The 230,686-nt window shown below is 70.9% G+C and carries 195 protein-coding genes, 2 tRNA genes and 3 rRNA genes (2 of these 200 running past the window's edge); 92 read left to right on the top strand and 108 right to left on the bottom strand.

Features of this window, described 5'->3' with window-relative positions; translation table 11 throughout:
* From F4562_RS21985 to lanL, 6 genes are all read right to left on the bottom strand, one after another.
* Window positions 1-271: the 5' end (the start) of an ATP-binding cassette domain-containing protein gene (locus F4562_RS21985; RefSeq protein WP_311734200.1), read on the bottom strand. 1,685 nt of this gene lie to the left of the window's left edge; only the first 271 of its 1,956 coding nucleotides appear in the window; its start codon is at window positions 269-271; its stop codon lies off the left edge, out of view.
* Window positions 253-2,115, bottom strand: a complete 1,863-nt coding sequence (locus F4562_RS21980) for an ABC transporter ATP-binding protein (protein WP_184545886.1) — start codon at window positions 2,113-2,115, stop codon at window positions 253-255. The genes F4562_RS21985 and F4562_RS21980 overlap by 19 nt, the downstream gene beginning before the upstream one ends.
* A 296-nt stretch (window positions 2,116-2,411) precedes the next feature.
* A complete protein-coding gene (locus F4562_RS34280) occupies window positions 2,412-2,531 on the bottom strand; it encodes an ALQxL family class IV lanthipeptide (protein ID WP_221207636.1) in 120 nt (39 codons plus the stop codon).
* A 222-nt stretch (window positions 2,532-2,753) separates the two neighbouring features.
* On the bottom strand, window positions 2,754-2,873 hold the full coding sequence (locus F4562_RS34275; RefSeq protein WP_221207637.1) for an ALQxL family class IV lanthipeptide: 120 nt from the start codon (window positions 2,871-2,873) through the stop codon (window positions 2,754-2,756).
* A gap of 174 nt (window positions 2,874-3,047) precedes the next feature.
* Window positions 3,048-4,856 (bottom strand): S9 family peptidase, encoded by a 1,809-nt coding sequence (locus tag F4562_RS21975; RefSeq protein WP_184545888.1) that lies wholly within the window; start codon window positions 4,854-4,856, stop codon window positions 3,048-3,050.
* A complete protein-coding gene (gene lanL, locus F4562_RS21970; protein WP_184545890.1) occupies window positions 4,856-7,699 on the bottom strand; it encodes a class IV lanthionine synthetase LanL in 2,844 nt (947 codons plus the stop codon). The genes F4562_RS21975 and lanL overlap by 1 nt, the downstream gene beginning before the upstream one ends.
* A gap of 926 nt (window positions 7,700-8,625) precedes the next feature.
* On the opposite strand from lanL, the gene F4562_RS21965 reads away from it, so the two are divergent.
* A complete protein-coding gene (locus F4562_RS21965; protein WP_184545892.1) occupies window positions 8,626-10,836 on the top strand; it encodes an ATP-binding protein in 2,211 nt (736 codons plus the stop codon).
* Window positions 10,837-11,048: 212 nt separating this feature from the next.
* On the opposite strand, the gene F4562_RS21960 is transcribed toward F4562_RS21965, so the two are convergent.
* The 6 genes from F4562_RS21960 to F4562_RS21935 form a co-directional block, all read right to left on the bottom strand.
* On the bottom strand, window positions 11,049-11,519 hold the full coding sequence (locus F4562_RS21960; RefSeq protein ID WP_184545894.1) for a flavin reductase family protein: 471 nt from the start codon (window positions 11,517-11,519) through the stop codon (window positions 11,049-11,051).
* 192 nt (window positions 11,520-11,711) lie between these two features.
* Window positions 11,712-12,125 (bottom strand): hypothetical protein, encoded by a 414-nt coding sequence (locus F4562_RS21955; RefSeq protein WP_246473506.1) that lies wholly within the window; start codon window positions 12,123-12,125, stop codon window positions 11,712-11,714.
* Between the two features lie 256 nt (window positions 12,126-12,381).
* Window positions 12,382-13,302, bottom strand: coding sequence for an ABC transporter substrate-binding protein (locus F4562_RS21950; protein ID WP_184545896.1), 921 nt, complete (start codon window positions 13,300-13,302; stop codon window positions 12,382-12,384).
* Window positions 13,303-13,338: 36 nt separating this feature from the next.
* A complete protein-coding gene (locus tag F4562_RS21945; RefSeq protein WP_184545898.1) occupies window positions 13,339-14,010 on the bottom strand; it encodes an ABC transporter permease in 672 nt (223 codons plus the stop codon).
* Window positions 14,007-14,669, bottom strand: a complete 663-nt coding sequence (locus tag F4562_RS21940; RefSeq protein WP_184545900.1) for an ABC transporter permease — start codon at window positions 14,667-14,669, stop codon at window positions 14,007-14,009. Before F4562_RS21940 ends, F4562_RS21945 begins: the two co-directional genes overlap by 4 nt.
* On the bottom strand, window positions 14,662-15,765 hold the full coding sequence (locus F4562_RS21935) for an ABC transporter ATP-binding protein (protein ID WP_184545902.1): 1,104 nt from the start codon (window positions 15,763-15,765) through the stop codon (window positions 14,662-14,664). The genes F4562_RS21940 and F4562_RS21935 overlap by 8 nt, the downstream gene beginning before the upstream one ends.
* A 297-nt stretch (window positions 15,766-16,062) precedes the next feature.
* Here F4562_RS21935 and F4562_RS21930 point away from each other — a divergent pair, with 297 nt between their 5' ends.
* Window positions 16,063-18,201, top strand: coding sequence for an RNA polymerase sigma factor (locus tag F4562_RS21930; protein ID WP_184545904.1), 2,139 nt, complete (start codon window positions 16,063-16,065; stop codon window positions 18,199-18,201).
* A 52-nt stretch (window positions 18,202-18,253) separates the two neighbouring features.
* Here the strand turns inward: F4562_RS21930 and F4562_RS21925 are convergent, their stop codons facing one another.
* From F4562_RS21925 to F4562_RS21905, 5 genes are all read right to left on the bottom strand, one after another.
* A complete protein-coding gene (locus F4562_RS21925) occupies window positions 18,254-19,426 on the bottom strand; it encodes a lipid-transfer protein (protein ID WP_184545905.1) in 1,173 nt (390 codons plus the stop codon).
* Between the two features lie 71 nt (window positions 19,427-19,497).
* Window positions 19,498-19,908, bottom strand: coding sequence for a MaoC/PaaZ C-terminal domain-containing protein (locus tag F4562_RS21920; RefSeq protein WP_184545907.1), 411 nt, complete (start codon window positions 19,906-19,908; stop codon window positions 19,498-19,500).
* Window positions 19,908-20,975, bottom strand: a complete 1,068-nt coding sequence (locus F4562_RS21915) for a bifunctional MaoC family dehydratase N-terminal/OB-fold nucleic acid binding domain-containing protein (protein ID WP_184545909.1) — start codon at window positions 20,973-20,975, stop codon at window positions 19,908-19,910. Before F4562_RS21915 ends, F4562_RS21920 begins: the two co-directional genes overlap by 1 nt.
* On the bottom strand, window positions 20,972-22,126 hold the full coding sequence (locus tag F4562_RS21910) for an acyl-CoA dehydrogenase family protein (RefSeq protein WP_184545911.1): 1,155 nt from the start codon (window positions 22,124-22,126) through the stop codon (window positions 20,972-20,974). The genes F4562_RS21915 and F4562_RS21910 overlap by 4 nt, the downstream gene beginning before the upstream one ends.
* Window positions 22,126-23,211, bottom strand: coding sequence for an acyl-CoA dehydrogenase family protein (locus F4562_RS21905; RefSeq protein WP_184545913.1), 1,086 nt, complete (start codon window positions 23,209-23,211; stop codon window positions 22,126-22,128). Before F4562_RS21905 ends, F4562_RS21910 begins: the two co-directional genes overlap by 1 nt.
* A gap of 276 nt (window positions 23,212-23,487) precedes the next feature.
* Here F4562_RS21905 and F4562_RS21900 point away from each other — a divergent pair, with 276 nt between their 5' ends.
* From F4562_RS21900 to F4562_RS21885, 4 genes are all read left to right on the top strand, one after another.
* Entirely contained in the window at window positions 23,488-24,198 is a 711-nt protein-coding gene (locus tag F4562_RS21900) for a TetR family transcriptional regulator (RefSeq protein WP_184545915.1), read from the top strand.
* Between the two features lie 152 nt (window positions 24,199-24,350).
* A complete protein-coding gene (locus F4562_RS21895) occupies window positions 24,351-25,508 on the top strand; it encodes a steroid 3-ketoacyl-CoA thiolase (protein ID WP_184545917.1) in 1,158 nt (385 codons plus the stop codon).
* A gap of 25 nt (window positions 25,509-25,533) precedes the next feature.
* Entirely contained in the window at window positions 25,534-26,553 is a 1,020-nt protein-coding gene (locus F4562_RS21890) for an MBL fold metallo-hydrolase (RefSeq protein ID WP_184545919.1), read from the top strand.
* Between the two features lie 36 nt (window positions 26,554-26,589).
* Window positions 26,590-27,264, top strand: coding sequence for a FadR/GntR family transcriptional regulator (locus tag F4562_RS21885; protein WP_184545921.1), 675 nt, complete (start codon window positions 26,590-26,592; stop codon window positions 27,262-27,264).
* A gap of 80 nt (window positions 27,265-27,344) precedes the next feature.
* On the opposite strand, the gene F4562_RS21880 is transcribed toward F4562_RS21885, so the two are convergent.
* The 7 genes from F4562_RS21880 to F4562_RS21850 all read right to left on the bottom strand — a co-directional run bounded on the left by F4562_RS21880 (window position 27,345) and on the right by F4562_RS21850 (window position 35,027).
* Window positions 27,345-28,280: an aldo/keto reductase gene (locus tag F4562_RS21880; protein ID WP_184545923.1), complete on the bottom strand. Its 936-nt coding sequence runs from the start codon at window positions 28,278-28,280 to the stop codon at window positions 27,345-27,347.
* A gap of 192 nt (window positions 28,281-28,472) precedes the next feature.
* Window positions 28,473-29,483 carry an ABC transporter permease gene (locus tag F4562_RS21875; RefSeq protein ID WP_184545924.1) on the bottom strand — a complete coding sequence of 337 codons (1,011 nt, stop codon included), beginning with the start codon at window positions 29,481-29,483 and terminating at the stop codon, window positions 28,473-28,475.
* Window positions 29,480-30,976 (bottom strand): sugar ABC transporter ATP-binding protein, encoded by a 1,497-nt coding sequence (locus tag F4562_RS21870; RefSeq protein ID WP_184545926.1) that lies wholly within the window; start codon window positions 30,974-30,976, stop codon window positions 29,480-29,482. The genes F4562_RS21875 and F4562_RS21870 overlap by 4 nt, the downstream gene beginning before the upstream one ends.
* Window positions 30,976-32,034, bottom strand: a complete 1,059-nt coding sequence (locus F4562_RS21865; protein WP_184545929.1) for a sugar ABC transporter substrate-binding protein — start codon at window positions 32,032-32,034, stop codon at window positions 30,976-30,978. Before F4562_RS21865 ends, F4562_RS21870 begins: the two co-directional genes overlap by 1 nt.
* 116 nt (window positions 32,035-32,150) lie before the next feature.
* Window positions 32,151-32,897: an SDR family NAD(P)-dependent oxidoreductase gene (locus F4562_RS21860; RefSeq protein WP_184545931.1), complete on the bottom strand. Its 747-nt coding sequence runs from the start codon at window positions 32,895-32,897 to the stop codon at window positions 32,151-32,153.
* Complete coding sequence (locus tag F4562_RS21855; RefSeq protein WP_184545933.1) at window positions 32,890-34,185, bottom strand: L-fuconate dehydratase; 1,296 nt, start codon at window positions 34,183-34,185, stop codon at window positions 32,890-32,892. The genes F4562_RS21860 and F4562_RS21855 overlap by 8 nt, the downstream gene beginning before the upstream one ends.
* Window positions 34,182-35,027 (bottom strand): fumarylacetoacetate hydrolase family protein, encoded by an 846-nt coding sequence (locus tag F4562_RS21850; RefSeq protein WP_184545935.1) that lies wholly within the window; start codon window positions 35,025-35,027, stop codon window positions 34,182-34,184. The genes F4562_RS21855 and F4562_RS21850 overlap by 4 nt, the downstream gene beginning before the upstream one ends.
* A 915-nt stretch (window positions 35,028-35,942) precedes the next feature.
* Here F4562_RS21850 and F4562_RS21845 point away from each other — a divergent pair.
* Window positions 35,943-37,148 carry a cytochrome P450 gene (locus F4562_RS21845; protein WP_184545938.1) on the top strand — a complete coding sequence of 402 codons (1,206 nt, stop codon included), beginning with the start codon at window positions 35,943-35,945 and terminating at the stop codon, window positions 37,146-37,148.
* Between the two features lie 229 nt (window positions 37,149-37,377).
* On the opposite strand, the gene F4562_RS21840 is transcribed toward F4562_RS21845, so the two are convergent.
* On the bottom strand, window positions 37,378-38,586 hold the full coding sequence (locus F4562_RS21840) for a macrolide family glycosyltransferase (protein ID WP_375782491.1): 1,209 nt from the start codon (window positions 38,584-38,586) through the stop codon (window positions 37,378-37,380).
* A 385-nt stretch (window positions 38,587-38,971) separates the two neighbouring features.
* Here F4562_RS21840 and F4562_RS21835 point away from each other — a divergent pair, with 385 nt between their 5' ends.
* A complete protein-coding gene (locus tag F4562_RS21835; protein WP_311734201.1) occupies window positions 38,972-39,790 on the top strand; it encodes a L,D-transpeptidase in 819 nt (272 codons plus the stop codon).
* Between the two features lie 4 nt (window positions 39,791-39,794).
* On the opposite strand, the gene F4562_RS21830 is transcribed toward F4562_RS21835, so the two are convergent.
* A complete protein-coding gene (locus tag F4562_RS21830; RefSeq protein WP_184545942.1) occupies window positions 39,795-40,823 on the bottom strand; it encodes a GDP-mannose 4,6-dehydratase in 1,029 nt (342 codons plus the stop codon).
* 292 nt (window positions 40,824-41,115) lie between these two features.
* Here F4562_RS21830 and F4562_RS21825 point away from each other — a divergent pair, with 292 nt between their 5' ends.
* From F4562_RS21825 to F4562_RS21800, 6 genes are all read left to right on the top strand, one after another.
* A complete protein-coding gene (locus tag F4562_RS21825; protein ID WP_184545944.1) occupies window positions 41,116-42,360 on the top strand; it encodes a glycosyltransferase family 4 protein in 1,245 nt (414 codons plus the stop codon).
* 148 nt (window positions 42,361-42,508) lie between these two features.
* Window positions 42,509-43,222: a class I SAM-dependent methyltransferase gene (locus F4562_RS21820; protein ID WP_184545946.1), complete on the top strand. Its 714-nt coding sequence runs from the start codon at window positions 42,509-42,511 to the stop codon at window positions 43,220-43,222.
* 43 nt (window positions 43,223-43,265) lie between these two features.
* On the top strand, window positions 43,266-44,306 hold the full coding sequence (locus tag F4562_RS21815; protein ID WP_184546032.1) for a prenyltransferase: 1,041 nt from the start codon (window positions 43,266-43,268) through the stop codon (window positions 44,304-44,306).
* A gap of 621 nt (window positions 44,307-44,927) precedes the next feature.
* A complete protein-coding gene (locus F4562_RS21810; RefSeq protein ID WP_184545948.1) occupies window positions 44,928-45,839 on the top strand; it encodes a DUF1702 family protein in 912 nt (303 codons plus the stop codon).
* Window positions 45,836-47,890 (top strand): CRTAC1 family protein, encoded by a 2,055-nt coding sequence (locus F4562_RS21805; protein WP_184545950.1) that lies wholly within the window; start codon window positions 45,836-45,838, stop codon window positions 47,888-47,890. Before F4562_RS21810 ends, F4562_RS21805 begins: the two co-directional genes overlap by 4 nt.
* Window positions 47,887-49,068, top strand: coding sequence for an enediyne biosynthesis protein UnbU (locus tag F4562_RS21800; protein WP_184545952.1), 1,182 nt, complete (start codon window positions 47,887-47,889; stop codon window positions 49,066-49,068). Before F4562_RS21805 ends, F4562_RS21800 begins: the two co-directional genes overlap by 4 nt.
* On the opposite strand, the gene F4562_RS21795 is transcribed toward F4562_RS21800, so the two are convergent.
* On the bottom strand, window positions 48,975-49,658 hold the full coding sequence (locus tag F4562_RS21795) for a class I SAM-dependent methyltransferase (RefSeq protein ID WP_246473505.1): 684 nt from the start codon (window positions 49,656-49,658) through the stop codon (window positions 48,975-48,977). The genes F4562_RS21800 and F4562_RS21795 overlap by 94 nt on opposite strands.
* Window positions 49,659-49,734: 76 nt before the next feature.
* Here F4562_RS21795 and F4562_RS21790 point away from each other — a divergent pair, with 76 nt between their 5' ends.
* From F4562_RS21790 to F4562_RS21780, 3 genes are read left to right on the top strand one after another with little or no spacing between them, the layout of a single operon-like run.
* Complete coding sequence (locus F4562_RS21790; RefSeq protein ID WP_184545954.1) at window positions 49,735-50,199, top strand: pyridoxamine 5'-phosphate oxidase family protein; 465 nt, start codon at window positions 49,735-49,737, stop codon at window positions 50,197-50,199.
* A 9-nt stretch (window positions 50,200-50,208) separates the two neighbouring features.
* Window positions 50,209-50,403, top strand: a complete 195-nt coding sequence (locus F4562_RS21785) for a ferredoxin (protein WP_184545956.1) — start codon at window positions 50,209-50,211, stop codon at window positions 50,401-50,403.
* An 11-nt stretch (window positions 50,404-50,414) separates the two neighbouring features.
* On the top strand, window positions 50,415-51,500 hold the full coding sequence (locus tag F4562_RS21780; RefSeq protein WP_184545958.1) for an alcohol dehydrogenase catalytic domain-containing protein: 1,086 nt from the start codon (window positions 50,415-50,417) through the stop codon (window positions 51,498-51,500).
* A 195-nt stretch (window positions 51,501-51,695) separates the two neighbouring features.
* Here F4562_RS21780 and F4562_RS21775 read toward each other — a convergent pair whose 3' ends face one another.
* The 7 genes from F4562_RS21775 to F4562_RS21745 form a co-directional block, all read right to left on the bottom strand.
* Window positions 51,696-52,703: a sugar phosphate isomerase/epimerase family protein gene (locus F4562_RS21775; protein ID WP_184545960.1), complete on the bottom strand. Its 1,008-nt coding sequence runs from the start codon at window positions 52,701-52,703 to the stop codon at window positions 51,696-51,698.
* Window positions 52,700-53,890, bottom strand: a complete 1,191-nt coding sequence (locus F4562_RS21770) for a Gfo/Idh/MocA family protein (RefSeq protein ID WP_184545962.1) — start codon at window positions 53,888-53,890, stop codon at window positions 52,700-52,702. The genes F4562_RS21775 and F4562_RS21770 overlap by 4 nt, the downstream gene beginning before the upstream one ends.
* Entirely contained in the window at window positions 53,890-54,951 is a 1,062-nt protein-coding gene (locus F4562_RS21765) for an ABC transporter substrate-binding protein (protein ID WP_184545964.1), read from the bottom strand. Before F4562_RS21765 ends, F4562_RS21770 begins: the two co-directional genes overlap by 1 nt.
* A 73-nt stretch (window positions 54,952-55,024) precedes the next feature.
* A complete protein-coding gene (locus tag F4562_RS21760; protein WP_311734202.1) occupies window positions 55,025-56,059 on the bottom strand; it encodes an ABC transporter permease in 1,035 nt (344 codons plus the stop codon).
* A gap of 52 nt (window positions 56,060-56,111) precedes the next feature.
* Window positions 56,112-57,590 carry a sugar ABC transporter ATP-binding protein gene (locus F4562_RS21755; protein WP_221207639.1) on the bottom strand — a complete coding sequence of 493 codons (1,479 nt, stop codon included), beginning with the start codon at window positions 57,588-57,590 and terminating at the stop codon, window positions 56,112-56,114.
* Between the two features lie 128 nt (window positions 57,591-57,718).
* Window positions 57,719-58,900, bottom strand: coding sequence for an ROK family protein (locus F4562_RS21750; protein WP_184545968.1), 1,182 nt, complete (start codon window positions 58,898-58,900; stop codon window positions 57,719-57,721).
* A gap of 279 nt (window positions 58,901-59,179) precedes the next feature.
* On the bottom strand, window positions 59,180-60,076 hold the full coding sequence (locus F4562_RS21745) for an SDR family oxidoreductase (protein ID WP_184545970.1): 897 nt from the start codon (window positions 60,074-60,076) through the stop codon (window positions 59,180-59,182).
* A 249-nt stretch (window positions 60,077-60,325) separates the two neighbouring features.
* On the opposite strand from F4562_RS21745, the gene F4562_RS21740 reads away from it, so the two are divergent.
* Entirely contained in the window at window positions 60,326-61,384 is a 1,059-nt protein-coding gene (locus F4562_RS21740; RefSeq protein WP_184545972.1) for an NAD(P)H-dependent amine dehydrogenase family protein, read from the top strand.
* A 481-nt stretch (window positions 61,385-61,865) separates the two neighbouring features.
* The gene (locus tag F4562_RS21735; protein ID WP_184545974.1) at window positions 61,866-62,510 is read left to right on the top strand and encodes a hypothetical protein; all 645 of its coding nucleotides are present in this window, start codon (window positions 61,866-61,868) and stop codon (window positions 62,508-62,510) included.
* Between the two features lie 35 nt (window positions 62,511-62,545).
* Here F4562_RS21735 and F4562_RS21730 read toward each other — a convergent pair whose 3' ends face one another.
* Window positions 62,546-63,052 (bottom strand): flavin reductase family protein, encoded by a 507-nt coding sequence (locus tag F4562_RS21730; RefSeq protein WP_184545976.1) that lies wholly within the window; start codon window positions 63,050-63,052, stop codon window positions 62,546-62,548.
* 247 nt (window positions 63,053-63,299) lie between these two features.
* Between F4562_RS21730 and F4562_RS21725 the strand changes: the two genes are divergently transcribed.
* From F4562_RS21725 to F4562_RS21695, 7 genes are all read left to right on the top strand, one after another.
* A complete protein-coding gene (locus F4562_RS21725; protein ID WP_184545978.1) occupies window positions 63,300-64,193 on the top strand; it encodes a glutathione S-transferase family protein in 894 nt (297 codons plus the stop codon).
* 185 nt (window positions 64,194-64,378) lie between these two features.
* Window positions 64,379-67,072 carry a glycoside hydrolase family 9 protein gene (locus F4562_RS21720; protein WP_311734203.1) on the top strand — a complete coding sequence of 898 codons (2,694 nt, stop codon included), beginning with the start codon at window positions 64,379-64,381 and terminating at the stop codon, window positions 67,070-67,072.
* 195 nt (window positions 67,073-67,267) lie between these two features.
* Entirely contained in the window at window positions 67,268-67,933 is a 666-nt protein-coding gene (locus tag F4562_RS21715; protein ID WP_311734204.1) for a B3/B4 domain-containing protein, read from the top strand.
* Between the two features lie 191 nt (window positions 67,934-68,124).
* Complete coding sequence (locus F4562_RS21710; protein ID WP_184545982.1) at window positions 68,125-71,826, top strand: multifunctional oxoglutarate decarboxylase/oxoglutarate dehydrogenase thiamine pyrophosphate-binding subunit/dihydrolipoyllysine-residue succinyltransferase subunit; 3,702 nt, start codon at window positions 68,125-68,127, stop codon at window positions 71,824-71,826.
* Between the two features lie 123 nt (window positions 71,827-71,949).
* A complete protein-coding gene (locus tag F4562_RS21705; protein WP_184545984.1) occupies window positions 71,950-72,126 on the top strand; it encodes a DUF6104 family protein in 177 nt (58 codons plus the stop codon).
* An 81-nt stretch (window positions 72,127-72,207) separates the two neighbouring features.
* Entirely contained in the window at window positions 72,208-73,005 is a 798-nt protein-coding gene (locus tag F4562_RS21700) for a DUF4097 family beta strand repeat-containing protein (RefSeq protein WP_184545986.1), read from the top strand.
* Window positions 73,002-73,712, top strand: coding sequence for a PadR family transcriptional regulator (locus F4562_RS21695; RefSeq protein WP_184545988.1), 711 nt, complete (start codon window positions 73,002-73,004; stop codon window positions 73,710-73,712). Before F4562_RS21700 ends, F4562_RS21695 begins: the two co-directional genes overlap by 4 nt.
* A gap of 294 nt (window positions 73,713-74,006) precedes the next feature.
* Here the strand turns inward: F4562_RS21695 and F4562_RS21690 are convergent, their stop codons facing one another.
* Complete coding sequence (locus F4562_RS21690) at window positions 74,007-74,969, bottom strand: zinc-binding dehydrogenase (protein ID WP_184545990.1); 963 nt, start codon at window positions 74,967-74,969, stop codon at window positions 74,007-74,009.
* Between the two features lie 286 nt (window positions 74,970-75,255).
* On the bottom strand, window positions 75,256-76,026 hold the full coding sequence (locus tag F4562_RS21685) for an SSI family serine proteinase inhibitor (RefSeq protein WP_184545992.1): 771 nt from the start codon (window positions 76,024-76,026) through the stop codon (window positions 75,256-75,258).
* Between the two features lie 316 nt (window positions 76,027-76,342).
* Here F4562_RS21685 and F4562_RS21680 point away from each other — a divergent pair, with 316 nt between their 5' ends.
* The 6 genes from F4562_RS21680 to F4562_RS21655 all read left to right on the top strand — a co-directional run bounded on the left by F4562_RS21680 (window position 76,343) and on the right by F4562_RS21655 (window position 88,191).
* Window positions 76,343-77,935, top strand: coding sequence for a trypsin-like serine peptidase (locus tag F4562_RS21680; protein WP_246473504.1), 1,593 nt, complete (start codon window positions 76,343-76,345; stop codon window positions 77,933-77,935).
* Between the two features lie 228 nt (window positions 77,936-78,163).
* Window positions 78,164-79,408: a trypsin-like serine peptidase gene (locus tag F4562_RS21675; protein WP_184545993.1), complete on the top strand. Its 1,245-nt coding sequence runs from the start codon at window positions 78,164-78,166 to the stop codon at window positions 79,406-79,408.
* A 128-nt stretch (window positions 79,409-79,536) separates the two neighbouring features.
* Window positions 79,537-80,697 (top strand): trypsin-like serine peptidase, encoded by a 1,161-nt coding sequence (locus tag F4562_RS21670; RefSeq protein ID WP_184545995.1) that lies wholly within the window; start codon window positions 79,537-79,539, stop codon window positions 80,695-80,697.
* A gap of 499 nt (window positions 80,698-81,196) precedes the next feature.
* A complete protein-coding gene (locus tag F4562_RS21665; protein ID WP_184854789.1) occupies window positions 81,197-82,786 on the top strand; it encodes a trypsin-like serine peptidase in 1,590 nt (529 codons plus the stop codon).
* Window positions 82,787-83,898: 1,112 nt separating this feature from the next.
* Window positions 83,899-85,491 carry a trypsin-like serine peptidase gene (locus F4562_RS21660; RefSeq protein WP_184854788.1) on the top strand — a complete coding sequence of 531 codons (1,593 nt, stop codon included), beginning with the start codon at window positions 83,899-83,901 and terminating at the stop codon, window positions 85,489-85,491.
* Between the two features lie 1,095 nt (window positions 85,492-86,586).
* The gene (locus F4562_RS21655; protein ID WP_184854787.1) at window positions 86,587-88,191 is read left to right on the top strand and encodes a trypsin-like serine peptidase; all 1,605 of its coding nucleotides are present in this window, start codon (window positions 86,587-86,589) and stop codon (window positions 88,189-88,191) included.
* 285 nt (window positions 88,192-88,476) lie between these two features.
* On the opposite strand, the gene F4562_RS21650 is transcribed toward F4562_RS21655, so the two are convergent.
* Both F4562_RS21650 and F4562_RS21645 read right to left on the bottom strand, forming a co-directional pair.
* Window positions 88,477-89,835 (bottom strand): NsdA family TPR-like regulatory protein, encoded by a 1,359-nt coding sequence (locus F4562_RS21650; protein ID WP_184548852.1) that lies wholly within the window; start codon window positions 89,833-89,835, stop codon window positions 88,477-88,479.
* 229 nt (window positions 89,836-90,064) lie between these two features.
* Window positions 90,065-91,258, bottom strand: coding sequence for an NAD(P)-dependent malic enzyme (locus F4562_RS21645; protein WP_184548870.1), 1,194 nt, complete (start codon window positions 91,256-91,258; stop codon window positions 90,065-90,067).
* A gap of 272 nt (window positions 91,259-91,530) precedes the next feature.
* On the opposite strand from F4562_RS21645, the gene F4562_RS21640 reads away from it, so the two are divergent.
* Complete coding sequence (locus tag F4562_RS21640) at window positions 91,531-92,061, top strand: CGNR zinc finger domain-containing protein (RefSeq protein ID WP_184548850.1); 531 nt, start codon at window positions 91,531-91,533, stop codon at window positions 92,059-92,061.
* 79 nt (window positions 92,062-92,140) lie between these two features.
* Here F4562_RS21640 and sodX read toward each other — a convergent pair whose 3' ends face one another.
* Complete coding sequence (gene sodX / locus F4562_RS21635) at window positions 92,141-92,449, bottom strand: nickel-type superoxide dismutase maturation protease (RefSeq protein ID WP_184548848.1); 309 nt, start codon at window positions 92,447-92,449, stop codon at window positions 92,141-92,143.
* An 89-nt stretch (window positions 92,450-92,538) separates the two neighbouring features.
* Between sodX and sodN the strand changes: the two genes are divergently transcribed.
* The 3 genes from sodN (at window position 92,539) to F4562_RS21620 (ending at window position 94,375) form a co-directional block, all read left to right on the top strand.
* Window positions 92,539-92,943, top strand: coding sequence for a superoxide dismutase, Ni (sodN, locus tag F4562_RS21630; protein WP_184548846.1), 405 nt, complete (start codon window positions 92,539-92,541; stop codon window positions 92,941-92,943).
* Window positions 92,944-93,152: 209 nt separating this feature from the next.
* On the top strand, window positions 93,153-93,578 hold the full coding sequence (locus F4562_RS21625) for an anti-sigma factor (RefSeq protein ID WP_375782508.1): 426 nt from the start codon (window positions 93,153-93,155) through the stop codon (window positions 93,576-93,578).
* Between the two features lie 17 nt (window positions 93,579-93,595).
* Window positions 93,596-94,375 (top strand): RNA polymerase sigma factor SigF, encoded by a 780-nt coding sequence (locus tag F4562_RS21620; protein WP_184548843.1) that lies wholly within the window; start codon window positions 93,596-93,598, stop codon window positions 94,373-94,375.
* Window positions 94,376-94,386: 11 nt separating this feature from the next.
* On the opposite strand, the gene F4562_RS21615 is transcribed toward F4562_RS21620, so the two are convergent.
* Complete coding sequence (locus tag F4562_RS21615; protein ID WP_311734308.1) at window positions 94,387-94,776, bottom strand: hypothetical protein; 390 nt, start codon at window positions 94,774-94,776, stop codon at window positions 94,387-94,389.
* A gap of 77 nt (window positions 94,777-94,853) precedes the next feature.
* Between F4562_RS21615 and F4562_RS21610 the strand changes: the two genes are divergently transcribed.
* Together F4562_RS21610 and F4562_RS21605 are read left to right on the top strand one after the other, a co-directional pair.
* Complete coding sequence (locus F4562_RS21610; protein ID WP_184548841.1) at window positions 94,854-95,810, top strand: diacylglycerol/lipid kinase family protein; 957 nt, start codon at window positions 94,854-94,856, stop codon at window positions 95,808-95,810.
* Window positions 95,811-96,090: 280 nt separating this feature from the next.
* Window positions 96,091-96,345 (top strand): WhiB family transcriptional regulator, encoded by a 255-nt coding sequence (locus tag F4562_RS21605; protein WP_184548840.1) that lies wholly within the window; start codon window positions 96,091-96,093, stop codon window positions 96,343-96,345.
* 245 nt (window positions 96,346-96,590) lie between these two features.
* Here the strand turns inward: F4562_RS21605 and F4562_RS21600 are convergent, their stop codons facing one another.
* Window positions 96,591-98,054, bottom strand: coding sequence for a PAS domain-containing sensor histidine kinase (locus F4562_RS21600; RefSeq protein ID WP_184548839.1), 1,464 nt, complete (start codon window positions 98,052-98,054; stop codon window positions 96,591-96,593).
* Window positions 98,055-98,838: 784 nt separating this feature from the next.
* Between F4562_RS21600 and F4562_RS21595 the strand changes: the two genes are divergently transcribed.
* Together F4562_RS21595 and F4562_RS21590 are read left to right on the top strand one after the other, a co-directional pair.
* Window positions 98,839-99,558, top strand: a complete 720-nt coding sequence (locus F4562_RS21595; RefSeq protein ID WP_184548838.1) for a GntR family transcriptional regulator — start codon at window positions 98,839-98,841, stop codon at window positions 99,556-99,558.
* Between the two features lie 233 nt (window positions 99,559-99,791).
* Complete coding sequence (locus F4562_RS21590; protein WP_184548837.1) at window positions 99,792-101,444, top strand: acetolactate synthase; 1,653 nt, start codon at window positions 99,792-99,794, stop codon at window positions 101,442-101,444.
* A 36-nt stretch (window positions 101,445-101,480) separates the two neighbouring features.
* Here F4562_RS21590 and F4562_RS21585 read toward each other — a convergent pair whose 3' ends face one another.
* Window positions 101,481-103,172, bottom strand: coding sequence for a serine/threonine-protein kinase (locus F4562_RS21585; protein WP_184548836.1), 1,692 nt, complete (start codon window positions 103,170-103,172; stop codon window positions 101,481-101,483).
* 464 nt (window positions 103,173-103,636) lie between these two features.
* Between F4562_RS21585 and F4562_RS21580 the strand changes: the two genes are divergently transcribed.
* A complete protein-coding gene (locus F4562_RS21580) occupies window positions 103,637-104,071 on the top strand; it encodes a thioesterase family protein (protein WP_246473503.1) in 435 nt (144 codons plus the stop codon).
* 210 nt (window positions 104,072-104,281) lie between these two features.
* Here the strand turns inward: F4562_RS21580 and F4562_RS21575 are convergent, their stop codons facing one another.
* The 6 genes from F4562_RS21575 to F4562_RS21550 form a co-directional block, all read right to left on the bottom strand.
* The gene (locus F4562_RS21575; RefSeq protein ID WP_311734307.1) at window positions 104,282-104,494 is read right to left on the bottom strand and encodes a biotin/lipoyl-binding carrier protein; all 213 of its coding nucleotides are present in this window, start codon (window positions 104,492-104,494) and stop codon (window positions 104,282-104,284) included.
* A gap of 291 nt (window positions 104,495-104,785) precedes the next feature.
* Window positions 104,786-106,066: an HD-GYP domain-containing protein gene (locus tag F4562_RS21570; protein ID WP_184548832.1), complete on the bottom strand. Its 1,281-nt coding sequence runs from the start codon at window positions 106,064-106,066 to the stop codon at window positions 104,786-104,788.
* Entirely contained in the window at window positions 106,063-107,409 is a 1,347-nt protein-coding gene (locus F4562_RS21565) for an HD-GYP domain-containing protein (RefSeq protein ID WP_184548863.1), read from the bottom strand. The genes F4562_RS21570 and F4562_RS21565 overlap by 4 nt, the downstream gene beginning before the upstream one ends.
* A gap of 366 nt (window positions 107,410-107,775) precedes the next feature.
* Window positions 107,776-108,720, bottom strand: coding sequence for an NAD-dependent epimerase/dehydratase family protein (locus tag F4562_RS21560; RefSeq protein ID WP_184548830.1), 945 nt, complete (start codon window positions 108,718-108,720; stop codon window positions 107,776-107,778).
* A 53-nt stretch (window positions 108,721-108,773) separates the two neighbouring features.
* On the bottom strand, window positions 108,774-109,040 hold the full coding sequence (rsrA, locus tag F4562_RS21555; protein ID WP_184548829.1) for a mycothiol system anti-sigma-R factor: 267 nt from the start codon (window positions 109,038-109,040) through the stop codon (window positions 108,774-108,776).
* A 64-nt stretch (window positions 109,041-109,104) separates the two neighbouring features.
* Window positions 109,105-109,710 carry a sigma-70 family RNA polymerase sigma factor gene (locus F4562_RS21550; RefSeq protein ID WP_184548827.1) on the bottom strand — a complete coding sequence of 202 codons (606 nt, stop codon included), beginning with the start codon at window positions 109,708-109,710 and terminating at the stop codon, window positions 109,105-109,107.
* 287 nt (window positions 109,711-109,997) lie between these two features.
* Between F4562_RS21550 and F4562_RS21545 the strand changes: the two genes are divergently transcribed.
* Window positions 109,998-110,738 carry a class I SAM-dependent methyltransferase gene (locus F4562_RS21545; RefSeq protein WP_184548825.1) on the top strand — a complete coding sequence of 247 codons (741 nt, stop codon included), beginning with the start codon at window positions 109,998-110,000 and terminating at the stop codon, window positions 110,736-110,738.
* 114 nt (window positions 110,739-110,852) lie between these two features.
* Here the strand turns inward: F4562_RS21545 and F4562_RS21540 are convergent, their stop codons facing one another.
* Window positions 110,853-111,611, bottom strand: a complete 759-nt coding sequence (locus F4562_RS21540; protein WP_184548823.1) for an SOS response-associated peptidase — start codon at window positions 111,609-111,611, stop codon at window positions 110,853-110,855.
* Window positions 111,612-111,889: 278 nt separating this feature from the next.
* Here F4562_RS21540 and aroA point away from each other — a divergent pair, with 278 nt between their 5' ends.
* Together aroA and rsgA are read left to right on the top strand one after the other, a co-directional pair.
* The gene (gene aroA / locus F4562_RS21535; protein WP_184548821.1) at window positions 111,890-113,167 is read left to right on the top strand and encodes a 3-phosphoshikimate 1-carboxyvinyltransferase; all 1,278 of its coding nucleotides are present in this window, start codon (window positions 111,890-111,892) and stop codon (window positions 113,165-113,167) included.
* 100 nt (window positions 113,168-113,267) lie between these two features.
* Window positions 113,268-114,356: a ribosome small subunit-dependent GTPase A gene (gene rsgA, locus F4562_RS21530; protein ID WP_184548861.1), complete on the top strand. Its 1,089-nt coding sequence runs from the start codon at window positions 113,268-113,270 to the stop codon at window positions 114,354-114,356.
* Between the two features lie 120 nt (window positions 114,357-114,476).
* Here the strand turns inward: rsgA and F4562_RS21525 are convergent, their stop codons facing one another.
* Window positions 114,477-114,920 carry a DUF4442 domain-containing protein gene (locus tag F4562_RS21525; RefSeq protein WP_184548813.1) on the bottom strand — a complete coding sequence of 148 codons (444 nt, stop codon included), beginning with the start codon at window positions 114,918-114,920 and terminating at the stop codon, window positions 114,477-114,479.
* 139 nt (window positions 114,921-115,059) lie between these two features.
* Between F4562_RS21525 and hisN the strand changes: the two genes are divergently transcribed.
* From hisN to F4562_RS21495, 6 genes are all read left to right on the top strand, one after another.
* Window positions 115,060-115,863 (top strand): histidinol-phosphatase, encoded by an 804-nt coding sequence (gene hisN, locus F4562_RS21520; RefSeq protein ID WP_184548811.1) that lies wholly within the window; start codon window positions 115,060-115,062, stop codon window positions 115,861-115,863.
* A gap of 610 nt (window positions 115,864-116,473) precedes the next feature.
* Window positions 116,474-117,475, top strand: a complete 1,002-nt coding sequence (locus tag F4562_RS21515) for a PstS family phosphate ABC transporter substrate-binding protein (protein WP_221207972.1) — start codon at window positions 116,474-116,476, stop codon at window positions 117,473-117,475.
* The gene (gene pstC / locus F4562_RS21510; RefSeq protein ID WP_184548807.1) at window positions 117,475-118,416 is read left to right on the top strand and encodes a phosphate ABC transporter permease subunit PstC; all 942 of its coding nucleotides are present in this window, start codon (window positions 117,475-117,477) and stop codon (window positions 118,414-118,416) included. Before F4562_RS21515 ends, pstC begins: the two co-directional genes overlap by 1 nt.
* Window positions 118,416-119,306, top strand: a complete 891-nt coding sequence (gene pstA, locus F4562_RS21505; protein ID WP_184548805.1) for a phosphate ABC transporter permease PstA — start codon at window positions 118,416-118,418, stop codon at window positions 119,304-119,306. The genes pstC and pstA overlap by 1 nt, the downstream gene beginning before the upstream one ends.
* Before the next feature lie 8 nt (window positions 119,307-119,314).
* Entirely contained in the window at window positions 119,315-120,163 is an 849-nt protein-coding gene (gene pstB / locus F4562_RS21500; RefSeq protein ID WP_184548803.1) for a phosphate ABC transporter ATP-binding protein PstB, read from the top strand.
* A gap of 20 nt (window positions 120,164-120,183) precedes the next feature.
* On the top strand, window positions 120,184-120,903 hold the full coding sequence (locus tag F4562_RS21495) for a response regulator transcription factor (protein ID WP_184548801.1): 720 nt from the start codon (window positions 120,184-120,186) through the stop codon (window positions 120,901-120,903).
* Between the two features lie 284 nt (window positions 120,904-121,187).
* Here the strand turns inward: F4562_RS21495 and F4562_RS21490 are convergent, their stop codons facing one another.
* Both F4562_RS21490 and F4562_RS21485 read right to left on the bottom strand, forming a co-directional pair.
* On the bottom strand, window positions 121,188-122,033 hold the full coding sequence (locus tag F4562_RS21490; protein ID WP_311734305.1) for a serine hydrolase: 846 nt from the start codon (window positions 122,031-122,033) through the stop codon (window positions 121,188-121,190).
* 470 nt (window positions 122,034-122,503) lie between these two features.
* Window positions 122,504-123,391, bottom strand: coding sequence for a phenylalanine 4-monooxygenase (locus tag F4562_RS21485; protein WP_184548797.1), 888 nt, complete (start codon window positions 123,389-123,391; stop codon window positions 122,504-122,506).
* 120 nt (window positions 123,392-123,511) lie between these two features.
* Here F4562_RS21485 and F4562_RS21480 point away from each other — a divergent pair, with 120 nt between their 5' ends.
* Window positions 123,512-123,979, top strand: a complete 468-nt coding sequence (locus F4562_RS21480; protein WP_184548795.1) for an Lrp/AsnC family transcriptional regulator — start codon at window positions 123,512-123,514, stop codon at window positions 123,977-123,979.
* A gap of 678 nt (window positions 123,980-124,657) precedes the next feature.
* Here F4562_RS21480 and rrf read toward each other — a convergent pair.
* The 3 genes from rrf to F4562_RS21465 form a co-directional block, all read right to left on the bottom strand.
* Window positions 124,658-124,774: ribosomal RNA gene (rrf, locus tag F4562_RS21475) — 5S ribosomal RNA — on the bottom strand.
* 75 nt (window positions 124,775-124,849) lie between these two features.
* Window positions 124,850-127,975 (bottom strand): 23S ribosomal RNA (locus tag F4562_RS21470).
* 411 nt (window positions 127,976-128,386) lie between these two features.
* A 16S ribosomal RNA gene (locus F4562_RS21465) occupies window positions 128,387-129,910 on the bottom strand.
* The 16S, 23S and 5S rRNA genes sit together here, the layout of an rRNA operon.
* Before the next feature lie 678 nt (window positions 129,911-130,588).
* Here F4562_RS21465 and F4562_RS21460 point away from each other — a divergent pair.
* A complete protein-coding gene (locus F4562_RS21460; protein WP_184545119.1) occupies window positions 130,589-130,999 on the top strand; it encodes a hypothetical protein in 411 nt (136 codons plus the stop codon).
* Window positions 131,000-131,052: 53 nt separating this feature from the next.
* On the top strand, window positions 131,053-131,286 hold the full coding sequence (locus F4562_RS21455) for a hypothetical protein (protein WP_184545117.1): 234 nt from the start codon (window positions 131,053-131,055) through the stop codon (window positions 131,284-131,286).
* Window positions 131,287-131,324: 38 nt separating this feature from the next.
* Here F4562_RS21455 and F4562_RS21450 read toward each other — a convergent pair whose 3' ends face one another.
* The 7 genes from F4562_RS21450 to F4562_RS21420 all read right to left on the bottom strand — a co-directional run bounded on the left by F4562_RS21450 (window position 131,325) and on the right by F4562_RS21420 (window position 138,546).
* Complete coding sequence (locus tag F4562_RS21450; RefSeq protein WP_246474240.1) at window positions 131,325-131,744, bottom strand: PH domain-containing protein; 420 nt, start codon at window positions 131,742-131,744, stop codon at window positions 131,325-131,327.
* A 318-nt stretch (window positions 131,745-132,062) separates the two neighbouring features.
* Window positions 132,063-132,136 (bottom strand) — tRNA-Met (locus F4562_RS21445).
* A 211-nt stretch (window positions 132,137-132,347) separates the two neighbouring features.
* A tRNA-Met gene (locus tag F4562_RS21440) sits at window positions 132,348-132,421 on the bottom strand.
* A gap of 74 nt (window positions 132,422-132,495) precedes the next feature.
* A complete protein-coding gene (locus tag F4562_RS21435; protein ID WP_184545115.1) occupies window positions 132,496-135,450 on the bottom strand; it encodes a UPF0182 family membrane protein in 2,955 nt (984 codons plus the stop codon).
* A gap of 239 nt (window positions 135,451-135,689) precedes the next feature.
* Window positions 135,690-136,736 (bottom strand): YlbL family protein, encoded by a 1,047-nt coding sequence (locus F4562_RS21430; RefSeq protein WP_184545113.1) that lies wholly within the window; start codon window positions 136,734-136,736, stop codon window positions 135,690-135,692.
* A gap of 139 nt (window positions 136,737-136,875) precedes the next feature.
* On the bottom strand, window positions 136,876-137,301 hold the full coding sequence (locus tag F4562_RS21425; protein ID WP_184545111.1) for a molybdenum cofactor biosynthesis protein MoaE: 426 nt from the start codon (window positions 137,299-137,301) through the stop codon (window positions 136,876-136,878).
* A gap of 171 nt (window positions 137,302-137,472) precedes the next feature.
* Complete coding sequence (locus F4562_RS21420) at window positions 137,473-138,546, bottom strand: NAD-dependent epimerase/dehydratase family protein (RefSeq protein WP_184545176.1); 1,074 nt, start codon at window positions 138,544-138,546, stop codon at window positions 137,473-137,475.
* A gap of 79 nt (window positions 138,547-138,625) precedes the next feature.
* Here F4562_RS21420 and F4562_RS21415 point away from each other — a divergent pair, with 79 nt between their 5' ends.
* From F4562_RS21415 to F4562_RS21405, 3 genes are all read left to right on the top strand, one after another.
* Window positions 138,626-139,969, top strand: a complete 1,344-nt coding sequence (locus F4562_RS21415; protein WP_311734169.1) for a zinc-dependent metalloprotease — start codon at window positions 138,626-138,628, stop codon at window positions 139,967-139,969.
* Window positions 139,966-140,511, top strand: coding sequence for an NUDIX hydrolase (locus tag F4562_RS21410; protein WP_184545109.1), 546 nt, complete (start codon window positions 139,966-139,968; stop codon window positions 140,509-140,511). The genes F4562_RS21415 and F4562_RS21410 overlap by 4 nt, the downstream gene beginning before the upstream one ends.
* Window positions 140,512-140,649: 138 nt before the next feature.
* Window positions 140,650-141,606, top strand: a complete 957-nt coding sequence (locus F4562_RS21405) for an endonuclease/exonuclease/phosphatase family protein (protein ID WP_311734168.1) — start codon at window positions 140,650-140,652, stop codon at window positions 141,604-141,606.
* 146 nt (window positions 141,607-141,752) lie between these two features.
* Here F4562_RS21405 and F4562_RS21400 read toward each other — a convergent pair whose 3' ends face one another.
* The 3 genes from F4562_RS21400 to F4562_RS21390 all read right to left on the bottom strand — a co-directional run bounded on the left by F4562_RS21400 (window position 141,753) and on the right by F4562_RS21390 (window position 143,791).
* Entirely contained in the window at window positions 141,753-142,352 is a 600-nt protein-coding gene (locus tag F4562_RS21400) for a hypothetical protein (protein WP_184545105.1), read from the bottom strand.
* Window positions 142,349-142,780: a M48 metallopeptidase family protein gene (locus tag F4562_RS21395; protein WP_311734167.1), complete on the bottom strand. Its 432-nt coding sequence runs from the start codon at window positions 142,778-142,780 to the stop codon at window positions 142,349-142,351. The genes F4562_RS21400 and F4562_RS21395 overlap by 4 nt, the downstream gene beginning before the upstream one ends.
* Window positions 142,781-143,005: 225 nt before the next feature.
* Complete coding sequence (locus tag F4562_RS21390) at window positions 143,006-143,791, bottom strand: enoyl-CoA hydratase/isomerase family protein (protein ID WP_184545102.1); 786 nt, start codon at window positions 143,789-143,791, stop codon at window positions 143,006-143,008.
* A 386-nt stretch (window positions 143,792-144,177) separates the two neighbouring features.
* Here F4562_RS21390 and F4562_RS21385 point away from each other — a divergent pair, with 386 nt between their 5' ends.
* Window positions 144,178-145,278 (top strand): ThiF family adenylyltransferase, encoded by a 1,101-nt coding sequence (locus F4562_RS21385; protein ID WP_184545100.1) that lies wholly within the window; start codon window positions 144,178-144,180, stop codon window positions 145,276-145,278.
* 61 nt (window positions 145,279-145,339) lie between these two features.
* Window positions 145,340-146,677, top strand: coding sequence for an ABC1 kinase family protein (locus F4562_RS21380; RefSeq protein WP_184545098.1), 1,338 nt, complete (start codon window positions 145,340-145,342; stop codon window positions 146,675-146,677).
* Window positions 146,678-147,211: 534 nt separating this feature from the next.
* Here the strand turns inward: F4562_RS21380 and F4562_RS21375 are convergent.
* From F4562_RS21375 to F4562_RS21355, 5 genes are all read right to left on the bottom strand, one after another.
* A complete protein-coding gene (locus F4562_RS21375) occupies window positions 147,212-147,406 on the bottom strand; it encodes a hypothetical protein (RefSeq protein ID WP_184545096.1) in 195 nt (64 codons plus the stop codon).
* A 53-nt stretch (window positions 147,407-147,459) separates the two neighbouring features.
* Window positions 147,460-147,729, bottom strand: a complete 270-nt coding sequence (locus F4562_RS21370) for a WhiB family transcriptional regulator (RefSeq protein WP_184545094.1) — start codon at window positions 147,727-147,729, stop codon at window positions 147,460-147,462.
* Window positions 147,730-147,855: 126 nt separating this feature from the next.
* Entirely contained in the window at window positions 147,856-148,152 is a 297-nt protein-coding gene (locus tag F4562_RS21365; RefSeq protein ID WP_184545092.1) for a hypothetical protein, read from the bottom strand.
* 114 nt (window positions 148,153-148,266) lie between these two features.
* Entirely contained in the window at window positions 148,267-149,133 is an 867-nt protein-coding gene (gene tesB / locus F4562_RS21360) for an acyl-CoA thioesterase II (RefSeq protein ID WP_184545090.1), read from the bottom strand.
* A complete protein-coding gene (locus tag F4562_RS21355) occupies window positions 149,130-151,199 on the bottom strand; it encodes an ATP-dependent DNA helicase UvrD2 (RefSeq protein ID WP_184545089.1) in 2,070 nt (689 codons plus the stop codon). The genes tesB and F4562_RS21355 overlap by 4 nt, the downstream gene beginning before the upstream one ends.
* 175 nt (window positions 151,200-151,374) lie before the next feature.
* On the opposite strand from F4562_RS21355, the gene F4562_RS21350 reads away from it, so the two are divergent.
* Complete coding sequence (locus tag F4562_RS21350) at window positions 151,375-152,397, top strand: alpha/beta hydrolase (RefSeq protein WP_311734166.1); 1,023 nt, start codon at window positions 151,375-151,377, stop codon at window positions 152,395-152,397.
* Between the two features lie 58 nt (window positions 152,398-152,455).
* A complete protein-coding gene (locus F4562_RS21345; protein WP_184545087.1) occupies window positions 152,456-152,710 on the top strand; it encodes a mycoredoxin in 255 nt (84 codons plus the stop codon).
* Window positions 152,711-152,995: 285 nt separating this feature from the next.
* Here F4562_RS21345 and nudC read toward each other — a convergent pair whose 3' ends face one another.
* A complete protein-coding gene (gene nudC / locus F4562_RS21340) occupies window positions 152,996-153,973 on the bottom strand; it encodes an NAD(+) diphosphatase (RefSeq protein WP_311734165.1) in 978 nt (325 codons plus the stop codon).
* Between the two features lie 225 nt (window positions 153,974-154,198).
* Here nudC and F4562_RS21335 point away from each other — a divergent pair, with 225 nt between their 5' ends.
* From F4562_RS21335 to thrS, 6 genes are all read left to right on the top strand, one after another.
* On the top strand, window positions 154,199-155,395 hold the full coding sequence (locus F4562_RS21335) for an ATP-grasp domain-containing protein (RefSeq protein WP_184545083.1): 1,197 nt from the start codon (window positions 154,199-154,201) through the stop codon (window positions 155,393-155,395).
* 44 nt (window positions 155,396-155,439) lie between these two features.
* Entirely contained in the window at window positions 155,440-157,182 is a 1,743-nt protein-coding gene (locus tag F4562_RS21330) for an IucA/IucC family protein (protein ID WP_311734164.1), read from the top strand.
* Window positions 157,179-158,747, top strand: coding sequence for an IucA/IucC family protein (locus F4562_RS21325; RefSeq protein WP_184545081.1), 1,569 nt, complete (start codon window positions 157,179-157,181; stop codon window positions 158,745-158,747). Before F4562_RS21330 ends, F4562_RS21325 begins: the two co-directional genes overlap by 4 nt.
* 137 nt (window positions 158,748-158,884) lie before the next feature.
* Window positions 158,885-159,991, top strand: coding sequence for an alanine racemase (locus F4562_RS21320; RefSeq protein WP_184545080.1), 1,107 nt, complete (start codon window positions 158,885-158,887; stop codon window positions 159,989-159,991).
* A gap of 247 nt (window positions 159,992-160,238) precedes the next feature.
* Complete coding sequence (locus F4562_RS21315; protein WP_184545078.1) at window positions 160,239-160,628, top strand: hypothetical protein; 390 nt, start codon at window positions 160,239-160,241, stop codon at window positions 160,626-160,628.
* Between the two features lie 159 nt (window positions 160,629-160,787).
* Entirely contained in the window at window positions 160,788-162,110 is a 1,323-nt protein-coding gene (gene thrS, locus F4562_RS21310) for a threonine--tRNA ligase (RefSeq protein WP_260316072.1), read from the top strand.
* Window positions 162,111-162,284: 174 nt separating this feature from the next.
* On the opposite strand, the gene F4562_RS21305 is transcribed toward thrS, so the two are convergent.
* From F4562_RS21305 to F4562_RS21260, 10 genes are all read right to left on the bottom strand, one after another.
* A complete protein-coding gene (locus F4562_RS21305; RefSeq protein WP_184545074.1) occupies window positions 162,285-162,710 on the bottom strand; it encodes a hypothetical protein in 426 nt (141 codons plus the stop codon).
* 60 nt (window positions 162,711-162,770) lie between these two features.
* Entirely contained in the window at window positions 162,771-166,544 is a 3,774-nt protein-coding gene (locus F4562_RS21300) for an ATP-dependent helicase (RefSeq protein WP_184545073.1), read from the bottom strand.
* A gap of 49 nt (window positions 166,545-166,593) precedes the next feature.
* Entirely contained in the window at window positions 166,594-169,785 is a 3,192-nt protein-coding gene (locus F4562_RS21295) for an ATP-dependent helicase (RefSeq protein ID WP_311734171.1), read from the bottom strand.
* 243 nt (window positions 169,786-170,028) lie between these two features.
* Complete coding sequence (locus F4562_RS21290; protein WP_246473500.1) at window positions 170,029-172,929, bottom strand: CDP-glycerol glycerophosphotransferase family protein; 2,901 nt, start codon at window positions 172,927-172,929, stop codon at window positions 170,029-170,031.
* Between the two features lie 76 nt (window positions 172,930-173,005).
* The gene (locus tag F4562_RS21285; protein WP_184545069.1) at window positions 173,006-173,314 is read right to left on the bottom strand and encodes an MGMT family protein; all 309 of its coding nucleotides are present in this window, start codon (window positions 173,312-173,314) and stop codon (window positions 173,006-173,008) included.
* A complete protein-coding gene (locus F4562_RS21280) occupies window positions 173,302-173,670 on the bottom strand; it encodes a hypothetical protein (RefSeq protein ID WP_184545067.1) in 369 nt (122 codons plus the stop codon). The genes F4562_RS21285 and F4562_RS21280 overlap by 13 nt, the downstream gene beginning before the upstream one ends.
* Window positions 173,671-173,744: 74 nt before the next feature.
* On the bottom strand, window positions 173,745-175,067 hold the full coding sequence (locus tag F4562_RS21275; protein WP_311734163.1) for a S8 family peptidase: 1,323 nt from the start codon (window positions 175,065-175,067) through the stop codon (window positions 173,745-173,747).
* On the bottom strand, window positions 175,061-176,050 hold the full coding sequence (locus F4562_RS21270; RefSeq protein WP_281402947.1) for a hypothetical protein: 990 nt from the start codon (window positions 176,048-176,050) through the stop codon (window positions 175,061-175,063). The genes F4562_RS21275 and F4562_RS21270 overlap by 7 nt, the downstream gene beginning before the upstream one ends.
* 50 nt (window positions 176,051-176,100) lie before the next feature.
* The gene (locus tag F4562_RS21265; protein ID WP_311734162.1) at window positions 176,101-177,408 is read right to left on the bottom strand and encodes a S8 family serine peptidase; all 1,308 of its coding nucleotides are present in this window, start codon (window positions 177,406-177,408) and stop codon (window positions 176,101-176,103) included.
* The gene (locus F4562_RS21260; protein ID WP_311734161.1) at window positions 177,402-178,136 is read right to left on the bottom strand and encodes a hypothetical protein; all 735 of its coding nucleotides are present in this window, start codon (window positions 178,134-178,136) and stop codon (window positions 177,402-177,404) included. The genes F4562_RS21265 and F4562_RS21260 overlap by 7 nt, the downstream gene beginning before the upstream one ends.
* Window positions 178,137-178,266: 130 nt before the next feature.
* Here F4562_RS21260 and F4562_RS35115 point away from each other — a divergent pair, with 130 nt between their 5' ends.
* Window positions 178,267-178,737: a hypothetical protein gene (locus F4562_RS35115; protein ID WP_184545065.1), complete on the top strand. Its 471-nt coding sequence runs from the start codon at window positions 178,267-178,269 to the stop codon at window positions 178,735-178,737.
* Window positions 178,734-179,066 carry a transcriptional regulator gene (locus tag F4562_RS35110; protein ID WP_184545063.1) on the top strand — a complete coding sequence of 111 codons (333 nt, stop codon included), beginning with the start codon at window positions 178,734-178,736 and terminating at the stop codon, window positions 179,064-179,066. Before F4562_RS35115 ends, F4562_RS35110 begins: the two co-directional genes overlap by 4 nt.
* Window positions 179,067-179,206: 140 nt before the next feature.
* Here F4562_RS35110 and moeZ read toward each other — a convergent pair whose 3' ends face one another.
* Window positions 179,207-180,388, bottom strand: coding sequence for an adenylyltransferase/sulfurtransferase MoeZ (moeZ, locus tag F4562_RS21245; protein ID WP_184545061.1), 1,182 nt, complete (start codon window positions 180,386-180,388; stop codon window positions 179,207-179,209).
* A gap of 79 nt (window positions 180,389-180,467) precedes the next feature.
* A complete protein-coding gene (locus tag F4562_RS21240) occupies window positions 180,468-181,376 on the bottom strand; it encodes an alpha/beta hydrolase (protein ID WP_311734160.1) in 909 nt (302 codons plus the stop codon).
* A gap of 292 nt (window positions 181,377-181,668) precedes the next feature.
* Here F4562_RS21240 and F4562_RS21235 point away from each other — a divergent pair, with 292 nt between their 5' ends.
* Entirely contained in the window at window positions 181,669-182,085 is a 417-nt protein-coding gene (locus F4562_RS21235; protein WP_184545058.1) for a hypothetical protein, read from the top strand.
* A gap of 420 nt (window positions 182,086-182,505) precedes the next feature.
* On the opposite strand, the gene ku is transcribed toward F4562_RS21235, so the two are convergent.
* Window positions 182,506-183,381 carry a non-homologous end joining protein Ku gene (gene ku / locus F4562_RS21230; protein ID WP_184545056.1) on the bottom strand — a complete coding sequence of 292 codons (876 nt, stop codon included), beginning with the start codon at window positions 183,379-183,381 and terminating at the stop codon, window positions 182,506-182,508.
* 226 nt (window positions 183,382-183,607) lie between these two features.
* On the opposite strand from ku, the gene F4562_RS21225 reads away from it, so the two are divergent.
* The 3 genes from F4562_RS21225 to F4562_RS21215 all read left to right on the top strand — a co-directional run bounded on the left by F4562_RS21225 (window position 183,608) and on the right by F4562_RS21215 (window position 184,944).
* On the top strand, window positions 183,608-183,913 hold the full coding sequence (locus F4562_RS21225) for a hypothetical protein (protein WP_246473499.1): 306 nt from the start codon (window positions 183,608-183,610) through the stop codon (window positions 183,911-183,913).
* Between the two features lie 61 nt (window positions 183,914-183,974).
* Entirely contained in the window at window positions 183,975-184,604 is a 630-nt protein-coding gene (locus tag F4562_RS21220) for a TetR/AcrR family transcriptional regulator (protein WP_184545054.1), read from the top strand.
* A gap of 109 nt (window positions 184,605-184,713) precedes the next feature.
* Complete coding sequence (locus F4562_RS21215) at window positions 184,714-184,944, top strand: DUF3107 domain-containing protein (RefSeq protein ID WP_184545052.1); 231 nt, start codon at window positions 184,714-184,716, stop codon at window positions 184,942-184,944.
* 602 nt (window positions 184,945-185,546) lie between these two features.
* Here the strand turns inward: F4562_RS21215 and F4562_RS21210 are convergent.
* A complete protein-coding gene (locus tag F4562_RS21210) occupies window positions 185,547-186,197 on the bottom strand; it encodes a ferritin-like fold-containing protein (RefSeq protein WP_184545050.1) in 651 nt (216 codons plus the stop codon).
* Window positions 186,198-186,565: 368 nt separating this feature from the next.
* On the opposite strand from F4562_RS21210, the gene F4562_RS21205 reads away from it, so the two are divergent.
* Complete coding sequence (locus F4562_RS21205) at window positions 186,566-188,434, top strand: DEAD/DEAH box helicase (protein ID WP_184545048.1); 1,869 nt, start codon at window positions 186,566-186,568, stop codon at window positions 188,432-188,434.
* A gap of 102 nt (window positions 188,435-188,536) precedes the next feature.
* Entirely contained in the window at window positions 188,537-189,409 is an 873-nt protein-coding gene (locus F4562_RS21200; RefSeq protein ID WP_184545046.1) for an alpha/beta fold hydrolase, read from the top strand.
* A gap of 177 nt (window positions 189,410-189,586) precedes the next feature.
* Here the strand turns inward: F4562_RS21200 and F4562_RS21195 are convergent, their stop codons facing one another.
* The 3 genes from F4562_RS21195 to F4562_RS21185 form a co-directional block, all read right to left on the bottom strand.
* The gene (locus F4562_RS21195) at window positions 189,587-190,471 is read right to left on the bottom strand and encodes a RecB family exonuclease (protein ID WP_184545044.1); all 885 of its coding nucleotides are present in this window, start codon (window positions 190,469-190,471) and stop codon (window positions 189,587-189,589) included.
* A 6-nt stretch (window positions 190,472-190,477) separates the two neighbouring features.
* Entirely contained in the window at window positions 190,478-191,200 is a 723-nt protein-coding gene (locus F4562_RS21190) for an MBL fold metallo-hydrolase (RefSeq protein WP_184545042.1), read from the bottom strand.
* A 77-nt stretch (window positions 191,201-191,277) separates the two neighbouring features.
* Complete coding sequence (locus F4562_RS21185; protein ID WP_184545040.1) at window positions 191,278-191,922, bottom strand: DUF6758 family protein; 645 nt, start codon at window positions 191,920-191,922, stop codon at window positions 191,278-191,280.
* 74 nt (window positions 191,923-191,996) lie between these two features.
* Here F4562_RS21185 and F4562_RS21180 point away from each other — a divergent pair, with 74 nt between their 5' ends.
* Window positions 191,997-192,395, top strand: coding sequence for an NUDIX hydrolase (locus F4562_RS21180; protein WP_184545038.1), 399 nt, complete (start codon window positions 191,997-191,999; stop codon window positions 192,393-192,395).
* Here the strand turns inward: F4562_RS21180 and F4562_RS21175 are convergent.
* Entirely contained in the window at window positions 192,379-194,922 is a 2,544-nt protein-coding gene (locus tag F4562_RS21175) for a beta propeller repeat protein (protein ID WP_184545036.1), read from the bottom strand. The two genes, F4562_RS21180 and F4562_RS21175, sit on opposite strands and share 17 nt — an antisense overlap.
* Before the next feature lie 1,189 nt (window positions 194,923-196,111).
* Between F4562_RS21175 and F4562_RS21170 the strand changes: the two genes are divergently transcribed.
* Both F4562_RS21170 and F4562_RS21165 read left to right on the top strand, forming a co-directional pair.
* Window positions 196,112-196,810: a hypothetical protein gene (locus F4562_RS21170; protein ID WP_184545034.1), complete on the top strand. Its 699-nt coding sequence runs from the start codon at window positions 196,112-196,114 to the stop codon at window positions 196,808-196,810.
* The gene (locus F4562_RS21165) at window positions 196,810-197,367 is read left to right on the top strand and encodes a DUF6529 family protein (RefSeq protein WP_184545032.1); all 558 of its coding nucleotides are present in this window, start codon (window positions 196,810-196,812) and stop codon (window positions 197,365-197,367) included. The genes F4562_RS21170 and F4562_RS21165 overlap by 1 nt, the downstream gene beginning before the upstream one ends.
* On the opposite strand, the gene F4562_RS21160 is transcribed toward F4562_RS21165, so the two are convergent.
* Window positions 197,357-198,298, bottom strand: a complete 942-nt coding sequence (locus tag F4562_RS21160) for an HpcH/HpaI aldolase/citrate lyase family protein (RefSeq protein ID WP_184545030.1) — start codon at window positions 198,296-198,298, stop codon at window positions 197,357-197,359. The two genes, F4562_RS21165 and F4562_RS21160, sit on opposite strands and share 11 nt — an antisense overlap.
* Window positions 198,299-198,630: 332 nt before the next feature.
* Here F4562_RS21160 and F4562_RS21155 point away from each other — a divergent pair, with 332 nt between their 5' ends.
* A complete protein-coding gene (locus F4562_RS21155) occupies window positions 198,631-199,206 on the top strand; it encodes a biotin transporter BioY (protein WP_184545029.1) in 576 nt (191 codons plus the stop codon).
* A 125-nt stretch (window positions 199,207-199,331) separates the two neighbouring features.
* Window positions 199,332-199,697: a hypothetical protein gene (locus F4562_RS21150; protein ID WP_184545027.1), complete on the top strand. Its 366-nt coding sequence runs from the start codon at window positions 199,332-199,334 to the stop codon at window positions 199,695-199,697.
* On the opposite strand, the gene F4562_RS21145 is transcribed toward F4562_RS21150, so the two are convergent.
* The gene (locus F4562_RS21145) at window positions 199,672-200,616 is read right to left on the bottom strand and encodes an EamA family transporter (RefSeq protein ID WP_184545025.1); all 945 of its coding nucleotides are present in this window, start codon (window positions 200,614-200,616) and stop codon (window positions 199,672-199,674) included. The two genes, F4562_RS21150 and F4562_RS21145, sit on opposite strands and share 26 nt — an antisense overlap.
* A 139-nt stretch (window positions 200,617-200,755) precedes the next feature.
* Between F4562_RS21145 and F4562_RS21140 the strand changes: the two genes are divergently transcribed.
* Complete coding sequence (locus tag F4562_RS21140; protein WP_311734159.1) at window positions 200,756-201,997, top strand: magnesium transporter MgtE N-terminal domain-containing protein; 1,242 nt, start codon at window positions 200,756-200,758, stop codon at window positions 201,995-201,997.
* A complete protein-coding gene (locus tag F4562_RS21135; RefSeq protein ID WP_184545023.1) occupies window positions 201,990-202,484 on the top strand; it encodes a DUF1003 domain-containing protein in 495 nt (164 codons plus the stop codon). Before F4562_RS21140 ends, F4562_RS21135 begins: the two co-directional genes overlap by 8 nt.
* Window positions 202,485-202,571: 87 nt before the next feature.
* Here the strand turns inward: F4562_RS21135 and F4562_RS21130 are convergent, their stop codons facing one another.
* Window positions 202,572-203,051, bottom strand: coding sequence for a MarR family winged helix-turn-helix transcriptional regulator (locus F4562_RS21130; RefSeq protein ID WP_311734158.1), 480 nt, complete (start codon window positions 203,049-203,051; stop codon window positions 202,572-202,574).
* A 266-nt stretch (window positions 203,052-203,317) separates the two neighbouring features.
* On the opposite strand from F4562_RS21130, the gene F4562_RS21125 reads away from it, so the two are divergent.
* Entirely contained in the window at window positions 203,318-204,460 is a 1,143-nt protein-coding gene (locus F4562_RS21125; protein WP_184545021.1) for an Mrp/NBP35 family ATP-binding protein, read from the top strand.
* Window positions 204,461-204,591: 131 nt separating this feature from the next.
* On the opposite strand, the gene F4562_RS21120 is transcribed toward F4562_RS21125, so the two are convergent.
* From F4562_RS21120 to sigE, 4 genes are all read right to left on the bottom strand, one after another.
* A complete protein-coding gene (locus F4562_RS21120; protein WP_184545019.1) occupies window positions 204,592-204,951 on the bottom strand; it encodes a sec-independent translocase in 360 nt (119 codons plus the stop codon).
* A gap of 308 nt (window positions 204,952-205,259) precedes the next feature.
* Complete coding sequence (locus F4562_RS21115) at window positions 205,260-206,897, bottom strand: S1C family serine protease (RefSeq protein ID WP_184545017.1); 1,638 nt, start codon at window positions 206,895-206,897, stop codon at window positions 205,260-205,262.
* A gap of 559 nt (window positions 206,898-207,456) precedes the next feature.
* Entirely contained in the window at window positions 207,457-207,987 is a 531-nt protein-coding gene (locus tag F4562_RS21110) for an anti-sigma factor family protein (protein ID WP_184545015.1), read from the bottom strand.
* A gap of 52 nt (window positions 207,988-208,039) precedes the next feature.
* Window positions 208,040-208,672, bottom strand: coding sequence for an RNA polymerase sigma factor SigE (gene sigE, locus F4562_RS21105; protein ID WP_184545013.1), 633 nt, complete (start codon window positions 208,670-208,672; stop codon window positions 208,040-208,042).
* A gap of 171 nt (window positions 208,673-208,843) precedes the next feature.
* On the opposite strand from sigE, the gene F4562_RS21100 reads away from it, so the two are divergent.
* The gene (locus tag F4562_RS21100; protein ID WP_184545011.1) at window positions 208,844-209,494 is read left to right on the top strand and encodes an O-methyltransferase; all 651 of its coding nucleotides are present in this window, start codon (window positions 208,844-208,846) and stop codon (window positions 209,492-209,494) included.
* A 21-nt stretch (window positions 209,495-209,515) separates the two neighbouring features.
* Here F4562_RS21100 and F4562_RS21095 read toward each other — a convergent pair whose 3' ends face one another.
* The 4 genes from F4562_RS21095 to F4562_RS21080 form a co-directional block, all read right to left on the bottom strand.
* Window positions 209,516-211,015 (bottom strand): leucyl aminopeptidase, encoded by a 1,500-nt coding sequence (locus F4562_RS21095; protein WP_184545009.1) that lies wholly within the window; start codon window positions 211,013-211,015, stop codon window positions 209,516-209,518.
* 193 nt (window positions 211,016-211,208) lie between these two features.
* Complete coding sequence (locus F4562_RS21090) at window positions 211,209-211,376, bottom strand: DUF3117 domain-containing protein (RefSeq protein ID WP_184545007.1); 168 nt, start codon at window positions 211,374-211,376, stop codon at window positions 211,209-211,211.
* Window positions 211,377-211,521: 145 nt separating this feature from the next.
* Window positions 211,522-212,205 carry a DNA-3-methyladenine glycosylase I gene (locus tag F4562_RS21085; RefSeq protein ID WP_311734157.1) on the bottom strand — a complete coding sequence of 228 codons (684 nt, stop codon included), beginning with the start codon at window positions 212,203-212,205 and terminating at the stop codon, window positions 211,522-211,524.
* Window positions 212,202-212,915 carry a prolipoprotein diacylglyceryl transferase gene (locus tag F4562_RS21080; protein WP_184545005.1) on the bottom strand — a complete coding sequence of 238 codons (714 nt, stop codon included), beginning with the start codon at window positions 212,913-212,915 and terminating at the stop codon, window positions 212,202-212,204. Before F4562_RS21080 ends, F4562_RS21085 begins: the two co-directional genes overlap by 4 nt.
* A gap of 77 nt (window positions 212,916-212,992) precedes the next feature.
* On the opposite strand from F4562_RS21080, the gene F4562_RS21075 reads away from it, so the two are divergent.
* Window positions 212,993-213,406 (top strand): hypothetical protein, encoded by a 414-nt coding sequence (locus F4562_RS21075; RefSeq protein ID WP_184545003.1) that lies wholly within the window; start codon window positions 212,993-212,995, stop codon window positions 213,404-213,406.
* On the opposite strand, the gene F4562_RS21070 is transcribed toward F4562_RS21075, so the two are convergent.
* The 4 genes from F4562_RS21070 to F4562_RS21055 form a co-directional block, all read right to left on the bottom strand.
* On the bottom strand, window positions 213,383-213,970 hold the full coding sequence (locus F4562_RS21070) for an LOG family protein (RefSeq protein WP_184545001.1): 588 nt from the start codon (window positions 213,968-213,970) through the stop codon (window positions 213,383-213,385). The genes F4562_RS21075 and F4562_RS21070 overlap by 24 nt on opposite strands.
* A 9-nt stretch (window positions 213,971-213,979) precedes the next feature.
* A complete protein-coding gene (locus tag F4562_RS21065; protein ID WP_184544999.1) occupies window positions 213,980-214,774 on the bottom strand; it encodes an LOG family protein in 795 nt (264 codons plus the stop codon).
* 202 nt (window positions 214,775-214,976) lie between these two features.
* On the bottom strand, window positions 214,977-216,038 hold the full coding sequence (gene dapE / locus F4562_RS21060; RefSeq protein ID WP_184544997.1) for a succinyl-diaminopimelate desuccinylase: 1,062 nt from the start codon (window positions 216,036-216,038) through the stop codon (window positions 214,977-214,979).
* 10 nt (window positions 216,039-216,048) lie between these two features.
* Window positions 216,049-217,017 carry a DapH/DapD/GlmU-related protein gene (locus F4562_RS21055; RefSeq protein WP_184544995.1) on the bottom strand — a complete coding sequence of 323 codons (969 nt, stop codon included), beginning with the start codon at window positions 217,015-217,017 and terminating at the stop codon, window positions 216,049-216,051.
* 115 nt (window positions 217,018-217,132) lie between these two features.
* Here F4562_RS21055 and F4562_RS21050 point away from each other — a divergent pair, with 115 nt between their 5' ends.
* Window positions 217,133-217,912: a hypothetical protein gene (locus F4562_RS21050; protein WP_311734156.1), complete on the top strand. Its 780-nt coding sequence runs from the start codon at window positions 217,133-217,135 to the stop codon at window positions 217,910-217,912.
* Window positions 217,913-218,124: 212 nt separating this feature from the next.
* On the opposite strand, the gene F4562_RS21045 is transcribed toward F4562_RS21050, so the two are convergent.
* The 3 genes from F4562_RS21045 to fdxA form a co-directional block, all read right to left on the bottom strand.
* Window positions 218,125-218,811, bottom strand: a complete 687-nt coding sequence (locus tag F4562_RS21045; protein WP_184544991.1) for a DUF4178 domain-containing protein — start codon at window positions 218,809-218,811, stop codon at window positions 218,125-218,127.
* A gap of 11 nt (window positions 218,812-218,822) precedes the next feature.
* Window positions 218,823-219,902: a succinyldiaminopimelate transaminase gene (gene dapC / locus F4562_RS21040; RefSeq protein WP_184544989.1), complete on the bottom strand. Its 1,080-nt coding sequence runs from the start codon at window positions 219,900-219,902 to the stop codon at window positions 218,823-218,825.
* A gap of 163 nt (window positions 219,903-220,065) precedes the next feature.
* On the bottom strand, window positions 220,066-220,392 hold the full coding sequence (fdxA, locus tag F4562_RS21035; RefSeq protein WP_184544987.1) for a ferredoxin: 327 nt from the start codon (window positions 220,390-220,392) through the stop codon (window positions 220,066-220,068).
* Window positions 220,393-220,553: 161 nt separating this feature from the next.
* Between fdxA and F4562_RS21030 the strand changes: the two genes are divergently transcribed.
* From F4562_RS21030 to F4562_RS21000, 7 genes are all read left to right on the top strand, one after another.
* Entirely contained in the window at window positions 220,554-220,736 is a 183-nt protein-coding gene (locus tag F4562_RS21030; RefSeq protein WP_246473498.1) for a putative acetyltransferase, read from the top strand.
* A gap of 107 nt (window positions 220,737-220,843) precedes the next feature.
* The gene (locus F4562_RS21025) at window positions 220,844-221,905 is read left to right on the top strand and encodes an ABC transporter substrate-binding protein (RefSeq protein WP_184544983.1); all 1,062 of its coding nucleotides are present in this window, start codon (window positions 220,844-220,846) and stop codon (window positions 221,903-221,905) included.
* Between the two features lie 105 nt (window positions 221,906-222,010).
* Window positions 222,011-222,787 (top strand): class I SAM-dependent methyltransferase, encoded by a 777-nt coding sequence (locus tag F4562_RS21020; protein WP_246473497.1) that lies wholly within the window; start codon window positions 222,011-222,013, stop codon window positions 222,785-222,787.
* Between the two features lie 225 nt (window positions 222,788-223,012).
* Window positions 223,013-225,568, top strand: coding sequence for a hypothetical protein (locus F4562_RS21015; protein ID WP_184544981.1), 2,556 nt, complete (start codon window positions 223,013-223,015; stop codon window positions 225,566-225,568).
* A gap of 3 nt (window positions 225,569-225,571) precedes the next feature.
* Window positions 225,572-227,629 carry a UvrD-helicase domain-containing protein gene (locus tag F4562_RS21010; RefSeq protein ID WP_184544979.1) on the top strand — a complete coding sequence of 686 codons (2,058 nt, stop codon included), beginning with the start codon at window positions 225,572-225,574 and terminating at the stop codon, window positions 227,627-227,629.
* A 49-nt stretch (window positions 227,630-227,678) separates the two neighbouring features.
* On the top strand, window positions 227,679-229,526 hold the full coding sequence (locus F4562_RS21005; protein WP_184544977.1) for a sigma factor-like helix-turn-helix DNA-binding protein: 1,848 nt from the start codon (window positions 227,679-227,681) through the stop codon (window positions 229,524-229,526).
* An 18-nt stretch (window positions 229,527-229,544) separates the two neighbouring features.
* Window positions 229,545-230,686: the 5' portion of a cysteine--tRNA ligase gene (locus tag F4562_RS21000; protein WP_184544975.1), read on the top strand. It continues 154 nt past the right edge of the window; only the first 1,142 of its 1,296 coding nucleotides appear in the window; the start codon lies at window positions 229,545-229,547; the stop codon falls past the right edge of the window.

Here is a 230,686-nt window from a genome sequence, read left to right as displayed (position 1 = left end):
GCCAGGCCAGACCCACCCCCGGCCGTCCGGCCAGGAAACCCCGGTCGGCCGCCGCAGCGATGAGCAACCCCGACAGCAACCCCGGAATCCCCTCGACCACCGACCAGACCGCGACCAGGGTCAAGGCGCGTCGCCGCGGACGCAGCAACGCCCGCAGCAGACGGCCCGCCCCGGCGCCGGCATGACGGCCAGGCGGGCTCTCCGCCATCGCCGTCGCGGTGGAGGCGGGTTCGGCGGCGGGCACCGGGCGGGTCAGGGGCGGGCGGGGCACGTGTCCTCCGTCTCGGGTGTCTCGGATACGCCCGTGTCACCACCGGTTCGGGGCTCGGCCGCCCTTTCGGCGACCGGACCGATGCCGGTCGGGCCGTTACGGGCCGGGTCGGCACCGGCCGGAGCAGGACCGGCCGGACCGGAAGCGGGAACGGCACCGGAGACGGCGTCGTTGGAGGACGCCGCTTCGGGAACGGCGATGGCGCCGGAGGCGTCGGACGCGGCGAACAGCGCGCGGTAGGCCGGGTCCGCCCACAGCTCCCGGTGGGGACCGATGGCGCGGACACGCCCGTCCTCCAGCCAGATCACCAGATCGGCGCGGGCCGCGGTGGTGACCCGGTGCGCGATCACCAGCCGGGTCCGCCCGCGCATCCCCTCGGTCAGGGTGCGGGTCACCTGGGCCTCGGTGGCGGTGTCGAGGCTGGAGGTGGCGTCGTCCAGCACGGTCACCCGGGCCCGCCGCACCAGGGCACGCGCCAGGCCCAACCGCTGGAGCTCTCCCCCTGACAAGGGGGCGGCGTCAGGTGCGGTGGCATACCCGTGCGGAAGACGGCAGATCACATCGTCGATGTGCGCGGCGCGCGCCGCCCCCCGGACGGTGTCGGGGCCGGCAGCCGGTAGCCCGTAGGCGATGGCCGTGGCCAGGTCCTCGCCCAGCAGCACCGGGCGCTCGAAGGCGTAGGCGACCGCCTCCCGCAGCACGGCGGGATCGATCTCGGTCAGCGGCAGACCGTCGAGCAGCACCTGCCCCCGGTCGGGGTCGATCAACCGGCCGGCCAGCGACGCCAGCGTGCTCTTGCCCGCACCGGAACGCCCCACCACCGCGGCCAGCGCTCCCGCGGGGATCTCCACATCGACACCGTCCAGTACCGGGCCCTCTTCGCGGACCACGGTGACACCACGGAACCGGAGCACACCAGGGCCGTCGGGCAGCGGGCGGGTGCCGGGGATCGGAGCAGGCAGGGCCAGCACCTCCCAGACGCGCCGGGCCGCCGAACGGGCGTAGGTCACCTCCATCAGCACATCGGTCTGCGTGAGCAGGGCCAACCCCAGCGTGGTGTAACCGGCCGCGGCCAGCAGCTGCCCCGGCGCCAGACGGCCGTCGGCCACCCCGAGCCCGGTCACGGCGAGCACGACCACCTCGATCAACGACAACAGCAACGCGATCTGCCACACACTGCGGGCCTGTGCCCGCCACAGGGCGTGCCCGGTCTCTGACAGCTCCGGCAGCGGAGCCAGCACCCGGGTGATCTCGCGGCCGGCGGTGCCCGAGGCCCGCACGGTGCGGATCCCGGTCAGGACCTCGGTCAGCCGCGCCGCCAGGTGGCCCTGCGCGTCCTGGTAGCGGCCGTACAGATCCGCGGCACGGGTGACGAACACGCGCATGGCGACGAGCCCGACGGGCACCCCCGCCAGGAAGGCCAGGCCCACCCACAGATCGATCACGAACAGCGCGACGACGCCGCCGACGGAGGTGAGCAGCTCGATCGCCATACCGAGCAGCGTCACCGGTACGTATCCGGCGGTCACGGTGTTGCTCACCAGGCGGTTGGTCAGCTCCCCGGCCGGGAAGCGGCGGGCACCCGCGGCGTCGAGCCTGAGGACGTGGGAAACCAGCCGCAGGCGCAGGGCCGCCGTGGCCGACGCGGTGGCCGACGCCTCGGCGATCCCGTCCGCGATGCCGGCACAGACGGCGACGGCGAGAACCAGGGCCAGATCGGTCGCGGCGCGCTGCGCTCCCCGGCCGGTCAGAACCGCGTCCACGGCGGCGGCCAGCGCGGCCGGCAGAGCCAGCGCGGCCACGGCCGTCGCCAGAGCGCACACCGCCGACACCGTCAACGGCATCCACGCACCACGCGCCACCGAGCCCAGAAGACGGTCACTGTTCCGGTGCGTCACCTGCTCCCTCGGCACATGTGGCACACGGTCTGACATTGTTGTCCTCTCCCGGCACGAGTCCGCCCCGTGTGGGCGGCCCCGTCATGAACGGCCGGCCTCCGGCGTCCCACCCCGATGACCGAGGAGAGAGCCGGACGCCGACCGGGAACGGTGTCCCGCGGCCCGATGAGGACGGGCCGCGGGACACCTCACCGCATGCGGTGGGACCCGGGTGCTCTCACACCCCGGCTCCGCCGCGGCGCCTAGAACTGGGTGGTGCTGCGACGGCAGTTCCTCGTGAACTCGCCACAGGTGAACTCGCAGTACTTCAGCTGAGCCTCCTCAGCGGGAAGCATGTCCAGAGCGTTGAGGTCGAGCTCCATGGCGATTTCCTTTCCTTTGTGATGATCGACGGGGTGACCCGCCCCCTTGTGGGCGGCCCCGCCATGAACGGCCGGCCTCCGGCATCCCACCCCGATGACCGAGGAGAGAGCCGGACGCCGACCGGGAACGGTGTCCCGCGGCCCGATGAGGACGGGCCGCGCGACACCTCACCGCATGCGGTAGGCCCCGGGTGCTCTCACACCCCCGGCCCCGTGCGGCTCTTAGAACTGGGTGGTGCTGCGACGGCAGTTCTTCGTGGTCTCGCCACAGGTGAACTCGCAGTACTTCAGCTGAGCCTCCTCAGCGGGAAGCATGTCCAGAGCGTTGAGGTCGAGCTCCATGGCGATTTCCTTTCCTTTGTGATGATCGACGGGGTGACCCGCCCCCTTGTGGGCGGCCCCGCCATGAACGGCCGGCCTCCGGCGTCGCTCTCCGTGTCAGCGCGATGCCATGTGATGCCGGCCGGGCTTGTAGGCCCCGCGCCTTCGCTGAGCGCGGGTCGGAACCGGGCCGGGTCAGAGACCGGGTGGTGATCCGGTGTGCAGGAAGTCCGTGACACAGTCGAGGAGGAGATGCCCTCCAGTGTCGGCCAGAGGGTCGTGGCCGCCGCCGGGTACCTCCAGATAGGTCAGGCCGGTGCTGTCGCGGTGCCCGCTCTCGCGCAGCCGGTCGTGCAGGCGGCGGGAGTGGGTGACCGGGATGATCAGGTCCCGTTCGCCGTGGACGATCAGCAGCGGCAGCCGCATCCGGGGGGCCAGGGCCAGCAGGTCGCGGGGGCCGAGGTCGTCGCCGACCTCCTCCCGTCCGCCGAGCCGGTCGATCAGGTTGCGCACCGACTGCGGCCCGTCGGCGTACAACGCCGGCCCGGACAGGAACGGGGCGACCACCGCGGCGCGGGACCACAGATCGGGCTGGGCCGCGGCGGCCAGCAGCGCCAGGTGGGCCCCGTAGCTGATCCCGTACAGGGCTGGACACTCCCGGTCCGGCCCGCGCGTCGCGGCCAGGGTGCGGCCCAGATGCAGGACGTCGGCCAGGTCCGGGCCGCCCCAGGCGCCGCGGATCGCGTCGCGGTGGGCGGCGCCGTAGCCGGTGCTGCCGCGCTGGTTGGGCGCCACCACCGCGATGCCGGCCGCGGCCAGACGCTGGAACAGCGGGTCGAACCCGAACTGCCAGGCGGCCTCTGGACCACCGTGCAACGCCAGCACCACCTGTGGGCTGGTCACGGGGTCGCCGTACACGACGGCTTCGATACTCCCGCCCGGCCCCTCGTAGTCCCGGATGCGGGCCGACTCCCACCGCGCCCGGCTCCACTCGGGCACGGAGAAGACCGAGTTCGCCACCGTCACCAGTCCCGGCGGATGCTCCGGCGTCGTGTGGACCAGGTGCAGGCCGGTGGCGGTCCAGCGCGCTGCCGGATGCAGCATCCCGGTCGGGAAGTCGACCTCAGCGATGGTGTCGTCGGCCAGGTCGTGGACGAGCAGGTGGGAGCGAGCGCCGTGGGTGACGGCCAGCGCCAAGCGTTCTCCGGCCGGGTCCAGCGCCAGCGGGGTCACCGTGCCCTCGATCGTGTTCAACCGGTCGGGGAAGACGGTGGACGCCCCGGCATCGTCACGGTGGCGCACACCGAGCCGGTAGGCGCCGTCGCGGTGCGCGGCCAACAGCAGCGTCCCGGCGGACGCGGCCAGCAGGAAGTGCTCGTCACCGGCCGGCCCGGCCAGCGGGGTGACGGCACCGCTCGTCAGGTTCAAGACCAGGGTGCCGAGTTCCGCATTCCTGGGTGACAGGACGAGGCGCTCACCGGTGTCGTCGAGCCAGGCGCCGCCGGAGACGAACCCCGGCAGCTCGACGACCTGCTCGGGCGGTTCGACCCGCCCGGACAGGCGCCACACCGTCGTGTTCCCGTCGGCTCTCTCCACGAAGGCCAGGGCGGCCGTTCCTTCGGCCGGTCCGGGCGTCAGCCTGACGCCGACCTCGTCGAAGGCGGGCAGTTCGTATTCTTCGGATGTCTCGTCGCGGTTCGCGGCCGGGACGACCAGCACGAGCCGGTGCACGCCGTCGGCACCGGAGCGGCACAGCAGGAGGTGGCCGTCATCGGTGGGCACCGGCAGGGTCTGCAAGGTCTCCCCGGCGCGGGTGCGCAGCGTCCGGGGCCGCGGCCGGTCACCGGTGAGGTCCCACACCTCCGGGGTGAGGCGGTGGCCGTCGCCGGCCAGGCAGGCCGCGTACCGGCCGCGGCCGGAGAAGCGGACGTTGACCCGCCGGATGTACGGAAGGCGCTCCTCCCCGGCCGTGGCGTGGACCGGGCTCATCGTGCCGGCGGTCATCACACCGCCCCCGCGGGGCGAAGAGCGATGTCGTCGGCCGTCCAGGGGCGTGGCCCGCCGTGGCGCAGCCGGTGCAGGAAGTCCAGCACCCCGGCCAGGCCGGTGTTCCAGCCGACGCTCACCTCGGTACCGTTCTCGTCGGGCACCACCAGCAGCCCGTCGCGCAGCGCGGCCCGCGCCCACAGCAGCGCCGCCAGGTCGGCGGCCCACTCGTGGTAGACCGGTTCGCCCAGCAGGTCGGCCGCATCCAACAGGAACTGCCCGTCCCCGGCCAGGCCGTGGCAGGCCGCGGTGCCCGCGCTCAGCCTTCGGGTGTACACCGCCGCCGCGGCAGCCTCGGCCGCCTCCCGGAACCGGGAATCCCCGGTGGCCGCATACAGCCGGACCAGGAACGTGCCCACCCCGGACGAGCCGCTGCACCAGTGCGTCAGCCCGCCCTTGCTCGACGGCCCGTCCGACCAGAACGCGGCCTCGCCCCGGTACTCGGCGGCGGCCAGCAGGGTGTCGCCGGCGGCCAGCGCGGTCTCCAGGCAGTCGTCGCGGCCCAGCGCGGTGCCCGCGGCCAGCAGGAAGGCGCCGATCCCGGCGACACCGTGGGCGAAGCCGTAGTGCGTCACGCCGGCCAGCGCGGAGTCGAAGTCCTTCGGGATCGGCCACAGCACCCCGTCGGAGGTGTGCTGGGCGGCCTTGAGCAGGGCGTCGGCGCAGTCACCGGCCCGATCGCGGAAGCGGGCCTCGCCGGTGGCGTGCCAGAAGTGCAGCAGCGCCAGCCCGGTGCCGGCCAGGCCGTGGCACACGTCCGGGTTGGGCCAGGAGATGGGCAGGCCCAGCGCCAGATCGGTTCCCGCGGTGCGCAGCGCCGGGTCGTCGAGTGCGCGGCCTGCCTCGTGCAGGGCCCAGGCGATGCCGGCCCGGCCGAAGTACAGCCCCGGCGAGGGCCGGTGCTCACCGGCCATCCGCCGCACCGTCCAGTCCGCCGCGTCCCGCAACCCCGCCACCAGGTCAGCACGCAGATCCGGCATGCCGGACGTCTCATTCGACGCCTCCACCACTGAGGCGAGCAGGGTGAGCACCCCGGCCGCGCCGTACTGCACCGCGCACGGATCCGCAGTCGCGCCGAACCCCGAGGTCGGCCAGAGGGCGCCCTGCGGTGCGGGGTCGGCGACCTCGGCCGGTGACATCGTCCGCAACACGTGGGTCAGCCCGTCGTGCAGCAGGCGGTCCTGCTCGCCCACCCCCGGCAGCCAACCGTCCGCGACGACAGAAGGAAAACCGACGACCATCCGGTCCAGGAAAAGCTCTACCTGGCCCAGGTCCCAGCGCCGCGTGGGATCCTCCTGCATTAGGCCCAGAATGGCCGGGATCAGTGCGCTGGAGACAACGTCTCCAGCAGCCGCGACGTTCACAAGCGTTTCCAGCCGGGAATTCCGGGAGCGTGCTCCGACCGGCCGGTCGGCGGCCAGCGCCGGCTGACACCCCGTGGCCAGGAAGAACAACGTCCCTCCCAACGCGTACAGGTCAGCGGTCACCGCCGGCGCGGGCGCGTGCATGGCGGCATGAACCTGCTCCGGCGGGGCGTAACCCAGGGTGAAAGCCCGGCGGACCAGCGCACCGGGCACCGCGGCCATCTCCAGGTCGATCAACCGGCAGTCGCCGTCATCGGTGACCATGACGTTGTTCGGCGTCAGATCCCGCAGCACATACCCCTGCGCGTGCACCGAGGCAACCAGCGCGACCAACCGCCGCGCCACGCGCAGCACCAGGTCACGCCACTCCTCACCCGTGACCGAGAAGCGTCGCTCACCGACCCACCCGCTCAGCACCATCCCCGGAACGTGTTCCTGCGCCAGAAACAGGTTGTCGTCGGCCTCGAACAGCGCCACCTTGGCCGCGGTCACCCCCAGCGGCCCGAACAGCTCCAGCATCCGCGCCTCATGACGCAGCAGATCCTGCTCGTCCCGCCCGTCGAAGGAAGCACCCAGATGCGGCCGTGCCCGCTTGACGATCACCTCGGTGCCGGTCGTGCGGTCCTCGGCCAGGAACACCCCGCCCTTGGCGCCGTGCCGGATCGCCCGGCGCACCACGAACCGGTCGGCCAACAGCACCGCCTGCGGCGCGACCGTGCGCGCCGGGGCCTGCCCCGACTCGAACGGGCAGGGTGCCCAGGCCGGCGGGGAGTACCAGGCGTTGCGCTCGTCGACCACCCGGGTGCCGTCCGGCGCGGTCAGCCGCGAGGCGTAGGAGCCGTCGTTGTCCAGTTCGCTGGGGGCGGAGAACACCCCGAACCGGTAGTGCACCAGGCTGCCGGGCTTGTAGACGCGGTCGGACAGGATCGGCGGGCCGGACAGCCCGTAGGTGGCCTGATGCAGCTCCTCGGCCAGCGCCACCGCGGTCTCGTCGTCGGGCGGGTAGACGGTGATGAACTTGCCCACCGAGCCCCGGTCCTGCTCACGGGAGACCAGCTTGCTGAGTTCTTCCAGGGTGGCGGCGAACTTGAACGGACACCGGTGCCGGGCCAGCACCTCGGCCGCCCGTGCCAGCACCACCGGGGCCGACAGCGGCGTCGCCGAAAGGTGCAGTTTCCATCCCTGGTCACGGGCGGCCGCATCCACCGGCGTCACGTACGTCCACGGAACACTGGGACGAATCTGCCAGCTCGCACCGGCATCCACTTGGGAGGAAACCTCACCGGAACCGGAACCCACCGCACCGGAATCGCCCTCGCCGAAATCCGCCACACCGGCGGCCTGCTTCGCCTCGCGCTCCAGAATCGCCCTGACGACGTCCTCCAGCAGGTTGTCCGCCGCACCGGAACGCGTTTCTCCGCCCGTGGTCTTTCCCATTTCCCTTTCCCCCCGACGCCGTTCCCGGCGACCTTGCATATCAGAGCGACATGGCGCCGACCGACTGACTTCCGCCCCTGAAGAATCAGCCCTCGTGTCATCCACCGCCGACACCGGCCCTCACGGACCAGCGCATACTGCCATAACCACATGCCTCGAATGACACACCGGCGCCGAAACCCACGGTGCCGCGATTCCTTCCCCCAGCCCCTTTCACACCGCCGATGGGCCACGTAATCCTTTTTCCGATGACACTCACCGGATCACCGGAAACACGTGCGGAGGCGTAAGAACCCGAGAGATTACCGCGGGTCCGATGAACGTCTCGCCGTTCATATGGTCCATCACATTCAGCGGCTCTTTCCCGCCCCTGACACTCGAAAATGCTACGGAGGCCGCTTGAAGAACGCTCTTGGCTCCTTGAGCCCGCAGAGTGCCCACTTGTGACTCCGGTCCGGCCACCCTCCACCCGCCGGCGATCGGCACCGAGACATCCCCTCAACCGGCCGCCGAACTGCTGATCTCCGCCGGTTCGGGGTCGCGTTCCACGGCACCGGCCGCCGGACGGAGATGATCATGATGGTGACGGACGGTTGAACGACTTGAGAATCACTTGCGACGGTTTGAAGCCGGCGAAGCGTGGAAGCGATCTCCCCGACGGCGGCGGTGTCTCCCCCGGGGCGGCCCCGTCGGCGATGGCGGTCCGAGGAGCGGCGCTCGGGAGGGGACCCTGATCATGTCCCCTGGCAGAGGGAGGAAGAATCGCCCTGGCGACGGACGATCCCCGAGCGAACCTGATCTACGTTTTCCGTGACGGACACGGTGTCGCGAAATGGGCGGTCCTCCGGGACCGTCCCCGGGCGATCACACGCGGCACCCTGCCCCGCCGCGGTGGTCCCCCCACCGTGCCGAGTCAGGGGGACGAAGTGCAGTTCCGGGTTCTCGGCCCGGTGGAGGCCGACGACGACGGCATTCCCGTCGATCTCGGTGGTCCGCGCCAGCGAGCGGTACTGGCCAGGCTGATCCTGTCGCGCGGGACGGTCGTCCCGGTGGACGTGCTGATCGACGACGTCTACGGGAGTACGCCCCCGGCCAGCGCGCTGGCCACGCTGCAGTCGTACATCTCTCATCTGCGCCGGGCCGTCGAGCCCGGCCGCGCGCCGCGAGCACCGTCCCGAGTGATCATCGCCCGGCCGCCCGGCTACCTGCTCGCCGCGGCGGACGTGGACGTCGCGCGCTTCACCGAACTGGTCACCCGTTCCGCGTTCCGGTCGCCCGACGGCACACTCCCCTGCCTGGACGAGGCACTGGGGCTGTGGCGCGGGCAGCCCTACAGCGAGTTCGCCGACGAGCCGTGGGCGGCGGCGGAGGTCGGCCGTCTGCACGAGCTGCGTCTGACGGCGATCGAACGGCGCGCTCGGGCGTTGCTGGAGCTGGGCCGGCCGCTGACCGCCGTCGCCGACCTGGAGGCCGAGGTGATCGCGCACCCTCGGCGTGAGGGGTTGTGGTATCTGCTGGCCCTGGCGTTGCATCGGGCCGGGCGGAAGGCCGACGCTCTGGAGGTGCTCCGCCGGGCGGAGAGCCGACTCACCGGCCGGTCCGGCCTGCCTCCCGGCGCCGCGCTGAAGAGGTTGGAGGACGACATCGTCCGCGGCGTCGACTCGCCGACCGTCGTCCCCCAGACGGAGGCCGCGGCCGACCCGGTGAGGCTTTCCGCCACCGAACCGGTGCGCGACCTCCTGGACAACCCGGTGCGCAACCCCGCAGGAGGTACCTCCGACGCCGGTGTCGGCACCGGCGCTGCACCCGTGAGCGGCGCCGCGACCAGAACCGGTGCCGTACCCGGGAGCGGCGCTGCACCCGTGAGCGGCGCCACGCACGGGACCGGTGCCGTACCCGGTGTCACGACCGGCTTCCCGTCCGCCGCGGCCCGCATCGCGGCCGGCACCGGAAAGGCCCCGGCCGCGAGCCCGCGTCCGCCGCGGCGGCCCCTGTACGGCCGGGAACAGCAGCTCGCGGAACTGGCGACGCTTCCGGCGCGGGCGGCCGGGAACGGCACGGCCGTGGCCGCCGTGAGCGGTGAGGCGGGCATCGGCAAGACCCTGCTGCTGGAGACGTTCGGCGAGCACTGCGCCGGTCTCGGCCACCTGGTGCTGTGGGGACGCTGCCACGACAGCGACAGGACACCGCCGCTGTGGCCGTGGCTCCAGGCGCTGCGCACGCTCAGATCGACCTGCCCGCCCCCGGACGGACTGGTTCTGGCCGGCCTCTCCGACATCGAGACGCCCGACGGCCCCGACGGGAGCACCGCGTCCGCCACCGGGGCGGCCCGGCTCGGCCGGAGCTGGGCCGTCTCACGCTGGCTCGCCACGGCGGCGCGAGACCGGCCCCTGACGATCATCCTGGACGACCTGCACTGGGCGGACCCGGCCTCGCTCGAACTGCTCGGGGACATGGTCATGCTCACCGACGGCCTGGCCCGGAGCGTCCCTCTCACACTGGTCGTCGCGTTCCGCGACATCGCCGTCACGGAGGGATGCGTGTCCGGCTGCGCGGCGGAGAAGTTGCTGGGCCGGCTCGCCCGTTACAACCTGCTCCGGCTGCGCCTCACCGGGGTCTGCCTGCCCGCTGTCCGGGCCATCGTGGCGGACGCGGGGGTGGAGGCGGACGAGTGCACGATCCGGTGGCTGGCCGAGCGCACCGGGGGCAACCCGTTCTTCGTCCGGGAGAGCGCCCGGCTGCTCGCACAGGGACGGGACGCGGGCACGGTGCCCGACGCGGTGGCCGATCTGATCCGCCAGTGTCTGACCGACCTCGGGCCGGGAGCCGGGCAGACGCTGGTCACGGCCGCGGTGGTCGGCCGGGACTTCGATCCCGGCCTCGTCGCCGAGATAAGCGGGGTGGAGACGTACGACCTGCTGGACCGGGCCGCCCGAGCCGGGCTGGTGGTCCCGCGCGGTGACCGGATGTCCTTCGCACACGACATGATCAGGGAGACTCTCCTCCGCGACATGCCGCCGCTGCGCAAGGCGATGGTCCACCGGCGGGTGATGGCCGCGCTCGCCTCCCGGCCGGGCGTCGACGTCACCGTCGTCGCCCACCACGCGCTGGAGGCGAGTCCGATGGTGTACGAGTAGCCGGCGCGGTGGGCACGCGGCGGCGCCCCGGCACCCGGCCCGCGCGACGCTCCCCCGGAACATGGCACGCGGCCCGCGCACGACGGTTCCCCCGCCGCGCGAGCCGGAGCCGGTTCGGAGCGGTCTCCGGGGTGCAGGCGCAGGTCAGCGGTAAGCGGGTCAGCGGTAAGCGGGTCAGCGGTAACCGCCGCGGTAACGACCGCGGTACCGGGTCAGCGGTAACGACCGCGGTAGCGGGTCAGAGGCTGGGCGGAGGAGTCGACGTAGTCGACCCCGAGGACCCGGGCGACGAAGAGCGTGTGGTCACCGGCCGGGACGACCTTGACGGTCTCGGCCTCCACGGCGGTGACGCCGCCGTCCACGACGAGCGCCTCGCTGTGCGCGCCACGGTGGTGCGGCGTGCCCGCGAGCAGCAACCTGGCGCCGGGACGGCCGGGAGTGGCGAAGCGGCTGGCGATCGCCTTCTGCCCGGCCGACAGCACACTGGCCGCCCACCGGTCACGGCGGAGCAGCAGTTCGTTGAGGTAGCCGGCGTTGTCCATGCTCACCATCACCAGCGGCGGGTCCAGCGAGACGGAGCCGAAGGTGGCGACCGTGGTACCCACGTCGTCACGGTCATCCTTGACGGTCACGACCGTGACACCGGTCGGCACCTGGGCCATGGCCTCGATGAACTCGCTCATGCGGCCCATCATTCCGAAGAACGGACCGACGGATCGGGCCGGGAGGGCACCCGCGTACCGGAAACCCAGGCGGCACCCGACGAACCGAAGGCCCCCGCGTACCGGAGGCCCAGGTGACACGCAACGGCCGGGAGGGCACCCGCGTACCGGAAGCCCATGCGGCACCCGGCGGGATGGACGGGCTTCACCGGCTCAGAAGTTCACGTAGCACTCCACCTCGGCCCGTCGCGGGGTCGTCCCGCCCGCCACCGCGTCCGTGACACACCGCCGCTCCCGCTCGCTGAGGGGGAGCGGTCCGCACACGCTGACCCCGGAGTACCTCCGGCAGTCCAGTGCGGGGTTCTCCTCCCCCACCCGGTACCCGCGTTCGACCGCCGACCGGCACTCCCCGCGCAGTTCCTCGGTGTCGGCGTACTCACACTGGGCGGACAGGATCCGGTGCTGGTCCGGGCTCACCTGGATACGGGCCGCCGGCGCGGGAGTCGGGCTCAGGTGGCCCCGGCTCTCCGCGGCCGTGGTGGCCGGTGCCCGTTCCGTCGCCTCCTCGGCCGTGGCGCCGCACCCCGCGGCCATGAACAGCACCGCCGCCCCGATGAATGCCCTCATGATGACCCCCGGGGTTCACCGTAGCGGGGAACCGGTCTCATCTGGGGAAACATCCCGTATCGGGTGCGTAGCCGGGCGAGGTCGCCCGTCCGGACCGACGGCCCGGACGGGCCCCGCACGCCACGCGCACGGATCCCGCACGAACCCCGCACATCACGCGGACGTCACGCGCACAGACCCCGCACGTCACACGCACGGACCCGGGACGGCTGCCCGGGAGCCAACGGGAGGCGTGTGCGGCCGGGAACCGGGACGGCTAGCCGAGGCCGTTCTGGCTCAGCCAGTCCTTGGCGACCGCGGCGGCGTCGTCCTTGTCGACCGCGATGCGCTTCATGAGGGCGACGAGCCCGGCGGTGTCGAGCTTGGCGGACACGGCGTCGAGCGTGGTCCGCACGGTGTCGTTCACCCCCGCCTTGTTGACCAGGGGCGTGATGTTCTCCGCGGCGAAGGCGCTCTTGGTGTCCTGGAGGGAGACCAGGCCGTTGATGATGATCTTCGGATCGGTGGTGAAGACGTTGCCGACCTGGACGGTGCCGTTCTTGATGGCGTCGGCGGTGGCGTCACCGGTCTTCTTCCACTCCTTGAACTCCAGGCCGTAGGTGTCCTTGAAGTTCTTCTCCTGACGGCTCTTGAACTCCGGCGGGCCGCCCACGGTGTAGTTCTTGGCGACCTTGACGAGGTCCTCGATCGTGGTGAGGCCGTCCTTGGCGGCGGTCTCCTTGGAGACGGTCAGCGAGTTGTTGTCCTCGGCCGCGGCGGGCTGCAGGATCTCCAGCTCGGCCGGGAGCTTCTCCTTCAGCGCGGCGACGACCTCGTCCTTCTTCTTCTGGGTGCTCGTGTTGTCGACGAAGGCGAGCAGCGAGCCGACGTACTCCGGCAGAACGGTCAGGCCGCCGCTCTTGATCTGGTCGTAGAGGACCTCGCGGCTGCCGATGTTGAGCTTCCGCTCGACCTGCACGCCCTTGGCCTCCAGAGCCTGGGCGTAGATCTCGGCCAGCAGAACGTTCTCCGGGAAGTTGGCCGATCCGACGATGACCTTCCCCCCCGCCGGCGCGGACGCGGGGCCCGAGCCCGCCGGGCTCGCGGAGGCGCTGGTGAGCGGGTCACCACCGCCGCACGCGGTGAGGGTGAACACGGCAGAGAGGATCACCGCCGCGGTGCTGAGCAGGCGCTTCATCGTATATTTCCCTTCTAAAGCGGGGGGTTTAGGAGATTAGCGGATGTCCTGCCGCCCGCTCACCCCCGGTGAGACCGTGACACGTTGCGCCAGGACGAACGCGAACTGGACGAGCAGGGCCAGCAGCGCCACGAGGACGGCCCCGCCGATCGTGCTCGGGTAGTTCTTGGTCGCCAGGCCGTCGATGATGTAACGGCCCAGGCCGCCCAGGCCCACGTACGCGGCCACGGTCGCGGTCGCCACCACCTGGATCGCGGCCAGGCGCAGGCCGAGCAGGATGAGCGGCAGCGCCACCGGCACCAGCACCCGGCCGAGCACCTGCCCGCCCCGCAGTCCCATGCCGTACGCGGCGTCGCGCAGGTCCGGGTCCACCCCGCGGATGCCCTCGTAGGTGTTGACCAGGATGGGCGGCACGGCCAGCGCCACCAGCGGGATCAGCACCGGGACGATGGTGCCGACGCCCATGAACAGCACGATGAGCACCAGCAGGCCCAGCGTCGGCAGGGCACGGGCCGCGTTGGCGCTGAGCACCACGAGCAGGGCACCCCTCCCGGTGTGGCCGATCCACAGCCCCAGCGGGATCGCGATCAGCATGGCCAGCAGCAGTGAGAGCCCGGCGAACTCCAGGTGCTCCAGGAGCCGGACGGGGATGCCCTCCGGGCCGGACCAGTTGGCCGGGTCCCCGAAGAAGTCGATCAGCCAGTTCACGCGGACCCCCTCGCCCGTGCCCAGGGGGTGAGCAGGCGCTGTGCCAGCACCAGCATCAGGTCGGCGAGGCCCGCGAGAACCACGACCAGCACGATGCCGACGACGATCGGGGTGTAGAACTGCCGCTGCCAGCCGTCGATGAACAGGTAGCCGAGTCCGCCTCTGCCGACCAGCGCACCCACGCTGACCAGGCTGATGCTGGAGACCGTGGCCACCCTGAGCCCGGCCAGCACGACGGGCACGGCGATCGGCAGGTCGACCCGGAGCAGTCGCCGCAGCGGGGTGAAGCCCATGGCCACCGCCGACTGGCGCACGTGGTCGGGAACCGAGGTCAGCCCGTCGACGACCGCCGGGATCAGCACCGCCAGGGCGTAGAAGGTGAGCGGGATCATGACGGTGGTACGGGTCGCCAGGCCGGTGATCGGGATGAGCACGATGAAGACGGCCAGCGAGGGAAGCGAGTAGATCACGTTCATCACGCCGACGGTCGGCTGGTAGAGCCGTCGCCAGCGGACACCGGCCAGCCCGAGCGGGAGCGCGACGAGCAGCCCGATGACGACCGGCACCAGCGCCATCACGATGTGGTCCTCCAGCAGGGGCTGGATCCTGGGCCAGTTACGGCCGATCCAGTCCCAGCGGACCAGCGGCTCCTCATCCACGGGCGCCTCCCGCCGTCCCGGCCAGCGCCTCGTCGAGCGCCTCGCGGGTGACGACGCCCACGGCCCGGCCCGACTCGTCCACGGCGACGGCGTTGCCCGCCGGGGACAGCAGCGTCGCGTCCAGCGCGGCGCGCATCGAGTCGCGTCCGGCGACGAACGTCCCGGACGGGACGAGGTCCGCGTCGGCCACGGTGCCGGAGTCGGGCAGGTCCTTGGCGGCGGCCCAGCCCAGCGGGCGCCCGTCGCCGTCCACCACGGCCAGCCAGGGCTCGCCGGCGTCGCGCACGGCCGACACGTCGGCGGTGGCGGGGACGAGCAGGTCGGCGCGGAGCGCGATCCCCTCGGCGGAGATGAACGACAGCCGCCGGATGCCGCGGTCACGGCCGAGGAACTCGCGGACGAAGTCGTCGGCGGGGCGGGCCAGCAGCGTCGCCGGGTCGTCGAGCTGGGCCAGCCGGCCGCCGACGCGCAGGACCGCCACCCGGTCGCCGAGCTTGACGGCCTCGTCGATGTCGTGGGTGACGAACACGATGGTCTTGCGCAGCTCGGACTGGAGCCGCAGCAGCTCCTCCTGAAGGCTCGTGCGCACGATCGGGTCGACGGCGCTGAACGGCTCGTCCATCAGCAGCACCGGCGGGTCGGCCGCCAGCGCGCGGGCCACGCCGACGCGCTGCTGCTGGCCGCCGGAGAGCTGGAAGGGATAGCGGTCGGCCAGCTTCAGGTCGAGGCCGACGCGTTCGAGCAACTCCATGGCCCGGTCACGTGCCCGTTTCCTGCTCCAGCCCAGCAGCTGGGGCACCGTCGCCACGTTGTCGACGATCTTGCGGTGCGGGAAGAGCCCTGCCTGCTGGATGACGTAGCCGATGCCCCGGCGCAGCGTCGGCGGGTCGATCGTCGTGACGTCGACGCCGTCCAGGAGGATCTGGCCCTCGGTCGGGTCGATCATCCGGTTGATCATCCGGAGGGACGTCGTCTTGCCGCATCCGGACGGGCCGACGAAGACCGTTATCCCCCCGGTGTGCACGTCGAGGCTCAGACCGTCCACGGCGACGGTCCCGTCGGCGTAGCGCTTGGTGACACCATTGAATGTGATCATGCGCAACCTCTTGTTTTCGCAGGGCCACGGCTCCCTGCCCAGCCGCCCCATGATCCCGCACGAGTCAGCCTATGTCCCACTTATCCGATCTGTCTTCCTGGCTTTTCCCTGGAAGATCGATGAGCTAGATCAACATGTGTATTTCTCGCCAAATGGGCATTCAGTAGTGCGGGAGATGCCCCGGCTTGACATGATTACCCACATCGCTGGAGTTGATCCCTCCGGCACCGTGCGTCACCGACGTCACAGCCGCACCGCTCACCACCGATCGCCGAACCACCAGAGGAAGCCGGTCCCGTGACCCAACAGCTCCTCGGTCAGCGCTCGCGCGGCGAACTGATCGCCGAGCTCTACGACCGTCACGCCGCAGGACTGTTCGCCTACTGCCACGACCAGCTGGGTGACGCCGGCTCCGCCGCGGAGGTGCTGGCGGCCGTCTTCTCCGGCGTCCAGGCCGTCGAGCCGCCGCGCGCAGCGCTGTACGCGCTCGCCCGCCGCGAGATCTACCTGCGCGACATCGTCTACTGCCCTCCCCGGACGGACCTGGACCCGGCGGTCGCCTTCGTCGACCGTGTCCTGCGCGAGATGCGTCCGCACCAGCGCGAGGTGCTCTACCTGTCGGGCGTGCGCGAACTGGACACGGCCGAGCTGTCCTGGGTGCTCGACGTGGCCGCCGACACCGCCGACGAGCTCACGGTGAGCGCCTGCCGGGGCTTCGCCCGGTCGCTGACCACCGCCCTGGCGGCGACGCGGATCCCCGACCCGCTGAGAGAGGTGTTCGGCGCCCTGACCGTCGCGCCGGTCCGCGACGTGCTCAACCTCGCCCCCTGGGCCACCCCGCCCGCGGGCCTGCGCGCCGTCGTGCTGGGGCCCCAGGCGGCACCGGTCATCACCGCCCGGCGCTCCCCCTCGCCGCGGGTCAAGCAGCTGTGGCCGACGACCCCCGCGTGGCCGGTCCCCGACACCGGCGGCACCGCACCGCGGGACGCGACCGCGTCGCCGGCGCCGGGTGCCGGCGGCGCCGCGTCAGAGAGTCCGGCCGCGTTCCCGGAAACGGCCGCGTTCCCGGAGCCCGCGACGGAGGACCGCTTCCCCGACCCCTTCGCGCCGCCGAACCCGGACGAGGTCTCCGCCCACGAGGCCAGCACCGAGCCGATGCCCAAGCTCCGCGGCCCGATGCTCGACGCCCTCGACGAGGCGGCTGTCCGGCCACGCCGTCGCAGGCCCCAGCGTCCCCGGCCGCGCGGGGAGAGGCCGATGTCCGCTCCGGTCCCCGGGGACGTGCTCGACGACTTCGCGCCGCACGACGACCTGCTCCACCCGCCCTCCCCGCGGACGCGGGCCATCCGCCCCCACACCGACAGGCTGGTCGCCGCGGCCCCACGCGACAAGGTCGCTTCGCCACCCGGCGAGGCCGCTTCGCCACCCGACAGGGCCGCTTCGCCACCCGGTGAGGCCGCTTCGCCACCCGGTGAGGCCGCTTCGTCGCGCGACGGCTCCGCTCCGCCGGACGGCGAGACCGCCCCGCCGCGTGATGAGATCGCCCCGCCGCGTGATGAGGCTGCCGCGCCGTCTCCCGCGACCGCGCTCGACGCTCCGCCCTCCGCGCTCCCCCTGCCCGGCTGGCCACTGCAGACCGACCAACTGGACGCCCTCGCCGAGCGTGAGCGCGAATCCGAGCGCGAGCGGAAGCAGGATCGGGCCCCGCTGGACCTCCCCCGCCCGGTGGGCCTTCCCGAGTCGCTGAACCTTCCCCGCCCGGTGGGCCCTTCCGAGTCGCTGAACCTTCCCCGCCCGGTGGGCCTACCCGACCCGGTGAGCCCTTCCCGTCCGGCGGAGCAGCGGGACCACTCGTCCGTTTCCGGTGCTCAGGACCCCGCTCCGGGCACCGCCCACGGCACCCGGCCGGGCACCGCCCAGCCGTCCCCGCCCGTCTCCGCGGCCGGCCGCTCCCCGCTGCGCCTGCCCCGGTGGGTCATGCGGGACGACCTGGTCGACGAGCCCCCGTCGCACAGCCCCACCCCGCACGGCCTCGCACCACACAGCCCCACCCCACCCGACCTCGCACCACACAGCGGATCATGGGACGGCACCGAGGCCGGGCCGGCCCCCGTCCCCGGGATCGAGTCCACCTCCCCGCCCCCGGCCGGGGTGGAGGTCTCCCCCGCCGCCCTGTCGACGCCCGCGACCCCGCCCCCCGCCCCGCCCACGGCCCCCGCCCGGGCCGGCGGACGCGGGCGGGCGACGTCCGGCAGACGGGCGGCCGCCTCCGGTGGACGGGCCGCGTCCCCCAGGCGGGCGAGCCACCGCGCACGGCGCAAGCACCGGGCGAAGGCCAGGCACCACGACTGGGCCTGGGAGTTGATCGGCTTCCTCATCGCGGTGACGATCGCCATGATCGTCTTCTTCGCGGTACCCATGATCATCACCCCGTGAGCCCGTGCCCCGCCGCGTCCGCCGACCGGCGGACGCGGCCGGGAACACCGGATCACCCGGCCGACAAGATCAGCCCGCTGGTGGGGACGCCGGTCCCGGCGGTGACCAGCACGTGGCGCACCCCCGCGACCTGGTTGGCCGAGGTGCCCCGCACCTGCCGGACGGCCTCGGCGATGCCGTTCATACCGTGGATGTACGCCTCACCGAGCTGGCCGCCGTGCGGGTTGACCGGCAGGCGGCCGTCGATCTCGATGCCGCCGTCGGCCACGTAGTCGCGGGCCTCCCCCCGCCCGCAGAAGCCCAGCTCCTCCAGCTGGGTGAGGACGAACGGGGTGAAGTGGTCGTACAGGATCGCGGTCTGCACGTCCGCCGGGCCGAGGCCGGACTGCTCCCAGAGCCGGCGGCCGACCACCCCCATCTCCGGCAGGCCGGTCATGTCGTCCCGGTAGTAGCTGGTCATCATCATCTGGCCGGCGCCCGACCCCTGGGCCGCGGCGGTGACCAGAGCGGGTGACCTGCGCAGGTCCCGTGCCCGCTCGGCGGAGGTGACCACCAGGGCCACCGCGCCGTCGCTCTCCTGGCAGCAGTCGAGCAGGTGCAGCGGTTCCACGATCCACTTCGACTCCTGGTGCTCCCGGAGCGTGATCGGGCGTCCGTGGAACCACGCGGCGGGGTTGACGGCCGCGTGCCTGCGCATCGCGACCGCCACCCGGCCGAAGTCCTCGGAGGTGGCGCCGTAGGTGTGCATGTAGCGCCGGGCGAACATGGCGACCCAGGCTGCGGGGGTCATCAGCCCGTACGGCACGTGCCAGCTCATCTCCAGGCCCTGCGAGGAGGGTTCGCCCGCGATCCGGGCGTCGGGCCGGCCGAACCTGTGCCCGGAGCGTTCGTTGAACGCCCGGTAGCAGACCACGGTCTCGGCGACCCCGGTGGCGACGGCCATCGCCGCGTGCAGCACCGTGCCGCACGCGGCGCCGCCGCCGTAGTGGACGCGGGAGAAGAACGACAGGTCGCCGATGCCCACCTCACGGGCGACGGCGATCTCCTGGTTGGCGTCCTGGGTGTAGGTGACCAGCCCGTCCACGTCCGAGGGAGCCAGGCCCGCGTCGTCGAGGGCCGCGAACACCGCCTCGGCGGCGAGCCGGAGCTCTGATCGCCCCGACTGCTTGGAGAACTCGGTCGCGCCGATGCCGGCGACGGCCGTGCGACCCGAAAAGGAGACCACGCTGGTGAGTCCTTTCTCACGATGGTGGGGTGACGCGGGCGGGCCGATCAGCGCGCGGGCCGGCGGGCGGCTCAGCGGGCGGGGAGGGAGAACCTGACGGTGCCGGAGGCGTGGTCGCCGAGACCGACCCGGCCGCGGACTCCGACGGTGAACTCGTCGCCCTCGTGAGCGGTCACCGACCCGGTGAAGGTCAGCCGGTCACCCGCGTACGCCGGGACGCCGAGCCGGACCTTGATACCGCGGATGATCGCCTCCGGGCCGGTCCAGTCGGTGACGTAGCGTTCGACGAGGCCCATCGTGGTCAGGATGTTGAGGAAGATGTCCTTCGCCCCCTGTGCCCTGGCTCCCTCGACGTCATGGTGCACCGGGGTGAAGTCCATGGTCGCCAGCGCGGTGGAGATGATCAGGGTGGGGGTCAGCTCGACGGCCAGTTCCGGCAGGACGGTGCCGACGCCGGCCTGGTCCGCGGTGAACGTCCGCATCACGCCTCCCCGGGGGCCGGCACCGGCACCCACACCGGCAGGGTCAACTCCTCGTCCATCCGCCGGTACGTCACCCGCACCGCCATGCCGATCCTCACCTCCGCGGGGGGACAGTCCACCACGTTGCCCACGATCCGCACCCCTTCCGGCAGTTCCACCACGGCGACCACGAAAGGCGTCCGCAGCCCCGGGACCGGCGGGTTGTGATGGACGACGTAGCTGTACACCTCGCCCCGGCCGCTCGCGGTCACGTGCGTGCGGGCGGCCGAACGGCACGAGGGGCAGACCGGGCCCGGCGGATGCCGCAGCAGGCCGCAGTCCGCGCACCTCTGGACGCGGAGCTCCCCGACGGCGGCGCCTTCCCAGAAGAAGGCGGTGTCGGCGTTGACCGCGGGCCGCAGCGGGTACGGGCCGGCCGCCGCATTCCCATCGGCACCGGTTCCGGTGCCGGCCGCCGCCTCCCCACCGGTTCCGGTGCCGGCCGCGGCCATCGGATGCGGCTCACGCGCCGCCGTCCGCCTCCCGGCTCCGGCGGGAGGCCGGAACTTCAGCACCCGGAAGAGCATCTCGGCCACCGCCTCGTCATCGGAGTACCAGGTGACGTTCCAGGTGACGAAGTAGCCCTCGCCGAGGGCGGTCTTCTTGGGCCCGGCCAGCGCGGACAGCCGGGTGGCCGGGACCGGCCGCTCGCCGAGCCGCAGGTAACGGTGGTGGGTCTGCTCGCAGTCGGTGGCGACCACGCCGGTGTAGCCGTCCGCGTCCAGCATCGCGAGCACGTCGTCCACCGGCGTGGGTGCCCTGGGGGCGTCCCGCCGCACGCCGGGCATCGTCCAGACCTGGATCATCGCGGGAGGCGCCGTGATCTCCCCGTGCACCCCGGCCGCGGCGGCCTCCGGGTCGGTGTGGAGCGGGTTGGCGTCCCCCATGGCGTCGGCCCAGTGCCGGATCATCGGCAGGTTCACCGGGTCGGCCGCCGGCAGTCCCCTGGTCTCCCCCTCCGCGATCCGCCGGTCGGCCAGCGCGGTCAGCCGGTCGTGCGGGGTGCCGCGGCCCGCCGTCGCCGTCATCGGGGCGGCCTCGGCAGGTTGAGGCCGAGCATGGCGATCAGCTCACGCTGGACCTCGTTGACGCCACCGCCGAAGGTGAGGACGAGGCCGCCCTTGGCGCCGCGGTCGACGCGCTCCATGAGGTCCGCGGTCTCCGGATCGGACGGGTCGCCGAAACGGGCCAGGACCTCCCCGACGATCCGGCCGACCTCCTGCAGCCGCTCGGAGCCGTAGATCTTGGTGGCCGAGGCGTCGGGGGCTCCCAGCCAGCCGAGATCCATGTTGGCCGCGACCTGCCAGTTCAGCAGCTCGTTGGTGCGGAGGTAGGCGTGGATCCGGCCGAGCGCCCGGCGTACGGCCGGTTCGTCGGCCCGGCCGGTGCGGCGGGCCCAGGCCAGGAACCGGTCGTAGGTGTGAGCGATGTTGCCCGCCGGGCCGAGGGTGACACGCTCATGGTTGAGCTGGTTGACGATCAGGTCCCAGCCCTTGTTCTCCTCCCCCACGACCATGTCCGCAGGCACCCGCACGTCGGAGTAGTAGGTGGAGTTGGTGTGGTGCCGTCCGTCCATCGTGGTGATCGGCGTCCACGAGAAGCCCGGGTCGGAGCAGTCGACGATCATCATGGTGATGCCGCGGTGCTTCCCGGCCTCCGGGTCGGTGCGGGCGGCGAGCCAGATGTACTGGGCGTGGTGCGCGCCGGAGGTGAAGGTCTTCTGGCCGTTGACCACGTAGTGGTCCCCGTCGCGGACCGCGGTGGTGCGCAGGGACGCCAGGTCGGTCCCGGCCTCCGGTTCGGTGTAGCCGATCGCGAAGTGGCACTCCCCGGCCAGGATGCGCGGCAGGAAGAAGTCCTTCTGCCGCGGGGTGCCGTACTGCATGAGGGTCGGGCCGACGGTCTGGACCGTGATGATCGGGTACGGCACCTCGGCGCGGGCGATCTCGTTGGCGAAGATCTGCTGCTCCAGCGGGCCGTACCCGCCGCCGCCGTACTCCTTCGGCCAGCCCAGGCCGAGCTTGCCGTCACGGCCGAGCCTGCGGCAGTGCTCCATGTAGGTGCGGCCGAACGGGTCGGAGGCGATCTCCCGGCGGTCGTCGGCGGTCAGGCAGGCCCGGAAGTACTCGCGCAGTTCGTCGCGGAGCCTCTTCTGCCCGGGGGTCAGGTCGATCAGCATCAGACGAGCGCTCCGATCGCGTCGAGCCGGGCCTCCGCACCGCCCAGCAGGTGGGCGTGGTGCCTGCCCCAGGCGAAGTAGCGGTGCAGCGGGTAGGTCACGTCCACTCCGATTCCCCCGTGCAGGTGCTGGCAGGTGTAGAGCGCGCGGAGCGCCGGTTCGGCGGCGGTCAGGGCGGCGACGGCCAGGTCCGCCTCGGCCTCCTCGTCGGCGCCGCGGGCCAGCCGCCACACCCCGGACCACACGGCCACGTCGAGAGCGCGGGCGGCGATGTAGACGTCGGCGATCTGCATGGTCACCGCCTGGAACTCGGCCAGCGCGCGGCCGAACTGCCTGCGGGTCCGGATGTACTCCGTGGTGAGCGCCAGCGCCCCGTCCAGCACGCCGGAGGCGACGGCGACGATCCCGGCCAGCGCCAGCCGGCGCAGCCCGTCCGCCGCCCGGCCATCGGGTGCGCCGACCGGCCGTCCGGGGGTGTCGCGCAGGGTGAGCGCCGCGGCGGGCTCTCCCGTGGAGACGGGCACCGGCCGCGGGGCCGCCGCCGCGGGGTCGACCAGGAACAGGCCGACGCCGTCGCCGGTGGCGGCGGGGACCAGCACCGCCGCGGCCTGGGCGGCGTAGGGGACCGTGCCGGTGGCGCCGTCCAGCGTCCAACCGTCGCCGCGGGCACGGGCGGTGGTCGTGGGCACGGCGCCGAGGTCGCGTCCGGGCTCGTTCAGCGCGGCGGCCAGCACGATCTCGCCCGCGGCGAGCGGGGCCAGCGCCTCGCGCTGCTCGGAAGAGCCGTAGCGGGCGATCACCTGCGCGGCGACCAGGCTCTGCTCCAAGGGGACCGGTGCCACCCGGGCACCGGCCTCCCGCAGGATGACGGCCGTCTCCACCGGCCCGAGCCCCGCGCCGCCCGCCTCCTCGGGAAGGCAGGCGCCGAGCAGCCCGGCGCGGGCGAGGGAGCCCCACAGGCCGGCGTCGTACGGGGCGCCGCTCGCCTCGTGGGCGTCGATCCTGGCCGGGGCCGCCTCACGGCTGAGCAGGTTCGCCGCGAGGTCGCGCAGTTCGGTCTGTGTCTCGTCGAGGTCGAAGTCCACTGGCGCTCCAGGGTGCCGTCGGCCGTGCCGGATGAAGCCGTGCTGGATGAACTCGTCGTGGACGCGGGCGATGTCGCCGGCAACCGGGGCCGCAAGCCGTGACGCCCACGTCAGCCGATCCGAAAAGTAGAACGTATTCTAATATTTGTCCAGGGGTCACCGCCCGGAATCTACGGACACGGTGATGATTCACGGCATATTACGAGTAAGCACAGGGCATCCATGTGACTGGCGAGTAACCGGCCCGAGTGTCCGAAAATCAGATAACGTGTTCTCATGCGTACCCCGCGTGTGACCACCGAGGTGCCGGCCACCCCGCACCCGACCGGCGCGTCCGCCCCCGGCGGCGCACCGGCGCGCGGCAAGCAGAACCCGGCGGGGCCGGGCGATCCGGCGGCCACCGGAGCCCGCACCAGGAGCCAGCAGCAGCGGCGCAGGCGCATCGTCCAGGCCGCCGCCGCCCTCGCCTCGCGCGGCGGGGTCGAGGCCATGCAGATGCGCACCGTCGCCGAGCGCGCCGGAGTCGCGCTGGGAACGCTCTACCGATACTTCCCCTCGAAGATGGATCTCGTCGTCGCCGTCGTCGGCGAGGAGATCGACCTGCTGGAACGCAGCATCGAGCGGCGCCCGCCGAGCGCCGCCGCCGCTGCGGGACGCGCGGTCGACGTGCTGATGCGGGCCACCCGCGGCCTGATGCGCGAGCCGGAGCTCGCCGACGCGCTCATCCGCTCGCTGATCATGGCCGAGGTCGACACCCCGTTCGGCGACCGGATGGCGGGGCTGCTGCTCCGCGTCGCCGGCGACGGGCTGACCGGGGAGACCGCCACCGAGGAACAGTTCGCCCTGGCGGGTTCGCTGTCCAGCGTCTGGGTGCACGAACTGCTGGAGATGCTCCGCGGACGCCGCACCTACGAGCAGATCCAGCGCCGCATCGAGATCGCCGCCGACCGTCTCCTCGCCGATTTCGGGCCCACTCCTTCCGCCTGAAACTAGAACCCGTTACAGTCGCAGTCGGAGGAGAACCAGAACTGAATTCTGGAGCGATGCGCGGGCGGGCCGGCAAGCGTTCCGGGCCGGAGGGTGTGCCGGGTCGGCGGGCCGGGCCGGCGCGCGTTCTGGGCCGACGGGCAGGAGGTCGCATGAGCGCAGTGATCGTCGAGGCCGTGAGAACCCCCATCGGCAGGCGCAACGGCCGGCTCGCCGGACTGAAGCCCCAGGCGGTGCTCGCCGCGGCGCTGCGCGGCCTCGTCTCCAGGGCCGCCATCGACCCGGCCGCGGTGGACCAGGTCTTCGCCGGGTGCGTGACGCAGGCCGGCGAGCAGGGCGGCCACATCGGACGGCACGCCTGGCTCTACGCCGGCCTGCCCCACCAGACCGGCGTGACCACGGTCGACGCGCAGTGCGGCTCCTCACAGCAGGCGGTGCACCTGACCGCGGCGCTCATTCACGCGGGCGTCATCGACGTCGGCGTCGCCTGCGGCGTCGAGGTCATGAGCCGGGCGCCGCTCGGCTCCAACGTACTCCCGGCCGACCCCCGGCCCGCCGACTGGACCATCGACCTGCCCGACCAGTTCACCGCCGCCGAGCGGATCGCACGGCGGCGCGGGCTGACCCGCGAGCGGCTCGACGCCTTCGGCGCGCGGTCCCAGCGACTCGCCGCCCACGCGTGGGCCGAGGGCCGCTTCGACCGGGAGATCATCCCGGTCGAAGCACCGGTGCTCGGCGAGGACGGCGAGCCGACCGGGGAGAACCGCACCGTACGCACCGACCAGGGACTGCGCGAGACGACCGTGGAAGGGCTGGCCCGGCTCAAGCCGGTCATGGGCGAGGGAGGCCTGCACACCGCGGGGACCTCCTCGCAGATCTCCGACGGCGCGGCGGCGGTGCTGCTGATGAGCCAGGAGGCCGCCACCCGGCACGGACTTCGTCCCCGGGCGAGGATCCTCGCCCAGGCACTGGTCGGCGCCGAGCCGTACTACCACCTCGACGGGCCGGTGGACGCCACCGCCAAGGTCCTGTCCGCCGCGGGGATGAGCATCACCGACATCGAAAGGTTCGAAGTGAACGAGGCGTTCGCGTCGGTGGTCCTATCCTGGGCGTCGGTACACAAGCCGGACATGGACCGGGTCAACGTCAACGGCGGCGCCATCGCGCTCGGCCACCCCGTCGGCGCGACCGGTTCCCGGCTGATCACCACCGCCCTGCACGAGCTGGAGCGGTCCGGCTCCTCGACCGCGCTGGTCTCGATGTGCGCGGGCGGGGCACTCGCCACCGCGACCGTCCTCGAGCGCCTCTGACCGGCGCCGGTAAGGAGCACCACCGTTGAAATCCCGCCGCAGGCCGTACAGCGAGCAGCGTCCTTTCGACACCGGCGGCGGGGTGTGGAGCGTGCCCGTCCCCATCCCCGCCAATCCCCTCGGCTACACGCTCATCTACGCGATCGAGTCCCCCGCCGGACCGGTCCTGGTCGACGCGGGCTGGAACCACCCGGAGTCGTGGCTGGCGCTGCGCGACGGACTGACCGCGGCGGGCATGGACGTGCGCGAGATCCGGGGCGTGGTCGTCACCCACTTCCACCCCGACCACGCCGGGCTCGCCGGCCAGGTCAGGCAGGAGTCAGGCGCGTGGATCGCCATGCACGAGGCCGACGCGGCCCTGGTCCGCTTCATGCACGACCTGGAGGACGGCGCGCACCGCGACTTCCAGGCCGACATGCTGCGCCGCGCCGGGGCGGGCGCCGTCGAGGTGACGGAGGTGACCGCGCGCCGGCCGCGTCCGCCCGCCGTCCCCGACCTGATCCTGCAGGACGGCGACCTGGTCGACCTGCCGGGACGCAGGCTCCGCACCGTCTGGACCCCCGGCCACACCCCCGGCCACGTCTGCCTGCACCTGGAGGACGCCGACCGGCTCTTCACCGGTGACCACGTGCTGCCGGAGATCACCCCGCACATCGGCGTCTACCCCTACGACCGCACCGACGTCGACCCGTTGGGCGACTTCCTCGGCTCACTGGAGAAGGTGAAGGACCTGGGTGAGCTGGAGGCCCTGCCCGCCCATGAGTGGATCTTCCACGACACCGCCGCCCGCGCGGCGGAGATCGGCGCACATCACGAGGAGAAGCTCCGACGGCTGGCCGGCCTGCTCGCCGAGGCGGAAGGGCCGCTCACCCTGTGGGAGGTCGCCTCCCGGATGACCTGGAACCGGCCGTGGGAGGAGTTCCCGGCCATGTCGCGAGGGATGGCGGCCTCCGAGGCCGCGGCGCACCTGCGTACGCTGGAGGTCCGCGGAACGGTACGGCGGGTGAAGGGAAGCGATCCCATCAGGTTCGTCCTACACTCGTAGACATCCGATGTCTGGCCTACCCGAGGACGGTGCAGCATGGCGGTCACCGACGCCGCTATCGACCGGATCAAGCAGATGATCCTTTCGGGCGAGCTCGCTCCGGGCAGCAGGCTGCCCAAGGAGGCCGACCTGGCAGAGCGGCTCGGCCTGTCGCGCAACTCCCTGCGCGAGGCGGTCCGGGCCCTGGCCCTGATCAACGTGCTGGACGTGCGCCAGGGCGACGGCACCTACGTGACCAGCCTGGAGCCGCAGCTCCTGCTGGATGCCATGTCGTTCGTGGTCGACTTCCACCAGGACGACACCGTGCTCCAGTTCTTCCAGGTCCGGCGGATCCTGGAGCCGGCGGCCACCGCGATGGCCGCCACGCGCATGCCCGACTCCGAGATCGCCGAGCTGCGCAAGCTCCTCGACGAGCTGCCCCCCGACCCGAGCGTGGAGCAGCTCGTCGCCAACGACCTGGAGTTCCACCAGCGCATCGCGGCGGGCTCCGGCAACGCGGTGCTGTGCTCCCTGATCGAGAGCCTGTCGGGCCCCACCACCCGGGCCCGTATCTGGCGCGGCCTCACCCAGGAGAACGCCCTGGAGAAGACCCGCGAACAGCACGGCGCCATCTGCGAGGCCATCGCCGCCCGCCAGCCGGAGGTGGCGCGGGCGTGGGCGACGGTCCACATCGCCGGGGTCGAGGAGTGGCTCCGCAACGCCCTGGCCTGACGGCCCCGCCCGGCGCCTTCCACTGATCGCACCGGGCGGGGATCACGCCTCCGGTGCGATGCCGGGCGGGATCACCGCCGTCAGCCGATCAGGCCCTCGGCGGCCAGTTCCGCCCAGAGGTCGTCGGGGACGGGGGCGGCGGTCAGAGCCGCGTTGCGGGTGACCTCGGCGGCGGAGCGGGCGCCGACGACGACCGAGACGACCGCCGGGTGGCGCAGCGGGAAGGCCAGGGCCGCCTGGGGAAGGGTGACGCCGTGGCGTTCGCAGACGGACGCGATCCGGCGGGCGCGGGCGAGGAGATCACCCGGGGCAGGGGCGTAGTCGTAGGTGCCGGACGGGTCGTGGGTGGCCAGCAGGCCGCTGTTGAACACGCCGGCGGCGAGCACCGAGACACCCCGCTCCCGGCACAGCGGCAGCAGCTCCTCCTCGCCCGACTGGTCGAGGAGGGTGTAGCGGCCGGCGAGCATGACCGTGTCGACGCCGGTCTCGCGGACGAACCGGGCGAGCATCGCCGCCTGGTTCATGCCGACGCCCACGGCCTTGACGACGCCCTGGTCACGCAGCTCCGCCAGAGCCGGGTACGCCTCGGAGACGGCCTGCTCCCAGTGGGCGTCCGGGTCGTGGATCAGGACGATGTCGACCGCGTCCAGGCCGAGCCGTTCCAGGCTCTCCTCCAGCGACCGGCGCACCCCGTCGCGCGAGTAGTCCCGCACCCGGCACAGGTCGGCGGGGACGTCGAAGCCCTCGTCGTCCCGGCCCACCGGGGCGTCGGCCGGGGCCGGCACGAGCAGGCGGCCGACCTTGGTGGACAACGTGTAGGAGTCGCGGGGCCGCCCGGCCAGGGCGGCGCCGAGCCGCCGTTCCGACAGGCCCAGCCCGTAGTGCGGCGCGGTGTCGAACAGCCGGATCCCGGCGTCGTAGGCCGCGTCCACGGCCGCCCGCGCCTCGTCGTCGTCCACCGCCGAGAACAGGTTCCCGATGGGGGCCGCGCCGAAGCCGTACTTGCTGACCTGCACCGTTCGCTCCGTTCCGCACGGCCCCGGCCCCGTGAGCGGGAGCGGGGCCGTGTCAGGTCGTTCCTGGGATCGTGGACGCCGGGCCGCGGGCGCCGGCGGGGGGGACGGCACCGGCGGGGAGGACGGCGCCGCCGCGCGGGTCCGCGTGCCCGGCCCGCGGAGGCCCGGCCCCGAGAGGCCGGGGGGCGGACGTCAGTCCTGGGCCTTGCCGCCCGCCAGACGGCTGATCATCAGGGCCACGAGGATGATCGAACCGTAGACGAGCTGCTTCCACTCGCCCGGCACACCCTTGAGGGTCAGGATGTTCTCCACCAGGCCGATCACCAGGACACCGGTGAGAGCGCCGAGGATCGTGCCCTTGCCGCCGTCCATGCTCACGCCGCCGATGACGGCGGCGGCGAAGGCCATGAAGATCCAGCCGACGCCCTGGTTGGCGCTGATGCCGCCCAGGCGGCCGGTCTCCAGCACGCCGGCGAGGGCGGCGACCACGCCGCCGATGACGAAGACGGCCCACAGGACCCGCTCGACCCGGATGCCGGCCGCGCGGGCGGCGTCGGCGTTGCCGCCGATGGCGTAGAGCGAGCGGCCGGCCCGGAAGTACCCGAGCGCGACGATGGCCACCGCGAAGAGCGCGCCGGTGATCCAGATGGCCGCGGGGAGGCCGAGCCAGCTGGCGCTGCCGAGGTAGAGGAACGACTCGGGCAGCTCGAACAGGCTCTTGCCCTGGGTGAGGCCGAGCTGCAGGCCGTGCACGACGATCATCATGGCCAGCGTGACGATGAAGGCCGACAGCTGGAAGCGCATGATCAGGAAGCCGTTGAAGGCACCGACCAGCCCGCCGATCAGCAGGCAGAGGGGGATCGCGAGGATGCCGGGCAGCTCCAGGCCGAACCCACCGGCCGCCACGGGGATGACGAACATCACGGCCACGGCGGGCGCCATGCCGACCGTGGACTCCAGCGACAGGTCGAACTTGCCGGCGATCAGGATCAGCGCCTCGGCGAGGACCACCAGCGCCAGCGCGGACTGCTGCTGGAGCACGTTGGTGAGGTTCCCCGGGGTGAGGAAGATCGGGTCCACGAAGGAGCCGGCGATCAGCAGAACGATGATCACCGGGACGAGCGTGAGGTCCCGGAAGCGCCCGAGCTGGATGCGGCGGCCCTGTGGGACGGCCGCGACCGGCGGGGTCTTTGTCGTGGTCATTGGTGATCGATACCTTCCATCGCCGCCACCAGTTCGGTGTCGGTCCAGCCGCGCGGCACGTCCTTGACGATCCTGCCGTGGAACATGATCAGAACCCGGTCGCAGATCCGCAGGTCGTCCAGCTCGTCGGAGACCAGCACGGCTCCGGCGCCTCGGTCGACCGCGTCCTCCACGGCGCCGAGGAGGGAGTGCTTGGCCTTGACGTCCACCCCGGCGGTCGGGTTGATGACGACCAGCGCCTTGGGGTCGTCGGCGAGTGCCCTGGCGAGCACGACCTTCTGGGCGTTGCCGCCCGACAGGTCGGCCACGGGCTGGTCGGGGCCGGTCGTCTTGATGTCGAGCCGCGCGATCATCTGGTTGCCGCGTTCGCGGCGGCGCGCCGGGGAGACCATGCCGAACCGGCCGAGCTTGTGGGCGATCGGGATGGTCGCGTTCTCCGCGATCGACAGCAGCGGGACGAAACCCTCGTGGTGCCGGTCCTGGGGGACGAATCCGAGTCCGGCGGCGAGCGCGGACGGCACGTCCCCGCCCTTCACCTCGGTCCCGTTGACGGTCACCGTGCCGGTGTCGGCCTTGCGCAGCCCGACGAGGGTCTCGGCCAGGCCGACCTTGCCGCTGCTGCCCGAACCGGCGAGGCCGACGACCTCCCCGGCCCGGACGGCCAGGTCGACGTCCTCGAAGCGGCCGGCGAGGCGGAGGTTCCGCGCGGCGAGCACCACCGGGGCCGAGGCTCCGACGGTGCGGGTGCGGTACTCGTAGGCGGCGGTGGCCTCACCGGTCATCGCGTCGACGAGCTGGTCGTGCGGCAGGTCGTCAACCGAGGCGGTGACGATGTGCCGGGCGTCGCGGAAGACGGAGACGCTCTGGCAGATCTCGTACACCTCGTCGAGGTGGTGCGAGATGAACATCATCGTGACGCCCTGCTCCCGCAGGGCCCGCATCCGCGCGAAGAGCCGCTGGATCGCCGGGCCGTCGAGCTGGGCGGTGGGCTCGTCCAGGATGATGAACCGGGCGCCGAACGACAGCGCCCGGGCGATCTCCACCAGCTGGCGCTGCTCGACGCCGAGGTCGCCGGCCAGGACGTCGGCGTCGACGTCCACGCCGTACTGCTCCAGGAGCCGGCGGGCCCTGGTGCGCAGGGACCGCCAGTTGATCCTGCCCCGCTCGGTCTGGCGGTTCAGGAAGAGGTTCTCCGCGACGGTCAGCGTGGGGATGATCGTCGACTTCTGGTACACGCACGCGACGCGCTGCCGCCAGGCGTCCCGGTCGGCCAGCGGCGGCGCGGGCTGCCCGCCGAAGCGGACCTCGCCCTCGTCGGGACGCTGCAACCCGGTCAGGATCGACACCAGGGTCGACTTGCCCGCGCCGTTCCTGCCGAGGAGCGCGTGCGTCTCGCCCTCGGTGATGGCGATTCCGGCGCCGTTGAGCGCGGTGGTCGGGCCGAAGCGCTTGGTGATGCCAATCGCTTCGACCGCCTTAACGGGAGATGTCATCACTTGACCTGGTTACCCCAGAGAGCCTTGTCGTCCACGTTCTCCTTGGTCACCAGCGGAGCCGGGAGCTGGTCCTCCAGGCCGTTGGGGAGCTGGACGATCGTGCTGTCGTGGTCGGTCGGGCCGGGCTGGAAGGTCTTGCCCTCGATCGCGGCCTTGGCGTAGAAGAGCGCGTACCTGGCGTACAGGTCGGCCGGCTGGGAGATCGTGGCGTCGATCTCACCCTTGCGGATGGCGTCGAACTCCTGCGGGATGCCGTCGTTGGAGATGACGAAGACGTGCTTGGGGTCCTCCGGCGGCACGATCAGGTTCTTGGCCTTGAGCACCTGGAGCGTCGGGGCCAGGTGGACGCCGCCGGCGTGCATGTAGACGCCCTTGATGTCCGGGTGCTGCTCCAGACGGGTCTGGAGCATCGAGGCGGCCTTCGTGCCCTCCCACTCGGTGGGCTCCTCGAAGACCGTGATGCCGGGGAACTTCTCCTTCATGCAGGAGCGGAACGCCTCGGCCCGGTCGCGGCCGTTGATCGACGAGAGCGCGCCCATGAGCTCGACGACCTTGCCCTTGCCGCCCAGCTTCTCGCCGAGGAACTCGCAGGCCTTGGTGCCGTACGCCTTGTTGTCGGCCCGCACGACCATGTAGACCTTGCCCTTGTCGGGGCGGGTGTCCACGGAGACGACCGGGATCTTCCGGTTCTCCAGCGTCTGGAGGGTGGAGGCGATCGCGCCGGTGTCCTGCGGGGCCATGATGATCGCCTTGGCACCCTGGCCGGTGAGGGCCTGGGTGTTGGCGACCAGCTTGGCCACGTCGTTCTGGGAGTTGGTGGGCGGCATCAGCTCGACGCCCAGCTCGCCCGCGATCTGCGGGACGTACTTGCCGTAGGAGTTCCAGAAGTCGGAGTCGGCGCGCGGGAAGTCGATCCCGACCTTGCCCCCCTTGGCCCCGGCGTCACCGGTGGACTGGGCGCCGGTCGTGCCGCCGGTCCCGGACGAGCCGCACGCCGAGAGGGTAAGAGTGATCGCGAACAGTGCCGCGCCCGTCGCCGCAGTTCCGAGTTTCATACCGTTGCCTCGATTCGAAACTATGTGGGGGGTGAGTTAGTTCTAGACCGATATATGCCCGGCGGGTGGTCCCCACCGTCGCTCCGTCAGGTGCGGGACCGGAACCGGAGCCGGAGTCAGGTGCGGGGCCGGAGCCGGAGCCCCTGCATCCCGCCGTCCACGGCCAGGACCGTGCCGGTGGTGGACGCCGCGAGCGGGCTCGCGAGGTAGGCGACCGCGGCGGCCACCTCCTCCGCGCTCACCAGGCGTCCCATCGGCTGGCGGGCCGCCAGGGCCGCCCGCTCGGCCGCCGGGTCCGGCGCCGCGTCGAGCAGCCGCTGCACCCACGGGGTGTCCGCGGTGCCGGGGTTGACGCAGTTGACGCGGATGCCCTCGTGGATGTGGTCGGCGGCCATCGCCAGGGTCAGCGACTGGATGGCCCCCTTGGAGGCGCTGTAGAGCGCCCGCTGAGGCAGCCCGGCCGTCGCGGCGATGGAGCAGGTGTTGACGATCGCCGCGTGCGCCGAGCGCCGCAGGTGGGGCAGGGCCGCCCGGGTGACCCTGACCAGGCCGAGCAGGTTGACGTCCAGGACGCGCAGCCACTCGCCGTCGGGGTTGTCCTCGACCGTCCCCGCCGCGCCGATCCCGGCGTTGTTGACGAGGATGTCCAGGCCGCCGAGCCGCTCGGTGGCCTGGCCGACCGCCGCGCGCACCGCGGCGTCGTCGGTGACGTCCGCCTTGACCTCGACGAACGCGCCGCCGGTGGGGTTGACGTCCAGTGACGCCACCGCCGCACCCCGCTCGGCGAGCAGGGTCGCGATGGCCAGGCCGATGCCGGAACCGCCTCCGGTGACCAAGACGCGCAGGCCGTCGAACTCACCCATTGATGGACCTCCAGACCGGGCCGTCGGGGTAGGTGTGGTCGGCGATCGACGCGGCGTGCATGGTGGCGCCGAAACCGGGCCGGCTCGGCGCGACGTAGGCGCCGTTCCGGATCACCACGGGATCGACGAAGTGCTCATGCAGGTGGTCGACGTACTCGATCACCCGGTTCTCCATCGAGCCGCTCACCGCGACGTAGTCGAACATGGACAGGTGCTGCACCAGCTCGCACAGCCCGACCCCGCCCGCGTGCGGACAGACCGGGACGCCGAACTTGGCCGCCAGCAGCAGGATCGCGATGTTCTCGTTCACGCCCGCGACCCGCGCGGCGTCGATCTGCAGGTACGAGATCGCGTCGGCCTGGAGCAGCTGCTTGAAGATCATGCGGTTCTGCACGTGTTCGCCGGTGGCCACCGGGATGGGTGCGATGCCGCGGGCGATGGCGGCGTGGCCGAGCACGTCGTCCGGGCTGGTCGGCTCCTCCACCCAGTGCGGGCGGAACTCGGCCAGGGCGTTCACCCAGGCGATGGCGGCCTCGACGTCCCAGCGCTGGTTGGCGTCGATGGCGATGGGGAAGTCCTCGCCGCAGGTGTCGCGGGCGATGCGCATGCGCCGCCGGTCGTCCTCCAGGTCGGCGCCGACCTTCAGCTTGATCTGAGTGAAGCCGCTGTCCATCGCCTCCTTGCACAGCCGGCGCAGCTTGTCGTCGCTGTAGCCGAGCCAGCCGGGCGAGGTGGTGTAGGCGGGGTAACCGTGCTCCTTGAGGCGGGCGATCCGCTCCTGCCTGCCGGGCTCGGCGGCGCGCAGGATGTCCAGCGCCTCTTGGGGGGTGAGCGCGTCGGTGAGGTAGCGGAAGTCGACCAGGCCGACGATCTCCTCCGGCGACATCTCGGCCAGCAGCAGCCAGAGCGGCTTGCCCGCCCGCTTCGCCCTCAGGTCCCACAGCGCGTTGACCACGGCGGAGATCGCCATGTGCATGACGCCCTTCTCCGGGCCGAGCCAGCGCAGCTGGGAGTCGTGGACCATCTCCTTCCAGAGCGCACCCATGTCCTCGGCGTCCCGGCCGAGCACGTACGGCTCCAGCGCCTTGATCGCGGCGGTCTGCACCTCGTTGCCGCGGCCGATGGTGAAGACGAACCCGTGGCCCTCGTAGCCGTCGTCGGTGCGGAGCACCAGGTAGGCGGCCGAGTAGTCGGGGTCGGGGTTCATCGCGTCGGAGCCGTCCAGCTCCAGCGAGGTGGGGAAGCGGACGTCGTGGGTCTCCAGCGAGGTGATGCGGTACGCGCTCATGCCTGTCCCACCGTCTGCCGCTGGCGGCCCAGACCGTCGATCTCCAGCTCCATCACCTGGCCGGCGCGCAGGTACGGCGTGCCGGGCAGGCCGAGGGCGACACCGGCGGGGGTGCCGGTGTTGATGACGTCGCCGGGCTCCAGGACCATGAAGCGGCTGAGGTAGCGGATGATCTCCGCCACACCGAAGATCATGTTCTTCGTGTCGCCGTTCTGCCGCGGCTCACCGTCCACCCACAGGCGCAGGCCCAGGGCCTGCGGGTCGGCGATCTCGTCGGGGGTGACCAGCCAGGGGCCGAGCGGGTTGAAGGTCTCGCAGGACTTGCCCTTGTCCCACTGGCCGCCGCGCTCCAGCTGGAACTCGCGCTCGGAGACGTCATTGGAGATCGCGTAGCCCGCGATCTTGGAGAGCGCCTCCTCGTGGGTCTCGACGTAGCGGGCCGTCTCACCGATGACGACGGCCAGCTCCACCTCCCAGTCGGTCTTGACGCTGTCGCGGGGGACGAGGACCTCGTCGTAGGGGCCGACGACGGTGTTGGAAGCCTTCATGAAGACGACCGGTTCCGCAGGGATCGCGGCGTTCGTCTCCTCCGCGTGATCGCGGTAGTTGAGCCCGATGCACACGATCTTCCCCGGCCGCGCGATCGGGGCGCCGATCCGCAGCCCTTCCGCGTCCAGGACGGGAAGCTCGTCGCGCTCCAGCGCCTCGCGGACCCGCGCCACTCCTCCGGACGCGAAGAAAGCGCCATCGATCTCGGCCTCCGAGATTTCCCGGAGGTTACCGGCCCCGTCCAGGACGGCCGGCCGCTCCTGACCGGCGGGCCCCACTCGCAGCAGCTTCACACCGCACCCTTCGTTGATACATCGGATGTCTTGCCTGGTGATGCTGAATGACACCCGACCTCGGTGTCAACCCCTCATCGCCGGATACATCCGATCCGTTATCCGAGAGAAACCGCAGCTGAGAGGCTTTTAAGGAGTTCTCGTCCGTTTCTTGACCCGGATTCATCCGACTTCCGGGGGGAACGGGGCGGCCGGAGATCATCTATCCGGCATGCGGCCTCACTCCGGGTCACCACCGGTCCGAGAGCAATAAACATCGGAGGATGATGCAGGTTACCCGAAGATTTCGGGTTCACCTCACGGAAACGGGCCCGTCGCCCGGCCGGAGGGTTCGCCCGGCCCGCCGCCACAGGCCCCACTCCCCTGTCCGCCACCACGATCCCCACTCCCTGGCCCACCGCCCTCTCGACCCGTCACCATGCCCTCGGTCCGTCACTGCCCCCCTCGGCCTACCGCCGCACCCCTGGTCCGTCACCGCACCCTCGACCCGCCACAGCCCCCGACCCACCGCCACGAGGACGGTCCGCCACCACACCACCGTGGTCACGCGCCGGAGCCCTTGACTTCCCCTCCGACCCGTAATAGAACACGTTCCAGAAAGTTGTGTACCAAGCGCTTGATCAAAAGCCCGGCGATTCCGTGTTCCCGGACGGGGACGGGCCGCACGCTCCCCGTTCCCCGGCGGAGGCGGGCGGGAGACATCCCATGAACAGACGGCGGATCCGCTCGGGAGACATGCCGTGAACCCCGGCGGATCCGCGCGGAAGGCATGCCGCGACCCCCCGGCGGATCCGCTCGGGAGACATGCCGTGAACAGACGGGACAGACGGGCACGAGCGTCGGCCGCGCCGCCGTAGGCTGCACCGAAATGAGTCTCCTCACGGGGACGACGGCACCGTTCGCACAGGAGGACCGATGGACATCGATCTCGTCGACCAGGACTTCTACCAGCGGAACGGCGCTCCTCATGACCAACTGGCCTGGCTGCGGGCCAACGCCCCGGTCTACCGGCACAAAGGTGACGAGGAACGGGGCTGGCCCGGGTTCTGGGCGGTGACCAGGCACGCCGACGTGGTGCACGTCTCGCGTCGCTCCGACCTGTTCTCCTCCAGCAGGAAGCTCGCCCTGTTCAACGAGATGCCCGAGGACCAGCGTGCCCTCCAGCGGCTGATGATGCTCAACCAGGACCCGCCGGAGCACACCCGGCGGCGGTCGCTGGTCAACCGGGGCTTCACCCCGCGCATGATCGGAGCATTGGAGCAGCACATCCGCGACATCTGCCACGAACTCGTGGACGAGGCCAAGGGACGCGAGTCGGTCGACTTCGTCAGGGACTTCGCGGCCCCGCTGCCGCTGTACGTGATCTGCGAGCTGCTCGGCGCTCCCGTCGAAGACCGCGACAAGATCTTCAACTGGTCGAACCAGATGATCGGGGCCGAGGACCCGGACTACGCGGCCGACCCGTCCGAGGGCCCGGACGCGGCCATGCAGGTCTACGCCTACGCCAACGCGCTGGCCGCCGAGCGCCGCGCACGGCCCCGCGAGGACATCGCCACCAAGCTGATCATGCCCGACGCCGCGGGCGAGACCCTCACCGAGGAGGAGTTCGACCTGTTCGTGCTCCTGCTGGTGGTGGCGGGCAACGAGACCACGCGCAACGCCGCCTCCGGCGGCATGCTCGCCTTCTTCGAGCACCCGGAGCAGTGGCGGCGCCTGGTCGCCGACCGCTCCCTCGCCCGCACCGCGGCCGACGAGATCGTCCGCTGGGTCTCCCCGGTCAACCTCTTCCGCCGTACGGCCACCACCGACACGACCATCGGGGGGCAGGAGGTCAAGGAGGACGACAAGATCGTGGTCTTCTACAGCTCCGCCAACCGGGACGAGGAGGTGTTCGCCGACCCGTACACCTTCGACATCGGCCGCGACCCCAACCCGCAGATCGGGTTCGGCGGCGGCGGTGCCCACTTCTGCCTCGGCAACCACCTGGCCAAGCTCGAACTGCGGGTGCTCTTCGAGGTGCTGGCCGAACGGCTGCCGAACCTCGCCCAGGCCGGTCCCGCCCGGCGGCTCCGCTCCAACTTCATCAACGGGATCAAGGACCTGCCGGTCACCCTCTCCTGATGGGAGCTACCGGGTCAGGTGTTCGGGCGGGCTCGGTGCCTGGTAGCCGCTGGTGAGTGAGCACTCTCCTCTGGTCTCCCGCCGCGTCCGCCCACCCGCTCCCCCACGACCGGAGCGGGTGGGCGGACGCCGGCCCGTACACCCGGGGCCCGCCGGCGCCATCGCACCGCCGGCACCGGAGGACTCCGGACAGACGAGACCGGCGGGCGCCGGCCCGGCGTGACGCGGATCAGAGCATCTCCTCGATCAGGTCGGCCGCCCGGACGGTGCCGCCCTCGCCGCGGACCTCGTCCCGGAGCCCGGCCAGCCTCGCCGCCACCTCGGGGTCGGAGGTGAGGTCGAGCAGGGCGGCGCGCAGGGCCTCCGGGGTGGCCGCGCCGGTGTCGAGACGCCGGGCGACCCCCAGTTCCACGAGCCGGTCGGCGTTGCCGAACTGGTCGGCCGCCTGAGGGACGGCGATCATCGGGACGCCGCAGTACAGGCCCTCCTGGGTGCCGCCCATGCCCGCGTGGGTGACGAAGGCGTCGGCCTGTTCCAGGATCGACAGCTGGGAGACCCAGCGATGCACCTCCACGTTGGCCGGGACCGCACCGAGCTCGGCGAGATCGACGTGCTTGCCGATCTGGAGCACGACGTGCCAGCCGGGAAGGTCACCGAAGGCGGCCAGGCAAGACCGGTAGAAGCCGGGCAGGTTGGTGAAGGCCGACCCCAGGGAGACGAGCAGCACCCTTTCCGCCCTCTCGGGACGCACCCAGGGCTCCTGATGCGGCCGGGTCGACAGGCAGGGCCCGGTGAAGGTGACGCGCTCCGGATCGACCCGGTCGGCGTTGGGCTGCATGACACGCGGGATGAGCGCCAGAGCCCGGGGCGGGCGACCCGCGAAGGCACCCGAGTCGGTGCCCTCGATGCCGTTGGCGGCCAGCCACGCGTCGAACCGCCGGTAGTGCTCGGCCCCGCCTGGGAGCTTCCGCATCTGCTCCAGCATCGGCGCCATGTCCTCCTCGTACCCCTCCCAGGCCACGTAGGTGGGTGAGAGCTGCATGACGGGGATGTCCCAGTTCTCCGCGAGCACCCGGGCGGTGTAGCCGCCGATGTCGTAGAGGAACAGGTCGGGGCGGTCGTTCCGATAGGCCGCGCGGAGCTGCGGCAGCATCGAGATCGCGTCGTCGAGGAAGACGTCCAGCTGGGCGATCACATCCTCGGGCCAGCTCGCGGCCTCCCCCATGGGCAACGTCGAGGCGTACGGCACGAGCTCGGCCCCGGCACCGGTGATCACTCCGGCGAAGGACGGGTCGTTGGCGTAGGTCACCCGGTGCCCCCGGGCGACCAGCTCCCTGATCACTTCGATGTTCGGGTTCACATGACCCGGTGCGGGGATGCTGACCATGGCGATGTGAGCACGGCGGGTCATCGGTTTCCTCCGTCGAGATGCGTTCATTTGCGAGACGGTCCGTCTCGTCTTGCGTTAAGCATGTCCCGCGCACCACCCCATGTCAAGACGAGACGTTCCGACTCGCCAGAATCCGGAATCGGACCAAGCCTTCAACGCATCTTGGTCGGCCCCACCTCTCGGAGCGGGAATGGGATCTTTCGCGGAGGGTTCGCGGGGGCATGAGGGGATACGTCCAGTGGCAGCACGGCGCGGTGAGGGCCTGCGGGGGAGAACGGCCGGCACGCCACAGAGAACGGCCGGTTCGGCACGGACGGGAACGACCTTCGAGCCGCATGGAGCGGCCTGCGCACCACGGACGGGAACAGTGGCCGCGTCACGGACGGCGACGGCCTGCGCACCGCGGACGGGAACGGCGGCCGCGTTACGGACGGTGACGGCCGTCGCGGCGGTCATCGCCGTCGCGGCCCTGCTCACCTCCTGCACCGCGGAGGGTCCCGTGCCCACCGCGGGGCCCACGGCTCCGCCGCCCCCCTCTCCCGCCGTCACGCCACGGCCGATCGACCCGGTCCCGGTGCCGGCGGCGCGCAGGGCGAGGCTGCCGGTCGCCACGACGTACGCGACGCTGCGGCGGGCCCCGCGGGATCCCGATCCGTTCGGCCCGATGAGCGGGCTCGTCGTCCACCCCACGGCCGACCGGGTGGTCTACGTCCGGCCCGGCGGGCCTCCACTGGCGGTGCTGCCACCGGCCCAGTTGGAGGGGCCGACCTGGGTGCCGGTGGTCGAACGGCGGCCCGGGTGGGAGCGGGTGCTGCTGCCGAGCCGGCCGAACCGGTCCACGGGCTGGATCCACACCGGAGGCGGCGGACTGCGCAGCGCGCGGCGGACGCGCCGGGTGGAGATCGGGCTGGCCGCGCGCAGGCTCGCGGTGTTCGACGGCGACCGCAGGCTGGGCTCCTGGCGGGTCGCCGTGGGTGCCCCCGGCACACCCACTCCCCGCGGCCGGACGTTCCTGCTCGCCTCCGTCTCGCCGGCCCGCCCGACCTACACCCCGCGTTTCCTCGCCCTCGGCGCGCACTCCGGCACCCTGCGGACCTTCGCGGGCGGCCCCGCGACGGTCGCGCTCCACGGCTGGCCGGATGAGGGCGTGTTCGGCCGCGCGGTCAGCTACGGCTGCGTGCGGGTTCCCTCCGCGGCGCTGCGCGTGCTCTCCCGCCTTCCCCCGGGCAGCCCCGTGACGATCACCGGATGACCGCTCAGGGCCAGGAGGAGTCCTGGTCCGGGTCGCCGCCGTCGGACAGCAGTTTGACGTCCGACTCGACCATCATCGCGACCAGTTCCTCGAAGGAGACCGAGGGCTCCCAGCCGAGCTGGACGCGGGCCTTCTTCGGGTCGGCGCAGAGCAGGTCGACCTCGGCGGGACGGTGCAGGGCCTGGTCGGTGACCACGTACCGCTCCCAGTCGAGGCCGGCGGCGGTGAAGGCGGTCTCGACGAGGTCGCGGACGGTGTGCGTGCGTCCGGTGCCGATCACGTAGTCCTCGGGGGCCTCCGCCTGGAGCATCATGTGCATCGCGCGGACGTAGTCGCCGGCGTAGCCCCAGTCGCGGCGGGCCTCCATGTTGCCCAGTCGCAGTTCGGTGGCGAGACCGAGCTTGATCCTGGCCACCCCCAGGCTCACCTTCCGGGTGACGAACTCGGCTCCCCGGCGGGGGGACTCGTGGTTGAACAGGATCCCCGACACCGCGTACATGCCGTACGACTCGCGATAGTTCTGGGTCAGGAAGTGGCCGTAGGTCTTGGCGACCCCGTACGGGGAGCGGGGGTGGAAGGGGGTGACCTCGGTCTGCGGGGTCTCGCGGACCTGCCCGAACATCTCCGAGGACGACGCCTGGTAGAAGCGGATCTGGCCGGTGCGCTCGGCGGTGCGGGAGGAGGAGATGCCGGAGCAGACCCGGATGGCCTCCAGCATGCGCAGCACGCCCATGCCGGTCACCTCACCGGTGAGCTCGGCCTGTTCCCAGGACATCGGGACGTAGGAGATGGCACCCAGGTTGTAGACCTCGTCGGGCTGGACCTTCTCCACGGCGGAGATCAGCGAGCCCTGGTCGAGGAGGTCGCCCCGGACGAGGCGGACGTCCTGGAGGAGCTTGCGCAGGCGGGAGACCCGGGGATTGGCCTGCCCCCGGGCGAGACCGGCGACCTCGTACCCCTGGCTCAGCAGGTATTCGGCCAGATAGGAGCCGTCCTGCCCGGAGATGCCGGTGATCAGTGCGCGCCTGGCCAACGCGTCCTCCTCGCTCGCGGGGCGGGACCTTCGCCCGATCTTTGCCGTTTGATTGGCGAATGTACCCCTACACCCCTGGGTGGGCACCATGCCCACCAGGAGGTTCATAGAACACGTTTCACCGAATCACGCTCGGTAAGGGTAACTTCCCAGTTCGCGCCAGTCCGAAGCGGGGTATCTGTGAACAATTCAACATCAGGTACAACAGACCTACCGAATGGTAGTGTCCGATGACTAAGGTCATCTTTCACGGTACCTGTCCCCTTTCGGGCAGGGTGAGAAAGGGGTTGCCGTGCCGGGTGCTGACTCCCTGCGGGTGGCGTTGCTGTCGTACCGGAGCAAGCCGACCTGCGGTGGGCAGGGCGTCTACCTGCGCCATCTCAGCCGCGAACTGGTCGCCCTCGGGCACCGGGTGGAAGTCTTCTCCGGCCAGCCCTATCCGGAACTGGACGAGGGCGTCATCCTCACCAAGATCCCCAGCCTCGACCTGTACCGGGACGAGGACCCCTTCCGCACCCCCGGGCTGCGCGAGTACCGCGACTGGATCGACCTGCTCGAAGTCGGCACCATGTGGACCGCGGGCTTCCCCGAGCCGCTGACCTTCAGCCTGCGGGCCTACCGGGAGCTCAAGAAGCGCGTCGGCGACTTCGACGTCGTGCAGGACAACCAGACGCTCGGCTACGGCGTGCTCGGCATCCAGAAGCTGTTCCCGGTGGTCGGGACCATCCACCACCCGATCAGCGTCGACCGGCGCATCGAGCTGGAGGCCGCGCCGCTGCGCAGGAAGCTCACGATGCGCCGCTGGTACGGCTTCGTACGCATGCAGGCCAAGGTCGCACCCCGGCTCAGCCCGATCCTGACCGTCAGCGAGTCGTCCCTGGCCGACATCCACCGCGACTTCAACGTGCCGCAGAAGAACCTGCGGCTCATCCCGCTCGGCGTGGACACCCGCTACTTCCATCCCCGCCCCGATATGCCCAAACGGCCCGGCTCGATCGTCGCGGTGGCCAGCGCCGACTCCCCGATGAAGGGCGTGGCGACGCTGCTGCGGGCGGTGGCGAAGCTCGCCACCGAGCGCGACGTCAACCTGACCGTGGTCAGCAGGCCCACCCCGGGCGGCCCGACCGAGAAGCTGGTCGCCGAACTGGCGCTCGGCGACCGGGTCAGGTTCGTGCACGGCATCTCGGACACCGAGCTGGGCGAGCTGATCGCCACCTCGGAGATCTCGGTCGTCCCCTCCCTGTACGAGGGCTTCTCACTGCCCGCCGTCGAGCACATGGCCTGCGGCACCCCGCTGGTCGCCAGCCGGACCGGGGCACTGCCCGAGGTCGTCGGCGACGCGGCCGTCCAGGTGACGCCGGGCGACCCCGAGGAACTGGCCGCCGTGCTGCGCCGCCTGCACGACTCCCCCGAGGAGCGGGCGGCGGTCGGCCGCCGGGGGTACGACCGGGTCATGGAGCGCTTCACCTGGCACGTCGTCGCCAAACGGACCGTGGAGGCGTACCACGAGGCCATCCGGGCCCGGCGCGCCGGATAGCGGCCCGGGTGCGCCGAACCCGCCGGTCTCCCCGCCCGCACGAGCGGACAGCCCGGACGGACCGCCCGCACGGGCGGGTGCCCCGGACGGCCCGTACGGGCCATGACATCTCACGACCCCGACAGGAAGATCCCAAGAGGAGCGGCGAGTGCTGACAGTCGACTTCGACCGGTTGCCCGTGGGCCCCGGAACCCGAGTCCTGGATCTGGGCTGCGGCGGTGGACGGCACGCGTTCGAGGTGCTGCGGCGCGGCGCCGACGTGGTGGCCTTCGACATGGACGCCGAGGAGCTGGCGGGCGTGGCGAACATGTTCGCCGCGATGGACAAGGCGGGCGAGGTCCCCGCGGGGGCGACCGGCGAGACCGTGACGGGCGACGCGCTCGACATGCCGTTCGAGGACGCGAGCTTCGACCGGGTGATCGCGGCCGAGGTGCTGGAGCACATCCCCGACGACATGACCGCGATGCGGGAGATCTTCCGGGTGCTCAAGCCGGGAGGCCTGGCCGCCGTCACGGTGCCGAGCTTCCTGCCCGAGCGGATCTGCTGGGCCCTGGACGAGGCGTACCACACCGCCCCCGGCGGGCACGTCCGCATCTACACGCTCGCCGAGCTCAGCGCCAAGCTGAAAGCGACCGGCTTCACCGTCGGCCCGCACCACCACGCCCACGGCCTGCACGCGCCGTACTGGTGGATCAAGTGCGCGGTCGGCGTCGGCAACGACGACCACCCGCTGGCCAAGGCGTACCACGAGCTGCTGGTCTGGGACATCATGGAACGGCCCGCCGTCACCCGGATCGCCGAAGCCGTGCTGAACCCGCTCATCGGCAAGAGCGTGGTGCTCTACCTCCGGAAACCCGCATGACCCCCGCCGTCCGCTCAGGGGGCGGGAGGCGGTGAGCGACCCGATGGAGTGGGAGCTGGTCGTCCAGACCGCCCGGAGCATCGCGGCCGTCCAGGAGGCCGACGGCGGAGTCCCGTGGCCGGAGGGGCACGTGGACGCGTGGAACCACGTCGAGTGCCTGATGGCGATGAGCGTGGCGGGGCTCGCCGAGCCCGTGCGCCGGGGTTACGACTGGCTGGTCCGCACCCAGCGTCCCGACGGCTCCTGGCCGATGAAGCTGGTGGGCGGCCGGGCCGTCGAGCACGGCGGGGAGTCCAACCACGCCGCCTACATCGCGGTCGGCGTCTGGCACGAGCTGCTGGTCACCGGGGACGACGACTTCGCCCGCCGGATGTGGCCGGTCGTGCGGTCGGCGCTCGACTTCGTGGTCGGGTTGCAGACCACCCGGGGCGAGGTCGTCTGGGAACGCGCCGCCAACGGCAGACCGGCGGAGTACGCGCTGCTGACCGGGTGCGCCTCCATCCACCAGGGCCTGCGCAGCGGCGTGCTGCTCGGCGAGCACCTGGAGGACCCGCAGCCCGACTGGGAGCTGGCCGCCGACCGGCTCGGGCACGTGCTGGCCGCCCACCCCGAGGCGTTCGCCGACAAGAGCCGTTTCTCGATGGACTGGTACTACCCGATCCTCGGCGGCGCGGTACGCGGCCCCGCCGCGCTGGCCCGGCTGGCCGAGGAATGGGACACCTTCGTGGAGGCGGGGCTCGGCATCCGTTGCGTGTCCGACCAGCCATGGGTGACCGGCGCCGAGACCTGCGAGCTGGTGCTCGCCCTGGACGCCGTGGGCGACCGGGAGCGGGCCCTGCGCCTGTTCTCGGACATGCAGCACCTGCGGCACGAGGACGGCTCCTACTGGACCGGCTGGCAGTTCGCGAACCGGAAGCGGTTCCCGCACGAGCGTTCGGCCTACACCGCGGCGGCCGTCGTACTCGCCGCCGACGCGCTGTCCGGCCACACCCGGGGAGCGGGGATCTTCCGCGACGCGGGCCGGTACGTGATCGACCGTCCCACCGGAGCCTGCGGCTGCAGCCACGCCGGATCCCGGAGCTGACCACGGCCGGCCGCGCGATGCGTGCCGGGGTGACGCGACTCCGGACGGGTCGGGCGGCACGGCCCCCGGCACACCGAGCGGCACGACTCCGGCCGGGCGGGAGCGGCCTGGGGAGCCCGCCCTAGCGCTTTCTTTGCCCGGCGCCGCGAACACGGTGCTTGAAGGCCGGAATGCGGCTCACTACGTTCGGGGCTCGTGAGCGACACGGAGGGCCACCGACCGGTTACCGCAGGCGACGATCCCCGGACGATCGGAACCGGTGTCGGCGCCGGGAAGTCTCCACCGGAACCCCGGCCACCGGTGGACGAGCCCCGCGAGGGCGACGTCCCGGGGCCTCGGGCGCCGCAGGACATCGCACCCGAGAACGGAACACGGCGGGACGCGGCACCACCGCCGGACGGGACGCCGCCGGACGAAGCGTCCCTGGCCGGAGCGTCCCCGGACGGAACAGCGCCGGACGGGACGCCGCCGGACGCGGCGGAGCATGCCGGGCCACCGGAACCGCAGTCTCCGGAGCGTGCCGGGCCACCGGAACCGGGGACGCCGGGACCGGAGACGACAGAACCAGAGGCAGTGGGACCGGAGGCACTGGCGCCGTCCAGGCCGCCGGGGCTCGCCGGGATGTTCTGGCAGGACCTCGGCCTGGCCGGTTTCGGGCCCCGGCGGTTCAGGCTGGGGCCCGCGCGCGAACAACTGGAGACCGCGAGGCGGTCGTTCCTGGCCGGGTACGACGCGGTGCTCGCCGGGCGGGCCGAGCGGATCGACGACCTCCGCGAGGATCTCCGCGGGTTCGCGTACGAGGGTGCGGGCGCGGCGTGCGCGACCCTCGACGTGCTCACGCTCACCGGCGGGCGCCGGCTCCGGGAGCTGCTCAACGGACCGGGCATGCGCTACCCGCACCTCGTCCACCTGGGCACCGGCTCGGCGTACGCCCGCATGCGGCTGCGGCCGATGTGGGGCGTCCGGGCGGTCCACCCGCTGCTGCGCTGGCTGGCCTTCGACGGGTTCGGTTTCCACCGGGGCTTCGTCGCCGCCGACCGCACGGTGGGGCGGCAGCGCACGGCGGGTCTCATGGACCGGACCAAGCGGGCCATCTTCGACCAGGGGCTGGGGCGGCTGCTCTGGTTCCACGAGTGCGCCGGGGTGGACGACGTCGCGCTGCGCGTCGCCGAGTTCCCGCCGGGGCGCCGCGCCGACCTGTGGAGCGGGGTGGGCATGGCCGCCGCGTACACCGGGGGTGCCTCGGCCGCGGACCTGGAGCGGCTGGCCGCCGCCGCGGCCGAGGACGGCTTCCGCGCGCACCTGGCCCAGGGCTGTGCCCTCGCCTGCGCCGCCCGGCTGATCGCGGGGACCGTCCCCGAGCACACCGTGGCCGCGGCGCCCGCGCTGTGCGGGGCCGAAGTGGACGAGGCGGGTGGCTGGACCGACGCCGCACTCGTCGCGCTGGGCCACAACGCCCACAGCGGCGACCATTACCAGGCGTGGCGGTCGGGCATCCGGAAGGCCTGGGCACGGCGCGACCGCGATTCATGACCGCGGCCCGGGGAGTGCCGGCGGGGACGCCGAGGGCCCGCCGGTGCGCGGCCGGTGCCCTCGCGACGGCGCTCGCCGTCGCCGGGTGGGGACTGACCGACGCGCCGGACGGCCCGTCCGCGGCGGCACCCGCCGAGTTCTCCTTCCACGCCGAGCCACTCGGCCCGCCGAGCAGACCCGGTGACCGCTCCCTGCGGCCGGTCGCACCAGGGTACGAACGCGTCCGGGCGTGGGTGTCGGCGACGGGCGCCGCGGTCGCGCTGTTCGACGTGGACGACGAGGTCGTCTCCGACGACGTGTGCCTGGTGGACCCGCGCCACGACACGGTCACCGTCCGGCCCGCGCCAGGCACCTCCGGCGGCTACCGGCCGTTCACGCTGGTCCCCCCGGACCGCAGGCCGCATGAGGCGCCGACCGGCTGCCTGCCCGCCGACCTCGACCAGGACGGCTGGCAGGACCTGGTCGTCTACTACTGGGGCCGTTCCCCCTCCCTGTTCCTGCGGGTGCCCGGCGCTCCCCCGTCCGGGGCGGCCTTCCGCCACCGGGGGCTGACCGCCGAGCCGGAGATCTGGAACACCGCCGCCGCCACGGCCGGCGACTTCGACGGTGACGGCCGCCTGGACTTGGTCTTCGGCAACTACTTCCCGGACGGCGCCAGGGTGCTGGACGACACCGGCGACCACGGTGACATCGTGATGCCCGACTCGTTCTCCGCCGCCGGCAACGGCGGCGCCGACCGGCTCTACCGCGCGACCGGACCGGCGACGTTCACCGAGGCGGAGGGGGTGTTCGACGCGGTCGGCGGGGGCAGGGGCTGGACGCTCGCGCTGGGTGCACAGGACCTGGACCGCGACGGGCTGCCGGAGTTGTACGTGGCGAACGACTTCGGCCCGGACCGCCTGCTGGTCAACGAGTCGGTGCCCGGCCGCGTCCGGTTCACCGAGGCCCGGGGCACCCGGCATCCGGCCGTCTCCCGGTCCCGGGTGCTGGGCCGTGACTCGTCCAAGGGGGCGGGCGTCGCCTTCACCGACCTCGACGCCGACGGCGGGCCGGACATCCTGGTGAGCAACGCCGCCGCGGGCCGTGCGCTGCCGGAGGGCAACCTGGCCTTCGTCTCCCGGCCGGGCGGCTTCCACGGAGGCCGCGCACCCTACGAAGAGCGGGCCGGGGAGCTGGGCCTGCGCCGCGGCGGCTGGTCGTGGGACGTCAGGGCCGCGGACTTCGACAACGACGGCGACGACGAGATCGCGCGGGCCGCCGGGTTCATCCGGGGGGAGACCGACCGGTGGGCACGGTTCCAGGAGGCGATGACGGTCAACGACCTGGCCGTGTCCGACCCCGGGCTGTGGCCGGGCATCGGGGCGGGGGACGACCTGTCGGGCCGCGACCCGCTCGCCTTCCTCACCCGCGGCCCGGACGGGCGTTACACGGACGTGGCCCGGCCTGCCGGGGTGGCGAGGGACACGGAAGGCACAGAAGGCACGGGAGGCACGGGAGGCACGAGGGGCGTCAAGGGCATCAGGGACACGGTCAGCCGGGCGCTGGCCGTCGGTGACGTGGACGACGACGGGCGGCTGGACCTCGCGGTCGCCAACCAGTGGGCCCGGTCGGTGCTCTACCGCAACCACGGCCCGACCGCGCCGTTCGTGGGCCTGCGGCTGCGCCTGCCCGCCGGTTCCTGCCCCGCCGCCCCGTCCGCGATGACGCAGACGGCACCCGTCGCACAGACGGTACGAACGACAAGAGCGACACGAACGACGCGAACCGCACGGACGACGCAGATGACGCGGCCGGCCATCGGGGCGGTGGCGACGGTGCGCCTGCCCGACGGGAGCACGCGCAGCAGGCAGTTGTATCCGGCGGGCGGGCACAACGGGGTCTCCGCGCCAGAGCTGCTGTTCGGCCTGGGCGACGAGGTGCCGGGCGTCCCCGTCCCCGTCGAGATCTCCTGGAAGGACGTCTGCGGCGGCGACCACTCCGCCTCGATCTCCGTGGAACCCGGCTGGCACCGGATCCTGCTGACGGGCGGCCAGGCGCAGGAGATGTGGTGACCGGGAACGTCCCGCGCCGCCGTACGGGCCGGTTCCCGGCCCGGGACACCGGACTCCGTCCGCGTGGGCACCCCGGCCGGGGACGGCGGAACCCCGCGCCGCGCCGGGCGGCGGCGGCCGTCACCCTGCTCACCCTGCTGGGGCACACCCTGCTGGGCTTCGAGCAGCCCCTCCTCGCGCCGGTCGTCGGCGCGCTCACCGGCGTGGCCACCGCGTCGCTGCTGGAGACGGTGGACGCGTGGGCCCGGCGGCGCCCGGCCCGCTGTCTCGGCCCCCGGGACGAGACGGCCGGCTTTCTCCTGCCGTCCTACACGTGCGGCCTGCTCTGCGCGATGCTGCTGCACACCGGCGCGCATCCGGCACCGGTCGCGCTGGCCACCCTGATCGGGGTCGGCAGCGCGTACGCCGTGCGCGTACGGGTGGCGGGGACGACGGGCACCGGGGACACGGCGAGGACACCGGCGCGTACCGGCGGGGACACGCCCGGAGCACCCGGAGCACCCGGCGAAATCGGCCCACCTGGAGCACCTGGAGCGGCCGGAGCCGGCGGGGACGTGCCCGGGACGCCCTTCATGAACCCGTCCAACACCGGCGTCGTCGCGGCGCTGCTGCTGTTCCCCTGGGTGGGTGTCGCGCCGCCGTACCAGTTCACCGCGTGGGTGTCCGGGCCGTTCGACGTGATCGTGCCGCTGGCCGTGCTCGCCGCGGGACTGGCGGCGTCCCGGCCGGCCGGGACGCTGCCGCTGGTCGCCGGCTGGGCGGGCGGGTTCGCGCTGCAGGCGTTCGTCCGGGGCGGCCTGGGCGAGGTCTCGGTGGCCGCCGCGCTGCTTCCGATGACCGGGACGGCCTTCGCCGTGCACACCGCCCACGTGCTCGCCGACCCGGTCGCCGCACCGCGCACGCCCCGGGGCCAGGTGGCGTTCGGCATGGCCGCGGCGGCGGTCTACGGCCTGCTGGTCGAGCTCGGCGTGGGCTGCGGGCTGTTCCTCTCCCTCGCGCTCGTGTGCGCGGGCCGGGGCCTGGCGCTGGCCGTGCGGGCCCGGATCGGGCCGTCCGGGGTGTCGCCCGCGCCGGCCCGCGGGCGTCAGCCGATGCCGGGCCCGACCCGCTCCAGCACCCGGAGGGAGCCTTCGTGCCGAACCTCCTCGAACGCCCCGGAGGCGAGCGCCCGCAGGTAGACCCGGTGCGGCGCCTGACCGCCGTCGGCCGGGTCCGGGTAGATGTCGTGGAAGACCAGCGCGCCGCCGGGCATGACGTGCGGCGCCCAGCCCTCGTAGTCCTCGGTCACCGGCTCCTCCGAGTGGCCGCCGTCGATGAAGAGCATCGCCAGCGGGGTGTTCCACAGCCGGGCGACGGTCTTCGACCTGCCGACGATCGCGATGACCTCGTCCTCCAGCCCGGCGGCGGCGATGGTGGCGCGGAAGAAGGGCAGCGAGTCCATCCTGCCGAAGCGGGGGTCGACCAGCGTGGGGTCGTGGTGGGCCCACCCCGGCTGGATCTCCTCCGAACCCCGGTGGTGGTCGACGGTGAAGACGACGGACCCGGCCTGGCGGGCCCCCGCGCCGAGGTAGACGGCCGACTTGCCGCAGTAGCTGCCGATCTCGCAGATCGGGCCGCGACCGCCGTACGCGGCGGCGGTCTCGAACAGCGCGAGACCCTCCTGGTCCGGCATGAAACCCTTGGCCCGCCGGGCGGCGTGCAACAGTTCGGCGGGCATGTCGGCGGGCTTGTCAGCGGGCGTGTCGGCGGGCCCGGTGGCGATGCTCATCGCAGCAGACTACCCAGACCGAACAACATTCCAACGACTCTTGCCCCACCCTATGGAACATGTTCTACTTTGCACCGTGAACCAGCGCCTCCGCATTGCGATGTCCGACGATGAGGTGACAAAGTTCGTCGCCGGGTCGCGCAAGCTCCAGCTCGGCACCATCAACCCCGACGGGACACCGCACATGGTGACCATGTTCTACGGGCTGACCGAGGGCAAGATCTCGTTCTGGACCTACGGCAAGGCCCAGAAGACGCGCAACCTCGAACGCGACGCCCGGGTGAGCTGCCTGATCGAGGCCGGGGAGGAGTACTCCGAGCTGCGCGGTGTCCTGATCTACGGTGTGGCGCGGCGGATCGACGACCCGGAGGGCGTCCTCGGCGTCGGCATGGGCGTGACCAGGCGGATGGCCGGGATGCCCGAGGCGGAGGAGCAGCTGGCGGAGTACGTGGCCCACACCGGCCGTAAACGGGTCGCCTTCGTGGTGGAGCCCAGTCGAGTGATCTCCTGGGATCACCGTAAGCTCTCCATTCCCGTATAGGAGGCCCACATGAAAGTCAAAGTCGACTATCTGGTCTGCGAGGCCAACGCCGTCTGTACCGGACTCGCTCCGGAAGTCTTCGAACTCGACGACGACGACCAGTTGCACCTGCTGCTGCCTGAGCCGCCGCCGGAGATGACGGACCGCGTCCGGCACGCCGTGCGGTCCTGCCCCAAAGCCGCCCTCTCCCTAGAGGAGAACTAGGAGGACCCCCCATGCGCGGTGCGCTTCTGCACGCCGTCGGTGACGACAAGCTCGACATCCGCGACGACTTCACCCTCGCCCCGATGGGCCCGGCCGACGTCCGCGTCAAGATCAGGGCGACCGGGGTCTGCCACTCCGACCTGTCGGTGATCAGCGGCGTGCTGCCCATGCCGCTGCCGGTCATCCCCGGCCACGAGGGCTCCGGCGTGGTCGTCGAGGTCGGCGACCACGTGACCACCGTGCAGCCCGGTGACCACGTCATCATCAACTGGACGCCGGCCTGCGGCACCTGCGCCAACTGCCTGGTGCACCAGCCGCACCTGTGCATGACCTACGTGATGGACAGCTTCGTCAACGCCCGGTTCCGCTACGGCGGCGACACCCCGGCGTTCGGCATGGCCGGGTGCGGCACCTGGTCGGAGGAGATCGTGGTGCCCTGGCAAGGCGCGGTCAAGGTCGACCCCGAGGTGCCCTTCGAGGCGGCGGCGCTGATCGGCTGCGGGATCACCACCGGCGTGGGCGCCGCGCTCAACACGGCCCGGGTCAGGGCCGGTTCGACGGTCGCGGTGGTCGGCGCCGGCGGCATCGGCCTGTCCATCATCCAGGGGGCCCGCATCTCCGGGGCCACCACGATCCTGGCGATCGACCCCCTGGAGTCGAAGCACGCCCTGGCGCGGAAGGTCGGCGCCACCCACGCCGTCACCCCCGACCAGCTGCAGGACGCGATCGCCACGCTCACCGGCGGCTTCGGCTTCGACTACGGCTTCGAGGCCGTCGGCAAGTCTGCGGCGATCATGACCGCCTGGAGGGCGACCCGGCGGGGCGGCGACGTGGTCGTGGTGGGGGCGGGAGCCGCGAACGACACCGTCCCGTTGAACGCCTTCAGCCTGCTGTTCGAGGGCAAGAACATCCTCAGCTCCCTCTACGGCGGCTCCGACGTCCGGCGCGACTTCCCCTTCCTCGCCGGCCTGTACAAGGCGGGCAAGCTCGACCTGGAGAGCATGATCAGCTCCCGGATCAGGCTGGCGGACCTGAACGACGCCGTGGCGGCCCTGCGGGGCGGCGAGGTGCTGCGCCAGATCGTCGTCCTCGACTGATCCCGGCCGTCCCCGGCTGATCCGTCCCCGTCCCCCGTCCCCGCCCTCCAGTGGGACGGGGGACGGGGTTCGCCCGGGACGGACCCGCCGAGCACGAGACCCGCCCCGGAGCCCGGGTGCCACGCGACCCGCCCCGGACCCCGGGTGCCGCGACGGCCGCCGAAACGGAGAAACCGGGAAGGCGGGGCCGCCGCCCTACTCGGTGGAGAAGGCGGCGTCGAAGGCCGCCGACGGCGGGGTGATGGCGTTGAGCCCGCGGATCACGGCCAGCGCGTCCGGTGCCCCGTCCAGGCGGTCCATGCCGGCGTCCTCCCACTCGATCGAGATCGGCCCGTCGTAGCCGATCGCGTTCAGCGCCCGGAAGCAGTCCTCCCAGGGCACGTCGCCACGCCCGGTGGACACGAAGTCCCAGCCGCGGCGCAGGTCGGCCCAGGGCAGGTGCGACGACAGCCGCCCGCGGCGGCCGTCGCCGGTGCGCACCTTGGCGTCCTTGCAGTCGACGTGGTAGATCCGGTCGGCGAAGTCCAGGATGAAGCCGACCGGGTCGACCTCCTGCCACACCATGTGCGAGGGGTCCCAGTTCAGCCCGAAGGCCGGCCGGTGCCCGATCGCCTCCAGGGTGCGGACCGTGGTGTGGTAGTCGTAGGCGATCTCGCTGGGGTGCACCTCCAGCGCGAAACGCACCCCGACCTCGTCGAAGACGTCCATGATCGGGTTCCACCGGTCGGCGAAGTCGGCGTAGCCGGCCTCGATCATCGAGGGCGGCACCGGCGGGAACATCGCCACGGTGTGCCAGATGGACGAGCCGGTGAACCCGACCACGGTGTCCACGCCCAGCCTGGCCGCGGCCCGCGCGGTGTCCTTCATCTCCTCGGCCGCGCGCCGCCGCACGCCCTCGGGCTCCCCGTCGCCCCAGACGCGGGCGGGCAGGATGGCCCGGTGCCGCTCGTCGATGGGGTTGTCGCAGACGGCCTGGCCGAGCAGGTGGTTGGAGATCGTCCACACCTTGAGGTTGTGCTTGGCGAGCACCGCCAGTTTGCGCTCGACGTAGGAGTCGTCGGACAGCGCCTTGTCCACCTCGAAGTGGTCGCCCCAGCAGGCGATCTCCAGCCCGTCGTAGCCCCACTCCGACGCCAGTCGGCACACCTCCTCGAACGGCAGGTCGGCCCACTGGCCGGTGAACAGCGTGATCGGCCTGCTCATACGTCCTCCACGGGTGTCAGGCGGCTCTGCCGGGCCGCGCTCGTCTCGACCGCACCCAGCACCCGCTGCACCCGCAGGCCGTCGTCGAAGGACGGCTCGGGGGCGGTGCCGGTGGCGATCGCCTCCAGGAAGTCCCTCACCTCGTGGGTGAAGGTGTGCTCGTATCCCAGCCCGTGGCCGGGAGGCCACCAGGCGCCCGCGTACGGGTGGTCGGCCTCGGTGACCAGCACCCTGCGGAACCCCGCCTCGGCCTCCGGCAGGGTGTGGTCGTGGAACCACAGCTCGTTCATCGCCTCGAAGTCGAAGGCCAGGCTGCCGGCCGAGCCGTTGATCTCCAGGCGCAGCGCGTTCTTGCGTCCGGTGGCGAACCGGGTGGCCTCGAAGGAGGCCAGGCCGCCGCCGGACAGCCGGCCGATGAACAGCGCGGCGTCGTCGACGTCGACCGTGCCCGTCCGGGCGCCGGAGCCGGAGCCGGCCGCCAGTCCGGCCGAGCCGTCGGCCAGGGGGCGTTCGGTGACGAACGTCTCGGTCAGCGCCGACACCTCGGTCAGGCGCTCGCCGGTGACGAACTGGGCGGTGTCGACGATGTGCGCGCCGATGTCGCCCAGTGCCCCCGATCCCGCCTTGTCCCTGCGCAGCCGCCACACCAGCGGGAAGTCCGGGTCGGCGATCCAGTCCTGCAGGTACTGCGCGCGCACGTGCCGGATCCGGCCGATCCGGCCCTCGGCCACCCACCGGCGGGCGAGCGCGACCGCGGGCACCCGGCGGTAGTTGAAGGCCACCATCGCGTACACGCCGCGTTCGGCGGCGGCGCGGGCGGCGGCGGCCATCGCCTCGGCCTCGGCCACGGTGTTGGCCAGCGGTTTCTCGCACAGTACGTGCTTGCCCGCCTCCAGCGCCGCGATGGCGATCTCGGCGTGGCTGTCGCCGGGCGTGCAGATGTCGACGACGTCGACGTCGTCGCGGCCGACGAGCTTGCGCCAGTCGGTCTCCACCGCGGCCCAGCCCAGCGTCCCGGCGGCCCGCGCGGTCGCCTCGGCCGAGCGACCGCACAGCGCGTTCATCGACGGCCGGACCGGCAGGTCGAAGAACGCCGAGACGCTGCGCCACGCCTGCGAGTGCACCCGGCCCATGAACGCGTACCCGACCATGCCGATCCCCAGCGTCGGCCTGCCGTCGGCACCCATCAGGACTCGAACCCGAGCGGCAGATACTTGTCCACGTTGTCCTTGGTGATGGTCTCCGACGCCAGTGTGATCGACTGCGGCACCCCGTTCTCCACCAGGTCGCTCATCCCCTTCCCCTGCGCGATCAGGCGGGCCAGTTTGATCGCCGACGCGGCCATGGTCGGGCTGTAGGTGACGGTGGCCTTCAGCACCCCGGTGTCGGCCTTGATCTCGCGCATCGCGTTGGCCGACCCGGCGCCGCCGACCATGAAGAACTCGCTGCGGCCGGCCTCCTTGACCGCGGCCAGCACGCCGACGCCCTGGTCGTCGTCGTGGTTCCAGATCGCGTCGATCTTCTTGTGCGCCTGCATCAGGTTGGCCGCCACCCTGGTGCCCGACTCCACGGTGAACTGCGCGTCCTGCCTGGCCGTCACGCTGAACCCGTAGGTCTTCAGCGCGTCCTCGAAGCCCTTGCTGCGGTCCTGGGTCAGCGGCAGCGTGGCGATGCCCTGGATCTCCAGGATCACCGGGTTGGACACGCCCTTGTCCTTGAGCGTCTTGCCGATGTAGTGCCCGGCCGCGACCCCCATGCCGTAGTTGTCGCCGCCGATCCAGGTGCGGTACGACAGCTTGTCGGGGAAGACCCGGTCCAGGTTGACCACCGGGATGCCCGCGTCGGAAGCCTGGCGGGCGATCTGGTTGAGCTGCTGGCCGTCGTTGGGCAGGATCACCAGCGCGCCGACCTTGGCCGCGATCAGCGACTCCACCGCGGAGATCTGCGCGTTGATGTCGTTGGTCGGCTCGACCGGCTTGAACTCCACGTCGGAGTACTGCTTGGCGGTGGCCTCGGCGTTCTTGGCGATCGCCGCGATCCAGCCGTGGTCGGCCGCCGGCGCCGAGAAGCCGATGACGACCTTCTGGCCGGGGGCGTCGTTGCCACCGGTGGCCGCCGGCGCGGGCGCCGGAGCGGCCGTGCCCGGCGCCGCCGCCGGCTCGTTGCTCGTGCACGCGCTCACCAGCGCGCCCGCCCCGAGGGCGGCTCCGCCGAGCAGGAATCCCCGGCGGGCGACGTTCTCTGTCATGACCTTGCTCCTTCGTGGGGGGTGAGAACGGCACGCGTCCCGCGGGCCCCTGACCGGCCCGCGGGACGCGGGTCTAGGTTCGCGATTCGAGGCTGCGCCGCTGCAGGAGCACGGCCACCACGATGATCAGGCCCTTGGCGATCAGCTGGTCGCTGGTGTTGAGCCCGTTGAGGATGAACAGGTTGGTGATCACAGTGAAGATCAGCAGGCCGAGGATCGACCCGATGATCGTGCCGCGGCCACCGGTCAGCAGCGTGCCGCCGATGATCACCGCGGCGATGGCGTCCAGCTCGTACAGGTCGCCGTGGGTGGAGGACCCCGTCGTGGTCCTGGCCATGATCAGCACCGCCGCGATGCCGCAGCACAGCCCCGACAGCGCGTACAGCAGGACGGTGTGCCGGCGCACGTCGATGCCGGCCAGGCGGGCGGCCTCGGGGTTTCCGCCGACCGCGTAGGTGCGCCGGCCGAACGTGGTGCGGTTCAGCAGCACCCAGCCCAGCACCACCACGACCGCGAAGACGTAGACCAGCACCGGGATGCCCAGCACCCGCGTGGTCGACAGCTCCACGATCATCTCGTTGCCCTGCTGCACCAGTTGGGTCTTGCGGTTCGACATGCGCTGGGCCAGCCCGCGGGCGGCCACCAGCATCGCCAGGGTCGCGATGAACGGCACCAGCCGCCCGTAGGAGATCAGCAGCCCGTTGACCAGCCCGGCGCCGGTGCCGACCAGCACCGCGCACAGGATCATCACGAACGGCCCGTACGACTGGGTGGCCAGCGTGGTCGCCCAGACCGAGGCCAGCGCCATCACCGCGCCGACCGACAGGTCGATCCCGCCACCGATGATCACGAAGGTCATGCCGACCGTGATCACCCCGATGGTCGCGGCCAGCGACAGGATGCTCACCAGGTTGGAGGCGGTCGCGAAGGTCTCGGGCACCGTGACCAGGCCCACCACCGCCAGCAGCACCAGGGCGATCACCAGCCCGAGGTGGCGGGCCTCCCCCAGCCGGGTGATCCCCAGCCGGGCGAGCGGTCCGCTCCCGGCGGCGGGTACGGCGGCGGCGGGTGCCTTGACCGGGGTGCTCCCACCGGCGGGCGGCCTCACCGGGACCTCGCCGGGACGGCGCGGCCTCGCGGACCGAGAGAATCGGCGTTCATCACAGTGCGCTGCCTTCCATGATCATGTCGAGCACCCGGTGTTCGTCCAGCTCACCGGCGCCGGCCTCGTGGATGATGTGGCCTTCCCTGATGACCAGCACCCGGTCGGCCAGGCCGAGCACCTCCGGCACCTCGCTGGAGACGAGCAGCACCCCGATCCCCTCGTCGGCCAGCCGCCGCACCACCGCGTACAGTTCCGCCCGGGCTCCGACGTCCACCCCGCGGGTCGGCTCGTCCAGCAGCAGCAGCTTGCGGCCGTTGACCAGCCAGCGCGCCAGCACCGCCTTCTGCTGGTTGCCGCCCGACAGCGTCTTGACCGGCCGCTCCGGATCGCCGGGCCGGATGTCCAGGGCCGTCACCATGCCGCGGGCGTCCTCGGCCTCGCGCCGCCGGTCCATCCAGCCGAAGCGCGAGTACCGGCCCAGGCTGGCCAGCGTGATGTTGCGCGCCACGCTCTGGTCCAGCAGCAACGCCTGCGCCTTGCGCTCCTCGGGCGCCAGGCCCATGCCCAGCCGGACCGTGCCCGCGGTGCCGCGGCGCCGGACAGGCCGGCCCTCCAGCACCACCTCGCCCGAGAAGCGGCGTGCCCCGTAGATCGCCTCGATGATCTCCGAACGGCCGGAACCGACCAGCCCGGCCAGCCCGACGATCTCCCCCGCCCGCACCGAGAACGACACGCCGGCGACCCGGCCGGGCACGGTGAGCCCCTCGACCCGGAGCACCTCCGCCCCGGTGGTCCGGGACCGGCGGGGCGGGAAGACGTACTCGACGTCGCGGCCGGTCATCAGCGAGACGACGCGCGCCGTCGGGGTCTCCCGGGCCGGCAGCCCGACCGCGACCGTGCGGCCGTCCTTGAGCACCGTCACCCGGTCGCCGATCTCGCGGATCTCCTCCAGCCGGTGCGAGATGTAGACCACCGCCACGCCCTGCGCGGTCAGCTCCCGGATGATCCGGAACAGGTTGGCGACCTCGTCGTGCGCCAGGGCCGCCGACGGCTCGTCCATCACGATCAGCCGGGTGTCGTGCGACAGCGCACGCGCCATGCTCACCACCTGCTTGGCCGCCGGGGAGAGCCGGCCGACCTCGGTGGTCGGGCGGATCTCGCCGTGCCCGAGCCTGCCCAGCAGGTCCCGGGTGGCCCGGTTCGCCTCGCCCTGGCTGACGAACCCCAGCCGGGCCGGCTCGTGGCCGAGGAAGATGTTCTCGGCCACGCTCAGCCCGTCGACCAGGTCGAGCTCCTGGTAGATCGTGGAGATGCCGAGCCTGATCGCGGCCGTCGGGCCGGACAGGCGCACCTGCTCGCCACCGAAGGTGATGGTGCCCTCGTCGGGGTGGTGGGCACCGGCGAGGACCTTGATGAGGGTGGACTTGCCCGCGCCGTTCTGGCCGAGCAGGCAGTGCACCTCCCCGGGTAGCACCTCCAGGTCGACGCCGTCCAAGGCGCGCACGCCGGGGAACTGCTTGACGATGCCCCGCATGATCAGCAGGGGGGCGGTCCCGGATGCCGCATCTGTCGTCGTACCGGACGCCGGGCCTGGTGCGGTGCCGGACACCGTCTCGGGAGTCTCTTCGGACGCTGCTTCGGACATCGGACCTCGCTCGGTGGTCATGGGGCCGAGAAAACGCGATCGCTGCCGAGCCGGGCCGCGCCGATCACACCCGCGTCGGGTCCCAGCTCGGAGAGCACGATGGGCAGGTTGCCGGTCGCCAGCGGCAGCGACCTGCGGTAGACGACGCTCCTGATCTCGGCGAGCAGCACGTGGCCGAGCCGGGCCACGCCACCCGCGACGATCACGAGACCCGGGTTGAAGAAGCTGACGAGCCCGGCCAGCACCGTGCCGACCCGGCGCCCGCCGTCGCGGATCAGCCGCACCGCCTCGGCGTCGCCCATCTCGGCGGCCCTGGCGACGTCCTCGCCGGTGAGCGTGCCGGTCTGCCGGAGCCGCTCGCCCAGGTACGGCGAGCGCCCGGCGACGGCCGTGGCCTCCCGGGCGAGGGCGGCCCCGCCGAAGTACGCCTCCAGGCAGCCCACGTTGCCGCAGACGCAGACGGGGCCCTCGTCATCGACGCGGATGTGGCCGATGTCGCCCGCGCTGCCGGAGACGCCCCGGTAGATCTTGCCGTCCACCACGATGCCGCAGCCGATTCCGGTGCCGATCTTGACGAACAGGAAGTCGTCGACCTGCTTGGCCAGCCCCGAATGCAACTCGCCCAGGGCCATGATGTTGACGTCGTTGTCGACCACGGCGGGGCAGCCGAGCTCCTGGCCGACCGTCTCCCGGACGGGGTAGCGGTCCCACCCCGGCATGATCGGCGGCGCCACCGGCACCCCCTCCCGGAAGCTCACCGGCCCGGGAACGCCGATCCCGACGCCCTGCAACTGGGTGAACAACCCCTGGTCACGGAGCTTCGCGATCATCTCCATGGCCTGGTCGAGCACGGCCACCGGCCCGTCGCGCACATCGCACGCCTCGCTCACGTGGCCGAGGATCTCCAGCTCACCGTCGGTGACGGCCACGTCCAGCGAGGTGGCGCCGATGTCGATGCCGGCGAAGCGCAGCCCCGAAGCCAGGCGGACCAGGCCCGACCTGCGTCCGCCCCGCGAGGCCGCCAGCCCCGCCTGCTCGGCCAGGCGCAGCTCGATCAGGCGGTCGAGCTCCAGGTTGAGCTTCGACCTGGACAGGCGGACCACGTCACCGAGCTCGGCACGCGATCTCGCTCTCTCACGCAACAACCGGAGCAACGCCGCCTGATGGGCGTTCTCCGGCCGAACGGTGGTCCGCTTCACAGCACCTCCGCGTTCGGAGTGGGGTGTGCAGAAGCTAACTCCGTTCGCCCCGGTTTGTGAAGAGGTTTTTCCTATACCTTCACTAACTTTCGCCGGATTGAGCAAAAGTAGGGCGACAAGAAGCCCCCGCCGGGATCCGGCGGGGGCGTGATCGGCCGTCCGGAGAGGACGCCGGCCCGGGGCTCCGGGTCAGGGCTCCGGCTCGGCGCTGCGGGCCGGAGTGCCGAGCCGACACGACAGGTCAGAGCACCGGCTCAGAGCACCGGTCAGAGCATCGGGTCAGAGCATCGCCTTCATCGAGGCGGACGCCTGCAGGCCGAGGGTGGTCGGGGTCAGGTACGGCTGCTCGGCCATGACGGCCTCCCAGTTGTCACGGATGTCCTCCACCGTGTGATCGTCCTTCTTCCAGCCGGGCCCCTCCGCCACGAACACGCGGGCGATCCTCCCGCCGCCGACGCTGAAGACCTCGCCGCTGGTCTCGCATGTCTCGTGCGACAGGAACGCCACCAGCGCGCTCACCCGCTCCGAGGTGAACTTCACCTCGAACTCGGCCGGCAGCAGCGACTCGGTCATCCGCGTCCAGGCGACCGGCGCGATCGCGTTGGCCTTGATCCCGGCCCTGGCCCCCTCGATGCCGAGCGTCTTGGTCAGGCCCACCAGGCCCATCTTGGCGGTGGAGTAGTTGGCCTGGCCGAAGTTGCCGAACAGGCCGGCCGGGGAGGAGGTGTTGACGATGCGGCCGTACCCCTGCTCCTTGAGGTAGGGGAACGCCTCCCGGCTGACCAGGAACGAGCCGCGGACGTGGACCGCGATGACCCGGTCGAACTCCTCGACGCTCATCTTGCCGAACGACTTGTCGCGCAGGATGCCGGCGTTGTTGACGACGATGTCCACCCGGCCGAAGGTATCGACCGCCGTCCGCACGATGGCCTTGGCACCCTCGGGGGTCGCGACGTCGTCGGTGCTGGCGACCGCCTCGCCGCCGTTCCCCGTGATGAGCGCGACCACCTCGGCCGCCGGTCCGGTGGAGGCGCCGGAGCCGTCCAGCGCACCGCCGAGGTCGTTGACGACCACCTTGGCACCCCGTTCGGCCAGTGCCAGCGCGTGCGAACGGCCGAGGCCGTGTCCCGCGCCGGTGACGATCGCAACCCTGCCGTCGAATCGCAGCTCTGACATCCGCAGCCCTTCCCACGAGAACATAATTCTGGTCCTCTGAACCATAGCCCGGCCGAGCCCGCGGACGCCATCGAAGAATCCGCACGACACTCGCGATCGGTAACCGGAGCAATAGCAGATCGTTGCGGATAGTGAGCGCTCGTATTAATTTCTGCTAAAGTTTTTGGCTCACGCCGGGCGAGGGTCAACGACGACTTCCCTCAAATCTCCCTGTAGGGCCCCGCCCGAAAACCCGGGCTGGAGGCCCCCATGCCTTTGTCGCCACCCCTGCGCGTGGTCCAGTGGGCCACAGGCGCCGTCGGCAGATACTCCCTGCGCAGTCTGATCACCCGCCCCGATTTCGAGCTCGTGGGGGTGCTCGTCTACGACCCCGACAAGGTCGGGCAGGACGCCGGAGCACTCGTCGGCCTCCCCGAGGCCGGAGTCACCTGCACCGACGACGTCGACGAGATCCTGGCCCTGGACGCCGACTGCGTGCTGTACATGCCGCTGCCCGCCTCCTTCTTCGGCGGGAACCACCCGAACGACCTGGAGACCATCTGCGCGCTGCTCGCCACGGGCAAGAACGTCATCACCACCACCGGGTTCGTGTATCCCAAGTGCTACGGCCCGGCCGTGGTCGAGCGCCTGGAGGCCGCCTGCCGGGCCGGGGGCTCCTCCTTGCACGGCACCGGCATCAACCCCGGCTTCATGAGCGACACGCTGCCGCTCGCCCTGACCGGCCTGTCCAGCCGGGTCGACCACATCTTCGTCCGGGAGTCGTCCGACTTCCGGGGGCACCCGTCCCGGCAGACCGTCGTCGACCTGTTCGGCTTCACCCTCTCCCCCAAGGACTACGTCGCCGCGGTCCGCCCCTTCCGGGCCTACCAGCGTGCGCTCTTCGCCGAGAGCGTGCAGTTCGTGGCGGAGAACCTGGGCGTGGCGCTGGACGAGGTCGACGAGAGGGACGAGTTCGAGCTCGCCCGGGAGGAGTTCGAGACCGCCGCCGGGCCGGTCAGGGCGGGCACGGTGTGCGCCTCCCGCTGGACGTTCAGCGGCCTGGTCCGCGGCCGGCCCTTCATGACCGTGGAGTGCGTCTACAAGGCCGACGCGACCAGGGTGGGCCGCTGGGCCGATCCCGGCTTCAGCATCCACATCGAGGGGGTGCCCCAGTTCATGGTCCGCGTCGATGAGATCACCCACGGCCTGGCCGGGGCCGCCGCGCACGCCGTCAACTCCGTGGCCGCCCTCTGCGCCGCCCCACCGGGCATCCGCACCGCCCTCGACCTCCCCCTGGCCATCGGCCGCGGCACCGCCCGCCTCGCCTGAGGGCCGCCCATCCGGGGTGGCGGCTCGTCACGCCCCGGGCGCCGGAAGGACGCCCCGCCCACCCCGGGCACATGACCTGCCTCCGGACGCACGGTCCCCGCACCCCGGACACGCACCCCAGCCCATCCCGGCCGAACGACACATCACGATATAGCGAATAAAACACCATCGATTGGGTTCCAATCCCTTTCCCTGCCATTTCACAAAATGTCAAGGTTTCGGAACTCAGTGAACACCCCGGGCGTTTCCCCCTTCACCGTGGAACACCGATCACTTATGGGGAGCTTTGACGTCCACACCGCGCGCTTTCACCCTGTTCCTGGTCGTGGCGATGACCACCGGAGGCTGCACGTCGGCCACCCGGGACATGACGTCGTCATCGCACACCCCCGGCATCACCTCTTCGCCCGCGCATCCCCCCTCGGTTACTGCTATACCGAAAACAACCGAAAAGGCAGCCGAAAAGGCGGAAAAGGTCTTCATGGAGATCTGTGTCCGGCGGGAGCCGCCGATCCGCGTCGAGGACCAGCGGTGCGACGACCTGGAACACGGCCACATCTGGTACTACATCCCCCACCTGAGGCGTGCCCCAGCCGTCGGGGAACGGGCCGGCGGCGGCTCGTCCGGCATGCCGGGGGGACGGCGCGTCCGGGTACGCCCGGCGGGCGGCAGGGGAACCGCCGTCTTCCTCCCCGACGGCGGGGACCGCTTCGAGATCTGCGTACGGCGTGGCGACCGTGTCCGCGTACCGGACGGGAGATGCGAGAAGAACGAACGAGGTGTCCGCTGGTACTACATCCGGTTGAGCCGCGTCGCCCCAGCGGTGGGGCGGAAGGCCGAGAGGGGCTCGTTCTTCACCCCCGGGCAGCCGATGCACCGCGCCGTCAAGAAAGGAGGGACCGGCGAGACCGCGACGGTCGACCACGCCGAAGAACAGGCCGCCATGGAAGATGCGGAGGAGCCCGCGAACACCGCGGACGACGACTCCACCGTGGACGACACCGATCAGCATGACTCGTCAGATTCGCCTGGTTCTTCGGGATCATCCGGCTCGTCCGGTACCGGCGGTAGGCCACGGTGCGGCGTCGGCTGCTCGTCCGGGCCGGGGAAGTCCAGGCGCCGCTGATCCGGACGCCCCGGGCGGCGCGCGTGCACCCGGAATCAGGGGTGCGGGATGAAACCCCCGAAACGACCACGGTGGTAAAGCAGCGGGCGTCCTTCCGGGGCGAGGGCGGTCTCCGTGACGAGACCGACGACCAGGATGTGGTCGCCGATGTCGACGGTGGAGTGCGGAGCGCAGACCAGATGGGCGGAGACGCCGCCCAGCAGGGGGACGCCCTGCGGTCCGGGACGCCAGGAGGTGGGGGCCGCGAAGCGGTCGACCCCCTTCCCCGCGAAACGGGCGGCCACATCGGCCTGGTCGCTGGCCAGGATGTTCACCGCGAAGTGGCCGGCCTGGCGGAGCCTGGGCCACGTGGTCGACGACTGGTTCACGTAGAAGGAGACCAGCGGCGGGGTGAGGCTGACCGACGAGAACGAGGTGGCCGTCAGACCGGCCGGGACGCCCCCGACCTGCGCGGTGACGACGACGACCCCGGCCGCGTGCACGGCCAGTGCCCTGCGGAAGGTGTCGGCGTCGACCGCTCGGTCGGGCAAGGTCTCGGTCATGACTCCTCGCCCGGGGACTCGTGGGATACGACCAAGTCGCTACCCTTGGTCACTTTTCCTCCTCGGAGCCACAAAACAGCGCTTGTACGGCGCAACCGATTCACAACATCATCTCTTCCCGATCTCATGCCGGGACACCTCCCTCGAACGCCACACCGCCCTCCACCGCCCGCGACCACCACCCGCATAGAATAATGTTCTATACGGTTTCCCGTACCTTCGGAAGGTTTCCCGTACCTTCGGAAGCATGAAGCTGGAAAAGGAGACCGCGGCCGACGGCCGCTTCGTCAGGCAGCCGAACCGGTTCACGACGTTGATCGAGGCCGGAGGCGCGCACCCGCCGGAGCCCGGCCGCTACCGGATATACGCCTCCTACGCCTGCCCGTGGGCACACCGCTCGCTCATCGTGCGCGAGTTGCTGGGCCTGCGGGACGTGATCGGGGTGACGATCGTCGACCCGATCAGGGACGAGAAGGGCTGGCGAATCCCGGGCGGCGACCCGGCGACCGGTGTGGAGTACCTCTCCGAGCTCTACCTCGCCACCGACCCCGACTACCGGGGCCGCTACACGGTGCCCTGCGTGTGGGACAGCGTGGCAGGACGGCTCGTCACCAACGACTACCCGCAGATCACCCTCACCTTGGAGACCGCGTTCGCCCCCTGGCACGCCGAGCACGCGCCGGACCTCTACCCCGAGGCGCTGCGCGCGGAGATCGACGCGCTGAACGAGGTGATCTTCGACGGCCTCAACAACGGCGTCTACCAGGCCGGGTTCGCCCGATCGCAGGAGGCGTACGACGAGGCGGTCACCAAGGTGTTCGCCACGCTCGACATGCTGGAGGAGCGGCTGTCGCACCGGCGCCGCCTGCACGGCGACGAGCTCACCGAGAGCGACGTGCGGCTCTACCCGACCCTCGCCCGGTTCGACGCGGTCTACCACTCGCACTTCAAGTGCTCGGTCCGGCGGCTGGTCGACTACCCGGCGCTGTGGGCCTACGCGCGCGAGCTGTACGCCATCCCCGCCTTCCGTGACACGACCGACTTCGACCAGATCAAACGGCACTACTTCATGACGCAGACGAACCTCAACCCGAGCGGGATCGTGCCGCGCGGGCCGGAGGTCGACTGGACCTCCGCCTGACGGCCGCTGAAAGTTTCATCCGGCGAACCGGTCGTTCACCCGGTCAGCGGGCGGGCACGGGGCGAGCCGATTGACGGTCGGCGGAGAGCGCTGGAACCATCGGCGCACCCCGATCCGGGAGTGCTCCCACCCGGTGGAGCGCTCCCGCCGGCCCGGACGGATCCCTCCTCGCCCGAAGGACCCCCGTGACCAGATCACCCGCCTGGCTCGCCCTCGCCACGGCCGCCGCCCTGGTGCCCCTGACCCCGTCCCCCGCCACCGCCCTGGCGGTCCCGCTCTCCCACACCACCGTCCCGGCGGGACCGGCCACCTCCCCCGTCACTCTGACGGCCCCGGCCCCGACGCCTCCGGCCTCCGCGAAGAACCCGCCCTCATCACCACCGGCCGCCGCGAAGAACCCGCCCCCGCCGCGTGCCGCCGGTGCGGGCGAGGGGCCCGAACAGATCGTCAACGGCACCTTCGACACCGGTACCGCCCCCTGGTGGAGCACCGGCAACACCACACCGGAGGTCGAGGACGGGCGGCTGTGCGCCGACGTCCCCGGCGGCACCGTCAACCCGTGGGACGTCATCATCGGCCAGAACGACATCCCCCTGGTCAAGGACGAGACGTACGCCTTCTCCTTCTTCGGTACCGCGACGCCGGGCCGCGTGGTGAAGGCGCTCGTCCAGCTTCCGGTCGATCCGTACACCCAGTACCTGTCCGCCGGCCCCGAACTGAGCGTGTCCGGCAACACCTACGCCTACACCTTCACCTCGCCCGTGGACCTGCCGGGCGCGCAGGTCGCGTTCCAGCTCGGGGGCAGCGCCACCCCGTGGAGGTTCTGCGTGGACGACGTCTCCCTGAAAGGCGGTGCCGAGCCGGACGTCTACAAGCCCGACACAGGGCCCCGCGTCCGGGTGAACATGGTCGGCTACCTGCCCTCCGGCCCGAAGAGGGCCACCCTGGTCACGAAGGGGACGGAACCGGTCAGCTGGAAGCTGAGGCGCGGCGGCGAGGTCGTCGCCGAGGGCGAGACCGTCCCGCGCGGGGTCGACGGCAGCTCCGGCCAGAACGTGCACACCGTCGACTTCGGCTCGGTCACCGCACCGGGCACCGGCTACACGCTGGAGGCCGACGGCGAGACCAGCCGCCCGTTCGACATCGGTGCCGGCGTCTACCGCGACCTCGGTGCCGACGCGCTGAAGTTCTACTACACCCAGCGCAGCGGCATCGAGATCCTCGACGGCCTCCGCCCCGGCTACGGCAGGCCCGCCGGTCACTCCGGTGTCGCCCCCAACCGGGGTGACGTCTCGGTGCCCTGCCAGGCCGGCGTGTGCGACTACACGCTGGACGTCCGCGGCGGCTGGTACGACGCGGGCGACCACGGTAAGTACGTCGTCAACGGGGGCATCTCCGTCCACCAGCTGATGTCCGCCCACGAACGCGCCAGAGCCGACGGGATCCACCGGGACGGCGACCTCGACATCCCGGAGAGCGGCAACGGGGTGCCCGACATCCTGGACGAGGCCCGCTGGGAGCAGGAGTTCCTGCTCAGCATGCAGGTCCCGGACGACAAGCCGCACCGGGGCATGGCCCACCACAAGATCCACGATGCCGCGTGGACCGGTCTGCCGCTCCTGCCGCACCTCGACCCGCAGCCACGCGAGCTGCATCCGGTCTCCACCGCCGCCACGCTCAACCTGGCCGCCACCGCCGCCCAGGCCGCCCGGCTGTTCGCCCCGTACGACGCCGCGTTCGCCGCGCGCAACCTCACCGCCGCCAGGAAGGCGTGGGCCGCGGCCAAGGCCGACCCGGCGCGGTACGCCGACCCCGCCGACGGGGTGGGCGGCGGCGCCTACAGCGACGGCGACGTGAGCGACGAGTTCTACTGGGCCGCCGCCGAGCTCTACATCACCACCGGCGAGAAGGAGTTCCGGGACTTCGTACTCGCCTCCCCGCACCACACCGCGGACATCTGGCGCGAGCGCGGCTTCGACTGGGGCAACACCGCTCCGCTCGGCCGCCTGCAACTGGCGGCGGTGCCCAACGACCTCCCCGACCGGGCGAGGGTGCGGCAGTCGGTGCTCCAGGGTGCCGACAGGTACCTCGCGGTGCAGCGGGCCCACCCGTACGGCCTGCCCTACAACCCGCCGGACTACGACTGGGGCTCCAACCACCTGGTGCTCAACAACATGGTCGTGATGGCCGTCGCGCACGACATCAGCGGCGAGGCGAAGTATCGCGACGGGGTGCTTGAGGGACTCGACTACGTCTTCGGCCGCAACGCCCTCAACCTGTCGTACGTGACCGGCTACGGCGAGGTCGCCTCCAGGAACCAGCACAGCCGCTGGTACGCCCGCCAGCTCGACCCGTCCCTGCCCAACCCGCCGCGCGGCACCCTCGCCGGCGGCCCGAACTCCAGCCTCCAGGACCCGCTGGCCCAGGCCAAGCTCCGCGGCTGCGCACCCCAGTTCTGTTACATCGACGACATCGAATCCTGGTCCACCAACGAGCTGACCATCAACTGGAACGCCCCGCTGGCCTGGGTCGCCTCCTACCTCGCGACCTCCGCCGCTCCGGGCGCCTGCAAGGTCGTCTACACCACCCACGGCCGGTGGCCGGACGGGTTCAACGCCCAGGTCACCATCACCAACACGGGCAGCGAGCCCGTCGAGGGCTGGTCCCTGGCCTGGTCCTTCCCCGGCGGTCAGACCGTCCGCGGGCACTGGAACGCCGGCCTCTCCCAGGACGGCGCGACGGTCATCGCGAAGAACCTCGGCTGGAACAGGACCATCGAACCCGGTGGTTCCGTCACCTTCGGCTTCCTCGGCGCCGGCGTCCCGGGCCCCGCCCCCCGCCCGGAACGCTTCCTCCTCAACGGCACCCTCTGCCGCTGACCCCGACCGGGCGGCCGCCCTCCTGCGGTCGCCCCTCGGTACCTCCCGTCCCGCGCTTCACGCCTTCCGACGAGACCGCTGCGGCGGGCCGGGGCGTGGAGTTCCGCCGGGACGGGGTCCGCTCCGCCGTTTGCTCCGCTCTCCGGGCGAACGCCGGTCCGGATGAGCGTCCGCCCGCGGCCTACACTTGGGGCCGTGATCGACGACATCCGGGTGGACCCCGCCGTCAGTGCCCTGCGGCCCGACTTCGCCGTGCTGGCCATGACGGTGCACGGGCTGCGCAACGGGCCGACCGACGACAGGTCGCGGGCCTGGCTGGCCGAGGCGGCGGAGAAGGCCGTGGCGGCCGACGACCCGAAGGTCGAGGCGTGGCGGGAGGCGTACCGGGCGTTCGGCGCGAAGCCGCAGCGCACCCGGCCGTCGGTGGACGCGCTCGTCCGGCGGATGCCACTGCCCGAGATCAACCTGGTGGTCGACGCCTACAACGCGGTCAGCGTCCGGCACGGCCTGCCGATCGGCGGAGAGGACCTGGCCCGCTACGAGGGCACGGCCCGGCTGGTCCGCGCGAGCGGGGACGAGCCGTTCGAGGTCGTGGAGAAGGGCGAGCCGGCGATCGACCACCCGGAGGCCGGCGAGGTCGTGTGGCGCGACGACAGGGGCGTCACCTGCCGGCGGTGGAACTGGCGTCAGTGCGTGCGCACCCGGATCACCGAGGAGACCGTCGACGCGCTGTTCCTGCTGGAGCGTCTCGAACCGATGTCCCTGGCGGAGCTGCGGGCGGCGGGGGACGATCTGGCGGCTCTTCTCGAAGATGTCACCCGGAAGATACGAGTTGAATATCGGCTGGTCGAACCGGCCTGATCGATCCGCGGAAGGTCCTGAACAGGAACGGAACGGTTGAGCCGGTCCCCGGCGCCGACCGTTTTAAGCTGTCCTGAGAGGATCGACGAGGGAAGCTGAGGCCAGAAGGGCGCAGGTCCGGGCCGAGGCGAGTAGCCTTGGACAGGTTCTCTATCATCAACGCCGATCTGCGGAAGAGGGCGATTTCCGCCGTGTCGTCTGAGTCGTCGCGGACAAACCCGCTGGCAGCCTTTGGTCAGAACGAATGGCTGGTCGACGAGCTGTACCAGAAGTACCTCCAGGATCCCGAGTCCGTAGACCGCGCCTGGTGGAACTTCTTCGCTGACTACAGCCCTGATTCCGGGTCCGGCAAAGCCGCGACCCAGGGCGCGGCGACCGCCGCGTCCACTCCTCCGACAACCGCACCGGCCACGGCTCCGGCAGGCAAGACCCCGACCAAGGCCGAGCCTGCGGCGAAGCCCGCGGCCGGCAAGACTCCGGCGGCCGCGGCCGCCCCGGCTGACAGACCCAAGCAGGAGACGCAGTTGCCCACCGCCACCGGCGCCGAGGAGATCCGACTCCGGGGCGCGGCCGCCAGGACCGCCGCCAACATGGAGGCCAGTCTCGTCGTACCGACGGCGACGAGTGTCCGCGCGGTGCCGGCCAAGCTGCTGATCGACAACCGCATCGTGATCAACAACCACCTGTCGCGCGGTCGCGGCGGCAAGGTGTCGTTCACGCATCTCATCGGCTACGCGGTGGTCAAGGCCCTCAAGGTCCTGCCCGAGATGAACCACTCCTACACCGAGGTCGACGGCAAGCCGGTGCTGGTCAAGCCCGAGCACGTCAACCTGGGTCTGGCCATCGACGTCGCCAAGAGCGACGGCACCCGCCAGCTCCTGGTGCCGTCGATCAAGGCGACCGAGCGGATGGACTTCCGCCAGTTCTGGGTCGCCTACGAGGACGTGGTGCGCAAGGCCAGGGCGGGCAAGCTCGGCGTCGACGACTTCTCCGGCACCACGATCTCGCTCACCAACCCGGGCACCATCGGCACCGTGCACTCGGTGCCGCGCCTGATGCCGGGCCAGGGCACGATCATCGGCGTCGGCGCGATGGAGTACCCCGCGGAGTACCAGGGGGCGTCCCCCGAGACCCTCTCCCGCCTGGCGGTGAGCAAGGTCATGACGCTCACCAGCACCTACGACCACCGGATCATCCAGGGGGCCCAGTCGGGCGACTTCCTGCGCCAGGTCCACCGGCTCCTGCTGGGCGAGGAGGGCTTCTACGACGAGGTCTTCGAGTCCCTCCGGATCCCCTACGAGCCGATCCGCTGGGTCCAGGACATCTCGACCACGCACGACGACGACGTGGCCAAGTCGGCCCGGGTCCTCGAGCTGATCCACGCCTTCCGGGTCCGGGGCCACCTGATGGCCGACACCGACCCGCTGGAGTACAAGCAGCGCAAGCACCCCGACCTCGACATCAAGTCGCACGGCCTGACCCTGTGGGACCTGGAGCGCGAGTTCGCCACCGGCGGGTTCGGCGGCCGTCCCCTGATGAAGCTGCGCGAGATCCTCGGCGTGCTGCGCGACTCCTACTGCCGCACCATCGGCGTGGAGTACATGCACATCCAGAACCCGGAGGAGCGGGCCTGGATCCAGGCGCGCGTCGAGCGCCCGCACGCCAAGCCCGACCGCACCGAGCAGCTGCGCATCCTGGAGCGGCTGAACACCGCCGAGGCGTTCGAGACGTTCCTGCAGACCAAGTTCGTCGGCCAGAAGCGTTTCTCGCTGGAGGGCGGCGAGTCGCTGATCCCGCTGCTCGACTCGGTGCTGTCGGCCGCGGCGCAGGAGCAGCTCGACGAGGCCGTGATCGGCATGGCCCACCGCGGCCGGCTGAACGTGCTGGCCAACATCGTCGGCAAGTCGTACGGGCAGATCTTCGGCGAGTTCGAGGGCAACATCGACCCGCGCAGTGCCCACGGCTCCGGCGACGTGAAGTACCACCTGGGCGCCACCGGTGACTTCGTCTCGCCCGACGGCTCCAAGCTGAAGACCTCGGTCGTGGCCAACCCCTCCCACCTGGAGACGGTCGACCCGGTCCTGGAGGGTGTGGTCCGCGCCAAGCAGGACCTCCTGGAGCGCGGCGAGGAGGGCTTCAGCGTCCTGCCGCTGCTCGTCCACGGCGACGCCGCCTTCGCCGGCCAGGGCGTGGTGGCCGAGACCCTCAACCTGTCGCAGCTGCGCGGCTACCGCACCGGCGGCACCGTGCACATCGTGGTCAACAACCAGGTCGGCTTCACCACCAGCCCGGCCAGCTCGCGCTCCAGCGTGTACGCCACCGACGTGGCCCGGATGATCCAGGCGCCGATCTTCCACGTGAACGGCGACGACCCCGAGGCGGTGGCCCGGGTCGGCCGCCTGGCCTTCGAGTACCGCCAGGCGTTCCGCAAGGACGTCGTGATCGACCTGATCTGCTACCGGCGCCGGGGTCACAACGAGTCCGACAACCCGGGCTTCACCCAGCCGCTGATGTACGACCTGATCGACGCCAAGCGCTCCACCCGGAAGCTCTACACCGAGGCGCTGATCGGCCGGGGCGACATCACGGTGGAGGAGGCCGAGAGCGCGCTCCGCGACTACCAGGCCAAGCTGGAGAACGCCTTCGCCGAGACCCGGGCCGCGGTCAAGGGGCACGGAGAGTTCTCCCGCCCGGTCGACATGGAGACCGTGCCCTGGTCGCACGAGGACGTCGAGACCGCGATCTCCGAGGAGACCGTCAAGCGGATCGTCGACACCCAGCTCAACATGCCCGAGGGCTTCACCGTCCATCCGCGTCTGCTGCCGGTGTTGCAGCGCCGCGGGCAGATGGTCACCGAGGACCGCATCGACTGGGGCATGGGCGAGACCCTCGCCTTCGGCTCGCTGCTGATCGACGGCCACCCGGTCCGTCTCGTGGGCCAGGACTCCCGGCGCGGCACGTTCACCCAGCGCCACGCCGTGCTGGTCGACCGGGTCACCGGTGAGGAGCACACCCCGCTCAAGACGTTCAACCAGGGCACCACGAAGTTCTACGTCTACGACTCCCTGCTGAGCGAGTACGCCGCGCTCGGCTTCGAGTACGGCTACAGCGTCGAGCGTCCCGAGGCCCTGGTCTGCTGGGAGGCGCAGTTCGGCGACTTCGTCGACGGTGCCCAGACCGTGATCGACGAGTACATCGCCTCGGGCGAGCAGAAGTGGGGCCAGCGCTCCGGCGTCACCCTGCTGCTGCCGCACGGCTACGAGGGTCAGGGGCCCGACCACTCCTCGGCCCGCATCGAGCGTTTCCTGCAGCTGTGCGCGCAGGACAACATGACGGTGGCCCAGCCGACCCTGCCGGCCAACTACTTCCACCTGTTGCGCTGGCAGACCCTGTCGAACCGGCACCGCCCGCTGGTGGTGTTCACGCCGAAGTCGCTGCTGCGGCACAAGGCGGCGGTCTCGGCGGTCTCCGACTTCACCTCGGGGTCGTTCCAGCCGGTGCTGGGTGACACGACGGTCGACCCGGGTGGCGTCCGCAAGGTCGTGCTGGTCTCCGGAAAGCTCTACTACGACCTGGCCGCGGCCCGTGACAGGCTGGGCCGCAACGACACGGCGATCATCCGCCTGGAGCGGCTCTACCCGTTCCCGGGCAACCCGCTGGCGACCGAGCTGGAGCGTTACGCGGGGAACGTGGAGCTGGTCTGGGCACAGGACGAGCCGCTCAACATGGGCCCGTGGCCGTTCCTGGCGCTGAAGATGGCGGAGAACCCGAACGTGTTCGGCGGCCGTCCGATCCGCCGGGTCTCCCGCAAGGCCAACTCGTCGCCGGCGACCGGTTCGCACGCCGCGCACGAGGCCGAGCTGCAGCAGATCCTGAGCGAGGTCTTCGGCTAGTGGTTCCGCGGCGGTCCCGCCCGGGGCCGCCGCCGGCGCGGAGGCGTCACACCCGAGAAGTCCCCCGCAGGAACCTCTGCGGGGGACTTCTCCGTTATCGCAAACAGCACCACGAGGAGAACGATGTACTTCACCGATCGGGGCATCGAGGAGCTCGTCGAGCGCCGCGGCGAGGAGGAGGTCAGCATCACCTGGCTGGCCGAGCGGCTGCGTGAGTTCGTCGACCTGAACCCCGAGTTCGAGACCCCGGTGGAACGCCTGTCGACCTGGCTGGCCCGTCTCGACGACGAGGACGAGTAACAGGACACCGAGCAAGACACGACATATCTTGACCTCTCGCAAGACGCGACATATCGTGTTTTGCAAAAGGAGGTCTTCACCATGCGGCAATGGACCATCGACAAACCCGAGCAGCTCACCTTCGCCTCCGTGAGCAGGCTCAACGTCCGGATCGTGGCGGGCAGGCTAGCGGTGCTGGCCAGTGACGGCCCCGCCGCACTCGAGGTCACCGACGTCGGCGACCCGCCGCTGATCGTCACCCATGACGACGAGGGCGTCCTGACCGTCACCTACAAGGACCTCACCTGGGAGGGCCTGCTGGGCTGGCTCCGCCCGGGTCGCCGGCAGGCGACGCTGGCGTTGACCGTGCCCAAGGAGTGCCCGGTCAACGTGGGGGTGGTCTCCGCCTCCGCGGTCGTCACCGGGCTGGAGGGCCGCACCTCGGTCAAGAGCGTCTCCGGCGACGTCGTGCTCGACGGGGTGAGCGGTGAGATCCACACCGACACCGTCTCCGGCGACGTCGAGAGCCGGGGGCTGGTCGGCGACCTGTCGTTCAAGAGCGTCTCCGGTGATCTGACCATCGCCCGGGGCACACCCCGCCGGCTGAGCGCCACCACCGTCTCCGGCCGGATCACCGCGGACCTGGAGCTCCCACCGACCGGCCACGTGACGATGAACAGCGTCTCCGGCGAGATCATGCTCCGGCTCCCGTCCACGGTCGAGACCGACGTGACGATCCGCTCCACCTCGGGCAGGCTCGGCACCGCCTTCACCGAACTCGACCACTCCTCACAGGCCGGTGCGAAGACACTGACCGGCCGGATCGGCGGCGGCATGGCGTCACTGACCGCGAACACCGTCTCCGCCGACGTCACGCTGTTGAAGGGAGCCGAGGCATGAGCCCGGTCTTCGGTCACGGACGGCTCCGGCTGTACCTCCTCAAGCTCCTGGAGGAGAGCCCGCGCCACGGGTACGAGGTGATCCGGTTGCTGCAGGACCGGTTCCTCGGGGTCTACTCCCCCTCACCCGGCACGATCTACCCGCGCCTGGCCCGCCTGGAGGAGGAGGGCCTGGTCACCCACGAGGTCGTCGACGGCAAGAAGGTCTTCACCATCACCGAGCGGGGCCGGGCCGAGCTCAATGAGCGGCTCGACGAACTCGCCGACCTGGAACAGGAGATCGCCGACTCCGTCCGCGACATCGCCCGCGAGGTCAAGGAGGACGTACGCGACACGGTCAGGTCCCTGCGCGAGGAGCTCACCCAGATGGCGCGAGACGTGCGCCAGGGGGCCAGGCAGGCCGATGAACAGGCCAGACGCGCGCAGAAGGAGGCCAGGCGCGCGCAGCGCGAGGCCTGGCGCACGCAGAAGGCGGAGTGGCAGCGGCAGACCACCGAGTGGAAGGAAGAGTGGAAGCGGGTCTGGGCCGACGGGTTCACCGGCGAGGGTTCACCCGCCGGTGACGCCAGGCTCGGGCAGATGCTCGCCGAGTTCGTCGAGGAGGTCCGCTCGGACGCCGCGAACAGGCAGGTCACCGAGGAGACCCTGGCCACCGCGCAGGACGCCCTCTACGAGGCCGCCCGCCGCATCCGCGACGCGCTCCGATGATCCTGCTGTACGGCCCACGCCCGCCTCTCCTGGCGGCGCGCGCGTCTGACGCACCCGGATCGAGTGAACGGGGTGAGCCGGTCCGGCCGGAGACGCCGACAAGTCCGGGCGGACCGGGTGAGCCGGACGGGCCGGGTCAACCGGGCGGGCCGAGTCAATCAGACGGACCGAGTCAACCGAACGGACCAGGCGAGCCGAACGGACCGGACGGACCGGACAGGCCGGCCGCGTCCGGCGGGACGGGCGGGCGACCCGCCGCTCAGGCGTGCGACGGGAAGCACGCCCGGCGGACGCTCACCCCGGCAGGGTGAAAACGATCTTTCCGAAGAGGTCGCCCGCGTGCATGGCCGCGAAACCCTCACGAGCCTCGGTCAGCGGGAGCGTCCGGTCGATCAACGGCCGGACGCCGGTCTGCTCCAGGAACCGGGCGAGCCTGCCCAACTGGTCCCGGGTGCCCATGGTCGAGCCGATCACCGACAGCTGGAGGAAGAAGACACGGTTCAGGTCGGCCGGCGGGACGGCCCCGCTGGTCGCGCCGGAGATCACGATCCGGCCGCCGGGACGCAGCGACTTCAGCGAGTGGCTCCAGGTCGCCTGACCGACGGTCTCCATCACCGCGTCCACCCGTTCGGGCAGCCTGGCGCCGGTCTCGAAGGCCTGGTCGGCGCCCAGGGCCAGGGCCCGTGCCCGCTTCTCCGCCGAGCGGCTGGTCACCCAGACCCGGTATCCGCCCGCCCGGCCCAGCATGATCAGTGCGGTGGCCACGCCGCCACCGGCCCCCTGCACCAGCACGGTCGAACCGGGCTCCAGGCCGGCCTTGTCGAAGAGCATGCGGAAGGCGGTCAGCCAGGCCGTCGGCAGGCAGGCCGCCTCCTCGAAGGTGAGAGCCGCGGGCTTGGGCACGAGGTTGCGCCGCGGAACGGCCACCCGCTCGGCGAAGGTGCCGTCGTGCTTCTCCGACAGCAGGGACCGCTTCGGGTCGAGTGTCTCGTCAGGACCGCTGCCGATCACCGAGTGCACGATGACCTCGTTGCCATCCTCGTCGAGCCCGGCCGCGTCACAGCCGAGCACCATCGGCAGCCGCTCCTGGCCGATGCCCACGCCTCTGAGCGTGAACAGGTCGTGGTGGTTGAGCGAGGCCGCCCGCACCGTGACGGTGGTCCAGCCGTCGGGAGTCTCGGGTTCGGAGTGCTCACCGAGGGTGAGTCCGGCGAGCGGGTTGTCAGGATCGATCCGCGTGGCGGTTACGGCAAACATGGCCGCACCCTACGCCCCCGTCCTCCGGCCGCCCCCTCCGGCTCGCACCCGGGCGGCGGGCCGGGCGACACGTCCTCTTCCCGACCGCCGGCCCCGGGCGGCGCGCCGGGCGAGACGTCCCATCCCCGGCCACCGGACCCGGGCGGCGGGCACCTCACCGTGGCCCGGTGACCGCCGCGTCCGGCGATGCCGTTCCCGGGATCGTACGCTCCCGGGAACGGCGGTCACGGAAACCCGGCGGCGGCCACGCACCGGCCGCCGCAGTGTCCCGCCGGGTTCGGCGGTGTCAGGACTTCCACGGGGTCGGGACGTTCGACACGGCGAAGACCCCACCGGTCAGGGCACGCATCTCGCAGGCGTTGCCGAAGGTGCGCTCGAAACGGACGAGTCGGCGGTCCCAGATGCCGCTCGCGGTCACCGTGACCGGGCTGTAGTGCATCGTGCAGGCCATGCCCGGCAGCGGCTTGAGCGCGGCGAGGTTGCCCTGGACTCCTTCCAGCGCGTCGCACGCCTGGGCCGGGCTGGGGTGGGTGCCCTGCGAAGCGCCCATGCCGCACACCAGCAGGACGTAGCGGGCCGCGGGCAGAGGCCGGGCCCCGTCCGCGACGCTCAGGACCAGTGCCCTCGTCGCCCCCACGGGGGGCCTGAACCTGATCGGCTGGATCGGCCCGGGGACGACCCGGACGGGCTCGCCCCAGTAGGGCTCCGCGACCAGGGAACCGCCGTGGTACGGCGGCACCACCACGGGACGGCCCCGGTACGGCGGCACCACCACCGGACGACCGTGGTACGGCTCCGCGACCAGCGGACCACCCCGGTACGGCGGCACCACCACGGGACGGCCCCGGTACGGCTCCGCGACCAGCGGACCACCGCGGCCGGGAACGGTGATGGAGGGCTGCCCGTGGTAGGGCTGGGCCGTGAGCGGCCCGCCCGCCCGGGGCCCGACCGGCTCGATCGGCGGGCCGGCCTCCTTGACCGGTGGAGGCGTGGCCGCGGCGGCCGTTCCCGACAGAGTGAAGAACCCGGCAGCGGCCAGGCAGAGAAGACGTCGCATGAGATCCCCCGATGACGCGTGACGTCGGACGATCACAGCCTCCCCCGCCGCCTCCTTCCGGGCAACGCTCCACACCGGCGTTTGCGCAGCTCATACAAGTATTGGCATCACTTCACCGGGACCTGGCACAGAAAGATCAGATAGACGCAACCGGAGTAGATCCGGTTCCCCCAGTTCGATAACAAGATGATAACGGTAAAGCCATGTGCCCGATTTATGGCCCTTTAACCAGTCTTTGCTGAGTACGGTCACGTCTTGTCTCTTTACGCATGCGTGGGTCGCATCCCCGGCGATCCATGACAAAGAAGGAGCTACATTGAACTCCCGAGCCAAGCGTCTGATCCTCCCCCTCGGCGGTGCCCTCGCGGTCACCGGCATGATCGGCGCATCCCTCTCCGGCACCGCCCAGGCGACCGCCGCCGACCCCGACGTCAAGTCGACGACGCTCACCTCCTCCGGTAACGCGAAGGCCATCGCGGGCTACTGGACCGCCTCGAAGCTGAAGTCGGCCAAGACCTACCTCAGCGACTCCACCGTGTCGGCCAAGCTGAACAAGACCGGCGCCGCCAGGGCCGCCGCCGACGGCAAGCCCGGTGTCGTCGCCCCCACCGGCGAGGGCGGCAAGAGCGCCGGCCGTTCCAGGAACGTGAACCTGCCCATCACCGTCGGCAAGGTCTTCTTCGTCGACAACAAGGGCCAGGAGCGCTGGTGCTCCGGCAGCTCGGTGCAGTCGAAATTCCGCAACCTGGTCGCGACCGCCGGGCACTGCGTCTACGACACCGACACGAACAAGCCGTTCAGCAACTTCGTGTTCATCCCGGGCTACTACCAGGGCAAGGCTCCCTGGGGCATCTACGTCGGCGCCAAGGTCAACACCCACGACGACTTCACGGTCTACGAGGACTACGACTACGACTACGCCTTCGTCAACGTCTACAACGGCATCAAGCAGACCGGTGTCAAGGAGGTGACGGCGTCCCAGTACGCCGCCACCAAGGGGTTCAAGTACACCGAGGACAAGGAGATCTCCAAGGCCGAGTACGAGGCCGGGATCGAGAAGTACGGTGAGGCCGGCCCGTACTGGAAGAAGCTGGCCGACCCGAAGGTCGAGACCGTCGGCAAGCCCGCCGACGCCCAGAAGTACATCGAGGAGTACGTCAAGGACGGCCGGAACGGCGTCAAGCTGACCGCCGTCGAGGTCGTCGAGAGCGCCTACAAGGCCGCCCCCACCGGCCTGGACAACCACGCCAAGTTCGAGCGCTTCAGCGACGACAAGGGCAGGGTCGCCATCAGCCAGGAGGAGTACCGCGACCTGGTCAAGCAGAAGGCGGACGGCGACTTCCTCGGCAAGCTGGAGGCGACCAAGGACGCCAACGGCAACGAGATCGCCTGGTACAAGACCCGGTTCTTCATCAAGAAGTGGGTCAAGACCACCGTGAAGGAGCACTACTTCTATACGCGGTTCTTCGTCATCGTCATGTCCGACGCGGGGCGCCTCGGTGACAACGTCGGCGGGCAGGGCTTCAGCTGGAACCAGAAGCTCGGCAAGAAGGTCTTCACCTTCGGCTACCCGACCTCCGCGCACCTGGACGGCGACAAGCCCTACTCCGGGCACACCCAGAAGTGGTGCTACGGCAAGACCGGTGCCGCCCCGGTCGTCCCGGCCTACAAGGCCGAGGAGCACCAGGCGATCAAGTGCGCCTTCACCCCGGGCGCCAGCGGTGGCCCCTTCCTGCTGCAGTACAAGAACAGCAAGCGGACCGGTTACCTCAACGGCGTCGTCAGCCTGACGGTGGACAGCGACAAGAACGGCCGCTACGACCGCGTCACCACCCCGTACTTCAACGGCGAGACGTACGACATCTACAAGTACGCCGCCAACCTGTGGACCGGGCAGCTCCCGCGCTAGTCCCGGCGTCGCCCAGAGGGGAAGGGTCCGGACCGCGTCCGGCCCCTTCCCCGGCTTGACAGGATGTTCACAGCCTGGCTTGACGAGGTGCTTATACACCCTCCGGCACACTGGCTGGACAACCGAGTAAAAGCGGATCTGACCGCTGAGCTGCCCAAAACCGAGTTGATCTGGAAAAATCTCCCCTTACGCCCCCTGCCGGCTCTCTGACCTCGGAAGGAATCCCCCATGTTCCCCCCCGTGCGGCGGCTCTCGGCCACATTCGGCGCGCTGGTCGCCGCCTGTGTGACCGCGATGTCGATGTTCGCCGGGAGCGCCGCGGCCACCCCGCTGAACGGGGTGCCCAACGGCATCACCTCGATCGCGCTGACCAAGAGCAACGCCGACATGAAGCGGATCGCGGAGTACTGGAACCCGGCCCGGCTCAAGCAGGCCGTGAACAACGCTCCGGCGACGCCCGAGGTGACCGGGGGCAACTCCTCGGCGTCTCCGACTCCGACCAGCGCCACCTCGACCTCCACGCCGGCCGCGACCGCCGCGGGAGCGGGAGCCGCCGCGGCCGCGTCGGCCGGTGGCGGCAGCACGGCCGCGACGACCGCCGGCACTTCCGCGGGAAGCGGCGCCGGTGGAAGCGCCGCCGACACCAAGAGCGGCACCGCGAAGACCTCCGTGCAGGCCGTGGAGCCCACCCTGCCCAAGAAGCGGTCCCCGGCCTCCGGCGCCTCCCCCATCACCGTCGGCAAGGTGTTCTTCCGGTTCGGGAACCAGGACTACTGGTGCTCCGCCTCGTCGGTGGCGGCGGCCAACCGTAGCCTGGTGACGACCGCCGCGCACTGCGCGTACGACGCCAAGCAGGGCAGGCACGCCGAGTACTGGATCTTCATTCCGGGTTACGACCGGGGGGAGACCCCCTACGGCATCTACGTCGGCCACTCGCTCAACCTGCACGAGGACTTCGTCGGCAAGGGCGACTTCGACTACGACTACGCCTTCGTCACGGTGCACGACGGGTTCCGGTGGAAGGCCGGCAAGACGGCCGGGACCTACGAGATGGAGAACGTCGGCAGCCTGGAGGACAACGTCGGCGGACAGGGGCTGACGACCAAGCGCGGGACCGGCCTGTTCACCCTCGCCTTCGGTTACCCGGCGGCCCCGCACCCCGACGGCAGCAGGCCCTACGACGGCCAGCAGCTCAAGTCGTGCCGGGGGCTCACCACCAAGGTGCGGGCCCCCGCCCGGCTGGTCGAATACGGCATCGCGTTGAAGTGCGAGTTCACCAGCGGGGCGAGTGGCGGCCCCTGGCTGATCGGCTACGACACCAAGCACGCCGTCGGCTACCTGAACGGCGTCAACAGTTTCGGCTGGGACACCGACACCGACCGCAAGTACGACCGGATCTCCTCCCCGTACTTCGTCGCGTCCACCTACACGATCTACCGCTGGGCGGCCGCACAGCGGGCACCCCGATCCTAAGAGCACCTTAAAAGACCTTTAAGGGAGCCTTAGAGATTTCTTGACCTTCGAGCTTCACGCGTAGGTTCGTACCTTGTCGTCCCGCAGTCCCCGCGTCCGGGGACGTTGCAGCGCAAGGAGCTCGTCCTGTGAAGCACTCTCTTCTCCCCCTCGGTGGCGCCGCACTCGCCACCGGCCTGCTGGCCACCTGCCTGGCCGGCACCGCCCAGGCCGCGCCCGACTGGGCGACCGACCCGATGGCCACGAACAACGCCTCGGCCGTGTCGGTCATCGACTTCTGGGCCGCCTCGAACTTCGCCGCCCTGAAGGGGGCGACGGCGTACAACCCCGACCCCGGCGGGTCCCGGATGAAGGTCGGCGGCGGCCACTCCCCCGACGGCAGGCCCGGCAGCGTCGGCCCGACCGGCTCGGAGAAGCCCGCCGCGACGCGCGTCAAGAACGTCAACCTGCCCAGGACCATCGGCAAGGTGTTCTTCGTCGTCAACGGCCAGTACCGCTGGTGTTCGGCCACCGCCGTCCAGGGCAAGTACCGCAACCTGGTCGCCACGGCCGGGCACTGCGTCTACGACCCGGCCGGCAACAGTGACACCCTCGACAAGTGGGTCTTCGTCCCCGGTTACTACCAGGGCAAGGCGCCGTGGGGCATCTACGTCGGCAAGAGCGCGTGGACGCACTACGACTTCGCCAACTACGAGGACTACGACAAGGACTACGCCTTCGTCACCGTCTACAACGGCGTCGCCTTCGACGGCGTCAAGCAGGTCACCAAGTCCGAGTACGCGGGCTTCACCGGGCCCAAGTGGTCGCGCGGCTCGCACTACTACATCGTCCTGTCCAAGGACGTCGGCCGCCTGGGTGACAACGTCGGCGGTCAGGGCTTCACCTGGAACCAGCCGACGGGCAAGCCGGTCTACGTCTTCGGCTACCCCACCGCCCCGCACCCGGACGGCGACCGGCCCTACAGCGGCGTGACGCCGAAGTACCTGTACGGCAAGCCGTCGGGCAAGGAGTACGTGGCGTCGGCCGAGAAGGCCGAGGAGCACGTCGGTCTCAAGGGTGCTTTCACCCCGGGCGCCGACGGCGGCCCGTGGCTGACCCAGTACAGCAGCGGTCGGCGCCTGGGCTATGTCAACGGCGTCACCAGCCTCTTCGGTGACCAGGACCAGAACGACCGCTACGACCTGATCACCTCGCCGTACTTCGACGGCGAGACGGCCGACATCTACCGCAAGGCGGCCAACGTGTGGTCCGGCAGGATCGTCGGCCCGAAGGGCGAACTGTACAAGTAGTCCGCACGCCCCCGATGAGGGGTGGTCCCACCCCTTCTCTCACCCGCGGGACCCGGCAGGCGCCGGGTCCCGTGTCTGTTTCCGGGCCTGTTCGCAGGGACCGAAATCTCCGTGGGCGGCACGGCGCCTTCGAAGGAGACTGAAGGGCGAGACGCCCTCACATGAGGGCGTTAGACGTGGAATCGGCCGGATCGGTGCCATGAAATCCATGTGATCTGAGTCACACATGGTCGGTTACTGAATGTGATTCCTCAACTACAGAACATCATTCGATGTCGTCGAGGATTTGATCTACCTCGGGAAACATCGCCGACAGTCGCCGAGTCGCCCTCAGGCGAGACCTCGCCGAAATGTAACGAAAGCATCTCGGAAGATCGTTACGGTTTGTCCTGTTCCAAACGGTCTCGAGATACCAAGATCAGCGATGTATGTTTTTGGTCATCCCTTTACTGACGTATGGGACGCAAGAAGCGTTCCACATCAGACCAAGGAGTTTCCCTTGAAGCGCATCCTCCTCCCCGCCGGTGGCGCGATCCTCGCCACCGGAATGCTGGCCGCCGGCCTGGCCGGCACCGCTCAGGCCGTTCCGGACTGGGCCTACGACACGATGGCCAAGGACGCCCCCTCCGCCCTCGAGGTCGCCGAGTTCTGGTTCAAGGCCAACGACCACACCAACAACCTGGCCAAGGCCACCCCCTTCACCTGGGAGACCAAGGCCACTCCGAAGCTGAACGCGAGCGGCGGCTACACCCCGGACGGCAAGCCCGGCGTCGTCGCCCCGATCGGCGAGGAGAAGAAGTCGGCCGCCAAGGTCAAGAACATCAACCTGCCCAAGACCATCGGCAAGGTGTTCTTCGTCGACTCCAAGGGCGACCTGAAGTGGTGCTCGGCCACCTCGATCCAGTCCAAGTACCGCAACCTGGTCGCCACCGCCGGCCACTGCGTCTACGACGACAAGGCCAACGCCAGCGTCATGGACAAGTGGGTCTTCGTGCCCGGCTACTACCAGGGCAAGGCTCCCTGGGGCATCTACGTCGGTAAGACCGCCTACACCCACTACGACTACAGCGTCTACAACGACCGCGACCGCGACTACGCGTTCGTGACCGTGTACCGCGGTGTCCAGTTCGGTGGTGGCACGGCCAAGCAGGTCACCGCCAAGGAGTACGCGGCCCACAACGGCGCCAAGTACGTCCACGAGAAGGAAATCACCGAGGCCGAGTTCAAGGCCGGCTACGAGAAGTACGGCCAGGACGGCCCGTTCAAGTCCAAGGCCCTCGACCCCAAGGTTGAGACCGTCGCCAAGCCGGCCGACGCCGCTGCGAACGTCGAGAAGTACATCCTCGGCCACAACGGCATCCAGCTGGTCGGCGCCGAGGTCACCAAGTCGGTCTACACCGCCGCCCCCGACGGCCTGGAGAACGGCAACAAGTTCACCCGCCTGAGCAAGGTCATCCAGATCAGCCAGGAGGAGTACAACGAGAAGAAGGCCCTGAAGGCTGAGGGCAAGTTCGACGGCGAGCTCCTTGAGACCAAGGACGCTCAGGGCAACGTCATCGGCTGGACCAAGCAGCAGTTCTTCGTCAAGAAGTGGGTCAAGGCGACCGCCCAGGTCAAGTACTGGGTCGAGTCCTACTTCATCGTTGACGGCTGGGTCAAGGACGTCGGCCACCTCGGCGAGAACGTCGGCGGCCAGGGCTTCACCTGGAACCAGAAGCCGCAGCAGACGGTCTTCGTCTTCGGCTACCCCGCCGACGCCCACCCCGACGGCAACAAGGCCTACACCGGCGTCACGCCGAAGTGGACCTACGGCAAGACCTCCGGCAAGGTCTACGTCTCCGCCGCGGAGAAGGTCGAGGAGCACATCGGCCTGAAGAGCTCCTTCACCCCCGGCGCCGACGGTGGCCCCTGGCTCGCCAAGTACAGCAACGCCAAGCGTCTCGGCTACGTCAACGGCGTCACCAGCCTGTTCGGCGACCAGGACAAGAACAACCGCTACGACCTGATCACCTCGCCGTACTTCGACGGCGAGACCGCGACCGTCTACCAGAAGGCCGCGAACGTCTGGTCCGGCTCGATCGTCAAGTAGTCCCTACCGACGATCACCCGAACAGGGCGGGGGTCCAAACCCCCCCTGTTCAGAACAGGCCGGGGGTCCAAACCCCGCCCGTTCACCCCAGCACCACCCGAGCGCCAGGGGGTCCAAACCCCGAGCGCTCCCCCAGCACCACCCGAGGGCCCGGCACCGACCGGGCCCTCGGCCTTTCCACGACCGGTGCCGCCGACACGACACCGGCTCCACATAGATATGACGAAGGGCCCGGCATTCATGCCGGGCCCTTCCGTTTTCCCCAGCCCGGCCATCCGGCGACCTTTCCCGGCGGAGACACCGGTCCCGGCCGTCCGGCATACCGCCCGCAGAAACCTCCGAGTGTCCTGCCCGTCACCCGTCACCCATCACCCGTCGACGACGGCCGGCCACCGGGCCGCACCCTCGTCGCACGCGTGTCCCCCACCCCGGCGGTGGCGCACCTTTTCGGTCGGGGCCCGCTTTACGGAAGCGGACACTCCTTGCACACGCGACGCCGTAAACCACGTCTACGGACAGGGCGGAACCCGTGTGAAGGTGACTCGAAGACGCCCCTCCGGGCGGCCGTGCACGACGCCCTGAGACGAGATCGATCGATCACTCTCAGACGGGCTGAACGATCATCAGCGATCTCCTGACGGGGGAATCAGGCGGCCCCCGGACGACACGCGCGGAACGACAGGAACCTACGTTCTCACCCTGGAGTCGGGCTTCCCAGCGGCGAGAGGCGGGACACGATCTCGTCTGTGGGGACACTCCGAGCACTCCCGGAGGGACCCTTTAGACGTGAATCCGGCCGCATCGGTGCCATCAGACTGATGTGATCTACGTCACATGGGATACGTGACCGTTCGCACTCACACGATCACGGGACATCTGCCATACGGGCCACAAAAGGTGATCTATCTGCGGAGATGTGGATCATTACCATCGGATCTCAGACAGGTCTCAGCCCCGCCTGAATGTAACGAAAGCATCTCGGCGTTTCGGACAGGTTTATTCCCCGCCGAAGCGGCTTCCGATTCCCAAGATCGAGACTGTATGTTCCTGGCTATCCCTTTACTGACGCATGGGACGCAAGAAGCGTTCCACATCAGACCAAGGAGTTTCCCTTGAAGCGCATCCTCCTCCCCGCCGGTGGCGCGATCCTCGCCACCGGAATGCTGGCCGCCGGCCTGGCCGGCACCGCTCAGGCCGTTCCGGACTGGGCCTACGACACGATGGCCAAGGACGCCCCCTCCGCCCTCGAGGTCGCCGAGTTCTGGTTCAAGGCCAACGACCACACCAACAACCTGGCCAAGGCCACCCCCTTCACCTGGGAGACCAAGGCCACTCCGAAGCTGAACGCGAGCGGCGGCTACACCCCGGACGGCAAGCCCGGCGTCGTCGCCCCGATCGGCGAGGAGAAGAAGTCGGCCGCCAAGGTCAAGAACATCAACCTGCCCAAGACCATCGGCAAGGTGTTCTTCGTCGACTCCAAGGGCGACCTGAAGTGGTGCTCGGCCACCTCGATCCAGTCCAAGTACCGCAACCTGGTCGCCACCGCCGGCCACTGCGTCTACGACGACAAGGCCAACGCCAGCGTCATGGACAAGTGGGTCTTCGTGCCCGGCTACTACCAGGGCAAGGCTCCCTGGGGCATCTACGTCGGTAAGACCGCCTACACCCACTACGACTACAGCGTCTACAACGACCGCGACCGCGACTACGCGTTCGTGACCGTGTACCGCGGTGTCCAGTTCAGCGGCGGCACGGCCAAGCAGGTCACCGCCAAGGAGTACGCGGCCCACAACGGCGCCAAGTACGTCCACGAGAAGGAGATCTCCGACAAGGAGTTCGCGGCCGGCTACGAGAAGTACGGCCAGGACGGCCCGTTCAAGTCCAAGGCCCTCGACCCCAAGGTTGAGACCGTCGCCAAGCCGGCCGACGCCGCTGCGAACGTCGAGGAGTACATCGCCACCGGCCGCAACGGCATCCAGCTCGTCGCCGCCGAGGTCACCGAGTCGGTCTACCGCTCCGCCCCCGACGGCCTGGAGAACGGCAACCGGTTCACCCGCTACAGCAACGCGGTGGCGATCAGCCAGGAAGAGTACAACGAGAAGAAGGCCCTGAAGGCTGAGGGCAAGTTCCTCGGCAAGCTCGAAGAGGTCAAGGACGCTCAGGGCAACGTCACCGGCTGGCTGAAGAACGAGTTCTTCGTCAAGAAGTGGGTCAAGAAGACCGCCCAGGTCAAGTACTGGGTCGAGACCTACTTCATCGTTGACGGCTGGGTCAAGGACGTCGGCCACCTCGGCGAGAACGTCGGCGGCCAGGGCTTCACCTGGAACCAGAAGCCGCAGCAGACGGTCTTCGTCTTCGGCTACCCCGCCGACGCCCACCCCGACGGCAACAAGGCCTACACCGGCGTCACGCCGAAGTGGACCTACGGCAAGACCTCCGGCAAGGTCTACGTCTCCGCCGCGGAGAAGGTCGAGGAGCACATCGGCCTGAAGAGCTCCTTCACCCCCGGCGCCGACGGTGGCCCCTGGCTCGCCAAGTACAGCAACGCCAAGCGTCTCGGCTACGTCAACGGCGTCACCAGCCTGTTCGGCGACCAGGACAAGAACAACCGCTACGACCTGATCACCTCGCCGTACTTCGACGGCGAGACCGCGACCGTCTACCAGAAGGCCGCGAACGTCTGGTCCGGCTCGATCGTCAAGTAGTCCCTACCGACGATCACCCGAGCGACCCGGGAGTCCAAACCCCGCTCGCTCACCCGAACAGGGCGGGGATCCAAACCCCCCCTGTTCAGAACGGGCCGGGGGTCCAAACCCCGCCCGTTCCCCAGCACCACCCGAGCGCCAGGGGGTCCAAACCCCGAGCGCTCCCCCAGCACCACCCGAGGGCCCGGCACCGACCGGGCCCTCGGCCTTTCCACGACCGGTGCCGCCGACACGACACCGGCTCCACATAGATATGACGAAGGGCCCGGCATTCATGCCGGGCCCTTCCGTTTTCCCTAATTCGGCGCGTCCATATTGTTCCCCCACCACCAGGCGGCGACCGGAAAGGGAAAGCCGATTTTCGCCAGGTGAGCAGACGGCGCGCATTCACCCGTAGCCGGCCGGAGCACCCGCCGCGTTCTCCCCGCCGCGTCGGCGCATGGAGTCACCGCGAGGCAGAAAGCTCTCGACCATAGCGACGCGGAGGGCGGCTCGTTCCGTGGCCGGCCGCTCGACAGAAGATCCGATGCCCGGTCGAAGCCTCTCAGGCGTCGCGAGACGGCCCATCAGCCCAGGAGCGAACGATCACCCTTGGGAACGCGAGAATCCTCGTAGCGGCAAGATCAAATCGCTGTGGCGCGGCCAGGAGACGGCGCCAGCCCCTTGCGCATCGCGACTTCCGGGCTCCGAGAAGGATGGAGAGCCGGAGGGTTGGCACCCGGGAAGCCACGCGGAACGCCGGGCTTCGGAAGCGACAGGATCCTTAGACGCGCCTTCGGCCGGATCGGTGCCATCGAGCGAGTGTGATCTGCGTCACAACTGGCGCGTAACCATTCGCGTTCATTCGATCACAGTGCATCTGTCGCACACACCACAGAAGTTGATCTATCTGCGAAAACACATCTCGAAACGCTAAACCCCGACAACGGCTTCAAAGTCAAACGAATGTAACGGAACGATCTCGGCCCTATGGACCGGACCTTTTCCTCTCGATTCGGCTTCCGGTTCTCAAGATCGAGACTGTATGTTCCTGGCTATCCCTTTACTGACGCATGGGACGCAAGAAGCGTTCCACATCAGACCAAGGAGTTTCCCTTGAAGCGCATCCTCCTCCCCGCCGGTGGCGCGATCCTCGCCACCGGAATGCTGGCCGCCGGCCTGGCCGGCACCGCTCAGGCCGTTCCGGACTGGGCCTACGACACGATGGCCAAGGACGCCCCCTCCGCCCTCGAGGTCGCCGAGTTCTGGTTCAAGGCCAACGACCACACCAACAACCTGGCCAAGGCCACCCCCTTCACCTGGGAGACCAAGGCCACTCCGAAGCTGAACGCGAGCGGCGGCTACACCCCGGACGGCAAGCCCGGCGTCGTCGCCCCGATCGGCGAGGAGAAGAAGTCGGCCGCCAAGGTCAAGAACATCAACCTGCCCAAGACCATCGGCAAGGTGTTCTTCGTCGACTCCAAGGGCGACCTGAAGTGGTGCTCGGCCACCTCGATCCAGTCCAAGTACCGCAACCTGGTCGCCACCGCCGGCCACTGCGTCTACGACGACAAGGCCAACGCCAGCGTCATGGACAAGTGGGTCTTCGTGCCCGGCTACTACCAGGGCAAGGCTCCCTGGGGCATCTACGTCGGTAAGACCGCCTACACCCACTACGACTACAGCGTCTACAACGACCGCGACCGCGACTACGCGTTCGTGACCGTGTACCGCGGTGTCCAGTTCGGTGGTGGCACGGCCAAGCAGGTCACCGCCAAGGAGTACGCGGCCCACAACGGCGCCAAGTTCGTCAAAGAGAAGACGATCACCGACAAGGAGTACGAGGCCGGCTACGAGAAGTACGGCCCCGAGGGCCCCTTCAAGAAGGCCTTCCTCGACCCCAAGGTTGAGACCGTCGCCAAGCCGGCCGACGCCAACGCGGAGACCATCGGCAAGTACCTGACCGAGACGGGCCACGAGGGCGTCAAGCTGGTCGGCGCCGAGGTCACCAAGTCGGTGTACGCCGCTGCCGCGACCGGCCTGGAGAACAACAACAGGTTCCCGACCGGCAAGGGCCTGGGCGGGGTCATCGAGATCAGCCAGGAAGAGTACAAGAAGCTCACGGCCGACAAGGCCGAGGGCAAGTTCGACGGCGAGCTGGTCGAGGTCAAGAAGGACGGCGTCGTCACCGGCTGGACCAAGCAGCAGTTCTACGTCAACAAGTGGGTCAAGTCGACCGTCGTTCCGAAGTACTGGGTCGAGACCTACTTCATCGTTGACGGCTGGGTCAAGGACGTCGGCCACCTCGGCGAGAACGTCGGCGGCCAGGGCTTCACCTGGAACCAGAAGCCGCAGCAGACGGTCTTCGTCTTCGGCTACCCCGCCGACGCCCACCCCGACGGCAACAAGGCCTACACCGGCGTCACGCCGAAGTGGACCTACGGCAAGACCTCCGGCAAGGTCTACGTCTCCGCCGCGGAGAAGGTCGAGGAGCACATCGGCCTGAAGAGCTCCTTCACCCCCGGCGCCGACGGTGGCCCCTGGCTCGCCAAGTACAGCAACGCCAAGCGTCTCGGCTACGTCAACGGCGTCACCAGCCTGTTCGGCGACCAGGACAAGAACAACCGCTACGACCTGATCACCTCGCCGTACTTCGACGGCGAGACCGCGACCGTCTACCAGAAGGCCGCGAACGTCTGGTCCGGCTCGATCGTCAAGTAGTCCCTACCGACGATCACCCGAACAGGGCGGGGGTCCAAACCCCCCCTGTTCAGAACAGGCCGGGGGTCCAAACCCCGCCCGTTCCCCAGCACCACCCGAGGGGCCCGGCACCGACCGGCCCCTCGGCCTTGAACAGAACAGAGAAGCAGGGTCCGATTGGTGCCGTCGGACCCTGCTTTTCTGCTTTCTGCGTCTCGTTTACTCACGCGGCCTTCCGCAGCGCCTCCACCGCGTCGGCCGCCCGAACGTCACCGCACCGCCGCTCGGACCGAGCCGCACCGGTGCTCAGACCGAGGTGAGTTCCCGTGCCCGCTCGTTCAACTCCGCCACCGGCCGCTCGGCCGCGTACGGATCGAGCCGCCGCCGCAGGTCGGTCACGTACGACCGGGTCCTGACCGACTGCAGCCCGCGGGCCAGCTCCAGCGCCTGCCCGCCGACCTCGCACGCCTCGTGCAGTTCTCCCGAGGCCAGCAGCCCGGCGGAGAGCAGTGACAGGTTGAACATGCGTCCGCGGACGTACCGGCCGTCCATCTCCAGTGAGCGCCGCGCGTGCCGCACGGTCCCGGGGCCGTCGCCCAGGTCGCGGAAGCAGTGGGCGAACTTGGCCGACAGGTACGCCTCGTCGAAGTAGGAGATCCACTGCGGCCGATCTCCGGCCGCCCGGCGGTCGAAGGCCAGCTCCGCCTCGTGGAGGGATCTCGCGCAGGCGGCGCGGTCGCCCAGCAGGGCCTGCGCGTGCGCCTCCAGCACGTGCGCCTCGGAGAGCAGTGCGAAGACGGCGGCGCGGTGGGCGGAGAGCTGGGCGGCCCTGGCCAGGTCGAGGGCGTGCGCGGGTTGTCCTATATATATGGCCTGGTGGCTCATCCCGGCGAGGATCTCCCCGCCGAGGCCGTGGTCGCCGGCGCTCCGGGCCAGGCGCAGGGCCTGGATGAGGTAGCGCTGCGCCAGGCCGTGCTGCTCCAGGTCGTAGGCCATCCAGCCGGCCAGCCGGGTCAGCTCGGCCGCGGCGGAGGTCAGCGCCTGACCCGTCGCCTCGGTGTACGAGCCGTCGTTGAGCAGCGGGCCGACCGCCGTGTCGAGGTACTTCACGACCGCCTCGCGGATCCGGCCGCCCCCGAACCTGTTGTCCAGCTCGCCGAAGGACCGGGTGACCTCCCGGATCGCGGTGATGTCGTCCGTGCCGACGCGTCGGCTGCCCCGCCCCTCGGGGCGTTCCTCATGCGGGAGGGTCAGCCAGCGCAGCGCCCCGGCGGACCCGGCCCCGATCGCGAAGGTCGAGTCGAGCAGGAACCTGCGCCGTTCCACGTCGGCGCGCCACAGTGCTGTCACGGTCGTGATTCCCTCCTGCCACGTGTGGGTGAACTCCTGCCCGAGGTCCGGAGGCGTCGACGCGACCGGCAGGCCGAGATCGTCGGGCCTGACCGGCCTGCCGAGCCGGAGCGCGAAGATCTCGGCCAGCAGCCCCGGCACGGGGTCTCTCGGCCGTTGCCCGGCGATCCAGCGCAGGACGGAACTGTGGTCGTACTTCAGACCGGGCAGGCCGCGGGCCGCCCCGAGATCGTTGAGGCGGCGGGCCAGCCCCTTGTGGGTGAAACCCGCCTCGACGATGAGCCTTTGAAGCGACCGGTTGGGCTCGCGTTGCATAGCTCTCCTGCCCCTGGGCACCGGTGGGGCCGCGACGCACGGGGTGTCCGGGCACGCGTCACCGCCGCCGGTGCACGCCTTGCGCACATAGGTAACGGAGAGCTTTTTTTATAGCACGATCCGTGACGAATATCGGCGTTTCCTGAAAGCAGCCCAGGAAAGCGAAGCCGCCCCCACCGGTCGGGCGGGGGCGGCTGCCGGGGACGGGAACCTCTCCGGGGGACGCGTTTCAGCGGCGGGCGACGCCGTCGGCGCGGGCCTGCGCGGAGACCGCGGCGACGACCGCCGGGGCGACGCGCTCGTCGAACGGGCTGGGGATCACGTACTCGGCCGACAGGTCGTCGTCGGAGACGACCCCGGCCAGCGCCTCCGCCGCGGCCACCTTCATGTTCTCGGTGATGGTGGTCGCGCGGACGTCGAGGGCCCCGCGGAAGACACCGGGGAAGGCCAGCACGTTGTTGATCTGGTTGGGGAAGTCGGAGCGGCCGGTCGCGACCACCCTGGCGTACCTGCGGGCGACCTCGGGGTGCACCTCGGGAGTCGGGTTCGACAGCGCGAAGACGATCGAGTCGCCGGCCATCGACGCGATGGCCTCCTCGGAGACCGTCGAGCCCGACAGCCCGACGAACACGTCGGCACCGGTCAGCGCCCGTTCGATGGAGCCGTGCAGACCGGCCCGGTTGCTGTCGCGCGCCAGGGCCTCCTTCACCGGGTTGAGCCCCTCGCGGCCCTCGTGGACGAGACCCTTGGAGTCGGCCACCGCGATGTCGCCGATACCGGCGTTGAGCAGCATCCGGCTGACGGCGACACCCGAGGCCCCGGCGCCGGCGACCACGGCGCGCAGGTCGCCCAGCGAGCGGCCGGTCAGCCTCGCGGCGTTCTTCAGCGCCGCGAGCACGACGATCGCGGTGCCGTGCTGGTCGTCGTGGAAGACGGGGATGTCGAGGATCTCGCGCAGGCGGTCCTCGACCTCGAAGCAGCGTGGCGCGCTGATGTCCTCCAGGTTGATGCCGCCGAAGGAGGGGGCGAGCCTGACGACGGTCTCGACCAGCGCGTCGACCTCGGTGCAGTCGAGGCAGACGGGCACGGCGTCGACACCGGCGAACTCCTTGAACAGCAGCGCCTTGCCCTCCATGACGGGCATGGCGGCGGCCGGCCCGATGTCGCCGAGGCCGAGCACGGCGGTGCCGTCGGAGACGACGGCGACCACGTTGGACACCCAGGTGTACTCGTTCGCCAGCGCGGGCTCGTCGGCGATCGCACTGCAGACCTTGGCCACTCCCGGGGTGTAGGCGAGCGCCAGGTCGTCGGCGTCGCGGACCGGGACGGTGGAGCGGACCTCCAGCTTGCCCCCGCGGTGCAGGGCGAAGGCCGGATCCAGATCGAGGGCTTGGAGGGCTTGGACGGACGTGGAGGATGGCATGACGGCCACAGCGACCCCTGTAGTTCGGTCAGACGGACACTTCCTTCGGAGACGGCCGCAGGAAGCCTGTCCCGGGCTTCGGGTAGCCGCTCGGGGCCTGCTCACTGAGCACGGTCGCCTGGAGGGGTACGGGGGTCACCCGTTGCTCGATTGTGCCACAGGTCGAGACGGAGCCAGGTGACACAGTTCGGTCGGTTTCGTTGACATGGTGTCAGCCCCGCCACCGTGTAATACTCGAAGTCCCTGTCGTCTCTTACATCGACGGATCCTCCATGGACCTGACCTCCTACGCCGAGCTGGCCGTGCTGCTGATCAACAGCCCCGACCGGCTGACCGGCCTCGAAGGGCTCCGCACCCTCCTGGAGGAGGGCGGCCGTTACCGGCCCGGCTGCAGGCTCACCCGTGGCGACCTGGAAGCCCTGCGTGACCTGCGCGAAGAACTCATGACCGTTTTCGAGACGGCGGCGGCCGGCGACGAGGAGGGAGTCGTCGACCGGCTCAACTCGCTGTTGATCCACCATCCGGTCCAGCCGCAGATCTCCGGCCACGACGGTGAACGCTGGCACATGCACCTGACCGAGGGTGGCCGGATGGCCGACCAGTACGCCGTGGGTGCCGTCATGGGCCTGGCCACGATGGTCACCGACCACGGCGTCGACCGGCTCGGCCTCTGCCAGGCGCCGCCCTGCCGCCGGGCCTACCTCGACACCTCCTCCAACCGCTCGCGCCGCTACTGCTCGGAGCGGTGCGCGAGCCGGGCCAACGTCGCCGCCTACCGGGCCCGCCAGAAGGTCGGCCAGTGACTCGGTCAGTGACCCGGTCAGTGACACCGTCCCGCCCGCCCGGTCCGCCGGCGGGCGGGCGGCCGCATGACCGGCCGCGTCACCGCCCGCCGATCCGGAGCGGGCCCGGCCAGTAGCGCAGCACCACCCGGCCGACGATCGACGAGGCCGGCAGCGCGCCGAAGTCCCAGCTGTCGCGGCGGCCGGAGGCGCGCTGGTTGTCGCTCTCCACCCACCATCCCCCGCCCTCCCGCCAGGCCGCCCGCTTGACGATCAGGACGGAGGGGTCCGAGGGCAGCCGGGCGACGACGAGGTCGCCGGGACGCACGGGAGCCCCGCGCCGCACCCAGAGCAAGTCTCCGGGACGCAGCGCGGGCAGCATCGACTCTCCGCTGACGCGTACCCTCATCGAGCGCATCCCCCTCCCACGCTGGTGTTCGAAGACGAGTAAGGTCGTTAACCGGACCATTCTGACCCTGGCATCAAGGAAGGATTCCGATGCTCGCACGACTTCTGCGCCCCAAGCACACCGTGTCGGCGCACTGCGACCTGCCGTGTGGCGTCTACGACCCGGCCCAGGCCCGCATCGAGGCCGAGTCCGTCAAGGCGATCATGGAGAAGTACGCCGCCAACGAGGACCCGGTCTTCCGCTCGCGGGCCCTCACCATCAAGGAGGAGCGGGCCGAGCTGGTCAAGCACCACCTGTGGGTGCTGTGGACCGACTACTTCAAGCCGCCGCACCTGGAGGCGCACCCGCAGCTGCACCAGCTGTTCTGGGAGGCCACCAAGCTGGCGGGCGCGGCCGGCGCCAAGGGCACCGTGGACGTGCAGAAGGCCGAGGAGCTCCTCGCGAAGATCGACGAGATCTCCAAGATCTTCTGGGAGACCAAGGCCGCCGCCTAGGACACCAAGGCGGCTTAAACAGCGCTGAAATGTTGGACAACCAGGCCCCGTGTGGCGTGCGGTCACGCGGGGTCTGACCTGTTCAAGTGTCCTATTCGGGTATCTTCAGGTGTTCTTGACGGTGTCAAATGGGCTCGATCGCGAGTCCAATCGGGCCAACCACCGTCTTGGGGCTGTAGGTTGCAGTCAGCGACTCTGCGAGGAGGAACGTGACCGAACACACCGAGGCACCCGCGGTCGGGATGGGTGGGATCCGCGACGTGGTGAGCGTGCGGTTGCCGGCGGCGAGTGCCTATCTGTCCGTGCTGCGTACGGCGACGGCCGCACTCGCCGTACGGCTGGACTTCACGCTGGACGAGATCGAGGATCTGCGGATCGCGGTCGACGAGGCCTGCGCGATGTTGCTGACGGAGGCCGTTCCGGGCACCGATCTGACTGCCGACTTCGAGCTCACCGGGCAGCTGATGCAGATCCGGGTCGAGGTCAGCACGGTGGGAAACCCCGCCCCCAAGCGTGACGACTTCGCCTGGATGGTGCTCACCGCACTGGCCGACGATGTGGATGCCGTAACCGACTCCCCCGACCGTATGGCGATCGTCCTGCGCAAGCGCCGAGGCGCGGCGAGGCCGGCGTGACGGAAAGGACTCGTGCCATGGCCACCAGTGACCACGCGGTGCCCGACCGGGTGCGCGCGCGCCTGCTCTTCGCGGAACTGGTGGAGTTGAGCGCCGACGACCCGCGTCGTCAGCGTATCCGTGACGAGCTCGTCGAGCTCCATCTTCCCCTTGTCGAATACCTGGCCCGCCGCTTCCGCAACCGGGGCGAGTGGCTCGACGACCTCACCCAGGTCGCGACCATCGGGCTGATCAAGTCGATCGACCGCTTCGACCTCGCCCGCGGGGTGGAGTTCTCCACGTACGCCACCCCGACGATCGTCGGTGAGATCAAGCGGCACTTCCGCGACAAGGGCTGGGCGGTCCGGGTGCCCCGCCGATTGCAGGAGCTGAAGCTCTCGCTCACCAAGGCGATCAGCGAGCTCTCCCAGCGGGAGGGGCGCGCACCCACGGTGACCGAGCTGGCGGCGTTCCTGAAGATGAGCGAGGAAGAGGTGCTCGAGGGGCTGGAGTCGGCGAACGCCTACTCCACGGTCTCCCTCGACGCGCCCGACTCCGGCGACGACGACGCGCCCGCGGTGGCCGACTCGCTCGGCATCGTGGACGACTCGCTGGAGGGTGTGGAGTACCGCGAGTCGCTCAAGCCGCTGCTCGAACGCCTGCCGCCGCGGGAGAAGCGGATCTTGCTGCTGCGCTTCTTCGGCAACATGACACAGTCCCAGATCGCCACCGAGCTCGGCATCTCGCAGATGCACGTCTCCCGTCTGCTCGCCAGGACCCTCGCGCAGCTCCGCGAGGGCCTGACCGTGGACGACTGACCAGCCGGTGGCTAGACCCCGTCCCGGTCCCCGTAGAGGGCCTCGGTGGTGGGGGGTGACAACAGCGCGACCAGTCCGATCACCGCGACGGCGATCAGCGGGATGCCGATCGCCTGCTGGTCGGACTGGATCAGCGTGACCGAGATCGGCACGCAGAAGATCTGCGCCAGTACGCCCGGGCTCCGCGTCCACCGCTCCGAGCGCAGCATGCCCCAGCCCACCCAGAGCAGGGCCGCGCCGAGGAGGATCCCGAAGGAGGCGACGCCGATCGAGCTCATCAGGTCGGAGGGCCGGCCGATCACGGTCTCCACGGCGACGTAGCCGCCGAGCAGCAGCGCGGTGAGACCTTCCAGCGCCATGACGGCTGCGGCGACGGTGAGGGTCATCGGACGGTTCGGCACGGGCCAACCCTACCGTCGGTGCATACCGCTCGCTTCTCCGCCGCCTGCGTACCGTTTCGGGTGGATACGCTGGCCCCATGCGCGCGATGCTCCTGGTGAATCCGAAGGCGACCACCACCAACCGCCGAACCCGGGACGTGCTCATCAGGGCGTTGGGCGCCTCCATGAACCTGACCGTCGAGGAGACCGCCTACCGGGGGCACGCGGCCCTGCTGGCACGCAAGGCGCATGCCTCCGGGTTCGACGTGGTGGCCGTGCTCGGTGGTGACGGCACCATCAACGAGACCGTGAACGGGCTGCTCAACCCCGTGGACGGTGAGGCCGGTGAGGGCCGGGCGACGGACCGGCCGGCACTGCTGGCGATTCCCGGCGGCAGCGCGAACGTCTTCGCCCGGGCCCTGGGCCTGCCGAACGACCCGGTTCAGGCGGTCGGGGCGGTCCTGGAGGCGGTCCGGGACGACCGGCGCCGTACCGTCGGCCTGGGCCAGGCGCTCTGGGACGACCAGAGCAGGTACTTCACGTTCTGCAGCGGCCTGGGGTACGACGCCGAGGTGATCCGGGCCGTGGAGGGGATGCGTGGCACCGGCCGCAAGGCCACTCCGGCCCGCTATGTGAACACCGCGTTGCAGCACTATCTCCTGACGGACAAGCGTCATCCGGCCATGACCGTCGAAGGGCCGGACGTGCCGGCGGCCGACGGCGTCTTCATGGCCGTGGTCTCCAACACCTCGCCGTGGACGTACGTGGGCTCGCGGCCGGTCTGCCCGACCCCTTGGGCGAGTTTCGAGACCGGGCTCGACATGATCGGGCTCCAGCGCCTGGGCCTGCCGGCGATGCTGCGGTTGATGCCACAGATCATCGGGGTCCGCGACACCCTTCCGACCGGCCGCCACCTGGTGCAACTCCACGACGAGAAGGAGTTCACGCTGAGCGCCGCCCGGCCGGTGGCCTTCCAGCTCGACGGCGACTACCTGGGAGAAGTCGAGCGGGTGACGTTCCGGGCTATCCCAGCTGCGTTACAAGTCCTGGTCTAACCTGTTACATGCGGTCATCATGTGACGCATCCGACATACATGACAGGCAAAACGTTCGTCGAAACCTCTTGCGTGTACTGAGCGTGGCTGACAATCTCAACATTGACGTCGGAACGTAGGACCTTTGAGCGGCTACCTCGCTCCTGGGCCACCGGCGATCAAGTGAGACGACCCCCGACCGACCGCGGCCCGGGGAATCGCTCGCGACCGTTCGTGAAACTCTTCACAAAGTGAGCCGACGGAGCCACCGCAGGGGCTCCTGTTACGAAGGAGTGGACGCATGGACTGGCGCCACCGAGCTGCCTGCCGTGACGTGGATCCCGAGCTGTTCTTCCCGATCGGCAACACCGGCCCCGCACTGATGCAGATCGAAGAGGCCAAGCAGGTGTGCCGTACGTGCACCGTCAGCGAGGCGTGCCTGAAGTGGGCTCTGGAGTCCGGCCAGGACGCCGGTGTCTGGGGCGGCCTGAGCGAGGACGAGCGCCGCGCCTTCAAGCGCCGCACCGCCCGTGCCCGCGCTCGCGCGAACGTCTGACCTCCGCCTCCTGACACGCGCCTCCCGACGCGTCCCGCGGTCGGCGCCGGCCCCGCACGGCCGGCGCTCACCCCTCACGACGGCCTCACCCCCGTGATCCCCTCACGACGCGGCGTCACCCCCGCGATGTGACTGTCCACCATAGCGTGGCTCCCCGCAGCGCGGTCCCCCGCGGTACCCCCGCCGGTGCCCGCTCCCCGCGGCACCCCCGCCGGTGCCCGGCCCGCCCCCCTCTCCGCCGCCGCTCAGGCCGCCGGGAGGGGGATGGACAGGGTCACCTCGGTCCCACCACCCTGGCGGGGTTCGATGGCCAGGCGCCCGGACAACTCCCCCACCACCAGGGTGCGCACGATCTGCAACCCCAGGCTGGTGGTGCTGTCGAGGTCGAAGTCGTCCGGCAGCCCGCTGCCGTCGTCCGAGACGATGACGTCCAGCCGCTCGGCCCCGCGGGACACGATCACCTGAAGCCGTCCCTGCCGCTGTGCCAGCCCGTGCTGGACGGCGTTCTGCAGCAGCTCGGTGAGCACCATCGCCAGCGGCGTCGCGATCTCCGAGCGCAGCACGCCGAACGTGCCGATCCGGCGCGGCACCACCTGCGTCTCCGGGGCCGCCACCTCCCCCGTCATCGCGATCACACGGTCGGCGATCTCGTCGAAGTCGACCTGCTCCTCGGGCGTGTGCGACAGCGTCTCGTGCACGATCGCGATCGAGCCGACGCGGCGCACCGCCTCCTCCAGCGCCTCCCGCCCCTCCGGCACCCGCAGCCGCCTGGCCTGGAGCCGGAGCAGCGCGGCCACCGTCTGCAGGTTGTTCTTCACCCGGTGGTGGATCTCCCGGATGGTGGCGTCCTTGGTCATCAACTCCCGTTCGCGCCGCCGCAGCTCGGTCACGTCCCGGATGAGCACCAGCGCGCCGATCCTGCCACCCCCGACGACCAGGGGGATCGCCCGCAGCTGCACGACCGTGCCGCCCGACTCCACCTCCGTCTCCCTGGGCTCACGCCCGCTGGCGACGATCATCAGGTTCTCGTTGATGGGCTCGTCGGAGTAGCAGAGCGCGGCGGTCGTGCGGCCCAGCTCAGCGCCGACGAGGTCGGCGTTGAGGCCCAGCCGCCGGTAGGCCGACAGGGCGTTCGGCGAGGCGTACGTGACACGACCGGCCCGGTCGAGCCGGAGGAGCCCGTCGCCCACGCGCGGCGAACGGACCAGGATCGGCTCGGCGCCGGAGAACGGGAAGCGGCCCTCCGACACCATCTGCGCCAGGTCGGAGGCGCTCTGCAGGTAGGTCAGCTCCAGCCGGGACGGGGTGCGCGCGGAGGACAGGTTCGTCGAGCGCTGGATGACGCCCAGGAAACGGTCGGCCCGCCGCACCGGGATGGTCTCCTCCCGGACCGGAACCCCGCTCGACCAGTCGGGATCACCCTCGCGGCAGATGCGCCGCTCGTTCCACGCGGTCTCCAGCAGCGTCCGCTCCCCCTTGGGGGCGATCATGCCCACGATGTCGTCGTGGTAGACCGTCGGCCCCGTGGTGGGACGCATCTGCGCGATCGCGATCCATCCCGAACCATCCCTGAGCGGGATCCACAGGATCAGATCGGCGAAGGACAGGTCCGCGAGGAGCTGCCAGTCGGAGACCAGCGAGTGCATCCACTCAAGGTCCGCATCGTCGAGCGCGGTGTGGCGAACCGCCAGGTCGCTTAGAGTCGGCACCCGTGCATCATGCGTTCTTTGCAGGCCCGAACGCGAATCGGCTGCCCTTGACTGCGAAAATGCGGCCTATGGAGCAGATCCCCGGCCCGTCGCAGCGGTGGCGCGCGACAGCGCGGGAAGGTGCGCCGGCGACCGCTCGCGGAGCCCGTGTGCCCGGGGCCACCGGGTCCCGGGGACGGTGCACGACGCCCACCGCACCGCTCACCGCGACGCCCATCACGGCACCCACCGCACCGCTCACCACGTCACCCATCGCGGTGCTCGCCACGGTGCTCACTGCGGTGCTCACGGATGGACCAGGCGGTGTGAGAACGGTCACACCACAAGGATCGGCGAGATGCCGGGCCGATGCCGTGCCCGGTGCCCCCGAGGTGATCCGGCCCTCCGGCCGCACGGGGTCGTCGTCCGTCTCCGTCACCGGTTCGATGCCCGCGAGTGTGACGGCGGCGCCCGTCGTTGTGGATATCCTTCACAATCAGCCCGAACTGCCAAGACTTGCGCGGACCAGGACGAGGAAGCCGGCCACGACGGCCTGCGAGCTCGACCCGGCGACCGGCGGACCGGCGGGTGCGGTCGTCCCCGTCGTGCCCGGACCACCCGAGGCCGTGCTTCGGGTCGCCCTCATCCGCATGGAGCGGGGGACACGCGCCGGACGCCTCCGGCCGCCCCCGGCGCCGGCAGGCCGCTCTTGCCCGCGGTTGACCGCACGGGCCAATCTGAGTTCCGATGATCTAGCGGTGACCAGGGGTGCATTCACCGCCGTGGCCGAGATGAAGGTGACCATGTGAGCGAAGACTCCCCTAGGATCCCGAAGTACTACGACGTCAAGCGCAACCTGCTCGCTCTCACCAAGAGCCTGGCCGCGGGCAGCGCGCTGCCTCCGGAGCGGACGCTCGCGGTGCGCTTCGAGACGTCACGCACCACCGTGCGCCAGGCCCTGTCAGAACTCGTCGTCGAAGGCCGCCTGGTGCGCATCCAGGGCAAGGGGACGTTCGTCGCACACCCCAAGGTCGCCCAGGTCCTGCAGCTGACCTCCTACACCGGGGATCTGCGGACCGTCGGCCTCGAACCCGACACCAAGATCCTTGACATCAGCTACATCACCGCCGACGAGCCCCTGGCCCGCCGTCTCGCCATCAACGCCGGAGGGCGGGTGCTGCGCATCCACCGGCTCCGGCTGGCCAACGGCGAGCCGATGTCGATCGACACCACCCACCTGTCGGCCCGGCGCTTCCCCCGGCTCCGACGGGAGCTCGAGGTGCACTCCTCGCTGTACGAGACCCTGTACAACGCCTACAGCGTCCGGCTGACCGACGCCGAGGAGATCATCGAGACCGTGCTGGCCACACCGTACGACGCCCAGGTGCTGAGCGTGGACGTCGGACTGCCGATGCTCCTGCTCACCCGGCACGCCTTCGACGCCGACGGCAACCCGGTGGAGTGGGCCCAGTCCCTCTATCGGGGCGACCGCTACAAGTTCGTCACCCGCCTGCGCCGTCCCTGAGCCCCGTCCCCGCGCGCCACGGCGCAGCCCGGGGACGCCCGGGGACGCCCGGGGACGCCCGGAGACACAGTGTTCCCGGACGGCGGCCGGAAGGTCGCGGCACCTCCTCCCACCAGGATCGACATCTCTTCTCACAACAAGGCAGACATCCGTTTCCGGCATGAGAGGAGGCGATCGTGGGCAGGGACAACAATCTCTGTCCGCCCAATTGACCGACTGGTAGGTTGCGCTACATGGAGTCCCCCAAGCACGCAGGCGACATCGCCGTCGCCGTCTCCAAGGCATACGGCGTCGAGACCATGTTCACCCTGTCCGGCGGGCACGTCTTCCCGCTGTACGACGGGGCCGTCCACGAAGGCATGCCCATCCTGGACGTCCGGCATGAGCAGAGCGCCGTGTTCGCCGCCGAGGCGACCGCGCGGCTGACCCGTAAGCCCGGGCTCGCCGTGCTGACCGCGGGCCCCGGCATCACCAACGGCATCAGCGGGGTGACCACCGCCCACTTCAACGGGTCACCGGTCGTGGTCATGGGCGGGCGGGCGCCGCAGTCGCGGTGGGGCTCCGGCGCGCTGCAGGAGCTCGACCACCCGCCGCTGTTCACGCCGATCACCAAGCTCGCCTTCACCGGCTCCGGGGCGGACTCCATCGGCCAGGACGTGGAGATGGCCTTCCGTACCGCCCTGGCCCCGCACCGCGGCCCGGTCTTCCTCGACTTCCACATGGACCACCTCTTCTCGGCCGCTCCGCCGCTCGACGAGGCCCCCGAGACGCTGACCCCGTCGCCCCTGGAGCCCGACCCCGACGCGCTCGCGGCGATCGCCCGCCTGATCGCCGAGGCCGAGCGCCCGGTCCTGGTGCTCGGCTCCGACGTGTGGATGGACCGCGCCGAGGAGGTCGCCCGCGGCTTCGCCGAGGAGTACCGCCTGCCGGTCATCCCCAACGGCCAGGGCCGCGGCATCCTGCCCGCCGGGCACGAGCTGCTGGTGACCCGGGCCAGGGGGACGGCCTTCTCCCAGGCCGACCTGGTGATCATCGCCGGCACCCCGGTCGACTTCCGCCTCGGCTACGGCTGGTTCGGCGGCAAGGACGGCGCCCCGCTCGCCAAGGTCGTGCACCTGGCCGACGCGCCGTCGCAGCTGACCACCCACATGAAGCCCACCGGCGCCGCGGCCGGCGACCTGTCGCTGCTGTTCTGGAGCCTCGGCGCGGCCTGCGCCGAGGCCGGGGTGTCCCCCAAGACGTACGCACCCTGGCTGGAGCGGCTCACCGAGACCGCCTCGGCCGCAGCCGCCTCGGACGCCGAGCTGCTGGCGGCCGACTCCGACCCGATCCACCCGATGCGGATCTACGGCGAGCTGGGCAAGATCCTCGCCGACGACGCCGTGGTGATCGGCGACGGCGGCGACTTCGTCTCCTACGCGGGCAAGTACGTCGAGCCCAGGCAGCCGGGGAACTGGCTCGACCCGGGCCCGTACGGCTGCCTGGGCACCGGCCTGGGCTATTCCATCGCCGCCCGGCTGGCCCGGCCCTCCTCGCAGGTGGTGCTCCTGCTCGGCGACGGCGCGGCCGGCTTCTCGCTGATGGACGTCGACACGCTCGTACGCCACCGGCTGCCGGTCGTGATGATCTGCGGCAACAACGGCGGCTGGGGCCTGGAGAAGCACCCCATGCGGATGCTCTACGGCTACGACGTGGCCGCCGACCTGCAGCCGCAGTGCCGCTACGACCAGGTGGTGACCGCGCTCGGCGGCGGCGGCGAGCTCGTCACCGACCCGTCGGAGATCGGCCCGGCGCTGCGCCGCGCCTTCGACTCGGGCGTGCCCTACATGGTCAACATCGCCACCGACCCGTCCGTGGCCTACCCCCGCAACACCACCGGCGTCTGAGCGCGAGGCCGGCCCGCCGGGGCCGGCCTCCGGACGCTACTTGGGAGCGGACGTCGGCACCGCGGGGGCGGAGGCGGTGGGGGTGGGCGTGGGCTCGCACTTGTAGCTGATCACGGTGATCTCCACCGGCTTGCCGATCTCCACCAGGGTCCCCGCCGCGGGGATCGTCTGCACCGCCTTGAGGCACTGCGTCTTGTCGACGTCGGCGCTGTAGACGATGTTCGGCTTGAAACCCGCCGCCGCGACGGCGGCCTGCGCGGCCGACGGCGTCATCTCGGCCACGTCGGGCACCGCCTTCTTCGGCTTGGGCGTGGGGCTCGGGGTGGCGGTGGGCGTGGGGGTCGGCGTGGGGGTCGGGGCGGGCTCCGGGGTCCTGGTGGGGGTGGCCGGCCTGGTCGTCGGCCGTTCGACCGGCGGCGCGATCTGGGTCCGGGTCGCGGTGGGCGTGGGGGTCGGCTTCTTCCTCTTGCCCGGTGCCTTCGTGGTGACCGTGACGGAAGGCGTCGTCCCCTTCGCCATGTGGTCGGTGTCGTCCGCCGAGCTGGCCGCCATCACGTTGATCGCGACCGCGACGAGGCCGACGCACATCGCGCCGGCCGCCGCGGACGCCGCGAGCACCCCACCCTTGCGCCTCGGCTTCGGCGCGGCGCGGCGCCGCCCCTGCTGCGGGACGGCTTCGGTGACCGGCTCCTGGCCGGGAGAGGAGGCGGTGGGCTGCGTGCCCTCCTGCCAGTTCCCGGTCGGCCCTCCGTGCGCCGCCTGCCAGCCCGTCTGCGGGACGGGCTGGTCGTGCCAGCCGGTCTGCGGGGCGGCCTGCGGCGGTCCGCCCTGGGGCATCTGCGCCTGCCAGCCGGTCTCCGGGACCGCCGGAGCCTGCGACACGGCCGGACCCGTCCCACCGCCGAGGACCGCCTGCTGCGCGGCGGTGCTCATGGCCGCCGCACTGGGGAAGCGGCGGGCGGGGTCCTTGGACAGGGCCCGCTCCACCAGGGCCCGCACCGCCGGCGGGATGTCCGGCGGCAACGGCGGAGGCGCCTCACGGATGTGCTTGAGGGCGATCGTGACCGGGGTGTCGCCGTCGAACGGGCGCTGCCCGGCCAGGCACTCGTAGGCCACCACGCCGAGCGCGTAGATGTCGACCGCGGGTGTGACCGGCGCCCCCTCCGCCTGCTCCGGCGCGCAGTAGGCGGCGGTGCCGAGCACCATGCCCGCGTCCGTCAGCCTGCTGGCGGCGTCGGACCTGGCGATGCCGAAGTCGGTGAGCACGAGCGTGCCGTCCGAGCGGACCAGGAGGTTGCCCGGTTTGATGTCCCGGTGCACGATGCCCTGCTCGTGCACCGCCTGCAGGGCCGAGGCCGCCTGGGAGATCAGATCCATCGCGGCGCCGGGAGTGATCCGGCCCAGCCGCCCCAGGAGGCGGTCGAGCGGTTCACCGTCGACGAACTTCATCACCAGGTATGCCGTCGCCCCCGCGCCGGGCACCTCGTGAACCCCGTAGTCGTAGACATCGACGACCCCGGAGTGATTGATCGTCGCCATGGCCCGTGCCTCGCCCTGGAAACGCACCAGGAAGCCCGGGTCGTCCATCCGGCCGGGGAGCAGCACCTTGACGGCGACGGTGCGCGCCAGGACCGTGTCCTCGCCCCGCCACACCTCGCCCATACCACCGGCGCCGATGCGCGTATCCAGGCGATACCGCCCCGCCAGCGTCGTGCCTTGGGCCACCATGACTCCCCCGTAACCCTCTCCGCTCCCACCCCAGGGTTCTCCAACAAAGCGGATGCGTATCGCGGCACCGTCACGGCCATGTCACGAAACCCTGCACACCGTACGGCTCACAAATAAGACGCGTGCCGTAGCATCGCACAGAACTCAGAACTTCTGGGCGTACTTATACACCCTCGAAGTTCCTGCGCCGTGAACCACTCGGAAGTCCCGCCGCCGACGGCCGCTCCGGGCGCCGCGGGGGCCTCAGGAGCGATGACCCGCGCCACGATAGCGGACTCCCATAGAACCCTACAAGATATGGCAAAGATTCATTAAATTAAACAAGCCGGACACTAGCCGACTTCTGATCGAGCACACCACCCGGAAGCGGGAGGTGGCAGGAGCCCGGCCGGATGACCACCCGGGACAGCCACGACACGAGAGAGCCCGTCGGAGCACCACGGTGGACCTCTATGCTGGCGCGCATGACGCTCGCTCCCGGTCTGCAGGCCCGCCTCCTCATCATGGTCGAGAGAGAGGACACGGCGGAGAAGGTCAGCAGCGGGGACGTACCGGTGCTGGCCACCCCCCGCCTGCTGGCCCTGGCCGAGCAGGCGACCGTCCAGGCGGTCGCGGGTGTCCTCGACCCCGGTCAGACCTCCGTGGGCACCAGGGTCGCCTTGGAGCACCTGGCGGCCAGCGCGATCGGCAGCCACGTCGAGATCTCCGCCGAGCTCACCGAGGTCGACGGCCGCCGCCTGGTCTTCGGCTTCGTCGCCCGTCATCGTGATGCCGTGGGTGGCCGGGAGGCCGTGGGCGGACGCGAAGCCGTGGGCGGCCGGGAGGCCGTCGTCGCCACCGGCACGATCGAGCGAGTGGTCGTCGACCGCGAACGCTTCCTCGCGCGACTCACGCGCTGACATCTCTGCGTGACTCACACACCGGACAGCCCCGCATGACCTACGCGCCGACGTCCCCCGTGGTCCGCGCACCGGGCATCTCCACGCGACTCACACGCCGACGTCCCGCGCGCCGCGGCCCTGCCGCACCGGGCGTCCCGCCGACCGTCAGGGCTGCGGGACGCCGGACCGTCCTCGTGCTCGGGCACGGGCGTGACCGCCATGGAGCCGCTACTCGATGACCGCGATCAGGTCGCCCTCCTGGATGACGTCACCCTCCGCCACCTTGATCTGAGTGACCACGCCGTCGTCCTCGGTGAGGACCGGGATCTCCATCTTCATCGACTCAAGGATGACCAGGGTGTCACCTTCCACGACGGAATCCCCCTCGGCCACGAGAACCTTCCAGACGTTCGCCACCATCTCCGCGCGTACCTCAGCCACCGGGAACTCCCCTCGTCCAATCTGGTTCAACTGTCCAGAAGAATTGATCATGTCCTCATCCGGGACACAAGTCCTGTGTCACAGTCGCCGCCGGCGAACTCCGGCCGTTCCGGATGCTTCGCCGGGCGATCTCGCCCCGGCCGGCGACCAGAACGGACTCGAACACGTTGGTGGACCCCTTTCGACCGCTCCACCCTATGACCGGGGTCTTCGCGGCCCCCTTCGCCCTGAACCACCGATCGGGGCAACGCGATCTGTAGGAACCCCACAACGGTGCGGCGGCCGAAACCCCTACAGCCGATGAAGCGGGGCCAGCCTGTCGATCACCCGGGACAGCGCCTCGACGACCGCCGGGTCATACTCCCCGCCCACGCCCAGCCGGAGCCTTTCCAACGCCGCGCCGGCCCGGTCGCGGTCAGTGGAGCCGCCGACCAGGTCGTCGTAGGCATTGGTGACCTTGATGATGCGGCTGGCCAGCGGCGGTGTCTCCGCGCACGTGTCGCACTGACGGCGGACGATCTCGGCCACCCGGTCCAGCACCCCGGTCTGGCGGATCACCTCCGCCCCCAGCTCGGCGATGCGCCGGGCCTGCTCCGGATCGGTGAGGACGGTGGCGCCTCCCGGAATGGGGTCGCGCAGTGACAGCTGGCCGATGTCGTGCATGAGCGCGGCGTACTCCAGCTCCAGCAGCTCCGGCTCGGCCGTGCCGAGTTCGCGTCCGACCGCCACGGCCAGCCGGCTCACCCGGCGAGAGTGGCCCGGCTCGACGTAGCCGCCCACCTCGGTGACCCGCGACAGCGCGCGGACGGTCTGCAGGTAGGTGGCCCTGATGCCGGCGTACTTGCGGAAGGCCACCTGGGTGACCAGCAGCGGTGCGGCGAAGACCAGCAGCGCGGCCATGCCCATGCTGTGCGAGGCGAGCGCGAGCAGGATGCCGGACGCCGCCACGGCCGCCCCCAGCGGCGCCGCCATCCGCAGCTCGTCGTGGACGGCCACCCCGAAGGCCGCGCGTACCTGCGCGGCGCGGAGCGCGGCGGCCAGCAGCACGTCGAGCAGGACCATGACGACGATGAGCACGGCCATCGCACCCAGCGCCGGCCACCAGCCGCTCCCGCCCTCGCCTGCCATCTCGAACAGCGGGGCGGCCAGCGGCCGGTAGGCCAGCGCGAGCAACGCGCCGGTGAACAGCCTGCGCGCCATCGCGTCGAGGCGGGGCGGGCGACCCACCGCCAGGTGCGGCAACGCCCCGGCGATCATGCCGACCGACAGCACCGCGAAGACCTGGAGCGCCGAGTGCCGGGCCGGCACGCCGCCCATGTCCAGCAGCAGCGTGTAGCCGAGCGCCGCGGCCGAGCCGATCGGCGCCACCTCGCGGTTTCCGGGCATGGTGAGCCTGGCCAGCTCCCCGGCCGCGATCAGCGCGCCGAAGCCGACGGCGATCTCGGAGTCGACCAGCCCGGTCGCGGCCGTGTGGGCCACCCCGGCCACCGCCAGCAGACCGGCCGCGCAGACCAGCAGCCACTGGCCGGAGTCGAACGCCGGGAACGCACGGTTGGCGCCGAGACCGCTCATCGCTCCGACACCACCTGGATGGGCATGGTCGGGTCGTCGTGGTCCTTGATGGTGGTCTCGGCCTCGCTCCCCGGGGGGGTGACGACCGTGCGGGGCGGCTCCCAGCCATGACGGTCGAGCGCTTTGATGAACGCCACGACCATCACCGGGTCGAACTGGGTGCCCGCGTTCTTGCGGAGCTCGGCCACGGCCACGTCGATCGGGCGGGCCCCCCGGTAGGAGCGGTCGGAGGTCATCGAGTCGAAGGCGTCGGCCACCGCGATGATCCTCGCGAACTCCGGGATCTCGTCGCCCGCCAGCCCCATCGGGTAGCCCTTGCCGTCCTGCCGCTCGTGGTGGTGCATGATCCCGGCGAACGCCTCGTCCAGGAAGTCGATGCCCCGCACGATCTCCAGCCCGCGCATCGGGTGGAGCTGGATGGCCGCGAACTCCTCCTCGGTGAGCGGGCCGTCCTTCTGCAGCACCTTGGTCGGCACGCCGAGCTTGCCGACGTCGTGAAGCATGCCGGCGTAGCGAATCGCACGCAGCCGCTCCGACCCCATGCCGACCTCCTGAGCGATCATGCCCGCGGCGAGGGAGACCCGGGTGCAGTGGCCGCGTGTGTAGTAGTCCTTGGTCTCGACCGCCTGGCAGAGCGCGGCGATCGTGGCGTCGTAGGCGCGCTGCTGCGCGAGGTACTGCCCGAAGGCCCAGCGCGCGACGAAGAGCGGGAGCAGCACGAGCACCGTGGAGATCGAGCTGACGGTCGCCCACAACCCCGCGATCAGCAGCCCGAAGGTGGCGTAGCCGAGATAGGAGACCATGAACTGGGCCAGACCGCGCAGCGGGACCTGGTCGGCCTGACCGGTGAGCACCAGCACCAGCGCGATCAGGAGGGAGTTGAGCGGCACGAAGACCGCCGCCGCCCCCGCGAACGGCAGGATGAGGTCGTCGAACCCGGCGATGTCCGGCACGTCGGTCGTGCCCCCGAGCAGCACGTAGACGCGGCCCGCGACATAGCCGCAGATGGCGAACTGCGCGCTGTTGAACAGCCGTTTCACCAGCGGCAGGCCCGGCCGGACGCTGAACATGGCCGTCATGCCGACCAGGGCCGCTCCCTCGGGGCCGAGGAGCACCACCGCGGCGAGCACCGCAGAGAAACTGACCGAGACCGCGGCCTGCCTGACGTTCAGCAGGGTCGGCACCGACTCGCACACCAGGAACAGCAGCGCGAGCACCATGAGATTGGACCAGTCGAGCCGCTCGAACCGGCCGCCCGTGGCCACGCCGTATCCGAGCAACGCGAACGCGGCTCCGATGACAAGGATCAGATAGACCTTGGCAAACCACGGCAGTCCACGCAAAGCGGCCACCCTTGGGTTCTACGAGCGCGTGCTCAAGTCCAGGAGATCCCGAAAGAGACCGGGGTGACCGTTTCCTTCAACATGCGCTGCCTCCACGTCGATTTCGCACTCAGGCTACAGAAGCCCACCAGACGGGGAGGGGGAGACCGGGAATCGCAAGCAAAGCGTAACCAACCCATCACCACCCGCCATCGACGCTCGCCAGGGGGGTACGAACCGCCCGGAAGCCTCCCGGACGGACTGTCCGACCGGTGTTACCGCCCGGCACAGGGGTTACCGCCCGGTACGGGGCTGCCCCCGAGCACGGGGACAACCGCCCGGCGTGGAGGCTATCGCCCGACACGGAGGTGTCACCCGGCACGGGGGCTACCGCCTGGCCAGGCGGGCCCGTGCCCAGTCGACGGTGGTCTTCAGGCCGGCGGCCAGGTCGGTCTGCGGACGCCAGCCGAGCCCCTCGAAGGCGGGGGCGGGGTCGACGGCCATCGCCGGCAGGTCGCCCAGACGCGCCGGGGCCTCGCCCGGCTCGTCGGGGGCACCCGCCGCCCCGGCGACCAGGGAGTGCAACGCGCGGTCGGTGGTCTCCACTCCGGTGCCCAGGTTGAAGCGGCGGCCGTTGCCCCGGTCCTCGCAGGCGCGGGCGAACCCGTCCACCACGTCGTCGATGAAGATGTAGTCGCGGGTCTGGCCGCCGTCGCCGTACACGACCGTGGGGGTGCCGTTGAGCAGGGCGTCGGTGAAGATGGCGACCACCCCCGCCTCGCCATCGGGCGACTGGCGCGGGCCGTAGACGTTGGAGAGCACCAGCGTCGTGTAGTCGATGCCGTAGAGCGCCTTGAACGCGGTCAGGTAGGTCTCGGCGCTGAGCTTGGAGGCCGCGTACGGCGAACGCGGGTCGGTCGGGGCGTCACCGGGGACGGGGATGACCGGCGGCCTGCCGTACACCGCGACCGAGGAGGCGAAGACGACCTTGCGGGTGCCGCCGTGGTGGGCGGCGGTCAGCACCGAGGCGGTGCCCTCGACGTTGAGCCGGGCGTCGTGGACCGGGTCCGCCACGCTCTTGCGAACGCTGATCTGCGCGGCGAGGTGGCAGACGACCTCCGGCTTCCACTCCGCGGCCAGGCCGATCAGGGCCGGGTCGCGGATGTCCAGCACGTGCAGGGCGAAACGGGGGCTCTCCGCGGCACGGGCCAGGTTCTCCCGGTCGCCGCCGGAGAGGTCGTCCACCGCCATCACCTCGTGGCCGTCCGCCAGCAACCGGTCGACCAGGGTGGATCCGATGAATCCTGCCCCGCCGGTCACGAGTATCCGCATGGTGAACCCCTAATCCTCGGTGTGGCCACGGCCGTACCGAAGATCCTAGGAGGTCACCGGGCCAGCTCGGCGCGGACCTGGTCGATGCGGCTGAGCACCTTGGCCCGCAGGTCGGCGGAGGCCTGGTCGCAGCCGCAGTGCTTGGCGATCAGCTGCTTGACGACCTGCTCCAGGCCGTACTCCTCCAGACACGGATGACATTCGTCCAGATGCTGGCGGATGTCGGAGTACTTGTTCGCGTCGAGCTCACCGTCGAGGTAGCTGTAGACCTTGTCCAGGACCTCGCGGCAGTCGGTGTCGTGGTGGTTGCCGCAGCTCATGCGATCACCTCACCCGGGAATCCGGAGCCCGCGCCCGCGGGCGCCCGGTGGCCGTCTCGCTCGCTCACTTCGCACCCTCCGCCGGAACCAGGCCGCGCTCGCGCGCGTAATCCTCAAGTTGGGTCCGCAGCTGGCGACGGCCGCGGTGCAGCCGCGACATCACGGTCCCGATCGGGGTGCCCATGATGTCGGCGATCTCCTTGTACGGGAAGCCCTCGACGTCGGCCAGGTACACCGCGATGCGGAACTCCTCGGGGAGCGCCGCCAGCGCCTGCTTCACGTCCGTGTCGGGGAGGTGCTCCAGCGCCTCGATCTCCGCCGACTTCAGCCCGCCGGAGGTGTGCGACTCGGCCCTGGCCAGCTGCCAGTCCTCGATCTCCTCGGCGCCCGACTGCTTGGGCTCCCGCTGCTTCTTGCGGTAGCTGTTGATGAAGGTGTTGGTCAGGATGCGGTACAGCCAGGCCTTGAGGTTCGTGCCTTGCTGGAACTGGTGGAAGGACGCGAATGCCTTGGCGAACGTCTCCTGAAGAAGATCCTCGGCGTCCGCGGGGTTCCGGGTCATCCGAAGCGCGGCGGAATAGAGCTGGTCGAGATAGGGCATCACATCCCGCTCGAACCGCATGCTCCGCTGCTCCAGAGTCTCCTCTTCTGTCGCAGGGACCGGACCCACCCCCTTAAGATCGCCGGAGTCCTGCTGACGCGGGACACCGTACTGAGCGGAGGATACCCGCTCGTCGGGGAGGAACCGATCGCCGGGGCCGGTGACCGGTTCTATCAGGGCGAGCATTCGTGTGCCGACCTTCCGGAGGGATTGTGCGTTGTCCGCTTGCAACACGCTCGCCTAGGTATCTGTTCCCCCAAGATAGAAGGTGATGAAAGGCCCGGTACGGGGAACAAAAAATACGTACCGGTAGGTAGTTGATCACCACCGGATCCTCCCGATGCCAGGAGCTGCTTGTGCTGCCCATCCCGGCCGAAGAGCTGAACGGCTCAGGTGCACTCGGGCCGTACTGGACCTTTTACCACGCGGTCGTGGCCGAGCAGCTGAACCGCTGGCTGCCGGAGAGTCCCTCGACCGTCCTGGACATGTCCTGCGGCAACGGACGCTGGGGCGCCCAGGCGGCCAGGGCCGGTCACCGGGTGATCGAGGTCGTCGACTTCCGCCGGCCCGCGGAGGGCCGGTCTCTGCACGACGCCTCCAGGGTCAGCCAGGTCCGTGCCGACGACCTGCGGTTCCTGCCCGACTGCAGCGTGGACGCCGTACTCGCCGAGGAGCGGGCGATGTCCGTCGAGCTCATGGCCGAGTCGGCGGTCGACGACATCGCCCGGGTGCTGCGGCCCGGCGGTCGTGCGCTGGTCTGCGTCGACTCCCTGGTGCTGGGCATGGCGATCCTCGCCGAGCAGAACTACTGGGCCCATCTGCGCCAGACCGGCGAGGTCATGCTCGTGCCCTGGCCCGACGGCAGCATCACCCGGTGCTTCAGCAGCGGCCAGCTCCGCGAGCTGCTCGCCGGCGCCGGGCTGGAGGTCGAGTGGGTGCGCCCGCGCACGGTGCTGTCGCCCTCGACGGTCGACCACGTGCTGGCCGCCGATCCCCGGGCGCTCACCTGGCTGGTCAACACCGAGCTCGACGCCCACCCGGACGACGACGACACGGTGGGCATCCACCTGGTGGCCAGCGCCCGGCGCCGGGCCTGACGCCCCCGCGGACCCCCGGGGAGAAAATCCCGGACGCTCCGAAGCCGCCCCGGAAAGGGCCCGGCCGGAAATACCCGGCCGTCAGAGAAGGGCCCGGCCGGAAATACCCGGCCGTCAGAGAAGGGCCTGGCCGTCGCCCTCGGCGTCCTTCAGCGGCTCGATGAGCTCCGGGCCGTTGTTGCGCACCGAGTTGACCGCGGTGGAGACCGGGTGCACCCGCAGGCCGGTGGAGCCCGCGGGGATCAGGAACCCCCGCGCGTCGGGCACTCCCGGGTCGAGCCACTCGCCCCAGCGGTCGCGCTCGATCAGCATCGGCATCCGGTCGTGGACCGTACCGGCCGCGTCCACCGCGGAGGTGGTGATGACCGTACAGGTCACCAGCCACGCCAGCGGATCGTCCTCGGGCCTGCCCCGGTCGCGCCAGAACTCGTACAGCCCCGCCATGGCCAGCACGCCGCCGTCCTCGGGGCGGACGAAGTACGGCTGCTTCTTCGGCCTGCCCTTGGCGTCCTTCTCGTCGAGGACCGCCCACTCGAAGTAGCCGTCAGCGGGCAGCAGGCACCTGCGCTCGGCGAACGCCCTGCGATAGGCGGGCTTCTCGGCCACCGTCTCCACCCGGGCGTTGATCATCTTCGAGCCCACGGACGGGTCCTTCGCCCAGGAGGGGACCAGCCCCCAGCGCAGCACACGCAACTGCCGGATCGGCCGGTCCGTCGCGGCGTCCTTCGGCGTCCGGCTGAGCACGGCGTAGACCGGTTTGGTCGGCGCGACGTTGTAGTCGGGCCTCAGCTCCTGGTCGGCGGCGTCGAGCTCGACCTGGAACTCCTCCAGCAACTCGTTCTTGTTCCGCGCAGACACATATCTCCCGCACATATCCCCACCCTGCCATGTCTGCGTGCGCCGAAACCCGGTAACCGCGATGTCCCACCTCGTCCCGCGCGCCACCCGCACCGCCCGCCCGGCGCCGTGTCCTCACCACGAGCGGGCACGGGCCCACGCGGGCAGGCGGGTAAGGGCACCGACCGGGTGATACGAGTGCGACCAAGTGGTACGGACGGCACGGGTGCTGACCGGGCACTGACCGGGCTGACCGGGCGGCACGGTCCCGCGGGCCAGGAAGCGCGGCTCCCGGTCCCGGTAGGCTTTTGGCCATGTCCGTTCCGCTGTGGCCCGCCCCGACGGCGACCGATCCCGTCCGCGCGACCGTTTCCCTGCCCGGGTCGAAGTCCGTGACCAACCGCGCGCTGCTGCTGGCCGCGCTGGCCGAGGGGCCCGGCACGGTGCGGCTGGCGCTGCGCAGCCGCGACGCCGACCTGATGGCCGAGGCGCTGCGGACGCTGGGTGCCACGATGGTCCCGTCCAACGAGAGCGCCTCCGGCGTCGACTGGGCGATCACGCCCGGCCCCGTCACCGCCGGGGCCCGCATCGACGTGGGCCTCGCGGGCACCGTCATGCGGTTCGTGCCCCCGATGGCGGCGCTGGCCGACGGGGAGGTGTCCTTCGACGGCGACCCGCACGCGCGCAGGCGTCCGATGGGCCCGATCCTGCGCGCGCTCCGCGCGCTGGGCGCCGAGGTGACGGGCGACGCGCTGCCGTTCACGATCCGCGGCCCGCTGACCGGCGGCGAGGTCACGCTCGACGCCTCCGGGTCGTCGCAGTTCCTCTCCGGCCTGCTGCTGACCGCCGCGCGTTTCGCCAAGGGCGTGACGGTACGCCACGACGGCCCGCCGATCCCGTCGCAGCCGCACATCCAGATGACCGTCCAGATGCTCCGCGAGTACGGCGTCCAGGTCGACGACTCCGAGCCGGACGTCTGGCGGGTCGAGCCCGGCCCCATCGCGGCGCGGGAGTTCACGGTCGAGCCCGACCTGTCCAACGCGGCGCCGTTCCTGTCGGCTGCCATGGTCACCGGCGGCACGGTCACGGTCCCCGGCTGGCCCGCGTCGACCACCCAGCCCGGTGACCAGCTCCGCACCCTGCTCTCCGCCATGGGTGCCCGGGTCGAGCGGACGCCCGAGGGGCTGGCGGTCACCGGCACCGGGCGGATCACCGGCATCGAGGCCGACCTGCGCGACGTGGCCGAGCTGACTCCGGCGATCGCCGCCCTCGCCGCGCTCGCCGACTCCCCCAGCAGGATCAGCGGCGTCGCCCACATCCGCGGGCACGAGACCGACCGGCTGGCGGCCCTGGTCGCGGAGATCAACGGTCTCGGCGGTGACGCGAACGAGACCGAGGACGGCCTGGAGATCCGGCCGCGCCGGCTCACCGGCGGGATCTTCCGCTCCTACGCCGACCACCGGATGGCCACCGCCGGAGCGGTGATCGGCCTGGCCGTGCCCGGCGTCGAGGTGGAGGACATCGCCACCACGGGTAAGACCCTCCCCGAGTTCGCCTCCATGTGGACGGACATGCTGGGCGGTGCGCGATGAGGGGTGGCCGGCCGGCACGCCCCGGAGGAGACGCCCGGTAGCGACGGACCACCGTCGCCGCCCCGCACCGGGGCGGTCCGGGCCGGATAAGGCGGCGAAGCTGAGAAAGCGCGAGTACGACGAGGACGACGTCAGGGTCAGGCCGGGCAAGGGGTCCCGGCCCCGGACCCGCATCCGCCCTGCCCACGAGGACGCGGTCCCAGGGTTCGTGATCGCGGTCGACCGCGGGCGTTACACCTGCCTGGTCGAGCCGGTCGGCGAACGGGGCCGCCGCAGGAAGGACCGGGCGGACGACATCGCGACGGGCCGCCGGACGGTCGTCGCCATGAAGGCCCGCGAGCTGGGCCGCAAGGGGATCGTGGTCGGCGACCGGGTGGCTCTGGTGGGCGACGTCTCGGGCAGACCCGACACCCTGGCCCGGGTCGTCCGGGTGGAGCCCCGCACCTCGATGCTGCGCCGCTCGGCGGACGACACGGACAACACCGACGGCATCGAGCGTCCCGTGGTGGCCAACGCCGAGCAGTTGGTGATCGTGACCGCCCTGGCCGACCCGCCGCCCCGCCCCCGGATGATCGACAGGATGCTGGTCGCGGCCTTCGACGCGGACATCGAACCGATGCTCTGCCTCACCAAGTCCGACCTGGCCGCACCCGACGACCTGGTCGCGCTCTACGCCCCGCTCGGCGTCCCGTACGTCGTGATCCAGAAGGGCGGCGACCTGGACGAGCTGCGCGAGCGCGTCAGAGACCGCGTCAGCGTGCTCGTCGGCCACTCGGGCGTGGGCAAGTCCACCCTGGTCAACGCCCTGGTCCCGGACGCCAACCGGGCCGTCTCGCACGTGAACGCGGTGACCGGCCGGGGCAGGCACACCTCCACCTCGGCGGTCGCCCTGGAGCTCCCCGGCGGGGGCTGGATCATCGACACCCCGGGCGTGCGCAGCTTCGGGCTCGCCCACGTCTCGGTCGAGACCGTCCTCGCCGGGTTCCCCGATCTCGTCGAGGGCACCGTCCACTGCCCCAAGGGCTGCACCCACCTGTCCGAGGAGTGCGCTCTCGACGCCTGGGTGGCCGCCGGCCACGCCGGCCCGGCCCGGCTGGAGTCCCTGCGGCGCCTGCTCGCCAGCCGCGAGGGCACCGCGGACGACGACCAGGCCCGCTCCGGCGCGGATCCGCTCCCCGACCTGGGATGAACCACGCGGATCCGCCCCTCGGCCCGGCGTGAACCACGCGGCACCAGACCCCGGCCCGGGGTAAGGCACGCGATCAGACACCGGCCCGGGAAGGCCGCGCGGCACGGATCCGGCGGACGGCTACCGGTTCGGGCGGAGGGTCCAGAAGACGGTCACCTCGGAGACCGGGGTACCGTCGGCGGTCCTGACCTCGACGGCGATCTCGAACTCGGGGCGCTTCCCGGCGTCCAGCAGGGCCACGACCTCCTCGCGGGAGCCCACCAGCCGGGCCTCGGCGACGATGTCCCCCAGTGCGAGCTTGGTGTAGCGGATCGCCGCGTTCGCGACCAGCGGGGTCGCCCGCGAGAGCTGGTCACCGAAGGCGGCGAGCATGGCGGCGCCGGAGGCCAGCTCGGCCACGCTGAACAGCACCCCGGCGTGCGGGCCGCCCATATGGTTGTGCAGGTCGACCCGGTCTGCCATGCGGGCGATCGCCAGGCCCGGTTCCACCTTGTCGTAGGAGATGTCCAGCGTCCCGGCGAACGGAACGCTCTGCAGCATGAGGGAACCCGCGTCAAAGCTCATGCCCGAATGCTACTCGCCGGTAACACAGCCGCCAACGCCTGATTTACCAGGCATTCCCCCTCTGATGGGACGCGACACGGTTCCTCCGCATGCTCCCGCTCTCCTCCTCCCCTCCCGCGACGCGATAGCGTTGCCACCCGTGACGGGTTACCACGACGACCTGCGTCTGGCCCACGCCCTGGCCGACGCCGCCGACGACCTGACCATGCGCCGCTTCAAGGCCATCGACCTGCGGGTGGAGACCAAACCGGACCTCACGCCGGTCAGCGACGCCGACCAGGCCGTCGAGGAGGCGATCCGCGGCACTCTCGGCCGGGCCAGGCCGCGCGACGCGATCCTCGGCGAGGAGTTCGGCACGACCGGTTACGGCGCCCGCTCCTGGATCGTCGACCCGATCGACGGCACCAAGAACTACGTGCGGGGCGTCCCCGTCTGGGCCACACTCATCGCGCTGATGGACCAGGATCGCGTCGCCGTGGGCCTGGTCTCCGCCCCGGCCCTCGGCCGCCGCTGGTGGGCCGCGCGCGACAGCGGGGCCTGGACCGGCCGGAGCCTCACCAAGGCCACCCGCTGCCAGGTCTCCTCGGTCACCCGCCTGGAGGACGCGTCGTTCTCCTACTCCAGCCTCGGCGGGTGGGAGGAGGCGGGCAAGCTCGAGGCGTTCCTCGACCTGAACCGGTCCGTGTGGCGCAGCCGCGCCTACGGTGACTTCTGGTCGCACGTGCTCGTCGCCGAGGGCGCCGTCGACATGTCGGCCGAGCCCGAGCTCTCTCCCTGGGACATCGCGGCGCTGACCGTGATCGTCGAGGAGGCCGGCGGCATCTGGACCGACCTGTCGGGGGTTCCCGGCATCGACGGCGGCAGCCTGCTGTGCAGCAACGGCGCGCTGCACAACGAAGGGCTCAAGCGCCTCGGCAGCGGCCCGCTCACCCTGCCGGTGTAGCCCCCCTTCCCCACCCCACCGTCGCGACCGGGCCGTTCTCCGTCGCATACCGGAAGCGGCTTCCGGTACGCGACGGAGAACGGCCTCTTCGCACGAGCGCATCGCCCCCTTTCGCACGACGCCCCCTTTCGCACGACGGGCCCGCAACCTTCACGTGACGGGCACGGTCTGTCTCTTCGTACCGAGGCGCGAACCCCTCACGTCACGAAGGCGCGAGCCCCCCACGTGACGGGGCTCGGGTCCTGTGTGACAAAGGCGCGAACCCCTCATGTGACGGGGATCGAGTCCCATGTGACGGGGATCGGGCCCCTCACGTGACGGGAAGGTGAACGGACGGGCACGCGCAAAGAACCGTCCAACGCGGCGGGTGCGGCCCAGCAGGCCCGCACCCGCGTCTCCGCCGATGCTCCGGCCGGGAAATCCTCACAGCTCGGGATGCCCATCCCCCCGGAACGGCAACGTAGATCAAACTCTCGCCAAAGAACCGGTATTCACATGGCCGGGCGCACCTTTTTCGACACAGGTCACGACTCGTTTCATCTCCGTTCACTTTGCCTCGGTTTCATCGAAGACATCGAGAACGGGTCTGACTACGGAGAAGGAACATACCGTGACCAGTGCACAGCGCCGCCTCAGCGCGGTGGCGACGGCCGCGCTCGTCGTCTCGCTCGCGGCGGCATGCGGCGGCGACGCCAAGCCCGCCAGTGACGGCAGCACCACCGCCGCTTCCCCCGCCGAGGCCGGCGGCGGTGCGGCTCTGAGCGGCGAGATCAAGATCGACGGCTCCAGCACCGTGGCACCCCTGACCCAGGCGGCCTCCGAGCTCTTCGGCGAGGAGCAGCCCCAGGTCAAGGTGCCGGTCGGCACCTCCGGCACCGGTGGCGGCTTCGAGAAGTTCTGCGCCGGCGAGACCGACATCTCCAACGCCTCCCGCGCCATCAAGGACGAGGAGAAGGCGGCCTGCGACACCAAGGGCATCAAGTTCACCGAGCTCACGGTGGCCACCGACGCCCTCACCGTCGTGGTGCCCAAGGAGAACGACTGGGCCACCTGCCTCACCACCGACCAGCTCAAGAAGATGTGGGAGCCGGCGGCCGAGGGCAAGGTCAAGACCTGGAAGGACGTCGACCCCAAGTTCCCGGCCGAGGAGCTCAAGCTCTACGGTCCCGGCACCGACTCCGGCACGTTCGACTACTTCACCGACGAGATCAACGGTGAGGAAGGCGCGAGCCGCAAGGACTACAGCCCGAGCGAGAACGACAACGACATCGTCACCGGTGTCGCCGGCGCCAAGGGCGGCCTCGGCTACTTCGGCTTCACCTACTTCGAGGAGAACGCCGACAAGCTGAAGGCCGTCGAGATCGACTCGGGCAGCGGCTGCGTGGCCCCGAGCGTCGAGAACGCCCAGGCCGGCAAGTACACCCCGCTCGCCCGCCCGCTGTTCATCTACCCCTCCGCCACCGCCGTGAAGCGGCCCGAGGTCGCGGCCTTCCTCGACTACTACGCGAACAACATCAACGCGATCGCCAAGGACGCGAAGTTCATCCCGCTCAACGCCGAGCAGGAGGCCAAGCTCAAGGCTGACATCACCTCGCTGAAGAGCGCCGGCTGATGTCGGTCAAGCAGAGCACGACCGCATCAGGGGCCGCCCGGTCCCTGGCGCGGTCGCGCCCGCGTTACGGCGAGGTCGCCGTCAAGGTCGTCCTCCTGGCGGCGGCCCTGGTCTCGGTGGCGACCACCATCGGCATCGTCTTCGCCCTGGTCGAGCCGACCATCGAGTTCTTCGGCTCGGTGAGCATCGCCGAGTTCTTCGGCTCCACCAGCTGGGGGCCGCTGTTCAACCCGCCGGCGTTCGGCGTGTGGCCGCTCATCGTCGCGACCCTTGAGATCACCCTGATCGCCGTCGTCGTCGCCGTGCCGCTCGGCCTGGCCGCCGCGATCTACCTGTCGGAGTACGCCTCCGCCCGGACCCGCAAGATCTTCAAGCCGGTGCTGGAGGTCCTCGCGGGCGTCCCCACGGTGGTCTTCGGCTTCTTCGCCCTCACCTTCGTCACCCCGCTGCTGAGGGACCTCCTTCCCTTCCTCAACCTGGAGGCGAAGAACGCGCTCAGCGCCGGCCTCCTGGTCGGCGTGATGATCATCCCGATCGTCGCGTCGCTCTCCGAGGACGCGATGGCCGCGGTGCCGAACGGCCTACGCGAGGGTTCCTACGCGCTGGGCGCCTCCAAGATGATCACCTCGGTGCGGGTGGTCGTCCCCGCCGCCTTCTCCGGCATCGTCGCCGCCGTCATCCTCGCGATCTCGCGGGCCGCGGGCGAGACGATGATCGTCGCGATCGCGGGCGGCTTCAAGTCGGTCTTCACCCTCTACCCCGGCGACGAGATGGCCACGATGGCGGCCTTCATCGCCCAGGCCGGCTCCGGTGACGCCTCGGTCGGCTCGATCGCCTACAAGACCATCTTCGCGGTGGGCTCGCTGCTCTTCGTGCTCACCTTCGCGATGAACTACCTCAGCGCCCGCATGGTCCAGAAGTATCGCGAGGTCTACGACTGATGGCCATCCTCACCACGCCCCGCTCGGCCGTGCAGCTGGCCAGCAAGGGACGCCCGCTCAAGGAACACCTCTTCCGCATCGCGCTGCTGACCAGCCTGGCGATCGCCCTGATCTTCCTGGCGATGCTGTTGATCTACGTCGTGAACAAGGGCTGGCCCCGCCTCAACTCCATGCTCTGGGAGAACCAGCCCTCGATCCGGCGGCCGGAGACCTCCGGCATCCAGTCGGGCATCTTCGGCACCCTCTGGATCATCGGGCTGACCGCCCTGATGGCGCTGCCCACGGGCATCCTCGCCGCGGTCTATCTGGAGGAGTACGCCGACAAGACCAAGTGGTACAACAAGCTGATCGAGCTGAACATCTCCAACCTGGCGGCCGTTCCCTCGATCGTCTACGGCATCCTCGGCCTCGGCATCATCGCCCGGTGGCTGCAGTTCGGTTTCACCGTCATGACCGGCGCGGTCACCATCTCGCTGCTCGTGCTGCCCATCGTGATCATCTCGGCTCGCGAGGCCATCCGCGCCGTGCCGCCGTCGATCCGTGAGGGCTCGCTGGCCCTGGGTGCGACCCAGTGGCAGACCATCTACCGGCAGGTCCTCCCGGCGTCGATCCCCGGCATCGCCACGGGTTCGATCCTCGCCCTCTCCCGGGCGATCGGCGAGGCCGCCCCGTTCCTGATGCTCGGCGCCGCGACGCTGGTCCGGTTCAACCCCGAGGGCGTCTGGAGCAGCTTCACCGTCCTGCCCCTGCAGATCTACAGCTTCATCACCCGCCCCCAGGCCGAGTTCTCCGTCCTCGCCGCCGCCGCGATCGTGATCCTGCTGGCGATCCTGCTCCTGATGAACTCCGTCGCCATCTGGCTCCGTAACCGCTACCAGAAGCGCTGGTGAGGTAAGAAATGTCCGAAATTGGAATCTCCGTGCCGAACGTCCACGTGCGCGGCCCCGAAGTCCCCCGCACCATCGAAGCCCTCGACCCGGTCTTCACCGTCTCCGACCTCAGCGTCTACTACGGCGACTACGAAGCCGTCCGCGGCGTCAACATGACCATCGGCAACCGCGAGATCACCGCCATGATCGGCCCGTCCGGCTGCGGCAAGAGCACCGTGCTCCGCTGCTTCAACCGGATGAACGACCTCATCCCCGGCGCCCGCGCGGCAGGCAAGATCCTCTACCACGACGAGGACCTGTACGGCGACCACGTGGACCCGATCGAGGTCCGCCGCCGGATCGGCATGGTCTTCCAGAAGCCGAACCCGTTCCCCAAGTCGATCTACGACAACATCGCCTACGGCCCCCGGGTGAACGGCGTCAAGGGCAACATGGACGACCTCGTCGAGGAGGCGCTGAGCAAGGCGGCCCTCTGGGACGAGGTCAAGGACAAGCTCAAGCAGAGCGGACTGTCCCTCTCCGGCGGACAGCAGCAGCGTCTGTGCATCGCACGGGCGATCGCGGTGAAGCCCGACGTGATCCTGATGGACGAGCCCTGCTCGGCCCTGGACCCGATCGCGACCACCAAGATCGAAGACCTGATGCAGGAACTGACGCGCGACTACACGATCGTCATCGTCACCCACAACATGCAGCAGGCGGCCCGGGTCTCCGACCGCACGGCCTTCTTCACCGCCGAGGTGGACTCCGCCGGCGTGCGGCACGGCCGCCTGGTGGAGTTCGACGAGACCAGCCGCATTTTCACCAACCCCAGCGACAAGCGGACCGAGGACTACATCACCGGCCGCTTCGGCTGACCAATACTTGGAGGATCCGGGTGATCCAGCCGCAGACGGCACCCGAGGTGGACCGGGACACACGGACGGCGCCAATGCTGCTGGTCGCCGATCCGGAGGCGGTCATGGTCGAAGACCTGGCCAGTGTCCTGGAACGCGAGGGTGTGGAGGTCATGGGCGTCACCGACGGCGCCCAGGCCCTTTTACAAGCCGGGGCGCTGCGGCCTGACGTCGTTCTCGTCAGCGCCACGTTGCCGGTGATCGGGGCGGTGGAGTTCGTCCGCGCGGTACGGCTGACGCGGGCGATTCCCGTCCTGCTGGGGGTGGGCGAGGGACACGCCCAGCAGGCCGTCCAGGCCCTGGCGGCCGGTGCGACCGCGTGCGTGGCCCGGCCCTACCGGGTTCCGGAGTTGCTCCCCCTGGTCCAGGCCGCCTTCAGCGGCGAGGCCGGAAGCCGCAGGACGCTCACGGTCGGCAAGGTGGAACTCGACGTGAACGCCTACCAGGTCAGAGTGGACGGCCGGACCGTCCATCTGCCGCTACGCGAGTTCGAACTGCTGCACTACCTGATGCGGAACGCGCACCGGACGGTGACGCGTGAGCAGATCATGCGGCACGTCTGGAACTCCACCGACGCCACATCGACCAACACCATCGCCGTGCACGTCAAGCGCCTCCGCGCCCGCCTGGGCGACACCGACGACCAACTGATCCAGACCGTACGCGGGGTGGGCTACCGCCTGGTCGACAAGACGGGGTAGCCGGTCGACAAGAGGAGACAGGCGGTCGACGAGACCAGGTCACCGGACGAACGGAATGGCCGCTCGACAAGACCGGGCCACCGGTCGAACGGAATGGCCGGTCACGGAATGGCCGGTCGACAAGACCGGGTGACCGGCACCTGCGTCCCGGCGGCCAGAGCCGCGGCCCGGTTTCAGGGCACCCTTCGCCTCCATCGAACGGCCGCCCGGCTTCGCAGCCATCCGGCCCCGACGGATCGGGCCACCGGCCGGTCGTCCGTTCTCCAGCCGGAGATCGGTCAGGTTCAACGGTCGTGTGCCGCACAGCGCCGTTCGCCGCGGAAGGCCGCCAGGATGCGTCTCGCCGCGCTCTCGACCCTGGCGATGCCCGCGGCCATGCTCGCGCTGTCCTCGGTCAGGACGGCGACGGCATAGTCGTGTCCGTGGCCGCGGATCAGCCCGGCGCTGGCGACCGCCCAGCGTCCGTTCGACACATGCCGCAGCCAGCCGTTCTTCAACGCCACCCGGTCACCTTCACACGCCCCAGCGCTGATGCCCCATTTCTGGTCCGGGGTCACCTTCTCCATCAGACGGATCACGTGCCGCCGCTCCCGAGGTGCCAGCGGGCTCGCGGCGACGGCCAGCGCCTTGACCAGACGGACCTGATCCTCGGCGGTGGTCCGCGTGATGCCCCAGCAGTGAAGGTCGACGCACCGCCCGGCAGGGGTACGTGTACGCGTGAGACCGAACCGCCGGTTCGCGCCGGCCAGTCCGCCCCGCAGACCGATCCGCTCGTAGAGCCGGTCGGCCGCCTGGTTGTCACTGAAGCGGATCATCCGTTCCGCGTCGTCCTTCGCCGCCCGAGCAAGATCCCGCCATTGTGTACGCAGCAGCAACGCCATCAGGATGCCGACCTTCGAGGTGCTGGCCGTCGGCAGCCGCAGGCCGGAACGATAACGGTAGGAGCGGCCGGTGGTCAGATCCTGTGCCGCGGCGGTGACCCGGCCGCCGTACCTTCCGCGGAGCCGGTCGAGGGCTCGTGTCAGCTTCCCGGCGCGGATCCGCGGCGAGGTACGGGATCGCGGGATGACGGCTCCCGGAAACTCCGGGGCGGCGACGGGCCGTGTCAGCGGCGCCGGAACCCGGGACACCACCCGTGCGGTGCCCGACGACGCCGCCGACCGGACATCCCGCCTCTCGGCTGACGGCCCCCCGCCGGCCGACGGCCCTGTGAAGACCGGCTCCCCACCCTGCGCCGGAGATGTCTCCCCGCCCGGTGACGAGTAGGTCTCCCCGCTCCCCGGTGGCGCGGAGGCCGGTGTCTTGCCCGGGGACACCGCAGAGGTCGGCGTTCCCCCTTCTGGAGTCACGGAGGGGGAGGCGCTCAGGACGCCGTCGCTCACCAGCGTCAGATCCTGGCACGTACAGCCACCGGCTAGCACGGGCACAAGCAACGCCACCGCGCAGATCCGGTACCCCACATCCATCACCGATCCCAGCCGCTTCCTCTATCCCTTCAGACCGGGATATATCCCGCAAGAAGCTGGCGAAAGGCAACGAACCCGAAAATCACCCAGAAAACGACAAAGGTGAAAATCGTCCAGGGAACGGATACCGATCCTTAGCGCGCGTCGGCGATTAGCCGGGCGATCATCTCGTCGTCACAGTCCGCCCAGAACCCGCCGACCACGTCCTCCAAGTGCTCCAGGGAGTCGGCGCGGAACAGCACGTCCTGGTACTTGGTGATGTCGTAGTGCGTCGTGCCCATGATGGCGATGTCCAGCGGCCGGATGTCCATACCCCTGAACTCCTCGATCTCCCCGTACGACGAGAGGATGCCCGCCCCGTACGCCCGGAGCTCCCCTTGGTCCGTCATCACGCCGAACTCCAGCGTGAACCAGAAGACCTTCGAGACGAACTCCAGCGCCTCGTCGCTCTCGACTCTTCGAGCCGCCTGCCCGGCCAGCCGATAGAGCCGCGCGTAACGGTCGGAGGCGAGGGCGTTGGCGTGCCCGATCACCTCATGGATGACGTCCGGCTCGGGCGTGTACAGCGGCGTGGAGTGGTGCCGGATGTACTGCGTGGAGTGGAAGAGCCCGTCGGCCAGCACACCGTAGAAGTCCCGCAGCGGGACCAGTCCCGCGGCCGGGATATACCGGAAGCCGGTCAACGGTTCCAGCAGGTCACCGACCTCCTGCAACTGCGGGATCCGGTCGGTGGGCAGCCCCAGCCGCTCGGCCGCGTGCAGGTACTCGGCGGTGGCGTACTTGCGGTGCTTGGCAGCGAGTTCCTTGCTGACCAGGGCCCAGACCTCGTGCTCCTGATCGGTGTACTCGGCCGTCGGAATGGGCGTACCGGGCACGTATCCCACCGCCAGCGCGGCGATCGCGTTGCGGCGGGCGCGGTAGACCGGGTCGGCGAAACCGGGGTGACTGGCCGCGAGCTTGACCTCGATCGTGCCGTCATCACGGGTGGCCACCGGTGCGAAGTACTGCGCTTCCTCGAACATGTATGAAATGACAGCAATATCCGGAAAGGTTGACAAGAGTGAGCAGCTTTTCTAGGCAATCCGCACAGAAACGCATGATCAAACCTTCACTATCCTGGTCGTATCGCCTAACCTGAGGCGATGCCGCTCGACGCTCTCGACAGCCGCCTCCTGATCACCATGCGTGCGAACCCGCGCGTCGGCCTGACTGAACTGGCCCGCCTTCTCGGCGTGGCCCGGGGCACCGTACAGGCCCGTGTGGAGAAGCTGACCGCCCGCGGTGTCATCACCGACTTCGGCCCCACCGTCACCCCCGAGGGGGCCGGATACCCGATTCTGGCGTTCGTCTCGCTACAGATCGCCCAGGGCCGGCTGGCCGAGGCCGTGCAGGCGTTGAAGGTCCTACCGGAGATCCTCGAGGTCTACGGGACCAGCGGTCAGGCCGACCTATTGTGCCGTGTGGTCGCCCGCAGCACCCCGGAGCTCCAGGAGATCATCGCCCGCATCCTGGCCTCCCCCGCCGTGCAACGCACCGACACCACGATCGCCCTGTCCGTGCAGGTGCCCTTCCGCATCGAGCCTCTTCTGCAGGCCACCGCCGAAGCCTGACCAGCTGTGATCAGGCCACTGCCGGAGCCGACCACATGGCACCGGAGGTTTCCGCGAAAAAAGGGCCGCAGACCCCGGCAGATACTAAAAGGGGCCTGCACCACCCCTCCCGCATCCGCAGAACACGAAGCAGGACCCGCCCCCTCACGCTCCCGACAACAGGCCCGCCCCGCGGCCAACAGGCCCGCCCCGCCGCATCACCCGCCCCCCGGCAACAGAAGAGCCCACCCCCGGGGCCGCCACGAAAAAAAGGGGGCCCGCAGAGCGAAAAAGGAAGGGGGCCCGCAAAGCCCCCGGCGGGCCCCCAGCAGACCCGCACCCCGCCAGGGCCCGACCTCCTCCGCGCGCCAAGAAGATGCCCGGCGGAATCCCTCGCATACGCGCAAAGGGCCCTGCGCACTCTTCCCTCGCCCACACGAAAAAGAGAGCCCTGCACCGCCCCTCCCGCACCCGCACCCGCACAAAAAAAGGGGGGCCCGCCCCCGGACCCCCCTGACACACAAAAAAAGGGGGGCCCGCAAACCCCCCGGAACCCCATACAACCAAAAAAGAAGAGCCCCCCACCATCCGGGCCGGCCCCCCGCACACGCACACGCACACGCACACGCACACGAAAAAGAATGAGGGGGAGGGGTCCGTCCCCTCACGGGACAGACCCCTCCCCCTCACATAACGATTGTCCGGCGGCGACCTACTCTCCCACACCGTCCCCGGTGCAGTACCATCGGCGCTGAAGAGCTTAACTTCCGGGTTCGGAATGTAACCGGGTGTTTCCCCTTCGCCATAACCGCCGTAACCCTATGAAACACACAACCCACCGGTTGCTGCCTCAGAATTGCCTAGTGGACGCGAGCACAACAAGACTGCTTCATGGTCAAGTCCTCGGCCTATTAGTACCGGTCAGCTCCACACATTACTGCGCTTCCACCTCCGGCCTATCAACCCGGTCATCTCCCGGGAGCCTTACCCCCTCACAGGGTGGGAGACCTCATCTCAAGGCGAGCTTCCCGCTTAGATGCTTTCAGCGGTTATCCCTTCCGAACGTAGCCAACCAGCCGTGCTCCTGGCGGAACAACTGGCACACCAGAGGTTCGTCCGTCCCGGTCCTCTCGTACTAGGGACAGCTCCTTTCAAGTCTCCTGCGCGCGCAGCGGATAGGGACCGAACTGTCTCGCGACGTTCTAAACCCAGCTCGCGTACCGCTTTAATGGGCGAACAGCCCAACCCTTGGGACCTACTCCAGCCCCAGGATGCGACGAGCCGACATCGAGGTGCCAAACCATCCCGTCGATATGGACTCTTGGGGAAGATCAGCCTGTTATCCCCGGGGTACCTTTTAGCCGTTGAGCGACGGCGCTTCCACATGCCACCGCCGGATCACTAGTCCCAGCTTTCGCTCCTGCTCGACCCGTCGGTCTCACAGTCAAGCTCCCTTGTGCACTTACACTCGACACCTGATTGCCAACCAGGCTGAGGGAACCTTTGGGCGCCTCCGTTACCCTTTAGGAGGCAACCGCCCCAGTTAAACTACCCACCAGACACTGTCCCTGATCCGGATCACGGACCGAGGTTAGACGTTCAAAACGACCAGAGTGGTATTTCACCAATGACTCCACCCGAACTAGCGTCCGAGCTTCACCGTCTCCCACCTATCCTACACAAGACGCTCCAAACGCCAATGTCAAGCTGTAGTGAAGGTCCCGGGGTCTTTCCGTCCTGCTGCGCGTAACGAGCATCTTTACTCGTAGTGCAATTTCACCGGGTCTGCGGTTGAGACAGCGGGGAAGTCGTTACGCCATTCGTGCAGGTCGGAACTTACCCGACAAGGAATTTCGCTACCTTAGGATGGTTATAGTTACCACCGCCGTTTACTGGCGCTTAAGTTCTCACCGTCGCCAGGCAAGCCTGGCTAAGCGGTCCCCTTAACGTTCCAGCACCGGGCAGGCGTCAGTCCGTATACATCGTCTTACGACTTCGCACGGACCTGTGTTTTTAGTAAACAGTCGCTTCCCCCTGGCCTCTGCGACCCCCACCAGCTCCGGACGCACGGTCCATCACCAGCGAAGGCCCCCCTTCTCCCGAAGTTACGGGGGCAATTTGCCGAGTTCCTTAACCACAGTTCACCCGATCGCCTTAGTATTCTCTACCTGACCACCTGAGTCGGTTTCGGGTACGGGCCGCCGCGACACTCACTAGAGGCTTTTCTCGGCAGCATAGGATCACCCACTTCGCCACAATCGGCTCGGCATCACATCTCAGGATACGCGGACCGCGGATTTGCCTACGGTCCTCCCTACATGCTTACCCCAGGAACAACCATCGCCTGGGCTGGGCTACCTTCCTGCGTCACCCCATCGTTTACCTACTACCAGATCAGGCCAGGCGTTCACCCTGACGCCCGCTCCGAAGAGCAGACCGGGTTAAGGACCCTTAGTATCACTGGATTCAGTATGGGCGCATCACAGCGGGTACGGGAATATCAACCCGTTGTCCATCGACTACGCCTGTCGGCCTCGCCTTAGGTCCCGACTTACCCTGGGCGGATTAGCCTGCCCCAGGAACCCTTGGTCATCCGGCGCAGAAGTTTCTCACTTCTGATTCGCTACTCATGCCTGCATTCTCACTCGCACGGCCTCCACAACTGGGTCACCCCGCTGCTTCGCCGGCCGCACGACGCTCCCCTACCCATCAGCGTCTCTCAACCACAAAGGCTCGAGTTCATACGCTAATGCCACGACTTCGGCGGTGTACTTGAGCCCCGCTACATTGTCGGCGCAGAATCACTTGACCAGTGAGCTATTACGCACTCTTTCAAGGGTGGCTGCTTCTAAGCCAACCTCCTGGTTGTCACTGCGACTCCACATCCTTTCCCACTTAGCACACGCTTAGGGGCCTTAGTCGGTGATCTGGGCTGTTTCCCTCTCGACTACGGAGCTTATCCCCCGCAGTCTCACTGCCACGCTCTCACTTACCGGCATTCGGAGTTTGGCTGACGTCAGTAACCTTGTCGGGCCCATCGGCCATCCAGTGCTCTACCTCCGGCAAGAAACACGCGACGCTGCACCTAAATGCATTTCGGGGAGAACCAGCTATCACGGAGTTTGATTGGCCTTTCACCCCTAAACACAGGTCATCCCCCAGGTTTTCAACCCTGGTGGGTTCGGTCCTCCACGCGGTCTTACCCGCGCTTCAACCTGCCCATGCCTAGATCACTCCGCTTCGGGTCTACAGCATGCGACTCAAACGCCCTCTTCAGACTCGCTTTCGCTACGGCTCCCCCACACGGGTTAACCTCGCCACACACCATAACTCGCAGGCTCATTCTTCAAAAGGCACGCAGTCACATCACAAACAGGCAAGCCTGTTTACGCTCCTACGGCTTGTAGGCACACGGTTTCAGGTACTCTTTCACGACCCCTCACCGGGGCACTTTTCACCTTTCCCTCACGGTACTCGTGCACTATCGGTCATCAGGGAGTATTTAGGCTTACCAGGTGGTCCTGGCAGATTCACACAGGATTTCTCGGGCCCCGTGCTACTTGGGATCCCCTCCAGAAGCCCCCACGATTTCGCCTACCCGGCTCTCACGGTCTACGGCAGCCCTTCCCAGAGCTTTCGACTATCACAGAGGTTTATCACTTCTCACAGTCCCGGCAGAGACCGTCGGAGAGTCCCACAACCCCGCACACGCAACGCCCGCCGGCTCTCACACGTGCACGGTTTAGCCTCTTCCGCTTTCGCTCACCACTACTCACGGAATCACTATTTGTTTTCTCTTCCTACGGGTACTGAGATGTTTCACTTCCCCGCGTTACCACCAACCGCCCTATACATTCAGGCGGAGGCAACACCACATGACTGGTGCTGGGTTTCCCCATTCGGACATCCCCGGATCACCGTCTGGTTGGCGACTCCCCGGGGCTTAACGCAGCCTCCCACGTCCTTCATCGGCTCCTGATGCCAAGGCATCCACCGTGTGCCCTAAAAAACTTGGCCACAAAGATGCTCGCGTCCACTATGCAAATCTCAAACAACAAACAGCCACCGCACCCACCCACCCCGACAACCCGAGACAAGCGATCCGGCCCTGTACACGAGGCCAAACGAACCAGGACCCACCCACCGCATCGCCATCACGACGACCGGCCGGCACGCCCCTGAGAGTGTCCGTTCCCTCAGGACCCAACAGTGTGTCCAACCAGCCCGGCCCTCCGGCAGACCAGCGTTCCCTCTCCCCCGGAGACGAACCCCGGAAGCGGTACTAACGGCCCGGTGACCCCGGCCTGGTTGAGTAGCCAGTGCTCCACTAATGAGCGCGCCGTGTGCAGGACACGCGCCTGCAGACACGACATGAACCCGCGCCCCCACCCCGAAGAGGTGGAACCACGCGAGCCGACTGCTCCTTAGAAAGGAGGTGATCCAGCCGCACCTTCCGGTACGGCTACCTTGTTACGACTTCGTCCCAATCGCCAGCCCCACCTTCGACCGCTCCCCCCAGCAAGCTGGTTGGGCCACGGGCTTCGGGTGTTGCCGACTTTCGTGACGTGACGGGCGGTGTGTACAAGGCCCGGGAACGTATTCACCGCAGCGTTGCTGATCTGCGATTACTAGCGACTCCGACTTCATGGGGTCGAGTTGCAGACCCCAATCCGAACTGAGACCGGCTTTTAGGGATTCGCTCCGCCTCACGGCATCGCAACCCTCTGTACCGGCCATTGTAGCATGTTTGCAGCCCAAGACATAAGGGGCATGATGACTTGACGTCATCCCCACCTTCCTCCGAGTTGACCCCGGCAGTCTCCCATGAGTCCCCACCACCCCCGAAGGAGCGTGCTGGCAACATGGAACAAGGGTTGCGCTCGTTGCGGGACTTAACCCAACATCTCACGACACGAGCTGACGACAGCCATGCACCACCTGTCACCCGGTCCGAAGAGGGCTCTGTCTCCAGAGCTTTCCGGGCGATGTCAAGCCTTGGTAAGGTTCTTCGCGTTGCGTCGAATTAAGCAACATGCTCCGCCGCTTGTGCGGGCCCCCGTCAATTCCTTTGAGTTTTAGCCTTGCGGCCGTACTCCCCAGGCGGGGCGCTTAATGCGTTAGCTACGGCGCGGAAACCGTGGAAGGCCCCCACACCTAGCGCCCAACGTTTACGGCGTGGACTACCAGGGTATCTAATCCTGTTCGCTCCCCACGCTTTCGCTCCTCAGCGTCAGGTAAGGCCCAGAGAACCGCCTTCGCCACCGGTGTTCCTCCTGATATCTGCGCATTTCACCGCTACACCAGGAATTCCGTTCTCCCCTGCCTACCTCTAGCCAGCCCGTATCGAATGCAGACCTGGAGTTAAGCCCCAAGCTTTCACACCCGACGCGACAAGCCACCTACGAGCTCTTTACGCCCAATAATTCCGGACAACGCTTGCGCCCTACGTATTACCGCGGCTGCTGGCACGTAGTTAGCCGGCGCTTCTTCTGCAGGTACACGTCACCTTCGTCCCTGCTGAAAGAGGTTTACAACCCGAAGGCCGTCATCCCCCACGCGGCGTCGCTGCGTCAGGCTTCCGCCCATTGCGCAATATTCCCCACTGCTGCCTCCCGTAGGAGTCTGGGCCGTGTCTCAGTCCCAGTGTGGCCGGTCGCCCTCTCAGGCCGGCTACCCGTCGTCGCCTTGGTAGGCCGTTACCCCACCAACAAGCTGATAGGCCGCGAGTCCATCCCCAACCGAAACAACTTTCCACACGCATCCCATGCAGGAACGTGTCATATCCGGTATTAGACCCAGTTTCCCGGGCTTATCCCAGAGTCAGGGGCAGGTTACTCACGTGTTACTCACCCGTTCGCCGCTCGAGTACCCCGAAGGGCCTTTCCGCTCGACTTGCATGTGTTAAGCACGCCGCCAGCGTTCGTCCTGAGCCAGGATCAAACTCTCCAAACAATGTCTTCGAGTTCTCCCGGCTGAAAGCCCCCCGTCACCCCCCGGGACCGAAACGGCCCGGCGGACACGAGGGAACATCAACCAAAGGAATCCCATCCCCCCACCGGCCACAGACCGGCGAGTCGGACGGGGTTGTGCTTCATGCACTGGCTTTTAACACACTGTTGAGTTCTCAAGAAACGGACGCGTTCACCGGGGAACCCGGTCCGTGCGGACCGATCCTCCGGGGCATTCCATTCCGTGTCACCATCTTACCGTTTCCCCCGGGTTTGTGTCAAACTGTCGTGTTTGCGACCGTTCGACCCGCACCCGCCGGATCCGCTAGGATGTCGACTTCCCTGTTCCCAGGGCAACCCCTCTAACTTACTTCAACATCCGCGCCTTGTCCAACTGTGCAGACAAGGCCCAGCTTGCTGGGTTTGCAGAGAGGGAGTCGCCGGGCGTTTCACCTGCCCGGACTCTTTGCGAGAGACCGGGGGGCGTGCCGCCCTGCAGAAAGAACATTACCAGGACTCTCACGTCACAGAGACAACTTGCCAACCATCCCCGAGGCTCGCGCGTCCCAAACACTCGTAGGGCGTCGAAACGCGCAACCAGACGTCAAGCCGTTCGCAATCGACTCTGGATACCAAGTAGGAGCGAGGGTCAGGATCCTGACTCCGCCTGGAGGTGAGCACCATGACCCGCTCGGAGTACGACGACATCCGCGCGCACATCGACGCGGAAGCCGACTGCCCCGGTGACCTGCTCAGGGTCGCCCGGTCCCTGTTGAGCGACCTTGAGGACGCCCGGATGCGTGAAGCAACTCTTCGCGCCTACTACCTGCGTCTTCTCACCGCGGCCCGGGCGACGGTCGCCGCGGACACGGCCGGGTATCCGGCGCCGCTGACCTTCCTCACCGAGGAGCTCGCCAAGCGTGGCCAGCTCCCGTCGACGGAGGACGAGGTGAACCGCATCCTGGCCGACGCGCGCACCGCGGCCGCGCTGCTGGCCGCGTTGGAGCGGAATCCGCGCGCGACGACCCCGGCGGCCGGTGGCGGGGTTCGCGCACGGAGGTGTGCCGGCACGAGCCGTAGCCTCCCGCGATGACGCGTTCCGCGTCATTGACCTGGGCTTGAACCAAGATCTGCAACACTTCAGGCATGTTGCAGCGGGGGCTGAATTGGGCTGCGGCGACCCTCGTGGGCGTCTTCGGCTTTGTCTGGATCGGTGTCGTGGTGTTCGCGGCGGTTGAAGTCTCGGTGTGGGCGCGGATCGGGCAGATCTGCTTCGGGGCCTTCCTCACCGGCTGGGCCCTGTACAAGGCGAGCCTGCTGCTGCGTCGTAGCGAGCCCAAGTTCGTACCCCGGCACCGCCGGGTCAGGGCACGGGCCTGACCCGAACCCGACGGGGCCGGGACCGCCTTACGGGCGGATCACGTGCCTGTCCGGTACGCGCACAACTCGTCGGCCACCTCCTGGCAGGGTGCCCCGAGGTCGAACCGGCTGAAGAGGTAGACGGCCTCCCCGGTGTCGATCTCCAGGAGCTCCGTACGCGAGGCGAAACGGGTCCGGCTGTCCACGCGAACCCGCTCGACGGCGTTCCATGCCAGCCGTTCGGACCCGGCGAAGCCCTTCACCACGACAAGGCCCTCGCCGTCGGCGCTCAGCCGTACCGGAACCAGGACGTCGCGCAGGGTCAGAACCGCCGTGACCAGGGCCGCCACCCCCGCCAGGATCATCCCGCGAGGGTCGTCAACGCTCAGCACGGCCAACGCCGCCAGGACGAGCGTCGCGACGGCCTTCACCACGACGAGATCACGGCGCACGCGCCAGCGCAGGACCGGCCCGGACATCTCAGTCACGATCCGCACGCTACCTCTTGGCGGCGGACGCGTGCGTCGGCTCTTGTCGCCGACGTGGCGGCGCCACCCCCGGACGGGCGCGGAACGGACCTTTCCCCGGACCGTCATCGGCCGGCGAAGGCCGTCGACCGCTGTGCCCCGCCCGTGTGAAACCGGTCAACGGTCCTGCTCAAACCGAGTGAGGATCACCCGCCACGGCGCTCCGCCCTGCAGGGGCGGCCATGCGCCGTCAGACGCAACCCGCGGCTTCGAACGTGAGACCAGAAGCAGGAAGACCCTGATCTCTGAGAGATCAGGGTCTTCGCTTTGTAGCGGGGACAGGATTTGAACCTGCGACCTCTGGGTTATGAGCCCAGCGAGCTACCGAACTGCTCCACCCCGCGTCGGTGTGTGTCTCAACAGTATCCGCCTCCCCCTCCAGAAGCAAACCGGCGGTGGAGTCCGCGGCGCGCCGAGGTCGCCCGGGACTGCTCGACGGTCGCGGTGCCAGGCGGGAGGCCGGGCCGGAGGAAGCGGCGCGGGACGTGCAGAAAACGCAGTGCGCACACGAAAAGACCCCGGCCGCCGTTTCCGGCGACCGGGGTCTTCGTTCAGTAGCGGGGACAGGATTTGAACCTGCGACCTCTGGGTTATGAGCCCAGCGAGCTACCGAGCTGCTCCACCCCGCGTCGGCGTACGTCCGTAAGACTACCCGGCTTCGGAGGTGAAAGCGAATCGGATGTCGCTGGGCTCCCGGCGATCTCTAGGGGTTGGGCGAGGCCGTGGGCGAGGGGGAGACCGTGGGCGACGGAGACGCCGCAGGCGGCGCCGACGCCGACGGGGTGGGGCTCGGTGAGGCGGTGGACGTGGGCGCCGTGGTGGAGGCCGTCCCCTTGAGCTTTTCGAGCGCCTCCTTGAGCTCCTTCTGCGCCTCGCCGTACGCCGTCCAGTCGGGCGGGTTCTTCGCCAGGGCGTCCTGTGCCTTCTGGTACGCCTCCTCCGCGGCGTTGATCGACCTGCTCAGGTCGGTGGCGGCGCCGGAGTCTTCGGGCTTGTTCCCCTCCGGCCTGGCCTGCTCCGGTTTGTTCTCCGTCACGGGCTGACCGGTGCCGTCGCCGAAGACCTGCTCAAGGGCGCCCTTGAGCGTGTCGGCCGAACCGACCTTGCTGCCGTAGGAGACCAGCACACGGCGCAGGATCGGGTACGGCTCCTGCCCGGAGGCGGCGGCGATCTCCACGTACACCGGCTCCACGTAGACCAGGCCGTCGGCGAACGGCAGGGTGAGCAGGTTTCCGTAGCGGACCTTCGCCTGGCCGAGGCCGAGCAGGTTGAGCTCGCCGGAGAACTTGTTCTGGAAGTTGTTCTGTACCTGACCCGGACCGGGGATCGTGGTGTTGGACGGCATGCGCAGGATGCGCAGCTTCCCGTAGTCGGGCCCCGGGGTGGCGTCGACCGCCATGAACGCGGCCAGGTTGGGCCCCTGACGCGGGACGAACGTGGTGGTCAGCGAGAACGACGGCGCCGAGGTCTTCGGCATCTTGACCGACAGGTAGTACGGCGGCTGCTTGATGTCGCGGTCGCCGGACGACGGGTCGTTCGGGACGTTCCAGAAGTCCTGGCCGCTGTAGAAGGCCGCGGCGTCCTCGATGTGGTACTGGGAGAGCACGTCCCGCTGGACCTTGAACAGCCCCTCCGGGTAGCGCAGGTGCTGCTGGAGCTCGGCGGGCACCTCGGACTTCGGCTTGATGACGCCCGGGAACGCCTTGCGCCAGGTCTGCAGGATCGGGTCCTGCTCGTCCCAGGCGTACAGGGTGACGGTGCCGTCGTAGGCGTCGACCGTGGCCTTGACCGAGTTGCGCATGTAGTTGATCCGGTCACGCGGCTGCGGCACCACTGCGCGCGGGTCGGTGACCGTGTCGCGCGTCATCGCCTCGAGGCTCTTGCTCTGGGAGTACGGGTAGGAGTTGGACGTGGTGTACGCGTCGGCGATCCAGACGACCCTGCCGCCGACGATGGCCGGGTAGGGGTTGTCGTCCAGGCTCAGGAACGGGGCCACCTTGGCGACGCGCTCCTGCGGGTTGCGCTCATAAAGGATCTTTGACTGGTCGTTGATGTCACCCGACAACAGCAGGTTGATCTCACTGTACTTGGCGGCGTAGAGCAGCCGGTTGAAGAACGAGCCGACCGGGACTCCGCCCTTGCCGTCATAGGTGGTGTTCTCCTGGCCGGTGCCGCCGCTCTTGGGGTAGTTGAGCTCCTGCTTGCCGCCGCCGCCCACGATGACGTACTCGGCCGAGGCCGGGGCCTCGCCGAAGTAGATCCTCGACTCGGTCAGCTTCGTCCGCTCCACCAGGGGGCCGGTGACCGGCATGTCCTTGGAGTCGAAGTTGGGCAGGCCCTCGGCGTCGACCTCGTTGCCGGGTGCGGCCACGAAGCCGTACCCGTGGGTGTAGACGAGGTGCCGGTTGATCCAGTTGTTCTGCGCCGGCGGCGGGCCGGTGAGCTCGCGGACCGCGACCACGGTGTCGCGCATGGTGCCGTTCCCGTCGGGGTAGCGGTCGACGTCGAGCGGCTCGTGGAAGTCGTAGTAACCGCGGATCCGCTGCCGCTGCTGGTACGTCTTGGCGACCAGGCTCGGGTCGAGCAGACGCACCCCGGAGATCGAACTGTCGGCGGTGACGTTCACCTTGCTCGCGTCGCCCTGCGCCGCGTAGTCGATGACCTCGGCGTTCTGTACGCCGTAGGCCTTCCTGGTGGCGTCGATGTTGCGCTTGATGTACTCCTGCTCCTTGCCCTGCTGGTTGGGCTTGACCTGGAACTGCTCGACCAGCGCGGGGTAGACCCCGCCGATCAGGATGGCCGAGAGCACCAGGAGGCCGAAGCCGACGCCGGGCAGCATGCCGCCTGGCCGGACGACCCCGGCGAAGAAGAGGACGGCGCAGATCAGGGCGATGATCGCCAGTATGGTCTTGGCCGGGAGCACCGCGTTGACGTCGGTGTACGAGGCGCCGTGGACGAAACCCCGTTCGGAGAAGACCAGGCCGTACCGGTCGACCCAGTACGCGACCGCCTTGAGCAGGACGAAGACGCCCAGCAGCACCGACAGGTGCACCCGGGCGGCACGCGAGGCGTGCACTCCGGGCGACTGGAGCCGGAACCCGCCGTACAGGTAGTGCACGATCGCGGCCATGACGGCGGACAGCACCACCGCCACGAACAGGAAGTTCAGCACCATCCGGATGAACGGATAGGTGAACATGAAGAACGAGATGTCGATGTTGAACAACTCGTCGGAGGCGCCGAACGGCGTCGCGTTGACGAACTCCAGCCAGGTCTTCCACTGGGAGGAGAACGACGACCCCGCGAAGAGGGCGAGCACGGCCACACCGATCAGGAAGATCAGCTTGCGGTGCGGGTCGAGGGCCATCCGGTAGCGGTCGGCGCCGCTGGCGCCGCCGAACATGCCCGGCCCGAACATCGGCCGCATCCGGTAGGCCAGCAGCATGTTGCCGCCGACGATGCCCACCATCAGCAGCGCGCCCACGACGAACAGCAGGATCTGGGTGACCACCACACCGGAGAAGACCGCCGTGTAGTCGACCGAGTCGTACCACAGGTAGTCGGTGAAGATGCCGGCGAAGAGGAGGAACAACACGACGATCGCCGCGAGGGCGACGACGACGGGAAGTAGCAATCGTGGCCGGCGGGGCAAGCGCATTGCCCTGCCGGCTCCGGGGGTCCGGAAGCTCAAGGCCAACCCCTTGTCGTAAGAGCACGGTCCGTGTCTGGAAACCTACACCGGCAGGGGTTCGGCCGCGCTCAGCCGCTCGGGCACGGTCCGGCCACAACCCCCGAGGGTCCGGGGTCCCAGTGGGACAAACGTACGAAGGTTGGGATGAGTGCCCGGATTTCCGATTCGTCTGGTCAAAACCCCGGCTGGGCCTGCCGGAAGGGAGATCAGCCCGCGGAGCAGCTCGGCGTGGTGCCCTTGCCGGTGCGGATCACGTCGATCGCCTGCACGGCCTCGTGGAGGGACTCGACCTTGATCAGTTTCAGGCCCTCAGGGACCGCCTTGACCGCTTCGGCGCAGTTGTCGGCGGGGGTGAGGAAGAACGCCGCCCCGGCCTCGCGCGCGCCGACCATCTTCTGCTGGATTCCGCCGATCGGGCCGACCTCGCCCTCGGGGGTGATCGTGCCGGTTCCGGCGACCGCCTTGCCACCGGTCATCGCCCCGGGGGTGAGCTTGTCGACGATGCCGAGGGAGAACATCATCCCCGCGCTCGGGCCGCCGACGTCGCCGACGTTGATGGAGACCTCGAAGGGGAACTTGTAGCCGGACCTCATGACGATGCCGACGACCGGTGTGCCGTCCTTGGACGCGGTGGTCGGGACGGCGACGGTCAGACTCTGGTCGCCGCGGTTGACGACGAAGGTGACCGTCTCACCCGCCTTGTGCCTGCGAACGGCTGCGGAGACGCTCTCGCGGTCCGCCGTGGGTGTGCCGTCCACCGAGACGATCTCGTCTCCCCGCTTGAACTTCCCGTCGGCGGGCAGGCCCTTCTCGGTGGAGGCCACGGTGACCACGGAGGTGTAGGGGATCTTCAGCTCGGTCAGCGCCGCGGCGGTGGCGTCGTCCTGGGAGTTGGTCATCTCCTGGGTGTTCTGCTCCTCGACCTGCTTCGCGGTGGTCGCCGGAGGGAAGATCGTCTCTTCGGGGACGACGGCGATGGTCGGGTCGATCCATCCTCTGAGCGCGCTGAACAGGTCGATCCTGGCGCCCGGCCCGCCCTGGTATGCCACGGTGACGAGGCTGAGCTTGCCGTCGGTCGGGTAGGTCTGGCGTCCCTTGATACTGATCACCGGCTTGCCGTCGACGTCGCCGATGGTGTTCTCGGTCGGCCCGGGGCTCAGGACGACGTAGGGCACCGGTAGCACCGCGCCGATGATGGCGAGAGCGAGCGTGAGGAAGCCGGCCACCATCAGGGTCAGCGCTCGTCGGGACATGGGACAAAGCCTATGCCGTGTCACAGGTCGTCAGACCGCACCCACACACCGCCGGGCGTCTTCGCCGCGGAGCCGACCGCGGCACCTCCGGCCCGGTCAGCGGCGCACCGGGCTCGGCGTGGGACCGGGCCCGCCAGGTTCAGTCGCAGGCACCGACCCATTCCGACGAACCGTCGACGAAAAGCTGGTTCTTCCAGATGGGAACCTGGCCCTTGAGGTCGTCGATCAACCTCCGGGAGGCCTCGAACGCCTCGCCGCGGTGCGGGCAGGCGACCGCGACGACGACTGCGACGTCGCCCAGGCGCAGGTCTCCGACCCGGTGGACCGCGGCCAGCGCGGTCACCGGGAAGTCGGCGGCGACCTTCTCCGCGACCCGGCGCAGCTCGGCCTCGGCGCTCGGGTGCGCCGAGTAGGAGAGGCTCGTGACCGGTTTGCCGTGGTCCTGGTCGCGTACCGTGCCGACGAAGACGGTCGTGCCGCCCGCGGCGTGGTCGCCGACGGCGGAAAGCACCTCGTCGACCGAGAGCGGGGTGTCGCGAATGCCGAGCAGCCGGATGACGTCCACGTCACAAAGCGTACCGTCCCGGAAATCGTCGTCCGGAGCACGCGGTCTCGCGTACGGTCCGCATCCGGCCGCCGGACGGCCGGTCCCGCGGCCGTCCGGACCGGCCCTGCGGGCACCGCGACGGCCGTGTGTGATCACCCGCACGGCCGCCCGGACGGGCTACGCCCTTCGTCAGAGGCGGCGCTTCTTGCGGGCGACCCGGACGATGGCGGCGGTGCCCAGGACGGCGACGGTGGCGCCGGCGGCGGTCAACGTGGCCTCCTTGCCGGACAGGCGGCGGCCGACGACCGCGTGCCTGCCCTCACGCAGCTCCAGGAGCTGGGTGAACGCGGCCTCGTTCGTCCAGGCGGGTTTCCAGCCGGCCTCACGCAGGGACGCGCAGTCGACCACCCAGGGGTAGACGACGTAGTGCAGGTCGGTCGCCGGGGCGGGGGTGACCCCGAGACGGTGCAGACGCTGGGCGGTGCCGAAGGTCAGCCCGGCGGGCAGCTCCAGGCGGCGCAGGCCCGAGATCTCCTCGACCTGCTCCTGCTCCAGCCAGCCGTCGCTGCCCACGGCCACCACGCCGGAGACGACGCCGAGCGCCGCGAGTTCCAGGGCCGAGACCAGGTCGTCGAGGTGGCAGAACTGCCAGCGGGGGCTGCACCCCTTGACCGTGAGCAGCCGGGGGGCCTCGAAGTGCCGGGTGACCACACTGTCGACACCGGGGCCGACAACGGCTGCGGGCCGGATCACCGTCACGTCGAGACCGGGGTGGCTGCGCCGGGAACGCCGGGCCAGCGCCTCGATCTCCAGGTGGTCGCCGACCACGCCCGTGTCGGGCTCGGCCGCGACCGCCGCGTCCTCCGGCAGCGGGACGGGGTTGTCCGGGACGGCCCCGTACACCATGGCGCTGGTGACGAGGACGACCCGGCGCACCCGGGCGGCGGCGCTGGCGGTGAGCACCGTCTGCGCGGCGCGCAGGTTGTGGGCACGCCGCTCCATGGGATCGGCGTCCAGAGCGTAGTCGGCCGCCAGGTGTACGAGGACGTCGATGTCGGAGATCCGGTTCGCCAAGAGCGGATCTCGGACGTCGAGCACCCGCCACGTGACGTCGGGCACGTCACCGCGCTGCTCGTCGATGGCCACGACCCTGCGGAAATCCGCAGACGAGGCGACCTTCGCGACGAGCGCACGGCCGATGCCCGAGGCGGCACCGGTGACGGCGACGACGGGGGGCCGGGAGCGTTTTGAGGTAGGCACCAGGTCCTCACTTTGCACTGACCCGCCGTACGACGGATAACGTGGCGGATGTGGACTCCTCCATCCTGCACGAGGTAGAGCGGTGACTGACTTGCCAGGTCGGGAAAACGACCCCAACGAGAACCCGTTCGCCATGTTCGGCAACCCGGAGCAGATCGCGGCGGCCATGCGTCAATTCGCCGACATGCTCTCCGCGCCGCCGACCTCAGGTCCCGTGAACTGGGACATGGCGAAGAACATCGCACGACACGCCGTGGCCGCCGAAGGCGACCCGAGTGTCATGGAGGGTGAGCGGCGCCAGATCGTCGACGCCCTGAATCTGGCCGATCTGTGGCTCAACGAGGCCACCGCGTTGCCGAGTGGGATCAACAGTCCCCAGGCGTGGAGCCGCTCGGAGTGGATCGAGAAAACGATCCCCGTCTGGCAGAAACTTTGCGATCCCATCGCCGCCCGCATGGTCGAGACCATGAGCGGCACGCTCGGCGCCGCCGGTCTGCCCCCGGAGGCGCAGGCCATGGCCGGGCCGCTGATGGGGATGATGAAGCAGATGGGCGGCATGATGGTCGGCCAGCAGATCGGCCAGGCCGTCGGCTCGCTCGCCCGCGAGGTGATCGGTTCGACCGATATCGGTCTGCCGCTGTCGGACAACGCCGCCCTGCTGCCCGGCGGCGTGGCCGCGTTCAGCCAGGGCCTGGAGACGCCCGCCGAGGAGATCCGCCTCTATCTCGCGCTGCGCGAGGCGGCCCATCACCGGCTGTTCCAGCACGTCCCGTGGCTGCGCGCGCACCTGCTCGGTGCGGTGGAGGAGTATGCCAGGGGCATCACGGTCGACGCGTCCGCTCTGGAGGAGCAGATCCGCGGCATCGACATCAACAACCCCGAGCAGATCCAGCAGCTGCTGAGCGGTGGCAACCTGCTCAAGCCCGAGGAGACCGAGCGGCAGAAGGCCGCCCTGTCCCGGCTGGAGACCATGCTCGCCCTCGTCGAGGGCTGGGTCGGCACCGTCGTCGACAGCGCGGCCGAGGGCAAGCTCCCCTCCGCCACGGCGCTGGCGGAGACCGTACGGCGCCGCAGGGCGAGCGGCGGGCCTGCCGAGCAGACCTTCGCCACGCTCGTCGGCCTGGAGTTGCGGCCGCGTCGCCTGCGCGAGGCGGCCGTGCTGTGGCGGGCCCTGGAGGCCGACCGGGGCGTCGACGGACGTGACGCGCTCTGGAACCACCCCGACCTGATGCCGACCGCCGACGACCTGGAGAACCCCGAGGGATTCGTACGGGGTGAGCCCGAGCTCGACCTGTCCGCCCTGGAGGCGTCCCTGCGGGAGTCCTCCGCCGCCGGAGGTGAGGGTGCCCCCGGCGAGGGCGGCGCTCCGGATGACGGTGGTGACGGCAAGGACGACGACGCGGACGGCAAGGGTGGGGGCGGGTGAGCCTGCGCGACGACGCCCGTGAGGTGCTCACGGGCTGGGTGGCGCCCACCGCCGAGGAAGAGCTGCTGCGCAAGGAGTTCCTGGAACACGTCCACGCCCACGAGGACGCGATGTGGCGCGAGTGCGTGCCCGGTCATCTCACGGCGACCACGGCCGTGCTCTCCCACAACGGCGAACGGGTGCTGCTGACGCTGCACCCCAAGGCCGGTATGTGGCTGCCCATGGGTGGTCACTGCGAGCGCGGGGACGTCTCGCTGGCGGCGGTCGCGCTGCGGGAGGCCACCGAGGAGTCCGGTATCCCCGGGTTGCGGCTGCTGCCCGGCCCGCTGGCCGTCGACCGGCACCGCGTCTGGTGCCACCCCCCGTACACCCACCACCTGGATGTCGAGTACGGCGCGATCGCCCCCGCGGCCGTGGAGGCCGTGATCAGCGCCGAGTCCCTCGACCTGCGGTGGTTCCCGGTGGACGGGATTCCCGATCTCTCCGACGAGGCGACCCGCCGCCTGGCCCGCCGCGCCCGGGAGGCCCTGCTCTCCGGGTGAGAGCCCCGACGGCGTTGGACCGTTTTATGCTGCTCTCATCCCCTCCTGGATATCTTCGTCTCCAATCGGGCCGAGCAAGCGAATCGGGGCACTGTGAGCGTGGACGTCGTAGCTGAGAGGAGCGTCGGAGGGGCGATCGTGACCCCGAAGCGGCGTTGGCGGGTGCCGAAGGCCCTCGCCTGGGCCGCGGTGACGCCGTTCGCCGCCTGGGCGGTCGCCCGGGTCGCCGGTTTGGAACGTGACTCGCTCACCACGCAGCTCATGACCGCCACCCCGTACGTGGCGGCGGGCTCGCTCGTGCCGGTGCTGCTGTCCGCGCTGTCCCGCAACCGCGCCGCCGGCGCCGTCGCGCTGATCACCACCGCGGCGCTCGGCTTCAGCGTGCTCCCGCGTGCCCTGGGCTCCGCCGATGCCGCCACGGGGACGCCCCTGCGGGTCGTGACGCTCAACATGCTGTTCGGTCACGCGGATCCGGAGGTCGTGATGGACCTGGTCCGGCGTCTGAAACCGGACGTGCTGAGCGCCCAGGAGCTGACCCCGGGGATGGTCGAGAAGCTGGACGCCGCGGGGCTGAAGGAGGTCATGCCGCACCGGGTGCTGGAGGCGGAGTGGAGCGCCGGCGGCAGCGGCCTGTACGCCAGGTACGAGCTGACCCCGCTGGAGAACCTGTTCGAGGCGATCGGGCACAACATGCCCGCCGCCCGGCTGAACCTGCCCGGTGCCAAACCCGTGGAGCTCGTCTCCGTGCACCCCTTCCCGCCGCTGGGAAGGCAGGTGCACGACTGGACCGCCGCGCTGGACGCCCTGCCCTCCGCCGCCCCGGACAGGATCCGGATCCTCGCGGGCGACTTCAACGCCAGCCTCGACCACGTGGCCATGCGCCGTTTCCTGGACCGCGGTTACACGGACGCGGCCGACGTCGTCGGTCAGGGGCTCATCCCGACGTGGCCCGCGAACAAGGGCATTCCGCCGATCATCACCATCGACCACGTCGTGGTGGACCGGCGGGTGGGGGTCAGCGAGGTCAGCGTCCACACCGTCAAGGGCACCGACCACCGGGCCGTCTTCGCCGATCTGCGGCTGCCCGCTTCGTGACCGTCCCGCGGCACGGGCGGCCGCGGTGTCCCCCAGACCGGGAGCGTCGTCTTCGCCCCAGGGCGGTGTCCTCAGACCGGCCGCGTTGCTTTCCGGCCGCGGTCTCCCCAGACCGGCCGCGTTGCTTTCAACCGGCCGCGGTGTCCTCAGACCGACAGCAGGGCACGGGTGTTGTCCCACCCCTCCAGGCCCGGGTCGAGCAGGCGGATGTCGTCGGGATCGCGCAGGCGGTGCCAGCCGGGCCCCCTGGCGACCATGCGGCTGCCGGGTGCTTGAGCGCGTAGTCGCCTGACCGGGTCGGGGTCGTCGAAACCGGCCTCGGCCCAGCCGGGATAGGGGAGGTGGGCGGCCAGCGCCACCGCACCGCCCTCTGCGGCCGGGCAGACGGCGATCCTGGCCCGGCCGAGCTCACGGAAGAGTTTGCCGATGAGCAGGGGAGGCAGGTCGGGTGCGTCGGCGCTGAGCAGGACAGCCTGCTCTCCGTGGGGCAGGGCCGCGAACGCCGCCTCGACCAGGGCGGCACCGGAGAGGTCGGGAATGTCGATCACCGGGGTTCCCGGCCAGACGATCTCCTCCATGCCCGGCACGCTCGTCACCACGACCGGCGAGACGAAGTCGAGACCGGCGACGAGCTCGTAGGTGTCTTCGGCGACGGCCCTCAGGAAGTCGGCGGGTTCGATCCCCGCCGGTGCGGCCCGCGCGGCCGGAGGTGTGACGAGAACCGCTACTACCCGATCTTCACTCACCATTCCTCCGCGGCGCCGTTGGCCGCGGTGGAGAATCCTTCGAGGAAGCCCCGTGCCCGTTCGGCCTTGGGATATTTTTCCACCAGCGCCCAGAAACGGGGACCATGACTCGGCACCAGCAGGTGGACGAGCTCATGCATGATCACATAATCGACCACCCATGACGGCATGCCCCGAAGCCGGGTGGAGATCCTGATGGTCCCGTGATCGGGAGTGCAGGAGCCCCAGCGGTGCTGCTGGTTCTCCACCCAGCGCACGCTCGACGGCCTGGCCCGCCCGCCCAGGTAGCGGGCCGACAGCTCGACCGCCCGACCGAGCAGGTCGTCGTCGGAGGGCCGTCTGCGCTGCTCCTTGGCCGCGAGCCGGTCGAGCATCCGGCGCACCCACTGCTCCTCGTCGGTGCTGCTCAGCCCGGCGGGAAGGAGCACGACCGTTTTCTCGCCGTCGCGGTACGCGGAAACCGTCCGCCGGCGACGAGAACTTCGACGGACCTCGACTGTCTCGGGGGGCACATATGAACGGTAGCCGAGAATGGCGAATTCACACCAGAGGGTAGAACACGTTCCCGCTGGTCAGTCACCGTTCGATGATTGTTAAGGAAGACTGATCCGCTATGACCACGACTTATCGAATTAACCTGGATATCTGCTGTCTCATGCGTTGCCGAATCGCGGAGCCCGCCGTTCTCGCTGCGCCGCCAGCCCTTCGAGCATGTCGTCGGAGGCCATGGTGACGGGCTGGGCGAGGGACTCCCAGCGGAGCGCGGCGTCGAGATCCGCGTGCCCGCCGCCCGCGAGGGCGACCTTCGTGAGCCGGGTGGCGACCGGCGCGTTGGCCGCGGTCCGCGACGCGATCTCCAGCACCTCCCCGAGGAGCGACTCGCGGGGGAACGCCCTGGTCACCAACCCCACCGACGCGGCTTCGGCGCCGGTCAGCGTCCGGCCGGTGAGCAGCATCTCCCTGGCCACCCATACGCCCGCGGCACGGGGCAGCAGGTAGGTGGCGGCCATCCCCGGGTGCAGACCCAACGAGGTGAAAGGGGCCAGCAGCCTGGCCTCCTCGGCCGCGTAGACGAGGTCGCAGGCGAGCGCGAGGCAGAGCCCGGCCCCGACGGCGGCGCCGTTCACGGCCGCGACGGTCGGCACCTCCAGTTCGGCGATCGCCAGCCAGGTCCGGTAGAAGCCGAGCATCCGGTCGCGCAGCGCGGGCACGCTCTCGGCGCCGCGCTCGGCGAGCCAGGACAGGTCTCCTCCGGAGCAGAACGCGTTTCCCGCGCCGGTGACCACCACGCACCGGACGTCCCGGTCCGCGGCGAGATCGGCGATCGCCCGCCGCCAGCTCTCCGTCATCCCCTCGGTCATCGCGTTACGCCGGTCGGGGCGGTTCAGGGTGAGCACCACGACACCGTCGTCACGCCGGTCGACCAAGAGCTCGTTCATGCCGGGGAGCGTAGTGCACGCCTTCCCCACCCGGATCGGAGGGGACGCCTTCTCCACCCAGGTCCGGAGGGGACGCCTTCTCCACCCAGGTCCGGAGGGGACGGCGCAACGCCTCTACGGGACCGTCACGGAGCCGTGCCTGCAGGGACTCTCCGGGTGGCGTGCCTCGCTGATCGTCACAGTGCCGCGTCCTCGAAGAACCTTCCGGGTTCCTCCCGGGAGCTTCGCGGTGCCGGTTGTCCACAGGCGGGAGGTTATCCACAGGCGGCGGGAAAGAGGGCCGGGATCTTGGGGGGACGTGGCACGCTGACTCGCCGCCTGAGAACGGCACGTCTTCCCGAACCCGGCAGACCCGTGCCGGCACGTCCCGCGAGGAAGGACCCCCGATGAGACCACGCCTGAAGCCCGCGCTGCGCCGGATCGTCCGTGACGGACGCACCCTGCAGTTCGGCCTCCATCCGCGTCACTCGGTGATGCTGACCGATCTGGAGCCCGAGGTCCGCCGCTGGGTCGAGAGCCTCGACGGCGTGCGGGATCTCGCCGGGGTACTGGCCGGGGCGATCGACGCGGGCCTCGGCGAGGAGGACGGCAAGGCCCTGCTCGACACGCTGGTCAGACGCGGGGTGGTCGACGACGCCGCGGCGGGTCCCGGTCCGCTGCGCACACTCACGATCGCCGAACGCGACCGGTTGCGGCCGGATCTCGACGAACTGTCCCTGACCCCCGGCACGACCGACGGCGGTCTCGCCGCCCTGGAGCGCAGACGCGACGCCCAGGTGCGGGTGTACGGGGCGGGCCGGGTGGGCGCCCAGGTCGCCGCGCTGCTCGCTGCCTCCGGGATCGGCGGGATATGCGTCGTCGACCCCGGTACGACACGCCGCGCGGACGTCGTCCCCGGCGGGCTGGGCTGGGCGGAGGTGGGCATGAGCCGGCAGGACGGCGCGGTCGCCGTGGCCGGCGGGATCGCCCCCAGCCTCGTCACGTGGACCGGCGACGGGGCAGCCCACCCGGCGGACGGGGCACGACGCCCGGACCTCGTGGTGCTGGCTCCGGTGGGGCCGCTGGACGGCCTGCTGGTCAGGGAGCTCGTCGAGTGGGAGGTCCCGCACCTGCTGGTGACGGCCTTCGAGGGCTCCGGATCGGTCGGCCCGCTGGTGCTGCCGGGGCAGAGCGCGTGTCTGCACTGCCTAGAACTGGCCCGGCGTGACCGCGACCCCGGCTGGCCGGTCGTCAGCGCCCGTCTCGGTGGCTTCCCCGCCGGGGAGGTAGCGTGTGGTACGACGCTGTCTGCGCTGGTGGCGGCCCTGGCAGCCGGGCATGTGCTTGCTTGGATCGATGATCGTAACAGTCATGTGACCAATGGCACAGTGGATGTATTGCCTGATTGGAGATGGAGGAGGCGCTCCTGGAGCGTTCATCCTCAATGTCGTTGTTTCCGAAACGAGTTCGGTTCGCTAACAATGGTCGCGTCGGCTACCTGCCGCTGACGGACACACAGCGAAGGGAGGGAGCGGCGTCTCGCTGTACGGGGACGGGCCGCAGACCAAGGTGAGTGACCTTCCGCGTCGCGCTGTTGCGCGCTCCGCCAAGCTTGCGTCCCTTCCCATCGGGTTCGCCGGCCGTACCGCCCTCGGTCTCGGAAAGCGGATCGGGGGAAAGTCCGCAGAGATCGTCGCCCAGGAGATCCAGGAACGCACCGCCGAGCAGATCTTCAAGGTTCTGGGAGAGCTCAAGGGCGGTGCGATGAAGCTCGGCCAGGCTCTGTCGATCTTCGAGGCCGCGCTCCCCCAAGAGGTCGCCGGCCCCTACCGCGCGACCCTGACCAAGCTTCAGGACGCCGCCCCGCCCCTCCCCGCCGCCACCGTCCACAAGGTCCTCGTCGAGCAACTGGGTGACGACTGGCGGGAGAACTTCCAGTCGTTCGAAGACCGGCCCACCGCCGCCGCTTCGATCGGGCAGGTGCACAGAGCGGTCTGGCACGACGGCCGGACGGTCGCAGTCAAGATCCAGTATCCGGGGGCGGGCAAGGCGCTGCTCTCCGACTTCACCCAGCTGGCCCGGCTCGGCAAGCTGTTCGGAGTGCTGCTGCCCGGCCTCGACATCAAGTCGGTCCTCACCGAGCTGCGGGAGCGGATCGCCGAGGAGCTCGACTACATCCGTGAGGCGGAGGCCCAGCACGCCTTCGCCCTGGAGTACAAGGACGACCCCGACTTCCTGATCCCGGACGTGATCGCCGCCAACGAGCAGGTGCTCGTCTCGGAGTGGGTGGACGGCGTCCCGCTGTCCCGGATCATCTCCGACGGCACCCAGGAGCAGCGTGACCGGGCCGGGCTGCAGCTCGTCCGGTTCCTGTTCTCCTCGCCGGCGAGGGTGGGCATGCTCCACGCCGACCCGCACCCGGGCAACTTCCGGATCCTGGACGACGGCCGCATGTGCGTCCTCGACTTCGGAGCGGTCAACCGGCTGCCCGACGGTTACCCGCCGGTCTTCGGGAAACTCACGCGCATCTTCAACAACGGTGACATGTCGACCGTCATCCAGGGGCTGCGCGACGAGGGGTTCATCCAGCCGCACATCGAGGTCGATCCGGAGGCCCTGAGGGCGTTCCTCGCCCCCTACGTCGAGCCGACCGCGGTCGAGCAGTTCTCGTTCAGCAGGGAGTGGCTGCAACAGCAGGCCGCCACGGTCACCGACCTGCGTCCCGGCAACGTGGTGCGCCAGCTCAATCTGCCCCCCTCCTACGTGCTGATCCACCGGGTTCACGCGGCGGGGGTGGGCGTACTCTGCCAGCTCGGTGCCACCGCGCGCTTCCGCGAGGAGGTCGTCCGGTGGGTCCCCGGCTTCGTCGACGAGGATTCGGGAGAACCCACCCTCACCACGGCCTGAGTCTCGCGGCCAAGCCCCGGCGGGATGCACGGCCATGGCTCATACCCGTGGTTCGCGAACTGCGCGGTTCGCGGCCTGCGCGGTCCGCGTGGTTCACGAACTGCGCGGCCGAGCCCCGGCGGGATGCACGGCCATGGCTCATACCCGTGGTTCGCGAACTGCGCGGTTCGCGTGGTCCGGGCCGCCCGGGGGGTGGATGATCGCCGGCAGTGCGGGGACGCAACGGAGTCGCCTCCGTCCGCGACACGCTCGGGTGCTTCGATGACACGCCCAGGCGCTTCGGTTTCGTGTTCGCCGAGTTCGGCCGGGGAATCGGGGGCGGAAAACGTCTGAGGGGTGGCCCCGTTGTGGGCCACCCCTCAGACGTCCACTCGGTGCCTCTGATCCTTGGATGCTCTCGGTACTGCCGGTTCTCGGATGCTCTCGGTGCTGCCGGTTCTCGGATGCTCTCGGTGCCTCTGATCCTCGGATGCTCACTCGTTCCGTCGGTCCCGGGGATCTTCATCACGTTGCCGACCCCCGGGACCTCCGTGATCAGACGAGGCGCAGGAGCGCGGCGCGAAGACGCGCGGTGGCACGCTCGGCGTCGCGGCGAGCGCGCTGGACACGCTGGAGTCCGACCGCTCGGCGGTGCTGCTCCGCCTCCTGGTGAAGGGTCCGTATTCGATCCCGGACCAGTTCTTCTTGGATAGACGGCAGGTTCAGGCTCCGGGTGCTGGAGTAGCTCATGGTGATCCTCTCAGGAACGTTCTGGGGTGGTGTGCTGTCGGATATCAGGTCGGTCAGGCGGCGACCGGGTTCTTCCGCGGGCGTCCGCGCGGGCGCTTCCGGGGAACGATCGCTCCCCGCAGGACGAGCTCGCCGCCCCAGACTCCCCACGGCTCCTCGCGCTCCAGCGCTCGGGCCAAGCAGGCCTGGCGGATCGGGCAGCCTCCGCAGAGCGCCTTGGCGAACTCCACGTCGTCCGGGGACTCGGCGAACCACAGGTCAGGGTCGGTACGACAGGGGATTGCGGCTTCGTCGATCAGGTCCATGACCGTCTGGGCCCCCATGCTTCACCTCTCAGCTAGGTGTTCGATAGTTGGTTACCTCGTGGGTGGGGGGTCAGGAATGACGCGGACAAACAAGAAGGCCGCGGATCCTGATGCGGATCCGCGGCCTGAAGGCTTATCTCCCGGTCAGTTCATGACCGGGCGATGCCTCCAGGGTTGCGGACCACGCAGTCCACCGTTTCCGATGTGCTTGGTCGTTGCGTAGTCGTCACCCACAGGAGTCGGGGCAACGGCGGCACCCATCGCCGGGAAAGCGGCGACGGCGGCACGCCGACGGGTTTCGACCTGGAAGTGGGCAGACTCATCCCGCTGGAGCAGGGCAGCCTCACGGACGGTGAGGATGGCCTGGCCGCCGCAGGACACAAGGGTGTTACGGCGCGCGGAAGTGAGCCCCAGCCAGGACGACATCAGAATGCTCTTCACCGTGGACTCACCTCCATTCGTGGACCGTCGGACAGTAGTGTCCGACTTGCTTGACCAAGACCCTAAACCCCGTACGGGGGATGGGCAACTTATTTTCTACCTGCGATTTTGCCGCTATCTCACGCGAATCAGGGCTTCTTGGACCACCGAGACCGCCAGCTCTCCGGAGCGGGTGAACATCTCACCCCTGGCGAGCCCGCGGGCCGCGCCCGACCACGGTGACTCCTGGGCGTACAGCATCCAGTCGTCCACGCGGAACGGCCGGTGGAACCACATCGCGTGGTCCAGCGACGCCCCGGAGACGTTGGAGGCGCCCCACGCCAGCCCGTGGGTCAGCAGCACGGTGTCGACCAGGGTGAAGTCGGAGGCGTAGGCGGCGAGCACCACGTGCAGCAGCGGGTCGTCGGGCAGTTCGGCGTCGTAACGGAACCACACGTTGGTCTTCGAGCCGCGCAACTCCGGATCGCGGTGCGCCTCCCAGGTGAGGGGGGTGACGTAGCGGGCGTCCACCGGCCTGGGCCGGGTCACCAGTTCCCGCAGCGGGGAGTCCTCCCCCACGATCCCGAGCATCCGCTCCCGGAAGAGCGGCAGTTCCTCCGGCCCGGCCACCTCGGGCATGGTCGCCGCCTGGTGCTCGACGCCGCTCTCGACCACGTGGAAGGAGGCCGACATGGCGAAGATCGCTTTGCCGTGCTGGATGGCCACGACCCGCCGGGTGGTGAAGGAACGGCCGTCGCGGACCCGCTCGACGTTGTAGATGATCGGGATGGCCGGGTCTCCCGGCCGGATGAAATAAGCGTGCAGCGAATGGACGTAGCGATCGTCCGGTACCGTCCGGCCCGCGGCCACCAGCGCCTGGGCGGCCACCTGGCCGCCGAACACGCGCTGGATGCGCTCCTCGGGACTGCGGCCCCGGAAGATGTCGAGCTCGATCTGCTCCAGGTCGAGCAGGTCCAGCAGCTCCTTCAGCGCCTCGTTCACGCGTCCTCCGTCCGGTTCGCGGCGGCGCGGCACAGGTCGAGCACCGCTTCGCCGTAACGATCCAGTTTGACGCGTCCGATTCCGGTGATCGCCAGCAGGTCCTGTTCCGAGGCCGGGGCCCGTTCGGCGATGGCCTGGAGGGTGACGTCGGTGAAGACGACGTACGGCGGGATCCTGGCCTCCTTCGCGACGCCCGCGCGCCAGGTCCTGAGCGACTCCAGCAGCGACTCGTCGTACTCGGCGGGGCAGGTGGAGCACCTGCCGAGCTTCTGCTCGGCGGCGGCGGCCAGGGTCTTGCCACAGACCCGGCAGCTGATCGGCGCGGCGAGAATACGGCGTTCCCCGCCGGGGGCGGGGGCCGTACGGCCGCGGGAGGACGCCCGGCCGGTGAGCCCGTCCAGGAAACGGGAGGGTTTGCGGGAACGGCGTCCACCGGGCGAGCGCGCCAGCGCCCATGACAACGTCAGGTGTGCGCGCGCGCGGGTGATCCCGACGTACAGCAGGCGGCGCTCCTCCTCGATCTGGTCGGGCGTCTCCGCGTAGATGATCGGAAGCATGCCCTCGGTGAGGCCGACGAGGAAGACCGCGTCCCATTCCAGGCCCTTGGCGGCGTGCAGCGAGGCGAGGGTGACCCCCTCGACGGGTGGGGCGTGCTGCTCGCCGGCCCGGCGCTCCAGCTCGGCGACGAAGCCCGCCAGGTCGGCGCCCTCGGCGGCGAGGTCGTCGGCGAGGGCGGCCAGTGCCCTGAGCGACTCCCATTTCTCCCGGGCCTTGCCTCCGCCGGGCGGCTGGGGCGTCAGCCCGAGGCCGGACAGGATGTCGTGGACGACGGAGGTCAGCGAGTCACCGGGATCGGCGGAGCGCGCGGCACCCCGCAGCAGCACCACCGCGTGGCGTACCTCGGGCCGCTCGAAGAACCGGTCGGCGCCGCGCAGCACGTACGGGACACCGGCCTGGCTGAACGCCTGCTCGTACGCCTCGGACTGGGCGTTGACCCGGAACAGCACGGCGATCTCCCGGGTCGGCACCCCGGCGTCGGCCAGTTTGCGCACCGCACGGGCGACGCCCTCGGCCTCGGCGGTCTCGTCGTCGTACTCGGTGAAGACGGGTTCGGGGCCGTCCGGTCGCTGGGCGACCAGGGCGAGCTTGTACGGGGTTCGCGCCCGGTCGAGCACCCTGTTGGCCAGGGAGACCACCTGCGGCGTGGAGCGGTAGTCGCGGACCAGCTTGATCACGGAGGCGTCGGGATACTCGACCGGGAAACCGGTCAGGTAGTGGGGTGTGGCGCCGGTGAAGGAGTAGATCGTCTGGTTGGGGTCGCCGACCACGCACAGGTCGTCGCGACCACCCAGCCAGGTGTCGAGCAGCAGCTTCTGCAGCGGGTTGACGTCCTGGTACTCGTCGACGACGAAGTAGCGGTACTGCTGGCGGATCTGGGCGGCCACCTCGCGGTGCTCGGTCATCACGGCCGCGGTGAGCTCCAGGATGGTCTCGAAGTCGACCAGGTGCCGCTCGCGGCAGAGCCTCTCGTACGCCTCGTAGAGCCGGAACACGTCCTCGACCGGCAGCGGCGGGGTGCGGCCGACCTTGCGCGCGGCCTCCGCGTAGTCCTCCGGCCCGATCTGGGTGGCCTTGGCCCATTCGATCTCCGCGGCGAGGTCGCGCAGCTCCGAGCGCTCGGTGCCCTTGCGGAGGGCACGGCACGCGTCGGCGAGCAGGGGGAGCTTCGACTCGATCACCCTGGGCGGCTCACCGCCGATGACGCGCGGCCAGAAGTAGGTGAGCTGACGCAGCGCGGCGGCGTGGAAGGTGCGTGCCTGCACCCCCGGGGCACCGAGCCGCCGCAGCCGCTGCCTGAGCTCCCCTGCGGCGCGTGTGGTGAACGTCACCGCGAGCACGCCCTGCGCGTCGACCACTCCGCTGCGGACGGCGTGGGCGATGCGGTGGGTGATGGCGCGTGTCTTGCCCGTCCCCGCCCCCGCGAGCACGCAGACCGGCCCCCGCACGGCTTCGGCCACCTCGCGCTGCTCGGGATCCAGCCCCGCCAGAACGTCGTCGGGCTCCACGGAGACTCCTTACACGCTGTCGAACGGACCGGGCGGCACCATCCTGCCCGCCGCTGGCCAAGCATCGCTCATTCTGGCAACATGCCGCCGTCAACCTATGCCGTTCGCTGAGATGCGCAAACCGGCCTTCCTACCCCACAATGGGGTCGGACTAAGCTTGGGAAGGAAGGAAAACGTGCGAACTGCGGTAACCGTGGGTGCGCTCGCTCTGGCGGCGCTGGTGATGGTCCCCGCGGCGCTCCATACGCCTTCGCACGCGCACGCCGTCTCCGCTCCGGCCGGTGCCGTGTCCGCCGTGTCCGCCGTGTCCGCGGCGGGAAAGACGGAGTCCAGCGCGGGGAAGACCGGGGGCGACCCCGACATCCAGAACCCCACGCCGCCCCCGCCGAGCGGGAGCGACGACCCGCTGGTCCATGGCACCGTGATCGACACGGTCGCGTACGGCCCGCACGGGCGCCAGCGGATGGACGTCTGGCACCAGACGGACGACATCAGACGACCCGGCGTCTTCCTGATCCACGGCGGCTGGTGGTCGTCCGGTGACAAGAAGTACATGACCGAGATCAGCCGGAGTTACGCCGAGCAGGGCTACACGGTCTTCAACCTCAACTACCGCCTCTCCGGCGACGCGAGCTGGCCGGCCCAGCGCACCGACGTCCTGGACGCGATCGCCACCGCGCGCCGGCACGCGGCGCTGTGGTCCTTCGACCCGAACAACTACGCCGTCGTCGGCTTCTCCGCGGGCGGTCACCTCGCCACCTCGGTGGGCACCTACAAGAACGGCCTGCCGGGGCTGCGCGGCGTGGTCGGCATCTCCCCGGTGGTCTCGCCGCTCACCGCCTACACCGAGGGTGCCCACACCTCCGACCCGAACAGGCGCAAGCTGCGCGCGGCGGCCATCAAGCTGGCCGGCGGCTGCGAGCCCACCGGCAAGTGCGCCAGGATCTGGGCGAGCATGGAGGTCCCCTGGCACGCGAGCCGGGGTGACGCGCCCGTGCTGACCGTGCACTCGAAGGACGAGTTCGTCGCGGCCGAGCACAGCTACCAGCTCAGGGATCACCTGGCCCACGTCGGCATCCCGGTGACGGTGCTGACCGAACCCGGGGTCGAGCACAGCGCTCCCCTCTACCGGCTGCCGGGTGTCGCGGACACCATTCAGCAGTGGGTGGCGGAGAAGCTCTTCGGCTCGGGAAGATGAGCGGCTTTCGTTTTGTTGCCAATGGCGCCGGACATCACATGAGGGGATTTCTCACGACATGGCGCTGACTGTCTACACCACCACCTGGTGCGGCCCCTGCAAGCGGCTGAAGAGCCAGCTCACCCGCGAGGGCATCTCCTACAAGGAGATCGACATCGAGAGCAACCCGGACGCCGCGAAGTTCGTCATGAGTGTCAACAACGGCAACCAGACCGTGCCCACCGTCGTGGTGGACTCCCCCGGCGGCCAGGTCGTCAGGACCAATCCCTCGGTGATCGAGGTCAAGCGCATCCTGGCGGGTGCCGGCGCGTAGCCGTGTCGAGAGCCCCGGCGGACGTCGTCCGCCGGGGCTCTCGCGTGTCCGGGCCCGAGCCCCCGGGACGCACCCCGGGGCGGGTTCAAGCACGCGGGGGATTCCAGCGCGCGACCGGGGCCGGGTTCGATGAGCGCGGAACACCGGTACGCGACCGGGGCCGGGTTCGATGAGCGCGGAACACCGGTACGCGACCGGGGCCGGGTTCGATGAGCGCGGAACACCGGTACGCGACCGAGCGCGGGCTCATGGGCCCGGGATTCCAGCGCGCGACCGGGGGACGGGTCACCAGTCTCCGGTCAGCGGCTCGCCGTACCAGGTCTCGATGAGCCTGCGGGCGATCGACACCTGCGGGGGCAGGCGCACCTCGCCGCTCTCCATCGCGGCGAGCAGCTCGGCGCGGGTGAACCAGCGGGCCTCCGAGATCTCCTCGGGATCGAGTACGAAGTCGGTGGACGTGGCCCGCGCGAAGAAGCCGAGCATGAGGCTGCGCGGGAACGGCCAGGGCTGACTGCCCAGGTAGCGCGCGTCGGTGACGCGGACGCCGACCTCCTCCGCCACCTCGCGGGCCACCGCGTGCTCCAGCGACTCACCCGGCTCGACGAATCCGGCGAGCACCGACAACCGCCCCTCGGGCCACTGCGGTCCTCTGGCCAGCAGGCAGCGATCGCGGTCGTCGTGGACCAGCATGATCACCGCGGGATCGACTCTGGGGAAGTGCTGGCTGCCGTCCTCGGGGCAGACGCGTACGTGACCGCCCGAACGGACCTCGGTACGGCTGCCGCAGCGGGGGCAGAACTCGTGGGTGGAATGCCACGCCTCCAGGGCGACGGCGTAGACCAGCAGCCCGGCGTCCAGGTCGCCGAGCAGCGACCCCACCTGGCGGAGCCCGGCGGTGACCGTCTCACCCTCCCGGAGTAGCGAGGGGGCGAGCGGGGCGACGATCCGCTCGAAGGAGCCGTTGTGCTCGACGCCCTCCAGCGATGCCGACACCGCGAAGTAGGCGATGCCCTCGGCGTCGACGCCGAGCAGGTAACGCTCCCCCGCGGGGGCCTCGTCCGTGGGCAGCAGAACCAGCCGCGCCTCTCCGCCGCTCCGCCGGACGAGCGTCTGCCCGCCGTCGACGACCACGACCCTGGTCGCGCCGTCCGCCCACGCCCTTTCGAGCCACTCGGCGTCGCTCCGGAGCGCCGCCGAGCGGTCGATCGCGCTGCGTGCGAGCAGCAGCGGCCCCAACAGTCCTTCTTGTGCCGTGATCTCCACGCTGTTCCGCCTTCCCAACCGCCTGCACATCCTATGCCGCCCGGTGCGGCGCTTCCCGGCGCACGACACCTCACGGCACACGGTCTCGGGGCTGAGCGGAGGACCACCGCTACCGGCCGCGCGGAACATATACCGTGAATCCTCAATCGCCTCCGCATGATGATCTCCGTCCGGCTAGGATTCGGCGAATTAGGTTAGCCTTACCTGTTCATCGGGGGTTCTGCATTGCGGCTGTACCTGACCGCGCTGAAACCGACCGACTCGGTCACCGACGGTTTCCTCCCGGCGGCACGTGCCCTGGGCTGCGAGGTCACGATCCTCACCGACCGGCCCGAACGCCACTCCCTCCCGGAGACCTCCGAAACCTCCGAGGTCCCCATGGCCTCGCGGGTCGAGGTGCTCCACTGTGACGTGCGCGACGCCCGCGCGGTGGTCGACGCCATCGCGCACCACCACCCGCCGGACGCTGTCTTCTCCAACTCCGATCACATCCAGGCGGAGACCGCGCTGGCCGCGGCCTACTTCGGTCTTCCGGGCAAGGACTGGCGTGCCTGCGTCGACGCCAAGAACAAGGCGCTCACCCGCAGGCGGCTGGCCGCCGCCGGGGTGGAGAGCGTGCGTTCGGTACGCCTGGCCCCCGGTGACCCGCCCCCGCGTGACCTGCCCTTCCCCGCGGTCGTCAAGCCGCGCGAGGGTGTGGCCAGCGAGGACGTCGTACTGGTCGGCGACGCGGACGAGCTGGCGCGGACCGTGCGGGCGATCCGGGATCGGCGGCCCGGCGAGGCGCTGGTCGTGGAGGAGTATCTCGACGGGCCTCTGCACACGATGGAGACGCTCGGCGACGGAGAGCGGATCCACGTGCTCGGCGGCTTCCGGACCACTCTCGGCCCGCCGCCGTACTTCGTGGAGGAACGCCTCGACTGGGAGGGGGACCCTCCCGGACGCGACCACGTGCTCCGGGCACTCCGAGCGCTGGGGGCCGGGTTCGGGGCGTGCCACACCGAGTACGTGATGACCGCGGCCGGCCCGCGGATCATCGAGGTCAACTACCGGGTGATCGGCGACCACTGCGACTTCCTCCTGGCCGACCTGCTGGACGTGCCGCTGTTCGAGCTCATCCTGGGAGTGCACCTGGGAGCCGCGCCTGACGCCCCGGGCCCGGCCAAGGGGCACGGGACCGCGCTGAGCCTCGTCGCCGACCGCTCCGGGACCGTCGTGGCGGCCCCCGGCGCGGTCGATCCCCCGCCCGGCGAGCCGGCCCGCCTCTGGCACCGGCCGTTGCGCGCCGTGGGCGACCGGGTCGACCTGAGCCACACCAACCGCGACTACCTGGGCGTCGTCCGCGCGGTCGGCCCCGACCGGGCCGGGGTGGACGCCGCGATCGCGGCCTTCACCGCCGGGAACCCTTGGGTGATCGCGTGAACGGCGGAACCCTCACCGGCCCGCGTGAACCGCACGATGATCACGTGCACGACGGGCCCCTCCCGACCCCACGTGAACCGCATGATGATCACGTACGCGGCGGGACCCTCACCGGCCCGCGCGAACCGTACCTGGCGGCGCGGGTGCTGGACGCCCTGCTGCGCGAGGACTACGGCGGCCTGGCCGGGCGGGTGACCCGCAGCAAGGACGGCGTGGCGCTGCTCCTGCCGGGTGGCCGCCGGGTACGGCTGGTCCCCGGCTCGTTGTTCCAGGACTTCGTGGTGGCCCCGGAGGAGGCGTTGCGCCTGGAGGAGGTCCTGGGTGCGCTGCGCGAGGTCGCCGATCCGGCCGACACGTCCGGCGTCGACGCCTTCGTCCAGGAGTGTCACGAGGCGCTGCGCGGCCTCCACCTGCACGACGCCCGCCGCCGCGAGGTGCTGGCCCGGCTGGACGCCCCGGCCATATGGGGACCCGGCACCGGAAAGGAGCCCGGAACCGTACGGGGACCCGGCACCGTACGGGGAGTCGACGCCGACAAGAGGTTCGACACCGTGCGGTACGAGACGCTGGCCGCGTTCGTCGACCACCCCGTCTACCCGACCGCCCGGTGCCGGGCCGGTCTCACCGACGAGCAGCTGGTGGCGTACGCGCCGGAGTTCGCACCCGCCTTCACGCTCCGGTGGGCGGCGGTGCCCCGTGAGCGGCTGGCCGGCGCGGAACCGCCCATGGCACCCGGTCTCGCCGAGGTCGGGCTGGCCGAGGAGCTCGCGGCGACCCATGTGCTGTTCCCCGTGCACCCCCTGACCGTCCCCGTGGTCGAGGAGATCCCATGGGCGGTCACGGCGCCGGAGCCGTACCTGCGGGTCAGGCCCACGCTGTCGATGCGCACCGTGGAGGTCGCCCCCGGCACGCACCTGAAGCTGCCGCTGACCACCAGCACACTGGGGCTGCGCAACCGCAGGTCGATCAAGCCGGACACGCTGGCCGACGGAGCGCGGGCGGAGCTGCTGCTGCGGTCGATGCCCCACCCGGACGTGCTCCTGGCCGACGAGCAGACCTTCGGGCACGCCGGGCATGAATATCTGGGCTGGCTCGTCCGCCGCCTTCCCGCCGGTGAGGTCGTCCCGGTGGCGGCGTTGCCGGCGGCCCTGCCCGGCGGCCGTCTCGTGGCCCACGAGGTGGCCGGGCGATGGTTCGGCGGGGACGTCACCCGGCTGCTCGGGTGGTACCTGCGGCTGCTCCTCGACTTCCACGTGCGGCTCTTCGTCCGGTACGGCACGGCGCTGGAGGCGCACCAGCAGAACCTGTCGCTGGTGCTCGGGAACGGTCCCGCCAAGCTGCTCGTCAAGGACAACGACGGCCTGCTGACCTCTCCCGACCGGCTCCGGGCCGCGGGGCTGCCGGTGCCCGCCTTCACCGACCGGCGGATGTTCACCGACGACCCGCACGCGCTCGCCGACGTGTTCGTGACCATCACCCTGCACCTGTCCGCCGCCGCGGTGGCGTTCGGCACGCTCCCGTCCCGGCAGGCCGCGGAGCTGGTACGCGACGCGCTCGCCGCGGCGCTGGAACCGTACGGGGACGACCCGGCGGCCAGGCTGCTGCGGGCCAGGACCCTCGACGCCGCCCGGCTGGTCGGCAAGTCGATGATCACCGCTGGGACCCTGGTGGACAAGTCACGCACCGGCGCACGCGACGTCAACAAGTTCTACGGCACGAGCGGACCGAACTATCTCCGTCAGCCGTCCCTGACCACGCAGGCCGCGACCACGCGAAGGACCTCATGACCAGTCTCACCCTCGGCTCCCCCGTCGCCGTCGCCGAGGAGGCGTCCCTGGCGGCACTGCTGCGTTGCTGCGTGCGGGAGGTGGCAGGGCCCCGCGGGCAGGTCTGGCACGCCGAGCCGTACGTGCTGCTGCGCGTGGCCGGAACCCTGCTGCGGGCCCGCACCCACGGTGGGCTCGCGTTGCGCTTCGAAGGCCCGGTCGAGTGGCTGGAGGACGGCTCCTGGCAGCCGCTCCCGGTCGACCTGCTCGTCCGGCTCGTGGAGGCCGAGCTCGGCGGCGGCAACGACGAGTTCGCCGCCCAGGTGAGCGCGAGCCGGGACGTCATGGCGGCGTCGCTCGCGGCCCGGCGGGACGTGCCGCCCCCGGCCGACCCGTGGCTGGCCTCCGAGCAGGAGCTGGTCTTCGGGCATCCGTTCCACCCCAGCCCCAAGGCGCGTGACGGCGCCGGCTGGCTGCGCTACGCCCCCGAGGCGCACGCGAGCTTCCCGCTGCGGCTCCTCGGGGTCAGGGACGACGTGCTGGCCGAGGCGGGCGACGCCGGGTCGCTCGACGCCCTCGGCCAGGCGCCGCCCGGCTACCGGCTGCTGCCCGCGCACCCGTGGCAGCTGGAACTGCTCGCCGCGGACCTGGCCGCACCGCTGGCCGACGGTCGCCTGGTCGACCTGGGCGTCGGCACCCGGCCCTCGGTGCCCACCTCGTCGGTCCGCACGGTCTACGAGCCGCTGATCGACCGGTGCCTGAAGTTCAGCCTGGACGTGCGGATCACCAACTGCCTGCGGAAGAACTCCTGGTACGAGCTCGCGGGCGCGGTCGAGCTGAGCCGTCGCCTGGAGCCGGTCTTCCGGGACCTGTCGGCCCGCTTCCCCGGCACCCGCTGGCTGCCCGAGCCGGGCTACCGCTCCGCCGACCTGGGCACCCGGCTGCTGGAGGGGCTCGGGGTGATCGTCCGCGCCAGCCCGTGGTCGGTCTGCCGGCCCGGCGTGACGCCGCTGCTGAGCGGGGCGGTGGCCGCCGGGCGGTCCGTGCCCGGGGTGTCCGTGACCGACCCGGCCGGGTGGTGGCGGGCGTACGTGGAGTGCGTCGCGCCGCCGGTGCTCGAGGCGTACTTCACCCACGGCGTGGTGCTCGAACCGCACCTGCAGAACGTGCTGATCGGCGTGGACGAGGCCGGGCTGCCCGTGGAGGCCGTCTTCCGCGACATGGAGGGCACCAAGCTGGTCGCCGGGCGTCACGACCTGTCCGGGCTGCCCGGCCGGGTCGCCGAGGCGCTCACCTACGACGAGGCGGGCGGCTGGAACCGGGTGGTCTACTGCCTGATGGTCAACCACCTTGCCGAGGTCGCCGCCTCACTCGCCGGGACCGGGCCCACCCGGGACCTGTGGGCGGTGGCCGGGGAGGTCCTGGCCGGGTACGCGCACTCCTGGGGATGGCCGGCGCCGCTGTCCGAGCTGCTGGCCGGGGCCCCGCTGCCCGCCAAGGCCAACCTGTCGGTCCGGTGGGCACGTACGGCGGACCGCTCCGCCGGGTACGTGCCCGTCGCCAACCCGCTGGTGGTGCTGTCATGAGCACGGGCGGCCAGGCCGTTCACGGACGGGACACGGGCGGGCGGGACGTGGGCGGACGGGACGTTCAGGGGCAGGGCGTTCACGGGCAGGGCGTTCACGGACGGGGCGTTCACGGACGGGGCGTTCACGGACGGGGCGTGGGCGGCCCGGCTCCGGAGGAACCACCGGCGTACGTTCACGGACGGGTTCCGGAGGAACTGCCCGCGTACGTCTACGACCTGGCGGAGCTCGACGCGCACGTGTCGGCCGTACGGGAGGCGCTGGGCGACGTCGAGCTCCACTACGCGGTCAAGGCCAACCCGGACCCGCACCTGCTACGGGTGCTCGCCCGGCACGTGGACGGGTTCGAGGTGGCCTCCGCCGGGGAGCTCGCGCACGTGCGGGGCCTGTTCCCCGACATGCCCGTCGCGCTCGGCGGCCCGGGGAAGACCGACGCGGAGCTGCTGTCCGACGTCGCCCGGCTGCACGTGGAGAGCCCGAACGAACTGCGCCGCCTCCTGGCCGCGGGCCGCCCGGCCGACGTGCTGCTCCGGGTCAACCTGGACGTGCCGGTGGAGGGGGCGTCACTGGCCATGGGCGGCGGTGCGACGCCGTTCGGCATGGACCCGGACGGCGTCGCCGAGTGCGTGGCGATGCTGGAGCGGCAGGACGCGGTACGGTTCCGCGGGGTCCACGCGCACCTGGCCAGCGGGCTCGACGCCCCCGCCCTGCTGAAGCTCGCGGCGGCCGTGCTGGAGTACGCGCGGGGGCTCGGCGTCTCGGAGGTCAACCTGGGCGGCGGCATGGCCGTCTCCTACGCCGACCCGGCCGCCCGGTTCGACTGGCGCGCCTACGGCGAGGGCCTGGCCTCGCTGCGGCGACCGGGCGAGGTGCTGCGGATCGAGCCGGGACGGTCGCTGACCGTCTACTGCGGGCGGTACGTCACCCGGGTGATCGACGTCAAACGGGTCCACGGCGAGCTGTTCGCGGTCGTCGCCGGAGGCACCCACCACCTGCGGACCCCCGCCACCAAGGGCCACTCCCAGCCCGTGGCCCCACTCCCCCCGGGTGAACCGGTCACGATCGTCGGCCAGCTCTGCACGCCCAAGGACGTCCTGGCCCGGAACGTCCCGGTCGCGCTGTCCCCCGGTGACGTCGTGGAGTTCACCATGGCGGGTGCCTACGCCTGGAACATCTCCCACCACGACTTCCTGATGCACCCCGCGCCGGGTTTCCACTACCTGCCGGACGGGGCGGCCGGTTAGGGGCCCGCCGGGCATCCCCCGCCGGGGAAGGGGCTGGGCACCGATGGTTCCCGGCCCCGATCACCGCGTTCTCAACGGGGCCACGAGGAGAGCGATATGCGCATGTATCAGGCATATCGCTGGATACCATGCGTCCTGCGGAGGGCTGTCGGCGAGGCAACGGACCTGCTCCGGCGAGGGGACGCCGACCGTTCGGGAAGTCCGGCGATCCCCGGTCCGACAACGCGACGAGGACGAACGGAAGCACGTGTACGACTCCTACGATTTCGACGACATCATCTTCATGGCCGACTGGGCGGCGGCCGAGGACGCGTCCGACCATGTGCCCGCGGAGGACGTGCGACGGCTCGTCGAGCGCTACTGGTCGCTCGACGACTGGCGGAAGCGGGTGACGGTCGCCAACCTGCTGCGGCGTCAAGGACCCGACGACGTGCGACCGGTCATGATCGACGTGCTGCGTGCCCCGCTGATCCGCCCGGGCGAGGCCGACATGCTGGAGATCGTCAAGATTCAGGCGCTGGCCTTCGTGGACAAGCGTTACGACACCTTCGACCGCTTCTACAACGATCGCCGGTTGCTGAGCGAGACCGTGGACCAGGTGTTGCGCGAGCACGGGCTGCGGATGGACGAGCCATGACCGTCCGCGATCACGCCGCTCCCGGCACGGTCGGCCACGACCGTACCCCGACCGGCCCGACCGGTCGTAACCCGCGTGCGGACGCGGTGATCCGTCTGCTACCTTCACCGGCATGAAGCGTGCCGCTGTGACGACGACGCCGGAGGATGTCCCGGCGCGCTGACAGTTGCCTTTGTCCGAAGCCCCGGGGCGAGTGCCCCGGGGCTTCGGCGTTCGGTCACTCGCCCTCCCGTCCGCGAGGAGACCACGATGCACGACCACCGCAGGCTCGGCCGCGAGCTGGACCTGTTCGACACCGACCCCCTGATCGGCGCCGGGCTGCCGTACTGGCTGCCCGCCGGAGCCGCCGTGCGGCACGCCCTGGAGGAGTACGTCCGCGACCTCGAACGCCGGGCGGGCTACCGGCACGTGTACTCCCCCGTGCTGGGCAAACGGGAGCTGTACGAGATCTCCGGGCACTGGGCCCACTACAGCGACGACATGTACCCCCCGATGGACGTGGGCGGCGAGCAGGTGGTCCTGAGGCCCAGCCTGTGCCCGCATCACGCGTTGATCTTCCGTTCCCGGGCGCACAGCTACCGGGAGCTGCCGCTGCGCCTGGGCGAGCTGGGCGGGATGTACCGCTCGGAGCTGTCGGGGGTGCTGGGCGGGCTGAGCCGGGTACGGGCGATCCAGCTCAACGACGCGCACGTCTTCTGCACCCCGGAGCAGGCCGCGGACGAGGCGCGGGCCGCCCTGGAGCTGATCCGCCGGGCCCACGCCGACCTGGGCGTCCGCCCGGCCCGCTACCGGCTCTCGCTGCCCGGGGCCGGTGGGAAGTACGTCGCCGACCCGGACATGTGGCGGCGGGCAGGGACCCTGCTGGCCGGAGTGCTCGACGACCTCGGCGTGGCGTACGAGGCCGTGGAGGGGGAGGCGGCGTTCTACGGCCCGAAGATCGACGTGCAGATCGCCGACGACGCCGGTCGCGAGGCGACCCTGTCCACCGTCCAGGTCGACTTCCACCAGCCCCGGCAGTTCGATCTGCGCTACACCGGGCCGGACGGGGCCGCGCACCGGCCGGTCATGGTCCACCGCAGCATCGTGGGAAGCGTCGAGCGCGCCGTCGCCCACCTCATCGAGGTTCACGGCGGCGCCTTCCCGGCCTGGCTGGCGCCGGTCCAGCTCGTGGCGCTGCCGGTCTCCGAGGCCGAGGTACCCGCGGCCGGCGCGCTGGTCCGGCGGTGCGTGGAGCTGGGACTCCGCGCGGAGCTCGCCGGGCCGGAGCGCGGCTCCCTGGGCGCCCGGATCCGTGAGGCCCGGCTCGTGCCGTACCAGGCCGTCGTCGGCCCCAGGGAGGCGGCCGGTGACGAGGTCGCGCTACGCCTGCGCGACGGACGCCGGATCGACCCGCTGCCCGCGGCCGAGGTTCTGGCCCGCGTCCTGGCGCTCACCTCCCGCCACTCGCCCGGCCTGTGGGAGGGCGACGTCCCGAACGGGTGAGCGACCGGCGGGCAGTCCCCCGGACGGCCCCCGGCGGCCCCCGGGCGGCCCCCGGCGGCCCCCGGGCGGCCCACACCCGGGCCCCGGGTGGTACCCCGAACCCCGGGCGGCCCACACCCGGGCCCCGGGTGGTACCCCGAACCGCAGGTGACCGACGGACGGCACCCCGGACGGTCACCTGCAGATCAGGCGGGGCTGGCCCCACGCCTTCAGCAGCCTGGCGGGTACCGCGGGGCACCCGTCGCTGTCCCCCCGGTACTTCCACGGGCCGCCGCCCGCCTTGTTCCAGACGTGCGGCCCGCCCCGGTCGCTGTCCGGGTGCCCCTTGATCCGGATGGAGCCGATCGCCCAGTGAACGTCCTCGGCCCGCGTCACACCGGTGATCTTTCCGTAGTGGACTCCTTTAGGCCCGTCGACTTCGCCGCGTGCGAGGCCGGGAATGGAGTCGGCCCAGTACTTCCAGTACGTGTCGCCGAGCGCGGTGCGGATCTGGTCCGTGGTCCTGAGCTTGACGGCCTTGCCGTTGGCGGCGTCAGTGCAGCCCGTGCAACCCGTGACGAGGACCAGACCGGTGAGCACCGTAACCAGCGATGTACGCATGTGCTCTTCGATGCTCGCCGCACGTGAGAAGTTGTGACGTACCCGACAGACGCTCCGGGATCAGCGTGCGGCGGGGACCGACTCGACGAGCGCGACCAGGCCGCGCTCGTCGAGGAGGTTCACCGGGCGGACCGTCTCGTTGAGCAGGACGTAATGGAAGGCCGCGCTGACCTGCTCCAGCGGCACCCCGGCCAGATGGGACCAGGCCAGCCGGTAGGCGGCGAGCTGGACGGCCGCGGCGGCCTCCGCCTTCCCGCCCCGGGGGCGACGGCCGGTCTTCCAGTCGACGACCTCGTAGCGGTCCTCGGCGACCTGGAACACGGCGTCCATCCGGCCGCGGACCACCCGGTCGGCGATGATCGTCTCGAAGGCGACCTCGACGTCGAGCGGTTCGCGACCCGCCCACTCGCTCTCCTCGAAGCGTTCGCGCAGCTCCTCCAGCCGGGCGTCGCTCTCCTCCACCTCGTCGGACGCGCCGGGCAGCTCGAACTCGTCCAGCAGCCGCTGCTGGCCCCAGCGCGACTCCAGCCACTGGTGGAAGGAGGTGCCCCGGCGTGCCAGGGGAGCGGGCTTCTTCGGCACCGGGCGGCGGATCTGCCGGGCCAGTGCCTTCGGGTCGGAGGCGAGGGTGACCAGGGCGGAGACGGTCAGGTGGGCGGGCAGCTCCACCCGGCCCGGCCCGCGGCGCCGGTTCAGCTCCCGTTCCCTGAGCAGCAGCTCGATGTCACGCTCCCAGGCGTTCACCCGCTCCCGGTCCCAGCCGCGCAGCTCCCCCGTCACCGGGACGGAGCGTCGCTCCCGCGGGTCGCCCGGGGAGGGAACGCCCCCGTCACCCGGGTCAGCCGGGTCGTCCGAGCCACCCGGGTCAGCCGGGGAAGGCACGCCCTTCTCACCGGGGAAGGGCGTGCCCGCCGTCCCCGGATCGTCCGGGGAGGACACTCCTCCGGCGGCGGGGAGCCACTCCTGTCCGGCCTGTCCAGGGGCTGTGGGAGGAGGCACGTCGTCGTCCGGGGCCTCCGGGAAGGGGACGTCCTCGTCCCACGGGTCACCGGGGAAGGACGGATCCCCGTCCGGGGCGTCCGGGAAGTGCGACGCGTTCGGGATGTCCGGGAAGTGCGACGCGTTCGGGATGTCCGGGGCGTCCGAGAAGTGCGGGGCGTCCGGGAAGGGGATGTCCCCCTCCCACGGGTCGTCCGGCACGTGCCGGAGCGCGGGACCGGTGCGAGCGGGATCGATGCGAGCCGAGCCGGTGTCCGGCCGGGACGCGGATCCGGCGAGGGCCGCCAGGGCGGACTCCACCAGGGTGGCGCCGTCGAGGACGGCGGCGTAACGGACGTCGTCCGGGGTGACCGGCCAGGCGGACTCCGCGGGCTCGGCCAGCAGCGGGTTGACGGCACCATCCTCCAGCTCCGGCGCCCAGGAGGACACCCGCCCGCAGGTGTCGCGGATCTCCAGCAGGAAGTCGGACGGCTCCAACGGCCGGGCCGCGCTGCCCCACCGGTAACCGGAGGCGATCAGCAGGTAGTGGGCCCGGGTGACGGCGACGTACGCCAGGCGGCGCTCCTCCAGCAGGTCGCGGTCGCGGCAGCGCTCGTCGAACTCGGCCAGCTCCTCCTTGGCCAGTCCCGGCAGCACCGGCAGGTCGGAGGCGTCCCCGCGGAGCTGATAGGGCAGTTTGCGGGGGTTCTCCGTCCACCTGGGGCTGGTCGTGGGCCGGGCCGGGAACACGGTGCCGACGGTGAGCGCACCGGCCTTCGACAGCGCCTGCGACAGGCCGGGGACCACGACGACCGGCCACTCCAGGCCCTTGGACGCGTGCACGGTCATCAGCTTCACGCTGTTGCTCTCGCCGACCCGCCCGGCGTCCAGGCCGTTCTCCTCCTCGTCGGCGGCCTTGAGGAACGCCAGGAACGCCCCCAGGGTCGGGTCCTCGGAGTCGCCGGCGAACCGGGCGGCGGCGTCCAGGAAGGCGTCCAGGTCGGCGCGGGCGGCGAACGGGCCGACGGCGACGCCCCGCGCGGCGACCTCGATGTCGAGGCCGAGCCTGCGCTCGATCTCCAGGATCAGGTCGGGCAGCGGCTGGCCGGCGTGCGCGCGCAGCAGCCGCAGTTCCTGGGCCATGGCGACCAGCCGCACCCGGGCCAGCGGCGAGAAGAGGTCCTGCCACTCGGGCCGGTCGGGCAGCTCGTCGAGGGCGTCGACCAGGCTGCCGCGCTCCTCCGCCAGGTCCGCGACGACCTGGTCCAGCGGGTCGGCGACCGGGGAAGTGCCCTCCCGGGTCTCCCGGTTGAGCTCGCGGGCCCGTTCGCCCAGCTCCTTGAGGTCGGCGGGGCCGATCCGCCAGCGCGGCCCCGACAGCAGCCGCACCAGGGCGTCCCCGGCGCCAGGGTCGTAGATCACACGCAGGGTGGCGACGATGTCGGCGACCTCGGGCACGGTCAGCAGGCCGCCCAGGCCGACGACCTCGACGGGGATGCCGCGGGCCTCCAATGCCCGGCGCAGCGCGGGGAACTGCGCGCGTTTGCGGGCGAGGATCGCGATGTCGTGGGGTTGCAGCGCCTGCGGACCGCCCCAGGTGCTCTGCTTGGCCTTCCTACGCTCACCCTCGGCCCAGGGCAGCCCGTCGGGTGCGCTCTCGGTGCCGAGCAGGGTGGCGATCCCGGCGGCGACCCACTCCGCCTCGGCGTCGGCGGTCTCGTGGAAGGCGCACACCACCCGGCCGCGTCCGACCCGGTTGCCGCCGGGGACCAGGACCGGCACCTCCCTGGCCTCCATCCGCAGCGGCAGCTGGAGCCGGGCCGCCACGTCGAGCACGGCGTCGCCGTTCCGGAAGCTGACCGACAGGCGGCGGACCGGCGCGGGCTCCCCGGAGGGGGTCGTGAAGTCGCGGGGGAAGCGGCTGAGGTTCCCGGCCGAGGCGCCGCGCCAGCCGTAGATGGACTGGCAGGGGTCGCCCACCGCCGTCACCGGATGCCCGCCGCCGAACAGCGAACGGAGCAGGACGAGCTGGGCGTGGCTGGTGTCCTGGTACTCGTCGAGGAGGACGACGGCGAACCGGCCCCGCTCGATGGCGCCCACGTCGGGGTGTCTGGCGGCGATCCGGGCGGCCAGCGCCATCTGGTCGCCGTGGTCGATGACCTCCCTGCGGCGCTTGAGGCGCTCGTACGCCTCGACCAGGGGCAGCAGCTGCTCCCTGGCCCGCTGGGTGACCAGGGGCCTGCGCTGGTCCTTGACGGGCGTTCCGGGCAGCGCGGCGTACCGCTCGGCGAGCCAGGCGCCGACCTCGCGCACGTCCTGCGGGGTGCGCAGGTGCTCCGACAGCTCACCGGACAGCTCCAGCACCGCCCGGGTGACGGTGGCCGGGCCCCACTCGATCTGCTCCATCGGCCCGTCGTAGGCGCTGACCACGTGCCCGGCGAGCTGCCAGGCGACGGCGGGGCTGATCAGGCGCATGGTGGGTTCCAGCGCCTCGCGCAGGGCGTGGTCGGTGACCAGGCGGGCGGCGTAGGCGTGGTAAGTGGAGATGGTCGGTTCGCCCTCCAGCAGCTCGGCGGGGACCTGCCCGGCCGCCACGAGGCCGGACAGGCGCTCGCGGACGCGGACGGAGAGCTCCGCGGCGGCCTTGCGGGTGAAGGTCAGGCCGAGCACCTGCTCGGGGCGGACCAGGCCGTTGGCGACCAGCCAGACGACCCGCCCGGCCATGGTCTCGCTCTTGCCGGACCCGGCTCCGGCCATCACCACCATGGGTTCGAGCCCGGCCTCGATGACCTCCGCCTGCTCCGGCGTCGGCGGCAGGATGCCCAGCTTGGCGGCGAGCTCGATCGGGCTCAACACGGGGCGTCCTTCCGGCGTGCGGCGCGGCCCCGCCCCGGGTGGACCGGACTCAGCACACCTGGTCTCCGTTCTTGCTGACCGGGCAGCTCGACCGTACCGCGCAGGTGCGACAGCCGTCGTTGACCTTGGCCTGGAAGAACGGCCCCGACATGCCGGCGGCCACCGTGTCGACCATGTCGCGGGCCCAGCCCGGGTCGGAGTCTTCCGACAGGGGACGCTGTGCCTGCTCCTTGGCGGCCTTCTTGCCCGCCGCGTCGCCCACCTGCACCAGGGCGGCGCCGCCGGGCTCGGTCATCCCGTGCCGGGAGAAGGCGCCCAGGAGTGCGGCGAGCTGGTAGACGCCGAGCTGGGGGTGGCGGTCGAGGTCGGTGTCGCGGGGGCCGTTCTTGCCGGTCTTGATGTCGATGATCACGGCCCGGCCCTCCCCGTCGCGCTCGACCCGGTCGACCCGGCCCCTGATCTCCACGCCCTCGGCGACGGTGGCGGTGAACGCCTCCTCCAGGCCGACCAGCTCACGCGGGTTGTCCTGGTGCCAGCGGAGGAACTTGGAGATCATCTCCTCGGCGACCCTGCGCTGCTTGCGGTTGTACCAGACGCCGCCGAAGTCGAGCTCGTGCCAGATCTCGTCGAGGCGCTTGCCCAAGGTCTCCTCGGTGGGCATGCCGGAGGCGACGAGCACGGCGAGGGCGTGGATGACCGTGCCCAGGCCGCGGGCCGCGTCGGTTCCGCCCGCGCCGACGGAGGTCTCCAGCAGCCAGCGCAGGCCGCACTTGCTGAAGCTCTCCACCGCCGAGGGGGAGACCCGCACGGTGCCGTCGGGCCAGCTCAGCGGCCGGTCGTCGGAGATGGGGGTGAGGGCGTACCACTCGTTGGGGTGGGCGCCGGGCACCCCGGCGGCGGCGAGCCTGGCCAGGTGCCCGGCCGCGGCCCTGCGCAGCGCGTCGGGCCGGGTGGTGTCGGAGACCGCCGAGCGCAGGTCGGCCACCAGGGCGGGCATGCTCAGCCAGCGGGAGCGCTCGTCGACACCGGTCTCCCCTGCCGAGTCGGGCACCAGCTCGGTGAGGAAGCGCGAGGGCCGCTCCTCGACGTCCTCACCGCCCACGGCGGTGACGACGAGCCGCTTCCTGGCCCTGGTCGCGGCCACATAGAACAGGCGCCGCTCCTCGGCGAGCAGCTGGGAGGAGAGCGCGGCGGCGACCGCGGCCGGGTTCTCGTGCTCGGACCCCTCGGCCCTGGCGACCATGTCGTCGGTGCTCAGCACGGACCCGCGCAGCCGCAGGTCGGGCCAGGCACCCTCCTGGACGCCCGCGACGACCACCACGTCCCATTCCAGGCCCTTCGAGCGGTGCGCGGTGAGGATCTTGACGGTGTCGCCGTCAGGGGCCCGCGCGGCCAGGGAGTCGCCGGGGATCTCCTGGGCGACCAGGTCCTCCACGAACACGTCCACGCCGGCGTGCGGCAGCCGGTCGACGAACCGGGCGGCGTGGTCGAACAGCGCCACCACGGCGTCGAGGTCGCGGTCGGCCATGCTTCCCCGGGAGCCGCCGGCGAGGCCGGCCTGCGTCCAGCGCTCGGCCAGGCCGGTGGCCTGCCAGACGGTCCACAGCACGTCCTCGGCGCTGCCGCCCCGCCGTACGGCCTCGGTGGCGGCGGAGATGAGGCCGGCCAGCCGCTCGGCGGGCGCCGCCACGTGCGGCTCGACCCGGACGAGCTCGCGCGCGTCCTTCAGCGCCGCGACCAGCAGCTCGCCGGAGGAGCGCGGGCGGGCGGCCTCGCGGTCGGCCGGGCGGTCGGTCACGTCACGCTCGTCGGGGTGGGTCAGCGCCTCGTGCTCGGCGATGCGCAGGGCACGGCGCAGGCGGCGCACCCCGATCATGTCGGTGCCGCCGAGGGCACCGGTCAGCAGTTCCTCGGCCAGGCCCTCGTCGAGGATCTCCGGGTGGAGCGCGACCTGGATGAGCCGGACCAGCGGCCGGACGCCCGGCTCCTGGAACAGCGGCACCTCGGCGCCGCCGACCCTGACCGGCACCCCGGCGGTGACCAGGGCCCGGCGCAGCAACGGCACCTGGCGGGTCGCCGAACGGACCAGCACGGCCATGCGCGACCAGGGCACCCCGTCCAGCAGGTGCGCGCGACGGAGGGTGTCGGCCACGAGCGCCGCCTCCTGCGTCGCCCCGTCGGCGACCAGCACCCGGACCTCGCCGGGCTCGGTGTCCGGCAGGGGACGCAGGTCACGGTGGGCGGCGCCGCCGGGGACCGCGGGGAGCCGGGCGGTGACGCGGCGGGTGGCCCGCAGCAGCTCCGCGCCGCTGCGGCGGCAGACGCGCAGCGCGATGACGGGCGCCTTGTCCCCGTCGGTGTCGCGGAAGCGGTCGGGGAAGTTCATGATGCCGCGGACGTCGGCGCCGCGGAAGCCGTAGATCGACTGGTCGGGGTCGCCCACCGCGACGAGGTCGCGTCCCTCCCCGGCGAGCTGCTGGAGCAGGAACTCCTGGGCGGGGTCGGTGTCCTGGTACTCGTCGACGAAGACGGCGTCGTACGCGGACCGCTCGCGCAGACGCACCTCGGGGTCGGCGAGCAGCGCCCCGGCGGCGCGGACCAGCTCGGCGTAGTCGAGCACCGGTTCGAGGTCCAGGTCGAACCGGGCGTGGTAGCGGTCGGCGAACCGCCCGGCGGCCACCCAGTCGGCGCGACCGTGCCGGCGGCCCAGCTCGACCAGCTCGGGGCCGTCGAGACCGCGCTCGGCGGCGCGGGCCAGGAAGTCGCGGAGCTCCTGGGCGAAGCCGCGCGTCTTGAGCGCCTCGTGCATGTCGCCGGGCCAGTGCACGGCGCCGTCCTCCAGCTCTCCGTGCAGCAGGCGGCGGATCTCCAGCAGTTGCTCGGGGCCGGTCAGCAGGCGCGGCGGGAGCGTCCCGGCGAGCACCGCCTCACGGCGCAGCAGCGCGTAGGCGTAGCTGTGGAAGGTGAGGGCGAGAGGGCTGCGGGTGGTGCGGCGCATCCGGGCGGTGATGCGCTCGCGCAGCTCCTCGGCGGCCTTGCGGCTGAAGGTGAGGACGAGCACCCGCTCGGGGTCGACGCCACGGCGCTCGATCCGGTCGACCACGCTCTCCACGATCGTGGTGGTCTTGCCGGTGCCCGGCCCGGCCAGGACGAGCAGCGGGCCTCCCTCGTGCGCCACGACCGCCCGTTGATGCTCGTCCAGCTCAAGGGCAACGGCCCTCTCTGAACCCGTACGGCGCACCAACCGCCAACCCTGACCACTCACAACTCGTCATTCCACCAGATCCCGGGCGATGATCGTGCCGAGTCGGCGGGTACGGCAGGGTGGATCCGGTCGTCCGCCGGGTGGGTGGACGGCCGGTGGAGCCGCCCGCGGCGGTGCGGACCTGGGGCGGAGGCCCCCACCGGGGGGTGTGGAAACCGGTCGGGGGCGGCGGCGGAGACCCGGTGGGGCCGGAAAGCCTCTTCGGGGCGTGGAGCCCGGTCAGGAGGTGAAGACGTGGTCGACGAGCCTCCCCGTCGCCTTGCCGTCGTCGCGGGGCACGTAGGTCCGCTGGAAGCGCTCGTAGCGCTCGGCGTGGGCCGCGGCCACCTCGTCGATCGACCGCAGGGCCTTGAGGACCTCCGCCCCACCGGTCAGCAGCGGGCCGGGGGCCTCGGCGGCCAGGTCGAGGTAGAGCCCGCGCTTGGACGAGTAGCGCGACAGGTCGTGGGTGAACAGCAGGATGGGCCGGCCGGTCACCGCGAAGTCGAACATGACCGACGAGTAGTCCGTGATCAGCACGTCGGTGATCAGCAACAGGTCCGTGATGTCGGGGTACGCCGTGACGTCACGGCCGAGACCGGCGGGCACGCTCGGCGCCGCCTGCATCGAGTGGCCCCTGATCAGGAACTCGTGCCCCGGGCCGAACAGGCGGCGCGCCTCGGCGAGGTCGAACCGGATCGAGGTGCTCTTGCGGTCGTAGTCGCGGTAGGTCGGCGCGTAGAGCACCACCCTGGCGCCCGGCGCGATGCCGAGCCGCGCGCGCACCCGGGCCGCCGCCTCCTCGCGGCCGGCGGCCAGCAGCGCGTCGTTGCGCGGGTAACCGCTCTCCAGGACCTCGCCCCGGTAGCCGAACGCCTTGCGCAGCACGCCGGTCGCCCACGGGCTCTGTGAGACCAGCAGGTCCCAGCCGCGCACCTCGACGGCCTGCCGGTGCCAGGCCGGCGGCCGGGGGTCGCGGGACATGTGCGGCAGGTCGTTGCCCATGCGTTTGAGCGGGGAGCCGTGCCAGGTCTGCACCACCGTCTGGTCCTCCCGCGCCCGGAACCACTGGGGCAGGAAGCCGTTGGTCAGCACGTACCGGGAGCGGGCGAGCGCCGCGTAGTGCTCGCGGCTGCCCGCGCGGACCACGGTCGGCCTGACGTCCGGGCCGAAGCCCAGCTCCGGCGAGCCCGGGGGCACGAAGGAGCCGTCCCTGACCACCCAGATGTGCTCGCGGTCGTCGCCGCGCCGCACGCGCTCCTCGTACACCGCGCGGACGTTGCCCTCGTAGTGCCGCCCGTCGTAGGCGACGTAGACGGTGGCGTCGGTCAGCTCGCGGGTCCGCTCGGCGGGGTAGAAGCCGCGGCTCAGCGCGTACAGGCCGCCGGCACCCTTCTCGTCGTCGGGGAGGTGCTCGGCGACGGACAGCACCGGGACGTCGAAGCGGGTGGAGATCAGCCGGTACTCCCGGCCGTCGCGGATCTTGGTCTCCTCGTCCAGGGTGTCGAGCGCGGCGTGGTCGACGCGGATCGGGAGGATCTTCCCCGCCGGGTCGCGGACCGCCATGCTCCAGGTTCCGCTGCTCAGCGGGGTCGTGTCGCCGAAGCGGGGCATCGCGGCGGGCGCGAACCGCGCGGTGAAGCTCGAACCGTCGCGCTCCAGGGGGACGGCGTGGATGATGCCGGCGCGGTGCTTGAGGGTGAGCTCGGCCGCCCCGTCGCCGGGGTAGGTGCCCCGGACGGTGAGCGTGCCCCGGTCGTCCCAGTCCGCGGCGGTGATGATCGGGTGGATCCGGTGCGCGGAGACGCTCACCCGGTCGCGCCGGTCGCGCAGCACGGCGATCTCCCGGTCGCCGATGACCGTGCGGCTCTCCCGGGCCATGCCGATCATGACGGAGGCCGCCGGGTCGCCCTTCGGCTCGATCCAGAGCCGGCCGCCGTCGCGCTCCTGGAGCAGGGACGACACGGCCAGCGGCACGACGACGACGGTGCCGCCCTCGGCCGGGGTGAAGTCGGCGGCGATCCGGTGGCCGTCGAGACGGGCGTGGCCCCGGGTCGCCTGTGTACCCGGCAGGAAGACCTCGACCTCCAGCCGCTCGCCCTCCAGGCGCACGTCGGTCAGCTCGGCGCGAGTGGGCTGGAGCACGATCTGAAGGGCACGGTCGGAGGTCCAGACCGGGCGGATCCACCAGCCCTTGCCGAGGTCGAGGCCCGAGGGTCGCTCGGTGCGGCCGACGGAGGGGCCGCGAAGCAGGCCGGAGGCGCGGGCGCCCCGGCTCCAGATCACGATCTCGGCGCGCCAGGTGGTGGTGTCCTGCACGGTGGCGCGGCGCCGCAGCAGCCGCTTGCCGCCGCGCACGACGGCCCGCACGGCGGCGCGCCAGCGCAGCGGCCACGGGCCGAGCTCGGCGGTGAACCCGGACCAGTCGTAGTTGCAGCCGACCTCCGGCGCTCCGTGGGTCGCCGCGGGGCGGAAGACGCGGCGGGTGCGCATCCGCACCGGCGGCAGCCAGCGCGGGCCGCGCAGCACCACGGTGGCGCGGTTGAAACGGCGGCTGCGGACCGACAGTCCGGCCAGGTAGGCGTGGCCGGTGACGTGGAGCCGGCCGCCGGACCAGCCGATCTCGTCGATCTGGGTCACCGGGATGAGGTCGGCGCGACGCAGGCGGTACAGGGACTCGGGAAGCTCCTCCTGGAGCGGCAGGTTCGCGTACCAGCGCATGTTCCTGCGGACCCGCCTGGACGGCTCGGCCGCGGCGGTCACGAGCTTCTGCAGCGCGTCGCCCTCGGCGAGCTCGTCGATTCCCCGCCGGTCGATGAGATGGAAGGCGATCCGGCGGGCGACCGGCAGGTCACGTTTGACCCGCGGGTCGACGCCGGCGAGGTACGGTTTGACGAGCGTGAGGAACTCGCGGCGCCGGGCCGCCCCCCGCTTGGTCGCGATGTCCAGCCGCGAGCCCAGCGGGCCGGCCAGCACCTCGGCGTCGAAGCGGCGTCGCTCCTCGGGGGTCAGTCCGTCGGCCCGGATCGCGTCCATGACCGATTCGAGGGGCTCCCCCCGGTCGCAGAGATCCTGGACGACCCGGAGCCGGTCGACGACGGGATCGCCGCCGGCTCGCGCGGGAGTGGCGCCGGTGGCCATGGGGGAGCACCGCCTTTCGGACCGAGCACTTCTAGGCAATGGTAGTGGGCCACGCCAGGGCCGGTTACGCCATGTTTTACGGCGTTCCGTCCCATCTGGCGGCATGCATGTCCACCCGGGTACCCCGCAGCGGAGTGCCCTCCTGCCGCCACAGCGTCAGACACCGCTGCTCGTGGCCGGGGGGCGGGGTGCCGTCGGCGTGCACCACGCGCCACCAGGGCACCCCACCGCCCCAGACGGACATCGCCCGGCCCACCTGGCGCGGACCGCCCTCCTGGAGGTACTCGGCGATGTCGCCGTACGACATCACCTTGCCCGGTGGGATGCACTCGACCAGGTCGAGCACCCGCTCGGCGTACGGGGTCGGGTGGCCTACCGGCTCCATACGGCCGGCCCGGCGGCGAGGATCTCGTCGAGCTTGCCGAACTCGTAGCTGGCCGAGCCGTTGAGCTGCTCGACGAGGCCGTCGCGGATCGCGTAGGACTCACCGTCTTCGCCGACGAGCTCCGCCCCCAGCAGGGCGGACACCCGGGCCAGCTGGGCCACCTGCCAGTCGGAGCCGGGTGCGCCGGTCAGTGCACCGTTCCAGACCGCGACGGCGTGCACCGCACCCTCATGACGGGCGAGGACCTCTCCCGCCTCCTGCGACCCTCTGAACTCGAACCCCGCCCGCCCCAGCACTGCCGCGAGCTCCGCGAAGGCGAGAGGCGCAGGGCGCTCCACGCGCAACTCGTACCCCATGGTGCGCGACCTTAGCGAATCTTTCCGGTTTTCCGGGCCGTGAATACCGACATTCAGCTGATCTCTCCCGAAGATTATCCAAAACGCGTTCGAATCGACGTCGAATCGCGGCTGCCGTCACGGTCCGGCCCACGGCCCGGTTCCGGTGTCCCCGGCCTGGGGCGTCCGGAACGCCGGCCGAGCACCACCAGGCCCCCGGTGAAGGCCAGCACCCCGGCGAGGAGGCCGGTCCCGTACAGCCAGAGCCGGACGGGGTCGGCGCCGGGCCTGCGCGGCCCCTCGGACACGATACCCCCGCCGAAGTGCTCGCCCTCGGGGACCGGGACCTCCCGCGCGCGCGCCACCAGCTCACCCGCCCTGGCGAGTGCCGCAGCGGCGTCGACGACGCCGAAACCGACGTGGTCGTCGTAGCCCGCAGCGGGGGTGAACCGGGCCGTGGAGGTCAGCGCTCGCGAGACCGTATGAGGGGATATGTCGGGATATTTTGCTTTTATGAGTGCGACGATCCCGGCCACCAGCGCGGTCGCCGAACTGGTCCCCTCCGAGGAGCCGTACTCACCGCCCGGCAGCACCACGGGCACGTCCACCCCCGGCGCGGAGACCTGCACCGACAGGTTGTCGCTGCTGAACGCCGCCGGCTTGCCCCGGGCGTCGACCGCGGCCACGCCGATGACCCCGGAGTATCCGGCCGGGAAGTTCCAGAAGGAGGTGGCGTTCTCCAGGGCGTACGGCGTGTCGCCGTCGTTGCCCACCGCGGCGACGAGCACCACCCCCTTGGACAGGGCGTAGGAGACCGCCTCGCGCTCGCTCCGGTGCGGCCCGTACGCACCCAGCGACATGCTGACCACCTTGGCCCCGTGGTCGGTCGCGTAGCGGATCGCGCGGGCCAGCGGGCTGTCGGCGCGTGAGCGCAGGTCCTCCTCGGGCAGGGCGGAGCCGTCCTCCGGCTCGTCCGCGACGATGAGCGGCAGCGACAGGATCGTGGCCCCGGGCGCGGTGCCCAGCAGGCCGCCCTCGCCGTCGCCCGCGCCGGCGATGAGCGAGGCCATGGCCGTACCGTGCCGCCCGGCCCCCGGCCGGCCCGGGTCGAACGTGATCGACCCCATGTCGGGCCCGGTGACCACCCGGCCGCGCAGCTCGGCGACATCCGCGTCGACCCCGCTGTCGACCAGGGCCACGGTGACCCCCGCCCCCTTGGAGGTCCGCCACGCCTGCTCGACGTTGAGCATCTCCAGCACCCAGCGCTGGTCCTCGCGCACGTCCGCCGCGGCCCCCGGGACGGGCCGCACCCCGGCCTCCCGGCCCGCCGCGGCACCGGCGGGAGCGGCGACCGCCGGCGAGGCCGTCAAGAGGGACGCGGCCAGCGCCGCCGCCGCCCAGGGCCACCGCCTCAGCACACGTTCCCCCGGGTGCACCGGGGAACGGCGCTGGGCTCGTCGCCGAGAGCGCGGGCGATGCGCCCGGCGACCGCCTGGGCCGTCGGCCACAGTTCACTGTGCAGGATCTCCTCGGGAGAGACCGACTCCCGGGTGCGGCCGTCGGTGTAACCGGCCGTGGAGAAGACGATGTAGGGGCCGACGCCGACCCAGGTGGTGCGCTGCCGCTGCGCGGCCCCGAACAGTTCGGTCGCCGTGCCCGGGAAGGCCACCGGCCGCACCCCCACCCGGTCGTCCCGCGCCAGTTCCCCGGTGGCGGCGCTCCGCCGCTCCTCGTCGTCGAGCACGGCGATCCCCACGGTGACCACGAAGGTGGAGGTCTGGTCGACGTACGTGGCCCGCAGCAGGGTGCGGCAGCCGTGCTGGGCGAGCACCGAGCCGACCGGGGCGTCGGTGCCGGCCGCGCAGGCGACCTCGGGGGCCAGGCCGACCCGGCGGGCGTACTGCTGCACCCGGCCGAGGCCGATGTACTGGAGCTCGACGGGGAAGACCAGGTCGGCCGGCCAGGCGTGCCAGCGCCTGGCGATGTCGTCCCGGATGTAACGGGCCTGCTCGGCGGGGGTCAGCGGGCGGGAACCGGTCTCGCGCACCAGCCCGGCCGCGCCGCTCAGCACGTCGGTGGCGGCGATGGCCAGGATCGTGCCCATCAGGAGAAGGAAGATCGTACGGAACCGGATGCCCTGCTCCAGGGCCGCCAGCTCGGCGCGCCGGGCCGCCCCGCGGTCACGGCCTCCGGCCGGCCAGGTGCGCAACCGGGCACGCCGGACGGCGGGGCCGAGGGAGGGGGCACGCCGGATCGCGGAGCCGGGGGACGGCACGCGCCGCACCCGGCCGTTCCCCGCGCCGGGCACCCGGGAACCCGGCGGCGGCCAGCCTCCGCGGGCACGTGGCGCCGAGGCTTCCAGACGCCGCTCCGGCTCCTGGGACCGCCCTGGCTGCGACATACCTCCGATGCTACGTCGCGCGGGCCCGTCGCCCTATCGGCGGAGGGCGGTCAGGGGGTGACGCGCCGCGCGGAGGCACCGGCCCTCGGGGAGCGCGCGCGGCCGACGGCCGCCGCGGCCACCGCGAGCGAGGCGACGGCGCCGAACCCGCTGACGGCGGCCACCCCGGCGTAGGCGGTGATCCGGTCCCGATCGCGGTGGATCACCCGCACCGGCTCCGCCGGCCGGCCCAGCGGGCGTGCGGGGTCGTGGCCGCCGGTGCCGTCGGCGGTGAGGGTGTGCCGGGAGAGCCTGGCGGCCTCGGCGAGGGCCCGGCGGGCGTTGACGACGCCGAAGCCCGTGCCGGTGTCATAACCGCCGGCGGGTCTCCGGATTGCCCCGGCGACGAGCGCCTGGGCGACCAGCGGTGGCGACATTTTCGGATATTTCGCTTTTATGAGGGCGGCGACTCCGGACACCAGCGCGGTCGCCTGCGAGGTGCCCCGGCCCACCCAGTACTTGTCCCCGGGACCGGCGCCGAAGATGTCGACCCCCGGCGCGGCCAGCAGCACCGAGGGGTTGCGGTTGGAGAAGGCGGCCCGGCGCAGCCCCCGGTCGGCCGCGGCGACCGAGACCACCCCCGGGAAGGCGGCCGGGTAGGAGTATGGCGCGTGACCGGAGGCGTCGGGCCTGCCGGCACCCTCGTTGCCGGCCGCGGCGACGAGCACCACTCCCTTGGAGATCGCGTAACGGATCGCCGCGCGCTCCTGTCCGGTGGCCAGTTCCTTGGAGATCGACATGTTGATCACGTCGGCGCCGTGGTCGACCGCGTACCTGATGCCCCTGGCCACCACGTTCTCGTAGCGCTCGGCGGTGTTGAACGTCCGGAACCCGGGCTCCTTGTCCTCCAGGATGACCCGTACCGACAGGATCCTCGCCTCCGGCGCGACGCCGATCACCCCGTCCGCGCCGCCGTACCCGTGACCGTGCGCGGCGATCAACGAGGCCATGTACGTGCCGTGCAGTCTCATCGGCCGCACTCCGGGCGGGTTGGCACCCACCGTGAAGTCCCTGCCCTCCACGACCGAGCCCACCAGGTCGCGGTGGGCGGGGTCGACCCCCGAGTCGAGCACGGCCACGGTCACGCCGCTCCCCCGGGAGACCCGCCAGGCGGCGGGCAGGTCCAGGGTCCGCAGCACCTCCCGCTGGCCGCCCCGAACGTCGTCGGCGAGGGCGGCCGGGGCGGCCGGCGACACCAGCGGTGTGAGCGCCGCGGCGACGACCGCACACACGATCCGGCCCACCTCGCGCCGGCCGGCCCCGCGTCCGCCCACCCCGCGCGGCCGGCTCCGCGACGCCGCGGCGGGGCGCCTCAGCACCGCCACTCCTCGGCCCGGCAATCGGGGCGGCCGGGCGTGGCCAGGCGGGAGAGGACACGGTCGGCGATGTCGCCGGTGAAGGCGAACAGGGTCGGCCGCTGCTCGCCGACCGCCCGAGCGGGGCGGCCGTCGACCTGCCCGGCCGTCGCCAGCACCACGTACGGCCCCTCCTGGCGCACCAGGCCCGTCTGGCGTCCCGCCGCGCTGAAGCGTTCACTCACCGTGCCGGGGAAGGCCAGCGCCTTCAGGCCGGGCGAGGGGCGGCCCGTCCGGGGCAACGCCGTTCTGGCCGCGACCGCGCCCGTCTCGTCGGCGAAGGCCGCGACCCCGACGGTGACGACGATCCCCTGGAGCGCGTCGAGGTAGGTGGCGCGCAGCACGGCCAGGCAGCCCGACCGGCGAAGCGCCTTGCGCAGCCCGGCGTCCACCGCCCGGTCGCAGCGGGTCTCCCGCGAGATGCCCACCCGCCGCGCCCGCTCCTCGCCACCCTGCTCCGCGGCGTAGCGGACGGTCTCGGGGAAGATCTTCCCGGCGGGCCACGCCCGCCAGCGCCGGGCCACCTCCGCGGCCGCCGCCCGGTCGAGTTCGACGGGGGTCGGGCCGCGGGTGAGCTCCGTCCCGGCGGCGCCGGCCGCCACTCCGGCCGCGACCGCGCACATCAGCGCCACCAGCGCCGCCGCGATCGGCGTCGGCCACCAGCACCGCCGCTGACCTGGGGCTTCGTTCACATGCTCGACCTTAATGCGGCAAGGCGGGCGTCATCCGTCATTCCGTCCGCATCGATGCACGGAAAGTACTTGACGCTATGGAAATTAGAAAGTACTTTCCTTCATGGAAAGAGTAAAAGAAGGAGCCCGGATGAACATCTCTCCCGAGGACGCCGCACGCAGCCTGGCGGACGCCCGCGCCGTCCAGGCGCAGGCCCTGCGCGCCGAGCCCTCGTTCCCCACGTGGTTCACCACCGGCGTCGGCCTCTTCGCCACCGGCATCGCGTTCGTCACCGAACCGGGCACCCCGCCGGCGGTAATAGTCCCCGCCCTCGTCGTCCTGACGGGCGTGCTCGTCGCGATGGTGCTCAGGCTGGCCCGCGGCGCCCGGCTGCGCGTCCACCGCAGCGTCATCGAACGCGAGGCGATGCTGGGATACACGGGCTGGGTGCTGGCGAGCGTGGCCGTCGCCTTCGCCGTGGCCTTCCCCCTGGCCGGTGCGGGTGTCCGCTACGCCGGCGGGTACGGCTGCCTGGCGATGACGGCGTTCATGGCGGCCACGGGGCCGTTCGTCGCCCGCTGGATCTCGCGGCGGCTGGCGGCGAGGGCCGAGAGCAGGTGACCGGGCTCGACCCACTCATCCACGCCCCCGCGAGACTGCGGATCGTCTCGCTCCTGGCGGCGGCCGAGGAGGCCGAGTTCGCCTTCGTGCGCGACCAGGTCGAGGTGAGCGACTCGGTGCTGTCCAAGCACGCCTCCGCCTTGGAGGCGGCCGGATACGTCGAGATCCGCAAGGGGTACGTGGGCAAACGGCCCCGCACCTGGCTCCGCCTGTCGGCCCGCGGCCGGCGGGCCTACCTGGATCACATCTCCGCCCTGCAGGCCATCGTCGCCCAGTCGGGGCTCAGCCTCGCCTCCGAACGAGAACCCGCGAACGGACACCCCGGATGAGCACGCCGAATGGACGCGCGGAGGTGGCGCACTGGGACGGGCGCACCGGGAGGTCGCCCGGAACGGGCCCCCGCGACCGCGAACGACCCGTGCCCCGAGGAGCACGGGCTCCTCGGGGCACGGGTGCGGATCGGACAGGGTCAGTAGGTCGGCAGGCTGGGGTCGACCGTCTTGACCCAGCTCAGCACACCGCCGCCGACGTGGACGGCGTCGGAGAACCCGGCGTTCTTGACGATCGCCAGGCACTCGGCGGAGCGGGCGCCGGACTTGCAGTGCAGGACGATCTTCTTGTCCTGCGGGAGCCTCTCCAGCGCGGAGCCGTTGAGGAACTCACCCTTGGGGATGAGCACCGCGCCCGGGATCGACACGATCTCGTACTCGTTCGGCTCGCGGACGTCGATGACGTAGATGTCGTCACCGCGGTCCTGCCACGACTTGAGCTCGGCGGCGGTGATCGTGGACCCGGAGGCGGCCTCCTGGGCCTCCTCGGAGACCGCACCGCAGAACGCCTCGTAGTCGTCGAGGAGCTGGGTGATCGTCGGGTTCTTCCCGCAGAGGGGGCACTCGGGGTCCTTGCGGACCTTGACCGAGCGGTAGTTCATCTCCAGGGCGTCGTAGATCATCAGCCGGCCGACCAGCGGGTCGCCGATGCCGGTCAGGAGCTTGATGGCCTCGTTGACCTGGATGGAGCCGATCGACGCGCACAGCACGCCGAGCACGCCGCCCTCGGCGCAGGAGGGGACCATGCCCGGCGGCGGCGGCTCGGGGTAGAGGCAGCGGTAGCAGGGGCCGTGCTCGGCCCAGAAGACGCTGGCCTGGCCGTCGAAGCGGTAGATCGAGCCCCAGACGTACGGCTTGCCGAGGAGGACGGCGGCGTCGTTGACCATGTAGCGGGTGGCGAAGTTGTCGGTGCCGTCCACGATCAGGTCGTACCGGGAGAAGATCTCCATGACGTTGTCGTTGGTCAGCGCCTCGTTGTGGACGACCACGTCGACGAGCGGGTTGATCTCCCTGACGCTGGCCGCGGCGCTCTCCGCCTTGGGGCGGCCCACGTCGGACTGACCGTGGATGACCTGGCGCTGGAGGTTGGACTCGTCGACGACGTCGAAGTCGATGACGCCGAGAGTGCCCACGCCCGCGGCGGCGAGGTACAGCAACGCGGGAGAGCCCAGACCGCCGGCGCCCACACAGAGCACCCGGGCGTTCTTCAGGCGCTTCTGCCCGGCCATGCCCACGTCCGGGATGATCAGGTGGCGCGAGTAACGGCGCACCTCGTCGACGGTCAGCTCGGCTGCCGGCTCTACCAGCGGTGGCAACGACACAGTTCTGCTCCCGTTTCAGGGGTCGTGAAGATGCGGCTAGCGCAGCACGCACCATTCACAAACTAACCGGACGCCCCGGTCATTCCCCAACTGGTGAGAGGGCCGTCTCACCTATCAGGACGCGGGCCTCCCTGGCCACCCGTTCGGGCACCTCCATCTGGGCGACGTGCCCGACGTCGGGCATGAGCACCAGCCGCACGTGCGGGAACGTCCGGCCCGCGCGGGCGGCCATGCGCGGGTGGACGAGCCGGTCGTGCCGGCCGTGGACGACCAGCGTGGGTGCGGTCACCCGGGCGGCCTGCCGCCACAGGTTCTCCTCGCCTCGCCGGAAGTACTCGGCGACGATGCCCCGTGCCGAGTTGAGCAGCGCGAGCCCGGCGTACGGCAGGCCGTCTCTGCGGCGCAGCTCCTCGGCCGCCTCCCGCAGCCGGTCGGGGTGGACCCGGCCCGCGTCGGCGTAGCACAGGGCGAGCGTGGCGCCGATCCTGCGTTCGACGGGCAGCAGGCGCAGCCGGTCCGCACCCCACTCGCCGAGCCGGGGCACGGCGGACAGGGCGACCCGGGCCGGCCCGTACCGGGGCAGCAGGTCGGGAAGGGCCGGGGAGATGAGGGTGAGGGAGCGGACGAGGTCCGGCCTGCTCGCGGCGACCCGCACCGAGACGGCGCCGCCCAGGGAGTTTCCGAACAGGTGGACCGGGGCGTCGGAGACCCGCTCGATCAACGCGGCGACGATCTCGGCGTGGGCGGCGACGGAGTAGTCGCCGTCGGGAGGCTCGGGGGAGTACCCGGAGCCGGGCAGGTCGACCGCGTGGCCGGTCACCACGTCGGACAGCTCGCCCATCAGGTCGGTCCAGTTGGTGGCGGAGCCCGCGAGGCCGTGGACGAACACGGCGGTCTCGGACGGGCCGCGCGGGGTCGACCTCACGTAGACCCGCCGCTCCCCCACATCGACCATCTCGCCCGGCCACACCGGGATCGGAGCGCCCACCACGTGTCCCCTTCCAGCTCGACAGACCTTCCATTCGACGATAGCCCGCCCCGGACACCTGCGGAACAAAAGGGACATTAGAGACATATCACTGCAAAATAAATAATAAGAGTCCAACATCATCAATAAAGAGATAAGGAGATAGCAAAAGCGCGCGATCGCCGTTTGTCACCCGACATGCGAGGAAACCATGACAACCAGGGATGACCCTCCAACGTCATCCCAGGCGATTTCCGGGAAATCGGGAAAAGTCGAAAATGGGGGCAACCGATCCTTTCAAGGGGGAAACCCAATGCCCAAGCTCAAGAGTGTCCTCGCGGGGCTCGCGATCAGCACGGCGCTGACCGGCGGAGTCGTCGGCCTGGGCGCGGCGACCACCGCGACGAGCGCCGGTGCGGCCACCGCCGTGACCGCCGTCAACGGCTTCCAGACCCACTGGGGCGGCGGCTGCGGCTGGCGTCGCGGCTGCGGCTGCGGCCATGGCTGGGGCGGCGGCTGCGGCTTCCGTCACCACCACCGCTGCCACCACAAGCGTCTGCGTCTGATCATCAACAACCACAACGCGAACAACAACAACAACAACGTCAACAGCGACAACGAGAACGACAACGACCTGCGTCAGCGTCAGCGGCAGGCCCAGCTCGACTTCGACAGGCGCAACAGGTACCGCGACTACGACCGCGACTACGACCGCGAGTACACCCCCTGACCTAGGTCGGGGGCCGGTAGCGGCCGTGGATAGCGGCCCAGCCGGAGTCGCGTTCCAGCGCGGACGCCGTGCCCGGCCGGAAACCCCGGCCGGGCACGGCCAGGCGCGGCCGAAGGAGCGACCGTGAAGAACTCCGCATCGCCGCGGAGGGCAAGGCGCCGGCGTTCACCGGGACCGGATGTTCCCATCGGGAAAAGCCGGACCCCGGAAAACGCGGGCACCGGAAATGCAGTTCTCTAGCACCTCACTTACCAAGAACGCGGGTATTCCACGACCCGCGGAATCGGGGCGGGGGGCGCCACGGGTTCCGGCCCGCGGCACCCTCGCCCCATTTTCATGGACTCCCGTTGAAAGCCCGCGGGTTCCCGTGAAAAACGCACGGCTTCTCGTGAAAAGCCCGCGCGTCGCCGCGGGGACCGCTCACGCCGAGCGGCGCCCCCTCCGCCCGCGGGGGGCCTTCTCCCCACCCCGGACGTCCTTCCCGCCGGGCCTCCCCGCCGCCTCGCCCCCGGCCGGGGAACCGCCGCTCCTCTTGGCCGCCTCGACGCTGGCGCGGAGCGCCGCCATCAGGTCCGCCTCCGGGCCCCGCTCGACCGGAGCCTGCGGGTGAACCGTCTGCCTGCCCGCGACCTTCGCCTCGATGACCTCGTGAAGCGCCTCACGGTAGGAGTCTTCGTACCGTGCGGGGTCGAAGTCGGCGGTCATCGACTCGATGAGGGAGACGGCCATCCTCGTCTCCTGGTCGCGGACGTCCACCGCCTCGTACAGGAACGGGAACTCCGCCGCGCGCACCTCGTCCGGCCAGAGCATCGTCTCCAGCACGAGGACCCCCTCCCTGACCCGCAGCGCCGCGAGCGACTCGCGCTGCCGCAGGGCGACCTTGACGATCGCCACCCGCCCGGAGCGTTCGAGCGCGTCGCGGAGCAGCACGTACGGCTTGGCCCCCTCCTCCTCCGGTTCCAGGTAGTAGGACTTGGCGAACAGGATCGGGTCGATCTGGTCGGCCGGACTGAACTGGAGCACCTCGATCCTGCGTGAGGTGGACAGTGGCAGGTCGTCGAAGTCGTCCGCGGTCAGCACCACCAGGTCCCCGGACGGCAGCTCGTACCCCTTGGCCACCTCGGAGTACGGGATCACCTCCTCGCAGACCTCGCAGACGCGGCGGAACCTGACCCGCCCGCCGTCGTCGCGGTGCACGAGGTGGAAGGTGACGTTGCGCTGCTCGGTCGCGGGGTGCAGGCCCACCGGGATCGTGACCATCCCGAACGAGACCGCGCCTCTCCAGATGCTCCGCATGGCCTTCTCCCCTGACGTGGAGCCTTCCCCCGAGTTTCGCACGGACGTTCGGAAAGAGCGCCGACCGACTGGGAAACCTCACCAATCGGGCAGGTACCCGCCATGGACAATCCGATGCCCCGTCTTTCTCGGTACGCGGGACCCGAGGTCGTACTCTTGGCGGTGTCCGGCGTTTACCGGAACCCGGCGAGGACATGAGACGTCCTGGCCCGGATATGGACAGGGGATGCCTGAGATGGACGTGCGCGGCGACAGACTGCACGAGGAGACGGCCGACGGCCTCTCCGGGGAAATCTCGATCGAGACGCCGGAGGCCGACGCCGCCGAGCAGCGCCAGCCGGTGCGCGAGAACACCTCGGAGTGGCCCCGTGACCTCTCGCCGGAGATCGACCCGGCCGACGCCTACGAGCAGCGGCGCACGGTGCACGAGGACGACTCCTCCTGGCCCGACGACATCTCCGTCGAGACCGACCCGGCCGACGCCTACGAGCAGCGGATCATCGTCGAGATCGATGAGGACGACTATCGCTGAGCTCTGTTACCGATGCGTAGGATGGCGCAAGACACCAGGAGCTTCCCGCTAGGAGACCGCCGTGACCGCTACCCCGGACGCCAAGCCCCGGGGCACCCGTCTGCCCCGGACAGCCCGCCGTCGCCAACTGCTCAGCGCGGCGCAGGAAGTGTTCGTGGAGAACGGATACCACGCGGCGGCGATGGACGAGATCGCCGAGCGCGCCGGGGTGAGCAAGCCGGTGCTCTACCAGCACTTCCCCGGCAAGCAGGAGCTCTACCTGGCCCTGCTCGACCTGCACGTGGACGACATGATCGCCCGTTGCCGCGACGCGCTCGCCTCCACGACCGACAACAAGCAGCGCGTCCACGCCGCGATCGGCGCCTTCTTCGACTTCGTCTCCAGCCAGGGTGAGGCGTTCCGGCTGGTGTTCGAGTCGGACCTGCGCAACGTCGCCCCGGTCCGCCAGCGCATGGAGCGCAACCTCCGCGAGAGCGCCGAGATGATCAGCCAGGTCATCCAGGAGGACACCGGCTGCTCCAGCGACGAGGCGCGCCTGCTCGGCGTGGGGCTGGTCGGCATGGCCGAGGTCAGCGCCCGGTACTGGATCAGCAGCAACGGCTCCATCCCCAAGGACGCCGCCACCCAGCTCATCGCCCGGCTCTCCTGGCGGGGCATCTCCGGCTTCCCGCGGAGCACCACCGAGCACTGACACCTGTTCGCCCGGGGCGATCAACTGTTCGCTTGGCGCGATCAACCGGCGCGTCACATCGGCGGCGGGGCGACCATGGGACGAGCAACCCTCGTCGAAAGGGAGCACGATGGAAATCAAGATCGGCGTACGCTCGGTGCACCGCGAGCTCATAGTGGAGACCGACCTCACGGCCGAGGAGATCGAGAACGCGCTCGGAGCCGCGCTCTCGTCGAACACGGGCGTCTTCACCATCGACGACGCCAACGGCCGCAGGATCATCGTCCCGACCGCCTCACTGGGCTTCATCGAGATCGGCGAGGAGGAACCACGCGCCGTCGGCTTCGGCGGCACGCTCTGACGGATCCGCGGGCTCGCGCCAGGCCGTCCCCCACGGCGTGGCGCGGTCCGCGCGCCGGAGCGGGCCCCTGGTGGTGGGCTGGCCGGGCTTCTCGCCCGGGACGCGGCCCGCGCGCCGGGACAGGCCCCGGCGACCGCCGGCGATCACGCCCGGCCGCCGGAGCGTCCCCCCGGTCTCAGGCGTCGGAGCCCATCCCAGGGCACTCATCGCGCTCGCCGAGACCGCAGCCGTGCGGGCGTCTGACCCGGCGCAGATGCTCCTGTCCCCGGCCGATCGCCGGGCACCCCGCACTCCCTCTGCGCAGCACGGGACGGGAGATCCAGCGGTTCGGTCCACATCGTGTCAAGGAAACGCCGTAGCGGCGCGAGGCCCTCATGCCTGGCACGCTACAGCCGTTCCCCGCCTCGCGCGGGTCGATCAAGCGGACCAGCCGGGAGAGCCGACCACCTGCGCGGACCGGATGAGCCAGCCCCCTGGGCCGGCCGGAGGCCGTGCCGGACTCACCGGCCGGGCACGGCCACGGGCGAGAAGCGCCCGCGGGTCGGAAGGGTCGCGGGCCGTGAGAGTCGCGAGCCGTGAGGAACCGCCGGCCGGGCGAAGGCTCAGGGCCCGGGGGTGAGGCCGAGCGCGGCCACGCGCCTGCCGTGCGCCTCGGTGAGCCGCGCGAACATCCGGGTGATCTCCTCCCCCGACGCCTCCACCAGCAATGCGGCGAGTTCCGGCCTGGCCGCCGCCACGTGCTGGCCCTGGCTCAGCGCCTCGCCGACCAGCCGCCTGGCCCACAGCGCCAGCCGTCCGCTCTGCCGGGGATCCTGTCGCAGCGCCACGCTGACCCGGTCGACCGCGAACTGCGAGCGGCCCTCGTCCGCCAGCACCTCCTCGACGAGTTCGCGTGTCTCGTCGTCCACGTGGGTGGCCGCCTCGCGGTAGAAGTCGAGCGCGATGCCCGTGCCGACGTACGCCTTCACCAGAGCCTCCAGCCAGTCTCCCGGCGCGGTCTGGGCATGCCAGGCGTCCAGCGGCCCGACGAACGGCGCCATCGCCTCCTCCGGGTCCACGCCGAGGGAGGCCAGCCGGTCGCGGAGGAGCTCGAAGTGCGCGTACTCGGCCGCCGCGAGACCACCGAGCGCGGCCCGGTCGGTCAGCGAGGGGGCGTGCCGGGTGGCGTCTTCGGCGAGCCTGAGGAACGCGGTCAGCTCGGCGTAGGCGAGGACGCCGAGCAGGTCGGCGACGCCGGGAGGGGAATCACTCATGGCGGCAGCCTACGAGCTGACGGGCTCGGCGATTCACTGGGAATACGAAGAAATCGGTTCTCCGTTGTGGTATCGAGTACACTGCTCTGTGAAAGTGCGACCGCACCGTGTTAATCCGGGATATCCACTCCCGAACGCCCCCAGAAGTCGGCGTGACGCCGCAGCGGTCGCTGATGACATGAGAGGGCTGGACCTTCCGCGAGGACCTGGCACGGAGAACGCACTTCCTGCCGTGGTCCCGGCAGGCCTGCCTTCAACGGAGATTTAGGCAGGTCAAGCTGACGACGTTCCGAGACCTCGGAGTCACACCGGAGATCGCCGATGCCCTCGAGACCGAGGGCATCACCACGCCGTTCCCGATTCAGGAGATGGCACTTCCCCTGGCCCTCAGCGGCCAGGACATCATCGGCCAGGCTCGCACCGGCACCGGCAAGACCTACGCCTTCGGCGTGGCGATGCTGCAACGTGTCGGCAAGCCCAGGAAGAACCGGAAGAAGCCCCGCGGGCTGGTCGTGGTGCCGACCCGCGAGCTGGCCGTCCAGGTCACCGAAGACCTGGTGACGGCCGCCGGCAAGCTCGGCTCGCGCATCCTCACCGTGTACGGCGGGCGGGCCTACGAGCCCCAGATCGAAGCGCTCAAGCAGGGCGTCGACGTCATCGTCGGCACCCCGGGCCGCCTGCTCGACCTGGTCAAGCAGAAGCATCTGGATCTCGGGCAGATCCAGGCGCTCGTCCTCGACGAGGCCGACCGGATGCTCGACCTGGGCTTCCTGCCCGACATCGAGCGCATCATCAAGCTCATCCCCGCGGAGCGGCAGACGATGCTGTTCTCCGCGACCCTGCCCGGCGAGATCGTCGGCCTGTCCAGGCGTTACCTCAACCGCCCCACGCACGTGCGGGCCGAGAACAACGACGCCGAGGCCGAGGCGACGCCGCAGACCACCCAGTTCGTCTGGCGCGTGCACCGGATGGACAAGATCGAGATCCTGGGCCGCCTGCTGCAGTGCGAGGGGCGCGGGCTCACGATGACCTTCTGTGAGACCAAGCGCGCCTGCGACATGGTGGTCGAGCAGCTCAAGGAGCGCGGCTTCGCCGCCGCCGCCGTCCACGGCGACCTGGGGCAGGGCCAGCGCGAACAGGCCCTGCGGGCCTTCCGCAACGGCAAGATCGACGTGCTGGTCGCGACCGACGTCGCGGCGCGCGGCATCGACGTCGACGACGTCACCCACGTCGTCAACTACGACTGCCCGCAGGATGAGAAGTCCTACGTGCACCGGATCGGCCGCACCGGCCGGGCCGGCAGGACGGGCGTGGCGGTGACCTTCGTCGAGTGGGAGGACCTCACCCGCTGGAAGGTCATCAACAACGCGCTCTCGCTCGACTTCCCCGAGCCGGTCGAGACCTACTCGACCTCGCCGCACATCTTCAGCGACCTGGGCATCCCCGAGGGGACCAAGGGCGTGCTGCCGCGCGCCAACCGTTCCCGGGCGGGCCTGGCGGCCGAGGAGGTGGAGGATCTCGGTGAGACCGGACGCGTCCGCTCCCGCTCCTCCCGCAAGGGACGCGACGACGGCGACGAGCGCCGTGAACGCCCCGCCCGCACTCCCCGCGAACGCCGCCGCACCCGCGGTGGCCGTGTCAACGAGACCCCGGCGCCGGTCGAGGCCGAGGGGATCCAGCGTCCTGTCGTCGAGCTCGCCGAGGTGGAAGCGGACGTGGCATCCCGTAAGGACATCCGTGACGACCAGGTGGCCGAGGCGGCGCCCCGTCGGAGCCGCACCCGCAGGGCCGGCCTCAACCCCGAGGTGAGCCTGACCGCGGCCGAGACCACGGCTTCGGGCGAGACCACGGCTTCGGGCGAGTTCGCGGCCGAGGAACCCACCCGCGGCTCACGCCGCACCCGGCGCGAGCGGGTGGCCGAGACCCCGGTCGAAGCCCCGGTCGAAGCCCCGGTCGAGGTGCGGTGGGACGGCGGGCAGGCCGGGCGCCATGAGGACGACACCGTGAACGACACCGTGAACGAGCGCTGGGACGACGAGCCCGCCGCGACGGCCCCGGTGCACCGCCCGGAGCCGGAGAAGATCATTCCGCCCAGCCCGTTCGCGGTGATCTTCCGTTCGCCCGACCTCGCGACGGACGACGACGAGATCGCCCCCTCGGCGGCCTCCGAACGCGTACAGAACCGCCGCCGCGTGCCGGGGCGGGGACAGCAGCGGGGCGGACGCCGCCCGAGCTAGCCGTACCACCACCACGAAGGGGCGCGACCGGGCCGGTGGCGCCCCTTCTCGCGTTCCGAGACGCACAGAGCCATGCCACCAAGAGAGGTATCGTGGGGCCACGTGAGTACGCCGCGTTTTCTGACCCTGCCTCCTGGCGTCCGTTCCCGCCAGATCGAGACGGCGTTGGGCACCTTCGCCGCGCTGGAGGCGCTGCCCGTCAGCGGCATCCCCGAGCGCTGGCCCGCCCTGCTGGTCCCCGGTCTCACCGGCAGCAAGGAAGACTTCATCGCGGTGCTGCAGACGCTGGCCCAGGCGGGCCGGCAGGTCGTGGCGGTCGACATGCGGGGGCAGTTCGAGACCACCGGTCCTGACGACTCCGCCGCCTACACCTGCGCCGCGCTCGGCAACGACATCGACGTCCTGGCCCAGGTGATCGGCCAGGACGGGCCGATCCACCTGGTCGGCCACTCCTTCGGCGGTCTGGTGACCCGTGAGGCGGTCATCGACGGCCGGACCCGGTTCGCGTCGTACACACTCATGAGCTCCGGCCCCGCCGCGATCATCGGCCCCCGGGAGCGCGCGGGCCGCGCCATGCTGTCCGAGTTGCCCGAGACCGGCCTGGAACACATGTGGCACAACCGGCTGGAACCCGAAGCCCTGTCCGCCGGGGTGCCCGACGAGATCGTCGCCTTCCTGCGCAAGAGGTTCTTCGCCAACTCCGTCACCGGCATGTACCGGATGACCGAAGAGGTGCTCTCCGCCCCCGACCGGTGCGACGAGCTGACCCAGATCGACGTCCCGACCCTGGTGCTGTACGGCGAGCACGACGACGGCTGGCCGCCGCGCCTCCAGTCGGAGATGGCCCGCCGCCTGAACGCCGACTGCGTCGTCGTGCCGGGGGCCGCCCACTCCCCCGCCGTGGAGGCCCCCGAGACGACGGCCGCCGCCCTCACCCGTTTCTGGAACGCCGCCGAGTCCCGGCGTTCCGCCTGACCACACGGTGTCCGGCGTCGCGGTGTCCGGCGTCGCGGTGTCCGGCCACCGGACCGCTCCTCGCCGCCGACCGGGCAGAAGGCCGGCGCCGCCTGAGGTACGCGGCGCCTTCGGCAGGCACTCGACGCCTTCGGCGGGTACGCGGCGCCTTCAACCGGCCGGTGACCTGCGGGACCTTCAGTCGGCCAGGCCGTCCCAGGGCCGGCGCTCCTCCGAGGCGGCCCGGCCCTCGGGGCAGTGGCGACGGAAGTCGCACCAGGAGCAGAGCGGGCCGGTGCGGGGCGGGAAGAGCGCGTCGATCTCCTCGGGGACCCGCGGCGGGCTGCGGTCGGCGCCTTTGGGCCGGGTGGCCGTGGCCGACCATTCCTTGTAGCGTTCGTCGGCCTCCGCGGCCTCGGTCGCGATCTCCTCGGCGTGGGAGAGGTGACGGGCCAGGGACTCGTCGGTGTGCTCCCACTCCACGACCGAGCCGGTCGGCAGGTGGTGCAGCTCGACCCGGTGGCAGGGGCGGTGCATGACCCGGGAGGAGGCGATGGCGTACACGGCCAGCGCGAGCGAAGAGCGGGCGTCGTCGGTGTCCAGCGGGCGGCGGCCGGTCTTGTAGTCGACCACGACCAGTTCGCCGCCGCGCTGGTCGAGCCGGTCGATCCGGCCGGAGAGGGCCACCACCGAGGTGCGGGTGGCCACCGTGCGCTCCACCCCGACCGGCTCCACGGCGGGGTCGAGGGCCGCGGTGTATCCGGTGACCATGTCGCGGGCCCGATCACGCCAGGAGGCCGACTGCTCCGCGTCGCGGAACCCCTCGTTGATCCATCCTCTGGTGAGAAGCGTCCCGGCGACGGCCGGCGTGCGCCGCTCGTACGGCTCGCGCCACCACGCGGCCAGCGCGTTGTGCACGCTGATGCCCACACTGGTGTGTGCCCAGGGCGGCCCCTTGGACGGCGTGGGCCGGTCCAGGTAGGTGAACCGGTAGCGCCTCGGGCAGTCGAGCCAGGTGTTCAGCCGCGACGGCGTACACGCGTACAGCCGCCGCGGCATGCCCTCCAGAGGAAGCTGGTCCATGGAAGGCTATTCGTCGCGGGCGTTCAGCCGGATCCCGGCGGCGCGGGTGCCGTCGGTCAGCGGGGACTCACTCGCGGCCTCCTGCTCGCCCGGACCGCGGGTCAGCGAGCCGGAGAGCCAGGCGTCGAAGTGGGGTTCCAGAGCGCCGATGGTCGTCTCCTCACCGTGCGCGGGCAGCACCCGGGTGCTGTGCCGCAGGGTGAACAGGCGCCCGCCGATGGCGGTCAGCTGGTCGGCCAGGGCGGGATACTCTTCCCCGATCTTCCCCGGGCCGTCGGCCTGCAGGGTCTTGCCGGTGAAGACCGCGTCCAGGGACTCGCAGTACAGCGAGACGCCGCCGTGCGTGACGCCGGGGGTGGACATGACCTCCAGTTCGACGTCGGCGACGGCGAAGACGCCCTCGTCCTCCATGTCGATGTCGGGCCAGGTCTCGGGCCAGGTCTGCCGCCACAGCGGCCGGTCCTTCGGGTGCAGGGCGACCACGGCCTCGTCCCTCAGGGCGATCTCGATGGCCGCGCCCACGTGGTCGGGCAGACCGTGGGTGCAGATAACCGCCAGCACCTCGCGCTTGCCGACCTTCTCCATGATCCTTTCCGCGTCGCGCGCGGGATCGATGACGATGACCTCCTCATCGTCACCGAGGATCCAGGTGTTGTTCTCGACCTCGTGCTCGACGCCGTCGATATCGACGACGCCCTCGGTCACCACTCGCTCGATACGCGCTGTCACGTTTCCGAACTTTACTGCCTCACCCCGCCGGCCGGTCCGAACGCCGGGACGCGGAACCGCGTCCCGGCCCTGGCCGGTCATGCTTCCGGGACGCCCAGGCGTGGGCAGAACGCCCCGAAGGGGAGATCGAGCGCCTGGTCGCGGTCGCGCAGGTCACGCAGGGACAGCTCGGACAGAGTGATCATGTAGCCCGCCTCGGCGGGCCAGACGATCACCCACAGCCAGTTTCCGAGCGCCTCCCCCGCGTAGACGGCCCGGTCCGGCGCAGCGGTCTTGGCGCACCACAACGCGGCCGGATGACCTCTGACATCGATCTTGGCGTGCGGCGGGCCGTCATCGAACCCGGTACCCGGGTCGGTGCCCTCCAGGCCGGCGAACGCCGCCCCCAGGCCCACCCCCGGCTCCTCCGCGATGATCAGCAGATCGGCGGGGCCGTGGGTCAGCGACGGGCCGGAGAGCGCCACCACGGCGGCCCGCACGCCGCTGCGCTCGTCACCGGCCTGGGAGAACCCGGTGACCAGCCAGCCGGCGGGCAACGGCCACGGAAGCCAGACCGGGACGCGCGCGGCCGCGGTGATCATCTCCACGGCCGCGACGGAGGGCTGCCTGGGGGGTTGCAGGGGGAGCACGTCACCGTGCGGACCACATCGCCAGGCGCTTGACCAAACGCTGGGCGGACGCAACGGGCCAAAGCACCGGGGACAAGTAGGCGCGGCTTTCACGACTACTCACGCTGCTTCGTTCATGGCCGGTCCGTCAAGGCTCTTTCTCGTTATCGCGCCGTAATCTTGTTCACGTGCGCGTAAATTGTGTCGGCGCCGTCATCCTCGACGGCTCCGGGCGGATACTCCTGATCCGCCGCGGCAGGCCCCCCGGCGAGGGGTTGTGGTCCGTGCCGGGCGGCCGGGTCGAGCCCGGGGAGTCCGACGCCGAGGCGGTCGTCCGCGAGGTCCTGGAGGAGACCGGCCTGACGGTCGTCCCCGGCCGCCTGGCCGGCACCGTCGACCGTCCGGGCCCCGGCGGGGTCGTCTACGAGATACGCGACTACCTGGCCGAGGTCTCCGGCGGAGCGCTCCGCGCCGGAGACGACGCCGCCGACGCCCGCTGGTTCGCCCCCGCCGAGCTCACCCGGCTCCCGCTCACTGCCGGACTGCTGGACGCGCTCACCGGCTGGGCGGTCATCGCGACGAGGTGAGGGCGGAGCGCCACAGCGTGAGGTGGTCGGCGCTGTAGGTGGTGGAACGGCCCAGGGCCACGACCCGAGTGCCGGAGACCGCCACCGCGCCGAGCCACTGCGCACCCTCGCCCTGCAGGATGTCCTGGTCGGAGTCGTTCCGCTGCCAGTCCAGGCCGTCCGCGGACGTCCACGCCACGCCGTCGCCCTCACCGGGGACCCCGTGCCAACCGACCGCCACGACGCCTTCCGGCGCCGCGGCCAGGTCCTGGACGGCGGCGGCCTCGTCGGCGGGAAGCCAGGAGAACTCCCAGGTCGTCCCGTTGTCCGCGGAGACCGCGCCGAAGGCCCGCCGGCCGTCCTCGGTCACCGCGGTGCCCGCCGCCACGATGTGCCCGCCGTGCAGGACGACGTGCCGCAGTCCGGCTGACGTCGCCCCCGGGGGCAGGACGGGTTTCCTGCCGGTCCAGTTGACGCCGTCGGCCGACACCCACACCACACCGGTCTCCCGCGCGGCCGGGACGGTCCCGCCGACGGCCACGTACCCGGACGAGGTCGCCGAGACGTCGTGCAACCGCACCCCCGTACCGCCCGCGGGAAGCTTGGCGGCCCGGGAGAAACGCCTGAGGTCGGCGGAGAACCACAGCGCGGGCACGGTCTCGGCCGGTCCCCGGTCCTCACCCGCCATGACGTAGCCGGACGGCCCGGCCGCCACCGCGTGAGGCGCGAGGAAGTCGTGGTCACCGGCCGGGGCGAGGGGGCCCGTGCCGGGGACCCCGCTCCAGTTCGCGCCGTCCGCCGAGGTGACGACCAGCGGCACGGTGGAGGAGGCGTGGGTCATCGCGCTGCCGACGGCCAGCCAGCCGTGCTTGCCGTACGCGACGTCGGAGAGGGTCTGGCGCCTCGGGCCGCCGAGGATCTGCGTCGAGCCCGCGGCGGCCCAGTCCTCGCCGTCCGCGCTGGTCCAGATGCCGGCGTCACCGGACACGGCACCCACGGCGACGAACCTGCCCTCTCCCGCGGCCACCCTGGTGGTCTCCCGCGCGGTCCGGGCGAGCCCTTCGATCCCGGTGAGGGGCACGGACCTCGCCTGGCCCCCCTTGGGGGCGGTGATGAGGACCACCCGGTTGTCCACGTCAGCGGCGCGCTCGTCACCGCCGACGACGAGCGTGCCGTCGTCGGAGACGGCCAACGCCCGCAACGAGCCCGCCACCTGGCCCAGGTCGGTGCTCCTCTTCCAGTTGCGGCCGTCACCGCTGGTGTAGACGGTGTATCGCTCGAAGCCGGATTCGACGACCGCGGCGACACCGGTCGCCGAGGAGGCCAGGCGCCTGACGCCCGAGCCCTCGGGGGCCAGGCCGGTGATGGCGCCGCACTCCTCCCAGTCGGCGCCGTCGCGCGAGCAGCGGACCCGGACCTCGCCCTTGTCGCTGCGCTGCTGGGTCGGCACCAGCACGAACCCGCCGGGAGCCACGGCCAGCGCGCCGGGTTCCGGGGCGACGCCCGCGATCGAGGTCCCGGCCCGCTCCCAGTTCCGGCCGCCGTCCTTGGAGCGCAGGACGACCGAGGTCTGCCGCCCCTCGGCCGGGTCGGCCAGCGCGACCACCGCGTCGCCCTTGGCGACGACGGCCTTGATGCCGCGGACCTTGTCCGGCGTGCCGATCTCCCGGGTCTGCACCCGTTTCCAGTCGAGACCGTTGTGCGAGACCCAGGCGACGGCACCGGTGGTGCCGTCCTGCAGCACGGTCGCCCCGACCACGACGAAACCCGAGGAGGTACGGGCCAGATCCATGATCGTGTCACCGGCGGTGAAGGCGTCCAGCCCGGCCGGGTCGACCGCGGTCCAGCTGTGACCGTCGGAGCTGGTCCACAACCCGTGCCCGGCGCCGAGGGGATCGTTGCCCGCGGCCAGCCAGCGGTCGCCACCGCCCGCCACCCGGCCCACCGTGGTCGGTCCCGTCTCGGACCCCGCCGGGCCGTCCACCTTGCCCAGCTCCCAGGTGGCGCCTTCGTCGGAGGAGACGAGGAACAGCGGCCTGGGCACGGGGCTGGTGGTGTCGCTGCCGACCGCGACCATGGTGGAGCCCACCGAGGCCACGGCGTTGAGCACCTGGTTGGACCCGTTGCCGCTGGTGGTGCCCTGCGACACGAAGCTCTCGTCCCCGGAGCGCACCTCGTCGCCGACCAGGCGCAGGCCGGTGGCGAAGGGGCTGCTCACCCAGTCCCACAGCACCAGGCCGCCGCCGACGGAGGCGGCGAGGACCATGACCGCCAGGAACGGGACCAGCAGTCCCCGCCCGCGCCTGCGCCTGGTCGGGCTGGAGCGGCGCATGGCGGAGGGAGCCGGGGCCGCGCGATGGTGCCGCCCGCCGTTCGGGCCACGCCTGCCGGGGGCACCCTGCGCGACCAGCAGGTCGGGCCTGGTGGGCCTGCCTCCCGGCGGCCGTCCCACCCGGCGGACCGGCTCGAAACCGTCGCCGGGGGTGGCGGGCGGCCCGACGTCGTCATCGGACGCGGCGGCGGCCGGCTCGGGCACCGGCTCGCGCATCGGCGCCGGCGCCCGTGCCGGATCGGGTGCCGGATCCGGCCCGCGCGCCGGTTCTCGCGGCGGGTTCGGCACCGGCCCGTACGCCGGTCCGGGAGGCGACACAGAAGCAGGCCCGGGAGGCGGCCCGTACGCCGGTCCGGGAGGCGACACGGGAGCAGGCCCGTGCACCGGGCCGGGGGCCGGCTCGGTCCGGGGGGTGCGGGGGGTGCGGGGCGGGCCAGAGGCCACCAGGCGGTCCGGCCGGTTCGCCAGCCTGGGTCGCGCCTCCCGGCCGGACGCCCCGGCACCGGTCGAGCCGGTGGCCCCCTCGGGTCCGCCGGGACCCGAGGGGTCGCCGGGACCTGCGGGCCCGGTGGGACTCCCAGGCCCGGTGGGACTCCCAGACCCGGTGGAACTCCCGGCACCGGTGGGACTCCCGGGCCCGGTGGAACCCACGGCCCCGATGGAACCCACGGGTCCGGTGGAACCCCCGGCACCGGCGGGATCTGTCGCCGGGGCGTACGGCCGCGCGTAGGAGCGGCGGCGCTCGCCGCCGAGTCCCTCGGGGCGGGCACGAGGCGGCTCGTCGTCCGGGGTGGGAGCGGCGAACGGGGGGAGCGTCCAAGGCGAGGCCAGGGGGATCTCCCGGGCCGCGTCTTCGGCGGGGCCCGGCGGGAAGTGCTGGATCGTCGGTGGGGACGAGGGGGACTCCGGTGACCCGCCTTCGTGGGACAGGTCGTCGTACCGTCCGCCGTCGTCCGGCGGCCGGTCTTGCGAGCGCGGGTCGTGGGGGCCCGAGGCCACGCTCAGCACCTCCTCATGGGAAGCCCGTCCGAGTCCGGGACCACCGCCCCGGATCGTTCCAGTTGTCTCCGTACTGTTGCGCCGCAACCCCTACGGATGCGGCAGATCGCACGCGACCCTACTCCTACCCCGTTCACCGGAAACGATCACCTCTCGAAGGCCCGGCGCCCGGAGATCGGCCGCACACAGTCCAGAGCAACACGTCCGGGCCGCGATGACGAGAGCTCTCTAGTCAGATTTATCGGCGGAACACCGGAATCATCGTGGTTTCCCGATACGAACACCCAGCCCGGCTCCGTCTCCCGGGAAATCCAGCCCGCGTCCCCCAGTGCGGATTTGTTCACAGACTCCCTGATCAAGGCCGGGTAGACCTGAGCGCAGGAAACCACCACCCAGGGAGCAGACCATGAAACGGCTGGGGCCCGGCTCCACGCTGGCGATCGGGGCGGCGATGGTCGCCGTGCTCGGCACGCTCAGCGTCACCACATCACCGATCATCCAGAACGTGAACGCCGAGGAGGACCGGAAGGACCGCGAGCCCGCACGGAGCCCGGCCGCGCGAGCCACGTCGCAGGCCACGCCGGCCCCGAAGGCGTCCGAACCCGCCGGGCCCACCCCGGCCAGGGCCGACTACGCCGGGCGGGTCAAGGGCGACAGCGGCCTGATCGCCGTCTCCGTCCGCAACGGCAAGGCGGTCGGCTACTTCTGCGACGGCAGGATCGAGGCGTGGCTCAAGGGGAAGGCGGCCGGCGGCGAGGTCACGCTGTCCGGCCGGGGGAACGCCTCGCTCGTCGCCCGGCTCACCGAGGGCACCGGAGGTGCCGGAGGCAGGGCCACAGGGAGTCTGAGGCTCGGCGAGAAGGAGTGGGACTTCACGGCATCCACCGTCAAGAAGCCCTCCGGCCTCTACCGGGCGACCGCCGTCGTGCGCGGCGCGCAGGTCCGCGCCGGCTGGATCTACCTCGACGACGGCACCCGGGTCGGCCTGACCCTCGTGGACGGTGGGGTCGCCGACGTGGCGATCCCCGAGCCGGGTGAGAACGCCGTCGTCGACGGCGTGCGGATCGACCCCAAGGACGTCGACGAGTTCATCGGAGGGTTGTGATGGGTGACACGCAGGCCGCGCCGGTCCCGCGGCAGAACCTCGCTCCCCTGCTCGTCCCGCTCGTCGTCGGCGGACTGGTCGCGGTCGGGCTGGGCGTCTACGGACGCGTCCACACCCCCACCGGGTACGCGGTCGGACCGGCCGGGTTCTCCGGGCCGCTGGCCATGAAGACCTGGCTCACCACCGGTGCGTTCCTGCTGGCGTTGGTGCAGGTGTTCTCGGCCCTCGTCATGTGGGGCCAGATCACATGGGACGTCCCGTGGATCGCCACCGCGCACCGCTGGTCGGGACGTGCGGCCTTCCTGCTGACGGTCCCCGTCGCGTTCCACTGCCTGTACGCGCTGGGCACCCAGTTCGACGTGCCGCGGGTGATGGCCCACTCGCTGCTGGGCTGTTTCTTCTACGGCGTGTTCGTCGCCAAGATGCTGGCCCTGCCCAGGCGGGGGCTGCCCGGCTGGACCCTCCCGCTCCTCGGCGGGCTGGCCTTCACCGCCCTGGCCGGTCTCTGGCTGACCTCCTCGCTCTGGTTCTTCACCACGATCGGGGTCACGCTGTAGGCGGGGTGAAGGCCGTGGTCCGCGTCAGGCCCGCAGCCCTGCCCTTGGTGGCCACCACCAGCGCCATCTTCCGGGACGCCTCATCGATCATCTCGTCGCCGAGCATGACCGCGCCGCGCCTCTCGACCGTCGTGTAGTACTCGTACGCGTCGAGGATCAGCTCGGCGCGGTCGTAGTCGTCCTGTGACGGGGAGAAGACCTCGTTGGCGGCCTCGATCTGGGTGGGGTGGAGTACCCACTTGCCGTCGAACCCGAGTGCCGCGGCCCGGTTCGCGACCCGGCGGTAGCCGTCGAGGTCCTTGATCGCCAGATACGGGCCGTCGATGGCCTGCAGGCCGTGCGCGCGGGCGGCCATCAGGATGCGCATCAGGATGTAGTGGTAGGCGTCGCCCTCGGTGTAGCCGGGCGGCTGCTCGCCGACCACCAGGGTCCGCATGTTGATCGACGCCATGAAGTCGGCAGGACCGAAGACCAGCGTCTCCAGCCGCGGGGACGCCCCGCCGATGGCGTCGATGTTCACCAGCCCCCCGGCACTCTCGATCTGGGCCTCGATGCCGATCCCACCGACCGGCAGGCCGTTGGCCCGCTCGATCTGGGTCAGCAGCGTGTCGAGCCACATCACCTGGGTGGCGTCCTCGACCTTGGGCAGCATCAGGCAGTCGACGAACTCACCGGCGCCCTCCACGACCTCGATGACGTCGCGGTAGGTCCACCGGGTGCCGAGGTCGTTGACCCGCACCACTCTCGTCTTCCCCGACCAGTCGCCCTCGCGCAGGGCGGCCACGATGTTCTTGCGCGCGTCCCCCTTGGCGAGGGGGGCGACGGAGTCCTCCAGGTCGAGGAAGACCTCGTCGGCGGGAAGCCCCTGCGCCTTCTCCAGGAAACGGGGGTTGCTGCCGGGCACCGCGAGACACGAACGTCGGGAGCGCATGGGCACACGTTAGCGGCAGGCGCCCGGCGGGGACAGGACCGGCCTCCGCGACAGGCACCCGACAGGACAGGCCCGCTCCCGCAGGACAGGCCCGGCCCCGCAGGACAGGCCCGCTCTCGCGGCAGGCGCCCTGCGGGGGCGGGCCCGCTCTCGCGGCAGGCGCCCGGATCCCGCGACGGCGACCGTCGCGGCCGTCGGCACGGCGTTCCGTGCCCACCCCGCACTATGGCGCCCGTACAAAGACCGCGTCCCGTTCTTGGCGGTGAACTCGTCGCCCGCGACCCGAGAGATCGGAACAATTGCCGCTAATAACCCCAAAGGAGACATACACCATGGCAAACGCGTCCTCGGTGGCCCGGCCCGCCGTACTGTCCGACCTCATCCCGGCCTCCCGGGTCCGCGACGTCGCCCTCGTGCTCGGCGGCGCCGCTCTGACGGGCCTGGCCGCGCAGCTCAGCTTCCCGCTGCCCGGCTCCCCGGTGCCGGTCAGCGGCCAGACGTTCGCGGTCGTCCTGGTCGGCGCGGCACTGGGCATGAACCGGGCGGTGCTGAGCATGGCGATCTACCTCCTGGCCGGTGTGGCGGGCATGCCGTGGTTCGCCGAGGGCGCCTCGGGCTTCGGCGGTGCCTCGTTCGGCTACGTGATCGGTTTCGTCGCCGCGGCGGCCGTCGTCGGCAAGCTCGCCGAGCACGGCGGTGACCGCACCGCCCTGCGCACGGTCGGCACGATGGTGGCGGGCAACATGGTCATCTACGCCTTCGGCCTGCCCGTGCTGATCGCGGTCGCCCAGGTCGGCCCGGCCGAGGGACTGGCGCTGGGCGTGCTGCCCTTCCTGCTCGGCGACGCCCTGAAGATCGCCGTCGCGGCCGGGCTGCTCCCCGCCGCCTGGAAGCTCGCCGGACGCTGAGCCGAGGCCGAGGCCGGGACCGATGCCATGGCGGACGCGGCCGGTACCCGGCGATCGCCACGGCCGGTACCCGGCGACGGGCACGGCCGGTATCCGGCGGCACGCTCAGGCCGTACATTCGTGTCGTGAGCGTGATCGAGGAGGGTGCGAAGAAGTCGGGTGTCCTGTGGCTGTCGCTCGACCGGCCACGGCTGGCCTGGCACACCTGGCACGACGGCGCGATCTACGTGGTCACCGGGGGCGGCGAGCAGTCGCTCCCGGGGCTGACGGAGGCCGACCGGGTCGAGGTGACCCTGCGGAGCAAGGACAACGGCGGGCGGCTGGTCTCCTTCGTCGCCTCCGTCGAGGTGGTGGATCAGGCCGAGGCCGCCGAGGCGGTCGCCGCGCTGGCCAAGGAGCGGCTCAACGCCGTCGACGGAGCGGGGCTGACCGAGCGGTGGGCGGCCCGCTCCCACGTGGTGCGGCTCACCCCACCCGGGCCGGTTCCCTGACCTGCGGTGGCGCCGCGGGCAGTTCGGCCGTGGCGCGCTGGGCGAGGTAGGCGCCGGTCAGCACGATGACGCCGCCCGCGATCTGGAACGGGCCGAGGGCCTCGCCCAGCAGGATCCAGGCGATCACAGCCCCGGCGATGACCTCCAGCGAGGCGACCGTGGAGCCGACGGCGGCCGACAGGCGGCGCACCGCGGTGACACCGAGGATGTAGGCGACGACCGTGGCGACCACGACCATCCACGCCAGGGCACCCGCCACCGGCAGGGGGTATCCGCCCTGCGGGGTCACGGTCCCGCTGAGCGCTCCCCAGGGGATGTTCCACGGACGGGAGATCGGGGCGAGCACCACGGCGGCGCCCAGCAGGCCCCAGGCGATGAGGCCGAGCGGGTCGACGTCGTCGCCGAAGCCGTCGCTGAGCAGGAAGTATCCGGCGCAGCAGGCCGCCGCGCCGAAGGCGAGCAGGAGCCCGACGGGGTCGAGGGCGAGCCCGGACCAGACCTCCACCACGATGCCGAGCCCGGCCACGGCGACGACGGCACCGACGAAGGCCGCCCGGGGCAACCGTACCCGGCGGACGAACCGGACCCAGAGCACCACCAGCACCGGTGAGGTGAACTCGATCAACAGAGTCACGCCGACCGGCAGCCGGGTGATCGCCGCGAAGTACAGCGCCTGCACACCGGCGACCGCGACCACGGCGTAGGCCAAGAAGAACAGCAGCCGGGAACGCGGGATGCGCAGCGCCGCGGGCCTGACGACGGCGAGGACGGCGAGGAGCAGCATCCCGGCGCCCGCCATCCTCGCCCAGACCGACTCCAGCGGGGCCAGCCCCGCCGCACCCAGGTATTTGGCCATGGGCCCCGAGAAGGCGAAACACCAGGACGACGCGAATGCGATCAGCAGGCCCGCTCGTCTCATCAGTCACCGTCCATGTAATTACCGTTTATCATCTTTGATGCTGTCATGCCCCCTCCGGGAGAGGCAAGGGGCGTCCGAAATGTGAACCATGGCGCGTGGCTTGAGGCGGTGAAGCCGAGATGCGCCCTACGCTGCAAATGTGAGGGTCTTCATCGCCCGTCTCGCCGGGGTCCCGGTCTTCGACCCGGCCGGTGACCAGATCGGCCGGATACGCGACGTGGTGGTGGCCATCGCCGGCACCGCGCCGCCTCGTGTGCACGGGCTGGTCGTCGAGGTGCAGCCCCGGCGGCGGGTCTTCCTGCCCATCACCCGGGTACGGGCCATCGAACCCGGGGCCGTCGTCTTCAGCGGCCAGATCAACATGCGCCGCTTCGAGCAGCGGGCGACCGAGAACCTGGTCATCGCCGAGATGCTCGACCTGCGCGTGGAGGTGGGGGGTGAACGGGTGACGGTCCTCGACCTGGCCATGGAGGAGAGCAAGGGCTCGGAGTGGCTGGTCACCAAGGTGGCGGTGATCGGGAACCCACCCGGCGTCGGCCTGCGCCGGCGCGGCACGACCAGGATCGTCGACTGGGCGGACGTCCGCGGCTTCGGCGCCGTCCAGAAGGACCAGGGGGCGGCCAACCTGCTGGTCGCCTTCGAGTCGATGCGCGCCGCCGACCTGGCCGGTGCCCTGCACGAGCTGCCCGACAAGCGCCGGGTCGAGGTGGCGGCGGCCCTCGACGACGAACGACTCGCCGACGTGCTGGAGGAACTGCCCGAACGCGACCAGATCGGCATCCTCAGCCGACTGGCCCCCGAACGGGCCGCGGACGTGCTGGAGGAGATGAACCCCGACGACGCCGCCGACCTGCTCCAGGACCTCCCCGCCGAGCAGGCCGAGGCGCTGATGGCGCTGATGGAGCCCGAGGAGGCCGCGCCGATCAGGCGACTGCTGATCTACCCGGAGAACACCGCGGGCGGCATGATGACGAGCGAGCCCGTGGTGCTCCCGCCCAACTCCACGGTCGCCGAGGCGCTGGCCCACATCCGCCAGGGCGACCTCACCCCCGCGGTGGCCGCGCAGGTCTACGTGGCCCGGCCGCCGGTCGAGACGCCCACCGGCCGTTTCCTCGGCCTGGCCCACTTCCAGCGGCTGCTGCGCGAGCCTCCGTCGACCCTGCTCGGCAGCGTCCTGGACACCTCGCTCGACCCGATCAGACCGGATTTCACCCTCGGCCAGGTGACCTCCTACCTGGCCACGTACAACCTGGTGGCGGCGCCGGTGGTGGACGAGGCGGGCCGCCTGGTCGGCGCCGTCACCGTGGACGACGTGCTCGACCACCTGCTCCCCGAAGACTGGCGTGAGCCGGACTCCGTACCGGGAGCCGGGCGTGGCTGACCGCCTGGACCAGCCCAGGCAGCCGGGCCCCCGGCTGCGTCCGCACTACGACCCCGAGGCGTTCGGGCGGCTCTCGGAACGGATCGCCCGCTTCCTCGGCACCGCCAGGTTCCTGGTTTACATGACGGGTTTCGTCGCCGTCTGGGTGCTGTGGAATGTCTTCACCCCGGAGTCCTGGCGCTTCGACCCCTATCCCTTCATCTTCCTCACCCTGATGCTCTCGCTCCAGGCCTCGTACGCCGCACCGTTGATCCTGCTCGCCCAGAACCGGCAGGCCGACCGGGACCGGGTGCAGAGCGAGCTCGACCGCGCGGCGGCCGACCGTGCCCAGGCCGACCTCGAGTACCTGACCAGGGAGATCGCCGCGTTACGCATGGCGCTCGGCGAGGTCGCGACCCGGGACTACATCCACTCGGAGCTGCAACGGCTCCAGGAGGACCTGCAGGAACCGTCCACCCCCGCGGACCCGGCGGGGGCGGACCGCTGAACGGGTCAGGCGGGGGTGAGCCGCCGAACGGGCCACTTCGCGACGGACCGCTGAGCGGGCCGGACGCGCCGGAGCGGAACGGCGGCCTCAGCGGGAGTCGGCGAAGGGGACGGGGAGCAGCTTGTCGAGCATCGCCGCGCACTGACGCAGTTCGTCGGCGTCCAGCACGTCCAGGAACTGGGCACGGATGCCGCGCAGGTAGGTGGGGGTGGCCTCGGCCAGCCGCCCGGCGCCGGCGTCCGACAAGACCGCGAACAGCCCGCGCGCGTCGCTGACGCAGGCCTCCCGCCCGACCAGGCCGTCGCGCTGGAGCCGGTCGACCAACCGGGTCAGGCCGCTGCGTGACAGCAGCACCCGGTCGGCCAGGTCGTTCATCCGCAACCGCCGGCCGGGCGCCTCGGACAGCTGCGACAGCACGTCGTAGGAGGCGAGGGTCAGGTCGTGCCGGAGGAGGAGCTCGGTCTCCAGCACCCGGGTGATGCGGACCTGGGCACGCTGGAGCATGCGCCAGACAGCCAGCCGCTCCGCGTCGACGCTCTCTCCTGGCTCGCCCGCCGTGAGGGTCACGGAGTAACCTTAGAACGTTGCACGCGCATCTACGCAGCGAATTGTCCGAATCCAGCGATCACCTGCGGATCCGGAATTCCTGCCCGATTTCCCAGGTTCATATCATGGACCCATGACGTCGTCCGTTCCCTCACGGGATCGGCTCCCGGCCAAGCCACACAGGCGTCGCGCCGGCACTCCCGCCGGCGGAAAGCCTGCTCGATAACAGACAAGGAGGGACGGCATCCTCCGTCGCCTCAAGGTGGCGGTCCATTGCCGACACTTCGATGGCACCTACCCCGGAACTGGTGATGGCCGCCCTCGCGACCGTCAACGATCCTGAGATCCGTCGGCCGATCACCGACCTCGGCATGGTCAAGAGCGTCGACATCTCCCCCGAGGGGGCGGTGCGCGTCGCCGTCTACCTCACGGTGTCGGGCTGCCCCATGAAAGACACCATCACCCGCGACGTCACCGCCGCCGTCTCCAAGGTCGAGGGCGTGACCGGGGTCTCGGTCGCGATGGACGTCATGAGCGCCGAGCAGCGTAAGGAGCTCCAGACCAAGCTGCGCGGCAACAGGGGACCGGAGAAGGAGATCCCCTTCGCGCAGCCCGGCTCGCTGACCCGCGTCTTCGCGGTCGCCTCGGGCAAGGGAGGCGTCGGCAAGTCCTCCGTCACGGTCAACCTGGCCGCCGCGATGGCCTCCAGCGGGCTCAAGGTCGGCGTGGTCGACGCCGACATCTACGGCCACAGCGTCCCCCGCATGCTCGGCGTCTCCGAGCGCCCCACCAAGGTCGAAGACATGATCATGCCGCCGGTGGCGCATGACATCAAGGTCATCTCAGTCGGCATGTTCAAGCCCGAGGGCAACACCCCGGTCGTGTGGCGCGGTCCGATGCTCGACCGGGCCCTGCACCAGTTCCTGGCCGACGTCTACTGGGGCGATCTCGACGTGCTGTTGATGGACCTGCCCCCGGGCACCGGCGACATCGCGATCTCGGTGGCGCAGCGGATGCCCTCCGCGGAGATCCTGGTGGTGACCACCCCGCAGCAGGCCGCCGCCGAGGTCGCCGAGCGCGCCGGGTCGATCGCCGTCCAGACCCACCAGCAGATCGCCGGCGTCATCGAGAACATGTCGTGGCTGCCCTGCCCGCACTGCGACGAGCGGATCTCCGTGTTCGGTGAGGGCGGCGGCCAGGCCGTGGCCGACGCGCTCACCCGCACCCTCGGTGCCCGGGTCCCGCTCCTGGGCCAGGTGCCGATCGACATGCGTCTGCGCGAGGGCGGCGACGAGGGCAAGCCCCTGGTCCTCACCGACCCCGACGCGCCGGCGGCGGCCGAGCTGCACCGCATCGCCGCCACCCTGAGCAAGCGGTCGAGCAGCCTCAAGGGCATGCAACTGGGCATCTCCCCCACCCGCCGCGGCTAGCGGCCCTGCGGAGGCCGCGGGCTAGCGGCCCTGCGGAGAACAGGCGGAGAACGGCCCGGCCGGCGGACCCCGGCTGGGCCTGCCGCCCTCGCCGACCGGCGGCCATCGGCCCGCGGGGACCGGCGCGGCCGTCAGGTCGCTTCGGAGTCGTACGGAGGGATCTCCCCGTAGCCCAGCTCGTCGGCCGCCGCGACCGTGGTGGAGGAGGGAAGCGGGGTGGCGGTGGCCGGGGTGCCGTTCCAGTCGTCCTCGAGCTCGGCGGTCAGGTGCTTGCGGACGAAGTTCTTCGGGTTGAGGTCGGCCGGATCGAAGTCGGCGAACTCGGGGCCCAGACCGGCCCGCAGGTCGTCTCTGGCGTTGTTGGCCATCCGGCGCAGGTTGCGCAGTGTCCTGCCCGCCTGGGATGCGGCCTGGGGCAGTTTCTCCGGGCCGAAGACGAGAAGGGCGATGACCACCAGCGCCACGATCTCAGGCCAGCCGAGTCCGAACACGGTGATCTATCTCCTACGGGACGACGCCTGAGGCCCCTCTCCGGACACACACCGGAGAGGTTCCAGACTAATGCCCCCAAGAGTAAGCATGGGCCTTCCCGGCGTCACCACCGGGCGGCCCCGCCGACGGCCACCGCCCGGAGAACGTCGCCGTCGGCGGTCGCCTCCCGCAGGGCGTCCCCCACAGGGAACCTCGCGGGGAACGCGGGACCGCCGACGGCCACCGGCCGGGAGACGTCCTGCGGGAGTCGCCTCCCGGAGAGCGCCGCCGCCGGGGGCGACCGGCCTGGGAATCGTCATCGCCCGCCTCAGGACGGTTTCGGCGAGGGCTGTTCGGGCGCCGCTCCGACGGTCACGGTGGTGGTCCGTTCCTGACCGCCCCGCTGGTACTTGACCTGGATCTTCTCCCCGGGAGCCTTGTTGCGGATCAGCGCGATCAGCTCGTTGCCGTCCTGGAGCACCACGCCGTTGACCTCCAGGATGATGTCACCGGGCTTCAGACCCGCCTGCGCGGCGGGACCGTTCGGCTCGACCGGCTCGACGCCCTGGCTGGCCTCCGACCCGATGCGGACACCGGCACCCTGGTGGTTCGGATCGATGGTGATGCCGATGCGCGACTTCTTCGCCTTGCCCGTGCTGACCAGTTCCTCCGCGACGCGGCGGGCGTGGTTCACCGGGATGGCGAAACCCACGCCGATGTTGCCGCTCTGGCCGCTGAGCGACCGGCCGAGCGTGGCGATCGCCGAGTTGACCCCGATGACCTCACCGTTGGTGTTGACCAGCGGGCCGCCGGAGTTGCCGGGGTTGATGGCCGCGTCGGTCTGGATGGCGCTGAGCCACGTCGTGTCCGAGCCGTTGATGGTCTCCTCACCGGCCTGCACGGGCCGGTTGAGCGAGCTGACGATGCCGTAGGTGACGGTGCCGGTCAGGCCGAGCGGGGAGCCGATGGCGATGACCGGGTCGCCCACGACGACGTTGTCGGAGTTGCCGAGGGCGATCTCGGGAGCGCCGAAGGTCTCCTCGGGCTTCACCACGGCGAGGTCCGACTCGGGGTCGCGGCCGACGATCCTGGCCGAGGTGGACTTGCGGTTGTTGAACTGGACCTGGATCTGGCCGTTCGGGTCGGCCGCGGCGACCACGTGGTTGTTCGTCACCACGTAGCCCCCCTTGATCAGGAATCCGGAGCCGCTGCCGGAGGTCGTGCCGCCCTCGACGGCCAGGGAGACCACACTGGGCAGGACCTTCGCGGCCACCCCGGCCACCGAGTCCGGCGGTCGGGCGTTGGAGCCCTTCGGCGCCGAACCCAGCTGGAACGAGGGGTCGGTGCCGGAGCTCGCCGGACGGGTCAGCAGGTAGGTGCCGACGCTGCCCATCGTCGAGGCCAGGATCGCGATCACCACGGCGAGGACGACGAACGTGGTGGTACGCGGACCGCTGCGGGCGGGAGGCGCGACGGGACCGCCGAAACCGCCCGGCCCACCGAAACCGCCCGGCGCGGCGAACTCCGCCGGTCTGGGACCGCCGGGTGCGACAGGCGGCGGCGCCCAGCCCGGGCCCATGCCGACCGCCTGGGCCGGCGGTGGAGGCTGGGGACCGAACGGAGAGGCGAAGGTCGCGGTGTCACGGTGGGGTCTGCCGGAGGGGTCGCCCCAGCCGGGGTCGGTGGAGCCCGTCTCCCAGACCTCGCGGTTGCCGGGATCGCCGTGGTGGAACGGCTCGCCGTGGCCCTGCTGCGCGGGACGGCTCCACGGACTGTGGTCCTGCGGACCGGCCGACCGGTTCCAGGCGTCGTCGCGTTGCCTGTCTCCGCCGAGGGGCACCGCCTCGTCGGCGGGCAGGAACTCCGGACGCGAGAACTCGGGCGTGGCGCGCCCGTCGTCGGCGAAGTCCGACGGCGTACGCCCCTCGGCGTCGCGCGCCTCGCGGGTACGGGCCTCGTCGGTCATCGATTCGTCACTACTCCTTGCCTCGCAGGAGGCCGCTCACCGGGTCAACCCGGCAATCTTCCCCCGAGCGGCATACGAGATGTGTAAAACGCCTGTCATCGGAAGGGACTGACCCGGGAGAGCAGTCGGTGCGCGCCACCGCCGGGGCTTCTCCGTAGGCCCGGCACGGGCTCGCGGGACGCCGGCACGACGACCGCATCGGCCTGCGTGCCCGCGAAGACGGTGTAGACATGGCCCCCACGCGCCCAGATCGCCTCCTGCCCAACCGGGTCCCGAGTCCAGATCGTATGCCCGTTGCGCCGCTCCGCATGCCAACCGTGGCGACGCCTTTCACCAAGCATCCCAGATCGGATTAAAACCGACACTACCTACAACGCATCCGGTAGCCCGGCGGCGGATGCCGGGGAGGGGTCGGAACCAGGGGCGGCGTGGCACTCCGACCACCGTCTCGGTGACGGTGCGGTCAGGGGGTGCCGCGACGCTGCGGCGTCTCCGGCCCGCCGTCGTCCCGGCGGCGTGACGACCGCGGGGACGAGGACGGGGACGGCGGACGGCCCGGCTACGGGGTCGGCGAGAGGGTCGGCGTGGCCGGCCCGTTGTAGGGTGCGACGCTGCGGTGCTGGTTGGCGAACATGTCGACCGGCGGCACGCGCGGACCGGGATCGGCGCCGCCGCCTACCACGAACAGTGTGCCGATCGCCACGGCCGCCGACGCGACGCCCACCGCGACGTATCCCGCGCGCCGGGCACGGCGGGGGCCTCCGGCACGGCCTCGGGGCCGGTTGTCCGGAGGCGCGACACTGTGCATGCTCGGTATTGGCGCACCGCCGAAGGTACGCGGGGCCGGAAAGGGGCGCTCACGCGGAGGCAACGGGCCGCCCGGCTCCGCCATCCGCAGCAGCGACATGGTCAGGTCGGCGGGCATGGCGGGCCCGTCGAGCGACCTCAGGCGGCTCTTCAACGCGCGCACGGCGTCGACCTCGGCCCGGCAGTCGGCGCAGAACGCCAGATGCGACAGGGCCCGGTCACGCTCGTGATGGTTCAGCTCACCGTCTACCAGAGCGGAAACGCGCTCTCCGAGATGACTCATGCGCACTCCTTGCCGAGAGGCTCGTCGTGACATTCGTCATGACTGTGGTTTCTCATGCGAACTCCTCCCCGTGGGTGACGCTCGGGGGGAATTGATCACCGCGCGGCGCGCGGTGATCCAGCGCGTCCCGCAGCTGTGCCCGCCCGCGATGGATCCTGCTGCGGACCGTGCCGAGCTTCACACCCAGCGTCGCCGCGATCTCCTCGTAGGAGAGCCCCTCGATGTCACAGAGAACGACGGCCGCGCGGAACTCGGGCGCGAGCGCGTCGAGCGCCGCCTGGATGTCGGGCTCCAGGTGGGTGTCGTCGTACACCTGCGCGGGTGAGGGCTCTCGCCCGCGCAGCCGTTCGGCCGCGTCGTCGGCGAGCCCCTCGAACCTGATGCGCTGCTTGCGGCGCGCCATGTCGAGGAACAGGTTCGTGGTGATCCGGTGCAGCCAGCCCTCGAAAGTGCCCGGCGTGTAGTTGGACAACGACCGGAACACACGGACGAAGACCTCCTGGGTGAGATCCTCCGCGTCGTGGACGTTACCGGTCAGCCGGTAGGCCAGCCGATAGACCCGCGCCGAGTGCGTCCGCACTACCTCCTCCCACGTGGGAGGTGTCCAGTCGGACACTGGAGCATCGGTCTGGTGGTCGTATTCGTCCACCAGCACTCCTCTCTCCGGGACCACCGCTATCGCCATAGTGCCTGGTTTCGTCCCTTCGTGCGTACTCACTACCCTGAGGCCCGGCAAAGGCCGCTTAAACCGTGCAACGCACCGGGCCGCACATGAGTTCCCGATCGGGCCTGCCTCCCTTAGGCTGCGACCCAGCGTCTATATGACTGTGTACGGAGAAAGCGGGAGGAGAGGCCGATGGCAGAGACGCCGACAAGTCCGTTGGAGGCCGCTCTGGCCTATGCCGAGGAGTTCCACGCGGAGGACGACATCCTGCGTGCGGCGCGGCTGCGCGCCGCGGAGGTGGGCGCGCCTCCGGTCCTCCCCGGTGGCGGCGCCGCCCTCTGCTTCCTGGCCACCGCCGTCAACGCCCGCGCCGTCGTGGAGATCGGCACGGGCTGCGGGGTGTCCGGCCTCTGGCTGCTGCGGGGCATGCGCCAGGACGGCACGCTCACCAGCGTGGACGTGGAGCCGGAGCACCAGCGCCTGGCCCGGCAGAGCTTCGCCCAGGCGGGCTTCTCCGGCGGCCGGGTCCGTCTGATCACCGGCCGCGCACTGGACGTGCTGCCGCGTCTCTCCGACGGCGGCTACGACCTCGTCTTCTGCGACGGCTCCGTGCACGAGTACCCCGACTACCTGGCCGAGTCCGTCCGCCTGCTGCGCGTGGGCGGCGTGGTGGTCTTCACCAACGCGCTGTGGGGCAACCGGGTGACCGACCCCACCCGGCGCGACCCGGAGACCGTCACCGTGCGGGAACTGGGCAAGCTGGTCCGCTCCGACGAGCGGCTCCGCCCGCTGATGATGCCCCTCGGCGACGGCATCCTGGCCGCGGTGAAGCTCTCCGACTGACAGTGGGGGGCGGCGCCCCGTTCAACGGCGCGACAGCCACTCCAGAAGCAGCCGGACGCCGTACCCGGTGGCCCCCTTGCTGAAGACGCCCTCGTCGGCGCCGCTGCGGCCGACTCCCGCGATGTCGAGGTGTGCCCAGGGCCGCTTTCCGGTGAACTCGCGCAGGAACAGCGCCGCGGTGATGGAACCCGCGCCGTAGGTGGACCCGGCCTCGATGTTGGACAGATCCGCCACGGGCGACTCCAGCGCGGGCACGTAGTCGTCGATCAGCGGCATCCGCCAGAGCTGCTCGCCGCTGCTCTCCCCCGCCTCGATCAGTTCACCGGCCAGCGCGTCGTCCGAGGCGAAGACCGCACCCAGGCCCTTGCCCAGGGCGATGCTGATGGCCCCGGTGAGGGTGGCGACATCGACCATCACGTCCGGGTCGAGCTCGGCGTCGGCGTAGGCCAGCGCGTCGGCCATCACCAGGCGGCCCTCGGCGTCGGTGTTCAGCACCTCCACGGTGCGACCGCCGTACTGCGTGATGACGTCGGAGGGACGCTGGGCCGTACCGGAGAAGGAGTTCTCCGCGATGGCGACCAGACCGGTGACCCGCAGGCGCACCCCGAGCGAGGCCAACGCGCCGAGCACCGCGATGACGACCGCGCCACCGGCCATGTCGGTCTTCATGAACTTCATGTTGTCCGTCGGCTTGAGTGACAGACCGCCGGTGTCGTACGTGATGCCCTTGCCGACCAGCACCACGTGACCGGTGGCGTCCTCGGGCTCGTAGGAGAGCCGAACGAGCCGGGGCGGGGTGACCGACCCCTGCCCGACGGCGAGGATGCCGCCGAAACGGCCGGACCTCAGCGCCGCCTCGTCCCACACCTGGGCACTGACGCGCCAGCCGTCGCCCTCACCGACGGCGTGCTCGACGGCGCGCTCGGCGAGCCAGGCGGGCGACTTGACCGAGGAGGGGGTGTTGGCCAGGTCACGCGCGAACGCGACGGCGTCGGCGATCACCCGGCCCCGGGCGACCTCCGCCTGCGCCTCCTCGCCGACGAACTCCAGCAGCACCGGGGCGGACGTCGCCTCGCCCACCCGGAAGGTGTACGTGGCCAGCAGAGCGCCCTCCACGAACGCGGCCACCGGCCCCTCGGGCAGCACGATCCTGATGGACTCCCTGCCCTTGCCCCGCCTGGCCACCGCGGCCCCGGCCTTGCGCAGGGCCGGGGCCGAGCCGTCGCCGACCCCGTACAGCAGCACCCTGCCCACCACGTCGCCGTTGGCGACGGGCACCTCGACGATCTCACCGGCCTCGCCCTTGGCCTGGTAGTGGGCGAGCAGCGCGGCGACGGGCAGCGGCAGCTCGATCTCGGGCTCGCGGTCTCCGGCGAAGGGGACGGCGAGCAGCTCCGCGTCACCGGGCGTGCCGGGTTCCGCGTCCCCCGGTGGAGCGGGGACGGAATCGCCGGGCGACCCGGCGGACAGCCCCTGTCCGTAGGGAACGCGGGGCAGGAGCACATGGGAAGAGATGGGCATGCGGGTCAACTCCAGTCGTAGGCCCGGAAGGCGCCGGGAGACACCGCGGCCCTGGCGCGAGCCGCCGCGGGGCGGTCCGAAGGCCAGGGCCGTGTTCGCTGTCGGTCGCGGTCGTGCGGGCCGTCGCAGGTGTCATGCTCCCCGAGCAAGCGTGAATATGGCCCCGCTCCACCGCCGTCGTGTCAGATCGAGGTCAGCCGACGATCTTCTTCAGTTCTTCGGCGAGGGCGCTCGACTCGTCAGCGGAGAGCTCGACGACAAGACGGCCGCCACCCTCCAGAGGAACCCGCATGACGATCCCCCTACCTTCCTTGACGACCTCCAGCGGACCATCACCGGTCCTCGGCTTCATAGCCGCCATGCGTGTATCCCTTCCTGCTTCGGGGCTCCGGATCTCCGATTGACCCGAGGGTGGCCGACGCATTCACGTCTTCTGTGATGTCCTATTATCCCGCCTCCGCACCGAGAATGGGAACGATCAATCTCAGCGTCGGCTCATCCGGCGATCAAGACCGTTGTCCGAGGCCCCGCGGACGGCCAAACTTGTCCTCGGGAACACCCGCGCCGTCCTGTGCGACCGGTGCGGGCGGCGCCCCCGGCGGCGGAGCGGACACGCGGGTCCAGCAGCCGGCCAGGTGGTCGTTGACCAGGCCGATGGCCTGCATCAGCGCGTAGGCGGTGGTCGGTCCGACGAAGCGGAAACCCCGTGACTTGAGCTCCTTGGCGAGCGCCTTGGACGCCGGGGTCTGGGCGGGCACGTCAGCCGGGGTCTCCGGAACAGGGGCGCCGGGATCGGCGTACCGCCAGACCAGGTCGGAGAGCTCCACGTCGAGCGCGGCGCGCGCGTTGGCGATCGCAGCCTCGATCTTGGACCGGTTCCGGACGATGCCGGCGTCGGCCAGCAGGCGCTCGACGTCGTCCTGCCCGAAGGCCGCCACGGCCGGTATGGAGAACCCGGCGAAGGCCACCCGGAAGTTCTCCCGCTTACGCAGGATGGTGATCCACGACAGGCCCGACTGGAACGCCTCCAGGGTGAGGCGCTCGAACACCCGGTCGTCACCCGTGACCGGACGCCCCCACTCCTCGTCGTGGTAGGCGATGTAGTCGGCGGCCGAGGTGACCCACCCGCAGCGGACGAGCTCGGCCGGCGGCTCGCTCACCGTCGTCGTGGTTCCCTCCTCCGCGGTCACGGCTTGCGCACCTTCGAACGCGCCGCGGCGGCCGGCGACTCCTCGTCGCCCCCGGGGTCTCCCGCGGACGAAGCTCCGGCGGAAGCGGGCTCGGCATCCCTCTCCGCGTCGGCGGGCGTCTCCGACTCGGCATCGGACGTTCCCGGCTCGGTGTCGGAGGGCGTCTCCGGCTCGGCGCCGGGCGTCTCCGGCTCGGCGCCGACGGTCTCGGATGCGCCGGAGGGTGTCTCCGGCTCGGCGCCGGAGGTCTCGGGCCCGGCGTCGGTCTCGGGCCCGGCCTCGGACCGCTCCTGCGCCTCGGCCGTCCCGTCCGGAGACCCGGCCTCGGCATCGGCATCGGTCTTCCGCGGGCCGTCGGAGTGCCCGGCCTCCACGGCGGGCTCCCCGTGCCCCGGCTCGGCCCGTACGGCGGCCGGCGGGCCACCGTACGGATCCTGGCGGGCATGCAGCCTGCTCGCGAGCAGCTCGGACACCCGCTGCTCCAGCACCGCGATCCTGGTGTCGCGCTCGCTCAGCGCGTTCGCCACGCGGTTCAGCGTCTCGTCCACGCTCTGGGTGTGGTAGCCGACCAGGCTCACCGGGAGCTGGAGCGTCATGAAGTCGACCGCGCCGAGGCTGCCCGCCTGCGGCAGGTTGAGCGGGGGCACGTCCGGGGCGAACTCCGCCAGCTCACCTCCCCGCCCCATGGCGACCGCTGTGACACCGACCATGACGGCTATGGCAGCGAGAGCGAGAACGACCAACACATACGAATCGTGCCACAACTCCCCTGATCTAGGATCGGGTCATGACGGCTCTCATCGTGCTCGAACCCGGCGACCAGGGCGAACCCGGCTGGGTGGAGGCGCACTCCCTCGCGGAGGTCGAGGAGCTGGTCCGCGCCGGGCACACCGTGGTCGTCACGCCCGCCACACTGGCCGCGGCCGCCCTGTCGGCGGCGGGAGCTCACGGAACCACCCCGGCGGGAGCCCGCAAGACCGACCCGGCGGGAGCCGGCGGGGCCGGTTCCGCCGGGGCCGGCGAGATCGATCCGGCCGGGGTGGACGAGGCCGCGGAACTCACCGCCGCCTCGGTCTGCGCCTGGGCGGGCGCCCGGGTCTTCCGGACCGCCCGCCCCGACCAGGTGCGGCTCGCGGTCGAGATGGCCGACTCCCTGGCCGGCCGCCGGCCGCCCGCGCTAACCCGCCGTGGCCTCGCCTAGCTCCTCGGCACTGGGCACGAGGTGCCTGGTCGACTTCTCCAGCAGTTCGAACGCCTCCCCGACCGTGGTGGTCCAGGAGATGGCGTCGAAGACGTTGGGCCGGGTGAAGCCCGCCTCGTGCATCCCCTCGACCAGCTGCCGCAACGGGGCGTAGAGGCCCCACGGGTCGAGGATCACCAGCGGCTTGTCGTGCAGGCCCAGCGTCCGCGACGTCCAGATCTCGAACAGCTCCTCCAGGGTCCCGATGCCGCCGGGCAGCACCAGGAACGCGTCGGAGCGGGCGTCCATGACGCCCTTGCGCTCTCGCATGTCGGCGGTGACCACCAGCTCGTCGGACTCCTCGTCCGCGAGCTCCACGTCCACCAGCGCCTGCGGGATCACCCCGACGGTGCGGCCGCCGGCCGCGCGGGCGGCGCGGGCCACCGCGCCCATGCACGAGACCCGCGCGCCACCGCTCACCAGGGTGTGCCCCCGCGCCGCGAGCTCGGCCCCGACCTCCTCGGCCAGCGCGATGTACTTCTGATCGATCTTCTGGCTGGACGCCAGGAACACGCATATGAACACGTGCCGACCTTATTCGGCGTCGCCGACCGCGTTCGCGGTGGCCCTGCGCTCCTCGTCACGCTGCCTGCCGTGACGCCGGTCGGCGTCCACGATGATCTTCACGGCCTCGTCCACGTCGTCGGTGAGATGGATGAGGTCCACGTCCCGCGGGGAGATCTTCCCGGTCTCCACGAGGGTCGTCTTGATCCAGTCGAGCAGTCCGCCCCAGAACCCGGTGCCCATCAGCACCACGGGGAAGGAGGTGACCTTGCCGGTCTGCACCAGGGTCAGCGCCTCGAAGAGCTCGTCCAGCGTGCCGAATCCGCCGGGCAACGTGACGAAGCCGCAGGAGTACTTCACGAACATGGTCTTGCGGACGAAGAAGTAGCGGAACTCGATGCCGAGGTCGACGTACTCGTTCATGCTCTGCTCGAAGGGCAGCTCGATGCCCAGGCCCACGGAGACGCCGCCCGCCTCAGCGGTCCCCCTGTTGGCCGCCTCCATGCAGCCGGGCCCCCCGCCGGTGATCACGGCGTAACCGGCCCCGGCCAGCTTGCGGCCGAGCTCGACGCCCATCTCGTACTCGGGCGTGTCCGCAGGAGTCCGCGCGGAGCCGAAGACCGTCACCGCCTGGGGGAGTTCCGCGAGCTGGCCGAAGCCCTCCACGAACTCGGCCTGGATGCGCAGCACCCGCCACGGATCCATGTGCAGCCAGTCGGCCGGGCCCCTCCTGTCGAGAAGCCGCTGGTCGTGGGTGGACTCGGGGACGAGATCGCCACGGACGACCGCGGCCCCCTGACGACGTTCCGGACGCGTTTTCTTCATGGGGGTCACCGTAGCGCCGTCTACAAAAAATCTTGAAAAATCTCCGTGAAAAGACGGAACCGGATTTCGCGCGGCCCACGTCTAACTGCCGAGGGTGCTGCTCGGGACTGAAAGTGGCTTTCCCCGCCAAATGGCCGGCGAGGAAAGCCACTTTCATTTTGCTGCCGATCTTCATCCCCCGGCGGGATCTCCGGCGGAAGCGTCAGGACAACCAGTCGAGCATTCTGCGCTCGCACTCGGCGATCTTCTCCAGGGTGACGAACTCCCCCTGCTGGTGCGCCAGATTCGGGTCACCCGGGCCGTAGTTGACCGCGGGCACTCCGAGCCCGGAGAAGAGGGAGACGTCGGTCCAGCCGAGTTTGGCCCGGGGCGTGCCGCCGACGGCGGCCACGAAGGCGGCGGCCACCGGGTGGGTCAGGCCGGGCCGCGCGGCGGCGGCACCGTCGGTGAAGACGACTTCGAACCCGTCGAACACCTCCCGGACGTGCGCCTGTGCGTCGTCCAGCGACAGGTCGGGTGCGAAGCGGTAGTTCACCGTCACCACGCACTCGTCGGGGACGACGTTGCCCGCGACGCCGCCGGAGACGCCCACCGCGTTCAGTCCTTCGTGGTACTCCAGCCCGTCGACGATCGGGCGCCTCGCCTCGTACGCGTTCAGGACGGCGAGGACCGGCTCGGCGGCGTGGATCGCGTTGACTCCCAGCCAGGACCGGGCGCTGTGCGCGCGCCTGCCGCGGGTGATGATCTCCGCCCGGAGCGTGCCCTGGCAGCCGCCCTCGATGACGCCGTCGGTGGGCTCCATGAGCACCGCGAAGTCGCCGGCGAGCCAGTCGGGACGGTCGCGGCTGAGCCGGAGCAGGCCGTTGCGCTCGGCTTCGATCTCCTCGCAGTCGTAGAAGACGTAGGTGACGTCACGGCGGGGCTCACGCAACGCGGCGGCCAGCTTCAGCGCGACCGCGACGCCCGCCTTCATGTCGGAGGTGCCGCAGCCGTACAGCAGGCCGTCCTCGACCCGGCTGGGCAGGTTGCCGGCGACCGGGACGGTGTCGATGTGCCCGGCGATCACCACCCGCTCGTCACGGCCCAGCGTGGTGCGGGCCACGATCGCCTCGCCGTCGCGGTGGACGGTCAGGTGCGGGAGGGGCCGCAGGGTTTCCTCGACGGCGTCCGCCAGCGCCTTCTCCCGGCCGCTGACCGACTCGATGTCCACGATCCGCGCGGTCAGCTCTCCGACGTCCCGTGTGAGGTCCAGACGCGTATTCATGCCCGCGACCCTATCTCCGCCCCCCGTGGAGGATCCCGCCGAGTTCCGCGCGGCCGGGGCGGCGGCCCGGTTCCAGGCGGTCCAGAACCACCACGCAGGGCAGGTCGAAGGCACCGCCGGGAAGGTCGCGGTGCCGGCTGCCGCCGGTCGCCACGCACCAGTCGGGGATCCGGCCCGGGGCGAGTTCCTCCCCCGTACGCGCGTCGACGACCGGCGTCACGCCCGACAGGATCGTCCCGGCGGCGACCACGGCGCCCCGGCCGACGCGGGCCCCGGCCGCGACCACCGCCCGGTCGCCGATCAGCGCGTCATCCTCCACCACCGCCGGCACCGTGTCCGCCGGTCCCATGTCCGCCGGTCCCATGTCCGGCGACCCCGCGTCCGGCGACCCCGGCGACCCCGGCGACGCTGACGGTCCCGGTCGCGCCGGGTCGTCGACGCCGCCCAGGCCGTCCAGGTCGTCCGGGGCATCCGGGTCGTCCAGATGGTCCACCCCGCCGACGGTGACGCCGGCGGCCAGCCGGACGTTCCCCCCAATCTGGGCACACGAGCCGACCGAGACCCAGGTGCCCACCATGCTGCCGGTGCCGACGTGGGCGCCGATGTCGACGAACGAGGGCATCAGCACGACCCCGGGCGCCAGGTGGGCACCCCAGCGGGCGATCGCACCCGGTACGACGCGGACCCCGTCGACGGAGGTCTTCAACGGCACGCGGTCGTGGTGGTGGAAGTCCCCCACCTGGGACCTGGCCATGCCGAGCACCCGGAAGGCGAGCAGGACGGCCCGCCTGGCCCGCGCGTTCACGACCACCTCACCGGCGGCGGAGATCTCCGCCACCCGGACCCTGCCGCTGTCGAGCATGTCGATCGCGTTCACCACGACGCCGCGGGCCGCCGTGTCGGCGGGGCTCAGCTCTCTCCGCCGGTGCCAGAGATCGTCGAGCGCCGCGGGCAGCGACCCGGCATCGGTTCCGGTCATGGGCGGGAGCCTAGTGTTCACAGGGGTTTCCCGGGCTTCCCAATCGCCGTGGAACGGTAGGTTCTTGACCGTGCGACGGCGCTTCTCAAAAGAAGTCATCGCGATCATCGCGATCGTGACAGTGCTCGCGGTGGGTATCACCGCGGGCGTTCTCATACTCATCAACAGGGTGACGCCGTTCAAGGAACTCGGCGAGGGGTGCAAGGTCACCACTCCCGAGGGCACATTGGATCTGGAGATCGAGCAGGCCCAGGTGGCCTCGGTCATCGCGGCCGTGGCGGCCCGCAGGAAGCTGCCGGAGCGGGCGGTCGTGATCGCCTACGCCACCGCCATCCAGGAGTCCAAGCTGAAGAACCTGACCCACGGCGACCGCGACTCGGTCGGAGCGTTCCAGCAGCGTCCCTCCCAGGGCTGGGGCACGCCCAAGCAGCTCGTCGACCCGGTCTACGCGTCGGGGAAGTTCTTCGCCGCCCTGGCGAAGGTGAAGAACTACCAGAAGCTGCCGCTGCACGAGGCGGCCCAGCTCGTGCAGCGCTCCGCCGACGGGTCGGCCTACGCCCAGCACGAGGAGGACGGCAAGCTCCTGGCCGCGGCCTTCACCGGACGCGTCCCCAAGGCCGTGCACTGCTGGTTCCCGGCGCCGACCGGCAAGACCCCGCAGCCCGCCACCGGCAAGGCCGAACGCGAACTGGCGCGGGCGCTGGGTGCGGACGCCACCCTGGCGACCCCCTCCCGGAGGCGGGGCTGGCTGGTCGCGAGCTGGTCGGCCGCTCACGCCAAGGAGTTCGGGCTGAGCCGGATCCGCTACGACGGCCAGACATGGGCGGTCGCGACGGGCGACGAGGGGTGGAAGGCCGACACCCGGGCCTCGGCGAAGCGGGTCGACCTCTCCTGATGGAAGCTACCGGGTCAGTTGTTCGGGCAGGCTCGGTGCCTGGTAGCCGCTGGTGAGTGAGCACTCTCCTCTCCAGGACTTCGAGTCCTAGGGTCAGATCGTGCCCTCACCGGTGGTCAGGGGTCAGCACGAACGACCGCGCCTCCTCCTCGAAGCCGTAGCCCGTCGCCGACCGGAAGGAGACTCCCCTCGCCGCGCGAAGGGGACCCCGGTCAGACCTTCCGCTCGAAGGCGATGGCGCCCGGGGGGACGGGCTGGGCGTAGGAGGAGCTCCACTGGCCGCCCTGGATGCGCTCGAAGCTGAGCAGGCGGCCGTCCGCGGCCCGGTAGTCGGCGAAGTCGAGCAGGCCCCGCTCCGGCATGGAGGTGACCCCCTCACCGCGGAAGGCGGCGGTGCCCCGGTCCACGGGGAAGAAGTCGATCCCCTCCACGCTCAGGGTGGTCCTGGCGGGGATCATGCCCTGAGTGGGCACCGACGTCCACAGCAGCACCTCCAGGTGGGGCGGGTCTCCGGCGCCGCTCCCCGGGCGCTCCTCGACCGAGAGCCACTGGTAGCGGCGCGTGCCGTCGTCGAGGAGGTATTCGGTCCACTCGGTGCCCTGCCACGACAGGTGCATGGCCCCCAGGACACCGCTGCGCACCCCCTGGCAGGTGATCGTGTCGCCCACCCTGATCATCCGCGGGTCGGGGTAGTCGATGCCGACCCGGCCCGTGTTCGGCTGGGGCGGCTGCGCGGCCTCGGCCGGAGCCGAAAGCAGAGGAGGAGGCGGAGGCGGCTCCCCGGAGGGCTCGGGCTCACCGCCCTTCCTGCCTTGACCCGTGGTCGCGAAGAACGCGCCGAGCAGCAGGACGATCGTGACAACGCTCAGGCCGAGTATCACGGCGACCGCAGGGGTCATGCCGCGCGATCCTACTGGAGGCGGCGCACCGCCGCATCGATACGTTCGTCGACGGCCGTCACGGCGACGCGGACATGCCCGCTGCCGGCCTGGCCGTAGAAGTCGCCCGGCGCGACCAGGATGCCCTTCTCGGCGAGGGCACGGACCTGGTCCCAGCAGCCGGACCCGTCGGACGCCCAGAGATACAGGCCCGCGGCGGAGTGTTCGATCTTCCAGCCCGCACCCTCCAAGGCAGGCCGGAGCGCGGCGCGGCGGGCGGCGTAGCGGGCTCGCTGCTCTTCGGCGTGCTCGTCGTCGTCGAGGGCCACGGCCATCGCCGCCTGAACCGGGCCGGGCACCATCATCCCGGCGTGTTTGCGGACCTCCAGCAGGCGCCGGACGAGGACGGGGTCGCCCGCGACGAACCCCGCGCGGTACCCGGCCAGATTGGAACGCTTGGAGAGGGAGTGCACCGCGAGCAGGCCCTCGTGGGAGCCGCCGCAGACGTCCGGGTGCAGGATCGAGACCGGCTGCTCCTCCCAGCCCAGCTCGATGTAGCACTCGTCGGACGCCACGACCGCGCCGCGCTCGCGTGCCCAGGAGACGACCTTGCGCAGGTGGTCGGCCGGCAGCACCTTGCCGGTCGGGTTGGACGGGGAGTTGACCCAGACCAGCGGCACCTGCTCGGGGCCGAGCGCGAGCAGCCCGTCGGTGGCGTACGACTCGGCGCCGGCGAGGCGGGCGCCCACGTCGTAGGTGGGGTAGGCCAGCTCGGGGAAGACGACGCGCTGCCCGGAACCGATTCCGAGGAGCGTCGGCAGCCAGGCCACGAACTCCTTGGAGCCGATCAGCGGCAGCACACCCGCCGGGTCGAGGTCGACGCCGTGCCTGCGGCGCAGCCATCCGGCCGCGGCCGAGCGCAGGCGTTCGGTGCCGTAGGTCAGCGGGTAGCCCGGACTGTCGGCGGCGTCGGCGAGCGCCTGGCGCACGACGGCGGGGACGGGGTCGACGGGTGTGCCCACCGACAGGTCGACGATCCCGTCGGGATGCGACGCCGCCAGTTGCTTCAGCGGCGTGAGCCGATCCCACGGAAAGTCCGGCAGGCCGATCACAGTTCTCCCCGAATGGCGACTCCCGGCCCGGTGGACCGGGAGGACGGTGTTCTCGTCGGAGCCCGGCCCCGGGGAACCCTGGGAACCCTGGGAACAAGGCTCCACCCGCGTCCCCGGACGGCCGTCACGGGCCGCCCGGTCCGTCCGGGGACGCGGGTGATGTTCAGTGCCCCTCGGCCTGCGGCGGCAGCGCCGCGACGACCGGGTGGTCCTTGGCGATCTTGCCGACCTTGGAGGCGCCGCCGGGCGACCCGAGGTCCTCGAAGAAGTCCACGTTCGCCTTGTAGAAGTCCTTCCACTGCTCGGGAAGGTCGTCCTCGTAGAAGATCGCCTCTACGGGGCAGACGGGCTCGCACGCACCGCAGTCCACGCACTCGTCGGGGTGGATGTAGAGCATGCGCTCGCCCTCGTAGATGCAATCGACGGGGCACTCCTCGATGCACGCCTTGTCCAGGACGTCCACGCAAGGCTGCGCGATGACGTAGGTCACCTCGGGCTCCTTCTTCCTTTACGCACCTAGGCACGACTTCGACCGCGGGTTGCTACGCCCTAGTATTGCCGTGCCCGCCAGGTGTCTGAAACGGGAGGGGGCAAAAGACGGTGAACCACGGTTTCGGAGCTCGCCTCACTGTCAGCCTAACCCCTTCCGACGTGGGTAGGAGAGTCACCACCCGCAGGCGTTGCCCGGACGGCTTCCGTGACGCCGTGGGGGTGCTGGAGTTCTGGCGCGACGGCGTGCTGGGAGTGCGCAAGCGCGACGGGACCCTGGTCGAGATCGAGGCGGAGACACTCGTGGCCGCCAGGATCGTGGCGTCGCCGCCTCCTCGCGGGTGACCGCCGGGCCTCACGGGTGACCCCCGGGCCCGGACGCGCGTAAGCCGTTCCCCAAGAAAAGCCGCGCCTGCTCGACGGGCGATCCCGTCACGGGGAGTATACGCCTCGTGACCGTACGCACCAGCGCCGCAGCCGCCGTGATCCTCACGGCCACGATCGCCGGATGTGGCGCCCCGGCTACCGAGACCCCGCACCTGCCGCCGGTGAACGCCCGCGCGGCCTCCCTGCAGGAGGGCTTCTCCACGATGGACCGCCTCGTCGAGGCGGCCAGGAAGGAGGGCTCGCTCACCGTGATCGCGCTGCCGCGCGACTGGGTGAACTACGGCGAGATCATCGACGCGTTCGCGGACGAGTACGGCATCAAGGTCAACCAGGTTGAGCCGGACGCGAGCAGCGCCAGGGCGATCGAGGTCGCCGGTTCTCTCAAGCCGGACGTGTTCGACCTGAGCATGGACGTCGCCGTGGCCAACGCCGGCGCGTTCGCGCCGTACAAGGTCCAGGGGTGGCAGGACATCCCCGACCACCTCAAGGACCAGCGGGGCAACTGGTACGCCGGGTACGGCGGCTACATGTCCATCGGTTACCGGCCGGACAGCGCCCCGGCCCCGTCGTCCTTCTCCGACCTGCTCAAACCGGGCTACAAGGTCTCGCTGGCCGGCGACCCCCGGCAGGTCTCGGCGGCCTTCAACGGGGTGATGGCCGCCTCGATCAAGGGGGGCGAGGCCAGGGCCGAACGGGGCGTGGAGTTCTTCGGCCGGTTGAAGAGCGCGGGCAACCTCGCGGCCAGCGCGCAGGCCGCCTCGGTCATCGTCGACTGGGACTACCACAACGCGGCGCGGGCGGCCGGGAACAAGGCGTGGAAGGTCGCGATCCCCCGCGACGCCGTGCTCGGCTCGTACTACGTCCAGGCCATCAGCAAGAAGGCTCCACATCCGGCGGCGGCCCGCCTCTGGCAGGAGTTCCTCTTCTCGGACCGGGGCCAGAACCTCTTCTTGAAGGGCTACGCCCGTCCGGCCAGGATGGAGGCCCTGCGGATGCGCGGCACGCTCGACACGGAGCTCGCGGCGAAGCTGCCCACCGCGAACGCCGAGCCCGTGGTCCTCACCGTCGCCGAGATCGACACGGCCAGGGGGTATCTCAAGCGCGCGTGGGCGGAGAAAATCGGGTAGGTCCGGTGCCGCTGAGACTGATATGTCGCGACTTCCCCGAGGCTCTAAAGTGTCTGCAGAGCATCGACAAGAGGCCGCGGCGTCTCGGAATGTGAGCTGATCGTCTTGCGCTACGACACCCCGAGCATGATGAGGTGGAACGCTCGCGCCTATGACAGCAGCTTCGGATACGTCTCGGCCCACGGCGCCCCCCTGGTCGAGCTTCTCGACCCGCAGCCCGGGGAGCGCGTCGTCGACCTCGGCTGCGGCACGGGGGTGCTGACCGCCGAGATCGCCTCCCGGGGCGTCCACGTCCTGGGGATCGACAGGTCTCCCGCCATGATCGACAAGGCGCTGACGCTCCACCCCGGGCTTGAGTTCACCGTGGGAGACGGCCGCGACTTCACGGTGGCCCAGCCCTGCGACGCGGTGTTCTCCAACGCGGCGCTGCACTGGATGGGCCGCGAACCGGACGCGGTGATCGCCAACGTCCGGGAGGCCCTGGTCCCGGGCGGGCGGTTCGTCGCCGAGATGGGCGGCGCGGGCAACTGCGCCGCGCTGACGGCGGCGCTGTCCACCGCCTGGCGGGAGTTCGGGCTGCCCGAACCCGACCTGCCGTGGTATTTCCCCAGCCCCGCCGAGTACGCCACACGACTGGAGAAGGGCGGCTTCACCGTCCGCCTGCTGGAGTACTTCGACCGGCCGACCCCCCTTGACCAGTGCCCGGACGGAGCCGCCGACTGGGTGCGGATGTTCGCCGGTTCGCTGCTCCGCCAGGTGCCCGGGGATATGGTCGACTCGTTGCTGGCCCGGGTGAACGAACTGGCGGCCCCCGCCCTGCGGCGGGAGACCGGCTGGATGGCCGACTACGTCCGGCTCAGGTTCGCGGCCGTACGTCGCTGAACCGACCCAACACGCCGGGGCGATTTGCCAGAATATGGTCTGTTCCATGAGTCTCGTTCTCCGGCCACATGGAGTGACTCGGGCGGCTTGAGGGGCTGGTGAAGGGAACGAATGAACTTCAGTCTGAGTGACCTCGTGCCGCCGCTACGTTGGAGCGACGCGGCCACGATCCCACTTCTGCGTGAACAACCCGGTCTTCCGGGCGCCTGGTGGCGGAGTCTGCCGATGACCAGGGTGCTCGCCGTGCTGGGCCCGGAGAGGCTGGCGGAGATCCTCACCGAGGTCACCCTGCTCCACTGGCCCGCCGCGGCCGTGGGCGACGTCCTGCCCGCCCTGCACGTTCTGGACCCCGACGAGGCCGACGAGCCCTGCACCGCGATCGCCCTGGACCGTACGGGCTCCTGGACGGGACTGCTCGCGCTCACCGGCCATGATCTGCGCGACCAGCCGTTCATTCAGCCGGTGCCTCTGCTGCACACCCTCTTCGCGGCGGTCTTCTCCCAGCTGGCCCACCCGGCCCCCGCCGCCCCGGCCCCGGCTCCCCTGCCCGCCCCGGCCGTCGCCGTGCCGGAAGCCGTCATGCGAGAGGTCGCACCGCCCACGCCCGAAGAAGCACCCGAAGAAGCACTGCACACGGTCGGGGGCGTGCCGCCCGCAGCACGGCTCGGGGCCGAGGCGGACGGGAACGCCGAAGCGGACGCGGACGCACAGGCGGACGGGAACGCCGAAGCGGACGCGGACGCGGGGCAGCAGGCACCTGCGGAAGCCGGCTCCGTAAGCGGGATGGAGGCGGTCGAGAAGCCGGCCGAGGCGGAGAAGCAGGCGCTCGCGGAGGTCGACGCTCCGGCAGAGGCACGGGCCGACGACGCCGCCGACGGCGCCGAGGTGGACAACGCCAACGCGGTGGACGGTGCCGACGCGCCGTCCCACACCAGGGAGACGGTGGACGACGGCGCCCGCGACACGGAAGCCCGGGATGCCGAGGCCCGGGGAGACACCGAGGCCCGGGAGGAGGCCGAGGTTCGAGAGGAGGCCGAGGTTCAGGGAGTCGCCGAGGCCGGTGAAGAGGCCGAACCTCGGGACCGCATCGAGGATCAGGCGCTCGCCGAAGACCAGCCCGCCCCCGAAACCCAGCCTGACCCCGGCACCCGAAACAACACCGAGGAAGCTGCGGACACCGAAGAAGCCGAGGACGCCGAGGACGCCGCGGCCTCGGCGGACGCTCCCGTACACCAGGACGCGCAGGCTCCGATGGGCGTGGGCGCCGGAGCCGTACCGGGACCGCGGGAGGAGGCGGAGCCGCTCGCGGCCGGGGCCGGGGCTCCCGTGGCGCCGGCGGACCTGCACGCGCTGCTGGACGGTGTCTTCGCCGGTACCGAGGACAAGCGCTGGGCCGTGGCGCAGAACATCGTGTTCAGCGACACCCCGGCGGCGGTGGATCAGCTGGCCAAGCTGTTCGCCGTACCGCCGCAGGTCATCGTCGACATCGAGGCGGACCTGCGCCGGGAGCTCGCGGAATGGATCGCCTCCGACGAGGCGGCGCCGTACCGGGAGCACCTGGAGGAGGTCGAACGGCTCCTCGGCAAGGCGGCGCCCCGGGAGCGGTTGATCGGGGCCGCCGACTGGCACACCCGCGAGCTCCGTTCCCTGGACGTTCCGGCCTGGCAGTTCGTGCTGGCCAGCATGCCGGGCTACCACCTGGTCGACGAGTGGCTGGTCGAGGGTGACATCACGGAACTGCGTCACCGCACGCGCGACATGATCAGCGGGGCCAAGCCGCCGCTGACCATCAGCAAGGCCCTCGACATGGTCTCCTCCCTGGGCATCCACCCTGAGGTGTCCAAGGCGTGGCTGGAGAACGTGCCCCAGCTCCGTATCCTCGGCGCAGGCGAGCGCGTCCCCCAGCGGGCGGGCGGGGCTCCGGCCCTCACCACGGAGAAGCCCCCCACGAGTGCCCTCCCCACGGAGGACCCCTCCCTGGGGGAGGCCGCCGTGAAGAAGCCCTCCGCGGGTGGTCTCCCCACGGAGAAGCCCATGGGTACTACTCTCCCCCCGGAGAAGCCCACGGGTGCTCTCCCCGCCGAGAAGCCCTCCACGGACGCCCTCCCCGCGGAGGAGCCCTCCACGAGTGGCCTCCCGGCGGAGGAGCCCTCCCCGGGGGAGGCCGCCGTGGAGAATCCCCCCGCGGAGATGCCTCACGCCGCCGGGCTGCCCCCCGCGCGGCAGGGCGGCGAACCCGACGGGGAGCAGGGCAGGGCGGCGTTCCGTCCGTTGAAGGACGTCTCACTGACCCGGCGCTGCTTCCGGCAGCCGGACGGCCGGTGGTGGCTCCGGATCGACGTCACCGCCGAGCACCTCCAGGGTGGCGAATGCCCGCTGCCCAGCGGGTTCGCGGCGTACCTGGGGATGACGCCGGGCAGCCGCCGCACGGTCACGAGCGCGGTCGGGGACATGGTCCTCGACTGGCGGGAACGGCCCGCCCTGGAGTCGCTCGCGGTTCTCCTGGCGGACGTGGGGGCCAGGGAGGGCAGTCACCTGTTCCTCACCCTGTCGGATGAGGGGGTGCTGCGGGCCAGGCACCTGCCGGCCGCGACGGCCGAGGTGGAGAACACGGCGCGGGCGTTGCGCCTGGTCGGTTACACCGCCTCGGGAGGCACCCCCGAACAGGCCGGACGGGTCATCGCCACCCGGGTCGGCATGCCGAGCCCGGTGGCGATGCCCGACCTCCTCGTCCGTCTGCGAGAACGCGGTGACCGCGATCTCCTGTCACTGTTGGCCTAGCCCATGCCCCGCCTCGCCGTCTCCCCGGAGTTCCCCGTCGAACTCAGCACCCTGCCCGAGCCGGTGCGCCGCGACGTCGTGCTCTCGGCGCGCAGGTTCCTGCAGGACGCGGAGGGAGCGCCGCACCCCGAACGGGTCACGGGGGCCAGGGATCCCCGGGTCGCCTCGCTCAGGCTGGCCGACGGGTACCGGGGCGTCGTGGTCAGGCAACGGGACGTCTACTGGCTGCTGACGGTCCTGCCGGACGCGGAGGCGTGGGCGTACGCGCAGCGCTACCGGTTCGGCGTCAACACGGCGCTGGGCGTGGTCGAGATGTGGGACGCGGTGGCGCTCGACCGGGTGCGTCCCGCGATGCGCAGGGCCGCCGAGGCGACCCCCACCCGGCTGTTCGCCGACGTCCGCGACGGTGACCTGGCCGAACTGGGCATCGACGGCCGGTTCCTGCCGCTGGTCAGGCAGATCACCGACGAGCTGACCCTGGAGGCGCTCGAATCGCTGCTGCCGCCGACCCAGTACGAACCGCTGGCCGCGCTGGCCAGGGGGGAGTCGATGACCGGGGCCCGGCGCGAACTGGAGAACTGCCGGGCCCTCCCCCCCGACTCCGAGCCGGTCAACCCGGAGGACTTCGGCGCCGCGCTGCTGCGCAGTCCCGACCGGGCGGTCTTCACCGCTCACCCCGGCGAGCTCGACCGGGTGCTGGAGGCACCCGGCTGGTGCGTCTTCCTGCACCCGCCGCAGCACCGGCTGGCGCACTGGGAGTCCTACCCGCAGCCGACGCTGGTCACCGGCGGCGCGGGCACCGGCAAGACACTCGTCGCACTGCACCGGGCGGCCCACCTGGCCAGGCGCGGCAGCGGGCAGATCCTGCTCGTCACCTTCTCCCAGGGGCTGAGCGCCGACCTCGCGGCCAAGCTCGACGTCCTGGTCGAGGACGAGACGGTCCGCAAGCGGATCGAGGTCGGCAACGTGGACCGGCTGGCGCACCGCATCGTCGCCGAGGCGGAGGGACGCCCGCCGTCGCTGGTGGGGGCCACGGAGCTGACCGCGCTGTGGGAGGAGTCCGACACCGGGCACAGCCCGGCGTTCCTGCTGCGCGAATGGGAGCAGGTGGTGCTCGCGCAGAACCTGCGGACCCTGGAGGAGTACCTCGTCGCCCCCCGTCCCGGCCGCAGCGTCGAGCTGTCCGACGAGGAGCGGAAGACCGTCTGGCGGGCCGTCGAGCACGTCACCGAGCAGCTGCGGGAACGCGGCCGGCGTACCCTGCTCCAGCTGGCCGCCGAGGCGTCGGTGCTGCTCGGCCGGACGACCGGTGACCTGCTGGAGGAGGCGGAACCCGCCCGGGAGCCGTACCGGCACATCGTGGTGGACGAGGCGCAGGACCTGCATCCCGCGCAGTGGCGGCTGCTGCGCGTGGCGGTGCCGCACGCCTGCGACGACATGTTCATCGTCGGCGACCCGCATCAGCGGATCTTCGACACGCGGGTGGCGCTGGCCTCGGTCGGGATCGACGCCGTCCGGTGGCAGCTCCAGGTGTCGTACCGGCTGCCCCAGGAGATCCTCTCCTGGGGGGTGCGGCTGCGCGGCGGCGGCCCGGCCGACGGGCTGGTCAATGGGGTGCAGGAGCTGTACGGTTTCCGCGCCACCCGGCACGGTCCGCGGCCGGTGGTCCGCGCCTACGATTCTCCGCGGGATGAGCTGACGGGGCTGGTGGCGCAGGTGAGAGAGTGGATACGGGACGGTGTGCCACCCGGGGAGATCGCGGTGGCCGCCAGGACCACCGGGCTCGTGCGCGACGCGCGGGCCGCCCTGCGCGATCTGGGGGTGCGCGTGACGACACTGCACGGCATGAAGGGGCTGGAGTTCCGGCGGGTCGCCGTGATCGGCGTGGCCGACGGGATCGTGCCCGACCCCGACTCACTGACCCCGGCCGGGGAGGACCCGGCCGCCAGAGCGCACGACCTCCAGCGGGAGCGCGGCCTGCTCTACGTCGCGTGCACCCGGGCGCTGGAATCTCTCTACGTATCCCACTCCGGACGGGCCAGTCCCTTCCTTCCCACCTGATCACATAGTCTGAACTGCGGATATATTCCCCTTTGCCGGTTGGACCTCAATGAACCTCAGCCTGAGCGACATCGCGCCACCCCTGCGCTGGACCTCTCCCGGCCAGGTAGCGCCGATCGCAACCGACCCCCGCCTCCCTGAGGCGTGGTGGCAGGCGCTGCCGCTCGACAGGGCCTGCTCGACCATCGGGACGTCCGAGGTCGCCGGACGCCTGACCGACCTGGCGCTGACGTGCTGGGGACACCTGATGCTCGGTGACGTCCTGCCCCTGCTCAGGTTCTCCGACCCGGCGTCGAGCGTGCACACGCCCGAGGGGCTGGGCCGCGAGACGGTGCACAAGCTCTTCACCTCCGTGTTCGAGCGGCTGCTCGAACCGGTCACCGAGGAGAGCGTCTCCCGGATGCGTCCGTCCCGCCCGGACCGGCCGCTGCCCGAGGTGATCGACGAGGTCTTCGCCGCCCTGGACGACCGGCAGCGGGCCATCGCCAGAGACCGGCTGTACGCCTCCCAGCGGGCCACGCTCGACGACCTGGCCCAGCGGTTCTCGGTGACCAGGGAACGCATCCGGCAGATAGAGCGGGACCTGCGCGACCACGTGGAGGCGTGGCTGGCCACCGAGGACGCGGCGCCGCTGGTCGCCCACGTGTCCTGGTTGCGTGGCCGGCTCGGTTCCGCCGTGCCGGCCGACGACCTCGCCGCGGCGGTGCCGTGGCACCGCACCGAGCTGTCCACGCTGGGCATCCCCGCCTGGCGGTTCGTCCGGACCATGCTGAGCGGTTACGAGCAGGTCGACGGCTGGCTGGTCGCCGGCGGGGCCGACGAGCTCAGGGAGAAGACCCGGCAGCTGTTCGGCGACGGGCCCCGCCCCCTGGAGGAGGCCATCACCCTGGCCAGCCAGCTCGGCATCCGCGAGGACGTGGCCGAGCGCTGGCTCATCGCCGTGCCCCAGCTCCGGGTGCTGGAGAACCACGTGGTGCAGTGGCCGCGCAGCGTCAACGACAAGGCCGAGGCCGTGCTCGCGGTGGCGGGCGGCCCGCTGACGCCCGAGGAGATCCAGGAGCGCATCGGCGAGGACTACAGCCTCGTCGGCATCCGCAACCAGCTCACCGCCGACGACCGGTTCCTGCGGGTCGACCGGAACAAGTACGGGCTGGCGCGCTGGGGCGGCGAACAGTACCTGGGCATCCGGGAGATGATCGCCCGGGAGATCGAGCGGGCCAACGGCGAGGCGTCGGTCAACACCATCGTCACGAACCTCACCAGCCGCTACGACGTGAGCGAGAGCTCGGTCCGCGCCTACGCGGGCGGCCCCGGCTTCGAGCGCACCCAGCGCGGGTGGATCCGGGTGGCCGGCACCGAGCAGTCCGGTTACCAGCCGCGCCGTGACGTCTCGGAGACCCGCCGTTGCTTCCGCAGCCGCGACGGGCGCTGGTGGCACCGGGTGGACGTCAACGCCGAGCACCTGCGCGGCTCGGGGTCGCCGCTGCCGACCGGTTTCGCCGCGCACCTCGGCATGGCGCCCGGCGGTCAGCTCACCGCGTCCACCCCCGCCGGCGACGTGGTGATCAGCTGGCACAACCAGCCGACCATGGGTTCCATCCGCCCGGTGCTGATCGCCGCGAACGCCTCCGAGGGTGACCACGTCTTCCTGACGGTCTCCGACGGCGGCGAACTGCTGACCCGCTACCTGCCCGCCGCGTCGCCGGCCGTCCCGCCGCTGAACCGGGCGCTGCACCTGATCGGCTACACCGCTCCGGTGGCGTCGGAGGCCGAGGGTCTGCGTCTGATCGGCGCCCGGATCGGCCTGCACGACGGGTGCACGCGGGAGGAGGTCCTCGCCCGCCTGCGTGACCGGGGCGACCGCGACATCCTCTCCTTCCTCGAGGGCGGGGCCTGAGCGCGTAGGCTCGGAGGCGTGCTGCGGCTGTATGACACCCGGACCGGTCAGGTGGAGCGGATCGTCCCCGAGGGGGCCCGCGCGTTGCGGATGCGCACCTGCGGTCCGGCGGTCCACCGGTTCGCCCACCTGGGCGACCTCCGCTCGCACCTGCTGTCGGACCTGATCAGACGGGTCGGTGAGCGGCGGCGGCTGCGGGTCGTCGTCTGCCGCGACATCATCGACGTGGGGCGTCCGGCCGATGACGCCGGCACCGGCCCGGCGGGTGCGGCCCCGGCGGGCGAGGTCCTCTCCCAGGCGCGTGCCGAGGGGCGTGACGCGCCGGAGACGGCGCGGCTCCACGAGGCGGCACGGCTCCACGAGGACGCGTTCACGGCGGACGCGACCGCGCTGAACATCAGGCCGCCCGAGCACTCCCCGCGGGCGACCGAGACGATCGAACCGATGATCGAGCTGGTCGCCGAGCTGATCGGGAAGGGACACGCCTACCCGGCCCCCGACGGGTCGGTCTTCTTCGACGCGGCCTCCTTCCCCTCGTACGGGGAGGTCTCCTCGTACGAGGAGGTCTCCGGCGACCGGCTCGACGGTGCCGGGCCGGGTCGCCGGCCCGGCGACGCCAGGGCCGGGGCCGGCGGACGGTCCCCCGCCGACTGGGTGCTGTGGCGGGCCGCCGACCGGGGGCCGGCCTGGGAGGCACCCTGGGGCCGGGGTCTTCCCGGCCGGCACCTCGGGTGCTCGGTCATGTCGCTGCGGTTCCTCGGCGAGCGCGTCGACGTGCACACCGGCGGGGTCGATCTCCGTTTCCCGCACCACGAGTACGGACGCGCGCAGTGCGACGCCGCCGCCGGGCACGAGGTGGTGCGCCACTGGGTCCACAGTGAGAACGTGCTCTTCGACGGGCACGGGATACCGGAGTCCGGTGGCGACGCGGTGCTGCTCAAGGACGTGACGGGCGCGGGTCTCGACCCGCTGGCCGTGCGGCTGGCGTTCCTGGAGCACCACCACCGGCGGCCGGTGAACCTCACCTGGGAGACCCTGCGGGCCGCCGACCTGACTCTGCGCCGCTGGCGGGCCCGTGTCGCCGAGTGGTCGGAGTCGCCGAGCGTCCCGATGCCCGCCGAGTGGGTCGCCCGGGTCGAGGCCGCCTTCGACGACGACCT

This window comes from Streptosporangium becharense (assembly GCF_014204985.1).
GTDB lineage: Bacteria > Actinomycetota > Actinomycetes > Streptosporangiales > Streptosporangiaceae > Streptosporangium > Streptosporangium becharense.
The sequence above is the reverse complement of the archived record's forward strand: the minus strand, read 5'-3'. Positions and strand labels throughout refer to the sequence as shown.

Excerpts from the sequence above, each read along its gene's own strand:
- ku (WP_184545056.1), bottom strand. The coding sequence starts at position 183,381 with ATGCGGAGCATCTGGAGAGGCGCGGTCTCGTTCGGGATGGTCACGATC.
- F4562_RS21225 (WP_246473499.1), top strand. The coding sequence starts at position 183,608 with ATGCCTGAGATGGACGTGCGCGGCGACAGACTGCACGAGGAGACGGCC.
- F4562_RS21620 (WP_184548843.1), top strand. The coding sequence starts at position 93,596 with ATGGCCACCAGTGACCACGCGGTGCCCGACCGGGTGCGCGCGCGCCTG.
- F4562_RS21480 (WP_184548795.1), top strand. The coding sequence starts at position 123,512 with ATGCCGCTCGACGCTCTCGACAGCCGCCTCCTGATCACCATGCGTGCG.
- F4562_RS21145 (WP_184545025.1), bottom strand. The coding sequence starts at position 200,616 with ATGAGACGAGCGGGCCTGCTGATCGCATTCGCGTCGTCCTGGTGTTTC.
- F4562_RS21805 (WP_184545950.1), top strand. The coding sequence starts at position 45,836 with ATGACCGCGGCCCGGGGAGTGCCGGCGGGGACGCCGAGGGCCCGCCGG.
- F4562_RS21950 (WP_184545896.1), bottom strand. The coding sequence starts at position 13,302 with ATGAAGCGCCTGCTCAGCACCGCGGCGGTGATCCTCTCTGCCGTGTTC.
- F4562_RS21390 (WP_184545102.1), bottom strand. The coding sequence starts at position 143,791 with ATGAACGAGCTCTTGGTCGACCGGCGTGACGACGGTGTCGTGGTGCTC.
- F4562_RS21640 (WP_184548850.1), top strand. The coding sequence starts at position 91,531 with ATGGACCTGACCTCCTACGCCGAGCTGGCCGTGCTGCTGATCAACAGC.
- F4562_RS21960 (WP_184545894.1), bottom strand. The coding sequence starts at position 11,519 with ATGAGCGAGTTCATCGAGGCCATGGCCCAGGTGCCGACCGGTGTCACG.
- F4562_RS21115 (WP_184545017.1), bottom strand. The coding sequence starts at position 206,897 with ATGACCGACGAGGCCCGTACCCGCGAGGCGCGCGACGCCGAGGGGCGT.
- F4562_RS21650 (WP_184548852.1), bottom strand. The coding sequence starts at position 89,835 with ATGCAACGCGAGCCCAACCGGTCGCTTCAAAGGCTCATCGTCGAGGCG.
- F4562_RS21705 (WP_184545984.1), top strand. The coding sequence starts at position 71,950 with ATGTACTTCACCGATCGGGGCATCGAGGAGCTCGTCGAGCGCCGCGGC.
- F4562_RS21370 (WP_184545094.1), bottom strand. The coding sequence starts at position 147,729 with ATGGGGGCCCAGACGGTCATGGACCTGATCGACGAAGCCGCAATCCCC.
- F4562_RS21935 (WP_184545902.1), bottom strand. The coding sequence starts at position 15,765 with ATGATCACATTCAATGGTGTCACCAAGCGCTACGCCGACGGGACCGTC.
- F4562_RS21100 (WP_184545011.1), top strand. The coding sequence starts at position 208,844 with ATGGCAGAGACGCCGACAAGTCCGTTGGAGGCCGCTCTGGCCTATGCC.
- F4562_RS21840 (WP_375782491.1), bottom strand. The coding sequence starts at position 38,586 with ATGAACGCATCTCGACGGAGGAAACCGATGACCCGCCGTGCTCACATC.
- dapE (WP_184544997.1), bottom strand. The coding sequence starts at position 216,038 with ATGAATACGCGTCTGGACCTCACACGGGACGTCGGAGAGCTGACCGCG.
- F4562_RS21570 (WP_184548832.1), bottom strand. The coding sequence starts at position 106,066 with ATGAGCGGTCTCGGCGCCAACCGTGCGTTCCCGGCGTTCGACTCCGGC.
- F4562_RS21045 (WP_184544991.1), bottom strand. The coding sequence starts at position 218,811 with ATGACCCCTGCGGTCGCCGTGATACTCGGCCTGAGCGTTGTCACGATC.
- F4562_RS21325 (WP_184545081.1), top strand. The coding sequence starts at position 157,179 with ATGACCAGTCTCACCCTCGGCTCCCCCGTCGCCGTCGCCGAGGAGGCG.
- F4562_RS21915 (WP_184545909.1), bottom strand. The coding sequence starts at position 20,975 with ATGACGGCGACGGCGGGCCGCGGCACCCCGCACGACCGGCTGACCGCG.
- F4562_RS21080 (WP_184545005.1), bottom strand. The coding sequence starts at position 212,915 with ATGGTCGGTGTCACAGCGGTCGCCATGGGGCGGGGAGGTGAGCTGGCG.
- F4562_RS21055 (WP_184544995.1), bottom strand. The coding sequence starts at position 217,017 with ATGACCGGAACCGATGCCGGGTCGCTGCCCGCGGCGCTCGACGATCTC.
- F4562_RS21435 (WP_184545115.1), bottom strand. The coding sequence starts at position 135,450 with ATGCGCTTGCCCCGCCGGCCACGATTGCTACTTCCCGTCGTCGTCGCC.
- F4562_RS21205 (WP_184545048.1), top strand. The coding sequence starts at position 186,566 with ATGGCACTTCCCCTGGCCCTCAGCGGCCAGGACATCATCGGCCAGGCT.
- F4562_RS21005 (WP_184544977.1), top strand. The coding sequence starts at position 227,679 with ATGAACCTCAGCCTGAGCGACATCGCGCCACCCCTGCGCTGGACCTCT.
- F4562_RS21455 (WP_184545117.1), top strand. The coding sequence starts at position 131,053 with ATGTTGCAGCGGGGGCTGAATTGGGCTGCGGCGACCCTCGTGGGCGTC.
- pstB (WP_184548803.1), top strand. The coding sequence starts at position 119,315 with ATGTCCGAAATTGGAATCTCCGTGCCGAACGTCCACGTGCGCGGCCCC.
- F4562_RS21610 (WP_184548841.1), top strand. The coding sequence starts at position 94,854 with ATGCGCGCGATGCTCCTGGTGAATCCGAAGGCGACCACCACCAACCGC.
- F4562_RS21155 (WP_184545029.1), top strand. The coding sequence starts at position 198,631 with ATGGCAAACGCGTCCTCGGTGGCCCGGCCCGCCGTACTGTCCGACCTC.
- F4562_RS21375 (WP_184545096.1), bottom strand. The coding sequence starts at position 147,406 with ATGAGCTACTCCAGCACCCGGAGCCTGAACCTGCCGTCTATCCAAGAA.
- F4562_RS21585 (WP_184548836.1), bottom strand. The coding sequence starts at position 103,172 with ATGGTGGCCCAAGGCACGACGCTGGCGGGGCGGTATCGCCTGGATACG.
- F4562_RS21605 (WP_184548840.1), top strand. The coding sequence starts at position 96,091 with ATGGACTGGCGCCACCGAGCTGCCTGCCGTGACGTGGATCCCGAGCTG.
- F4562_RS21015 (WP_184544981.1), top strand. The coding sequence starts at position 223,013 with ATGACCAGGGTGCTCGCCGTGCTGGGCCCGGAGAGGCTGGCGGAGATC.
- F4562_RS21755 (WP_221207639.1), bottom strand. The coding sequence starts at position 57,590 with ATGCGGGGCATCGTCAAGCAGTTCCCCGGCGTGCGCGCCTTGGACGGC.
- F4562_RS21525 (WP_184548813.1), bottom strand. The coding sequence starts at position 114,920 with ATGAGCTTTGACGCGGGTTCCCTCATGCTGCAGAGCGTTCCGTTCGCC.
- F4562_RS21090 (WP_184545007.1), bottom strand. The coding sequence starts at position 211,376 with ATGGCGGCTATGAAGCCGAGGACCGGTGATGGTCCGCTGGAGGTCGTC.
- F4562_RS21125 (WP_184545021.1), top strand. The coding sequence starts at position 203,318 with ATGGCACCTACCCCGGAACTGGTGATGGCCGCCCTCGCGACCGTCAAC.
- F4562_RS21740 (WP_184545972.1), top strand. The coding sequence starts at position 60,326 with ATGCCTTTGTCGCCACCCCTGCGCGTGGTCCAGTGGGCCACAGGCGCC.
- F4562_RS21560 (WP_184548830.1), bottom strand. The coding sequence starts at position 108,720 with ATGCGGATACTCGTGACCGGCGGGGCAGGATTCATCGGATCCACCCTG.
- F4562_RS21775 (WP_184545960.1), bottom strand. The coding sequence starts at position 52,703 with ATGAGCAGGCCGATCACGCTGTTCACCGGCCAGTGGGCCGACCTGCCG.
- F4562_RS21645 (WP_184548870.1), bottom strand. The coding sequence starts at position 91,258 with ATGCCATCCTCCACGTCCGTCCAAGCCCTCCAAGCCCTCGATCTGGAT.
- F4562_RS21110 (WP_184545015.1), bottom strand. The coding sequence starts at position 207,987 with ATGAGTCATCTCGGAGAGCGCGTTTCCGCTCTGGTAGACGGTGAGCTG.
- F4562_RS21235 (WP_184545058.1), top strand. The coding sequence starts at position 181,669 with ATGCCCAAGCTCAAGAGTGTCCTCGCGGGGCTCGCGATCAGCACGGCG.
- F4562_RS21855 (WP_184545933.1), bottom strand. The coding sequence starts at position 34,185 with ATGAGCGCGTACCGCATCACCTCGCTGGAGACCCACGACGTCCGCTTC.
- F4562_RS21675 (WP_184545993.1), top strand. The coding sequence starts at position 78,164 with ATGTTCCCCCCCGTGCGGCGGCTCTCGGCCACATTCGGCGCGCTGGTC.
- F4562_RS21215 (WP_184545052.1), top strand. The coding sequence starts at position 184,714 with ATGGAAATCAAGATCGGCGTACGCTCGGTGCACCGCGAGCTCATAGTG.
- F4562_RS21285 (WP_184545069.1), bottom strand. The coding sequence starts at position 173,314 with ATGGAGCCGGTAGGCCACCCGACCCCGTACGCCGAGCGGGTGCTCGAC.
- F4562_RS21075 (WP_184545003.1), top strand. The coding sequence starts at position 212,993 with ATGACGGCTCTCATCGTGCTCGAACCCGGCGACCAGGGCGAACCCGGC.
- F4562_RS21980 (WP_184545886.1), bottom strand. The coding sequence starts at position 2,115 with ATGCCGTTGACGGTGTCGGCGGTGTGCGCTCTGGCGACGGCCGTGGCC.
- F4562_RS21280 (WP_184545067.1), bottom strand. The coding sequence starts at position 173,670 with ATGGGGTACGAGTTGCGCGTGGAGCGCCCTGCGCCTCTCGCCTTCGCG.
- F4562_RS21270 (WP_281402947.1), bottom strand. The coding sequence starts at position 176,050 with ATGTCGCAGCCAGGGCGGTCCCAGGAGCCGGAGCGGCGTCTGGAAGCC.
- F4562_RS21430 (WP_184545113.1), bottom strand. The coding sequence starts at position 136,736 with ATGTCCCGACGAGCGCTGACCCTGATGGTGGCCGGCTTCCTCACGCTC.
- F4562_RS34280 (WP_221207636.1), bottom strand. The coding sequence starts at position 2,531 with ATGGAGCTCGACCTCAACGCTCTGGACATGCTTCCCGCTGAGGAGGCT.
- F4562_RS21095 (WP_184545009.1), bottom strand. The coding sequence starts at position 211,015 with ATGCCCATCTCTTCCCATGTGCTCCTGCCCCGCGTTCCCTACGGACAG.
- F4562_RS21870 (WP_184545926.1), bottom strand. The coding sequence starts at position 30,976 with ATGACATCTCCCGTTAAGGCGGTCGAAGCGATTGGCATCACCAAGCGC.
- F4562_RS21175 (WP_184545036.1), bottom strand. The coding sequence starts at position 194,922 with ATGCGCGAGCCGGTGCCCGAGCCGGCCGCCGCCGCGTCCGATGACGAC.
- F4562_RS21700 (WP_184545986.1), top strand. The coding sequence starts at position 72,208 with ATGCGGCAATGGACCATCGACAAACCCGAGCAGCTCACCTTCGCCTCC.
- F4562_RS21735 (WP_184545974.1), top strand. The coding sequence starts at position 61,866 with ATGGAGATCTGTGTCCGGCGGGAGCCGCCGATCCGCGTCGAGGACCAG.
- pstC (WP_184548807.1), top strand. The coding sequence starts at position 117,475 with ATGTCGGTCAAGCAGAGCACGACCGCATCAGGGGCCGCCCGGTCCCTG.
- aroA (WP_184548821.1), top strand. The coding sequence starts at position 111,890 with ATGTCCGTTCCGCTGTGGCCCGCCCCGACGGCGACCGATCCCGTCCGC.
- F4562_RS21795 (WP_246473505.1), bottom strand. The coding sequence starts at position 49,658 with ATGAGCATCGCCACCGGGCCCGCCGACACGCCCGCTGACAAGCCCGCC.
- F4562_RS21165 (WP_184545032.1), top strand. The coding sequence starts at position 196,810 with ATGGGTGACACGCAGGCCGCGCCGGTCCCGCGGCAGAACCTCGCTCCC.
- F4562_RS21685 (WP_184545992.1), bottom strand. The coding sequence starts at position 76,026 with ATGCGACGTCTTCTCTGCCTGGCCGCTGCCGGGTTCTTCACTCTGTCG.
- F4562_RS21580 (WP_246473503.1), top strand. The coding sequence starts at position 103,637 with ATGACGCTCGCTCCCGGTCTGCAGGCCCGCCTCCTCATCATGGTCGAG.
- F4562_RS21765 (WP_184545964.1), bottom strand. The coding sequence starts at position 54,951 with ATGACAGAGAACGTCGCCCGCCGGGGATTCCTGCTCGGCGGAGCCGCC.
- F4562_RS21770 (WP_184545962.1), bottom strand. The coding sequence starts at position 53,890 with ATGGGTGCCGACGGCAGGCCGACGCTGGGGATCGGCATGGTCGGGTAC.
- F4562_RS21210 (WP_184545050.1), bottom strand. The coding sequence starts at position 186,197 with ATGAGTGATTCCCCTCCCGGCGTCGCCGACCTGCTCGGCGTCCTCGCC.
- sodX (WP_184548848.1), bottom strand. The coding sequence starts at position 92,449 with ATGAGGGTACGCGTCAGCGGAGAGTCGATGCTGCCCGCGCTGCGTCCC.
- F4562_RS21690 (WP_184545990.1), bottom strand. The coding sequence starts at position 74,969 with ATGTTTGCCGTAACCGCCACGCGGATCGATCCTGACAACCCGCTCGCC.
- F4562_RS21460 (WP_184545119.1), top strand. The coding sequence starts at position 130,589 with ATGACCCGCTCGGAGTACGACGACATCCGCGCGCACATCGACGCGGAA.
- F4562_RS21865 (WP_184545929.1), bottom strand. The coding sequence starts at position 32,034 with ATGAAACTCGGAACTGCGGCGACGGGCGCGGCACTGTTCGCGATCACT.
- F4562_RS21195 (WP_184545044.1), bottom strand. The coding sequence starts at position 190,471 with ATGGACCAGCTTCCTCTGGAGGGCATGCCGCGGCGGCTGTACGCGTGT.
- F4562_RS21590 (WP_184548837.1), top strand. The coding sequence starts at position 99,792 with ATGGAGTCCCCCAAGCACGCAGGCGACATCGCCGTCGCCGTCTCCAAG.
- F4562_RS21845 (WP_184545938.1), top strand. The coding sequence starts at position 35,943 with ATGGACATCGATCTCGTCGACCAGGACTTCTACCAGCGGAACGGCGCT.
- F4562_RS21450 (WP_246474240.1), bottom strand. The coding sequence starts at position 131,744 with ATGTCCGGGCCGGTCCTGCGCTGGCGCGTGCGCCGTGATCTCGTCGTG.
- F4562_RS21695 (WP_184545988.1), top strand. The coding sequence starts at position 73,002 with ATGAGCCCGGTCTTCGGTCACGGACGGCTCCGGCTGTACCTCCTCAAG.
- F4562_RS34275 (WP_221207637.1), bottom strand. The coding sequence starts at position 2,873 with ATGGAGCTCGACCTCAACGCTCTGGACATGCTTCCCGCTGAGGAGGCT.
- F4562_RS21785 (WP_184545956.1), top strand. The coding sequence starts at position 50,209 with ATGAAAGTCAAAGTCGACTATCTGGTCTGCGAGGCCAACGCCGTCTGT.
- pstA (WP_184548805.1), top strand. The coding sequence starts at position 118,416 with ATGGCCATCCTCACCACGCCCCGCTCGGCCGTGCAGCTGGCCAGCAAG.
- F4562_RS21860 (WP_184545931.1), bottom strand. The coding sequence starts at position 32,897 with ATGGGTGAGTTCGACGGCCTGCGCGTCTTGGTCACCGGAGGCGGTTCC.
- F4562_RS21065 (WP_184544999.1), bottom strand. The coding sequence starts at position 214,774 with ATGAAGAAAACGCGTCCGGAACGTCGTCAGGGGGCCGCGGTCGTCCGT.
- rsrA (WP_184548829.1), bottom strand. The coding sequence starts at position 109,040 with ATGAGCTGCGGCAACCACCACGACACCGACTGCCGCGAGGTCCTGGAC.
- F4562_RS21920 (WP_184545907.1), bottom strand. The coding sequence starts at position 19,908 with ATGCGGACGTTCACCGCGGACCAGGCCGGCGTCGGCACCGTCCTGCCG.
- F4562_RS21745 (WP_184545970.1), bottom strand. The coding sequence starts at position 60,076 with ATGTCAGAGCTGCGATTCGACGGCAGGGTTGCGATCGTCACCGGCGCG.
- lanL (WP_184545890.1), bottom strand. The coding sequence starts at position 7,699 with ATGGGAAAGACCACGGGCGGAGAAACGCGTTCCGGTGCGGCGGACAAC.
- F4562_RS21875 (WP_184545924.1), bottom strand. The coding sequence starts at position 29,483 with ATGACCACGACAAAGACCCCGCCGGTCGCGGCCGTCCCACAGGGCCGC.
- F4562_RS21810 (WP_184545948.1), top strand. The coding sequence starts at position 44,928 with ATGTTCTGGCAGGACCTCGGCCTGGCCGGTTTCGGGCCCCGGCGGTTC.
- F4562_RS21305 (WP_184545074.1), bottom strand. The coding sequence starts at position 162,710 with ATGCGTACATCGCTGGTTACGGTGCTCACCGGTCTGGTCCTCGTCACG.
- F4562_RS21885 (WP_184545921.1), top strand. The coding sequence starts at position 26,590 with ATGGCGGTCACCGACGCCGCTATCGACCGGATCAAGCAGATGATCCTT.
- F4562_RS21160 (WP_184545030.1), bottom strand. The coding sequence starts at position 198,298 with ATGCGCTCCCGACGTTCGTGTCTCGCGGTGCCCGGCAGCAACCCCCGT.
- F4562_RS21730 (WP_184545976.1), bottom strand. The coding sequence starts at position 63,052 with ATGACCGAGACCTTGCCCGACCGAGCGGTCGACGCCGACACCTTCCGC.
- F4562_RS21385 (WP_184545100.1), top strand. The coding sequence starts at position 144,178 with ATGAGACCACGCCTGAAGCCCGCGCTGCGCCGGATCGTCCGTGACGGA.
- F4562_RS21815 (WP_184546032.1), top strand. The coding sequence starts at position 43,266 with ATGGAGTGGGAGCTGGTCGTCCAGACCGCCCGGAGCATCGCGGCCGTC.
- F4562_RS21975 (WP_184545888.1), bottom strand. The coding sequence starts at position 4,856 with ATGACCGCCGGCACGATGAGCCCGGTCCACGCCACGGCCGGGGAGGAG.
- F4562_RS35115 (WP_184545065.1), top strand. The coding sequence starts at position 178,267 with ATGAACATCTCTCCCGAGGACGCCGCACGCAGCCTGGCGGACGCCCGC.
- F4562_RS21910 (WP_184545911.1), bottom strand. The coding sequence starts at position 22,126 with ATGCTGATCGACCTGACCCCCGGGCAGAAGAGGCTCCGCGACGAACTG.
- F4562_RS21485 (WP_184548797.1), bottom strand. The coding sequence starts at position 123,391 with ATGTTCGAGGAAGCGCAGTACTTCGCACCGGTGGCCACCCGTGATGAC.
- F4562_RS21010 (WP_184544979.1), top strand. The coding sequence starts at position 225,572 with ATGCCCCGCCTCGCCGTCTCCCCGGAGTTCCCCGTCGAACTCAGCACC.
- F4562_RS21540 (WP_184548823.1), bottom strand. The coding sequence starts at position 111,611 with ATGTGCGGGAGATATGTGTCTGCGCGGAACAAGAACGAGTTGCTGGAG.
- F4562_RS21895 (WP_184545917.1), top strand. The coding sequence starts at position 24,351 with ATGAGCGCAGTGATCGTCGAGGCCGTGAGAACCCCCATCGGCAGGCGC.
- F4562_RS21170 (WP_184545034.1), top strand. The coding sequence starts at position 196,112 with ATGAAACGGCTGGGGCCCGGCTCCACGCTGGCGATCGGGGCGGCGATG.
- sigE (WP_184545013.1), bottom strand. The coding sequence starts at position 208,672 with ATGGCGATAGCGGTGGTCCCGGAGAGAGGAGTGCTGGTGGACGAATAC.
- F4562_RS21345 (WP_184545087.1), top strand. The coding sequence starts at position 152,456 with ATGGCGCTGACTGTCTACACCACCACCTGGTGCGGCCCCTGCAAGCGG.
- sodN (WP_184548846.1), top strand. The coding sequence starts at position 92,539 with ATGCTCGCACGACTTCTGCGCCCCAAGCACACCGTGTCGGCGCACTGC.
- F4562_RS21725 (WP_184545978.1), top strand. The coding sequence starts at position 63,300 with ATGAAGCTGGAAAAGGAGACCGCGGCCGACGGCCGCTTCGTCAGGCAG.
- F4562_RS21290 (WP_246473500.1), bottom strand. The coding sequence starts at position 172,929 with ATGGCCACCGGCGCCACTCCCGCGCGAGCCGGCGGCGATCCCGTCGTC.
- F4562_RS21780 (WP_184545958.1), top strand. The coding sequence starts at position 50,415 with ATGCGCGGTGCGCTTCTGCACGCCGTCGGTGACGACAAGCTCGACATC.
- F4562_RS21900 (WP_184545915.1), top strand. The coding sequence starts at position 23,488 with ATGCGTACCCCGCGTGTGACCACCGAGGTGCCGGCCACCCCGCACCCG.
- F4562_RS21955 (WP_246473506.1), bottom strand. The coding sequence starts at position 12,125 with ATGAGGGCATTCATCGGGGCGGCGGTGCTGTTCATGGCCGCGGGGTGC.